209 protein-coding genes, 3 tRNA genes, 1 other RNA gene and 2 riboswitches are annotated in these 226561 nt (G+C 67.0%); of the genes, 86 read left to right on the plus strand and 127 right to left on the minus strand.

Features of this window, described 5'->3' with window-relative positions; genetic code table 11:
- Nucleotides 1-150: 150 nt before the first annotated feature.
- The 4 genes from bfr to HZ321_RS13945 form a co-directional block, all read right to left on the minus strand.
- Entirely contained in the window at nt 151-636 is a 486-nt protein-coding gene (gene bfr / locus HZ321_RS13930; RefSeq protein ID WP_181702997.1) for a bacterioferritin, read from the minus strand.
- Between the two features lie 75 nt (nt 637-711).
- The gene (locus HZ321_RS13935; protein ID WP_181702998.1) at nt 712-978 is read right to left on the minus strand and encodes a (2Fe-2S)-binding protein; all 267 of its coding nucleotides are present in this window, start codon (nt 976-978) and stop codon (nt 712-714) included.
- A 226-nt stretch (nt 979-1204) separates the two neighbouring features.
- Complete coding sequence (locus HZ321_RS13940) at nt 1205-1789, minus strand: biotin transporter BioY (RefSeq protein WP_181702999.1); 585 nt, start codon at nt 1787-1789, stop codon at nt 1205-1207.
- A 137-nt stretch (nt 1790-1926) separates the two neighbouring features.
- Nucleotides 1927-3393 (minus strand): ArnT family glycosyltransferase, encoded by a 1467-nt coding sequence (locus tag HZ321_RS13945; protein ID WP_181703000.1) that lies wholly within the window; start codon nt 3391-3393, stop codon nt 1927-1929.
- Nucleotides 3394-3549: 156 nt separating this feature from the next.
- On the opposite strand from HZ321_RS13945, the gene HZ321_RS13950 reads away from it, so the two are divergent.
- Both HZ321_RS13950 and HZ321_RS13955 read left to right on the plus strand, forming a co-directional pair.
- Nucleotides 3550-3626 (plus strand) — tRNA-Met (locus tag HZ321_RS13950).
- 132 nt (nt 3627-3758) lie between these two features.
- Nucleotides 3759-4097 carry a Dabb family protein gene (locus HZ321_RS13955; protein WP_181703001.1) on the plus strand — a complete coding sequence of 113 codons (339 nt, stop codon included), beginning with the start codon at nt 3759-3761 and terminating at the stop codon, nt 4095-4097.
- Here HZ321_RS13955 and HZ321_RS13960 read toward each other — a convergent pair.
- Nucleotides 4081-4938, minus strand: coding sequence for a ChaN family lipoprotein (locus tag HZ321_RS13960; protein ID WP_181703002.1), 858 nt, complete (start codon nt 4936-4938; stop codon nt 4081-4083). The genes HZ321_RS13955 and HZ321_RS13960 overlap by 17 nt on opposite strands.
- Before the next feature lie 193 nt (nt 4939-5131).
- Here HZ321_RS13960 and HZ321_RS13965 point away from each other — a divergent pair, with 193 nt between their 5' ends.
- Entirely contained in the window at nt 5132-7384 is a 2253-nt protein-coding gene (locus HZ321_RS13965; protein WP_181703003.1) for an EAL domain-containing protein, read from the plus strand.
- 4 nt (nt 7385-7388) lie between these two features.
- Here the strand turns inward: HZ321_RS13965 and HZ321_RS13970 are convergent, their stop codons facing one another.
- The 7 genes from HZ321_RS13970 to HZ321_RS14000 all read right to left on the minus strand — a co-directional run bounded on the left by HZ321_RS13970 (nt 7389) and on the right by HZ321_RS14000 (nt 13985).
- Nucleotides 7389-8021: a bifunctional 4-hydroxy-2-oxoglutarate aldolase/2-dehydro-3-deoxy-phosphogluconate aldolase gene (locus HZ321_RS13970; protein ID WP_181703004.1), complete on the minus strand. Its 633-nt coding sequence runs from the start codon at nt 8019-8021 to the stop codon at nt 7389-7391.
- A 119-nt stretch (nt 8022-8140) separates the two neighbouring features.
- Nucleotides 8141-9514 (minus strand): alpha,alpha-trehalose-phosphate synthase (UDP-forming), encoded by a 1374-nt coding sequence (locus HZ321_RS13975; protein ID WP_181703005.1) that lies wholly within the window; start codon nt 9512-9514, stop codon nt 8141-8143.
- The gene (gene otsB / locus HZ321_RS13980) at nt 9515-10243 is read right to left on the minus strand and encodes a trehalose-phosphatase (RefSeq protein ID WP_181703006.1); all 729 of its coding nucleotides are present in this window, start codon (nt 10241-10243) and stop codon (nt 9515-9517) included.
- A 44-nt stretch (nt 10244-10287) separates the two neighbouring features.
- Nucleotides 10288-11220 carry a 2-hydroxyacid dehydrogenase gene (locus HZ321_RS13985; RefSeq protein WP_181703272.1) on the minus strand — a complete coding sequence of 311 codons (933 nt, stop codon included), beginning with the start codon at nt 11218-11220 and terminating at the stop codon, nt 10288-10290.
- Between the two features lie 88 nt (nt 11221-11308).
- Nucleotides 11309-12355 (minus strand): LacI family DNA-binding transcriptional regulator, encoded by a 1047-nt coding sequence (locus tag HZ321_RS13990; protein WP_181703007.1) that lies wholly within the window; start codon nt 12353-12355, stop codon nt 11309-11311.
- Nucleotides 12356-12425: 70 nt separating this feature from the next.
- A complete protein-coding gene (locus HZ321_RS13995) occupies nt 12426-13301 on the minus strand; it encodes a DMT family transporter (protein WP_181703008.1) in 876 nt (291 codons plus the stop codon).
- 189 nt (nt 13302-13490) lie between these two features.
- Nucleotides 13491-13985: a MarR family winged helix-turn-helix transcriptional regulator gene (locus tag HZ321_RS14000; RefSeq protein ID WP_181703009.1), complete on the minus strand. Its 495-nt coding sequence runs from the start codon at nt 13983-13985 to the stop codon at nt 13491-13493.
- A 180-nt stretch (nt 13986-14165) separates the two neighbouring features.
- Here HZ321_RS14000 and HZ321_RS14005 point away from each other — a divergent pair, with 180 nt between their 5' ends.
- The 3 genes from HZ321_RS14005 (at nt 14166) to HZ321_RS14015 (ending at nt 17442) form a co-directional block, all read left to right on the plus strand.
- A complete protein-coding gene (locus HZ321_RS14005; protein ID WP_181703010.1) occupies nt 14166-15215 on the plus strand; it encodes a CobW family GTP-binding protein in 1050 nt (349 codons plus the stop codon).
- Between the two features lie 78 nt (nt 15216-15293).
- The gene (locus HZ321_RS14010) at nt 15294-16262 is read left to right on the plus strand and encodes a WD40 repeat domain-containing protein (RefSeq protein ID WP_181703011.1); all 969 of its coding nucleotides are present in this window, start codon (nt 15294-15296) and stop codon (nt 16260-16262) included.
- A gap of 40 nt (nt 16263-16302) precedes the next feature.
- Nucleotides 16303-17442, plus strand: coding sequence for a radical SAM protein (locus HZ321_RS14015; RefSeq protein WP_181703012.1), 1140 nt, complete (start codon nt 16303-16305; stop codon nt 17440-17442).
- Here the strand turns inward: HZ321_RS14015 and HZ321_RS14020 are convergent.
- The 3 genes from HZ321_RS14020 to hemH all read right to left on the minus strand — a co-directional run bounded on the left by HZ321_RS14020 (nt 17405) and on the right by hemH (nt 20626).
- On the minus strand, nt 17405-17812 hold the full coding sequence (locus HZ321_RS14020) for a hypothetical protein (protein ID WP_181703013.1): 408 nt from the start codon (nt 17810-17812) through the stop codon (nt 17405-17407). The genes HZ321_RS14015 and HZ321_RS14020 overlap by 38 nt on opposite strands.
- A gap of 156 nt (nt 17813-17968) precedes the next feature.
- Nucleotides 17969-19399, minus strand: coding sequence for a homospermidine synthase (locus tag HZ321_RS14025; protein WP_181703014.1), 1431 nt, complete (start codon nt 19397-19399; stop codon nt 17969-17971).
- Nucleotides 19400-19570: 171 nt separating this feature from the next.
- Complete coding sequence (gene hemH / locus HZ321_RS14030; RefSeq protein WP_244635894.1) at nt 19571-20626, minus strand: ferrochelatase; 1056 nt, start codon at nt 20624-20626, stop codon at nt 19571-19573.
- A 192-nt stretch (nt 20627-20818) separates the two neighbouring features.
- On the opposite strand from hemH, the gene HZ321_RS14035 reads away from it, so the two are divergent.
- The 3 genes from HZ321_RS14035 to HZ321_RS14045 all read left to right on the plus strand — a co-directional run bounded on the left by HZ321_RS14035 (nt 20819) and on the right by HZ321_RS14045 (nt 24749).
- Nucleotides 20819-22339, plus strand: coding sequence for a bifunctional metallophosphatase/5'-nucleotidase (locus tag HZ321_RS14035; protein ID WP_181703015.1), 1521 nt, complete (start codon nt 20819-20821; stop codon nt 22337-22339).
- A 238-nt stretch (nt 22340-22577) separates the two neighbouring features.
- The gene (locus HZ321_RS14040) at nt 22578-23120 is read left to right on the plus strand and encodes a TRAP transporter small permease subunit (protein ID WP_181703274.1); all 543 of its coding nucleotides are present in this window, start codon (nt 22578-22580) and stop codon (nt 23118-23120) included.
- Between the two features lie 21 nt (nt 23121-23141).
- The gene (locus tag HZ321_RS14045; RefSeq protein ID WP_181703016.1) at nt 23142-24749 is read left to right on the plus strand and encodes a TRAP transporter large permease; all 1608 of its coding nucleotides are present in this window, start codon (nt 23142-23144) and stop codon (nt 24747-24749) included.
- A gap of 60 nt (nt 24750-24809) precedes the next feature.
- Here the strand turns inward: HZ321_RS14045 and HZ321_RS14050 are convergent, their stop codons facing one another.
- Together HZ321_RS14050 and HZ321_RS14055 are read right to left on the minus strand one after the other, a co-directional pair.
- Nucleotides 24810-25916: a TRAP transporter substrate-binding protein gene (locus HZ321_RS14050; protein WP_181703017.1), complete on the minus strand. Its 1107-nt coding sequence runs from the start codon at nt 25914-25916 to the stop codon at nt 24810-24812.
- A gap of 311 nt (nt 25917-26227) precedes the next feature.
- Nucleotides 26228-27334, minus strand: a complete 1107-nt coding sequence (locus HZ321_RS14055; RefSeq protein WP_181703018.1) for a TRAP transporter substrate-binding protein — start codon at nt 27332-27334, stop codon at nt 26228-26230.
- A gap of 277 nt (nt 27335-27611) precedes the next feature.
- On the opposite strand from HZ321_RS14055, the gene HZ321_RS14060 reads away from it, so the two are divergent.
- Nucleotides 27612-28382 (plus strand): gamma-glutamyl-gamma-aminobutyrate hydrolase family protein, encoded by a 771-nt coding sequence (locus tag HZ321_RS14060; RefSeq protein ID WP_181703019.1) that lies wholly within the window; start codon nt 27612-27614, stop codon nt 28380-28382.
- Between the two features lie 3 nt (nt 28383-28385).
- Here HZ321_RS14060 and HZ321_RS14065 read toward each other — a convergent pair whose 3' ends face one another.
- From HZ321_RS14065 to HZ321_RS14075, 3 genes are all read right to left on the minus strand, one after another.
- Complete coding sequence (locus HZ321_RS14065) at nt 28386-29462, minus strand: nickel/cobalt transporter (RefSeq protein WP_181703020.1); 1077 nt, start codon at nt 29460-29462, stop codon at nt 28386-28388.
- Nucleotides 29459-30124 (minus strand): DUF1007 family protein, encoded by a 666-nt coding sequence (locus HZ321_RS14070; protein WP_181703021.1) that lies wholly within the window; start codon nt 30122-30124, stop codon nt 29459-29461. The genes HZ321_RS14065 and HZ321_RS14070 overlap by 4 nt, the downstream gene beginning before the upstream one ends.
- A gap of 73 nt (nt 30125-30197) precedes the next feature.
- Nucleotides 30198-31109: a LysR substrate-binding domain-containing protein gene (locus tag HZ321_RS14075; RefSeq protein ID WP_181703022.1), complete on the minus strand. Its 912-nt coding sequence runs from the start codon at nt 31107-31109 to the stop codon at nt 30198-30200.
- 657 nt (nt 31110-31766) lie between these two features.
- On the opposite strand from HZ321_RS14075, the gene HZ321_RS14080 reads away from it, so the two are divergent.
- The 5 genes from HZ321_RS14080 (at nt 31767) to HZ321_RS14100 (ending at nt 36709) form a co-directional block, all read left to right on the plus strand.
- Entirely contained in the window at nt 31767-32897 is a 1131-nt protein-coding gene (locus HZ321_RS14080) for a type III PLP-dependent enzyme (protein ID WP_181703023.1), read from the plus strand.
- A gap of 101 nt (nt 32898-32998) precedes the next feature.
- Nucleotides 32999-33526, plus strand: a complete 528-nt coding sequence (locus HZ321_RS14085) for a GNAT family N-acetyltransferase (protein WP_181703024.1) — start codon at nt 32999-33001, stop codon at nt 33524-33526.
- Nucleotides 33527-33696: 170 nt separating this feature from the next.
- On the plus strand, nt 33697-34683 hold the full coding sequence (locus HZ321_RS14090) for an SPFH domain-containing protein (RefSeq protein ID WP_425305404.1): 987 nt from the start codon (nt 33697-33699) through the stop codon (nt 34681-34683).
- Between the two features lie 12 nt (nt 34684-34695).
- Nucleotides 34696-35148: an NfeD family protein gene (locus HZ321_RS14095; RefSeq protein WP_181703026.1), complete on the plus strand. Its 453-nt coding sequence runs from the start codon at nt 34696-34698 to the stop codon at nt 35146-35148.
- Between the two features lie 100 nt (nt 35149-35248).
- On the plus strand, nt 35249-36709 hold the full coding sequence (locus tag HZ321_RS14100) for an outer membrane beta-barrel protein (RefSeq protein ID WP_181703027.1): 1461 nt from the start codon (nt 35249-35251) through the stop codon (nt 36707-36709).
- Nucleotides 36710-36730: 21 nt separating this feature from the next.
- On the opposite strand, the gene galU is transcribed toward HZ321_RS14100, so the two are convergent.
- The gene (gene galU, locus HZ321_RS14105; RefSeq protein ID WP_181703028.1) at nt 36731-37612 is read right to left on the minus strand and encodes a UTP--glucose-1-phosphate uridylyltransferase GalU; all 882 of its coding nucleotides are present in this window, start codon (nt 37610-37612) and stop codon (nt 36731-36733) included.
- 196 nt (nt 37613-37808) lie between these two features.
- On the opposite strand from galU, the gene HZ321_RS14110 reads away from it, so the two are divergent.
- Entirely contained in the window at nt 37809-39098 is a 1290-nt protein-coding gene (locus HZ321_RS14110) for a lytic murein transglycosylase (RefSeq protein ID WP_181703029.1), read from the plus strand.
- A gap of 24 nt (nt 39099-39122) precedes the next feature.
- Nucleotides 39123-40286 carry an SGNH/GDSL hydrolase family protein gene (locus tag HZ321_RS14115; RefSeq protein ID WP_181703030.1) on the plus strand — a complete coding sequence of 388 codons (1164 nt, stop codon included), beginning with the start codon at nt 39123-39125 and terminating at the stop codon, nt 40284-40286.
- A 5-nt stretch (nt 40287-40291) separates the two neighbouring features.
- Here the strand turns inward: HZ321_RS14115 and HZ321_RS14120 are convergent, their stop codons facing one another.
- On the minus strand, nt 40292-41725 hold the full coding sequence (locus tag HZ321_RS14120) for a glutamate synthase subunit beta (RefSeq protein WP_181703031.1): 1434 nt from the start codon (nt 41723-41725) through the stop codon (nt 40292-40294).
- Between the two features lie 133 nt (nt 41726-41858).
- A complete protein-coding gene (gltB, locus tag HZ321_RS14125) occupies nt 41859-46502 on the minus strand; it encodes a glutamate synthase large subunit (protein ID WP_244635895.1) in 4644 nt (1547 codons plus the stop codon).
- A gap of 704 nt (nt 46503-47206) precedes the next feature.
- On the opposite strand from gltB, the gene HZ321_RS14130 reads away from it, so the two are divergent.
- From HZ321_RS14130 to HZ321_RS14140, 3 genes are all read left to right on the plus strand, one after another.
- On the plus strand, nt 47207-48274 hold the full coding sequence (locus HZ321_RS14130) for a threonine aldolase family protein (RefSeq protein ID WP_181703033.1): 1068 nt from the start codon (nt 47207-47209) through the stop codon (nt 48272-48274).
- A 186-nt stretch (nt 48275-48460) separates the two neighbouring features.
- A complete protein-coding gene (locus tag HZ321_RS14135; RefSeq protein ID WP_181703034.1) occupies nt 48461-49459 on the plus strand; it encodes a cytochrome-c peroxidase in 999 nt (332 codons plus the stop codon).
- A 426-nt stretch (nt 49460-49885) separates the two neighbouring features.
- Nucleotides 49886-51130 carry a methyl-accepting chemotaxis protein gene (locus HZ321_RS14140; protein WP_181703035.1) on the plus strand — a complete coding sequence of 415 codons (1245 nt, stop codon included), beginning with the start codon at nt 49886-49888 and terminating at the stop codon, nt 51128-51130.
- 76 nt (nt 51131-51206) lie between these two features.
- Here the strand turns inward: HZ321_RS14140 and HZ321_RS14145 are convergent, their stop codons facing one another.
- A complete protein-coding gene (locus tag HZ321_RS14145; protein ID WP_181703036.1) occupies nt 51207-51677 on the minus strand; it encodes an Hsp20 family protein in 471 nt (156 codons plus the stop codon).
- Between the two features lie 232 nt (nt 51678-51909).
- On the opposite strand from HZ321_RS14145, the gene HZ321_RS14150 reads away from it, so the two are divergent.
- Complete coding sequence (locus HZ321_RS14150; protein ID WP_181703037.1) at nt 51910-52857, plus strand: alpha/beta fold hydrolase; 948 nt, start codon at nt 51910-51912, stop codon at nt 52855-52857.
- 4 nt (nt 52858-52861) lie between these two features.
- On the opposite strand, the gene hisN is transcribed toward HZ321_RS14150, so the two are convergent.
- Nucleotides 52862-53644, minus strand: coding sequence for a histidinol-phosphatase (hisN, locus tag HZ321_RS14155; RefSeq protein ID WP_181703038.1), 783 nt, complete (start codon nt 53642-53644; stop codon nt 52862-52864).
- A 312-nt stretch (nt 53645-53956) separates the two neighbouring features.
- Nucleotides 53957-54853 (minus strand): N-formylglutamate amidohydrolase, encoded by an 897-nt coding sequence (locus HZ321_RS14160; protein WP_181703039.1) that lies wholly within the window; start codon nt 54851-54853, stop codon nt 53957-53959.
- 360 nt (nt 54854-55213) lie between these two features.
- On the opposite strand from HZ321_RS14160, the gene cpdR reads away from it, so the two are divergent.
- The 3 genes from cpdR (at nt 55214) to HZ321_RS14175 (ending at nt 56300) form a co-directional block, all read left to right on the plus strand.
- The gene (gene cpdR / locus HZ321_RS14165; protein WP_181703040.1) at nt 55214-55576 is read left to right on the plus strand and encodes a cell cycle two-component system response regulator CpdR; all 363 of its coding nucleotides are present in this window, start codon (nt 55214-55216) and stop codon (nt 55574-55576) included.
- Nucleotides 55577-55685: 109 nt separating this feature from the next.
- Nucleotides 55686-55760: transfer RNA gene (locus HZ321_RS14170), tRNA-Val, on the plus strand.
- A 201-nt stretch (nt 55761-55961) separates the two neighbouring features.
- Nucleotides 55962-56300 carry a hypothetical protein gene (locus HZ321_RS14175; protein WP_181703041.1) on the plus strand — a complete coding sequence of 113 codons (339 nt, stop codon included), beginning with the start codon at nt 55962-55964 and terminating at the stop codon, nt 56298-56300.
- A 193-nt stretch (nt 56301-56493) separates the two neighbouring features.
- Here HZ321_RS14175 and HZ321_RS14180 read toward each other — a convergent pair whose 3' ends face one another.
- From HZ321_RS14180 to HZ321_RS14195, 4 genes are all read right to left on the minus strand, one after another.
- Entirely contained in the window at nt 56494-57456 is a 963-nt protein-coding gene (locus HZ321_RS14180) for a TIGR03885 family FMN-dependent LLM class oxidoreductase (protein WP_181703042.1), read from the minus strand.
- A gap of 11 nt (nt 57457-57467) precedes the next feature.
- The gene (locus HZ321_RS14185; RefSeq protein ID WP_181703043.1) at nt 57468-59129 is read right to left on the minus strand and encodes an alpha-amylase family protein; all 1662 of its coding nucleotides are present in this window, start codon (nt 59127-59129) and stop codon (nt 57468-57470) included.
- Nucleotides 59130-59200: 71 nt separating this feature from the next.
- Complete coding sequence (locus HZ321_RS14190; RefSeq protein ID WP_342343852.1) at nt 59201-59518, minus strand: hypothetical protein; 318 nt, start codon at nt 59516-59518, stop codon at nt 59201-59203.
- On the minus strand, nt 59515-60294 hold the full coding sequence (locus HZ321_RS14195; RefSeq protein ID WP_181703044.1) for a hypothetical protein: 780 nt from the start codon (nt 60292-60294) through the stop codon (nt 59515-59517). The genes HZ321_RS14190 and HZ321_RS14195 overlap by 4 nt, the downstream gene beginning before the upstream one ends.
- 428 nt (nt 60295-60722) lie before the next feature.
- On the opposite strand from HZ321_RS14195, the gene HZ321_RS14200 reads away from it, so the two are divergent.
- The 4 genes from HZ321_RS14200 to HZ321_RS14215 all read left to right on the plus strand — a co-directional run bounded on the left by HZ321_RS14200 (nt 60723) and on the right by HZ321_RS14215 (nt 64533).
- Nucleotides 60723-62396, plus strand: a complete 1674-nt coding sequence (locus HZ321_RS14200) for a methyl-accepting chemotaxis protein (RefSeq protein ID WP_181703045.1) — start codon at nt 60723-60725, stop codon at nt 62394-62396.
- 234 nt (nt 62397-62630) lie between these two features.
- Nucleotides 62631-62756 (plus strand): type B 50S ribosomal protein L36, encoded by a 126-nt coding sequence (gene ykgO / locus HZ321_RS14205; RefSeq protein ID WP_075215160.1) that lies wholly within the window; start codon nt 62631-62633, stop codon nt 62754-62756.
- A 102-nt stretch (nt 62757-62858) separates the two neighbouring features.
- Complete coding sequence (locus HZ321_RS14210; protein WP_181703046.1) at nt 62859-63536, plus strand: tetratricopeptide repeat protein; 678 nt, start codon at nt 62859-62861, stop codon at nt 63534-63536.
- Between the two features lie 28 nt (nt 63537-63564).
- Nucleotides 63565-64533, plus strand: coding sequence for an alpha/beta fold hydrolase (locus tag HZ321_RS14215; RefSeq protein ID WP_181703047.1), 969 nt, complete (start codon nt 63565-63567; stop codon nt 64531-64533).
- Between the two features lie 6 nt (nt 64534-64539).
- Here the strand turns inward: HZ321_RS14215 and pyk are convergent, their stop codons facing one another.
- The 3 genes from pyk to HZ321_RS14230 all read right to left on the minus strand — a co-directional run bounded on the left by pyk (nt 64540) and on the right by HZ321_RS14230 (nt 67556).
- Nucleotides 64540-65976, minus strand: coding sequence for a pyruvate kinase (pyk, locus tag HZ321_RS14220; protein WP_181703048.1), 1437 nt, complete (start codon nt 65974-65976; stop codon nt 64540-64542).
- Nucleotides 65977-65981: 5 nt separating this feature from the next.
- On the minus strand, nt 65982-66461 hold the full coding sequence (locus HZ321_RS14225; RefSeq protein WP_425305405.1) for a DUF1036 domain-containing protein: 480 nt from the start codon (nt 66459-66461) through the stop codon (nt 65982-65984).
- Nucleotides 66462-66662: 201 nt separating this feature from the next.
- Nucleotides 66663-67556 (minus strand): DMT family transporter, encoded by an 894-nt coding sequence (locus HZ321_RS14230; RefSeq protein ID WP_181703049.1) that lies wholly within the window; start codon nt 67554-67556, stop codon nt 66663-66665.
- Between the two features lie 153 nt (nt 67557-67709).
- Here HZ321_RS14230 and HZ321_RS14235 point away from each other — a divergent pair, with 153 nt between their 5' ends.
- From HZ321_RS14235 to HZ321_RS14245, 3 genes are all read left to right on the plus strand, one after another.
- Nucleotides 67710-68525 (plus strand): N-formylglutamate amidohydrolase, encoded by an 816-nt coding sequence (locus HZ321_RS14235; RefSeq protein WP_244635877.1) that lies wholly within the window; start codon nt 67710-67712, stop codon nt 68523-68525.
- On the plus strand, nt 68522-68827 hold the full coding sequence (locus HZ321_RS14240) for a DUF1244 domain-containing protein (RefSeq protein ID WP_181703051.1): 306 nt from the start codon (nt 68522-68524) through the stop codon (nt 68825-68827). Before HZ321_RS14235 ends, HZ321_RS14240 begins: the two co-directional genes overlap by 4 nt.
- A 198-nt stretch (nt 68828-69025) precedes the next feature.
- Nucleotides 69026-69280 carry a DUF2312 domain-containing protein gene (locus HZ321_RS14245; protein ID WP_181703052.1) on the plus strand — a complete coding sequence of 85 codons (255 nt, stop codon included), beginning with the start codon at nt 69026-69028 and terminating at the stop codon, nt 69278-69280.
- 31 nt (nt 69281-69311) lie between these two features.
- Here HZ321_RS14245 and HZ321_RS14250 read toward each other — a convergent pair whose 3' ends face one another.
- Nucleotides 69312-70859: a glutamate-1-semialdehyde 2,1-aminomutase gene (locus HZ321_RS14250; RefSeq protein WP_342343853.1), complete on the minus strand. Its 1548-nt coding sequence runs from the start codon at nt 70857-70859 to the stop codon at nt 69312-69314.
- A gap of 128 nt (nt 70860-70987) precedes the next feature.
- The gene (locus HZ321_RS14255; protein WP_181703053.1) at nt 70988-71338 is read right to left on the minus strand and encodes a hypothetical protein; all 351 of its coding nucleotides are present in this window, start codon (nt 71336-71338) and stop codon (nt 70988-70990) included.
- 333 nt (nt 71339-71671) lie between these two features.
- On the opposite strand from HZ321_RS14255, the gene HZ321_RS14260 reads away from it, so the two are divergent.
- A complete protein-coding gene (locus HZ321_RS14260) occupies nt 71672-72703 on the plus strand; it encodes a L,D-transpeptidase family protein (protein ID WP_181703054.1) in 1032 nt (343 codons plus the stop codon).
- A gap of 103 nt (nt 72704-72806) precedes the next feature.
- Nucleotides 72807-72998: a CsbD family protein gene (locus tag HZ321_RS14265; protein ID WP_181703055.1), complete on the plus strand. Its 192-nt coding sequence runs from the start codon at nt 72807-72809 to the stop codon at nt 72996-72998.
- Nucleotides 72999-73165: 167 nt separating this feature from the next.
- Here the strand turns inward: HZ321_RS14265 and HZ321_RS14270 are convergent, their stop codons facing one another.
- From HZ321_RS14270 to HZ321_RS14330, 13 genes are all read right to left on the minus strand, one after another.
- Nucleotides 73166-74206 (minus strand): LLM class flavin-dependent oxidoreductase, encoded by a 1041-nt coding sequence (locus HZ321_RS14270; RefSeq protein ID WP_181703056.1) that lies wholly within the window; start codon nt 74204-74206, stop codon nt 73166-73168.
- Nucleotides 74207-74489: 283 nt separating this feature from the next.
- A complete protein-coding gene (locus HZ321_RS14275; protein WP_181703057.1) occupies nt 74490-75065 on the minus strand; it encodes a HupE/UreJ family protein in 576 nt (191 codons plus the stop codon).
- A gap of 28 nt (nt 75066-75093) precedes the next feature.
- Nucleotides 75094-75621 (minus strand): hypothetical protein, encoded by a 528-nt coding sequence (locus HZ321_RS14280; protein ID WP_181703058.1) that lies wholly within the window; start codon nt 75619-75621, stop codon nt 75094-75096.
- 2 nt (nt 75622-75623) lie between these two features.
- Nucleotides 75624-76829 carry an agmatinase family protein gene (locus HZ321_RS14285; RefSeq protein ID WP_181703059.1) on the minus strand — a complete coding sequence of 402 codons (1206 nt, stop codon included), beginning with the start codon at nt 76827-76829 and terminating at the stop codon, nt 75624-75626.
- On the minus strand, nt 76826-77638 hold the full coding sequence (locus HZ321_RS14290; protein ID WP_181703060.1) for an ABC transporter ATP-binding protein: 813 nt from the start codon (nt 77636-77638) through the stop codon (nt 76826-76828). Before HZ321_RS14290 ends, HZ321_RS14285 begins: the two co-directional genes overlap by 4 nt.
- Entirely contained in the window at nt 77635-78456 is an 822-nt protein-coding gene (locus tag HZ321_RS14295; RefSeq protein WP_181703061.1) for an ABC transporter permease, read from the minus strand. Before HZ321_RS14295 ends, HZ321_RS14290 begins: the two co-directional genes overlap by 4 nt.
- Nucleotides 78453-79133, minus strand: coding sequence for a hypothetical protein (locus HZ321_RS14300; protein ID WP_181703062.1), 681 nt, complete (start codon nt 79131-79133; stop codon nt 78453-78455). The genes HZ321_RS14295 and HZ321_RS14300 overlap by 4 nt, the downstream gene beginning before the upstream one ends.
- Before the next feature lie 44 nt (nt 79134-79177).
- Nucleotides 79178-80239 carry an isopenicillin N synthase family dioxygenase gene (locus HZ321_RS14305; protein WP_181703063.1) on the minus strand — a complete coding sequence of 354 codons (1062 nt, stop codon included), beginning with the start codon at nt 80237-80239 and terminating at the stop codon, nt 79178-79180.
- A gap of 93 nt (nt 80240-80332) precedes the next feature.
- Nucleotides 80333-81397: a putative urea ABC transporter substrate-binding protein gene (locus tag HZ321_RS14310; RefSeq protein ID WP_181703064.1), complete on the minus strand. Its 1065-nt coding sequence runs from the start codon at nt 81395-81397 to the stop codon at nt 80333-80335.
- A gap of 102 nt (nt 81398-81499) precedes the next feature.
- A riboswitch (guanidine-I (ykkC/yxkD leader) is annotated at nt 81500-81601 on the minus strand.
- Nucleotides 81602-81787: 186 nt separating this feature from the next.
- Complete coding sequence (locus HZ321_RS14315; protein ID WP_181703065.1) at nt 81788-83476, minus strand: peptidoglycan L,D-endopeptidase MepK; 1689 nt, start codon at nt 83474-83476, stop codon at nt 81788-81790.
- A 472-nt stretch (nt 83477-83948) separates the two neighbouring features.
- The gene (locus HZ321_RS14320; RefSeq protein ID WP_181703066.1) at nt 83949-85679 is read right to left on the minus strand and encodes a L,D-transpeptidase family protein; all 1731 of its coding nucleotides are present in this window, start codon (nt 85677-85679) and stop codon (nt 83949-83951) included.
- A 95-nt stretch (nt 85680-85774) separates the two neighbouring features.
- A complete protein-coding gene (locus HZ321_RS14325; RefSeq protein WP_181703067.1) occupies nt 85775-87334 on the minus strand; it encodes a sigma-54-dependent transcriptional regulator in 1560 nt (519 codons plus the stop codon).
- 171 nt (nt 87335-87505) lie between these two features.
- Entirely contained in the window at nt 87506-88510 is a 1005-nt protein-coding gene (locus tag HZ321_RS14330; protein ID WP_181703068.1) for an NAD(P)H-quinone oxidoreductase, read from the minus strand.
- A gap of 89 nt (nt 88511-88599) precedes the next feature.
- On the opposite strand from HZ321_RS14330, the gene HZ321_RS14335 reads away from it, so the two are divergent.
- Together HZ321_RS14335 and rcdA are read left to right on the plus strand one after the other, a co-directional pair.
- Nucleotides 88600-88788, plus strand: a complete 189-nt coding sequence (locus tag HZ321_RS14335) for a DUF1192 domain-containing protein (RefSeq protein ID WP_181703069.1) — start codon at nt 88600-88602, stop codon at nt 88786-88788.
- 415 nt (nt 88789-89203) lie between these two features.
- Nucleotides 89204-89740 carry a protease adaptor protein RcdA gene (rcdA, locus tag HZ321_RS14340; protein WP_181703070.1) on the plus strand — a complete coding sequence of 179 codons (537 nt, stop codon included), beginning with the start codon at nt 89204-89206 and terminating at the stop codon, nt 89738-89740.
- Between the two features lie 85 nt (nt 89741-89825).
- Here the strand turns inward: rcdA and rpmE are convergent, their stop codons facing one another.
- Nucleotides 89826-90050, minus strand: coding sequence for a 50S ribosomal protein L31 (gene rpmE / locus HZ321_RS14345; protein WP_181703071.1), 225 nt, complete (start codon nt 90048-90050; stop codon nt 89826-89828).
- A gap of 322 nt (nt 90051-90372) precedes the next feature.
- Between rpmE and HZ321_RS14350 the strand changes: the two genes are divergently transcribed.
- Complete coding sequence (locus HZ321_RS14350; RefSeq protein ID WP_181703278.1) at nt 90373-92148, plus strand: ABC transporter transmembrane domain-containing protein; 1776 nt, start codon at nt 90373-90375, stop codon at nt 92146-92148.
- A gap of 118 nt (nt 92149-92266) precedes the next feature.
- On the opposite strand, the gene ftsH is transcribed toward HZ321_RS14350, so the two are convergent.
- The 13 genes from ftsH to ruvC all read right to left on the minus strand — a co-directional run bounded on the left by ftsH (nt 92267) and on the right by ruvC (nt 105208).
- Nucleotides 92267-94183 (minus strand): ATP-dependent zinc metalloprotease FtsH, encoded by a 1917-nt coding sequence (ftsH, locus tag HZ321_RS14355; protein ID WP_181703072.1) that lies wholly within the window; start codon nt 94181-94183, stop codon nt 92267-92269.
- Nucleotides 94184-94417: 234 nt separating this feature from the next.
- Nucleotides 94418-95647 carry a tRNA lysidine(34) synthetase TilS gene (tilS, locus tag HZ321_RS14360; protein WP_181703073.1) on the minus strand — a complete coding sequence of 410 codons (1230 nt, stop codon included), beginning with the start codon at nt 95645-95647 and terminating at the stop codon, nt 94418-94420.
- Nucleotides 95648-95663: 16 nt separating this feature from the next.
- Nucleotides 95664-96785, minus strand: coding sequence for a tol-pal system protein YbgF (ybgF, locus tag HZ321_RS14365; protein ID WP_181703074.1), 1122 nt, complete (start codon nt 96783-96785; stop codon nt 95664-95666).
- Between the two features lie 218 nt (nt 96786-97003).
- Complete coding sequence (gene pal, locus HZ321_RS14370; protein ID WP_181703075.1) at nt 97004-97519, minus strand: peptidoglycan-associated lipoprotein Pal; 516 nt, start codon at nt 97517-97519, stop codon at nt 97004-97006.
- 181 nt (nt 97520-97700) lie between these two features.
- Nucleotides 97701-99065, minus strand: coding sequence for a Tol-Pal system beta propeller repeat protein TolB (gene tolB / locus HZ321_RS14375; protein ID WP_425305407.1), 1365 nt, complete (start codon nt 99063-99065; stop codon nt 97701-97703).
- Nucleotides 99066-99141: 76 nt separating this feature from the next.
- Complete coding sequence (locus tag HZ321_RS14380) at nt 99142-100245, minus strand: NADH-quinone oxidoreductase subunit E (protein ID WP_181703076.1); 1104 nt, start codon at nt 100243-100245, stop codon at nt 99142-99144.
- A gap of 14 nt (nt 100246-100259) precedes the next feature.
- Nucleotides 100260-100721: a protein TolR gene (tolR, locus tag HZ321_RS14385; protein WP_181703077.1), complete on the minus strand. Its 462-nt coding sequence runs from the start codon at nt 100719-100721 to the stop codon at nt 100260-100262.
- A 3-nt stretch (nt 100722-100724) separates the two neighbouring features.
- The gene (gene tolQ / locus HZ321_RS14390) at nt 100725-101438 is read right to left on the minus strand and encodes a protein TolQ (RefSeq protein WP_181703078.1); all 714 of its coding nucleotides are present in this window, start codon (nt 101436-101438) and stop codon (nt 100725-100727) included.
- 250 nt (nt 101439-101688) lie between these two features.
- A complete protein-coding gene (ybgC, locus tag HZ321_RS14395; RefSeq protein ID WP_342343856.1) occupies nt 101689-102102 on the minus strand; it encodes a tol-pal system-associated acyl-CoA thioesterase in 414 nt (137 codons plus the stop codon).
- Nucleotides 102103-102225: 123 nt separating this feature from the next.
- A complete protein-coding gene (ruvB, locus tag HZ321_RS14400) occupies nt 102226-103269 on the minus strand; it encodes a Holliday junction branch migration DNA helicase RuvB (RefSeq protein ID WP_181703080.1) in 1044 nt (347 codons plus the stop codon).
- 124 nt (nt 103270-103393) lie between these two features.
- Nucleotides 103394-103957 (minus strand): hypothetical protein, encoded by a 564-nt coding sequence (locus HZ321_RS14405; RefSeq protein ID WP_181703081.1) that lies wholly within the window; start codon nt 103955-103957, stop codon nt 103394-103396.
- Between the two features lie 111 nt (nt 103958-104068).
- Nucleotides 104069-104686: a Holliday junction branch migration protein RuvA gene (ruvA, locus tag HZ321_RS14410; RefSeq protein WP_181703082.1), complete on the minus strand. Its 618-nt coding sequence runs from the start codon at nt 104684-104686 to the stop codon at nt 104069-104071.
- A gap of 6 nt (nt 104687-104692) precedes the next feature.
- Nucleotides 104693-105208, minus strand: coding sequence for a crossover junction endodeoxyribonuclease RuvC (gene ruvC, locus HZ321_RS14415; RefSeq protein WP_181703083.1), 516 nt, complete (start codon nt 105206-105208; stop codon nt 104693-104695).
- Nucleotides 105209-105386: 178 nt separating this feature from the next.
- Between ruvC and HZ321_RS14420 the strand changes: the two genes are divergently transcribed.
- From HZ321_RS14420 to HZ321_RS14430, 3 genes are all read left to right on the plus strand, one after another.
- A complete protein-coding gene (locus tag HZ321_RS14420; protein WP_181703084.1) occupies nt 105387-106163 on the plus strand; it encodes a sulfite exporter TauE/SafE family protein in 777 nt (258 codons plus the stop codon).
- A 295-nt stretch (nt 106164-106458) separates the two neighbouring features.
- Nucleotides 106459-108093, plus strand: coding sequence for an ATP-dependent nuclease (locus HZ321_RS14425; RefSeq protein ID WP_181703085.1), 1635 nt, complete (start codon nt 106459-106461; stop codon nt 108091-108093).
- The gene (locus HZ321_RS14430; protein WP_181703086.1) at nt 108090-109238 is read left to right on the plus strand and encodes a UvrD-helicase domain-containing protein; all 1149 of its coding nucleotides are present in this window, start codon (nt 108090-108092) and stop codon (nt 109236-109238) included. The genes HZ321_RS14425 and HZ321_RS14430 overlap by 4 nt, the downstream gene beginning before the upstream one ends.
- Nucleotides 109239-109632: 394 nt before the next feature.
- On the opposite strand, the gene HZ321_RS14435 is transcribed toward HZ321_RS14430, so the two are convergent.
- The 7 genes from HZ321_RS14435 to HZ321_RS14465 form a co-directional block, all read right to left on the minus strand.
- Nucleotides 109633-110337: a VIT1/CCC1 transporter family protein gene (locus HZ321_RS14435; RefSeq protein ID WP_181703087.1), complete on the minus strand. Its 705-nt coding sequence runs from the start codon at nt 110335-110337 to the stop codon at nt 109633-109635.
- Between the two features lie 455 nt (nt 110338-110792).
- The gene (locus HZ321_RS14440; protein WP_181703088.1) at nt 110793-113273 is read right to left on the minus strand and encodes a PAS domain-containing protein; all 2481 of its coding nucleotides are present in this window, start codon (nt 113271-113273) and stop codon (nt 110793-110795) included.
- An 82-nt stretch (nt 113274-113355) separates the two neighbouring features.
- A complete protein-coding gene (locus HZ321_RS14445) occupies nt 113356-114675 on the minus strand; it encodes a TRAP transporter large permease (protein ID WP_181703089.1) in 1320 nt (439 codons plus the stop codon).
- A complete protein-coding gene (locus HZ321_RS14450; protein WP_181703090.1) occupies nt 114672-115253 on the minus strand; it encodes a TRAP transporter small permease subunit in 582 nt (193 codons plus the stop codon). Before HZ321_RS14450 ends, HZ321_RS14445 begins: the two co-directional genes overlap by 4 nt.
- A gap of 103 nt (nt 115254-115356) precedes the next feature.
- Entirely contained in the window at nt 115357-116493 is a 1137-nt protein-coding gene (locus HZ321_RS14455) for a TRAP transporter substrate-binding protein (protein WP_181703091.1), read from the minus strand.
- A 1059-nt stretch (nt 116494-117552) separates the two neighbouring features.
- Nucleotides 117553-118302 (minus strand): YebC/PmpR family DNA-binding transcriptional regulator, encoded by a 750-nt coding sequence (locus HZ321_RS14460; protein WP_181703092.1) that lies wholly within the window; start codon nt 118300-118302, stop codon nt 117553-117555.
- 135 nt (nt 118303-118437) lie between these two features.
- Entirely contained in the window at nt 118438-119595 is a 1158-nt protein-coding gene (locus HZ321_RS14465) for an acyl-CoA dehydrogenase family protein (RefSeq protein WP_181703093.1), read from the minus strand.
- A gap of 144 nt (nt 119596-119739) precedes the next feature.
- Here HZ321_RS14465 and HZ321_RS14470 point away from each other — a divergent pair, with 144 nt between their 5' ends.
- A complete protein-coding gene (locus HZ321_RS14470) occupies nt 119740-120432 on the plus strand; it encodes a winged helix-turn-helix transcriptional regulator (RefSeq protein WP_181703094.1) in 693 nt (230 codons plus the stop codon).
- Nucleotides 120433-120438: 6 nt separating this feature from the next.
- Here HZ321_RS14470 and HZ321_RS14475 read toward each other — a convergent pair whose 3' ends face one another.
- The 3 genes from HZ321_RS14475 to ssrS form a co-directional block, all read right to left on the minus strand.
- Nucleotides 120439-121257 carry a TIGR00282 family metallophosphoesterase gene (locus tag HZ321_RS14475; protein WP_181703095.1) on the minus strand — a complete coding sequence of 273 codons (819 nt, stop codon included), beginning with the start codon at nt 121255-121257 and terminating at the stop codon, nt 120439-120441.
- 16 nt (nt 121258-121273) lie between these two features.
- Complete coding sequence (locus HZ321_RS14480) at nt 121274-121939, minus strand: 5-formyltetrahydrofolate cyclo-ligase (protein ID WP_244635880.1); 666 nt, start codon at nt 121937-121939, stop codon at nt 121274-121276.
- Between the two features lie 48 nt (nt 121940-121987).
- A non-coding RNA gene (gene ssrS / locus HZ321_RS14485) (6S RNA) lies at nt 121988-122144 on the minus strand.
- 282 nt (nt 122145-122426) lie between these two features.
- On the opposite strand from ssrS, the gene HZ321_RS14490 reads away from it, so the two are divergent.
- Nucleotides 122427-122711 (plus strand): hypothetical protein, encoded by a 285-nt coding sequence (locus HZ321_RS14490; RefSeq protein WP_181703096.1) that lies wholly within the window; start codon nt 122427-122429, stop codon nt 122709-122711.
- Nucleotides 122712-122741: 30 nt separating this feature from the next.
- On the opposite strand, the gene HZ321_RS14495 is transcribed toward HZ321_RS14490, so the two are convergent.
- Together HZ321_RS14495 and HZ321_RS14500 are read right to left on the minus strand one after the other, a co-directional pair.
- A complete protein-coding gene (locus HZ321_RS14495) occupies nt 122742-123116 on the minus strand; it encodes a cell division protein ZapA (protein WP_181703097.1) in 375 nt (124 codons plus the stop codon).
- A gap of 8 nt (nt 123117-123124) precedes the next feature.
- Entirely contained in the window at nt 123125-123406 is a 282-nt protein-coding gene (locus HZ321_RS14500) for a DUF4164 domain-containing protein (protein ID WP_181703098.1), read from the minus strand.
- A 353-nt stretch (nt 123407-123759) separates the two neighbouring features.
- Between HZ321_RS14500 and tkt the strand changes: the two genes are divergently transcribed.
- From tkt to HZ321_RS14565, 13 genes are all read left to right on the plus strand, one after another.
- Nucleotides 123760-125745 (plus strand): transketolase, encoded by a 1986-nt coding sequence (gene tkt, locus HZ321_RS14505; RefSeq protein WP_181703099.1) that lies wholly within the window; start codon nt 123760-123762, stop codon nt 125743-125745.
- Nucleotides 125746-125931: 186 nt separating this feature from the next.
- On the plus strand, nt 125932-126939 hold the full coding sequence (gene gap, locus HZ321_RS14510) for a type I glyceraldehyde-3-phosphate dehydrogenase (protein ID WP_181703100.1): 1008 nt from the start codon (nt 125932-125934) through the stop codon (nt 126937-126939).
- 120 nt (nt 126940-127059) lie between these two features.
- On the plus strand, nt 127060-128253 hold the full coding sequence (locus tag HZ321_RS14515) for a phosphoglycerate kinase (protein WP_181703101.1): 1194 nt from the start codon (nt 127060-127062) through the stop codon (nt 128251-128253).
- A gap of 134 nt (nt 128254-128387) precedes the next feature.
- Nucleotides 128388-129068 carry a thiamine phosphate synthase gene (locus HZ321_RS14520; RefSeq protein WP_181703102.1) on the plus strand — a complete coding sequence of 227 codons (681 nt, stop codon included), beginning with the start codon at nt 128388-128390 and terminating at the stop codon, nt 129066-129068.
- Nucleotides 129065-130174 (plus strand): SEL1-like repeat protein, encoded by a 1110-nt coding sequence (locus HZ321_RS14525; protein ID WP_181703103.1) that lies wholly within the window; start codon nt 129065-129067, stop codon nt 130172-130174. Before HZ321_RS14520 ends, HZ321_RS14525 begins: the two co-directional genes overlap by 4 nt.
- Before the next feature lie 417 nt (nt 130175-130591).
- A complete protein-coding gene (locus HZ321_RS14530; protein WP_181703104.1) occupies nt 130592-131392 on the plus strand; it encodes an inositol monophosphatase family protein in 801 nt (266 codons plus the stop codon).
- A gap of 191 nt (nt 131393-131583) precedes the next feature.
- Nucleotides 131584-132588 carry a flagellar motor protein MotA gene (locus HZ321_RS14535; RefSeq protein ID WP_181703105.1) on the plus strand — a complete coding sequence of 335 codons (1005 nt, stop codon included), beginning with the start codon at nt 131584-131586 and terminating at the stop codon, nt 132586-132588.
- A 4-nt stretch (nt 132589-132592) separates the two neighbouring features.
- Nucleotides 132593-133618: a peptidoglycan -binding protein gene (locus HZ321_RS14540; protein WP_181703106.1), complete on the plus strand. Its 1026-nt coding sequence runs from the start codon at nt 132593-132595 to the stop codon at nt 133616-133618.
- A gap of 276 nt (nt 133619-133894) precedes the next feature.
- Nucleotides 133895-135238: a phosphoglucosamine mutase gene (glmM, locus tag HZ321_RS14545; protein WP_181703107.1), complete on the plus strand. Its 1344-nt coding sequence runs from the start codon at nt 133895-133897 to the stop codon at nt 135236-135238.
- A gap of 287 nt (nt 135239-135525) precedes the next feature.
- Complete coding sequence (locus HZ321_RS14550; protein ID WP_181703108.1) at nt 135526-136281, plus strand: outer membrane protein; 756 nt, start codon at nt 135526-135528, stop codon at nt 136279-136281.
- Nucleotides 136282-136471: 190 nt separating this feature from the next.
- Nucleotides 136472-137647, plus strand: a complete 1176-nt coding sequence (locus HZ321_RS14555) for a phosphoserine transaminase (protein WP_181703109.1) — start codon at nt 136472-136474, stop codon at nt 137645-137647.
- A gap of 132 nt (nt 137648-137779) precedes the next feature.
- Nucleotides 137780-139366 (plus strand): phosphoglycerate dehydrogenase, encoded by a 1587-nt coding sequence (gene serA, locus HZ321_RS14560; RefSeq protein ID WP_181703110.1) that lies wholly within the window; start codon nt 137780-137782, stop codon nt 139364-139366.
- 170 nt (nt 139367-139536) lie between these two features.
- Complete coding sequence (locus HZ321_RS14565; protein ID WP_181703111.1) at nt 139537-140118, plus strand: hypothetical protein; 582 nt, start codon at nt 139537-139539, stop codon at nt 140116-140118.
- A 9-nt stretch (nt 140119-140127) separates the two neighbouring features.
- Here HZ321_RS14565 and HZ321_RS14570 read toward each other — a convergent pair whose 3' ends face one another.
- The 6 genes from HZ321_RS14570 to HZ321_RS14595 all read right to left on the minus strand — a co-directional run bounded on the left by HZ321_RS14570 (nt 140128) and on the right by HZ321_RS14595 (nt 145622).
- A complete protein-coding gene (locus tag HZ321_RS14570; RefSeq protein WP_181703112.1) occupies nt 140128-141018 on the minus strand; it encodes a DMT family transporter in 891 nt (296 codons plus the stop codon).
- 69 nt (nt 141019-141087) lie between these two features.
- Complete coding sequence (locus tag HZ321_RS14575; RefSeq protein WP_181703113.1) at nt 141088-142002, minus strand: DMT family transporter; 915 nt, start codon at nt 142000-142002, stop codon at nt 141088-141090.
- A 78-nt stretch (nt 142003-142080) separates the two neighbouring features.
- Nucleotides 142081-142836, minus strand: coding sequence for a phosphatase PAP2 family protein (locus HZ321_RS14580; RefSeq protein ID WP_181703114.1), 756 nt, complete (start codon nt 142834-142836; stop codon nt 142081-142083).
- Nucleotides 142837-142993: 157 nt separating this feature from the next.
- A complete protein-coding gene (locus HZ321_RS14585) occupies nt 142994-143761 on the minus strand; it encodes a phosphatase PAP2 family protein (protein ID WP_181703115.1) in 768 nt (255 codons plus the stop codon).
- Nucleotides 143762-143967: 206 nt separating this feature from the next.
- The gene (locus HZ321_RS14590) at nt 143968-144723 is read right to left on the minus strand and encodes a phosphatase PAP2 family protein (protein WP_181703116.1); all 756 of its coding nucleotides are present in this window, start codon (nt 144721-144723) and stop codon (nt 143968-143970) included.
- 143 nt (nt 144724-144866) lie between these two features.
- A complete protein-coding gene (locus tag HZ321_RS14595; RefSeq protein WP_181703117.1) occupies nt 144867-145622 on the minus strand; it encodes a phosphatase PAP2 family protein in 756 nt (251 codons plus the stop codon).
- Between the two features lie 248 nt (nt 145623-145870).
- Here HZ321_RS14595 and HZ321_RS14600 point away from each other — a divergent pair, with 248 nt between their 5' ends.
- Both HZ321_RS14600 and HZ321_RS14605 read left to right on the plus strand, forming a co-directional pair.
- Entirely contained in the window at nt 145871-147163 is a 1293-nt protein-coding gene (locus HZ321_RS14600; RefSeq protein WP_181703118.1) for an adenylosuccinate synthase, read from the plus strand.
- A gap of 34 nt (nt 147164-147197) precedes the next feature.
- Nucleotides 147198-148955, plus strand: coding sequence for a hypothetical protein (locus tag HZ321_RS14605; RefSeq protein WP_181703119.1), 1758 nt, complete (start codon nt 147198-147200; stop codon nt 148953-148955).
- Between the two features lie 13 nt (nt 148956-148968).
- Here the strand turns inward: HZ321_RS14605 and HZ321_RS14610 are convergent, their stop codons facing one another.
- The gene (locus HZ321_RS14610) at nt 148969-149325 is read right to left on the minus strand and encodes a DUF6476 family protein (protein WP_181703120.1); all 357 of its coding nucleotides are present in this window, start codon (nt 149323-149325) and stop codon (nt 148969-148971) included.
- Nucleotides 149326-149409: 84 nt separating this feature from the next.
- Between HZ321_RS14610 and HZ321_RS14615 the strand changes: the two genes are divergently transcribed.
- From HZ321_RS14615 to HZ321_RS14625, 3 genes are all read left to right on the plus strand, one after another.
- Nucleotides 149410-150441, plus strand: coding sequence for an RluA family pseudouridine synthase (locus HZ321_RS14615; protein ID WP_181703121.1), 1032 nt, complete (start codon nt 149410-149412; stop codon nt 150439-150441).
- Between the two features lie 191 nt (nt 150442-150632).
- Nucleotides 150633-151559: an RNA polymerase sigma factor RpoH gene (gene rpoH / locus HZ321_RS14620; protein ID WP_181703122.1), complete on the plus strand. Its 927-nt coding sequence runs from the start codon at nt 150633-150635 to the stop codon at nt 151557-151559.
- 170 nt (nt 151560-151729) lie between these two features.
- Nucleotides 151730-152296, plus strand: a complete 567-nt coding sequence (locus tag HZ321_RS14625) for a redoxin domain-containing protein (RefSeq protein WP_181703123.1) — start codon at nt 151730-151732, stop codon at nt 152294-152296.
- Nucleotides 152297-152312: 16 nt separating this feature from the next.
- Here the strand turns inward: HZ321_RS14625 and HZ321_RS14630 are convergent, their stop codons facing one another.
- Both HZ321_RS14630 and HZ321_RS14635 read right to left on the minus strand, forming a co-directional pair.
- The gene (locus HZ321_RS14630) at nt 152313-153251 is read right to left on the minus strand and encodes an ABC transporter substrate-binding protein (RefSeq protein ID WP_181703124.1); all 939 of its coding nucleotides are present in this window, start codon (nt 153249-153251) and stop codon (nt 152313-152315) included.
- 26 nt (nt 153252-153277) lie between these two features.
- Nucleotides 153278-154372: an ABC transporter permease gene (locus HZ321_RS14635; RefSeq protein WP_181703125.1), complete on the minus strand. Its 1095-nt coding sequence runs from the start codon at nt 154370-154372 to the stop codon at nt 153278-153280.
- A gap of 76 nt (nt 154373-154448) precedes the next feature.
- Nucleotides 154449-154563: riboswitch (TPP riboswitch) on the minus strand.
- Between the two features lie 198 nt (nt 154564-154761).
- On the opposite strand from HZ321_RS14635, the gene HZ321_RS14640 reads away from it, so the two are divergent.
- Nucleotides 154762-154837 (plus strand) — tRNA-Glu (locus HZ321_RS14640).
- 814 nt (nt 154838-155651) lie between these two features.
- Here HZ321_RS14640 and HZ321_RS14645 read toward each other — a convergent pair.
- The 14 genes from HZ321_RS14645 to HZ321_RS14710 all read right to left on the minus strand — a co-directional run bounded on the left by HZ321_RS14645 (nt 155652) and on the right by HZ321_RS14710 (nt 169549).
- A complete protein-coding gene (locus tag HZ321_RS14645) occupies nt 155652-156500 on the minus strand; it encodes an ABC transporter permease subunit (RefSeq protein ID WP_181703126.1) in 849 nt (282 codons plus the stop codon).
- Entirely contained in the window at nt 156497-157288 is a 792-nt protein-coding gene (locus tag HZ321_RS14650) for a taurine ABC transporter ATP-binding protein (protein WP_181703127.1), read from the minus strand. The genes HZ321_RS14645 and HZ321_RS14650 overlap by 4 nt, the downstream gene beginning before the upstream one ends.
- A gap of 122 nt (nt 157289-157410) precedes the next feature.
- Entirely contained in the window at nt 157411-158421 is a 1011-nt protein-coding gene (gene tauA, locus HZ321_RS14655; protein ID WP_181703128.1) for a taurine ABC transporter substrate-binding protein, read from the minus strand.
- 472 nt (nt 158422-158893) lie between these two features.
- The gene (locus HZ321_RS14660; protein ID WP_181703129.1) at nt 158894-160144 is read right to left on the minus strand and encodes an LVIVD repeat-containing protein; all 1251 of its coding nucleotides are present in this window, start codon (nt 160142-160144) and stop codon (nt 158894-158896) included.
- 3 nt (nt 160145-160147) lie between these two features.
- Nucleotides 160148-160438 (minus strand): hypothetical protein, encoded by a 291-nt coding sequence (locus HZ321_RS14665; protein ID WP_181703130.1) that lies wholly within the window; start codon nt 160436-160438, stop codon nt 160148-160150.
- Nucleotides 160431-161216, minus strand: coding sequence for an ABC transporter ATP-binding protein (locus HZ321_RS14670; RefSeq protein WP_181703131.1), 786 nt, complete (start codon nt 161214-161216; stop codon nt 160431-160433). The genes HZ321_RS14665 and HZ321_RS14670 overlap by 8 nt, the downstream gene beginning before the upstream one ends.
- Nucleotides 161216-162214 (minus strand): ABC transporter permease, encoded by a 999-nt coding sequence (locus HZ321_RS14675; RefSeq protein ID WP_181703132.1) that lies wholly within the window; start codon nt 162212-162214, stop codon nt 161216-161218. The genes HZ321_RS14670 and HZ321_RS14675 overlap by 1 nt, the downstream gene beginning before the upstream one ends.
- Nucleotides 162215-162228: 14 nt before the next feature.
- Nucleotides 162229-163254 (minus strand): ABC transporter substrate-binding protein, encoded by a 1026-nt coding sequence (locus tag HZ321_RS14680; RefSeq protein WP_181703133.1) that lies wholly within the window; start codon nt 163252-163254, stop codon nt 162229-162231.
- A gap of 44 nt (nt 163255-163298) precedes the next feature.
- Nucleotides 163299-164609, minus strand: a complete 1311-nt coding sequence (locus HZ321_RS14685) for an O-acetylhomoserine aminocarboxypropyltransferase/cysteine synthase family protein (protein WP_181703134.1) — start codon at nt 164607-164609, stop codon at nt 163299-163301.
- A 28-nt stretch (nt 164610-164637) separates the two neighbouring features.
- A complete protein-coding gene (locus HZ321_RS14690; protein ID WP_181703135.1) occupies nt 164638-165678 on the minus strand; it encodes an isopenicillin N synthase family dioxygenase in 1041 nt (346 codons plus the stop codon).
- Between the two features lie 242 nt (nt 165679-165920).
- Complete coding sequence (locus HZ321_RS14695; protein ID WP_181703136.1) at nt 165921-166751, minus strand: ATP-binding cassette domain-containing protein; 831 nt, start codon at nt 166749-166751, stop codon at nt 165921-165923.
- A gap of 25 nt (nt 166752-166776) precedes the next feature.
- A complete protein-coding gene (ssuC, locus tag HZ321_RS14700) occupies nt 166777-167541 on the minus strand; it encodes an aliphatic sulfonate ABC transporter permease SsuC (protein ID WP_342343854.1) in 765 nt (254 codons plus the stop codon).
- Nucleotides 167542-167617: 76 nt separating this feature from the next.
- On the minus strand, nt 167618-168574 hold the full coding sequence (locus HZ321_RS14705) for a sulfonate ABC transporter substrate-binding protein (protein ID WP_181703137.1): 957 nt from the start codon (nt 168572-168574) through the stop codon (nt 167618-167620).
- A 186-nt stretch (nt 168575-168760) separates the two neighbouring features.
- The gene (locus HZ321_RS14710) at nt 168761-169549 is read right to left on the minus strand and encodes a sulfurtransferase (RefSeq protein ID WP_244635883.1); all 789 of its coding nucleotides are present in this window, start codon (nt 169547-169549) and stop codon (nt 168761-168763) included.
- Between the two features lie 164 nt (nt 169550-169713).
- Here HZ321_RS14710 and HZ321_RS14715 point away from each other — a divergent pair, with 164 nt between their 5' ends.
- Both HZ321_RS14715 and HZ321_RS14720 read left to right on the plus strand, forming a co-directional pair.
- Complete coding sequence (locus tag HZ321_RS14715) at nt 169714-170304, plus strand: NADPH-dependent FMN reductase (protein WP_181703139.1); 591 nt, start codon at nt 169714-169716, stop codon at nt 170302-170304.
- A 37-nt stretch (nt 170305-170341) separates the two neighbouring features.
- On the plus strand, nt 170342-170479 hold the full coding sequence (locus HZ321_RS14720) for a hypothetical protein (RefSeq protein WP_181703140.1): 138 nt from the start codon (nt 170342-170344) through the stop codon (nt 170477-170479).
- Between the two features lie 4 nt (nt 170480-170483).
- On the opposite strand, the gene HZ321_RS14725 is transcribed toward HZ321_RS14720, so the two are convergent.
- From HZ321_RS14725 to HZ321_RS14745, 5 genes are read right to left on the minus strand one after another with little or no spacing between them, the layout of a single operon-like run.
- Nucleotides 170484-171113 (minus strand): peroxiredoxin family protein, encoded by a 630-nt coding sequence (locus HZ321_RS14725; RefSeq protein WP_181703141.1) that lies wholly within the window; start codon nt 171111-171113, stop codon nt 170484-170486.
- A gap of 31 nt (nt 171114-171144) precedes the next feature.
- Nucleotides 171145-172407 (minus strand): SfnB family sulfur acquisition oxidoreductase, encoded by a 1263-nt coding sequence (locus tag HZ321_RS14730; protein WP_181703142.1) that lies wholly within the window; start codon nt 172405-172407, stop codon nt 171145-171147.
- Between the two features lie 40 nt (nt 172408-172447).
- The gene (locus HZ321_RS14735) at nt 172448-173710 is read right to left on the minus strand and encodes an SfnB family sulfur acquisition oxidoreductase (protein WP_181703143.1); all 1263 of its coding nucleotides are present in this window, start codon (nt 173708-173710) and stop codon (nt 172448-172450) included.
- A gap of 49 nt (nt 173711-173759) precedes the next feature.
- Nucleotides 173760-175166, minus strand: a complete 1407-nt coding sequence (locus tag HZ321_RS14740; RefSeq protein ID WP_181703144.1) for an LLM class flavin-dependent oxidoreductase — start codon at nt 175164-175166, stop codon at nt 173760-173762.
- A 19-nt stretch (nt 175167-175185) separates the two neighbouring features.
- Nucleotides 175186-175701 (minus strand): flavin reductase family protein, encoded by a 516-nt coding sequence (locus tag HZ321_RS14745; RefSeq protein WP_181703145.1) that lies wholly within the window; start codon nt 175699-175701, stop codon nt 175186-175188.
- A gap of 224 nt (nt 175702-175925) precedes the next feature.
- Between HZ321_RS14745 and ssuD the strand changes: the two genes are divergently transcribed.
- The 5 genes from ssuD (at nt 175926) to HZ321_RS14770 (ending at nt 182940) form a co-directional block, all read left to right on the plus strand.
- On the plus strand, nt 175926-177098 hold the full coding sequence (ssuD, locus tag HZ321_RS14750; RefSeq protein WP_181703146.1) for an FMNH2-dependent alkanesulfonate monooxygenase: 1173 nt from the start codon (nt 175926-175928) through the stop codon (nt 177096-177098).
- A complete protein-coding gene (locus HZ321_RS14755) occupies nt 177095-178513 on the plus strand; it encodes an FAD/NAD(P)-binding protein (RefSeq protein ID WP_342343855.1) in 1419 nt (472 codons plus the stop codon). Before ssuD ends, HZ321_RS14755 begins: the two co-directional genes overlap by 4 nt.
- Nucleotides 178514-179083: 570 nt before the next feature.
- Nucleotides 179084-179830, plus strand: a complete 747-nt coding sequence (locus HZ321_RS14760; protein WP_244635884.1) for a Tll0287-like domain-containing protein — start codon at nt 179084-179086, stop codon at nt 179828-179830.
- A gap of 8 nt (nt 179831-179838) precedes the next feature.
- The gene (locus HZ321_RS14765; protein WP_181703147.1) at nt 179839-182568 is read left to right on the plus strand and encodes a response regulator; all 2730 of its coding nucleotides are present in this window, start codon (nt 179839-179841) and stop codon (nt 182566-182568) included.
- A complete protein-coding gene (locus HZ321_RS14770; protein WP_181703148.1) occupies nt 182569-182940 on the plus strand; it encodes a response regulator in 372 nt (123 codons plus the stop codon).
- A 29-nt stretch (nt 182941-182969) separates the two neighbouring features.
- On the opposite strand, the gene HZ321_RS14775 is transcribed toward HZ321_RS14770, so the two are convergent.
- From HZ321_RS14775 to HZ321_RS14795, 5 genes are all read right to left on the minus strand, one after another.
- Complete coding sequence (locus HZ321_RS14775; RefSeq protein WP_181703149.1) at nt 182970-184154, minus strand: PP2C family protein-serine/threonine phosphatase; 1185 nt, start codon at nt 184152-184154, stop codon at nt 182970-182972.
- Nucleotides 184151-184579: an ATP-binding protein gene (locus tag HZ321_RS14780; protein ID WP_181703150.1), complete on the minus strand. Its 429-nt coding sequence runs from the start codon at nt 184577-184579 to the stop codon at nt 184151-184153. Before HZ321_RS14780 ends, HZ321_RS14775 begins: the two co-directional genes overlap by 4 nt.
- A 31-nt stretch (nt 184580-184610) precedes the next feature.
- A complete protein-coding gene (locus HZ321_RS14785; protein WP_181703151.1) occupies nt 184611-184943 on the minus strand; it encodes an STAS domain-containing protein in 333 nt (110 codons plus the stop codon).
- A 28-nt stretch (nt 184944-184971) separates the two neighbouring features.
- On the minus strand, nt 184972-185970 hold the full coding sequence (glsA, locus tag HZ321_RS14790) for a glutaminase A (RefSeq protein WP_181703152.1): 999 nt from the start codon (nt 185968-185970) through the stop codon (nt 184972-184974).
- A gap of 323 nt (nt 185971-186293) precedes the next feature.
- A complete protein-coding gene (locus HZ321_RS14795) occupies nt 186294-186599 on the minus strand; it encodes a hypothetical protein (protein WP_181703153.1) in 306 nt (101 codons plus the stop codon).
- A gap of 275 nt (nt 186600-186874) precedes the next feature.
- Between HZ321_RS14795 and HZ321_RS14800 the strand changes: the two genes are divergently transcribed.
- The 6 genes from HZ321_RS14800 to HZ321_RS14825 are packed head-to-tail and all read left to right on the plus strand — an operon-like array spanning nt 186875 to nt 192581.
- Nucleotides 186875-187909, plus strand: a complete 1035-nt coding sequence (locus HZ321_RS14800) for a substrate-binding domain-containing protein (protein ID WP_181703154.1) — start codon at nt 186875-186877, stop codon at nt 187907-187909.
- A gap of 53 nt (nt 187910-187962) precedes the next feature.
- Complete coding sequence (locus HZ321_RS14805; RefSeq protein WP_181703155.1) at nt 187963-188910, plus strand: ABC transporter substrate-binding protein; 948 nt, start codon at nt 187963-187965, stop codon at nt 188908-188910.
- A gap of 11 nt (nt 188911-188921) precedes the next feature.
- Nucleotides 188922-189731 (plus strand): ATP-binding cassette domain-containing protein, encoded by an 810-nt coding sequence (locus HZ321_RS14810; RefSeq protein ID WP_181703156.1) that lies wholly within the window; start codon nt 188922-188924, stop codon nt 189729-189731.
- The gene (locus HZ321_RS14815; protein WP_181703157.1) at nt 189728-190729 is read left to right on the plus strand and encodes an ABC transporter permease; all 1002 of its coding nucleotides are present in this window, start codon (nt 189728-189730) and stop codon (nt 190727-190729) included. The genes HZ321_RS14810 and HZ321_RS14815 overlap by 4 nt, the downstream gene beginning before the upstream one ends.
- On the plus strand, nt 190726-191787 hold the full coding sequence (locus tag HZ321_RS14820) for a phosphotriesterase family protein (RefSeq protein WP_181703158.1): 1062 nt from the start codon (nt 190726-190728) through the stop codon (nt 191785-191787). Before HZ321_RS14815 ends, HZ321_RS14820 begins: the two co-directional genes overlap by 4 nt.
- Nucleotides 191788-191804: 17 nt before the next feature.
- Complete coding sequence (locus tag HZ321_RS14825) at nt 191805-192581, plus strand: glutamine amidotransferase (RefSeq protein WP_181703159.1); 777 nt, start codon at nt 191805-191807, stop codon at nt 192579-192581.
- Between the two features lie 19 nt (nt 192582-192600).
- Here the strand turns inward: HZ321_RS14825 and HZ321_RS14830 are convergent, their stop codons facing one another.
- Nucleotides 192601-194223 carry an ABC-F family ATP-binding cassette domain-containing protein gene (locus HZ321_RS14830; protein WP_181703160.1) on the minus strand — a complete coding sequence of 541 codons (1623 nt, stop codon included), beginning with the start codon at nt 194221-194223 and terminating at the stop codon, nt 192601-192603.
- Nucleotides 194224-194397: 174 nt separating this feature from the next.
- Between HZ321_RS14830 and HZ321_RS14835 the strand changes: the two genes are divergently transcribed.
- The gene (locus HZ321_RS14835; RefSeq protein ID WP_181703161.1) at nt 194398-194814 is read left to right on the plus strand and encodes a DUF7282 domain-containing protein; all 417 of its coding nucleotides are present in this window, start codon (nt 194398-194400) and stop codon (nt 194812-194814) included.
- Between the two features lie 58 nt (nt 194815-194872).
- On the opposite strand, the gene HZ321_RS14840 is transcribed toward HZ321_RS14835, so the two are convergent.
- The 11 genes from HZ321_RS14840 to HZ321_RS14890 all read right to left on the minus strand — a co-directional run bounded on the left by HZ321_RS14840 (nt 194873) and on the right by HZ321_RS14890 (nt 207343).
- Nucleotides 194873-196573, minus strand: a complete 1701-nt coding sequence (locus tag HZ321_RS14840) for a methyl-accepting chemotaxis protein (RefSeq protein ID WP_181703162.1) — start codon at nt 196571-196573, stop codon at nt 194873-194875.
- 276 nt (nt 196574-196849) lie between these two features.
- Nucleotides 196850-198328, minus strand: coding sequence for a methyl-accepting chemotaxis protein (locus HZ321_RS14845; RefSeq protein ID WP_181703163.1), 1479 nt, complete (start codon nt 198326-198328; stop codon nt 196850-196852).
- A gap of 208 nt (nt 198329-198536) precedes the next feature.
- Nucleotides 198537-199913: a guanine deaminase gene (gene guaD / locus HZ321_RS14850; protein ID WP_181703164.1), complete on the minus strand. Its 1377-nt coding sequence runs from the start codon at nt 199911-199913 to the stop codon at nt 198537-198539.
- A 73-nt stretch (nt 199914-199986) separates the two neighbouring features.
- Nucleotides 199987-201075 carry a BMP family ABC transporter substrate-binding protein gene (locus HZ321_RS14855; RefSeq protein WP_181703165.1) on the minus strand — a complete coding sequence of 363 codons (1089 nt, stop codon included), beginning with the start codon at nt 201073-201075 and terminating at the stop codon, nt 199987-199989.
- Nucleotides 201076-201106: 31 nt separating this feature from the next.
- A complete protein-coding gene (locus tag HZ321_RS14860; RefSeq protein WP_181703166.1) occupies nt 201107-202030 on the minus strand; it encodes an ABC transporter permease in 924 nt (307 codons plus the stop codon).
- Entirely contained in the window at nt 202027-203103 is a 1077-nt protein-coding gene (locus tag HZ321_RS14865) for an ABC transporter permease (protein WP_181703167.1), read from the minus strand. Before HZ321_RS14865 ends, HZ321_RS14860 begins: the two co-directional genes overlap by 4 nt.
- Nucleotides 203096-204637, minus strand: coding sequence for an ATP-binding cassette domain-containing protein (locus tag HZ321_RS14870; protein ID WP_181703168.1), 1542 nt, complete (start codon nt 204635-204637; stop codon nt 203096-203098). The genes HZ321_RS14865 and HZ321_RS14870 overlap by 8 nt, the downstream gene beginning before the upstream one ends.
- Nucleotides 204638-204645: 8 nt before the next feature.
- Nucleotides 204646-205275 (minus strand): glutathione S-transferase family protein, encoded by a 630-nt coding sequence (locus HZ321_RS14875; protein ID WP_181703169.1) that lies wholly within the window; start codon nt 205273-205275, stop codon nt 204646-204648.
- Nucleotides 205276-205291: 16 nt separating this feature from the next.
- Complete coding sequence (locus HZ321_RS14880) at nt 205292-206182, minus strand: aromatic ring-hydroxylating oxygenase subunit alpha (RefSeq protein WP_181703170.1); 891 nt, start codon at nt 206180-206182, stop codon at nt 205292-205294.
- A 16-nt stretch (nt 206183-206198) separates the two neighbouring features.
- Nucleotides 206199-206846: a Rieske 2Fe-2S domain-containing protein gene (locus HZ321_RS14885; protein WP_181703171.1), complete on the minus strand. Its 648-nt coding sequence runs from the start codon at nt 206844-206846 to the stop codon at nt 206199-206201.
- Between the two features lie 200 nt (nt 206847-207046).
- Nucleotides 207047-207343, minus strand: coding sequence for an acylphosphatase (locus HZ321_RS14890; protein ID WP_181703172.1), 297 nt, complete (start codon nt 207341-207343; stop codon nt 207047-207049).
- A 126-nt stretch (nt 207344-207469) separates the two neighbouring features.
- Here HZ321_RS14890 and HZ321_RS14895 point away from each other — a divergent pair, with 126 nt between their 5' ends.
- The 3 genes from HZ321_RS14895 to HZ321_RS14905 all read left to right on the plus strand — a co-directional run bounded on the left by HZ321_RS14895 (nt 207470) and on the right by HZ321_RS14905 (nt 210961).
- Nucleotides 207470-207838: a c-type cytochrome gene (locus tag HZ321_RS14895; protein ID WP_244635886.1), complete on the plus strand. Its 369-nt coding sequence runs from the start codon at nt 207470-207472 to the stop codon at nt 207836-207838.
- Between the two features lie 179 nt (nt 207839-208017).
- Nucleotides 208018-208341, plus strand: coding sequence for a PilZ domain-containing protein (locus tag HZ321_RS14900; protein ID WP_181703173.1), 324 nt, complete (start codon nt 208018-208020; stop codon nt 208339-208341).
- 172 nt (nt 208342-208513) lie between these two features.
- Nucleotides 208514-210961 (plus strand): GcvT family protein, encoded by a 2448-nt coding sequence (locus tag HZ321_RS14905; RefSeq protein WP_181703174.1) that lies wholly within the window; start codon nt 208514-208516, stop codon nt 210959-210961.
- A gap of 9 nt (nt 210962-210970) precedes the next feature.
- On the opposite strand, the gene HZ321_RS14910 is transcribed toward HZ321_RS14905, so the two are convergent.
- Nucleotides 210971-211402, minus strand: coding sequence for a cupin domain-containing protein (locus HZ321_RS14910; protein ID WP_181703175.1), 432 nt, complete (start codon nt 211400-211402; stop codon nt 210971-210973).
- Nucleotides 211403-211685: 283 nt separating this feature from the next.
- On the opposite strand from HZ321_RS14910, the gene HZ321_RS14915 reads away from it, so the two are divergent.
- The 8 genes from HZ321_RS14915 to HZ321_RS14950 all read left to right on the plus strand — a co-directional run bounded on the left by HZ321_RS14915 (nt 211686) and on the right by HZ321_RS14950 (nt 219511).
- Nucleotides 211686-212636, plus strand: a complete 951-nt coding sequence (locus tag HZ321_RS14915) for a sugar-binding transcriptional regulator (RefSeq protein WP_181703176.1) — start codon at nt 211686-211688, stop codon at nt 212634-212636.
- 189 nt (nt 212637-212825) lie between these two features.
- The gene (locus HZ321_RS14920; protein ID WP_181703177.1) at nt 212826-214139 is read left to right on the plus strand and encodes an ABC transporter substrate-binding protein; all 1314 of its coding nucleotides are present in this window, start codon (nt 212826-212828) and stop codon (nt 214137-214139) included.
- A 148-nt stretch (nt 214140-214287) separates the two neighbouring features.
- Nucleotides 214288-215160, plus strand: coding sequence for a carbohydrate ABC transporter permease (locus HZ321_RS14925; protein ID WP_181703178.1), 873 nt, complete (start codon nt 214288-214290; stop codon nt 215158-215160).
- Nucleotides 215161-215162: 2 nt separating this feature from the next.
- A complete protein-coding gene (locus HZ321_RS14930) occupies nt 215163-215993 on the plus strand; it encodes a carbohydrate ABC transporter permease (protein ID WP_181703179.1) in 831 nt (276 codons plus the stop codon).
- 8 nt (nt 215994-216001) lie between these two features.
- Nucleotides 216002-217003, plus strand: a complete 1002-nt coding sequence (locus tag HZ321_RS14935; RefSeq protein ID WP_181703180.1) for an ABC transporter ATP-binding protein — start codon at nt 216002-216004, stop codon at nt 217001-217003.
- The gene (locus HZ321_RS14940; RefSeq protein WP_181703181.1) at nt 217000-217770 is read left to right on the plus strand and encodes an L-iditol 2-dehydrogenase; all 771 of its coding nucleotides are present in this window, start codon (nt 217000-217002) and stop codon (nt 217768-217770) included. Before HZ321_RS14935 ends, HZ321_RS14940 begins: the two co-directional genes overlap by 4 nt.
- 40 nt (nt 217771-217810) lie before the next feature.
- The gene (locus HZ321_RS14945; RefSeq protein ID WP_181703182.1) at nt 217811-218584 is read left to right on the plus strand and encodes an SDR family NAD(P)-dependent oxidoreductase; all 774 of its coding nucleotides are present in this window, start codon (nt 217811-217813) and stop codon (nt 218582-218584) included.
- Between the two features lie 63 nt (nt 218585-218647).
- Nucleotides 218648-219511: an SDR family oxidoreductase gene (locus HZ321_RS14950; protein ID WP_181703183.1), complete on the plus strand. Its 864-nt coding sequence runs from the start codon at nt 218648-218650 to the stop codon at nt 219509-219511.
- A gap of 42 nt (nt 219512-219553) precedes the next feature.
- Here the strand turns inward: HZ321_RS14950 and HZ321_RS14955 are convergent, their stop codons facing one another.
- A complete protein-coding gene (locus tag HZ321_RS14955) occupies nt 219554-219889 on the minus strand; it encodes a hypothetical protein (protein ID WP_181703291.1) in 336 nt (111 codons plus the stop codon).
- A gap of 160 nt (nt 219890-220049) precedes the next feature.
- Between HZ321_RS14955 and HZ321_RS14960 the strand changes: the two genes are divergently transcribed.
- Nucleotides 220050-220448, plus strand: a complete 399-nt coding sequence (locus HZ321_RS14960; protein ID WP_181703184.1) for a flagellar basal body rod protein FlgC — start codon at nt 220050-220052, stop codon at nt 220446-220448.
- Nucleotides 220449-220462: 14 nt separating this feature from the next.
- Here HZ321_RS14960 and HZ321_RS14965 read toward each other — a convergent pair whose 3' ends face one another.
- The 6 genes from HZ321_RS14965 to HZ321_RS14990 all read right to left on the minus strand — a co-directional run bounded on the left by HZ321_RS14965 (nt 220463) and on the right by HZ321_RS14990 (nt 226523).
- On the minus strand, nt 220463-220690 hold the full coding sequence (locus HZ321_RS14965) for a hypothetical protein (RefSeq protein ID WP_181703185.1): 228 nt from the start codon (nt 220688-220690) through the stop codon (nt 220463-220465).
- A 123-nt stretch (nt 220691-220813) separates the two neighbouring features.
- On the minus strand, nt 220814-221119 hold the full coding sequence (locus HZ321_RS14970; RefSeq protein WP_181703186.1) for a hypothetical protein: 306 nt from the start codon (nt 221117-221119) through the stop codon (nt 220814-220816).
- Nucleotides 221120-221336: 217 nt separating this feature from the next.
- Nucleotides 221337-221579, minus strand: coding sequence for a DUF2188 domain-containing protein (locus tag HZ321_RS14975; RefSeq protein ID WP_181703187.1), 243 nt, complete (start codon nt 221577-221579; stop codon nt 221337-221339).
- Nucleotides 221580-221702: 123 nt separating this feature from the next.
- Nucleotides 221703-224174 (minus strand): O-antigen ligase family protein, encoded by a 2472-nt coding sequence (locus tag HZ321_RS14980; RefSeq protein WP_181703188.1) that lies wholly within the window; start codon nt 224172-224174, stop codon nt 221703-221705.
- A gap of 84 nt (nt 224175-224258) precedes the next feature.
- Entirely contained in the window at nt 224259-225221 is a 963-nt protein-coding gene (locus HZ321_RS14985) for an NAD-dependent epimerase/dehydratase family protein (RefSeq protein ID WP_181703189.1), read from the minus strand.
- A gap of 138 nt (nt 225222-225359) precedes the next feature.
- Nucleotides 225360-226523, minus strand: coding sequence for a GumK N-terminal domain-containing glycosyltransferase (locus HZ321_RS14990; protein WP_181703190.1), 1164 nt, complete (start codon nt 226521-226523; stop codon nt 225360-225362).
- Between the last annotated feature and the right edge of the window lie 38 nt (nt 226524-226561).

The raw sequence follows: 226561 nt of genomic DNA on the forward strand, positions 1-226561 counted from the left end.
AACCTCTTCACATACACCGAACACAAACACAAAAACCCCCGTGCAAAACAAAGCACGGGGGTTTTTGCGTTCATACCCGTTAGTTATCCGCCGCGCAGCCGCGCACGAGGCCCGTCCAGGCAGGCGGAAGCGCCGGCGGACGACCGACGTTCAGTCGGTTTCGTCGGCGCTGTCGGCGTTCAGAAGGCCGTAACGCTCCTCGCCAAGCTTTTCCAGAAGCTGCAGCTGCGTCTCCAGGAAGTCGATGTGTCCCTCCTCGTCCTGGAGGAGTTCTTCGAAGAGCTGCATGGAGACGTAATCGCCTTCCGACTGGCAGACTTCGCGCGATCGCGCATAGGATGCGCGGGCATCGTATTCGCCGGCGAGATCGGCCTCCAGGACCTCCTTGAGAGTCTGGCCGATTCGCAGTGGCGCAAGGGTCTGCAGGTTGGGATGACCTTCCAGGAAGATGATGCGGGCCACCAGCTTGTCTGCGTGCTGCATCTCCTCGATCGATTCGGCCCGCTCCTTCTTCGCGAGCTTGGTGTAGCCCCAATCCTCCAGCAGCCGATAGTGCAGCCAATACTGGTTGACGGCACCGAGCTCCAGGAAAAGGGCTTCGTTCAGCCTCGCCAGTACCTGAGGGTTTCCCTTCATGTTGCTGATCCCCTGATTGCGTCGAAGGGGAAAGCTACACAAGTCCACGGACGGACGCCATACGGGATGCAAGCGTCACGCACGACTACGGCGACGCTCCACGGGTTCCGGATTGCCGCGATGGCGGCGGTCGGCGAGTTCGTCGCGGGCGCGGCAAGCATCGACGTAGTCGTTGATGACGGTGATCGCGTTCGGAAAACAGCCGCAGCACCGACCTCGCTTGCCGAGCGTCATGTAGACGAGGCCAGGGGTGATGACCCGCAGAGGATCGGCGGAAAGGAGTTCGTCAACAGCGCTGTGGATGTCGGCGGAGGTGATGACGTTGCAATGGCAGACGATCATGGGGCACCCCGCAGCATGGGGGCGCCAACAGCAAGGCTCGGCGACATGGACCTTCCTCGTCTTTCGGGGTTCAAGGCCCCGACGATGAGATAAGTGGACTATGCTGGTGTAGTATTCTGCCGTCAAGAGATCTGGTGGAGTGAAGCGGGCGGTCGTATCCCCGGCCGCACCAACCAACGAAAAAGGCCGCCCGGGGGCGGCCTTTTCCAAGGACAGGCAGACCGTCTCAGGCCTTTCGGCCGACCGAGACGCGACCCACCAGGGCGCGGACACTGGCGGCCAGGGTGGCCTTCAGCACGTCGCCCAGGATGAAGGGCAGAAGACCGAAAGCGATCGCCTTCTCGACCCCGATGCCGGCGGCGAGCCAGGGCAGGCCGAAGAGGTAGACGACCATGCTGGCCGCCGCAAAAGTGCCCACGGTTCCCGCGAGCGTGCGGAAGGCGCCGCGATCGGCCAGCCAGCCCGCCAGGGTCGCGGCGGCGAAGAAACCGATGAGATAGCCGGCTGACAGCGGCTTCACCATGAGGGTCGCGATCGATCCGGCGTTGGCGAAGACAGGGAGACCCAGGGCTCCTTCCAACAGGTAGACAGCGAGCGTCGCCGCAGCGAGGCGGCCGCCATAGAGCGAGCCGACGAGCAGCACCGCGAAGGTCTGCATGGTCATCGGAACGGGATACATCGGGACCGTAACCTGAGCCGCCGCGGCGATGAAGGCGGACCCAAGAAGGACGGCGAGGGCCTTCACGCCAAGCGACGAGGCTTGCAGCGAACGGGTGAAGGCAAGGGAGGGATTGGTCGACGCAGCGTTCAAGGCAAGTCCTTCCAGGCGGAGTTGCGGCAGGGGCCGGCAGAGAGGGACCGACCGTTCCAGGGCGGAAACAACCACCCTCCCGCCGCGTCGTCAAGCCGACAAACGGCGCGTGCCCCAGGGTCGCAGGGTTTCGGCCCCTACGGGCCCCAGGTCACCGGCTCGGCCCGCAGGTGTCCGCTGCGCAGTACGCCGGGCATGACGGGTACCAAAACCGGCGGGCCAGCCGATTCCATCCCTTCGGGCAACGGTAGGCCCTCGTCGGCCCGCACCAGCAGCCCCGGGCGGGGGAGATCGGAACGGAGCGGAAGGATCATCTCGTAGTGGTCGCGCGGCGGCTTGCCGGGCACCGTCACCACTGCGAAATGGAAGCCCGCATCGCGCAAGTAGTAGAGGAGCGCCGCGGTGTCCGACCGCCGGTCGAGGATCAAGGTCGGGGTTCCACGTTCGCGCGCGGTGGTCGCGACGGCATCCGCCAGTTCACGCCAGCCCACGATCCGTTCAAACACGAGGCGGCCGTTGGGGAGGTGCAGGGTGCGTGCGGCGAGTGGCGCCAGGAGCATGGCGATAGCGACCAGCCCGTGGAGGGCAAGGGAAGCGCGAAACAGGCGATGCCGCCCCGGGGCGAGGAGAACGGCGGTAACGAGCACCGTGGCCGCCGGATAGGCGGTTGCCCCCCAATTGGCGTTTGCCCGCGAGAGTAGTCCCTGGAGGGTGAACAGGGCCAGAATGGGAAGCGATGTCCAGAGCAGAAAGCGGTCGGCGTTGCGACGTCCGGTGCGCCAGACACCCAAGCCAGCGAGCAGGAGCACAACGAGGAGAATCGGACCGAAAACGCCGAACTGCGCACCGGCGAACTCCAGCATTTCGTCGGGATGGAAGAGCGACCCCTGCCAGTTCGCGTTGTCGCGGGTGTGCATCAGCGTGACCCAGCCGTTGCGCGCGTTCCAAATCGCGTTGGGCAGCAGGCCGACCAATCCGGACAGCAGGCCGGTCCACAGCCGAGCGGAGCGCAGACGGGGACGGAACTCGGGGGTCAGCAGGACAAAGACGAGCACAAGGCCGGGCAGCAGCGCCATCGGGTACTTGGCGTTGATGCCGACAGCGACCGCCGCGCCGAGCGCCAGCGCCGCCCTCCAGCCATTTCCTTCCAAGAGCCGGACGGCAGCGAGCAGCCCGATCGCCCAGCACAGGAGCAGCGGCACATCGGTGGAAATCAGTGTCGAGGAGAAGGCGACGGCGGGCATGGTGGCGTAGACCACCGCCGACCAGGCGCCCACCCGCCGGCCATAGAGCGCCGTCCCCAGGGACAGGAGCACGAGCGCGGTGCATCCGTGGAGAACGGGCGAGGCGAGGCGGACCGCCCACTCTTCGTTCCCGAAGAGAGCCGTCGTCGCTGCGATCACGAGCGCGATCAATGGCGGCTTGGAGTAATAGCCCCAGTCCAGCGCCTGGCTCCAGGTCCAGTACTGCGCCTCGTCGAAATAAAGGTCCGTCCGGTTGGCCAACAGGGCACCGGTGCGGAGAAGCGTGACGGCGAACACGAACAGGACGGCCCACCCGAGAGGGAAGGCGTCGGCTGACCGGTCCGGCGTTGAGAGGCGCATGAGGGAGCGTCCAAAGTTTTTTCACAGCGTGCAACGGCGCGTTCTAGCCGGTTTGTTCAAGCCGCAGAAGCAGATGACAAAAAAATGTCGGGCAGGGGGTTTCATCATGCCGAGCCAGCGGCTATATCAGCGCCGTCGACGGTTCGTCCGACATGACGCGGGGTGGAGCAGCCCGGTAGCTCGTCAGGCTCATAACCTGAAGGTCGTCAGTTCAAATCTGGCCCCCGCAACCAAAAAGCCCGGTTGATCCCTTGGATCACCGGGCTTTTCCTTTTCCTGACCGATGTGGTCACGTGCGGGGCTTGCGAGTGGGGGGATGCGACGGTTATGACGGCGCCTTGCCCAGGCCATTGCAGGACAAGGCTTTGATCAGACATATCGTCTTCTTCAGCGTGCCGAGGCCGGAGGATCGGAAGGCCGTGCTTGAGGGGTTGGCGCTCCTCACCCGGATCCCGCATCCGCTCTGTCTAGAGATCGCCGAGAACCTGAGGATCGACCCGTTCGACAACACCGTCGATGTCGTGGTGTACGGTGAGTTCGCCAATCAGGCCGATCTGGAGGCCTACAAGGCGCATCCGCTCTATGCGGAGTCTATCCGGCGCGTGCGCCCCCTTCGCGAACTCCGGGTGGCCGCCGACACGGATGGAGTATCGGGCATCTTCTCACGCAAGAGCGAAGCCGCGGCGGTCACTCCGATGGCCTGATGCTGTCGCATGGATCTTCGCGACTCGTTGGCGGGGCGGAGGTCGAGGGAAGGACGGCGTCAAAGATGCCGCGACCGGCCCCTTTCTCGGCTGTGCCAAAGGCGATGGCGTAGACGCCGAACTCCGGAGCCAGGCGCCCGAGCACGTGAGGAACGCCCCAATCGCGGCGGGCGTGACCACGCCCCGTCACGAGGACGACGGGGCCCGAACGAGCGGCCCGTGCAGCCGCGATCGCCATTGCACCGTCCCTGGCGCGCTGAACCTCGACCAGACGTGGCAGCTTCTCGGCCGGGATGAGGTTGCAATGGGCCTCGGCGAGAGCGACCTGCATGGCCTGATCGAGATGTTGCGGGAGCGGTACGTCGAGCCCGAGTTCGGCGCGGCGTGCCGGCGTCAATCCAGACGCGCCCGATCGAGAGACGAGGCGCTTCTCGTCATCGGACAGATCACCTGCCCGGATCGGCAGACCAGCGGCGAGCGCGACCTCGAACACTGGCCAGTAGAGGTCAATCTCACCCCAGCCGCGCTGCTTCCACTTCAGAGCCGCGTCTAGACCCTGTTGGTCGGCTGTCGCAGTCGAGGCGAGGTAGCCGTCGAGGGAAGGTTGCAGATCGGCCGGGATCATCTCGAAGACCACGGTCGGTCGCTGGCCGGAGGCGAGCATGTAGCTCAGCACGTCGGCCTGGGCGCGATGCTGCGCCGGATCGTCATGGATTTCGCCGAGGATGACGATATCCATGGTCTGGAGCGGAAGATCCTGAAGGCTGGGACCGGCCGCGGTCGCAAAACGGACCGTGCCGAGAAGAATGATGCTCAAGAGGATGAGAAGGCGGCACGGCATAACGAGCTCTCCCGAACGGGAAATGTACTATGTCCAGTCGGGTTCAAGGGGTTCGGAGCATTCAGCCGCGATCGACTGTTCTGGAAGCCCCTTTTGTCGTTGTTAAAAATGCAAGATGCTGAATAAAACGCCGGCCTCTCAACCGTTTCTTCAGTCCGCAGGCCTTTAGCTGTCGGTTGAAGAGAGGGAATGCATGCAGTTCGACGCCGAGCGCGAGGTCAAGCGGCTTCGCGAGCTCCATCGATACCAGATCCTCGACACACGCCGGGAACCCGAGTTCGACGCGATGTGCGAACTGGCGCGCAAGTCCTTGCGTCTGTCGATGGCCGGGATCGCCTTCGTCGACCGGGACCGGGTCTGGTACAAGGCTGCGTCCGGAGTGGCGCTGACCGAGGTGCCTCGCGCCGGTTCGCTCGTCGATGCTGCAGCCTCGGAGGGCGGCCATTTCGAGATCGAGGATGCCGCCTCCGATCCGCGTTTCCGCAACAATCCCTGCGTCCGCAATCCTCCGTTTCTCAGCTTCTTCGCCAGTGTTCCACTGGTGTCTCCAAACGGGTATGTGCTCGGCGTTCTCTGCGTCGGGGATCTGCAGGCCCGAAAGCTCGACGACGGCGGCCGATTCATCCTGGGACAGATCGCGAAGGTCGTCTCGGACCGGATCCGCCTCCATCGCATCAAGATCGAACGGACGCGGGAGAACGCCAGGAAGCGGGCGAGAAACGCCAAGATCGCGGAGCAGAAATCGGAAATCGGCAAGCAGAGACGCCTACTGGAGCAGACGTCCCGGATCGCGCGCATCGGCGGCTGGGAGTACGACGTCCAGGAGCGACGCCTGGTCTGGTCGGCCGAGATCTTCAAGATCCTCGATCTCGATCCGAACGGTCAACAGCCGGCCTTCGAGGACGTCCCGCAGTTCTATCACCCGGACATGCGGGACGAGGTGGTGGCGAACATCAAGGACGCCTTGCGGTTGGGCAGGGCGTTCGAGATGGATTTCCCTATTCTACCGGCAAGCGGTGCCAAACGTTGGGTCCGCTGCCTTTGCGAAGCGGAATGCGACCGCACCGGCGCCGTCAGGCGGCTGATCGGGACGATCCAGGACATCACCGACCAGATCGCCACCAAGGATGAGATCACCTACATCGCCACGCATGATGTATTGACCGGGCTGCCCAACCGGGCCGTGTTCCAGGACCGGCTAGCGGCGGCCCTGAAGGTGGCCGGACAGGATGTCGGTCGGTGCGTCGGCCTGGTGCTGGTGGATGTCGATCACTTTAAGGAGGTGAACGACACCCTCGGACATCCTGCCGGCGACGCCCTCCTGGCCGAAGTCGGCCGGAGACTGACGGAGGCTGCGGGGCCGGACGGGCTGGTCGCGCGCCTTGGCGGTGACGAGTTCGCCATCATGTCACCGGTCAGCGACGATGGAAGGGAGAACGGCATCCTCGCCAACCGGATCATGGCCTTGCTGCAGGAGCCGGTCGCCTACGGCGACGAATCCATTCCCGTGACGGCCAGTCTGGGATCGGCCGTCGGGCGCTCGGGCGAACTCGCCGACCAATTGTTCAAGGATGCGGACATCGCGCTCTATGAAGCGAAGGCCTCGGGGCGTAACCGCACGGTGCCATTCAACCGGTCGATGCGTGACGAGATCGAGCTCCGACAGCTGATCCTGCGTGCGATCCGCCATGCGATCGAAGCCGACGAACTGCTGCTCTACTACCAGCCCCAGTATGGCTTGCGGAGCGAAGACCTGTTCGGGTTCGAGGCACTGCTGCGCTGGAAGCGGCCCGACGGTTTCGTCGCAGGGCCGGCTTTCTTCGGGATCGCCCTGGAGGACCCGCAACTGAGCCTGATCATCGGAGATCTCGTGCTCGATCAGGCCGTCCGGCAGGCTGCCGCCTGGCATCGAGCCGGCTATCCGTTCGGCCATATCGCTGTGAATTTCTCGACCAGCCAGTTCCGGCGCGGCGACCTTGCCGAGATGATCATCGACCTGCTCGCGCGGCACGCGGTTCCGCCAGCGATGCTGAGCGTGGAGGTGACCGAGAACGTGCTGCTGGCCCGCGACAGCGGGAACGTGGTGCGGACGCTCGCCAGACTTTCCGGACATGGCATCCGGATCGCCCTCGACGACTTCGGCACCGGCTACGCCTCGCTGACCCACCTCAAGGAGTTCCCGGTCGACCTCCTGAAGATCGACCGGTCCTTCGTCTCCACGCTGCTGGACCAGCGCGAGAGCGCTGCCATCGTCCGGGGTGTGATCGCGCTCGCGCACGACCTCGGCGTCGCGGTCATCTCCGAGGGAATCGAGACCGTCGAGCAGCGGGACATGCTTCGCGCGCTCGGCTCGGACTATGCGCAGGGGTATCTGTTCGCGCGGCCAATGCCGGCGGAAGATGCGGAGGACCTGCTGCGGGGGATCCGGATGCGGGCGACCGGCTGACCGGTCAGGGACGAATGGCTGCGGCGTCCCGCGCGAGCGCCTCGATGCGCGACCAGTCGCCTGCCTTGACCGCGTCCGCGGGAGCGACCCACGAACCGCCGACACACACCACGTTCGGAAGTTTCAGATAGTCGCGGGCGTTCTCGGCGGTGACGCCGCCGGTCGGGCAGAAGATGACGTCAGCCAGAGGAGAGGCGAGCGCCTTGAGGTAGTTCGGCCCCCCGGCCGGGCCGGCGGGGAAGAACTTCATGACGCGGTAGCCCTTCTCGCGCGCCATCATGGCTTCGGAGACCGTCGCCACGCCGGGGAGCAGCGGAACGCCGAGCTCCAGGGCGGCGTCGAGAACCGCCGGGGTGGCGCCGGGGCTGACGAGGAACTTCGCCCCCGCCGCGACGGCGTCCCGAGCCTGGGCGGGGTCGAGGATGGTGCCGGCGCCGACGACGCCGCCCGGCACGTCGGCCATGGCGCGGATCGCGTCGAGCGCGGCCGGCGTGCGCAATGTCACCTCAAGAGCGGGAAGCCCGCCTGCGACCAGGGCTCGGGCGAGCGGCGCGGCATCCTCGACACGGTCGACGATGAGGACCGGGACAACCGGCGCGCGGCGAAGCACTGCGAGAAGAGCCTGCGAATCGATCATGACTTCAGCCTTGGGCGGGGCTCGCCATGCATCCCGAGCGGGACTGCGGCGACGGATTTCGTGACAGCCCGAAGTACCCTCCGAACGGGGCACTGGCAAGGGCCGCGTACGCCTTTGGTCTATGCGACCGCCTCGAGAGCGGAAATGAAGTTGTTGGCCCAGGTTTTCGCGTCGCCTTCCAGGAGGCGGCGGTAGAGCGCGAAGTGGCGGGCCCGGCGTTCGTCGAGCGGCATGTCGAGCGCCGCCTTGATCGCCGCGGCCACCTCGTCCGCCGCGTAGGGGTTTACGATCAGCGCTTCGCCCATGGTCTCGGCCGCGCCGGCGAAGCGGGACAGGATGAGAACGCCGGGATCGTCGTGCTTCTGGGCGGCGACGTATTCCTTGGCGACGAGGTTCATTCCATCCCGGAGCGGCGTGACGAGCGCGACCCGGCTGGACCGATAGATCCCGGCGAGGCCACGACGCGGAAAGCCGCGGGTTATGAAACGGATCGGCGTCCAGTCGAGGTCGGCGAAGCGGCCGTTGATGTGGCCGGCGAGATGCTCCAGTTCGCGGCGGATGTCGGCATAGGCATCCACCTCCCCGCGCGAAGGCGGGGCGACCTGCAGGAGGCTCACGGTGCCGCGCTCGTCGGGATAGTCGTCGAAGAACCGTTCCAACGCCCTGAACCGGTGTGGGATGCCCTTGGAGTAATCGATGCGGTCTACGCCGACGATCTGGCGGCGGCCGGTCAGATGGCGCTCGAGCCGTGAGCGCTCCCGCTTGGCCTCCGGGGTTTCAGCAAATCCGTGGAAGCCTTCGGTGTCGATGCCGATCGGAAAGGCGTGGATCCGGGAGGTGCGGCCCCACGCTTCGACGCGGCCGTCGCCGTGATCGAAGCCGCCGGCCTCCTCACGCAGGTAGTCGACGAGGTGGCGGCGATCGCGATCGGTCTGGAGACCGATCACGTCATAGGCCATCAGCGCGCGGACCAGGTCGCGGTGACGCGGGAGAGCGCTGATCATGTCAACCGGCGGAAAAGGGATATGCAGGAAGAAGCCGATCGGATTGCCGACGCCCATGGCGCGGAGTTCCGCGGCCAGATGGAAGAAGTGGTAGTCGTGCACCCAGATCCGGTCGTCCGGGCCGATCAGTGGCCGCAGCCGGTCGGCGAAGCGCTGGTTCACTCTTCTGTAGCCGGCCTCGAACACCGGGGAAAACTCGGCGAGATCGAGCCGATAGTGCAACACGGGCCAAAGCGTGCGGTTGGCGTAGCCAGCGTAGAACTCGGCGTTGTCCGTGGGATCGATGTCGATGGTGGCGAGTTCGACAGACCGACTGCCTTCCTTCTTCATCTCGGAGAAGGTACCCGCTTCGGAGATCTCGCCCGACCAGCCGAACCAGGTGCCGCCACGTTCCCTGAGAACATCGACGAGGGCGACCGCCAGTCCGCCCGCCTTGCCGGTGTCCTTCAGCGGACCGACCCGGTTGGAAACAATGATAACGCGTCCCATTCAATGGCCCTTCGACTGACGGTCCAACCAGTCCAGGACATGCCGGACGCTTCCGATGCGCTTCTCGGCAAGGCTCGGGCCTTCGCCGACCTTTACGCCGTAGCCACCGAGAGCCGTCGCCGCACGCATGCCGTCCTCGTCCGTCACATCGTCGCCGATGAAGACCGGGCGGCGGCCGCTGAACGGAGACTGGCGCATCCCGTCCTCCACGGCAGTGGCCTTGGAGTAGCCCGACGGCTTGACCTCGACGACCATCTTGCCGGCGAGGACGGACAGGTCGGCATACGGGGCGGCGAGGTCGTGGACGAGGGCGATGATGTCCTCCCCCCGCTCCGGTGCAGCCCTGTAGTGGATCGCGATTGAGAGGCCCTTGTCCTCTACCCGCACCCGCTCATCGGCGATGCCGCTACCCACGAGGCTCGCTCGTACGCTCTCCAGGCTCTCTGGAGGCTGGACACGGATCACCGGGTCCCCGGTGTTCCAGCGGTTTTCCATGCCGTGAAGTCCGCTTGCTGCAAATCGGGCGGGTGAAAGGTAGCTGTCCAGGGCATGGACGGCGCGGCCGCTGACAACGGCCAGCGCGCCCCCCAGTCGGGCGCTCAGACGATCGATCAGCGCCGGCAGATGGCGCGGCACGACGATGTCGTCGGGTCGCGGCGCGATCTCCACCAGCGTCCCGTCGAAATCGAGAAAAAGGGCGTCGCCGTCAGGCTCAAGGTCCAGAAGCATGTGCAGGAAACGCCATACAACCGGACATGTTCCCGCGCGTGCGATCAGGTGCGCGGCCAGGGCGTCTCGGGGACAGGCGTCAGGGGCCTGCTCTGCCGGAACCACGAAAAGAGGTTGTCCACCTGAAGATCGCCCATTGCCCGGCGCGTGGGAATCGAAGCTGAGGCGACGTGAGGAAGGAGGACGGTTCCCTCCATCTCCAGCAAGCCTGGATGGACGCGGGGTTCGTCCTCGAAAACGTCGAGACCGGCGCCGAGGATCGTGCGCTCCCGAAGCGCGGTGACAAGGGCGGCTTCGTCCACGACGCTGCCGCGGCCGACGTTGACCAGGATGCCGTTCTCGCCCAAGGCTGACAGCACTTTCGCGTCGACCTTGTGGAAAGTGGCGGGCCCGCCGGGGGCGACGACCATCAGCGTGTCGACGGCGGCCGCCAGGCCTTCCAAGGTCTCGAAGTAGGGGTAGGAGACGTCTTCCACAGGCCGGCGGTTGTGGTAGGCGATCGTCATTCCGAAGGCTTCGGCTCGCCTTGCGATCGCCTTGCCGATACGGCCGAAGCCGAAGATGCCGAGGCGACGGCCCTGCAGGGAGGCTGGCGTCAGGCGATAGGCCCCCTCGGCGGACCATCGGCCGGCCCGCAGCCAACGCTCCGCAGCGGACAGTTCGCGCACCGTCATCAACAGGAGGCCCATCGCCGTGTCGGCGACTTCCTCGGTGAGCACATTCGGCGTGTTGGTGACGACGACGCCGCGCCGGGCCGCTGCGACCACGTCGACGGGGTCGTAACCGACGCCGAAATGGGCGATGAGCTCCAGAGCCGGCAGGCTGTCGATGAGGGCAGCGTCGGCCCCCGCGCTGCCGGCTGTCGCGATGGCGCGCACCTTTGGCGCGATCGCCTTCAAGAGTTCCGCCGGATCGTCGGCCTGCCCAAGGTTGTGGACGACGAACGCGGCGGAAAGCCGATCGGCGACATGAGCCATGGGGCGGCCAGTCGTCAGGACGTGGATCTCCAACGGACCCTCCTTGGGAATGCAAGACGGATGTGTGAGGCGGGCGCGGCCGTTCCGCTCACTTCGCGGCCACGATGCTGGAATCCCGCATCTCCAGTTGAGGCGGGATCAGGAGCCGCTGGAAAGGCGGCTCCTCGCCCTCGATGAGAGCCTTGATGGCGCGAGCCGCCTCTTTGCCGATCTCGTCCGACCCGTTCTTCACGGTGGTCAGCGAAGGCGCCCAGGTCTCCGATCCATCGACGTCGTCGTATCCGGTCACGGCAATATCCACACCGGGCTTGAGCCCGACCTTGGTCAGGCCGGACATGACGCCGAAAGCGATCAGATCGTTGAAACAGACCACCGCCGTCGGGCGCGGCTCCAGTGCGAGCAGACGCTCCGTCGCCGCCCAGCCGTCGGCTTGGGTCATCAGTTCCGGGACGTCGGCCACAGGCTCCAGCCCTGCCTCCCTCATCGCCGCCAGGAATCCGCCATGCCGGTCCCGGCCGGCCGAGGTCTGGCGGCGTCCACCCACGATGGCGAGGCGCCGATGGCCCTTGGAGATGAGGTGCCGGGTGATCTCGTACATGCCGCGGAAGTCGTCTCCGCGCACGCTCGGCGCGGTGGCGCCATCCACGTCGCGGCAGATGATCGTGACCGGCGTTCCCGTCCGCACAATCGCGTCGATGTCCGCGGCGGTGGTACCGACGGAAGGGCAGATCACCAGGCCGTCGGCGTTCTGCTGCTGAAGCACCTGGACGAAGTTGCGCTGGCGGCTGATCTCGTCACGGTGATTGCAGATGAGAATGGTAAAGCCGTAGGCCTCCAGTTCCTGCTCGACCGCCCTGAAGACCTCCGCGAAATAGGGGTTCAGAACATCGTGGACCACGACGCCGACGATGTCGGTGCGGGAGGTCCTGAGGCTGGCTGCCTGCCTGTTGTAGATGTAGCCGAGTTCCAGCGCGAGCGCCTGAACCTTCTTGCGCGTCTCCGCGGAGACCGCGGGGTTGTCGCGCAAGGCTAGGGATACCGTCGCCGTCGAGACATCGAGTTGAGCCGCGAGCTGGCTCAACGTAATGCGCCGGCGGCGCGATCTCCGGACGTCGTCCGGACTGGGGGCCACCATGGAAGATCCCTTTACTGGGAATTATCGTGGGCTCAATTGGCAGGGAAGTTACGGGGCCGTCAATGTCTGATCAAGCCGGACCTGCATCTTCCACGGTACCCTTCACCGCTCTTTCTCGGTGGAGGAGATAGAGGCCCGACGCGATGATGATGGATGCACCGACCAGCGTGTGGACCGTCGGGACGTCGCCGAAGACGAAATAGCCGGCTGTCAGCATGGAGATCAGCTGGAAATAGCCGAAAGGCGCGAGGATCGAAGCCGGCGCATAGCGGTGGGCGCTGATGACGAGGAAGTGGCCGAAGCCGCCGGAGATGCCCGTCACCAGCATCAACGAGATCACGAACCAACTGTCCGGCGGCACCCAGATGGCCGGCATGAACGGCAGCAGGACGATCGTCGGCACGCCGGCGAGCACCAGGGTCATGCTGCCGGCGGTCTCGGAGCCGGCCAACATGCGCGTGAGAATGGCGTATCCGGAGTAGCAACTGACGGAGGCGAGCGAGAACAGCATCGCCCAGTGGAAGCTGTCGGCGCCGGGCCGCGTGACAACCAGGACGCCGAGGAAGCCGACGCCAATGGCCGCAAGCCTGCGCGGCCCGACCCGCTCACCCAGGAACACGAAGGACAACGCGGCAATGAGGAGCGGCGACAGGAAGGCGATCGTCACCGTCTCGGCCAACTGCAGGTGGCGGATCGCAACGAAGTTGAAGGCGGTGACGCAAATCAGAAGAAGCGCGCGGAAAACCTGGATGACCGGACGGCGGACGCGCCAGGACGTTGGCGAAGAGATCGGATTGAGGACTATGGCCGCCAGAACGAAGTGGAAGGCATAGCGCGCCCAGACGATCTCGAGGACCGGGATACCCTTTTCGCCAAGCTTCTTGGCTGCCACGTCGAGAACCGAGAAGAGCGTCACCCCGCCCATCATGAGCAGGATGCCGCGCATACGCGCGCCTCGTTCGGCGTCCCTCAACAGGCCGCGCTGTTCTGTCGGGGACGCCGGTCCCGCCATGTCCGCCACGCCTGATCCCATCCTCGGTCCGACTGCCATCCGAAGCCAGAGTATCGGTAAAGAGCGGCATCGATGGGGCTGAGGTCGGCATGGCCGCCATGCAAGCCTTGCATGGCTGCGGGATTAGAGGACCGGCTGGGCGGCGAGTTCGTCCGGGATCTCCTCGTCTTCCGCTTCGTCGGCCTCGCCTGCTGGCAGCAGGTTGCGCTCCACCATGCGCAGGAGCTTGCGAAGGCGCTTGCGGTCCTTTTCGTCGAGACCGGCGAGTGCTTCCTTCTCAACCCGCTTCCAGGCGGTGTCGATGGCAGCGAGGCGTTCCCGGCCGAGGTCGGTGAGGTAGACACGGGCAAGCCGGCCGTCGGAGGCAGAAACCTGCCGAGTCACGAGTCCCTGGGCGCCAAGGCGCGAGATCATCTTCGTCACGGTGGGAGGCTGGACGACCAGGGCTGCGGCCAGCTCCGACATGGACTGGCCATCCTCGGCCTCGAGCGCCTTCAGCACCACCTCCTGGCCGGGGTGCAGTCCGATCCGGCCCAGATGGACCCCCGCGCGCGTGCGATGTGCCCGCGCCGCCTGGGCTAGGCGAAAGGTCACGCTCTTTCGGTGGTTGAAGCTCATCAGGATCCTCCGGCTGCAGCAACTGGACGACCTCTTCTCGCACAGCCGTGTGTCACTTATTTAGGTGGTGAACAGCAACCCTGTCGAGGCGGCAGACCGCACGCCGTGGCGATCGGCTGTGCGCCGTGCTAAACGGACGCGACTTTTCCGATCGCCGCTCGACCCACCTGAGGTGATGACATGACCGCACAGTCCGGCGGGGCCGTCCCCGTCACCGTCCTCACCGGCTATCTCGGCGCCGGCAAGACGACCCTTCTCAATCGCATTCTCACCGAAGACCACGGCAAGCGGTACGCTGTGATCGTGAACGAGTTCGGGGAGATCGGCATCGACAACGACCTGATCGTCGACACCGACGAAGAGGTCTACGAGATGAACAACGGGTGCATCTGCTGCACCGTGCGCGGAGACCTGATCCGGGTCGTGGAGAACTTGGCCAAACGCAAAGGCTCGTTCGACGCGATCATCGTGGAGACCACCGGCCTGGCCGATCCGGCGCCGGTGGCCCAGACCTTCTTCATGGATGAGGAAGTGCGGAAGATGTCGCGGCTCGACGCCGTGGTGACTGTGGTCGATGCCAAGCACCTGATGGCCCGGCTGGCGGACACGCCGGAGGCGGAGGACCAGGTGGCCTTCGCGGATGTGATCGTCCTGAACAAGACCGATCTGGTGACCGCTGACGAACTGGCCGAGGTGGAGGCGACGATCCGGCAGCTCAACCCGTATGCGCGGATCCACAAGACCCAGCGCTCGGCGGTGCCGCTGGACGCGATCCTGGACAAGGGCGCCTTCGACCTGGACCGGATCCTGTCGCTGGATCCCCGTTTCCTGGACGCGGACGACGATCATGTCTGCGGGCCGGACTGCGACCACGATCATCACCACCACGGTCACGATCACCATCATCACCACGACCACCACCACGGTCGACACGATACGGAGGTGACCTCCATCTCGCTGCGGGGCGGCGACCTCGATCCCGCCAAGATCCTGCAATGGATCGGCGAGGTGACGCAGGTGGAAGGGCCGAACATTCTTCGCCTGAAGGGGATCCTGGCGTTCAAGGACGAGCCCAAGCGCTACGTGGTGCAGGGTGTCCACATGATCGTGGAGGGCGACCTGCAGCGCGATTGGCGACCGGACGAGGCTCGCGAGAGCCGTCTGGTGTTTATCGGCCGGCACCTGAACCGGAGCGCGCTGGAGAAGAGCTTCCGGGATTGCCTGGCTTGAACGGGGCTCCCTCGGGCTCGATTCCCCGGCCGCGGGCGTGTAGACAGGCCCGATAATCATGCAGCACGGAGCCCGGGTTTGCCCGCCATCGAACCGATCGCACTGAGTGGCTACATCGTCTGGGCCGGGTTTGTCGGCGCAACGCCGGTGTTCGCCTCCGGAACCGGCGCTGTGACGTTCGGAACCGAGCCAAGGGTCGTTACGCCATCGGGCGCGATCCTGGCTGCGGTGCGCGACCCGGATGGGCGGAGCCTTGTCATCGGAACAGATGATGGGAAGGTGTTCCGCCTGAACGATGCCGGCGAGAGCACTGCGCTTGCCGACAAGGGGCGGAAGTGGATCGACCAGGTCGCGGTAGGCAACGGCGGGCTGGTCGCCTTCGCGTCGGGTCGGACCGCATGGGTCCGAGAAGCCTCCGGCAAGGAGCACGAACTGACGCGCCCTCGCGCTGTGGGTGGACTCGCCTTCTTCCCGAAAGGACTGCGACTGGCCGTCGCCGGCTATGGCGGCGTTGGGCTCTGGTATCCCGGAACCGCGGCGGCCCCCCAGGAGCTGGAGTGGAAGGGCAGTCACATCGCCGTCACCGTCTCGCCGGATGGCGCGAATGTCGTGACGTCGATGCAGGAGAATGCCCTGCACGGCTGGCGGCTGCGGGACGGGCAGCACATGCGGATGTCGGGCTATCCGGCCAAGCCCAAGGTGATGTCCTGGTCCGCCAAGGGCCGCTTCCTGGCAACCTCCGGAGCGCAGGCCTCGATCGCGTGGCCTTTCCATTTCAAGGACGGCCCGATGGGCAAGCGGCCGCTGGAACTGGGCGCGCGCAAGGAGATGGTCACCTCGGTCGCCTGTCATCCGGTGGAGGAGATTGCCGCGATCGGGTATGACGACGGCATGATCCTGCTCGTCCGGTTCTCCGACGGTGAAGAGATCCTCCTGCGCCCCCCGGGCAACGGTGCCATCTCGGCTCTCGGCTGGGACAAGTCCGGCCTGGAACTCGCGTTCGGAACCGAGGAAGGCGCCGGCGGCGTCGTCAACCTCGCCGCCTGAGGGGTTGCTTGCCCCGCTCCCCCGGAACAGTGGTTCTCTCATGTCGGCGCCGTTTCCCCGCCCCACACGGATCTCGCTCGCCGAACAGGCGGCGCTCAATAGCCGGTACGAATCCTTCGCACGAGACGGGCGGCTGCTGCCGATCAAGGTGACGGCCTTCTACCGCGCCAAGATCGACGCGGAGGTGGCCGCGCTCGGGCATACGGAAGGCCCGCTCCATCGCGGGGTTTATCCCTCCCGCGAACGCTTCAGCGTGGCCGCCGGCCACGAAGTGGCCGATTGGGTGGACGACCGGGCGAACATGCCGGTCACCGGATCGCAGACGATCATCCACAAGTACCCGGACCGGGTGCTCTTCATGCCGACGTCGGTCTGCGCGGCCCACTGCCAGTATTGCTTCCGCCAGGACGTGTTGACGGACCAGCACGGGGAGGGGCGGACCGACGTTCAACGCGAGTTGGCGGCGCTGACGCGATATCTGGACGGCAAACGCGGCGTTTCCGAGGTCATCCTGTCCGGTGGGGATCCGATGACCCTGCCGCTGCGCGATCTCTCGCTGATCCTCAGGACCTTGCGTGAGATCCCCCAGATCCGATCGCTTCGCATCCATTCAAGGACTCTCGCTTTCGCACCGAAGGTGTTCGCCGATCCCGCGAAAGTGGCGCTGCTGGCGGAGACCGGCGTCCGGCTGGTTCTCCACTTCATCCATCCCTACGAGATTTGCGGCGAGGTGGAGGCCGTGCTGCGGCTTCTCAGACGGAGCGGTATCCGGCTCTACAATCATTTCCCGCTGCTGCGCGGAATCAACGACCACGTCTCGGTGATCGCCGCGCTGATCGAGAAGCTCGACGAACTCTCGGTGCGCACACTCTCCATCTACGTGCCCGAACCGATCCGCCATTCGGCGCCCTACCGGGTGCCGCTGAAGCGGATCTTTGCGATCCAGGACAGCCTTACCCAATCGACGCCCAGCTGGGTGAACGCGATCCGCTTCACCCTCGACAGTCCGCTCGGCAAGGTCCGGCGTGAGCAGATCAGCAAATGGGACGAGGCACGTGGCCTCGTCACCTTCCGACGCGAGGGCCGCGAGATCGTCTATCCGGACTTTCCCGCAGCCCTCGATGTGCCGGGAGATCCCTCCATCATGCTGTGGAAAGAGGCGACGCCAGCGGCGCCCTGACCCCGGCGGGCCTCCATACGACATAGCCGAACATCAGCGCGGCGATGAAGACGACGATGGAGGAGAGGGCGACGATCGGCTCCAGGGCGGGATTGCCGAGCAGCATGTAGGCGAGAGCCGGGAACATGACGACTACACCCACGGTGTGCAGCGCCCAGATGATCCGCGGCAGCCTGCCCTCGGCCTTGGCAGGGTAGAGGGCGAAATAGGCCCCGTAGATCGACATCACCACGAAGCCGAGCAGGTTCAGGTGAGCATGGGCGGAGTAGATGGTGTGGACCCCCGAGGCGGCCATCCCGATTCCGGCACCCATGCCGATCAGCAGCAAACAGATCGCGGTCTTGAAGTAGAGTTGAGCAGTCGTGTTCATTTTTTCCCCCGTTGCTTCGACAAAGAAGCACCCCCGGGCGCGACCATACGCCCGAGGATGGGGAATTCCAATATTGACCGCGGGTGCGATCCGATCGGTACTTGTTACAGCGGCGCCGTCGAGGACATCCCACGAAGCGGTCGTTATTTCTTCTGGTCAGTGAACCAGGATGTTGCGGAAACTCCAGGGCTCCAGCGTATCGATATCTTCCGGGAAGAAGCCTGGGCGCCCGTGCAGCGGCGTCCAGTCCGTGTAGGCGCCGGACAACTTGCCAAGATAGGGCGTCTGGACCTCCAGGCAGCGGCGGAAGTCCATCTCGTCCGCTTCCACGATGCCCTCGGCAGGGTTCTCCAACGCCCAGACCATCCCGGCCAGGACGGCGGAACTGACCTGGAGCCCGGTGGCGTTCTGGTAGGGGGCGAGGGTTCGCGCTTCCTCGACCGTCAGTTTGGAGCCGTACCAGTAGCCGTTCCGGCCATGTCCATAAAGCAGGACGCCGAGCTCGTCGTAGCCGTCGACAAGTTCCTCCTCGCCAAGAACGTGCCTCACCGGCTGAGCCTCGCCGGCTCGCCCAAACATCTCGTGCAGCGAGAGAACCGCGTCGTTGCAGGGGTGGTAGGCATAGTGGCAGGTGGGCCGGAACTCGGGAGCCGCGGGGTCGCCGACCGTGTAGTAGTCGGCAATCGATATGGCTTCGTTGTGCGTAACCAGGAAGCCGAACTGAGCGCCGAGCGTCGGGCACCAGGTCCGCACGCGGGTGTCGGCCCCCGGCTGAAGAAGGTAGATCGCGGCTTTGCAGCCGGTCTCATGCTCTCGCGCGGTTTCCGGCTTCCAGGTTTCGTGGGTGCCCCAGCCGAGTTCGGCGGGCTGCAGGCCTTCCGAGATGAAGCCCTCCACCGACCAGGTGTTCCAGAACGTGTTCATCGGCTTTGGAAGACGCGCGCGCTGGGTATCGCGCTCGGCGACGTGAATGCCCTTGACGCCCGTCGCCTGCATCAGCGCGGCCCAACCGGCGCGATCGGTCGGTTCAACGGCATCGATCCCGAGGTCGCGTGCGAGGTCGACAAGGGCAGCCTTGACGAACCAGGAGACCATGCCTGGATTGGCGCCGCAGCAGGAGACGGCCGTCGTGCCGCCGGGGTTTTCACGGCGCTCAGCGAGGACGCTTTCGCGCAGACGGTAGTTCGACCGCGTCGCGGGATCAGCGCTTTGGTCGAAATAGAACCCGAGCCACGGCTCCACGACCGTGTCGATGTAGAGAGCGCCGAGTTCGCGGCACAGCTTCATCATGTCCAGGGAGGAGGTGTCGACCGAGAGGTTGACGCAGAAGCCCTGGCCCTCGCCTGCGGTGAGAAGAGGGGTCAGGAGCTCGCGATAATTTTCGCGGGTGACGGCGGCCTGGATGTAACGGATGCCGCGCTCGTCCAGAAGAACTCTGTCGGTATCGACCGGGTCGATGACCACGAAGCGAGATTTGTCGAATTCAAGGTGCCGCTCCAAGAGCGGAAGAGTGCCTCGGCCGATGGATCCGAAACCGACCATGACGATCGGACCTGTAACCGTGCCGTGCACGCGCGATGAATTCATTCAAACCTCTCCTTTCGTTCGGGACTTCTCCGAATTTATACGGGGATCACTCGGGACGTCATCGTCTCTACCGAGCGCCTCGTGATTCACCAGATGCGGGTTTGCGAGTCAAGAGTTGACGCGCCGCGGAATTCCGCAGCGCGTTAGATGTGGAACGTGCGAAGTGGGCAATCAGATCCAGCCGCCGAGTTCACGTCTGACGACGGCCTCGATGACGTCCATCCCCGGTTCGCTGTCGTTCATGCAGGGAATGAAGCTGAACTTCTCGCCGCCGTTGTGGAGGAAGATCTCGCCATTCTCGACGGCCAGTTCCTCGAGGGTTTCCAGGCAGTCCGAGACGAAGCCGGGTGCGACGATCGCCAAGCGCTTGACGCCGGACTTGGCGAGAGCCTCCACCGTCTTGTCGGTGTAGGGCTGCAGCCATTCCTCCGGTCCGAATCGAGACTGGAAGGTGACGCGCAGACGGTCCTTGCTCCAGCCGAGTCGCTCCCTCAGCAGCCGCGCCGTCTTCATGCAATGGCAGTGGTAGGGATCGCCCTTTTCGAAGTAGCTCTTCGGGATGCCATGGAACGAGGTCAGGACGACCTCGGGCTCGAAATCGAGGGTTGCAAGATGCCCCTCGATCGAGCGCGCGAGGGCATCGATGTAGACGGGATCATCATGGTAGGGCGGAACCGTGCGGACCGCGGTCTGCCAGCGCTCCTTCAGAAGGAGCTCGAAGACCTTGTCGTTCACGGTCGCGGTGGTGGACGCGGCGTACTGCGGGTAAAGCGGGAAGACCAGGATCCGGTCGCAGCCCTCGGCCTTCAAAGCCTTCAAGCGTTCAGCGATCGACGGCGTTCCGTAGCGCATCGCCCAATCGACCGTGACATTGGAATGGCCCGAGATCCGGGCAGCCAGCTTCTCGGACTGGCTGCGGGTGAAGGTGCGAAGCGGGCTCTCGTCGCGCTCGGTGTTCCAGATCGTCTCGTAATCCTTGCCCTTCTTCTGGGGACGGGTGTTGAGAACGATGCCGTAGAGGATCGGGTACCACACCGCACGCGGCCACTCGATGACGCGTCGGTCGGTCAGGAACTCCTCAAGATAACGGCGCATGGACTTGCGATCGGTCCCGTCCGGGGTGCCGAGGTTGACCAGCAGGATCCCGACGCGACCGGTTGCGACGGCGGGATGCCCGTCAGGCAACTGCATCGGGGTCGGCACCGGCGGCTTGCCGACGTTGATCATGTCCATAACCACACTCCAGAAAAGAACAGTCGCGCAGCCTCGGCGCGCTCCCCTGGTCTCGCATACGAAGCGAGCCCCTACCAGGATCACCCATCCGGACCCTCCCTTTTGTGGGTGGATCCAGCGGATTCTGCCATAGGCATCATACAAACTTGGGCCATAATAGCCCTAGTTCAACCGGAGGCACACGACATGGTCGCCAATGCCAGGACATGCTCTGCCGTCGCATCGATTCTGCTCGGCGGCGTGCTGTCGATCGCCACCGCCACGGTGGCACTCGCCGATACCGTGAATATCACGCTGCTCCTCGTCAACGACATCTACAAGCTGTCCGGCGACAAGGAACGGGGCGGTTTCGCGCGGCTGGCCAGCGTTGCGCGTGCCGAGCGGGAGAAGGGCGGAAACCTGCTCTATGTTCACGCCGGCGATACGATATCTCCGTCGCTGATGTCCGGCTTCGACCAAGGCGCGCACGTGATCGAGCTTCTCAACGTCGTGCCGCCCGACGTGTTCGTACCCGGCAACCACGAGTACGACTTCGGAGCGGAGGTCTTCAAGAAGCGGTTGTCGGAGTCCAAGTTCGGCTGGTTCGCGGACAACCTCACGCAGGCCGACGGCTCGCCCGTGCCGGGTGTCAAAGGGCATGAGATCCGCGACATCGGCGGGGTCAAGGTCGGGCTCGTTCCTCTGACGGCGGACGACAGTCCGGTAAAATCGACCCCCGGCGACCTGAAGTTCCTGCCGACCGTGGAAACTGCGATCAGCAACGCGAAGGCGTTGAAGGGGGAAGGTGCGGACATCCTGGTGGCAGTTGTCCATGCCAACCGCGCGCAGGACCGGGAGCTCTACGACAGCGGTGCCTTCGACGTGGTGCTCACCGGTGATGACCACGACCTCGCCCTCTTCTACGACGGCAAGAAGCTGATGGTGGAGAGCGCCGAGGAGGCCAACTACGTGACCGCAATCGATCTGGCGGTGGACGTGGAGGAGAAGGACGGCAAGCGCAGCGTCAGCTGGCATCCGACTTTCCGGATCATCGACACGGCAACCGTGAAGCCGGATCCCGCCACGCAGGCCGTCGTCGAGAAATACGAAGCCGAACTGTCCAAGGAACTCGACGTAGCGCTGGGCAAGACCTCCGGCGATCTCGACAGCCGGAAGGCTACCGTCAGGACGGGCGAGGCTGCGATCGGCAACCTGATCGCCGACGCCATGAAGGTGGCTGTCGGAGCCGATCTGGCGATCACGAACGGCGGCGGCATCCGCGGCAACAAGACCTACGCGGCGGGAAGCGAGATCACGCGGCGGGACGTGCTCACCGAACTGCCGTTCGGGAATCGCACGGTGCTCCTGGAACTGACGGGCAGCGATGTCATCGCCGCCCTGGAGAACGGCGTTTCCGACGTGGAGAACTCGGCCGGTCGCTTCCCCCAGGTCTCGGGCATCACGGTGGTCTACGATCCGAAGAAGAAGCCGGGCGAACGGATCGTCTCCGTGACGGCAGGCGGGCAACCGATCGATCCGGCGAAGACGTACAAGGTGGCCACCAACGACTACGTGGCCAAGGGCGGCGACGGCTACACCGCGTTCCGCGCGGGCAAGGTGATCTATGGCGAGCGGGACGCCAAGCTGATGGCCAACGACGTCATGGCCTACCTGCGGTCGGCCGGCCAGGTCGACTCCAAGGTGGAAGGGCGTGTGACGACGCAGTGAAGCCTCAGCTTGCGGGACGTGTCGTACTTCAGCGGCTCGTCCCGCTTCGGCTGCGGTGCCGCTACGGAGTCCGGCTGCTTTGCGCGACGGCGGGAAAGCAGCGGCCAATCCCGTACCGGCTCGCTTGGCCGACGGCCGAAAACCTGTTATCCGGCGAATGTCGCGGTGCCCATCTGTCAGCGCCGACACTCAACCAACAAGAATCCGATCCGATCATCCGGCAGGGGGAACGCAAGACATGGCAGGCTTGTTGGCGCTGAGCCGCGCGATCGATCGGCTCAACATGATCGTGCACAAGTCAGTCATGTGGCTGGTGCTGGTTGCGATTCTCGTCAGCGCTGGCAATGCGGTGATGCGCAAGCTCTTCTCGATGAGCTCCAACGCTTTCCTTGAAGCGCAGTGGTACCTGTTTTCGGCGGTCTTCCTGCTGGCCGCCGCTTATGCGCTGCAGAAAGGAGAGCACGTGAAGATCGATCTGGTCTACGGCAGGCTCAGCCGGCGGACGCAGATCTGGATCGAGATCCTCGGCACGTTGTTCTTCCTGTTTCCGTTCTGCTTCATCACCGTCGTCCTGGTCTGGCCTGTGGTCGCCGACAAGCTTGCGACCGGCGAAACGTCGGCCAACGCCGGCGGGCTGGCGATGTGGCCGGTGTGGATGATGATTCCCGCTGGCTTCATCCTGCTTGCACTACAAGGGCTATCGGAGCTCATCAAACGGTTCGCGTTTCTCGCTGGTGCGGCGCCGGATCCGGCCTCCCATCACGAGAAGCCCGCCCACTGATCCGCCAAGGAGACGATCCGCATGACCGCCTTCTTCGTGGAAAATCTTGCCCCGATCATGTTCCTGTCGCTGGTGGTCGTGCTGCTGCTCGGCTATCCCGTGGCCTTCGCGCTCGCCGCAAACGGCTTCATCTTCGGGCTGATCGGCATCGAACTCGGCCTTCTTTCGCCCAATCTGTTCGGCGCCATTCCGGACCGCATCTTCGGCGTGATGTCGAACGAGACGTTGCTGGCGATCCCGTTCTTCACCTTCATGGGGCTGATCCTGGAGCGTTCCGGGATGGCGGAGGAACTGCTGGATACGATCGGCCAGCTGTTCGGGCCGATCCGCGGCGGCCTCGCCTACGCGGTGATCTTCGTCGGCGCGCTTCTCGCCGCCACGACCGGCGTGGTCGCGGCGTCCGTCATCTCGATGGGCCTGATCTCGCTGCCGATCATGCTGCGCTACGGTTACGACCGGCGTGTCGCTGCCGGGACAATCGCGGCTTCCGGCACGCTGGCGCAGATCATCCCGCCTAGCCTGGTCCTCATCGTCCTTGCAGACCAGCTCGGCCGGTCGGTGGGCGACATGTACGAGGGCGCCCTTTATCCGGGTCTGCTGCTCACCGCCCTCTACGCCGGTTTCATTCTGCTGGTGTCGATCTTCAAGCCGGAGTTCGTGCCGGCCCTGCCTCCGGAAGCCCGCACGCTGCGCGGCGCCAAGCTCCTGATGCGCGTTGTCACGACACTGATCCCGCCCCTGGTCCTGATCTTCCTCGTGCTCGGCACCATCTTCATCGGCCTCGCGACGCCCACCGAAGGCGGTGCGATGGGAGCGGTGGGGGCCCTGATCCTGGCGTTCATCAATCGCCGCCTGACGGGCAAGATGATCCTGCAGGCCCTGGATGCGACGACGAGGCTGTCGGCCTTCGTGGTGTTCATCCTGCTCGGCGCCCGCGTGTTCTCGCTGACTTTCTACGGCGTCGACGGGCATCTCTGGGTGGAGCACCTGCTGGCTGCGATCCCTGGTGGTGAACTCGGCTTCCTGATCGTCGTCAACATCCTGGTGTTTCTGCTCGCCTTCTTCCTGGACTTCTTCGAGCTGGCGTTCATCATCGTGCCGCTGCTGGCCCCGGTGGCCGACAAGCTCGGTATCGACCTGATCTGGTTCGGCGTGCTCCTCGGCGTCAACATGCAGACGAGCTTCATGCACCCGCCGTTCGGGTTCGCGCTGTTCTACCTGCGCTCGGTCGCGCCGGAGAAGCCCTATGTGGACAAGGTGACGGGAAAGCTCACGCCGCCGGTGACTTCGGGGCAGATCTACATGGGCTCGATCCCCTATGTGATCATCCAGATCATCATGGTGGCGATCGTCATCGCCTTCCCGCGGCTCGTGACGCATTACAAGGACGATCAGATCGTCGTCGATCCGTCGAAGGTGCAGATCAACGTGCCGATGCCCGGCGGAGAGGGCGGCAACCCGTTCGGCGATGCCGGCAACCCCTTCGGCGCCCCCGCTGGCGGCGATCCGGGCGCGGTGCCCGGCGCCCTTCCGGCTCCGTCCTTCGGGGCGCCGGCGCCGGCTCCGGATCCCACGGCGCCCGGCGGGCTTCCTGCGCCCACATTCGGCGCTCCCGCTCCGCAGCCCTGACGGAAAGGCCGGCGCCTTGCAGCGCCGCCCTTTCGATTCTGACGGGTTTGCAGATCGGACTTACTTGCCGGCGGCCTGCATCGCGTAGACGTAGGAATCGAAGGTGTATTCCGCGACGCGGAACCACTCGTAGCTTTCCTTGCGGAAGACCTTCCACGGCTCGTAGATCTTCTTCCATGCCGGGTTGGTGGCGGCCGTCTCGTCGTAGAACTTGAAAGCCGCGTCGTAGGCGGCGTCCAGCACGTCGCGCGGGAAGGCATGAAGCTGGACACCCTTACCGACGAGCGAGCGGATCGCAGCGACGTTCTTCACGTCGTAGCGGGCCATCATGACGGTGTTGGCAAGCGCGCAAGCCGTCTCGAGCGCGGCCTTGTAGCTTGCGGGAAGGCTTTCGTACTTGGCCTTGTTGAACATGAAGTGGAGCGTGGGGCCACCTTCCCAGAAGCCGGGGTAATAGTAGTGCTTGGCGACCTGGAAGAAGCCGAGCTTCTCGTCGTCGTAGGGGCCTACCCATTCGGTTGCGTCAATCGTACCCTTCTCCAGGGCGGGGTAGATGTCGCCACCGGGAATCTGCTGCGGTACCACGCCGAGCGACGCCATCACCTTGCCGCCGAGACCGCCGATCCGCATCTTCAGGCCGTTGAGGTCGGCGACGGACTTGATCTCGTTCCGGAACCATCCGCCCATCTGGACGCCGGTATTGCCGCCCGGGAACGCATGGACGTTGTAGCCGGCGTAAAACTCGTTGAGCAGTTCGTTGCCGCCACCCTCGTACAGCCAGGCGTTCTGCTGTCGGGCGTTGAGGCCGAAGGGAACGGCCGTGGCAAAGGCGAAGGTCGGGTCCTTGCCGATGAAGTAGTAGGAAGCAGTGTGTGCGGCTTCAACGGTGTCGCTCTGCACGGCGTCCAGCGCTTGCGGGCCGGGCACGATCTCGCCGGCCGGGAAGACCTGCACCTGGAACTTGCCGTCGGTGGCTTCGGCCAGTTTCTTGGACATGACGTCTGCGGCGCCGAAGATCGTGTCGAGCGATTTCGGGAAGCTGGAGGTGAGCCGCCACTTGATTTCGGGGGCAGACTGGGCAATCGCGGGGGTCGCGAGCGGCGTGGCCGCTGCGACGGCGCCGGTCCCGACGATGCCGGCTTTGGTGATGAACGTACGACGATCCATGAACTTCCTCCCAGTTCGTTGCGAGCGGGTCACCCCTCCCAAGCTGACCGCGCTTCAAGTCGCCGGGCGTGACACTGGACCGAGGGCCACCACGTGCGGCCGTCTACAGGTTCAGCTTCATGATTTCGCCCCGCGCCCGCATAAAATCCCAGTCACCCGCTCCGTGCAACACATAGCTGCCCAAGAGCGTCACTGAATATGCGGAACCATGATGGGATTGGTCTGCCGGTGGGCTTGGCCGGTCGCTTCCAAACGCAAATGGCCGGCGCGAGGTGTTCGCGCCGGCCATTCTATGGGCATCACCGTTGGTGCTATTTCGCGGCTGCTTGCATGGCGTAGACGTAGCTGTCGTTGGTGTACTCGGCGACCCGGAACCACTGGAAACTCTCCTCGCGGAACTGCTTCCACGGGGTATAGATCTTCTTCCACGCTTCATTCGAAGCCGACAGTTCGTCGTAGATCTGGAAGGACGCCGAGTAGGCCGCATCGAGGATCTCGCGCGGGTAGGGACGCAACTGGACTCCCTTGCCCACCAGCGAGCGAATCGCGGCGGTGTTCTTCACGTCGTACTTGGCCATGGTGATCTGGTTGGCGTGCGCGCAGGCCGCCTGCAAGGCCATCTTGTAGGAGTCCGGCAAGGCGTCGTGCTTGGCCTTGTTGAACATGAAGTGCAGCGTCGGGCCTGCTTCCCAGAAGCCGGGGTAGTAGTAGAACTTGGCCACCTGGTAGAAGCCGAGCTTCTCGTCGTCGTAGGGGCCGACCCATTCGGAGGCATCGATCGTGCCCTTCTCCAGGGCCGGATAGATGTCACCGCCGGGGATCTGCTGCGGGACGACGCCGAGCTTGGCCATCACCTGGCCCGCGAGACCGGCGATCCGCATCTTGACGCCCTGAAGATCCGCCAGCGACGTGATCTCGGTGCGGAACCAACCGCCCATCTGGACGCCGGTGTTGCCGCCGGGGTGGGAGGTGACGCCGTAGCCGGCGTAGAACTCGTTGAGCAGGTCCTGCCCGCCGCCTTCCAGAAGCCAGGCGTTCTGCTGGCGCGCGTTAAGGCCGAACGGGATCGCGGTGCCGATAGCGAAGGTGGGGTCCTTGCCGACGAAGTAGTAGGAGCAGGTGTGGCAAGCCTCGACGGTGTCGCTGGACACCGCGTCCAGGGCCTGCGGACCCGGCACGATCTCGCCAGCCGGGAAGGACTGGATCTGGAATTTGCCGTCTGTCATCACCTTCAGCGCGTTGGCCATCTCCTCCGCGGCGCCGAAGATGGTGTCCAGCGACTTGGGAAAGCTCGAGGTCAGGCGCCACTTCACTTCCGGCGCGGATTGCGCGATGGCGGGCGCGGCGAGCGGTACCGCGGCGACGGCCGCGCCGCCGGTGACCAGGCCGGCCTTCTTCAGGAAGTCTCTACGTTCCATCAATTCCTCCCGGGGGATAGGGTACTGGATCGGCTCGCCCCGCTATTGCCGTCGCTCTGCGTTCCGTCGGCAGCAAGGTTGCGCCGACCCCTCCGGTCGACGCGTGGCCGATGGCGGGCACCTTATCGAGTCCGATGTATTCATTCGACACATTATGTGTGACCGGGCCTGCTTCTACGACGAATGACTAATCATCCTCGCGGCGGTCGGCGCGCAGCGCTTGACGGAACAGCGGCCAGTTCCGTATCTCGTGGGAGAAATCGCCACGGGAAGCGCCATGGTCACGCCGGTTGTCCTCGTTTCACCCGATGTCCGCCAATTCCAGGGCTACGACTGGCATGCGGCGCCTCAGTCCTACCTGGACGCCACGCTGACGCGGGCCGGGGCCATTCCAGTCATCCTGCCGGCCTTTGGGGACCGCCTGGACCTCGATGCCGTGCTCGACCGGGTGGACGGCGTCGTGATGACCGGTTCGCGGTCCAATGTGCATCCGGCTCTTTATGGCCGCGTTGCCAGCGAACGCGACGAACCGTTCGATCCCGCGCGGGATGCGACGACCTTGCCGTTGATCCGGCGGGCGATCGAGCGGGGTATCCCGATCCTGTGCATCTGCCGCGGCCTGCAGGAACTCAACGTCGCGTTGGGCGGCACCCTGGTCGGCGAGATCCAGGAAGAAGATGGCCGCATGGATCACCGCGCGCCCGAATCAGAGATCCAGGAGATCCGCTTCGCCATCCGTCATCCGGTTTCCCTGACGCCGGGCGGGTGCCTCGGACGGATCCTCCAGAGCGACAGTGTCGACGTCAACTCGCTCCACCGACAGGCTATCGGCGCTCTCTCGCACAGGCTCCAGGTGGAGGCCGTCGCGGACGACGGGACAATCGAGGCCGTATCGGTGCGGGATGCACCCGGTTTCACACTCGGTGTGCAGTGGCACCCGGAGTACTGGGCGAAATCAGACCTGGCTTCGGGCCGGATCTTCGAGGCGTTCGGTGATGCCGCCCGGGCCTTTGCCGCGCGGCGGATCCTGCCCTCCGCGGCCGAGTGAACCTCAGCCGGTCAGACTGGCGCCCAGCATCAGCAGACCGAAGCCGAGCACGACGACCGCCCCGAGTGCTTCGAAGCCGACGTGGACCCGGCGCGCCATGGTGCTGTTCGCACCGGACAGGCGCTCCGCGACGCCGCGCGCGGAGACGGCCAGCAGCGTGAGGGTGGCAACGGTCAGCCCGGTTCCGAGCGCCATTGCGACGGTGGCGGCCATGCCGGCCCAGTAGAGGCCCTGGCTGAGCGCGAAGACCAGTACGATCAAGGCACCGGTGCAGGGACGCAGGCCAACCGCTGCAATCGTGCTCCATGCCTTGACGAGATCGAGCCGACCGGATGCCTGCTCGAGCGTCGGCGCGTGGCCATGACCACAGCTGCAGTCGGGGCCGTGGTCGTGATGGTGGTGCGATCCGTGATGATTGTGCGATCCGTCATGATGGTGCGCATGGCCGTCGTGTCGATGGTGAGCGACCTGGACGAGCAAGCCTCCATGTCCCTCTCCCGCAGCGACAGTGACGAGAACCGGAGCATAGCGTTCGCCTGTCCAGGCGACCACCGGGACGATGATCTTGCGCCAGACGAGCCATAGACCGAGCCCGGTGATGAGCAGGAAGGACCCCAGCTCGAGCCACTCGGCCGTCCTGGTCATGGCCATCGATGTCGCGCCGAGAAGGAACGCTGCGATCGTCACGAGGACGATTGCGGTCACGGCCTGGGCCAGCGACGACAACAGCGCCAGCACGGCGCCGTTCCGGGCCGTCTCCCGGTTGGCGAGGACGTAGGCCGAGACGATCGCCTTACCATGCCCGGGGCCTGCGGCGTGGAGCACGCCATAGGCGAAGGACAGGCCCATCAGCCATACCCCGGCAGTGCCGTCAGCCTTCATGCGGCCGACCTCGCCGGTCATCGCCTTGTAGAAAGCGCGCTGCTCCACGGCGATCCAATGAAACAGGCCCGGCAGGAAGCCGCCGCCCGAAGGAGCGGGCTCGGGAAGGCCGACACCGAAGGGCGAGGCCGCATGCGCCGTCGCCGCAAGACAGGCAATCGCCAACAGTGTGGCGGCGAGGGCGGCGATGCCTTTCATGGACACCGGATCGTCGCTCCGTTGCTGAGGTCCTGGGTGAAGGCGGCCAGTTCGTCCGGGATGTCGCGCTGGTCGGCGGGGATCTCGGCGAGGGTCGCCGCGATACCCGGGTCCAGTTCCTTCGGCTTGATCACCTCGAAGCTGCAGCCTGAGGGCGGGCCATCCAGAGCGAGCGGTGCCTCCTCCACAAAGGCGAAAGCGACGTAGTAAGTGGGATCATAGACTTCCAGCTTGGCGGGTAGGCTGCGGATCTCCACGGGCTCTACGGTCGGGAGCGTGAAATAGAGCGTCAGGAGGCCGCCGTCGGACTGAAGCCAGTACTCGGTCGGCTTGCCGAAATCGATGTCTCGATCGCCAGCTGCGAGAAAGGTGAAATAGCCGAAGTCCTTGAGCGATTCGACGTTGATGTCGGCGAGGGGTTTCAGTTCCTCGACGGACAGGGATCCGTCGTTGTTGCTGTCGAGCCCCTGCGTGGCGAAGGCGGAATAGGCGTCGTCGAAGCGCCAGACGTTGCGGATCGCTACGACGCGCCCCTCGGGGTCGAAGACGACATCCGCCTTGGCGTCGACGAAGACGTGGGGGTGGGCCTGCGCATCGGACATGGCGGCCAACGCGGCAACCACCGCGGCGACGGCGCTGGCGATGGGCTTGCGAAAGGTCATGACGATCCTGACACGAGTACGAGGCATGAGAGCACCATGCATCGTGTCGAAATCCGGCGCAACGATGACAGCTTCAGCGCCCGTCGCAGTTGTTCATGTCCGCTTTGGCGGTCCAGTCCACCATGAAGTCCACGAAGGATCGTACTTTGGCCGACAGGTGACGGCGGTGGGGGTAGACCACATAGACTCCGGCGCCGACCGACTCGAAGGGCTCCAGCACGAGGTCGACGGTGCCGGCCGCGACGTCGTCGCGCACCATCACGTAGGGCACCGAGCCGAATCCAAGGCCTGAGAGGATGGCCAGCCTGACCGCCATCGGGGAGTTCACCTCGACCCGACCACGCACTTGGACCGTGTGCTTGGCGCCATCGACGTTGAAGCGCCAGCTGAAGCGGCTGCGCAGGTTCGAATCGATGATGCAGGGCAGATCCGACAGGTCGTTCGGGTGCTCGGGGCGGCCATGTTCGGCGATGATGTCGTTTCGCGCTGCGATGACGAAGCGATAGTCGAGGAGCTTGCGGGCGATCAGGCTGGAATCCTGCATCTCCGTGATCCGGACGGCGCAGTCGAAGCCCTCGTCGACGAGGTCGACGAAGCGGTCGTCGAGGCGCAGATCGAGCTTGATCGCGGGGTGGGCCACCGCGAACTCCATCATCGCACGGCCGAGCATCCCGTCGCCGAAGGTACGCGGACAGGCGACGCGCAGAAGGCCGGTCGGCTCTCCATGACGGTCGCGCACCATGTCCTGGAGGTCGTCGACGCGCTGCAGGATCTCGCCGGCGTCGCGGTAGTAGGCCTGACCGAGTTCGGTCAGCGACAGGCGGCGCGTCGTGCGGTTCATCAGACGCGCGCCGAGTTCGTCCTCCAGTTCCTTGACGTACTTGGAAATCAAGGCCTTGGAGCGGCCCATCTTGCGGGCGGCGGCCGAGAAGCCGCCGGCGTCCACAACCTCGACGAAAGTGCGCATTCGGGTCAGCGTATCCACATCGTCCTCCGGTGCGCCGCCACTCCGAATTAGGAGGACGGATCTAGGCAAGGGCGCTGGCGTCGACAATCTCCCGCTTCTCGCACGAATTGATCAACGTTTCTTGCGCAAATCGGATCCGCCTGGCGGGGCTATGACACGGCATGGCCGTTCACGAATTTATTGACCTCGATCGACGAATGGGTCTTGCGAAGCGCGGCCCTGAAGAGTACATGCGGTCCTGCCCAATTTCGCACGTGCCTGTGGTTGCGTGCCGGCTTCGTTAGGGCCGCTGACAGCGGTATCCAACGAGGGCAAGCCGGTGACCGGAGATGAACCGGGTCTAAGCCGCTTCTCAAGCGGCGGACGCGACTTAAAGCAACGACGTAGAGGGCTTTTTTGGTCTCTTCCGGCGTTCCAACCGCCGGGGTCACTAAAGAGGCGACTACTTCCTTGCCGGACGTGCGGATGGGACCTCCCTTCCAATCAATGGCTTAGACCGGCTTGACCGCTGCGGCGACGCAACGATCGGCCGGACCGCAATCCACTCCGCCGGGTCCTCACAAGGGGTCCGGTAGGGACCGACGCACCGCTCCACGAGCCGTCTCCACATCGGCGCGCGGACTGGGACGCCGACTCCCCTGGACGCGCAACGCTACATTGATACGGGGTCCCGCCATGACCGCTCGCATCCTCGACTTTCTCGCCACCCGCCGTCCCGAGGGCCCCTGCCTCGTGGTCGATCTCGACGTCGTGCGCGAAAACTTCCTGACATTCCGCCGGGCGCTGCCGGATACGCGGGTGTTCTACGCCGTCAAGGCGAATCCCGCGCCGGAGATCCTGTGCCTTTTGGCCGAGCTCGGCTCGTCGTTCGACTGCGCCTCGATCCCCGAGATCGAGATGGCGCTGGCCGCCGGTGCGACGCCGGACCGGATCTCGTTCGGCAACACCATCAAGAAGGAGCGGGATATCGCCCGCGCCCGTATCCTCGGCGTTGATCTCTTCGCCGTCGATTGCGAGGCCGAGGTGGAGAAGATCGCCCGCCAGGCTCCCGGCGCGCGCGTGTTCTGCCGTATCCTCTGCGACGGGGCGGGTGCCGAATGGCCTCTCTCGCGCAAGTTCGGCTGCGAGCCGGAGATGGCGATCGACGTGCTGGAGCGGGCTCACCAGCTCGGGCTGGCGGCCTATGGCGTGTCGTTCCACGTCGGGTCGCAGCAGGGCAACACCGAGGCTTGGGACGGTGCGCTGGCGACGTCGGCGCAGCTGTTCCGCACCCTATCGGAGCGCGGAATCCAGCTGAAAATGGTCAACCTCGGCGGCGGTTTTCCGACGAAGTACCTGCGCGACGTTCCGACGACCGAGGCCTATGCGCGCTCGATCGAGGACGCGGTGCGTCGGCACTTCGGCAACGAGATCCCCGAGACGATCATCGAGCCGGGCCGTGGCATGGTGGGCGGCGCGGGGATCATCAAGGCCGAGGTGGTCCTGATCTCCAAGAAGCAGGCGAACGACGACGTCCGCTGGGTGTTCCTGGACATCGGCAAGTTCGGCGGCCTCGCGGAGACGATGGACGAAGCCATCCGCTATCCGATCCGCACCCAGCATGACGGCAGCGAGACCGCTCCCTGCGTGCTCGCCGGTCCGACCTGCGATTCGGCCGACGTGCTCTACGAGAAGAATGCCTATCCGCTGCCGATCTCGCTGGAAATCGGCGACGAGGTGCTGATCGAGGGGACCGGAGCCTACACGACCACCTACTCGGCGGTCGCGTTCAACGGCTTCGAGCCACTGAAGAGCTACGTCATCTGAAGGGTTCCGCCCGCTTCCCGTCATCGCTCCGGCCCTGGTAAAGGGCCGGCCGGTTCCTTCGTGTACCCGCGGCCTGCCTGGCGCGGGGAAGGGTCCTTGCCATGATCACCTATCTCGATGAAGCATCGTTCGACGTGCCGGCGCGCGAAGCGTTGTTGGACCGCGCCTTCGGTCAGTCCCGCTTTCTGAAGTCGTCGGAGAGGATCCGGTCCGGCCGGCTGCCGGCGGAAGGGCTTTCGCTCGTCGCCAAGGACGGCGATCGCCTGGTCGGGACCGTGCGGCTCTGGCACGTCGCGGCCGGCTTCGGCGGCGCTGACGCGCTTCTGCTCGGGCCGCTCGCCGTGGCCGAGGACGCTCGGGGAACTGGGGTCGGCGCCGCGTTGATGCGGATCGCCATCGGACGCGCCCAGGAAGCGGGACATCGCGCCATTCTTCTGGTGGGTGACGAACCATATTATCGCCGTTTCGGCTTCTCGGCCGCGCCTACGGCGGGCCTTGCCATGCCGGGGCCGTTCGAGCGTCATCGATTCCTGGCGCTGGAACTGGAACCCGGCGTCCTCACCGGCGCGACAGGCATCCTGCGGCCGACGGGGCAGGTCGCCGCGGTGGCCGAAGTGCTCGCCGCCTAGGGCCATTCGTGGTCTTCGGGCGCCCCGCCTCAGGGGCGTCCAACCCTTCGCGGCGCACCGCGGCCGCGGTTCACCCGATATTGCGGCTTTTCGCGGCGAGATAGTTCCACCACATTGGGGCGATCGCCCGATCGGCGTTCCGCAAGGGGGGCACTATGTTTCTATCAGGCATGGATATTGCGATCATCGTCCTGGTCGCCTTCATCATTCTGGTTGTGTTCGCCGGCATCAAGCAGGTGCCGCAGGGTTTCAACTGGACCGTGGAGCGCTTCGGCCGGTTCACCCGGACCCTGACCCCAGGCCTCAACCTGATCGTGCCCTTCGTCGATCGGGTGGGCGCGAAGCTGAACATGATGGAACAGGTGCTCGATGTTCCGTCGCAGGAGATCATCACCCGCGACAACGCCACCTGCACGGTGGACGGCGTCGCCTTCTACCAGGTGCTGGACGCCGCGCGGGCCGCCTACGAGGTGAGCGGGCTGCAGAACGCAATCCTCAACATCACCATGACCAACATCCGAACGGTCATGGGCTCGATGGATCTCGACAACCTCCTGTCCAACCGTGACGAGATCAACACCCGGCTGCTGCATGTGGTCGATGCGGCCACCGAGGCTTGGGGCGTCAAGATCACCCGTGTGGAGATCAAGGACATCAATCCTCCGGCCGATCTGGTGGAATCGATGGCGCGGCAGATGAAGGCCGAGCGCGACAAGCGCGCCTCGATCCTGGAGGCGGAGGGGCTCCGGGCGGCCCAGATCCTGAAGGCGGAGGGCGAGAAGCAGGCCCAGGTCCTGCAGGCGGAAGGTCGCCGCGAGGCCGCCTACCGCGACGCGGAAGCGCGCGAGCGTCTTGCCGAGGCCGAAGCCAAGGCGACGATGCTTGTGTCCGAATCGGTCTCGAAAGGCGACGTGCAGGCGCTCAACTACTTCATCGCGGACAAGTACACGCAGGCGCTCACGCAGTTCGCTCATTCGCCCAACCAGAAGATCCTGATGCTGCCGATGGAGGCGACGGCCCTGATCGGTTCGCTCTCCGGTATCGCGGAACTGGCGCGCGCCAGCTTCGGCGACAACGTCATTGGCGCCCCGGATACGGCGCGCCGCCGGGCTGGCGGCTCCGTGCCTGTGGCCGGCGAGCCGCCGCGGTCCACGTGAGGGGAGGGGCGCATGGGGTTCTTTGCCAAGATCATCGACATCCTCGGTCCCTGGAACTGGTGGGTTCTCGGTCTTCTCCTCGCAGCCGTGGAGGTGTTCGCCCCCGGTTCCTTCTTCCTCTGGTTCGCAATCGCCGCCATCCTGGTGGGAGCCATCGCGCTCACCTTCGCCCTGTCGTGGCAGGTCCAGGTCGTGCTGTTTGTCGTCCTATCGATCGCGTCCGTGCTGATCGGGCGGCGGATCTACGGACAGGCCAATCGTGCCGAGCCGGAGCAGCGGCTGAACGAGCGTCTCGTGCGGCAGATCGGGCGGGCGGCTGTGCTGGACACGCCGTTGCAGAACGGGGACGGGCACATCCGCCTGGATGACACGCTGTGGCGGGTGGAGGGGCCCGACCTTGCCGCCGGCACGGCGGTGACGATCACCGCGGTGCGGGACGGCCGCTTCGTGGTGGCACCGCGGTGAGGCGGTCCGCAAGCCTTCATTAACCGAAATTCTTTACGACTTGGAAAGGCCGTCGTGACGGCCCGTGAATTCGTGGCCGTTCCAGCTCGGGGCCTCGTGGATGAGAGCCTTCCGTTACCTTGTCGTCTCGACGCTGGTCGCGTTTGCCGGCGTGTCGACGGACGCCCGCGGCCAGACAGGTTCTTCCCTGCGTCCGACGCTGCCGCCCGAGCCGGCGCCGAGCCCGACCGTTGAAGGGGGCGACGATCCGATCGCGGCTGTCGGATTGCCTGACGAAACCCTCGTCGATCCCGCTGATAGTCCGGATGCGGTGACTACCGGATCCACCTCTCCGGCTGCGAGACCGCTGAGGGCCCGCAACGCTGAAGTCGCTCCACTGCGGCCGGTCGCCCGCTCCCGCGAGAATGTCAGGCCCGCCCAGCCTTTGACGCCGACGGGAGAGACGGCCGACCAGGAGGGCGAGGCGCGCGCTTCCTATGAGCCGTTGGGATTGCGGCGGGGCAGCTTCGTTACCTACCTGACCAGTCGGTCGGCACTCGGCTATTCGACGAACGCGGGCAACACGGCTGCCGGCTCGGGCGCGGCTTACACGGACAACCGGAGCGAAATCGCGGTGCGGTCCGACTTCGCCCGCCATGCCCTCGATTTCACGCTCCGCGGCGGTTTGCGCGACTATCTCGACAGCCCGCAGAAGAGTGTGCCGAACGTGGAAGCCATCGTGAGTGGACGCCTCGACCTGACGGAAGTGGACCGGCTCGGGGGGACACTGCGGTACGACTGGCAGCGCGAAAGCTCGAGCAGCGCCGAGGTCGGCACCGCCAGCGGGTCGGACATCCACACGCTGACCGCGTCGGTGGGTTATGAGCGCCGCGCCGGCCTGATCGGCCTCGATCTCAGGGGCGCGGTCGACCGGACGATCTACTCAGGCGATGACCGCGACAACACGGCCGTGACCGGTTCGCTGCGGCTCTCGCTCGACAACGGAGCGGTGTTCCGGCCGTTCGTCGAGACGTCGGCGTTCGCGCGACTGCGCGACAGCGAAGTGGACGAGACGGGATTCCGCCGTTCGAGCGCCGGCGGCGAAGCGAAGGTCGGCCTGGCGTTCGACCATGGAACGGTGAGCGGGGAGGTGGGCGCCGGCTACGCCTTCGAACGGTTCGACGATGCGGCTCTCGGCGACCTGAAGGGCTTCGTCGCCGACGGGTCGCTGGCGTGGCAGCCCAACCCGCTGACGACCTTCACGCTGAAGGCGGACACCGTCTTCGAGCCCAGCCGCCTCGCCGGAGCCAGTGGCTCGATCGTGCGCAGTCTGGATCTCGCCGCCGAGTATGCGCTGAGGCCGAACATTATCCTGAATGCGGGAGCCGCCCTCACCTACCAGGACTATGTGGGTGTCGCGCGGGAAGTCACCACCTTCAGCGTTCGCGGTGGCGCGGCATGGAAACTCAACCGCGAAGTGGAACTGGGGCTCGTCGCCACCCACAGCATCAAGGATTCCACTGTCAGCGGCGAGGATACGCAGGAAACCACCGTCGAGGCCGCGATCACCGTTCGCCGGTAACGTGGCCTCGACGGTATCGGTTCAGCTCTCGGCCAGCACCGACTGGAGTTCGGCGCGGATGTTGCCGTGGATGTCCTCGCGGTCCAAGGCGTAAGCAAGGTTCGCCTTGAGGAACCCGAGCTTCGTGCCGGTGTCATAGGTGGTGCCGCGGAAGCGCACGCCATAAAAGGGCGAGCCCTTCAGCAGCCGCAGCATGGCGTCGGTCAGCTGGATCTCACCGCCGGCGCCTTTTTCCTGCGTTTCCAGGAGGTCGAAGATCTCCGGCTGGAGAATGTAGCGGCCGGAGATGAAGAGGTTCGAAGGCGCCGCCGCGGGCTTGGGTTTTTCGACCATGCCCGTCACCTCGAAGACGTCTTCCTGAACCGTCGCGCCCAATGCGACGATGCCGTACTGGGCCGTCATGGCGGGTTCGCATTCCTCCAGGCTGAGCACGTTGCCGCCGGTGCGCTCGTAGGCGTCCACCATGCTCTTGAGGCAGGGCGTGTGGTGCTTCATCAGCATGTCGGGCAGAAGAACCGCGAAAGGCTCGGGCCCGATGATATCGCGGGCGCACCAGACCGCATGGCCGAGACCGAGCGGCGCCTGCTGGCGGGTGAAGCTGACGGAACCGGCGACAGGGAGGTCCCGCTTGAGGACTTCCAGCGCCTCGGTCTTGGAGCGGGCCTCGAGCGTCGCCTCCAACTCGTAGGCGACGTCGAAGTGGTCCTCGATCACCGCCTTGCCGCGCCCTGTCACGAACACGATATGCTCGATGCCGGCCGCCCGGGCCTCGTCGACCACGTACTGCAAGGCGGGACGGTCGACCACCGTCATCATCTCCTTCGGTACGGCCTTGGTCGCGGGGAGGAACCGCGTCCCCAGACCGGCCACCGGAAGCACCGCCTTGCGAATCGCCTTCTGCATTCGAAACTCCACGGAAACAGCGGATCCCAGGGATACGGACCCGGTCTATGTCACCACCTCGGGGAAAACTGCGAACGGACTTTAACGCGCAATCGTAACTGGTTGTCTACACTCTTCGACGAATGCGCCCGACATGTCCGCTGTTCATAAACTCTTAACCTTAAGGTCCGTTCATCGATCAATGATGATGCCAAACATGTCTCTGCCAGCACCCTTCCGCCGAACCCTCGGTTCCTTCCTGGCCGCAGCCGGGCTGGCGATGCTGGCCGGCTGCATCTCGCTTTCCGAACCGCTCGGACTGGACACGAATCGTCAGGTGACGACGCCGGCCCGATCGGACGGACCGATACCGGCTTCCTTTGTCCAATTCGTGGAGACGCTGTGGCCGCAGGCCGAAGCGCGGGGCGTTTCGCGCGCGACCTTCGATGCGGCTTTCCGTGGGCTCGGCCCTGACCAGGGCGTGCTGGACGCGGCCAATCGCCAGGCCGAGTTCGTCAAACCGATCTGGCAGTACCTCGACGGCGCCGCCTCGGATAAGCGGATCGCGACCGGGCGGGCCATGCTCGGCGAGCATGCGGCCTTGCTCGACACGCTGGAGAGAACCTACGGCGTTCCGCGCACCGTCATCGTCGCGATCTGGGGGATGGAGAGTTCCTACGGCGCGGTCCTCAACGACCCGACCAAGGTTCGGAACGCTGTGCGCGCGCTGGCGACGCTCGCCTGGAACGGCGGGCGGCGGGCGCAGTATGGACGCACGCAGCTGCTCGCGGTCCTGCGCATCATCGAACGGGGCGACATCGACCCGATCCACATCACCGGGTCCTGGGCCGGGGCGATGGGGCACACCCAGTTCATCCCGACCACCTACGAAGCCTACGCGGTCGATCATGACGGCGATGGGCGGCGCAACATCTGGACCTCGATCCCCGACGCCCTGGCTTCGACGGCCAATTACCTGCGGCGCGCGGGCTGGCGGACGGGCGAGACATGGGGCTACGAAGTCGCGCTGCCCCCAGGTTTCGATCCCGGGCTGGAAGGCAGCCGCCGGTCGCTAGGGCAATGGCGGGCCGCCGGGCTGGTCCGGGCGAACGGGCAGAGTTTTCCGCGCGACGGCGACCAGGCCCAGCTCTGGTTTCCAGCCGGCGCATCCGGTCCGGCGTTCCTGACGCTGAAGAACTTCCAGGTGATCAAGCGCTACAACAACGCCAACGCCTACGCGCTGGGGGTGGGGCACCTTTCCGATCGGCTTGGCGGTGCAGGTCCGATAGTCGAGGCCTGGCCGCGCTCGCCGGAGGAGCTCGACCCGGCCGGCGTGCAGGAGCTCCAGACCCTGCTGGGAGCGAGGGGCTACGATGTCGGCAAGATCGATGGCATAGTCGGTCAAGGCACGACGGCGTCGATCCAGGCCTACCAGTCCGCCGCCGGCCTGCCGGCGGATGGGCAGCCGACCGCCACGCTCCTGAAGCGTCTGAGACAGGGACTCTGACAGGCGCGGCTCCAAGAGGCGTCCATGACCGATCTGAAGGCCAGTCCGCGACGGGCGTCGACACTCGGGATCACCGCGATCGTGATGTTCCTGGCCGTGTTCACAGCGGTTTCGCTCGCGTTGCCACACCAGGCCGCAGCTCAGCTGTTCGAGAACCCGCCCCTTTTGCTGCGCCTGTTCGGGGTGAAGAAACGCGAGACTCCTCCGCAGCAAGGCGGGGCTCGGATCATCCAGGTTCCGAGCGGCGGCAAGGGGCAGGGCTATACCGGTCCGTCGCTCGGGCCGAACGGTCCGGTGATGCCGCGGATCATCAAGGCGCCGGAACCGGCCCTGCAGATCAAGCCGAAGAACGACGATGCCAAGGTCGTGCTCGTGATCGGGGACGCGTGGGGCGGCAGCCTGGCGGCGGGGCTGAATGTCGCGTTTGCCGACACGCCGACCGTCAAGATCGAGGCCGCGGCGGTGGAGGGGAGCGGGCTGGCCGATCGCAGCAAGCTCGACTGGCCGCAGAAGCTGACGGATCGGTTGGCCGCCAAGGACGCCCCGAACGCGGTCGTGGTGATGCTCGGTCCGGCCGATCGGGCGCCGATCCAGGCTGACGGCCAGGAGGCGGAATTCCGAGGGGCGACGTGGGAAACGGTCTACCGCGCCCGGGCGCAGGCGCTGATCGTGGCGGCCCGGTCGCGCAACATACCCTTGTTCTGGGTGGGGCTCGTGCCGACTGCCGACTTCGACCAGACGACGGACCTTGCCTATCTCGACGAGCTGATCCGCCAGGAGAACACGGACAATCTCGGCGTCTACGTCGACGTCTGGAATGCGTTCGCCGACGCCACCGGCAGCTTCGCGGCGAGCGGACCAGACGTCGAGGGGCAGGTCCGCAAGCTACGGCTGTCGGACGGATCCGGGTTCACCAAGTCCGGCAGCCGAAAGCTGGCGTTCTTCGTGGAGCAGGAGATCCGCAAGTGGCTGGAAAGCGGCGCGCCGGGGATCGTGCTGCCGACGAACAGCGGATCAGGCCTCGTCGTCTCGCTTGCCGATCCGGAAGCGGACGTCGACGAGGGACTCGCGGCCAACGGACCGCCGCCTGTGCCCAAGGAGGGAACGGCGCTTCATGCGGTCATCGTCGAAGGAAAGCCAATCCACCCGGTAAACGGCCGGGTGGATGATCTGCGGGTAATTCGCTGACCGCCTCAGAGCGGGAGCTGGCTGGAGCCCATCAGGAAGCTGTCGATCGAACGGGCCGCCTGACGGCCTTCCCGGATCGCCCACACCACAAGCGACTGGCCGCGGCGGACATCGCCCGCTGCGAACACCTTTCCCACCGAGGTCCGATAGCTCTCGGTATCGGCCGCAACGTTGCCGCGGCGATCGCGCGCCAGCGCCTCACCCGGACCGGCAAGGTAGGTGCCTTCGAGCGGACCGGCGAAGCCGATGGCGGTCAGCACCAAGTCGGCGCGGATGACGAACTCGGTGCCCGGGATCGGCTGCCGCTTCTGGTCCACGCGGGCGCACTTCACGCCCGTGACCCGTCCCTTGGCATTGCCGACGATCTCCAGGGTGGCGCAGGAAAACTCGCGATCGGCCCCCTCTGCCTGGCTGGACGACGTCCGGAACTTCGTCGGCCAGTAGGGCCAGGAGGTGAGCTTGTCCTCCTTCATCGGCGGCATCGGACGGATGTCCAACTGGGTCACCGAAAGGGCGCCCTGCCGGAACGAGGTTCCGACGCAGTCTGACGCGGTGTCGCCGCCGCCGATGACCACGACGTGCTTGCCCGAGGCGAGGATAGGCTCTTCCCCGGAGACATCCTCGCCGCCGATGCGGCGGTTCTGCTGGACGAGGAACGGCATGGCGTAGTGACAGCCGGAAAGGTCCTGACCGGGCATTCCGGGATCACGCGGGCGCTCGGCGCCGGCGGCGAGCAGGACCGCATCGTGATCGGCCGCCAACTGGTCGACGGTGGTCGTGACGCCGACGTTGACGCCGTAGTGGAAGGTCACACCCTCCGCGCTCATCTGGTGAACACGGCGGTCGATGTAGTGCTTCTCCATCTTGAAGTCGGGGATGCCGTAGCGCATGAGGCCGCCGGCCTTGGGCTCCCGCTCGTAGACGTGCACGTCGTGGCCGGCGCGCGCGAGTTGCTGCGCCGCCGCCATTCCGGCGGGACCGGAGCCGACAACGGCGACGCGCTTGCCGGTCTTGACGAGCGGGATCTGCGGGGAGATCCAGCCCATGTCCCACGCCTTGTCGGCGATGGCCTGTTCCACCGTCTTGATGGCGACGGGGCTGTCCTCCAGGTTGAGGGTACAGGCCTCCTCGCAAGGAGCCGGGCAGATGCGGCCGGTGAATTCAGGGAAGTTGTTGGTGGAGTGGAGGTTGCGGGCGGCCTCCTCCCAGTCGCCGGCGTAGACGAGGTCGTTCCAGTCCGGAATCTGGTTGTGGACAGGACAGCCGGTCGGGCCATGGCAGTAGGGCACGCCGCAATCCATACAGCGGGCAGCCTGGCGGCCGACCTCCTGCTCGGACATCGGGATCGTGAACTCGCGGAAATGGCGGATACGGTCCGAAGCCGGCTGGTACTTTTGGTCCTGCCGGTCGATTTCGAGAAAGCCTGTGACCTTGCCCATCGTCACGCTCCTGGTTCCGTTCGGAGGGGGCCTCACTCGTTCGTCGAGGAGTCCTGGCCCTTGCCGGTGATGTCCTGCTGGTTGGGTCCGGCCCCACCTCGGTGGCGGGGCCGTGATCGGCTCGCGCCGCGGCTCACTCCGCGGCGACGCCCATGCGCATCTTCTCCATGTCGCGAAGGGCACGGCGGTACTCGACCGGCATGACCTTCACGAACTTCGGACGGAACGCGTCCCAGTGGTCCAGGATCTCGCGCGCCCGGGCGGAGCCGGTGTAGCGCGCGTGGCTCTGGATGAGGGCGAACAGGCGCTCGTCGTCGTGCCGCGTCATGTCCGAGGTGAGGTCGACACGCCCCTTGAACTGGAGGTCGCCGCCGTGATGGTGCAGCTTCTCCAGGAGTTCGTCCTCCTCGGGCACGGGCTCCAGGTCGACCATGGCCATGTTGCAGCGTTTGGCGAAGGTGCGGTCCTCGTCGAGCACGTAGGCGACGCCGCCGGACATGCCCGCCGCGAAGTTGCGACCTGTGGAGCCGAGCACGACGACAACGCCGCCGGTCATGTACTCGCAGCCGTGATCTCCGCAGCCCTCGACCACCGTCACGGCTCCGGAGTTGCGAACGGCGAACCGTTCGCCTGCCACGCCGCGGAAGTAGGCTTCACCCTCGGTTGCCCCGTAGAGCACGGTGTTGCCGACGATGATCGACTGCTCCGGGACGATCTTGGAGACTTCCGAGGGGCGCACCACGATGCGGCCGCCGGACAGGCCCTTGCCGACGTAGTCGTTGGCTTCGCCGACAAGGTCGAGCGTGATGCCGCGGGCCAGGAAAGCCCCGAAGGCCTGACCGGCGGTGCCGGTCAGATTCACCGTGATGGTGTCGTCCGCAAGGCCCTCGTGGCCAAACCGCTTGGCGACCTCGCCGGAGAGCATCGCGCCCGCAGTGCGGTCGACTGACTTGATGGCGGCTTCGATCACCACCGACTGGCGACCGACCAGGGCCGGCTGGGCTTCCGCGATCAGCTTGCGATCGAGGACGTCGGCGATCGGGTGGACTTGACGCTCCGTCCAGCGGATCTCGTCCGGCGCCGCCTCGGGCTTGTAGAACAGGCGCTTGAAGTCCAGACCGGTGGCGCGAGCAAAGCCGGAGGTGGGCTCGTGCGCGAGCATATCGGACTGGCCGGTCATCTCGTCCAAAGTGCGGAAACCCATCGCCGCCATCAGCGAGCGGACTTCCTCGGCGACGAAGAAGAAGTAGTTGATGACGTGCTCCGGCGTGCCCTTGAAGCGCTTGCGCAGTACGGGGTCCTGGGTGGCGACACCCACGGGGCAGGTGTTGAGATGGCACTTGCGCATCATGATGCAGCCGGCGGCGATCAAAGGCGCAGTCGCGAAGCCGAAGTCGTCGGCGCCGAGCAGGGAGCCGACGATCACGTCGCGTCCGGTACGCATGCCGCCGTCAACCTGGAGGCAGACGCGCGAGCGCAAGCCGTTGAGCACGAGCGTCTGGTGGGTTTCGGCCAGGCCGATCTCCCACGGGGACCCCGCGTGCTTGATGGAGGTGAGCGGCGAGGCGCCGGTGCCGCCGTCGTAACCGGCGATCGTGATGTGGTCGGCGCGCGCCTTGGCAACGCCGGCGGCGACGGTGCCGACGCCGACCTCCGAGACGAGCTTGACCGACACATCCGCCTGCGGGTTGACGTTCTTCAGGTCGAAGATCAGCTGGGCAAGGTCCTCGATCGAATAGATGTCGTGGTGCGGCGGCGGCGAAATCAGGCCGACGCCCGGCGTGGAATGCCGGACCTTGGCGATCACCGCGTCGACCTTGTGGCCGGGCAATTGGCCGCCCTCGCCGGGCTTGGCACCTTGCGCGACCTTGATCTGCATCATGTCCGCGTTGACGAGGTACTCGGCGGTGACGCCGAAGCGGCCGGATGCGACCTGCTTGATCGCCGAGCGCTTGCTGTCGCCGTTGGCGAGGCGCTTGAAGCGCTCCGACTCCTCGCCGCCTTCGCCGGTGTTCGACTTGCCGCCGATGCGGTTCATGGCGAGCGCCAGCGTCTCGTGGGCCTCGCGGCTGATCGAGCCGAAGGACATGGCGCCGGTGGAGAAGCGCTTGACGATCTCAGTCGCCGGTTCGACCTCGTCGAGGGACACCGGCGCACGACCGGCCTCCTCGGCCGACTTGATGCGGAACTGGCCACGGATCGAATAGCGGCCGGTTTCCTCGTTCACACGGCGGGCGTAATCGAGGTACTTCTCCGGCAGGTTCTGACGAACGGCGAGCTGCAGCTCGGCAATAGCATCGGGCGTCCAGATGTGGGCTTCGCCGCGCTGGCGATAGGCGTACTCGCCGCCGACCTCCAGGCTGCGCGCCAGGACCGGATCGGTGCCGAAGGCCGCGGAATGGCGGGCGATGGTGTCGTCGGCGATCTCCTGGAGACCGACGCCCTCGATGGTGGTGGCGGTTCCGAAGAAGTACTGGTTCACCAGATCGGACTTGAGCCCCACCGCGTCGAAGATCTGGGCGCCGCAATAGCTCTGGTAGGTCGAGATGCCCATCTTGGACATGACCTTCAGGATGCCCTTATCGATCGACTTGATATAGCGGTAGACGATCTCTTCCTCGTCGACCTCCTCCGGGAACTGGTTCTTCATCGCCAACAGGGTGTCGAAGGCGAGGTAGGGGTTGATCGCCTCGGCGCCGTAGCCGGCCAGAACACAGAAGTGGTGCACTTCGCGTGGTTCACCGGATTCCAGCACCAGACCAACCGAAGTCCGCAGACCCTTACGGATGAGATGGTTGTGAACGCCCGCGGTCGCCAGCAGCGCGGGAATGGCGACACGGGCGCGCGAAACCAGGCGGTCCGACAGGATGATGATGTTGTACCTGGCGCGAACGGCTTCCTCCGCGCGTTCGCACAAGCGATCAAGCGCCATCTTCAAGCCCTCGACCCCGCGATCGGCGGAGAAGGTTATGTCGAGCGTCTTCGCCTGGAACTGGTTCTCGGCGATGTCACCGATCATCCGGATCTTGTCGAGGTCCTGGTTGGTCAGGATGGGCTGACGCACTTCGAGGCGCTTGATGGTGGAGACGCCCTCCAGGTCGAGGATGTTCGGCCGGGGCCCGATGAAGGACACCAGGGACATGACCAGCTCCTCACGGATCGGGTCGATCGGAGGATTGGTGACCTGAGCGAAGTTCTGCTTGAAATAGTTGTAGAGCGGCTTCGACTTCTCGGAAAGTGCGGCGATGGGCGTGTCGGTGCCCATGGAGCCAATGGCCTCCTGGCCGGTCACGGCCATCGGCGCCATCAGGAGCTTGAGGTCCTCCTGGGTGTAGCCGAAGGCCTGCTGGCGATCGAGCAGCGATTCATTGGACAGAACCGACGACACCGCGACCGGGGGCATGTCCTCAAGCACGATCTGTGTGCGGGCCAGCCAGTCCTTGTAGGGATGGGCCTGGGAGAGACGCTGCTTGATCTCGTCGTCGGAGACGATGCGGCCTTCCTCCAGGTCGATGAGAAGCATCTTGCCGGGCTGCAGGCGCCACTTCTGGACGATGCGCTCCTCCGGGATCGGCAGCACGCCGGCCTCCGACGCCATGACCACGAGGCCGTCGTCGGTGACGAAGTAGCGGGCGGGACGCAAGCCGTTGCGGTCGAGGGTCGCGCCGATCTGCCGGCCGTCGGTGAAGGCGACGGCGGCGGGACCGTCCCACGGCTCCATCAGGGCCGCGTGGTACTCGTAGAAGGCGCGCCGGTCCTCGTCCATCAGCGGATTGCCGGCCCAGGCTTCAGGGATCAGCATCATGGCCGCATGGGCGAGCTCGTAGCCGCCCTGGACTAGGAACTCCAGCGCGTTGTCGAAGCAGGCGGTGTCGGACTGGCCCTCGTAGGAGATCGGCCACAGCTTGGAGATGTCGTCGCCGAAGAGCGCGGACTCCACCGACGCCTGACGGGCGGCCATCCAGTTGACGTTGCCGCGCAGCGTGTTGATCTCGCCGTTGTGGGCGACCATCCGGTAGGGGTGGGCGAGCTTCCAGGACGGGAAGGTGTTGGTGGAAAAGCGCTGGTGGACGAGAGCGAGCGCCGAGACGAAGCGCTCGTCGGTCAGGTCGGCGTAGTAGGCGCCGAGCTGATAGGCCAGGAACATGCCCTTGTAGACGATAGTGCGCGCAGACAGCGAAACGACGTAGAAGCCGGAGTCCTCCACGCCGGACTTGGCGTAGACCCGGTTGGAGATCACCTTGCGCAGCAGGAAGAGGCGCCGCTCGAAATCGGCCTCGTCCTTCACCTTCGGACCGCGACCGATGAAAACCTGCCGATGGACAGGTTCCGTCGCGACGATGTCCGGGGCCTTGGACAGGCAGCTGTTGTCGACGGGAACGTCGCGCCAGCCGAGCAGCACCTGTCCTTCCGCCGCCACCACCTCTGCAACGACCTGCTCGCACCAGGCGCGAAAAGCGTCGTCGCGCGGCATGAAGAGGAAGCCGACGGCGTACTCGCCGGTCGGCGGCAGGGTGAAGCCGAGGCGTGCGCCTTCGGCCTGGAAGAAGGCGTGCGGGATCTGCACCAACATGCCGGCGCCATCGCCCATCAAGGGGTCGGCGCCGACCGCGCCGCGGTGGGTCAGGTTCTCGAGAATCTGCAGACCGTTCGCCACGATCTGATGGCTCTTCTCGCCGTTCAGGTTGGCGATGAAGCCGACGCCGCATGCGTCGTGCTCATGGGCGGGGCTGTAGAGGCCGTCGGCCGCAGCCTTGGCCCGCGCGGCTTCCGTCATGCTGGTCGTGCGCTTGGCGGCGGCGGCGGGCGCCGCGCCTTCGATCCGCACGTCCGACGGGCCGGCAAGGTCATGCCTCTTCATCGTCATCCCCATACTCGTTCTGGAACCTTGCACCATGCAGGGTTCCGGCCAATCCAGCCACCGAAGCCGGCAACTTCCGTTGTCCGGGTCTGGTCCGGCGCGGCGATCCGACCCTGCTGGCCGGGATTTCGCTACGACGTCCCGCCGTCGGACCCATGCCATCGGCCAGCCGCGTGATCCGTTCCAAAAGGCGGTGATGGGTGTCGCCTCCGCCAACCGGGTGCAAATCGGTCGACGAAGGGGCGCAAACCCGCCTTGCTATGGCATCTCAACCTTAATCGAGCGAGCCTTCCTGCGCCGCTTGGACCAAGGGCAGAAGCCTGATCGTTGCGTAGAGACACATTCCCACGCAATACCTGAAACCCTCACACGACCTTCGCGCAACTTAGTTTCGCGTCGATGACAGCCCGACAGGACCGGGTCCACCCACGTAAATCTATCGCAACGCCGCATGCCTGATGCGTAATACGCATAACCTTCGGTCCCGTCAATCCCGACAGTGACGCTGACCGATTTTTTCTCATGCGTCTGAGATGTGCATTCTCTCTCGGTGCTGCCGCAGCGAAGGGCGGTCCGCAGGTGACTTCTCGGACGTGATCGCATCGGATAAAGACATCGGCATGAACTTTTCAAGCGACAATTGGGCGGGTGCGTCGGCTCCCGTGGCCGCGGCCCTCAACGCGGTCAACCACGGACTCGCCGCTGCCTATGGAGCGGACGACACGACGCGGACCGTTTCAGACTGGTTCGCGGAAATCTTCGAGCGCCCGGTCACCGTGTTCTTCGTTTCCACCGGGACGGCGGCGAACTCGCTGGCGCTCGCCAGCGTCATGCGACCGGGTGGGGCGGTGATCTGTCATCGCAATGCGCACGTCGCGGTGGACGAGGGTGGCGCGCCGGAGTTTTTCAGCGGCGGTGCGAAGCTGGTGCCGGTTGACAGCGCGCGCGGCAAGTTGACACCGGAGGGTGTCCGTTCGGCGATCGCCCGGTTCCAGCCTCCCGCCGTCCATCACGGACGGCCGGTGGCGGTGAGCCTGACCCAGGCAACCGAATGGGGGACGGTTTACTCACCGGCCGAAGTGGCCGCGATCGCGGGGATCGCGCATCAAGCCGGGCTCAAGGTCCACATGGACGGGGCACGCTTTGCGAATGCGCTCGTCTCGCTCAACGTGACCGCGGCCGAGATGACCTGGAAGGCCGGGGTGGACATGCTCTCCTTCGGGGGCACCAAGAACGGCTGCTGGTGTGCGGAAGCGGTCATCCTGTTCGATCCGCAGAGCGCTGACGACTTCGCCTACGCGCGCAAGCGAGCGGGGCAGCTGTTCTCCAAGAGCCGCTTCGTTGCAGCCCAGTTCCAGGGGTACTTCGACCGGGGTCATTGGCTGGACAACGCCGTCCATGCAAACGCAATGGCCGGCCGCCTTGCCGCGGGCATCTCTGCTGCCCCGGGAGCCCGCGTGCTGTTCCAGCCGGAAGCGAACGAGGTGTTTGCGATCTGGTCTGCGAAGACGTCGCAGGCGCTGAAGGCGGCGGGCGCGCTCTTCTACGAATGGCCGGCGGATGGACTTCCCCCGGCAGACGTGCCCGGAGAAGGCGAAGTCCTCGTCCGTCTCGTCACCAGCTTCGCCACAACGAAGCACGACGTGGCCGAGTTCATCCGGGTTCTGATGACGGGTTCAGCCGTCTGAGGCTTACTCATTTTAAACTGAAATGAGCTTGCCTTGCCATTAATGATACTTAGCCCTCACCGAAGCAACGCTCAGATCGACTTTGATTTTGACTATTTTTACAGCAGACAGGGCTCGGTAGAATTCTAGGTTCATTTACTTGTCTTCGGCAATCATCCCTTCCGAGAGCTAGGGTGGGGAGATCCGATGTCCTTTTTCCGCTATGCAAGCGCGTTTTCCGTGCTTCTTGTTTCAACGGTTTGGCCTGCATGGGCCACATCGTCGCTGGAAGACTTCAAGCGTCCGACCACGATACCGTTCCCCGCGGACAACCCGTATACGCCGGAAAAGGCCGCGCTCGGGAAGGCATTGTTCTTCGAACCCCGCCTGTCAGGGGCGGAGAACATGACCTGCGCGTCGTGTCACAATCCCTCCTTCGGCTGGGAAGTGCCGGTGGAGACCGCAGTCGGCTCCCAGAACACCCGCCTCGGCCGTCAAGCGCCTACCGTGCTTGGCTCGGCTTGGATCCATCCATTCTTCTGGGACGGCCGGGCGGCCACGGCGGAAGCCCAGGCCAAGGGGCCGATCGAATCGCCGGCGGAGATGAACCTTCCGCTCGAAGTCGCAGTACAGCGGTTGTCGGCGATCAAGGGCTATTCGGCCTGGTTCGACCAGGTGTTCCCCGGCACGTCCGTCACGCCAGACACCATCGTAGCGGCGATCGCCACCTTCGAACGGACAGTCGTGCCGAGCTATGCCCCATTCGATGCGTGGGTGGACGGGGATGCCGACGCAATCTCGGATTCGGCTAAACGCGGCTTCGACCTTTTCGTCGGCAAAGCGCGATGCGCAGGCTGTCACACCGGCTGGAACTTCACGGACAACAAGTTCCACGACATCGGGACGACAGATGCCGATCCGGGCCGCGGCACCTTCGAGCCGGCCAATCCCAAGGCCCAGTTCGCTTTCAAAACGCCCAGCCTGCGCGACATCGCCCAGCGCGGGCCTTACATGCACAACGGCAAGGTGCCGACACTGCAGGCGGCGGTCGAACACTACCTGTCGGGCGGCATCGACCGGCCTTCCCGATCGAGCCTGATGGCTCCGGTGGATCTCACGGCCGCCGACATCCAGGACCTCGTCGAGTTCCTGCACTCCCTGACCGGCTCGCGGCAGGTCGTCGCCCTTCCCGTGCTGCCGAACTGAGGCCCGCCATGAGCATCTTCCAACGTATCTTTCTGTGCTTCCTCGTGTGCGTCGGCATCGGCTCCGCGCTCAACGCGGTCTTCGTCTGGCAGATCTGGACGGTCAGCGCCGACACAGCGAACGCGACCACAACGCCGCTCGAACAGGTCGATGCCGCCCACCGGATCGCGGAACGGTTCACGACGATCCATGCCCAGCTCGAGGATGTGACAGAAGGCATACGCTTCACGGACAGCAAGGCGTCGCTCGGCGCCTTCAATGCCGCGGTGAATGACCTTCAGCGGCAGGTCGAGCGTCTGGCGGCGACGCCGCTCTCACCCGAGGCGCTCGCCCGGCTGAACCATGCCCGGTCGACTCTCGACGCCTGGTTGGCGGACAGCCGCGTTTTGATGGGTGAGGCTCCTGCCACCGCCGTGGTCGCGCCGCATGTGCAGACAGACGCAGCGGGAAGCAGCCATCGATGCCGACCTGCAGTTCCTGATCGGCGAGTCGATCGCGGCAGCCGAGCAGACCGGTGCGGAGGTTCGCGACCACGCCGCTTTCGCCTTCTGGCTGGCCGTCGGCGGTTCGGTCGCGGCCGTTGTCGCAGGTCTCTCACTCACGGTTGCGGCAGCCCTGTCGATCACGCGCCCTATGATCGGACTTCAACGTGCGATGAGCGGGATCGCGGACGGGCAGCTCGAGACGGAGGTTCCCGGCGGCACCCGCAAGGACGAGATCGGGTCGATGGCGCGGGCGCTCGACGTTCTCCGGCGCAGCGCCGTGGACCTGCGCAGTCTGCAGTCCAACCAGCAGGCCGAACGTCAGCGTGCGGAGGTCGAACGACAGTCGCTTCTGGCGCGTGTAGCCAACGAGTTCGAGTCCAAGGTTGGAAGTGTCATCTCCGATGTGGAACGGCAGTTGGCGCAGATGTCGGACATGTCGGCCTCCATGGGCCGATCCGCTGGCGTAACCGACTCCAAGGCGGACGGGGCGGGGCAGGTCGCAGCCACCGCCAACGCGAACGTCAGTGCCGTTGCGGCTGCGGCGAACGAGATGGCGGCGTCAGCCCGGGAGATCACCGACCGGACCGCGCATTCGCGCAGCCTTGTGACGGGCACGACCGATATCGTCGCCGGTTCTTCATCGGCAATCAGCCTGCTGGTCGCGACCTCGCAGCGGATCGGCGAGATGGCCGGCCTTATCAGCGACATCGCCGACCAGACCAATCTGCTTGCGCTCAATGCGACCATCGAGGCTGCACGCGCGGGCGAGGCAGGGCGAGGATTCGCGGTGGTCGCCGCCGAGGTGAAGTCGCTGGCCGATCAGACCCGCCGGGCAACGGAAGCGATCGGCTCCAGCATTTCGCAGGTTAGAACCGCCACCGGCGAGGTGGTCGACGTCATGGACAAGATCCGCAGTTCGATCGGTGCGCTGGGCGATTCCGCGAGCGAGGTGGAGCAGGCCATGAAGCTGCAGTTGGATGCCACCGACGAGATCGCTCGGAGCATCGACGAGGCATCCCGTGGAACGCGCAGCCTGGAGTCGACCCTCGGTGAGGTCCGATCGACCTTCCAAGACGTCTGCGAGGGATCAAGGAACATCGCCGATGTCGTCCACAGCCTGGAGGGGTCGGTCGTTCGCCTGAAGTCCGACGCGGCGGCTTTCACGGGGTCCATCCGCGCCGCATGATCGCCATGGTGCGCAAAAGAAGAGGTGCCCGGTTCGGCCGGGCACCTCCCTATCTGTTTTCTGGTTGTCGAAGCCGTTAGTTGACGGTGGTCGACGCCTCGATCTGGCGAAGGCCGTCGGCCTTGCCGATCGGGATCTGGCGGGACTTCTTCTCCTCGGGAATCTCGCGTGCGAGGTCGATATGAAGGAGACCGTTCTCGAGGCTGGCGCCCTTGACTTCCACATGGTCGGCAAGCTGGAACCGGCGCTCGAAAGCCCGCGATGCGATGCCACGATAGAGAACCTCGGCGGTCTTCTCTTCGCTGGCAGGCTTCTTTTCACCCTTGACCGTCAAGGTGTTCTCGCGCGCCTCGATCGAGAGGTCGGCGTCGGAGAAGCCGGCGACGGCGATGGTGATGCGATAGGCGTTCTCACCGGTCCGCTCGATGTTGTAGGGCGGATAGGTCTGGGCGCCTCCGTCGCTCGCACCCAACTGGTCGAGCATGGAGAAAAGCCGGTCGAAGCCGACTGTGGAACGATAGAGCGGTGTGAAATCCACGTGACGCATGGAAAAGTCCTCCTGTGAGCGACGATTCGCGTGTTCAGCGTCTCCACTGCCTGTGAACGCCATGATGGCCGTTCCCGGCGGAGAGCCGGCGGACCCCGATCGGGCGCCCGCATCGCTGATGTGTGGATGGTTTTCCGGGCTTTCAAGGGTGGGGTCAGCGTCGCCGGCATGGCCGATTGCAGTGTCCGCCGGTGCCCGCTACTCATCGGCAAGCCGATCTGGACGGGCCTTGATGGATCTCCTCGACCTGCCTGAAAACCCGATACCGACGGGAACCACGCTCCACCGTCTGGTGGCCGACGACGGCGTTGCGCTTCGTGCGGCGCGTTTCCCCGTGCTTTCGGGTCCCGCCAAGGGGACAGTCTGCCTGTTCCAGGGGCGGGGCGAGCAGATCGAGAAGTACTTCCATGTGGTCGAGAAGCTGAGGGCCCGTGGGTTCGCCGTGGCGACCCTCGACTGGCGTGGGCAGGGCGGATCCCAGCGTCTTCTGCCCCATGCCCGCAAGGGGCACGTTCCCGATTTCCGTCACTATGAGCGGGACCTGACGGCCTTCCGCCGGCAACTCGTGCTGCCGGACTGCCCACCACCCTACTACGGGCTCGCCCATTCGATGGGCGGGACCGTTCTCCTGGAAGCCTCGCCGCGGCTTCCGCCCTGGATGCGGCGGCTGGTGCTTTCGGCGCCCTTCCTCGACTTCGCCCCGCCACTCCGGCGCAAGCCGATCCGCCGACTGTCAGCGCTTCTCTGCATGGTCGGCTTGGGTCGGGCGATGATCCCGGGAGCCACCAAGAAGCTGGCGGTGGTCCGGGATTTCGAGGACAACCCGCTGACATCCGACGCGCGGCTGTTCGCCATGATGATGACGGTGACGGGCAAGCGGCCCGACCTCGGTATCGGGCCGCCGACAAACCGCTGGATCCATGCAGCCGCCAAGGCGATCGACCGGATGGAGGCGGCCCACTTTCCCGGCACCGTTCCGCTGCCGGTCATGATCATCAATCCCGGCCAGGATCAGCTGGTTTCGCCCTATGCCAACGAGACGATGGCGCGCAGGTTGCGCTCCTGCGCCTATGTGTACGTGCCGGGAGCCCGCCATGAGATCATGATGGAGCGACCGATCTACCAGGATCAGTTCTGGGCAGCCTTTGACGCGTTCGTACCCGGCTCGGACGAAAGCTGACGGCTCAGCCGGCAAGCCGGCGCAGAACCTCCTCGTGAAGCGACGGGTCGCCACTCGCGACCACCTGGCCGCCATCGATCGCCGAACCGCCCTGCCAGTTGGTGACGACGCCGCCTGCTCCTTCGATGACCGGGATCAGCGGCATGATGTCGAACGTCTTCAGCCCGGACTCGATGACGATGTCCACGTGGCCGCCCGCGAGCATGCAATAGGCGTAGCAGTCGCAGCTGTAGCGCGTCAGGCGCACACCGGTTTCCACGCGGTCATAGGCGGCCCGCTCGTCGTCCTTGAAAAGCGTCGGACTGGTCGTGAAGAGCGTGGCCTCCGCGATGGAGGGGCACGGCCGCGTGCGCAGGACCGCTTCGCCAGCGGGCCCCGCGTAGGTGCTCGTCCGGCCATCGCCGATGAACCGTTCGCCGATGAAGGGCTGGGACATCATCCCGTAGATCGGACGACCGCCCTTCTTCAACCCTACCAGCGTGCCCCAGACCGGAACGCCGGAGATGAACGCGCGGGTGCCGTCGATCGGATCGATCACCCAGACATACTCCGCCGAGCCGCTGTCGTCGCCGAACTCCTCGCCCAGGATGCCATGGTCCGGGAAGCGGGCGCCGATATGGCGGCGGATCACCTGTTCGGCCGCGCGGTCGGCCGCCGTCACCGGGTCGAAGGCATCCACCTCCTTGTTGTCGATCGTCATCCGAGTCCGGAAGTGCGGGAGAATGACGGCCCCCGAAAGATCAGCTAGCTCCGTGAAAAATGCAGACCAGTCGTCGCGTTCCTGCATAGCGGAAGTGCCTCGTCCTGTGTTGAAGCCTTCGGTTGGGTATGCCCAACGTCGGGTATGGCATTATAAAATCGAGCTTTTTGCCATCGAGCGGGTGGCGTGCGTCGCAGGAGGGCTCGGACCTGCAACGTTTCCGCGACATTCTGTCAGGACCGGCATGCTTGACGACCGTGCAGTGCAGCGGCAAATTGTTGCGGTGCGATACAGCTTGTATCGCCTGCCCTCCTTGGGCGTTTCCTCCCTAAGACTTAGGCCGCCGCACCGCGACGGCCTTTTTTCTTTCCGTCGAGGGAGCCGCACGGCCGTCCGAGCCTACTCGGCCGCATAACGACTTGGTTGTGGCACGAGCGCGGAAACGGGAAGATCCACCAGGGCCTCCACGAACCGTGACAGATCCGTGCGCAGAAGGTCGAAGCCGGCACTCTCGGTGAACGTACGCTCGTCCATGTAGAGGCCGCGATTGACCTCCAACTGGAGGGCGTGAAGGCCTTTGGCGGGGCGGCCGTAGTGCTCGGTGATGAAGCCGCCGGCATAGGGCTTGTTGATCGCCACAGTGTAGCCCAGGTCGACCAGCACGTCCGCGGCATGATCGACGAGCGCGCGGGCAGCGGCCGTCCCGTAGCGGTCACCGATCACGAAGTCCGCGCGGGATCGGGGATCCTGACCGCGTACATTCGATGGCATGGAATGGCAGTCGATCAGGACAGCGGCGCCGAAGCGGACGTGGGTCTGAGCCAGCAGCCGTCGAAGCGTCGCATGGTAGGGCTTGTAGATGGCTTCGATACGATCGAGCGCCTCTTCGATCTGCAGGGGACCGTGATAGATCTCCTCCTGCTCGGCGACCACGCGGGCTATGGTGCCCAAGCCGCCGGCGACGCGAATGGAGCGGACGTTGGCGTAGGCCGGGAGGCGACCTGCGAACATCTTCGGGTCGAGTTCGTAAGGCTCCCGGTTGACGTCCAGATAGGCGCGCGGAAAGTGCGCCCGGAGCAGGGGCGCTCCTCGATTGACCACATGGGCGAAGAGCCGGTCTACGAGCGCATCCTCCGACAGTCTGATCCGCCTGGAATCAAGGCGCGACGCCGCCAGGAAGTGCTGCGGGTAGGCGCTGCCGGAATGCGGGGAATTGAAGACGAATGGAATGGTCTGCTCGACCGGAGAGGATACTTCGAAAGCCGGTTCGGTCACGAAATCCGCAACGACACGCATGCCTGCTCCCGGACCGGGGTCTGCCGCTGCTTTCCCGGCGAGGGGACATAAGTCCCGGTCAATCGAATCGGATCATTCCAGAGCATGAGAAATGGGCTTCCCGTGCCGGAAACGTTCGGTTTCGCCCTGGCTCGGACTCCCCTCACATCGTGATGGTGCCAATTTACCCGGGATCTGTCCACAGGCTGAGGCCCAGAAACCGGCAACAACCGGGATCAAGTGACGGGGATCGCGCGTTTAAGAGTCCCGAAACGAGACGCTTACGCCATATTTACCGCGATAGCCTACTCGTGAGATGAGATAAACAAGACGGGACTGCCTCAAAGGTGGGCCGTCCCAGTGGACCCGTCGGGAAACCAAATGAACCGTATCCTCCTCGCCGAAGACGATAACGACATGCGCCGCTTCCTGGCGAAGGCTCTCAACAACGCCGGATACGACGTGGTGGCGTTCGACAACGGCCGCAGCGCTTACGAGCGGCTGCGCGAGGAGCCCTTCACGCTGCTCCTGACGGACATCGTGATGCCGGAGATGGACGGAATCGAACTGGCCCGGCGCGCCACCGAACTCGATCCCGACCTGAAGATCATGTTCATCACCGGGTTTGCCGCCGTCGCACTCAACCCGGACAGCCAGGCGCCGAAGGATGCCAAGGTCCTGTCCAAGCCGTTCCATCTGAAGGACCTCGTGCGCGAGGTGGAGAAGATGCTGGCCGCGGCCTGAGCCGAACCGGGCGGACGCACAAGGCTTGTTCGGATGGCTTGCATGCCAAACGAAAGGTCGCTATACCCCCTCGCACATCGCCGCGAGGCGATCCCGCAAGGATGGACACGGGCGTGTAGCTCAGCGGGAGAGCACTACGTTGACATCGTAGGGGTCACAGGTTCGATCCCTGTCACGCCCACCATCCACCTTCAGATCCAGAAGAAAATGGCCCGCGACCGACAGGTCCGGGCATGCGTCCGGAGCGGGCCTCCGTTGCACGGGCGACACGCCCGCCACGCGTCGTCTACTTTCCTGTGAACTGATCATGGATTGATGCCGGCAAATCAGATCTGCTGCTTTCGCCGGAGACGTTCTGCGTCCGTCCGGAACTGCGGGGGTGCAGATGAGCCAGGCCAGCCCACATCCACGATTTCTTCTTCGGCGCGCTCAAGTCGAGACGGAGACCTTGCTCCGTAAGGACCGCCAGTATCTGGACGCGATCTCTGCGATCGAAATCGCGTCCGCCCGTTTTGCGTTCGGGGCGACATTGCCTTTGGCCGAAGCCGTGCAGGCAACTTGCAGCGTGCTGCGGCAGTCGCTGGCGACGCATCGGGCCGGTTCGACCGCCGGAGAGGTGATCCGCAAGTTCGTACCCGAACGTCTGGCCGAACTGGAAGAGGTCTGCAGATCCACTCACGTCGAGGTCGCGTCGTCGGGCCTGCGGCTTGTGCGGACCGAGTAAGTCTCCGAGGCTTGGGGCTGGAGAAGGGGAAAATCACCTTCTTTGCCGCCTCTCTAGGCAGTTCTGCCTTTTATTCGTGCTTGAAAAATATTCGGCCGGACGCCATCTAGACAACGTCGGCCTCGGCCGACAGCCCTCCTTGGGCGTTTCCTCCCTAGACTTCAGGCCGCGCATGTCGCGGCCTTTTTTTCTGTCAACGCCGAAGAGCCGGCAGGACGTGTTCCCCGAAGGTATCGATGAAACGGGCCTGATCGCGTCCCACGTGGTGAAGGAAGATCCGCTCGAAACCGAGTTCCGCGAAACCGGCAAGTCGGTCGCGGTGCCAGGCGAGATCAGCAGACACGAGAACGGACTGCCTTATGTCGGCCTCCCGGACGAAGCGGGTGGCGGCATCGAAATCGGCGGGACGTCTCAGATCCCAGTTCACTTCACCGCCGATCGCGTTCGGGCCCCACTGGTCCAGCGCCATGTGCACCGCCTCGGCTTCGGTGGGGGCGTGGCTGAGGGCAACCTGAAGGTAGATGGGCTTGCCCGAACCGCCGTTGGCCCGGAAGGCTTCGATCACGCGGCGCAAGGTGGCGTCCTCCGACGGGATGGTGATCATCCCGTCGGCCCAGGCGCCGACACGGGCGGCGGTCGCCTCCGACACGGCACCCCCGAGGAGACGGGGCGTCTGCTTCGGACGGGAGTAGAGCTTGGCTTCGACGACCGTGACGCGCCCGCGGTGGGTCACAGATTCGCCGGACAGCAAAGCCCGGATCACCGACGCGCACTCCTCCAGCCTGGCGTTCCGTTCCGCCTTGTCCGGCCAGGGCAGGCCGGTGATGGCTTCGTTGAGCGCCTCGCCGCTGCCGAGCGCCAGCCAGAAGCGGCCCTCGAACATCTCGGCCAGCGTCGCCGCCGCCTGCGCAACGATCGCCGGATGGTACCGGTATCCCGGCGCCGCGATGACCCCGAAAGGCATCGTCGTTGCCTGCATGGCAGCGCCGAGCCAGGCGAATGAGAAGCCCGAATGGCCCTGCCTCTCGCTCCAGGGATGGAAGTGATCGGACGACATGGCGCAGTCGAAGCCCGCAGCCTCGGCCTGACGGACCAGCGTCACGAGTTCGCTCGGCGCGAACTGCTCGTGCGAGGCATGGTAGCCGTACTCGGTCATGGGAGGGTCCTTCAGATGTCGCTGCGACGGAGGAGGTAGTCGAGGCCGCCGACGCGGTACCAACGGTAGCCGTAGGGTTCGAGGATCACGCAATGACGCCCGTCCTGCTGCGGGTCGCTGTTGGAACCGCCGAGCAGGTTGATGAGGGGCTGCGGACCATCCGGATCGTCGGTGGTGAAGTGGATCTCGCGTGGCTCTGCGCCCAGGTTGTGCAGGAAGAAGACGGAGTTGTTCCGCCAGTCGTAGCGCAGCGCGAAGACGGAGGGGTCGCCGACATCGACGATGGAGTGATCTCCCCAGCCGATCTCAGGCACCTCCTTGCGCATCCGCATGATGCGCTCCAGCCAATTCAGCATGGAGTCCGCATCCCGACGCTGCTCGGCCGCGTTCAGGTGCTCGAATCCGTAGGGTCCGCCACTGATGACCGGAAGAATCGGTTTGTCGCCCTTGGTGAAGCCGCCCTGCGGCTCGTCGGACCACTGCATCGGCGTGCGGGCGCAGTAGCGTTCGGGAAGGCTCAGATCGTCGCCCATGCCGAGTTCGTCGCCATATCGGATCACGGGTGTGCCGGGCAGGGTGAAGAGAAGGCTGTAGGCGAGTTCCAGGCGACGCCGGTCGCCGGCCAGCATGGGGGCGAGGCGCCGGCGAATGCCGCGGTCGTAGAGCTGCATGTTCGGTTCGGGCCCGAATGCCTTGAACACCGCGGCCTGCTGCTCCTTCGTCAGGCGGCCGAGATCGAGTTCGTCGTGGTTCCGCAGGTGAAGGCCCCACTGCGCGCCCTGCGGCTTCGACCGCGTGGCCTCCACGGCCTTGGCCAGATCCTTGGCGTCACCGGTCGCCATCGCGTAGAAGAGATGCTGGTTGACGTGGAAGTTGAACATCATCTGCAGCCGGTCGCCGTCCCGGCCGAAATACTCCACGCTCTCCTCCGGAGGCACGTTGGCTTCGGCGAGGAAGATGCCGTCGCCCTTGCGCCATTGGACGAACTGGCGGAAGGAGCGAAGCATTGCGAACTGCTGCTTGGGGTGCTTGATGTCGGCGCCCTTCTCCGCGATCACGAAGGGAACAGCGTCCATCCGGAAGCCGGACACGCCCAGCTGGATCCAGAAGCCCATGATCTTGAGGATCTCGGCCTGGACATGCGGGTTGGACGTATCGAGATCGGGCTGGTGCTTGTAGAACCGGTGGAAATAGTAGAGCCCGGCCTTCTCATCACGCGTCCAGGTGGATTCCTGAACCCCGGGGAAGACCATCCCCTCGTGGGCATTGGACGGCTTCTTCTTGGACCAGACATACCAGTCCCGGAACGGCGACTGAGGATCGGATCGCGCCGACTGGAACCAGGGGTGCTCGTCGGACGTGTGATTGACCACGAGGTCGATGATGACGCGGATCCCACGCTGCTCGGCGCCGCGCGTAAACTCGACGAAGTCGCCGAGTGTCCCGTAGCGAGGATCGACATTGTAGTAGTCGGTGACGTCGTATCCGTCGTCCTTGCCGGGCGAGGGCTGGAAGGGCATCAACCAGATGGCGGTGACGCCGAGTCCGTTCAGGTAGTCCAACCGGCGCTGCAGGCCGCGGAAGTCGCCGACACCGTCGCCGTTGGAGTCCATGTAGGTCTCCACGGACAGGCAATAGATGACGGCGTTCTTGTACCAGAGATCCGTGACCATCCGCTGCGGGGCCTTGCTCGTGTTGTCGTTCGACCAACACACGAGCCGGCGATTTGTTCTGCGGCACGCAATCAAAGCCGTTGGATGGACATGGCCCGGATCACGACTTCACTCTGGGAAAAGCGGCTTTCCAGCGCGCGGCGGTAGTCGGCCCACCAGGCGGGGTCGAGATCCGCGGTCATCACTTCGAACACGACAACCCGGTCCCTCACCCGGCCGGCTCCCTCTTCGGTCCAGACGCCCTCGGCCGGCGCCCGTGTGTGCGCGGTCAATCCACCGAAGCGGGCCACGAGTTCCCGTTCCACGCCGTCGAACAGACCGCGGGGGATCGGACTGCCTTCGTTGTCCTCCAAGGGAAGGAGAATCTGGACCAGGGATGCCGTCGTCACTGGATGGCTTGTCCGGTCGGCGACCTGCCGTCGGTGCGAGGCGCCTCGACCACGGCTTCCTCGCTGACGAAGCCGAGGAAGGCGTCGAGGCCTGCTATCTCCTCCGCATCGAGTTGCTTTTTGTCGCTGCCCTGGCTGAGCGCGACTGCCGCCGCCGCGGCGTCGGCAGTGCCGCGGCGCGCGTCTATGTATGCCCCGATCCTCGACAGCCCCTCGTCATCGGCTGGAGTCGTCGACTTGGCCTTGGGTCGATCGACGGACGTACCGGCACCTGGAAGCGCGGTCGTCCGCTGGTCGGAAACATCAATTCCGAGGATCTTGTCGATGGCTCGGATCGTAGCGGCCGTGGCCGGCTTCAATGACGTGCTGACCAGCCAGGCGTTGACTTTCTTGGTGGCATCCAGCCGTGCCAGGGGATCGGACCGGGACACCGCCTCCCGCTTGGCCGGAGCATACGTCGCCAGAACATCGATCTGTCGTCCTGCGGAGGGCGCGATATCGGCCGACTGGCCGTAGTCATCGATCGGCGGCGCCTGGTCGTAATCCGGGGGCGAGGCGAGGCGTTCCTCGGGCCGCCAACCTCCGGAAGACCCGCGGTTCGAAAGCCCGGGCGCCTCCTCGTACCCGTATATGGTAGCGCGCGAACGATCGTCGTCCGGATACGGCTCGCCCGGATAGCCGTAGTCATCACCCTCGTCGGGCCGGACCATGAGCCGCTCGCCGCCGTACTCGTCATCCGGCAGGGGCTCGATGAAGTAGGTGCCGTCCGGCGCCACCAGCAGCCGTCCCCGTGGCGGGGATCCTGCGGGGGGCGGGTCGCCATAGCCGGGTGGAGGATCGCCCCAGCCGGGGGGCGGCTCGGCATAGACTGCGGGGGGCGGGTCAATGAAGACAGGGCCGGGCGGCGGCGGCGGAACCATGGGTTCGTCCCACCAACCCTCCTGAGCGGTTGCCGGCCCCGAGAGAAGAACCGTTACTGCTCCGGCTGCGGCAAGGAGCCGTCGAGAGGTCTGGGAGATGCGCATACCGTCTCCAACGCCAGGCGCGGTCGAACGATCCCTAGCACGCGCGGCGATTGGCACGGTGAACGCTGAAATGGGCAGTCCTATGACGAACAGGGCCTGTAATCCGCCGGGTTAACGCGAATAGATACTCCTTGTTAAATTCGTATGCATAAGGTCAACCCCAATAAGGGGGTCTACCTATGCGCATTCAGAATAAAATCCTGGCACTCGTGTGCATGCTCTCCGTTGTCTCCGTGTGTATCGCGGGCGTGGCCCTCCATACCATGCAGGGCTACAATGATCGGGTCGCGGAACTGGAGGCGGCTGCCAAACGCGCCTACAACGGCGAGCACCTCAATCGCCTGGTGACAGCCGTCGTGATGGAATCGCGCGGCATCTACGCCGCTGCCGATATCGAGAAGGCCAAACCCTTCGCCGAGGGTATCCGCAAGAACCTCGACGCGATCGACGCGCTGCTGGTCCACTGGGAGCCGATCGTCAACCTCGTCGACAAACCGGCCTTCAAGGCCGTCGCGGACAAGGCTGCGGAGTTCCGGTCGTTCCGTGTCGAAACCGCGCGGCTCGGCGAGGCCGTGTCACCGCAAGCGGCCAACGAGCAGGGCAACAACGAGCAGAACCGGGCTGTCCGGAAGCAGTTCCAGGCGGAGATCGATTCGCTGGTGAAGACCGACCTCGTCGAACTGGAACGGGTGACCGCGGATGTCCGCGACTTCTATGCCAACCGACTCATGCTGATGATCGTGCTCGCGACTGGCGGCCTTGTGCTCGGACTGGCGATCGCGCTCTGGTTCAGCACCACCAAGATCTCCCGCCCGCTGGTGAAGGTGACCGACGTTCTGTCGCGTCTTTCCGGCGGCGATCTTTCGGTGACCGTGCCGGCGGTGACGAGCAAGGACGAAATCGGCGCGCTGTGGCGCAGCGTCGGCGGTTTCCGCGATGCATTGCTGGCAACCGAAAGCCTGCGCGAAGAGCAGTCCAAGCTTGAAGAGAAATCGCGCCTGCAACGCCGGGCCGAAATGGAGGCAATGGCGAGCCGCTTCGAGAGCGAGGTCGGCGCAGTGATCGGCACCGTTGCCGGTGCGGCAAAGTCCGTGCTGGACGCCGCCCAGACCGTCTCCGGCTCGGCCGAGGACACGTCCCACCGGTCGGCAGCCGTTGCGAGTGCTTCCGAGCAAACGTCAGCCAACGTTCAGTCGGTGGCTGGGGCATCGGAAGAACTGTCCGCCTCGATCGCGGAGATCGGGCGGCAGATCTCGGAAGCTTCCCGGCTCATCGGGGAAGCCGTCGGCGAGGCGCGCCAGTCCGACCAGGAGGTCAAAGTCCTGGCCGAAGCCGCCGGCAAGGTCGGCGCGATCGTCGCAATGATCCAGGCGATCGCCGAGCAGACCAACCTGCTCGCCCTCAACGCCACGATCGAAGCGGCGCGTGCCGGTGAAGCTGGACGTGGGTTTGCCGTTGTGGCGAGCGAGGTGAAGCAACTGGCGTCGCAGACCGCCAAGGCGACCCAGGACATCGAAGCGCAGATGAGCGGCATCCAGTCATCCACCAACCGGACCGTGATCCGGATCGCGGATATCGCCAAGCGGATCGACGAGCTGGATTCGATCGCCGCGGCCGTTGCAGCCGCGGCCGAGCAGCAGAATGCCGCAACGGGCGAGATCGCCCGCGGCATCCAGGATGCGGCGGCCGGTGCGGCGCATGTGGCGCACAACATCACCAGCGTCCGGACCTCGGCCACGGAGAACGGCAGCGCAGCCCGCGGGCTGGTTTCCGCAGCTTCGTCGCTCAGCGAACAGGCGTCGTCACTCGAGCGGCAGGTGTCCGATTTCCTGAAGACGGTGCGTGCGGCCTGAGGGCACAGCGGGCAGGTCGAACGGGCGAAAAACCGCCTTCTCGACCCGCCCGCGGCGTTGACATCGAAAGGGACCATCCGTATGGTCCCGCCGATCTCGGGCCGGGTGATGAACTCGGCCCGTTCCAATCGACACGATCGGATCCAGTCGAACCGTCGCCGGCGGCACCATCCTCCCTTCCGAGGAGGCGGGAGCAAGCCCTGCGGTTCGAAAGGCTCCGGAAGGACCGAACCCATGAAGATCAAGAACTCGCTGCGGTCGCTTCTGGGCCGTGACCGGAACAACCGCCTGGTGCGCCGCAAGGGCCGCATCTTTATCATCAACAAGAAGAACCCGCGCTACAAGGCGCGCCAGGGCTGATGCCCCGGACGGGGGCCTGACAAAGCCCCCCGGTGTTCACGATCACTCGATGATCTCGACGGCGCGTGCCGGGAAGCCTATCTTCCCGGCATGCGCTTTTTCATGTCCGCGATCATCGTCCTGACCTGCATTGCCGGATCGGCCGCCGCCCAGGCGCCCCCCGCCGAACCGCTGAAGCCGCCGCCGACACGGCCGCAGCTTCCCTCGGAGCCTTCGCTGGACAATCCGGCGCTCGAACAGCGACCGCCCAAGGACGCGAACAGCGACCGTGCGGCGCAATCGGCCCTTCCGCCCAACGCCAAGCAGGAGCTCGACGAGCTCTATGCGAAACTTGCGGTCGCCAAGACACCCGAGGAGGCGCATCCGCTGGAACAGCGCATCCTGCAGCGACTGGCGGTCTCGGGAAGCGCGACCGTGGACCTGCTGATGAGTTGGACCGACAAAGCGCTGGCGGCGAACGACTATCCGGCCGCCCTGGACCTTCTTGACGAAGCCCTGGCGCTGAAGCCCGACTATGTCGAAGGCTACAACCGGCGCGCCACCATCTATTATCTGCTCGACGACTACACACGCTCCATCGGCGATATCGAACGGACTCTTTCGCTGGAGCCGCGCCATTTCGGGGCCTTGGCAGGTCTCGGAGCGGTTCTCACCGAACTCGATCAGCCGGAGCGGGCCCGCTCGATCTACGAACGGACGCTCAAGATCAATCCGCAGCTGACGACCGTGAAGGAAGCGCTCGCGGAGCTCGACAAACGATCGGCCGGTCGGGACCTTTGACCGTGTTTCGGACAGGCGGCTCGCGTCGATGATCCTCGGGTGGCTGACGCTTGGTGTCGCCGGACTCTTCGGTGCACTGGTGGGGGTGACCGCGGTCGGCAACGCCAGGATCGGCGCTCGGCTGGCGGCAGTCGGCGCCTATGCGGAGGTGGACGGCGTTTCCGTCCACTACGTCGATCGCCCCGCGGATGCCGACCCGAGGAACCCTGGGCTCCCCTTGGTGGTGATCCACGGCGCCAGCGGCAACCTTCACGAGCCCCGCGCGGCTCTCGACCGGCATCTCCGGCACCGGCGCGTCATCTATGTCGACCGTCCCGGACACGGGCACTCGAGCCGGCCCGCGCGGCGCTGCGCCGCGCCCTCGGTCCAGGCCGACGTCCTGGTCGGCCTGCTCGACCGACTCGGCGTCGAGCGCGCCATTCTCGTCGGCCATTCCTGGGGAGGGGCGGTTGCCGCCGCGGCCGCGGTTCTTCATCCGGGCCGGGTCGCCGGACTGGTCTTCATCGCGCCCGCCACCCATCCCTGGCCGGGCGGTGTCACCTGGTACTACCGGGTCGCAGCGCACCGATACCTCGGCCCGGCATTCGCCTGGACCCTGGCCTATCCGCTTGGCCGCCTCCTGTTGGAACGCGCTGCCAAGGGCGTCTTCGATCCAGGGCCGGTGCCGGAACGCTATCCGCGCGAGGCTCACATCGAACTGGTGCTCCGGCCGCGATCATTCGTCGCCAATGCCGAGGACGTGGCGGATCTGAAGGAGAACGTGATCGCCCTGTCGCCACGCTATCCGGAGATCACCGCGCCGACCGTCATTGTCACGGGCGATCAGGACAGCGTCGTGTGGCCGTCCATCCATTCGCACGGGCTGCTACGGGACATCCAGGGGGCTGAGATGATCGAATTGCCAGGGGCTGGCCACATGCCCCACCACACGCACCCACAGGTGGTCGTGGAGGCGGTGGAGACGGTCAGCCGCCGCGCCAGCATGGTCCCCGCCTGACGGTGCTCAGATTCCGCTGAGGCCGTCGGCGCCGATGAAGGCGATACGCAGGAGGTTCGTGGCGCCTGGGGTCCCGAACGGAACGCCGGCGGTGACGATGACGCGCTGCCCGGGTCGGCCGAAGCCTTCCTCGTAGGCGATGCGGCAGGACCGATCGACAAGGTCGTCGAGATTGCGGGCGTCGTCGCTCACTACGCAATGAAGGCCCCAGACCACCGCGAGCCGTCGCGCCATGGCGCGGTTGGGCGAGAGAGCGATCACGGGGGTGGTGGGCCGTTCGCGCGATGCGCGGATACCCGTGGCGCCGGACGAAGTGAAGCACACGATCGCGGCCAGCCCAAGGGTCTCGGCGATCTGCCGGGCCGCCGAGGAGATGACATCGGCGCCTGTCTGCTGCGGATCCGGGCGCTGGGCGTTCAGGATCGAGAGATAGTACTCGTTCCGCTCCACTTCCTCCGCCACGCGGCTCATGGTGGCGACCGCCTCGATGGGGTAGGCGCCGGCGGCGCTTTCTGCGGAGAGCATGACGGCGTCGGCGCCCTCGAACACGGCCGTCGCAACGTCGGACACCTCGGCGCGGGTCGGAACGGGGGACTGGATCATCGACTCCAGCATCTGGGTCGCGACCACCACCGGTTTGCCGGCCTTGCGGGCGGCGCGGGTGATGCGCTTCTGGATGCCGGGGACCTGTTCGAGCGGCATCTCCACGCCGAGATCGCCGCGGGCGACCATCAGGCTGTCGGAGAGCTCCATGATCTCCTCCAGTCGGTCCACCGCCTGGGGCTTCTCGATCTTGGACATGATGCCCGCCTTGCCGCGGACAATCTTGCGCACTTCCGCAACGTCTTCGGCGCGTTGGACAAAGGAGAGGGCGATCCAATCGACTTCGGCGTCCAGCGCCGCGAGCAGGTCGGCGTGGTCCTTGTCGGTCATCGCTCCAGTGGTGAGGATGGTGTCCGGAAGGCTGACGCCCTTGCGGTCGGAGATCTTACCGCCGACCTCGACTTCCGTGACCGCGTTGCGTCCATCGCAGGTCAGGACGCGCATCCGCAATTTGCCGTCGTCGATCAGCAACCGATGGCCGGGCTGCAAGGCTTCCAGGATCTCGGGGTGGGGCAGGTGGACGCCGCTGGCGTCCCCGTCGATCTTGTCGGCGTGAAACTCGAAACGTTGACCGATCTCCAGCACCTGCGGGCCGTTCGCGAAGGTGCCGACCCGCAGCTTGGGGCCCTGCAGGTCCGCCAGGATCCCGATCGGCCGGCCGTGCTCCACCTCGACGGCACGGATCTTGGTCACGAGGTCGCGCAGCTTGTCGTGGCTGGTGTGGCTCATGTTGATCCGGAAAACGTCGGCGCCGGCCTTGTGCAGCCGTCCGATCGTCATCTGGTCGGAAGAGGACGGGCCGAGCGTGGCGAGGATCTTCACCTTGCGATTGCGCTTCATCGGCCCTAGTTCCCCTCTTTGGTGGGCTGATACAAGTGGATGGTCCAGCTACGCTGTTCGGCGGTGTCGATCTCGAAGAAGCCGGTGCGCTCATATCCCCGCGCGACGCAATCCTCGATGCCCTGGATGGTGAACATCTTACGTCGGGTGCACATGAAGGCCTTGCCGCTCCACTCGCCACCGCGCCGCGAGTCCACCGCGTAGATGTAATAGTAGCGGGATCCCAAGGCCCCGGTCAGAAGCGGGCCGCATTTGCCGCCCTCGATGTTCCACCAGCCCTCGCTTCTCCAGCCTTCCTTGCCTTTGTAGCCGAGCGCCACCGAAACGGTGGAGTCGGTCTTGTTGCAGAGGCGAAGGTCGGCCAGGGCCGCGGTCGTCGTCAGCCCAAGTCCGACGAGCGTTCCGGTCAGGATGGTGAGCAGGTGTCGCGCCAGCCGGTGCGAGGTCTTCTGCCTTCGCTCCCCAACTTTGCGCTGCATCGTCATCCCTGGCGAGGTCATTCTTGAGCGCCCGACTTATGGCGTGGGGCATCACGCACTGTCAACATGACCAGACGCATGACTGGAGGATAAATCGCGATTAGATCTGCGTAAGATGCATGGATAGCTGGCATCACGCGTTCCCCCTCAGTCCTCGAGCACCGCTGTTGGCCGCGGGCTTTCGACTCGGCTCGTGTCCGCAGCCTCTCACGAGCGCGGCCTTGCGATAAAGATCCCTGCCAAAATCAGAATGCCACCGACGAGTTGCGGCAGGCCGATCTGCTCGCCCAGAACCACCCAGGCGACAAGGGCTGCCGCTATGGCCTCCATGAAGATGACCAGGGACGAAAAGGCTGCAGACAGGTGCCCCAGCGCGTAGGCCAGCAGTCCCTGGCCGCCGGCATGGCTGATGAAGGCGAGCGCCAGCAGGATCGCCAACCCGTTCCACGACGACGGGAGGATCGTCGGCTCCATGACGAGGGCGACGACCAGGAGGACGGCGGACGTGATCGCGGAGGAGATGAAGGTCACCGTGGCGGCGGAGGTCGTACGGCGGGCGACGCGGACGGCGAGGAAGTAGGTTCCGAAGAAGATGCTCGTGGCGACCCCGTAGATGTCTCCCAGCAGATGCTCCGGCGTGAGGGAATAGGAGCTGCCGAGGAGGACCGCGCCGCCGCCGACGCAAAGAAGGAGACCCAGGAACACGGAGCGTTCGACACGCTCGCCGATCAGGAACCAGGAGCCGAGAACCACCCACAGGGGCGCCGTCGTCGCCAGGAATGTGGCATTGGCGACGGTGGTGTTCATGACCGCCAGATGCCAGAAGAACAGATCGGCCGTGAAGATGACGCCGGCGGTCTGAACAGCGCGGCTGCCGAAGGCGCGGGCGATCGTCCCGCCGTCGTCCTGGCTGCGAGCCCAGGCCCAGAGGAGGGGCATGGCGAGCGCGACCCGCCAGAACGCGCTGGCATAGGGGCCGACGTCGGCAAGCCGAACCATAACCGGTGAGACGCCCATGGCGAGGGCCCCGGCGACAAGGGCAAAGAGCGCGGCGACGGCGCGCGGCTGGCCGGGGAGAACGGCGGGTTCGGACGCGGACATTACGGGAGGGAGCAACCGGTTGTTGGCAGGGGTCTGAGGTCGAGCGCGGGGCGCTGATGTGCGCGGATGGTGCGCGCCGGCGATTGCTATGGCAAGCCCCGTCGGGAGCCCGTATTCTTCCGCGCCATGACGTCACCTAGTTTTTCCAACGGTATGACACCGGCCCCCTTCGACCCGATCGAATTTATCGATGGCTCCCTCTCCGGCGGGCTCTTGCTGATTTGCGACCACGCGTCGAACGCCTTGCCCGAAGCCTACGGCAGCCTCGGACTTCCGGCCTCCGAGTTCAGTCGCCACATCGCCTATGACATCGGCGCGGCGTGGATCACCCGGCGGCTCGCCGCGCGGTTCGGGGCGCCCGCGTTGCTGACCCGGTATTCCCGGCTCCTGATCGATCCCAACCGAGGCGAGGACGATCCGACGCTGGTGATGCGGCTCTCGGATGGTGCAGTCGTACCGGGCAACGCGCGGATCGACGACGTCGAGAGACAGGCGCGCATCGACCGCTTCCATCGTCCCTATCACCACGCCATCAACCAGACCTTGGATGCGATGGCGGCTAGGGGAACGGTTCCGGTGATCGTCTCCATCCATTCCTTCACGGATGCCTGGAAGGGGGTGCCGCGCCCCTGGCACGTCGGGGTGCTCTGGGACACGGACGATCGGCTGAACCGGCCGCTGATCGACGCGCTCGGAGCGGCAGGCGACCTCGTCGTCGGCGACAACGAACCCTACGACGGCGCGCTGCTCAACGACACGCTCTATCGCCACGGGACGGCGCGCGGCTTCGCCCATACCCTGATCGAGGTCCGCCAGGATCTGATCGCGGAGGAAGCCGCCGCGTATGCCTGGGCCGACCGTCTGCACGACTGCCTGGCTCCGATCCTCGCCGATCCCCATCTGCATACGATCCGGACCTATGGTTCGCGCGCGCTTCAACGCGCATTGCCCCCTGGAGTGACCGCATGAGCCCCATCGACGACACCACGCGCACCGAACTGGAGGCGGCCGCCTTCCGACGTCTGGTCGAGCATCTGCGCAGCCGCCCGGACGTGCAGAACATCGACCTGATGAACCTGGCGGGTTTCTGCCGCAACTGCCTGGCGAACTGGTTCAAGGACGCGGCCGAGGCCCAGGGCCTTGCGGTCAGCAAGGACGAGAGCCGCGAACTGATCTACGGCATGCCTTATGCGGACTGGCAGGCGCAGAACCAGCGCGAAGCGAGCGCGGAGCAGCGTGCCGCGTTCGAAGTGAACCGGCCAAAGCATTAAAGCCGGGACGCTGCCGAATCGGTTGACGGGACGGCCGCTCCTGGGGCACCCATGGCCCCCGATCCGGCCCGGGTGGAAGCTCGGGCCGCGCCAAGGCGCCGCGCCCAAACGACGTCGCCAATCGCTCATGGGGAATCGGCCGCCACGCCCGCCGTCGGCGTGCGGACCGATGGTTCCCCGCCACCGAACGAGGATGTCATGGTTGCAGATGTGGCCGATACCGGGGTCGCCGCCGAGGAGCTGAAGCAGTTCATCGAGCGGATCGAACGCCTCGAGGAAGAGAAGAAGGCGATCTCGGACGACGTGCGCGACGTCTATGCGGAAGCGAAGGGCCGCGGCTTCGATGTCAAGGCGATCCGCGCGATCGTGCGGCTTCGCTCGAAGGAGCCGCACGAGCGGGAAGAGGAAGAGGCGATCCTGGAGCTCTACAAGAGCGCGCTCGGGATGGCGTGACGGTGGGCGAGGGCTTGTCCGCAGCGGGCGGTCAAGCCTTTGCCAGGTTCCCCATCTTCAGGAACACGGGCTGGACAGGGCGCCCGAACAGGACGCCGTCCGGACCGATATCGAGGGCGATCCTGTAGACCGCCAGAGCGCCGTCGACCGCCTCGATGGTGCGGTCGATGTCTTCCTGCGTGTGCGAGTAGCTGACCACGAAGGACGGCGCCAGGATGCCGCGCCGGATCAGTTCGCTCATGAACAGGGTGCGGAAGACCTGAGAAGGCCGCTTGTCCGCATCGCGGGTCGCGAAGACGAGGTTGGTGTCCCGGCCGATGATCTCGACATGGCCGGTGAGCCGATGCCTTTCGATCAATTGCTCGACGCCTTCCCGGAGGCGGGCGCCGCGCTCGTGCATGGTGTCGATGACGGGCTCTTGCTCGACCACGTCGAGAACGGCGATCGCTGCAGCGAGGGCATGGGTTTCCGCGCCGTGGGTGGTGGACAGCAGGAACACACGCTCGCGGTCGTGGTCCAATCCACCAAGGCGCATGAATTCGCGCTTTCCTGCGAGGGCGGAGACAGCGAAGCCGTTGCCGATCGCCTTGCCGAAGGTGCAGAGATCCGGCTCGAGGCCGTAATGGCGCTGGGCCGAGCCGGACGGCCAGCGGAGACCCGAGATCATCTCATCGAGTACGAACAGCGCGCCATGGCGTCGGCAGAGATCCTGGACAGCCTGCAGGTAGCCGGCCGGCGGATCGATGGATTTGGTCGGCTCCATGACGACCGCGGCGATCGCGTGGGGCTCTGCCGCGAACAGTGCCTCCAGAGCCGGCAAGTCGTTGTAGGGGAAGGTGCAAGTTAGATCGACGATCTCCCGGGGGATGCCGGCCCGCATCGGCGTGGTTCCGATCGCCCAGTCGTCGTAGGAGAAGAAGGGGTGATCGGCGCAGATGGCGACCTTGTCTCGCCCGGTATAGGCGCGCGCCAGACGAACGGCTGCCGAGACGGCGGTCGAGCCGTCCTTGGTGAACTTGATCATCTCGGCGCCGGGCGCCAGCGCCAGCACCCGTTCAGCGCAGGCCACCTCGATGTCGGCCGGACGGGTGAAGTTCGTGCCCAACTGCATCTGGCGATAGGCGGCGTCCACGACAGCCGGATACGCGTGTCCGAGCGACACGGCGCGCAGGCCCATGCCATACTCGATGAACTCGTTCCCATCGACGTCCCAGACGTGGCAGCCCGCACCCCGGGCGATGAAGCCAGGCGCAAGCACGGGATACTGGTCGTCGCCCTTGGCGTAGGTATGAGCGCCCCCGGGGATCAACTTGTGAGCCGTTCTGCGCAGACCCGCAGACCGGACGAAGCGGTTCGCGCCGGCCGACTGGGTGATGGGCGTGTCCGATACCGGGCGCGTTCGGCGCTGCAGGCGCCAGAATTTGAGGGTGGGGTCGCTGAACACCTCCGAGGTGAACCTGTTGGGTTCCCCGTTCGGGCAAGTGTCACCCCACTCGACCATGCGAAAGATGTAGGCGGCCGGAAGAACTTCGATGATCTCGATCTCGAAGACCTCTCCGCTGATCGTTTGACCGATCACGTCACCGACTTGGAATGTTCCTCGATCGTTTTTCATACAGCAACGCCTACGTTATAGCTTCGCCAAACTGCCTCGACCATCATTGATCGCGGCGAGAGGCATGATGACTTCAGTATTTCCGACCCAGCCTAGAGCTGGTGCGGCCGGGCCGCGACGCGCTTCGCGCCCCATTTAATGCGCCGGGCAGTCGGATCGCGGGCTGCTGCCGATGTCGAACTCGCCTCGTCGGCCGCCGCGGTGGTCAAGGCGTGGAGCGCCTCGATGACCCGGCCTTCAAACCCTTCGGCCATGTACCGGTCGATGGTCCACTCCGGACAATTCTCAAGAACAAAATAAAGGATCGCGACTGTCTTGCTCTTCTCCGACGTGACCTCCCCAGCCAGTTCGAAGCAACGGTCGATCAGTATCGCGCCGCTCGGATCAAGACGACCGGCAAGGGCGCTCCCCGCAATCTCCACAGCTCGATCAAGGCTTGCCACGTCGCCCGTTCCTCCCAGCGCTTGCACAACACCACGGCTACACGGCCCGAACGATCATGATGTGTCACTTCGAGGAACTTGTCTTCCCTCACTTGCGGTAATGGTAACTCGAATCCGACGGCCATTGCTTCTGATGCGTGCGCAATGGCACCGGTACCCGTCGTACGCAATTCTAGAGAACTGCCGGCCGGAGTCGAGTCGCTAGCGACAACTGGCCAAACGGCTTCGACGGCGGGGATGGTGCATCTGCCGTGAAATGGGCATAGTTGCGGGCCACATCGGTGCAGCCGGCGTCCGCGCCGGTTCCTTTCGGGATTTTCGGGGCAGATCCTCTTGAACCGTCCGACTTCCGCGAAGACGCTCGCCGTCATCCTCTCCTTCACGCTTGGATTGGCCGGCTGTTCGGCCTTCGACTACGAGCTCGCCCAGTCGGAGCGGAGCATCCAGCCGATCCCGTCGCGGCTCATGGGCACCATGAACGCCAAGAGCATGGACGCGGGCTCGCCCATTCTGGTGCGCCTGTTCAAGCAGGAGAGCGAACTGGAGGTCTGGAAGCAGGACCGCGCCGGTCGCTATGCGCTGCTGAAGACCTACCCGATCTGCCGCTGGTCCGGGAAACTCGGGCCGAAGCGGGCCAAGGGCGACCGGCAAGCGCCGGAGGGTTTCTATTCCGTGGCCTACGGCCAGATGAACCCAGACAGCCGCTACTACCTGTCGTTCAATCTCGGGTACCCCAACCGCCTGGAGGCCGCCCTCGGCTTCAACGGAGAGGCGCTGATGATCCACGGCGCATGCTCCTCGTCTGGATGTTTCGCCGTCACGGACGAGGCTGCGGGGGAGATCTATGCAGTGGCGCGGGAGGCGTTCCGCGGCGGCCAGACGGCCTTCCAGGTCCAGTCCTATCCGTTCCGGATGACGGCGGACAATCTCGCCATTCATCGCGACGATCCGAACATGGCGTTCTGGGCGTCGTTGAAGGACGGCTACGATCACTTCGAACTGACCAGGCAGGAGCCGCGCGTCTCGGCCTGCGGTGGACGCTACGTCTTCAACGTGGCCAACGGCTCGACCCTGGATCCGCTCGCACCCTGTCCGGCGCTTGAGGTGGATCCGTCCATTGCCGCGGCAGTAGCCAGGAAGCAGCAGGAGGATGCTGCAGCGGCAGCGGCGCTCGCCCAGTCGGTCGCGCTTCCGTCCATGTCGTATGTGGACGGCGGCATGCACCCCAGCTTCCGGGCCATCCTCCGGCAATCCGGTCCCGAGAAGCTCGCGTCCATGACGTCCGAGCGCGCTCCGGTCAGCCGCCCGGATGCGGCGCTTGCCGACCCCTACCGCCCGCTCGACGGGGTATCCCGCGGCTCGTAACCGCTCTGTGTCCGCTCAAGGTCCTTCTCGACGGAACGAGTAGGTCGGGCTGATCGTTTCCCCATCACGGCTACTGAGCCGCCAACCGTGAAGGGAGACTGCCATGGGCAGCATGAGCGACAAGATCAAAGGCAAGGCCAATGAGGCTGTCGGCAACCTGAAGCAGGGTGTGGGCCGGGCCACGGACGATCCTGCCCTGGAAGCGGAAGGTCACCTCCAGGAGCGCAAGGGCGAAGGCCAGCAGGTGGTCGGCAAGGCCAAGGACGCTGTGAAGACCGCCGTCGACAAGCTCTGACGTCTCGACGCGGCATGCCGACAGACCCAGACCGACGCTGTCACGCTCGTGTGACGCTGAATATTCGAATGTGAAGGTGCGCGAACGGACTGGCTTCCACCCAAGCCTATCCATTCTCGATCGCGGCCTTGCCCGTCGTCCTGAACCAGGGCGACGGGCTTTTTCGTTCAGTACGAGCGCTCTGCAAGCGCCGCCCTGACGCGCGGCGCAACCACCGTGCCCAGCAGTTCGATCGATCGCAGCATGCGCTCGTGCGGCACGGTCCCGACGCTCATCTGCATCAGGAACCGGTCATGGCCGAAGATCCGATGGTGGAACAGGATCTTCTCGACGATCTGGTCGGGGTCGCCGACCATGAGGTGACCGCGCAGATCGAGCGCGGCGTCGTAGGCGCTCCGCGACAGGCCGGACCATCCGCGTTCGCGACCGATTCGCCCCATGGTCTCGGCGTAGGGTGGAAAGAAGACGTCGGCCGCCTCCCTCGCATCGTCGGCGATGAACCCGTGGGTGTTGACGCCGACCGCCAGCCGGGTCGGATCCACGCCGGCCCTTCGGGCGGCTTCACGGTAGAGGTCCACCAGGGGGCCGAAGCGTTCGGGCTGGCCGCCGATGATGGCGATCATCATCGGCAACGCCAGCGCACCGGCCCGCACGGCCGACTGGGGCGTTCCGCCGACTGCGATCCAAACGGGGAGCTCGCGTTCCGGACGCGGGTAGACACCGAGGCCGGGAATGGCGGGCCGCAGTCCGCCGGGCCAGGTCACCTTCTCCTGACCGCGGATCCGCAGCAGAAGGTCCAGGTTCTCACTGAAGAGGCGGTCGTAATCGGACAGGTCGTAACCGAACAGCGGAAAGGATTCGATGAAGGATCCACGGCCGGCCATGATTTCGGCGCGGCCCTCCGACAGGAGGTCCACCGTCGCGAACTGCTGGAAGACCCGGACGGGGTCGTCCGAACTCAGGACGGTGACGGCGCTGGTGAGCTTGATGCGCTTGGTTCGTGCGGCAGCGGCCGCCAGGACGACTGCGGGCGACGAGACGATGTAGTCCGGCCGGTGATGCTCGCCGATGCCGAAGACGTCCAATCCGACACTGTCGGCGAGCTCGATCTCCTCCATCAGGTTCTTCAGGCGCTTCGAGCCTGACAGTACCGCACCGGTTTGGGGATCCGGCGTCGCTTCCACGAAAGTGCAGATCCCGATTTCCATGCAGCCTCCGACGTCGGACGCAGGCCCGTTCCCCGCGAACTCAGCGACTCTATACGGTCGCCGGGAGACGTCGTCGATTGGTGGAACGGGAATGGGACCGGCACCCGCAACGTGTTCCGGTCAGAGACGCCCTGCACGAAGCGCGAGCAGGCGGTAAAGGACGCGCCGAACACGAGCCCAGGACCGGCGGATCGCCTCGCGCGCTTTCACTGGCCGCTCCTTGGGATCGGAAGGCGGGACGGTGGCTGCACCGTCCCGCGTTGAAGTCGCGCCGAAGCGTGGATCACACCGCGCCGACGAGCGTCGCGACTCCGAGCGCGGCGGTGACCGCTCCGGTGGCGCGCAGGATGACCGCGTTGCGGCGGCCGGCGACGCCCAGCGCGACGCCGCCTGAATGGAGCAGAGCGGTCGCCAGTGCAAAGCTCACGAAGAAGGCAACACCTGACGCGTCGGTGGGCATCTCGGCCCCGTGTGCCGCGCCGTGGAAGGCGCCGAACAAGGCAACCATTGCCAAGGCCGGTACCGCGGGGAGCCTACGGCCGACGGCCAGGATCGCGCCGAGCGCGACGAGCGACACGGCGATGCCTGCTTCGATGCCCGTACCGCCGAACCCGGCAGCGCCCAGGGCGCCACCGGCGACCATGGCCGCGACAAAGGCGGCAGGCAGCGCCAGCACCATGCGGCCGCCGAGCGACAGCGCGATGATCCCGACGGCCACCATCGCGAGAAAGTGGTCGGCGCCGGTGAACGGATGGGCGAAGCCTTCGACGGCTCCGTGGACGTGATCGGCGTTTCCATGGGCGAAGGCGGCCGTTGGGGCCAGCAGCGCCGCGGCGGTGAGAGCGAGCATCCTCTTCATCGTGTGATCTCCTGGAGTGGGTGCGGCGTCAGTGGCCAGCGATTTCGATGCGTGCTGCGTCCGAACGGTCATGCAAGGAGCGGGCCTCCATGAAGCCCAGCCGGATGACCTCCCGGCCGTCGTGATAGAGAAAGGACAGGCGTCGGCGACGGGACGTCATCTTGGCCGGAAGCGGGTCGTAACGGACCCCGTCGCCGCCAACCAGCGGCATCACTGCACCAACGTCCACGACATCCTCGGTCTGGACGCGAAGCAGGTGGAGCCGCTGGCCATCGCCGGTCTCGCCGACGAAGGGAATGCCGGCGAGGCGCAGGAAGCTGACCGGATCCGGTGCGCGACCGAAACCCTCCAGGAAGGCAGTCTCGACGAGGTCGAGGTCGACGGTGCGCGGATCCTCGGCGGAATGGGCGTGTCCGTGCGGCAGATGAGGCGTCTGCCACTGCACGGACTTGGGTCCGGGCGCGTTGTGACCGACGCGTCCGGGTTCTGGGTGGTGGACATGGCTGTGGGCATGGCCGTGGTCGTGCCCGTGGTGGTGATCGTGGCCGCGATGCATGGTCAGAAGCTCACCGGCTTGTCGATGATGGACTTGTGCTTTCCGAGCGTGCCGTGGGCGACCATGGAGCCGAGGGCCTCCACGACCACGCGCACGCCGAGAAGGGCGGTGATGTCGGATGTGTCGTAGGGCGGGGAGACCTCCACGACCTCAAGGCCGCAGATCCCCGGCGCGCTCACCAGACCGAGGAGCTTAAGCGCCTCGCGGGGGAGGAAGCCGCCCGGCTCGGGCCATCCGGTGCCGGGGACGAAACCGCAGTCGACACTGTCGACGTCGAAGGAGATGTAGACCGCGTCGGCGTCCTTCCAGGCGAGTTCGAGCGCGATCTCGGCGGTCTTCTCCAGTCCCACCTTTTCGATGTCGTCGATGGTCATGACGTTGGTGTTGCGCTTGCGCGCTTCCGAGACGCCGTAGCGGGGTACCTGCCAGCCACCGATGCCGAGCTGGACGAGGTTGGTGGCCGAGACGTTCGGGAGGTTGGTCGCCCAGAACCAGGGCGTCGTGTGCATGCGCTCGTCGAGATCCTTTTCCTGGATATCGATGTGGCGATCGAAATGGATGATGCCGATGCGCTTGGAGGTCACGTCGGCGATGCCGCGAACGCAGGGGAAACCGATCGAATGGTCGCCGCCGAGCATCACGGGCAGGGCGCCGGATGAGGCGACATGGCTGACACCGCGGGTGATCTGGTCGAACGACTTCTCCAGGTTTGCGGGGATGGTGAAGACGTCACCGGCATCGCAGAGCGTCATCTGCTCGCGCAGATCCACGCCGAGCTCGTAGTTGTAGGGCGTGTAGAGCGCCGAGATGCGCCGCATGCCCTGGGGTCCGAAACGCGTTCCCGGGCGGTAGGTGGTGCCGCTGTCGAAGGGGATGCCGATCACCGCGGCGTCATAGCGGCCGACGTCCCGCACGTTCTCCACGTATGGAGCCTTCAGGAAGGTGTTGATGCCGGCGAAATGGGGGAGTTCGCCGCGCGCGAACGTCGGGATCGATTTGTCGGTCAGAATGTCGGCACCGGGCAGGCCCATCTCCAGGGCCCACTTCTGTTCGGCCCGCCAGCCGTCCTCCGGCAGGCGGCCTTCCGCCTCGATGGACTTCCAGCCCTGCATCTCCTTCATCGCGAAGTTCGGATGGTGGCGACGCAGGCGCTCTCGCAGCGGTGCGGCGCCGGCCCGACGGCTGGCTCTTGTTGGTTCTTGTCTCATGGGCTTTCTCCCTCGGGTTGATGGGGGTGATTGTCGCGGGCACCAAGGCTCCTGGCGACGCGGGCCAAGTCTCCGGCGACGGGAGGCTTGGCAGGGTTGTTGGGAACGTCATGGGCGATGTGGGCGCCATAGGCCGTGGGGGCCTGCGGATCGCGGCGGATCTTGTCGAAAACGAGGATCCGGTCGGCGAGCTTGAACGCTTCCGAGATGTCGTGGGTGACCATCAGGATAGTCATGCGGGTCTCGTCCCAGATCTCGCGGAGGAGATCGTGCATCTCGCCGCGGATACCAGGATCCAGGGCGCCGAAGGGTTCGTCGAGCAGCAGCACTTTCGGGCGGCCGAGCAGGGTCTGTGCGATCGCGAGCCGCTGCTGCATTCCGCCGGAGAGTTCGGCGGGGTATCGGTTGCGGGCGTGGGCGAGGCCAACACGCTCCAGCAGGGCCTCGGCGTCGACCCGCGCCTCCTTCCGGCGCACGCCGAAGGTTCGTGCGAATGGCCCCGCCGCCTTGAAGTCGGCAACGAGGATCAGGTTTTGGAGGGCTGTGAGGTGCGGGAACACCGAGTAGCGCTGGAAGACGATGCCGCGGTCGGGATCCGGCTCGGGAGCAATTGGTGCGCCGTCGATCGTCAAGGTGCCCTTGGTGGCCTGCTCCTGGCCGAGGATGATCTTCAGGAAGGTGGTCTTGCCGCAGCCGGATGCTCCGACCAGCGCGCAGAAGGAACCGGACTCCACAGTGAGAGACATGCGCTCAAGGACGACGGCGTCGTCGTAGCGCTTTTCGAGATCGCGAACCTCGATACGGCTCATCGGCCCGCCTCCCGCGGATGCGCCCAGGGGAACGCGGAAATCGAGAGGCGCGCCAGGATCCAGTCCATCAGGACGGCCAGCAGGGTGATCCAGACGACGTAGGGAAGGATGACGTCCATCGCCATGTAGCGGCGGACCAGGAAGATCCGGTAGCCGAGGCCTTCGGTGGATGCGATCGCCTCCGCAGCGATCAGGAAAAGCCAGGCCGGACCAAGCTGCAGCCGGACTGCCACGAGCAGGCGGGGCAGTACCTGCGGCAACACCAGGCGGATGATCATGGCCCAGGTCGAGGCGCCCAGCGTCTGCGCCTTGACGATGAGCTCTTCCGGGATGTCGGCGGTCCGGCCGGCGATATCGCGGATCATCACGGGGGCAATGCCGAGAGCGATGAGGGTGATCTTGGACGCTTCCCCGAGGCCGAGCGCGATGAACAGTATCGGCAGGACCGCGAGGGGTGGAATGACGGAGAGGACGGCGACGAAGGGGCCCAGCGTCGCGCGGATACGGGGGATGAACCCGATCGCGATACCCAGAGTGAGCGCGGACAAGGTCGCCGCACCGACGCCGATACCGAGGCGTTCGAGGCTGGCCAGGGTGTCCGACCAGAGCAGAATGTCGCCGGAGCGTTTTTCAGGCTCGGTGGCGAGCGCGAGGAAGGCCCGCCACATCTGGGGGATGGAGGGCAGCAGCTTGTCGTCGGGGTTGGCGGAAAGCCTCTGCGCCGATGCGTAGACGTAGGCGCCCAGCACGAGCAGGATGGGCAGGGCGCCGAGAGCAAGCGAGCTGCCGCGGCCGGGTCTTGCGTTGACGAGCCTCATGCGGCATCTCCCGCAGCCGGGGGAAACGGAGACTGTCGCCGCTCGCCGACCAGCCAAGGAAGGGTTGAGAGCTCCACCACCCAATCCGTCCCGCTCGCGCCCAATGTGCCCATGGCGACTTCGCAGTCGAGAAGATCGGCGAGGGCGCGGGCATCTCCCCGCCCCGCGGCCTCGGCGGCCTTCTCGGCAAGGATCCCCGGTGCAGGGCGAGCGGGCCGACGGTCCATGGCGGTCATTACGGTGTCGCCAACGCGAACTGCGATCGCTCCGGTCGCGGGCGTCTGCAGAGCCTCAAGCGTTGGGAGCGGGCCTTCGATGTCCTGCCACCAATGCTCCACGTAGGCGGCATCGGTGCCCGTTTCGACCAACATGCGGCCGCGGCGGGCGGCGTGTCCGCGATCGATCACGCCGGTAGGGGCGAAGTCGATCTGCCGGGCCCAGGTGCACACGTCGCCCTCGACCGTGAGTACGCCGGCGAAGGCCTCCTGACCGGCGAGGGCGACCGCGTCGGCGACGGTCAGGTCGGCGAAGCCGCGAGCGCCGGCCGCCGGCCGCGGGACGGGAAGGCGGATGTCGCAGTACCAGGCTTCGGTCTGCAGCCAGAACACCGTCGTCGCCACGTCGCCCCGCCCGTCTCCCCATTCGATGGAGAGACGGCGCCACAATCCGCGAAACATCGGGGCGACCGCCGCCGGCCCGGGAGCCGGTGAATTCGCCGCGGTCATGTAGGGGCCGCGGCCCCGTGCTTGGCTTCCTGGCCGAAGGAGGAGAGCGCCATGCTTCCCTCCGGCAGGCTCAGCTCGCCGGTTTCCAGCTTCTTCTTGAGGTAGGCGAAGCTCTGCATGGTTTGCGCCCAGAGATGCTCGCCGGCATAGAGCGGCTGGTAGCGGGTCGGCTCACCCGGCTTACGGAAGACCTCCAGGGGCTCGACGAGCGTGTTGAAGTCACAACCGAAGAAGAGGGGGAAGGAGTAGCGCTCGGCCTTCACCTTGCGGACGCGGTGGGAGGTCGCGACCAGGGCGCCGTTCGTCCAGACCTCCAGCATGTCGCCGATGTTGACGACGAAGGCGTCCTCCACAGGCGGCGCGTCGATCCACTGGCCGTCGCCGTTCATGACCTCCAGACCCGGCGCGGTGGGCAGCAGGATCGTGAAGATCTCGTAGTCGGTGTGGGCCCCGATTCCTGGCCGGTCCTCAGGCTGATCGGGATCGAAGGGGTAGTGCAGCAGGCGGAGTTGGCTGACCGGCACGTTCACATGGCGCTCGAAGGTGTCCTCCGGCACGTCGAGAGCTACGGCGAGCGCCCGGGCAAGGCGTCGGCCCAGCGACATCGCGGCCTCGTAGTAGGCAGTGACGTCTTCCCGGAAGCCGGGCAGGTCGGGCCACTGGTTGGCTCCGCACATCGGAGTTCCTGCGACGACGGCCGGGTGGTCGGACGGCAGGTCGATCGCCAGATCGAAACCTTCCTTGCTGTCCGGCTTCTGGCTGTCGAAGCCTTCTTCGCCCGGCGGGACATATCCGCGGTGGTTATCGGACAGCCCGATGTAGACCTTCATCTTTTCCTCGTGAGGCAGAGAGAAGAAGGTCTTGGCCTGCGTCAGCAGCCGGTTGCGCAGGTCCCGGTCGATGCCGTGGCCGGTGATGTAGAGGAAGCCGCAGTCGCGGGCCGCCTTGCCGAGCGTGACCGCGACATCCTTCCGGTCGGCCTCGTCGGGCGAGGCAAGGCCGGAGATGTCGACGATGGGCAGCGATTGGAACGCGGTGTGGACTGGCGTGTCCGTCATGGGGTCTCGTCCTCGCTCAGAATGCCGGTCGTCCGGCGAGGTTCGCGGCGGGTCTGGCGCCCGCCGCCCCGGGTCGTCCCGGACCGTCTCCGTTCAGAGTTCGCCCTTGGCCGCCATCGCCATGAAGCTGCTGTCGAAGCGGAGCTTCACGTTGTCCTTGGAACCGAGGATCGTGCCGTCCGGAAAGGCGATGCCGACGGCATCCACGCTGGCCGCGTTAGTGCCGAGAATGCCGTGGTCGAACAGGAAGTTGCGGACAAGGTCCATCGTCTGGACGTTGTCCTTGCTCTCCGTGAAGGCGACCGCGTCGGCTGGCTTGTAGAACATGGCGGTGGCGGCGAGTTGGGCCTTGTAGCCGGCGAGATCGGTGCCCGACGCCTTGCCCATCTCCTCCAGCGCGGCCTCACCTTCAGGCGTGCCGGACGTCATCAGCGACATGACCTCGAACCAGGCGCCGACGAGTGCCTTGCCGAAGGCGGGGTTGTCCTTCAGCGTGTCGGTGTTGACCGCCATCAGGTCCATGATCTCGCCGGGGATCTGCGTGGAGTCGAACACGGACTTGGCGCCGGGCTTGGCCAGGATTTCCGACACCATCGGGTTCCAGGTGACGACGGCGGTGACGTCGGCCGTTTCCCAGGCGGCGACCATGTCGGCATCCGACGTGTTGACGATGGTGAGGTCCTTCTCGCTGAGGCCGACAGTGTCCAGGGCCCGCGCGAGCATGTAGTGGGAGACGGAGAGCTCGACGATGTTGACGCTCTGGCCTTTGATGTCGGCCAGCGTCTCCTTGTCCTTCAGGATGATCGCATCGTTGCCGTTGGAGAAATCGCCCATGATCAGGATGGTGGTATCGACGCCGCCGCCGGCGGGGATCGAAAGGGCATCCATGTTGGTCATGCCGCAGCCGTCGAAGCCGCCGGCGGTGTACTGGTTGATGCTCTCAACGTAGTCGTTGATGCGCGTGATCTCGACCGTGATCCCGTACTTGTCGGCCCACTTCTTCATGATGCCGCTGTCGGCCAGATAGCCCCAGGGCATCCAGCCGGCGTAGATCGACCAGCAGACCTTGAAGTCCTTCTTCTCGGCCGCTTGGGCGTGAAACGGGGCGGTGAGGAGCACCGCGGCGGCAAGGAGCGAACCGAACACTCTGGACTTCATGCGCAACCCCTTCGTCTCGGTCCGATGGACCGTGAATTCTCGCGATGGGGGCCAGCCGGCGGCGTGCGGAGGTCAGGTTCGCGCCGGCAAACCCGTGCAGTGACCTCCCGGGATTTTGTCCCGCCGTGTCTCCGGCCTGTCGCGCCGGAGTGCGTCTCTCGGACCAGCGCCATTGATATGGCCGGAACCCTAGACGCACTGCACGGGACTTGTTTTGCAAGGGATGGGCCAAGCGGCGCCAAGCGCCTAAATCGCAAGACAGGCCGGCCCGGAGGCCCCCGTTTGCACCGCTGAAGGCCAGCGCTGCCTATGAAATAGGCGGACCATCGGGGTCCACGAAAAAGGCCGCCCTTGCGGGCGGCCGTTTCTCGGCAGAATGGGTGAACCTTGTCAGCGCAGCGCCAGGTCCTGTCGTCCGGCAAAACGGACCGTGGCGATCCGGATCACGGCGTCGCCCTGGAAGCGGCTGTAGGAGAGGTCGCCCGATGCCGCAGGCTGGAAGCCGGCCTGGAGCACGGCGACCGGTGCGGCGAACATCATACCGTCCCGCCGTTGGTCAGGGTGGATCAGAACGGCGAAGGAACGGCCCGCCATGCCCTGGTAGGGATCGTAGACCGGCAGGTCGACTGGCGGCAGGAAGGTGGTGAGCGTCGCCAGCTGGTCTTCGCGGGCTGGCGGCAAGGCGACGGCCGGGTCGGCCCGGCCGGTCTTGGCGTCCGGCGTGCTGGCCGGGGCGGGAGCCACCCCCAGGATGGAAGCGCCGAGCGAGGCCTGGACGATCTTGGGAACGCTGCGCCGAGCCGGAGCCGTCGGCTGCGCGTCCGGCAGGGCCGGCAGGGCGGCCAGGGAGTCCGGCGCGGCGTAGCTCAACGTCGTCGGCGGCGTCGCATCCGGTGCCGCCGCGGCGACCTCGGCCAGCGCGAGCTGCGCGTTGGCAGGTTCGTCGGCCAACGGCTGGATCGCCGGAAGTGTCGGGCGGACCGCAGGCGCTTCGGCAACCACCGCCGCCGGAGGCGGAGCGATCTCCAGGACCGGCTTCAGCGGCGGGACGACGGGCGCCTCGAGCATGGCCAGCTGCATCTGCGCCAGGGCCTTCAGCTCCTGGGGCTTGCCGCGCGGCAGTGGTGGCGGCGTCGCTTCCGCCACGATGACGGGCTTCGGCACGGCAGGAATGGTCGCTTCCGCCAGCGAGGCGGGGGCGGGGGCTTCGGCCGGAACCGCAGCCCTGGCGAGGACGACCGGTTGCGGCTCGGGAGCCGGCGGCGGCGTCACCTTGCGGGTGCGGACCGGAGCGGGCTCCTCCTCGGCGGCGATAGCGGGACCTTGGGTCGCTGCCGCCTCTTCGACGGACTCGTCCTCGTCGTCGCCGAAGAGCATGGCGAGCAGACCGCCGCCCTTCTTGGCTCCGGACTTCTCGTCGGCCATTGCGACGGCACTGGTCGTCGATCCGTTGCGGCGCAGTTCGGACAGGGCCTGCTGGTAGCCGGCGAGGGGCTTTCCGTCGGCCGGCAGGTGCACGGTCTTGCCGTCGGGGAACAGCTGCGACAGCTGCGTGCGGGTCATGCGCGGCCAGGACCGCACGTTGCCCACGTCGATGTGCACGAAGGGGCTGTTGGAGCGCGGATACCAGCCGACGCCGCCCCGCTGCATCTTCATCCCGATCGCGCGGAGCTTGTTGATCGACACGTCCGGCAGGAAGAAGTCCATCGCCTTGCCGAGCGTGTGCTGGCTGTGCTTGGCCACCGCCTTGGAGCGCGACCGAAGCATGTTGTTGGTCGGCAGCGAGCGATAGGCGGATACGATGTGGATCGGTTGCCGCGATCCGGACTGACGGTAGATTTCCCAAACCGTGTCGAACAGGCGCGGGTCCATGTTCGTCGGCTCGTTGCGTCGCCAATCGCGCAGGAAGTGATTGAGCTGCTTCAGCGCCGACGGAATGAAGCGCCCGTCCTTCTTGTAGGTGATCGTCAACCGCTCACGCGTGTGCGTGTAGTAGAGATCGAGCGTCCGGTTTTCGGCCGCAGCCGGCACGGTGGTCGCCACCATCAGCGTCGCAACCGCGCCGCAGAGGGCCGCCACCAGACGATTGATTCCGAAGGACGGCGTTTGCCGGCCACCGGGGGCGGTCGTACGCGCGCTCGCCGGACCATGTCCGGGTTGCGCAGGAGCGGCTTCCGCCGCAGTCGACCGATCAGTTACAGATGTCCGTTTCAAGCGGTCCTGCCTGCTGTCAGGGTTTCGCGCCAGCCCACCCGAGGATCATGAACGGGAACCATTAAGCAACGGTTTACCGTAACAAATCCTTTCCAATCCCGAAGCGTCCCCTCGACGATCGATCTGCCCGCCGAGCGCGCAGAGAGTAGTCGGTGATCGGAATTTAGCCAAGAGGTAACCTAGATTGTGGCGGTCGCCTCTGCCCGCAGCCCGAATCTCCAAAGACCCGATCAGAACCGGACGTCGAAATGCGCGCGAATTGCGACCAAAGGGGGGCGGGGACCCCCCTCCTCAGGTCGTCCGATAGACGTGCTTGACGAAACGTAAAGAGCGGAAATCAGCCGGAGGGGAGCCCCAGCGCAGCCTTCACGGCCTTGGTGTGCCCGTAGAGATCGTCCCGCAACTGCAGAGTCCCGGCCTCGTCGACCCAGGCGTTGAAGTAGCCGATGTGGACCTTCAGATGGTGGGTCAGGTCCAGGCGGCGCTCGTCACCGCCGAACAGCGCCTTGACGTGCTCGACGTCCCACATCGGTTCGCCACGCAACAGTTCGGCGGCGAAGGAGAGCGGATCGTCGACGCGGACGCAGCCGTGGCTGTAGGCGCGGTAGTCGCGCTGGAACAGCTTGCGGGACGGCGTGTCGTGAAGGTAGACGGCGTGCTGGTTGGGGAACATGAACTTGATGTTGCCGAGGGCGTTCGCCTCGCCGGGCACCTGGCGGATGTGGACGGCCCGCATGGCGTTCTCGTCCCAGATCACCGACGCCGGATCGATCTGCTGGCCCTCCCAGAGCACCTCGTAGCCGTGCCGGGCGAAGAAGTTCACCGGATCGGCCTGGATCTCGGGCAGGAACTCCTTGGTCTTGATGGACTCCGGGACGTTCCAGTAGGGATTGACGACGAGGTGGTCCATCTCGTCGCTGAAGATCGGCGTCTGGTTCGCCGGCTTGCCGACCACCACGCGGGCGGTATGGGTGACCTGGCCGGACCGGACGATGCGGACCATGAACTCGGGCACGTTGACGAAGACGTAGGACGAGCCGAGCTCCCGCGGCATCCAGCGCCACATCTCCATGTTGGCGATGATGTCGCCTTCCTCGTCGCGGTCGACCCCGTTGAGGACGGCAAGCGTGCGCGGCCCGATGATGCCATCGGGGATGATACCGGCCTTGCCCTGGTACTCCCGGACGGCCGCGACCAGTGTTTCGTCGTACACATCCGCGACCAGCGGGTCGGTCGGGGCTGCCACGCCGAGACGCTCGCGCAGGGCAGTGACGCGCTCGTCGTTCATCCCGGGCTTCAACGTCGGGCCTTCGGCGATCGGCGGCGGCGGCGGGGTCTTTTCGCGGGTGCGGACTTCGGCGAGCTTCGCCTTCAGCTTGGCGAAAGCCTCGTGGGGCGGGTTGAACCCGTCCAGAACCGCCGCGGGGTCGCTGGCCGTGGAAACCTGTGTCAGCGCATCGGCGGTGTCCAGCCGGGGCGGCTTGCGGGTGATGTTCTTGCGGTCGATGCTGGCGGGCGCGACGCGCCCTCCGTAGGCTTCGGCGGCGAAGGTCGCCACGGCGAGCGAGATCCGAAGGTCGCGTTCGGCGACTGCGGACGGGTCGGTCAGCTTGGCCGCGACATCGGGGATCGGAAATTCGGCCGGGTTGAGCCCGTCTTCCGCCGCCTTCGCCAGCCGAGCGGCCACGGCCTGTCCGGTCTGGTTCACCACCGAAGCGCTCTCTGTCCAGAGCGGCTTGTTGGCTCGCGATGCGTAGAACGAAGCGACGGCGGCGAAGCGGTTCTTGTCCGGATAGTTGAGACCCTGCGGGCCAGCGGCAAGCAGGGTCGCGACAGCGGTCTCCACGGGATCGACCGGCGCGACGACCGGTGCTGCAGCGACCGAAGGAGTCGTCTCGGCTACGGCCGGCGGCGTCGACAGCGGTGTGCGGGTCACGACCGGGGCCGGGCCTGTCCCCAGTCCGACCGGATCAGCCGTGGTCGCCTGCGCGCCCGCCGAGTGCGCCCCGGCCAGAGCCGTGCCTGCTGCCAGAATCGCGACGAACACCGTCTTCATCGAACCGCCCATTGCCAATGCACTCCGCACGAATACTCATACCTGCTTCGGATGGGTGGGACAGTGCAAGATCGAGCTGGGCGTGTCCGTTCATTCCCTTCGGACAGTCACTCCGCCGCCACACCCGCCTCGCCGTCGTGATCCGCCAGTCCGTATTCCTTAAGCTTACGGTATAGCGTCGAACGGCCAATGCCCAGACGACGTGCGACTTCGGCCATGCGGCCGTTGTAGTGGTCGATCGCGAGGCGGATCATCTCCTCCTCGATTTCGGCAAGCGTCCGAACGTGCCCGTCGTCCGCGAGTGAGCGCATGAAGCCGAAGGGAGCGGGATCGCTGCGCTCCGGCTGGGCGACCGCGACCCCGATATAGCCGTCGTGCGGCAACGGCAGGGAGTGAAGCACTTGCGACGCGGGGGTCTCGATCTCGGGTACGGTCCTGACCTCGTCGGCGCCTTCGACGCGGCGAACCGCGGAGACGTGGCCAACCTGGGCGGCGATCTGCGGGAAGTCGTCGGGGGTCAGGTGCGTGCCGTCGCAGAGGATCACGGCTCGGAAGACAGCATTCTCCAACTGACGGATATTGCCCGGCCAGTTGTAGGCGGAAAGCATGGCGACTGTTTCGGGTGTCGCCCCGACCAGCCGGCGCTTGCCTTCCTCCGCCGCGATCCTGGTGACGAAATGCTCCAGCAAGGTCGGGATATCCTCCTGCCGATCGCGAAGCGGCGGCACGAAGATCGGGAAGACGTTGAGGCGATAGTAGAGGTCTTCGCGGAAGCGCCCCTCCTTGACCATGTCGAGCAGGCGTCGGTTGGTGGCGGAGATCAGCCGGAAGTCCACCTTGATGGAGCGACGGGCGCCAACCGGCTCGATCTCGCCTTCCTGCAACGCACGCAGCAGCTTGACCTGGATGTCGAGCGGCAGTTCACCGACCTCGTCGAGGAACAGCGTGCCGGTATGCGATTCCTGGAACTTGCCGACGTGCTTGTCGACGGCGCCGGTGAAGGCGCCTTTCTCGTGGCCGAACAGCGTGCTCTCGACGAGGTTCTCCGGGATCGCCCCGCAGTTCACCGTGACGAAGGGCTTCGTCCGGCGGTCGCTGGATCCCTGAATGGCGCGCGCCACGAGTTCCTTGCCGACGCCGGACTCGCCCTCGATCAGCACCGGGATGCCGGATGCGGCCGCCCGTTCGCCGAGGCGGATCACGCGCGCCATCTCGGCGCTCTTGGTGACGATATCGCGGAAACCGAGCGCGCCGGAGGTGGTCCGGCGGATGCGCCTGATCTCGCCTTCAAGGGCTGTGACCTTGAGCGCATTCTGGATGGCGATGCTGAGGCGCTCGTGGCTGACCGGCTTGACGATGAAGTCGAAGGCGCCCGCCCGCATGGCGCCGACGACGGTGTCGATGCCGCCACGGGATGTCTGCACGATCACCGGCTTGGTGATCCCGCCTGCCGACATCCGTCCGAGCACGCCCATCCCGTCCAGGTCCGGCATGACGAGGTCCAGGATGACGAGGTCGACGTCGTCGCCCGCCGGTCCGCTCAGGACGGCGAGACCGGCCTCGCCGCCGTCGGCGGTCTGGGCTTCGTAGCCGAAGCGGCGGACCGCCTCCTCCAGCAGTCGACGTTGAATGGGATCGTCGTCGACGATGAGAATCCGTCCGGGCATGTACTCACTCGCTCGGGAGGGGCGGGATCGGTTCGGAGCCCCGCGGTTTTCGGGGATGCGAACGACCTGTTCCAATTCGAGCCAGTGTGCGGGGGTAAGGGTAAAGGGTGCCTTAACCGAAGCTTCTGGACGGGCCTGTGAACCGGGAAAACCTGATCGCCGAAACCGGCTTCACCGCCCGTCCACCGTGAGGATGATCTTGCCGACGTGGTCGGCCTCAAGCCTTTCGTGAGCCTTGGCGGCCTCGCCAAGGGGAAGGACCGTGTCGATCACCGGAGCCACCTTGCCAGAGGCCAGCAGCGGCCAGACGTTCTCCTCTAGCGCCGCGGCGAGTTTCGCCTTGAAGGCGACGTCGCGGGCCCTGAGCGTGGAGCCGGTGTGGGTGAGCCGCTTCAACATCAGGCGCGTGAAGTTGACGGTCTGCTTGGCGCCGCGCAGGAAGGCGATCTGCACGATGCGGCCCTCGACGGCGGCGGCCTCGTAGTTGCGGTCGATGTAGTCGCCGCCGACCATGTCGAGGATCACGTCGACCCCTTCTCCGGCGGTCGCGGCCTTCACCCGCTCCACGAAATCCTCGGTACGGTAGTTGATGCCGACGTCCGCGCCAAGCGACCGGCAGACCTCCACCTTCTCGTCGTTGCCGGCGGTGGCGAACACGGTCGCGCCGAAGGCTTTCGCGAGCTGGATGGCGGTCGTGCCGATGCCGCTGGTGCCGCCGTGGACCAGGAATCGTTCGCCGGGCTGCAGGCCGGCACGATCGAAGACGTTCGACCAGACCGTGAAGAAGGTTTCCGGCAGCGCCGCCGCGCGGACGGCGTCGTAGCCGTCGGGCCAGGGCAGGCAGTTCGCGCCGTCGACTGTGACGTATTCCGCATAGCCGCCGCCGGCGACGAGGGCGGTGACCTTGTCGCCCACCTTCCAGGGGCCGGCGGACGGTCCGATGGCGACGATCCTGCCGGCCACCTCGAGGCCGGGGATATCGGAGGCGCCAAGCGGCGGCGGGTAGCCGCCGGTGCGCTGCAGGGCGTCGGGACGGTTGACGCCGGCGGCTTCCACCGCCACCAGGACCTCGCGCGGACCGTGGACAGGAACGGGGCGGGTGGTGGGCACCAGAACCTCGGGTCCGCCCGGCCGGGTGATCTCGATCGCGGTCATCGTCGCGGGCAGGGCGGTCATCGTGGGTCTCCTTGGTCGCGCCGACGCTTGGCGCGTCCGGCCTGCGGGAGATATCATCACCGTCGGATCGGTTGAAAGAGGAGGGACGCATGGCGATCGATGACGAACGTCCGGTCAAACGGCCAGTTCACGAGATCGGGCAAGATCTTGCGGCACTTTCCATCGAGGAGATTGCCGAGCGGATTCAGCTTCTGAAGGCGGAAATCGACCGCCTTGACGCTGCGCGCGCTGCCAAATCCGCGAGCCGAAATGCCGCAGAAGCATTCTTCAAGCTGTGAGGCCGATCAGAGTCTGTGCTGAGTACTATGTTACCCCAACCGTATTGTTCCGGACGGGGACTGAATTCAGATTGGATGCATTCTCTTAACTTACCGTTAACCATTGCTGTGCAGTATTGGGGCGTCCAGGCTTCTGGATCTTCGAGTGGCTCCTTGTCACTCTTTTTGACGCCTCCCTGTTGACTTGAAGAGCCGTGCTCAGCGCGGCTCTTTTTTTGACTCCGGGATGCCCATCGGACTAAGAATGGGCATCTGGCATAGTCGTTGCTCCCAAACGTTATCTGTCTGACCGGCAGTCCCGGAACGGAACGAAACGCGCTATAGTGCGCGAGCGTCCTTTCGGAATGCAGGCCCTTCGGGGCAGGCGAGGAAGACCGGTCGTCTGTTTGTTTCGAGTTTTCAGAGGCGTTGCGTCATGACCGATACTTCGCAGAACGACCTTTCCACGGAAACGACCATCGCTTTTGCCGACCGGTTCGCCCATTCCGAGACGTTCCGCGATCTGTTCCGCGAGGGAATGGCGCTGGTGGAGGAGACGGCCTCCTACCTCGACGGCGAGGGCCGCAAGCAGAGCCGGCAGCTGACCCGCAATGCGTCGCTGGTCTACACGACGGAATCGATGCGCCTCACCACGCGCCTGATGCAGATGGCGTCGTGGCTGCTGCTGCAGCGCGCCGTCAACGACGGTGAGATCTCATCCGAGCAGGCGAACACGGAGAAGTCCAAGGTTCGCCTCGACACCGCGCCTCCGGCCACCCAGACGGTCGCCTTCCAGGAGTTGCCGGAAGCGCTGCGCTCGCTGATCGAACGCTCGCTGCGGCTGCAGGAGCGCGTGCGCCATATCGACCAGGCGATCTACGGGCCGAAGGCGACCGGCGGCGACGCGGTCAATCCCGTCGCCCGGGATCTTGGCCGTCTCGCCGACGCGCTGGGCGCACGCCTCGGCGCCTGACCCCGACCGTCCTCCGCCGAGCCAACGGAAAAAGCCCCGGATCGCTCCGGGGCTTTTCGCATTCTCGTCGGTGGAGCCGGCCAGCTTACTTGCTGAACAGGCCGCCGAACTTGGAATTGAAGCGCGAGACGCGGCCACCGCGGTCCATGAGCTGCTGGTTGCCGCCGGTCCAGGCCGGATGAGACTTCGGGTCGATGTCGAGGTTCAGCGTGTCGCCTTCCGCGCCGTAGCAGGAGCGGGTGGTGAACTCGGTACCGTCGGTCATCACGACCTTGATGGTGTGATAGTCGGGATGAATGCCCTGCTTCATCGCTTCGTCCTTCGTGGCGGCTGCCGGTGTGGGTGCCAGCGCCTGAATGTCGGTTCTGGAGCTCGTCCCGTGCCGCGATCCTGCAACACGAAAGCCGCCGACGGAAACCGTGGCGGCCGATCAATGCTCACGTTCGGGCGGTTCTATACAGCAACACCGGTCCAGCGGCAAGCGCGACGAACCGGGCTTGCGCGACGACACGCCCGGCAGTCCACGAGCGATCGTCCAGCGAAGCAGCCTGCCCTTGCGCGGGGGTCCGGGTGGTGGTCAATCTCTCCCGCGTTCGAAGCGGGAGGTCGGGTTCGTGGCTGAGGTTGAAGCGATGGGGCGTTCCTCCGAGGAGGCTCGGCCGAAGGTTCGGATCGGACCGCTGCGCGCACTGCTTCCCTTCGCGTTGCGCTACAAGGGGCGACTCGCCGGCGCCATGGTCGCGCTGCTCGCCGCATCCGCCGCAACCCTGGTGGTGCCCGTCGCGGTGAAGGCGGTGATCGACCATGGCTTCTCGACGGCGGATGCGTCGACGATCGATCGCACCTTTCTCGGTCTGGCCGGGGTGGTGCTCTGGCTTTCCGCGTCATCCGCCTTGCGCTACTACTTGGTGATGACGCTGGGCGAGCGGATCGTCACCGATCTCCGGGCGGCGGTCTTCGACCACCTGATGCGCCTTTCGCCCAGCTTCTTCGACACGGCCCAGTCCGGCGAGATGGTGTCCCGACTGACGGCCGACACCACGCTGATCCGCTCGGCTGCCGGCTCCAGCGCCTCGGTGGCCCTGCGCAACCTACTGCTCTTCACCGGCGCTTCGGCGATGATGGTGGTGACCAGTCCGCGCCTGTCGCTCTTCGTGCTCGGCGCCATTCCGCTGATCGTGCTCCCCCTTGTGGCCTTCGGCCGTTCGGTCCGGAAGCGGTCCCGCGACGCGCAGGACACGCTGGCGGAGGCCAGCGCCTATGCCCAGGAGACGATTGGAGCGGTGCGCACGGTCCAGGCGTTCACGCAGGAGAGCCATGCGGCCGGACGCTATCGCGGTGCGGTCGAGCGCGCCTTTCGTGCGGCGCGCAGCCAGCAGCGCTCGCGCGGTGTGCTGACGTTCGCGGCCATGTTCATGATCTTCGCCAGCGTCGTCGCGGTGCTCTGGGTGGGCGCCCAGGACGTGCTGTCCGGCGAAATGACGGCCGGGACGCTCAGCCAGTTCGTGCTCTACGCGGTGTTCGCCGCCGGGGCGCTCGGAGAACTCAGCCAGGTCTGGGGCGAGATCTCGCAGGCAGCCGGCGCCACGGAGCGGCTCACCGAGTTGATGGCGATCGTGCCGCAGGTGCGGCCGCCGGCCCGGCCGCAGCCGCTGCCTCTGCCGCCGCGCGGCACCATCGCCTTCGAGCACGTCTCGTTCGCCTATCCCACCCGGCCGGACCTGCCGTCGCTGGTCGACGTGAGCTTCAAGGTCGCGCCGGGGGAGACGATCGCCATCGTCGGTCCGTCCGGCGCAGGCAAGACCACGCTGTTCCAGCTGATCCTGCGGTATTACGATCCGGATACCGGGCGCGTGCTGCTCGATGACGTCGACCTCCGGCACGCCGATCCGCAAGAAGCCCGCAGGCGGCTTGCGCTTGTGGCGCAGGACCCGGTGATCTTCGCCAACTCGGCCTATGAGAACATCCTTTTCGGTCAGCCGAACGCGTCACGACCCGCGGTGGAGGAAGCGGCGCTCGCCGCCAATGCCGACGGGTTCATCCGGGTGCTGCCGGAGGGCTACGACACGACGCTCGGCGAGCGCGGCGTGACGCTCTCGGGCGGACAGCGGCAGCGGATCGCCATCGCCCGCGCGATTCTCAAGGATGCTCCGATCCTGCTTCTCGACGAGGCGACCTCCGCGCTCGATGCGGAGAGCGAGCGACTGGTGCAGGAGGCGCTCGACCGCGTAGCCACCAACCGCACGACCCTGGTCATCGCGCATCGCCTCGCCACGGTCGTCGGGGCCGACCGGATCCTGGTGATGGACGCCGGGCGGATCGTGGAGGTCGGAACCCACGAGGAGCTCGTCGCGCAGGGCGGGCTCTACAGCCGGCTCGCGAAGCTTCAGTTCCAGGAACCTGCTTGATCCTGGACGCGATCGACTTCGGACGGAACCCTCACCGCCTGTCCACCCCAAAGGAAAAGGCCCGCGGGGACGAACCCGGCGGGCCTTTTTTGTTTTCACCTCGGTCGGGATCGGCCGATCAGCTCGGCTGCGGCTCCAGACCGCCCGGCTCCTCGCCACCCTTCGGCTTCAGCCGGGTGGTGGGAACGGCGGAGGAGCGCGGCGGAGACGGCTCGTCGAAGGCGTCGCGCACCGGAGGCTTGCCGTCGAGCAGGTTCTTGATCTCTTCGCCGGTCAAGGTCTCGTACTCCAGGAGCGCCTTGGCGAGGCGGTCCATGTCTTCCTTGCGCTCGGTGATCACCTTGCGCGCAGCCTGATAGCCTTCCTCGACGAAGCGACGGATCTCCGTATCGATCTTGCGCATGGTGTCGCCGGAGACGTTCTGCTGGCGCGACACGGCATGGCCCAGGAATACCTCTTCCTGGTTTTCGCCGTAGGCGACGGTGCCGAGTTCCTTGGAGAAACCCCAGCGGGTGACCATGGCGCGGGCGATGCGGGTCGCCTGCTCGATGTCGGACTGGGCGCCGGAGGTGACCTTCTCGTCGCCGAAGAAGATCTCTTCGGCCACGCGACCGCCCATCGCCATGGCGAGCCGCGACGTCAGCTGCTCATAGGAGATGGAGACCTGGTCGCGCTCCGGCAGGTACTGGACCATGCCGAGGGCGCGTCCGCGTGGGATGATGGTCGCCTTGTGGATCGGGTCGCAGGCGGGCATGTGCAGGGCGACGATGGCGTGGCCAGCCTCGTGGTAGGCGGTCAGGCGCTTCTCGTCGTCCGTCATCACCATGCGGCGCTCGGCGCCCATCATGATCTTGTCCTTGGCGTCGTCGAACTCCGCCGCGGTGACGAGGCGCTTCGACCGACGGGCGGCGAGCAGGGCGGCCTCGTTGACGAGGTTCATTAGGTCGGCGCCCGAGAAGCCGGGCGTGCCGCGGGCAAGGGTCTTCAGGTCGACGTCCGGCGCCAGCGGCACCTTGCGGACGTGCACCTTCAGGATCTTCTCGCGGCCGATGATGTCCGGGTTCGGCACCATGATCTGACGGTCGAAGCGGCCCGGGCGCATCAGCGCGGGGTCGAGGACGTCGGGCCGGTTGGTGGCCGCGATGATGATGATGCCTTCGTTGGCCTCGAAGCCGTCCATCTCGACAAGCAGCTGGTTCAGCGTCTGCTCGCGCTCGTCGTTGCCACCGCCGAGGCCGGCGCCGCGATGGCGGCCAACCGCGTCGATCTCGTCGATGAAGATGATGCAGGGCGCGTTCTTCTTGGCCTGCTCGAACATGTCGCGGACGCGGCTGGCGCCGACGCCCACGAACATCTCGACGAAATCAGAGCCCGAGATGGTGAAGAAGGGCACGTTCGCCTCGCCGGCGACGGCGCGGGCGATCAGCGTCTTGCCGGTACCCGGAGGGCCGACCAGCAGCACGCCGCGCGGGATGCGGCCGCCGAGGCGCTGGAACTTCTGCGGGTCGCGCAGGAATTCGACGATCTCCTGAAGATCCTCCTTGGCCTCGTCGACGCCAGCCACGTCCTCGAAGGTGACGCGGCCGTGGGCCTCGGTCAAAAGCTTGGCCTTGGACTTGCCGAAGCCCATGGCCTTGCCACCGGCGCCGCCCTGCATCTGGCGCATGAAGAAGATCCACAGCGCGAAGATGATGATCATCGGCAGCCAGTTGATCAGCGTGCCGATGAGCGAGAAGCCCTCGGTCGCCGGCTTGGCCTGGATCTGGACGCCCTTCTGGCGCAGGGTCTCGATGTAGTTGGCACCCTCCGGCACATAGGTCTGGAAGGTCGAGTTGTTCTCGTACTTTCCACTGACCACCCGGTCCATGATGGTCACGTCGCGGACCGTGCCCTGTTCGACCTCCTGAAGGAATTTCGAGAACGAGATCTCGTTGGAGGTCGGGCGCTGACCGGGGCTCTGGAAGAGCTGGAACAGTGCGATCAGCAGGAGCCCGATGATGACCCACAGGGCGAAGTTGCGGAAGTTAGCGTTCATCGTCGACCTTTAGCGCCGCCGAAGCGTCGCGGGAAGAGGCATGTCAATCGCCGCCATACCGGAAAACAGTATCGCAGCGGACTTTAAGATAGGTTGAGGCAAGTGCCTTGCCAACCCGAGAGGCCCGAGTATCCGTCTCAATTCGGGACGTAGTTTACGCGTTGCCAACCAATGGCTGTCGTATGACCGATTTTTGCGCAAAGCGTGCTGTAGAACGGGATTTCCGGACGTTACTCAGGATTCCCAGTTCGGTGCATCCAGCGCCCTGAGATTTACGCCTTCAGCAGGCTCTCCGGTTTCTGGATGGCATGCCACGGGCAAGGTGGAAGCTGCGGCTTTCGGAAGATCGGGCCGCCGCTCGTCACCTGCTGCGCTGCGTACCATGATCCCACTCTTCGGCGAAGTCGTGACCTCGACGGCAAAACGTCCGTCCCACACAAAAGTGCCGCAACGGTCGATCATCATTTCGGGGAAGCCTGTTCGTCCGGCCTCGGCGTAGAGCCAGAGCCTGCGACCCCGCGGGTCCAAGGTGACGCCGGCGATCGTCGCCCGGCGCGGTTGGCCGCCCGACAGGCCGCGCCAGAAGGCCTCGATCGGTGCGAGGCGCGGTGAGTAGGCCTTCGGGCGGACGGTCCGGATCGCGTCGGACAGCAGCCGGAGCGCGATCTCGTCGGGCGCAGCCTCCAGCCGGTCCAGGTCGATAGCGAGCACGCCGCCGTGGTCGGTCAGGGACAGGCGGCGCACCGTCTCCACCATCGTGTCGAGGGCGGCTGCCGCACGGGCGAGGCGCGCTGCCGTCTCGGTCAGACGCTCGACGTCAAGCCCGATGTCGGCGAGGACCGGGATCAGCTTGCGCGTGCGGACCCGCAGAAACCGGTCGGCGTCGTTCAACGGATCCTCGGCAAAGGCCACCCCGGCCGCGCGGCAGGTGGCGACCAGCCTGGCCTTCCGTTCACCGAGCAGCGGGCGGACGAAGCGAACACCGTTAAAGGAACGCTCGCGGGCCATGCCCGCCAGACCCCAGACACCGGAGCCGCGGGCAAGGCGCATCAGAACCGTCTCGGCCTGATCGTCAGCGGTGTGGGCGAGGGCGACCGCGTCCAGTCCCATCTGCCGTGCGGCCTCGGACAGCAGCGCGTAGCGCGCTTCACGGGCGCGCGCCTGCAGGTCCGAAACCGGGGGGGCGCCGTCGTGCGTCCAGCGCAGGATCGTGCAGGGCAGGTCGAGCGAGGCAGCGAGATCGGCGACGGCGGCGCACTCGCCAGCCGATGCCGGGCGCAGGCCGTGGTCGACGGTCAGCACGTGGAGGCGGGGGCGGCCGGAGAGGCTCGCCCAGCGATGGAGCAGGAGAAGAAGCGCGGTGGAGTCCGGGCCGCCGGAGACGGCCACTCCGATCGCGTGCAACGACGCCAGATCGGAGAACAGGAGGGGCAGTTCGTCGTCGTCGAACGGTCGCGCGGCCATCGACGGCGGGTTCATGTCAGCAGCCGGCGCTCGCCCGCTGGGCGGTGACACGATCGAGCAGGGTGGCGGGGGCTCCCGGATACTTCTTGGCGAGCTCGCCGTAGGTGGCGCAGGCGGCGTCCTTCTCGCCGAGGCCTTCCAGAGAGAGGCCCAGCTTCAAGAGACTTTCGGGCGCCTTCTGGCTCTTGGGGTAGTCGCGATAGGTGGTCAGAAAGGCGTCGGCCGCTTCCCGGTACTTGTCGCGCGCGAAATAGGACTCGCCGAGCCAGAAGTGCGCGCTGCCGGCCTGCTCGGAGCGGGGGTGGTCCTTGAGGAAGCGCTTGAAGCTGGTCTCGGCGGCGGCATAGTCGCCGGAGAGGACGAGGCCGTAAGCCTCATCGTAGGCGGCCTTCGGATCGGTCGGCGGAGCGATGGCGGCAACATCCGCGCCGGCGGCCGGCACGGTGGGCTCCGTGCCTTGCTGGTCCATCGGCGTGCCCGCCTGGACGCCGGCGGATCCGGACGACACGCCCGGCAGGCCGCCGTCCAGGATCGGTCCGGCGAGGGCAGGGTCTTCGCCGCGTGCAATCGCGGAGAGATCGAGAGGGCCACCGACCGCGCTGTCGGAGGGCGGTGCGATCGCGGTGCCGTCGCCCGGAATGGTGCCGAGAACCGTCGGGGGCGCGCCGACGTCCGAGTTGCCGCCGGTCTCGGCGGTGGCCACGGTCGTGCCGGGCGGGGCCGCCGGCCCGCCCAGCGTCGGCGGGACGCCGGTCGCCGGGGTAGCGGCGGAGCCCGCGTCGGAGCGGCGCTGGGGCTTGCCGCCCTTCTCCAGTTGCTGGAAGCGGAACTCGTTGTCCTCCTGGGTGCGCCGAAGCGCTTCCTGAAGCTGCTGGACCTGGTAGGTGAGCTGCTCGATCTGGCCGGTCAGCTGGCGCATCTGGTCCTGCATCTGGTCCATGCGCATGGACTGCTCCGCCAGCGCGGCGGGCGATTGCGCCTGGATCACGCCGCCGCCGCCGAGCACGTCGGCCGGGGGAACCGGTCCGCCGCCGAGCAGCTGGGCTCCGGCCAAGCCGGTGGCGCCGAGGGTCATGAGCAAGGCGGCTGCGGCGACCTTCAGTCGCCTCCGGCCGCCGAGCGGTTCTTCAATCTTCATCAGCTTTGTCCGATCCTCTCGAACGCAGGCGCCGGCCGGATCTTCCGGATGACCGGCGCCCTCGCCAGTCCGCCTGCGCATAGCATAACTCAGCGCGAGTTCGGCCAAATTTTGGCCCCGGCACGGGAAAACCGACAGGTCGGTCCGCCGGGCGGAAACGGAAAACCCCGCCGTCTCCGGCGGGGTCCTCGCTTGTAGCCTCGACGGCAAGCCCGGCGTCAGCTGCCGGGGTTGTTGATCACGGTCACCGCGCGGCGGTTCTGCGCCCAGCAGCTGTCCTCGTTGCAGAGCGCTACCGGACGCTCCTTGCCGAAGGAGATGGTCTTGACGCGCTGCGGAGAGACGCCGCGGGAGACCAGGTAGTCGACGGCGGCCTTGGCGCGCCGGGCGCCGAGCGCCAGGTTGTACTCGCGGGTGCCGCGTTCGTCGGCGTGACCTTCGATCGTCACCGTGTAGCGCGGGTAGAGTGCCAGCCACTGGGCCTGGCGGTCCAGCGTGGAGGCGCCGTCCGGGGTCAGCGACGACGAGTCGGTCTCGAAGAAGACGCGGTCCCCGACGTTGACGACGAAGTCCTGCGCACTGCCGGGAACGGCGGCGCCGGCTCCGCCGGCCGCTCCGTTGGCCAGCGAGCTGTCGATCTCGCTCGGGCTCTTTGCGCAAGCGGCGGCAAGGAGTGCGAGACCGAAGACGATGGTCGCGCGGCTGATATGGCTTTTCGTAACGGACATGAACATCCCGGTAACCCTCTACGTACGACCGGCGGTCTATCGGAAACGTGGTAAACGGCCTTGGTTAATCCTGCGTTGAAGAACGTGGTTAACCGAGCGTTACCTGCCGATTTTCGCACCGGGTCAATTGCTGCAGCGATGGAGGCGGCCGGCCGGGGGTCCCCACCCGTCCGACCGCTCGATGACTTCAGTTCAGGAGCGGCGACCATGCCGGGTCCGACCCGAAGGACGGCGTCGGCACGCGCTGTTCGTTGCGGCCGGTGAGATCCACCGACCAGAGCTGCGGGCCGCCGTTCTGGCCGCCGACGTCGCGGAAGAACATCAGCACCCGACCGTTCGGCGCCCAGGTCGGGCCCTCGTTGTGGTAGCCCTCGGTCAGGATGCGCTCGCCGGACCCGTCCGGACGCATGACGCCGATAGCGAAGCGCCCGCCCATCTGCTTGGTGAAGGCGATGAGGTCTCCGCGCGGCGACCAGACGGGCGTCGAATAGCGGCCCTGGCCGAAGGAGATGCGCTGCGCAGGTCCGCCGCCGCCCGACATGACGTAGAGCTGCTGGTTGCCGCCGCGGTCGGACTCGAACACGATCTGCGAGCCGTCCGGCGAATAGGAGGGCGAGGTGTCGATCGAGGCGCCGTCCGTCAGCCGCGTCGTGGTGCGCGAGCGCAGGTCCATGGAGTAGATGTTGGCGTTGCCGTTCTGCTCCAGGCTCATCACCACCCGCTGCCCGTCCGGCGAGAAGCGCGGCGAGAAAGTCATGTTGGGGAAGTTGCCCACCACCTCGCGCTGGCCGGTCTCGATGTTGAGCAGATAGACCCGGGGATCGCCGGCCCCGAAGGACATGTAGGTGATCTCCTGGGTGGACGGCGAGAAGCGCGGTGTCAGCACCAGGTCCTGGCCCTTGGTGAGGTAGCGGACGTTGGCGCCGTCCTGGTCCATGATGGCGAGGCGCTTGATGCGTGCGCCTTTCGGACCGGTTTCGTCGACGAAAACCACACGGGTGTCGAAGTAGCCCTTCTCACCGGTCAGGCGCTCGTAGATCGCGTCGGCGATGATGTGAGCCACGCGGCGCCAATTCTCCGGCGTGGTGAAGAACTGCTGGCCGGTCAGCTGCTGGCCGGCGAAGACGTCCCAAAGCCTGAAATCCGCCTGGAGCCGACCATCGGGAGCCCGGCTGATCGCTCCCGTCACCAGCGCCTGGGCATTGATCACGCGCCAGTTCTGGAAGTTCGGCACGGCGTTGGGGTCGACGAAGCGGTCGACGAAGGAGGCCGGGTCGAGCGTGGCGAACAGGCCGGACCGCTTGAGGTCGGCGGCGACGACGCCGGCGATCTCGCGGCCGAGCTGCCCGGCGTCGCCTTGTCCCGCAAAGTCGGGAATGGCGATCGGCAGCGGCTGCACCGAGCCCTGCGTGATGTCGATGTTGAGCTCGGCTGCCGCGGGCGCGGTCAGGAAGACGGCGGCTGCGAGGGCGACGATGCCCGACCGCACGCTCGCCAAGACCTTCCCGAGGAAGTCGGGCGGCGTCTCGAACTTGGCTATCGCTCCCATCATGGGTGCTTTCTCTCCGATTGAATTCGTCAGGAACGCGTTTGAAACACGGGGATCAGCGCGAAACTGTGGCGTGATCTCAGAACATGTCGGAAGGACTGAAGCGGAAGTTGACCACTTTCCATTCCTCGTATTTCTCGGGCGGCAGGAACGTGTACGGCGAGCATCGCAGCACGGCGCGTGCTGCGCCCTCGGCCGCCACCATGCCCAGGGGGCCGCTCGGCTGTTCAATGATCGACGGCAGATCGGACACCGATCCGTCGGGATTGAACACGATGCGTAGCCTGACGATCAGGCTTTCGGCCCCATCCGCGCCGGCCGGATAGTTCCAGCAGGCCGCGACCGCGGCCTGGAGCGCGGCGATCTCGCTCTGCGACATCTGGGCAACCGGTCCGACCTCACGTTCGGAGCCGAGCGAGGCTTCTTCCGTCGAAGCCTTCGAGCCACCGCCGGAAGGGTCGACCTTGTTGAGAAGCGCGGAGATGTCCTCAGGGTTGAAGGTGTCCTCGGCCTTCTCCGTCGGCTTGGTCGCCTTCGACTGAGTCGGCTTCTTCGTCTCCGTCTTGCGCGGCGTCTCGGTCGGCAGGGCCTGCTGCGGATCGATCGAGGCGGTCTGGACCGGTTCCGGGGGCTTCGGCCGGGCCTTCGGCTTCACCGCCGGCACGGGCGCGGGCTTGGCCTCCTCCGCAGCCTTGTCAGGCTCGGCCGGCAGTTCGGCTACCTCCACCTTGGGTGGCACGGCCGGCGCCGGAGGAGCCGGCTCGGCCTTCGGCGTTTCAGGCGCCGGCTCGGCCTTGGCGGTGTCGGGCGTGGGGGGCTTCGGCTGGGGAGCCTTCGGCGCGGGGGGCGGCGGGGGCGGTGGTGCCGCTTCCTTGGTCGGCGCCGCGGCCGTGTCGGTCGTCTTCTCGGTCAGTGGGGCCTTCTGGTCGTTGGGCGCGTTGCCGACCCGCTGCGACTGCGGCGCCGGTAGCTGGGGCTTGGCCTTGCCCTGGCTCGCGGTGTCGGCCTTCGGCGCGGTCTTCTTGCCCTCGGCGATCTCTGTGACGTCGGAGATGGGCACCAGATCCACCGGCAGCGCATCAACTTCCACGGCCTCGAACGGCTCGGCGCTGGGAAGCGTCACGAGCCCCCAGGTCAGGAGCAGGACATGTCCGATGACGGACGAGGTGAGACCCAAACGCATGAAGGACTTCCGACCTAACCTGCGGGCGCCGCGCCCGGATCCTCGACCGTGATCAGGCCGATCTTCTTGAAACCGGCTGCGGAGATCCGCGCCATCACCCGCATCACCGTGCCGTAGTCGGCATCCCGGTCGCCGCGGACGTAGATGCGGTCCTCGACACCGTTCTTGGCGATCGCCTGCAGCTTCGGCACCACTTCCTCAAACGGAATCTCGTTGTCCTGAAGGAACACCTTGCCGTCCTTGTCGACCGAGATGTTGATCGGATCGGTCTGACCTTCCATCGGCTTCGCGGCGGTTTCAGGGAGATCGATGGGCACTCCGACGGTCAAAAGAGGCGCGGAGACCATGAAGATGATGAGGAGCACGAGCATCACGTCGACGAAGGGCGTGACGTTGATTTCGCTCATGACGGCGTGACCGCGCCGCTTCCTCCGGCCGCCTCTGCGTCCACCGCCTCCGACCGCGCCCATGCCCATCGGTCAGCTCCGATCGTCGATCTGGCGGGACAGGATGGCTGAGAACTCGTCGGCGAAGCTATCCATCCGAGACCCGATGCGGCCCGCATCCGACGTGAACTTGTTGTAGGCGAGCACCGCCGGAATGGCCGCCGCAAGGCCGAGGGCGGTTGCGAACAGCGCCTCCGCGATGCCCGGAGCGACCACCGCGAGGTTGGTGTTCTTGGAGGCCGCGATCGCCTGGAACGAGGTCATGATGCCCCAGACGGTGCCGAAGAGGCCGATGAAGGGGCCGGCGGAGCCGACGGTCGCCAGCACCAGGAGGCGCGCCTCCAGGCGCTCCATCTCGCGGGTGATGGTGACCTCGATCACCTTCTCGATCCGGTCAGTGAGGCCGAGAAAAGACGTGCGGCCTGCCTCGTGGCTGCGCTTCCACTCCCGCATCGCGGCGACGAAGACGGCGGCGAGGCCCTGGTTAGGGCGCGAGACGAGCGAGCGATAGAGTTCCTCCAGCGACTGGCCGGACCAGAAGATCTTCTCGAAACGGTCCATCGACTTGCGCGCCCGGGTGAAGCTGATCGACTTGTCGATGATGATCGCCCAGCACCAGATCGACGCTGCGAGCAGGCCGATCATCACCAGCTTCACGACGATGTGGGCCTGCAGGAACATGCCGATCAGGCTGAGATCAGGGCCGGGTGCTGCAAGTGCCGTCTGTGTGAGGTCGGCCGCGTTCATGGATGTCTCAATGGCCTCTTCAAAAAGCGATCCGTCGAAAAAACCGTCCTGGCCCGATGGTCGGCGCCCGCTGGCCGGTCGAGCGTTCGACCGGTCCCGGGGCTGCCGGACCTCAGGCCCTGACGGGCATTCGGCGGCGTTCCGAAATTTCCGCAGTGCACCGGAGATGCCCGCGAAATTTGTCGAAAGCAGGACCCGCCGGCGCCAGTGCCGCAGGGTCCAGTCATGGTTCGTCAAGGTTAAGGAAGGGTTATTGGAGCCGCCCAAAAGCGGACGCCATGTCGGCGGGGATGCGCCGGGGGCGGCCGTTGCCGCCCACCGCCACCACCGTCACCTTGGCCTCGGCGACAAGCTGGTCGCCCCGCATCAGGCGCTGGTCCAGCACCACCCTGGAGCCGCCGACCTCCAGCACGGAGGTCTCCACCACCAGCGCATCGTCCAGGAACGCCGGCTTCAGGTAGTCGATCTCCATCCGACGGACCGTGAAGAGGATCGCGTCCGGCGAGGACCTGTCCGCGTGGGCGGACTGGTGGATTCCCATGGCCCGCAGCAACTCGGTCCGCCCCCGCTCGAAGAAGCGGACATGCGAGGCATGATAGACGATGCCACCGGCGTCGGTGTCCTCCCAGTAGACGCGGACGGGATGGGTGTGAGGCGAGGGCACGTCGGGCAAGGGGCTGACCTTTTCGGTGGGGCGAGCACGCATAGCGACGCCGACCGGCGAAGGCAATCCCGCCACGGCCGCCGCCCGGATGAGGCGGGTCGACGGACGGGAAGCGAACCTGCTTCAGGCGTCGTCGTCCGCAAAAAGCGTGAACTGCGGCGGCTCCGGTCCGCTCGGAACCGGCAGGCCCATGTGCCGAAAGGCGTGCGGGGTGAGGACGCGGCCGCGGGGGGTGCGTTGGACGAAGCCCTTCTGGATCAGGTAAGGCTCGACGATGTCCTCGATGGCGTCGCGCGGTTCGGCGATGGCGGCGGCGATCGTCTCGATGCCGACCGGGCCGCCGGAAAAGCTGTGCGCGATGGTCGTGAGGTAGCGCAGGTCGAGGGCGTCGAGGCCGATGGAGTCGACGTCGAGCCGGGTCAGCGCCTCGTCGGCGACCCGGCGGTCGATCTTCTCGGCGCCAGCGACGACGGCGAAATCGCGAACGCGGCGGAGCAGCCGGCCGGCGATGCGGGGGGTGCCGCGGGAGCGGCGGGCGATCTCGGTGGCGCCGTCCTCCGTCATGCCGATGCCGAAGATCCGCGCGCCGCGGCGCACGATCAGCTCCAACTCCTCGGTGGTGTAGAACTCCAGGCGGATCGGGATGCCGAAGCGGTCGCGGAGCGGCGTCGTCAGTAGGCCGAGGCGCGTGGTGGCGCCGACCAGCGTGAACTTGGCGAGGTCGATGCGAACGGAACGGGCAGCCGGGCCTTCGCCGATGATCAGGTCGAGCTGGTAGTCCTCCATGGCCGGATAGAGGATCTCCTCGACCGCCGGCGACATCCGGTGGATCTCGTCGATGAAGAGGACGTCGCGCTCCTCCAGGTTGGTGAGGAGGGCGGCGAGATCGCCGGCCTTGGCGATCACGGGACCGGAGGTGGCGCGGAAGTTGACGCCGAGTTCGCGGGAGACGATCTGGGCGAGGGTGGTCTTGCCGAGGCCCGGCGGGCCGACGAACAGGACGTGGTCGAGCGCTTCGCCGCGCGCCTTGGCGGCGTCGATGAAGACCTGGAGGTTGGCGCGCGCCGGGGCCTGGCCGACGAATTCGGCGAGGGCGCTCGGGCGGATCGACTGCTCGACATCGTCGGGCCGCTTGTCGGCGGCGACCAGGCGTTTCGGGGTGTTCATCGGAGCTCGACCTCGGCGACCGCCGACTCGCCGGAGCCGGCAGCGGTGTTCGCCTTTCGTTTTTGCACGGGTTGGCCGGCGAGGAAAGGTGCCGCGGCATCGTCGCCGCCTTTGCCTCGCCGGTTCAGATGGGGCTGGGCGGCGGGAACGTCTGGGAATCCTGGATTTCGGCCGGCGGCTCGGCAGGCGGAGGGGGCGGGGGGCGGCGCTTGGGACGCTTGACCGGCGGGCGTTCGCTGACCCACCAGACGAAGGGCTTGCCGAGGAGAAGGCCGACGACGAAGGCGGCGACCGGCAGGGCGAGGAGAAGCAGGATGGCGGGCAGCCATTTCGCGAGACCTTCGCCCGGCTGGCTGGACAGCCAGGCCGCCAACCCGCCGGCAAAAGGTATTGCAAACCAAAGGCTTGCCTTGACCGAAGCCGTGGCGAAGCGCCACGCGGTGTGCACCCGCTCGGCGATGAACATGACGACCATGGCGAGGAAGAGGTCGGCGGCGAGTGCGGCGGCGGCGGCGATGGCGTAGGGGGAGAGGGCGCCGGCGCCGGTGGGGATGAGCTTCGGCAGGTCGGCGGGCGGTGTTCCGGACGACAGCGGACCGAGGGCAATGACGGCGACGGCGACCACGGCGAACAGCGCGAGGTAGAGGACGAAGCAGATGGGGACCATCAGTCCGCGGAAGAAACCCATAGCGTTCTCCGATACTTAGCCGCAAGGGCGGACCGATCGTGTCGCGGCCTGCCGCCTGTTATCGCGCGGGTGGCGGCGGGGATCAATGCACGGCGAATGCAATCTTGACCGTCAGCGGGCGAGTTCCTTCAACCCGAGGCGGATGAGCTTCTCGGTGGAGATGTCTTCGCCGGCGGCCTTGGCGGCGGTGGTGACGGCGGCGGCCGCCTGCAACTGGGCGTATCCGAGGTTGACGAGGGCGGAGACGGCCTCGGCGATCGGGCCAGAAAGGCGAGCTTCGCCAATGTCTTGGGCGGTGCGCAGGACCGACGGGTCGGCGTCGGCGAAGGCGGGGGCCTTGTCCTTGAGCTCGGTGGCGATGCGCTCGGCGACCCTTTTGCCGACGCCGGGGGCCCTGGAAATCGCGGTCAAGTCCTTGAGTGCAATGGCGGTTGCGAGCGCGCCGGGGTCGAGGACCGAGAGCACGGCGAGGGCGACCTTGGCGCCGACGCCCTGCACGGTCATAAGCAAACGAAACCACTCGCGCTCGATGTCGTTGGCGAAGCCGTAGAGGCGGATCATGTCCTCGCGCACATAGGTCTCGATCGACAGCACGGCGGATTCGCCAGCCTTTGGAAGACGTTGCAAGGTGCGTGCGGAACAGAACGCCTGGTAGCCGACACCGTGGACGTCGAGGATCACCCAGTCGTCACCGAAGCTGTCGACGACGCCTTTCAGCTTTCCGATCATCTTTGCTTATACCCCCATGGCGCGCGCAAGACGGGCGGTCGCCGAGCCGCGATGATGGGCGTGGGTGAGGGCGATCGCAAGGGCGTCGGCAGCGTCGTCGGTGGTGAAGACGGCCTTCGGCATCAGCACCGTAACCATATGGCGGATCTGCACTTTTTCTGCGTGGCCGGCGCCGACGATGGCCTTCTTGACGGCGTTGGGCGCGTATTCGGACACCGGCAGCCCGCGGCGGGCCGGGGCGAGCAGGACGACCCCGCGCGCCTGCCCCAGTTTCAGCGTGGCGCCGGCGTCCTTGTTGACGAAGGTCTGCTCGATCGCCGCTTCATCCGGTTGATATTCATGGAGAATTTCGTCCAGCCCGTCGTGGATGGAAACCAGCCGGCGGGCCAGATCGTCGGCCTGGGTGGAGGTCACGGAGCCGGATGAGACGAAGCGGACGCTGTTGCCGACGACGTCGATGACCCCCCAGCCGGTGCGGCGGAGGCCAGGGTCGATGCCGATGATGCGGGTGACGGTGCTCATGCCTTCGGTCTACCCGTTTGTTCCCGATTCGTCCGCAAAAAGTGTAGTCGCGTTTTTCGGGGCCGGAGGCGGCTACGTAGCCCACGACGGCGGCGGACGGAATTCCGACCCGCGCCCCTTGCGGCCGTCCCTCCCTCCGGCCACAAACCTTGTCCCCGCCACGCCGCACGGCCCCATCATGTCCGATTCGACCGCCCCGGCGGACCTCCTCGCCGCGTTCCTCGCCCTGCCGGCGGAGCCGCGCATGCTGCTCGCCTTCGCGGTGGTGCTGGTCGCCGGCTGCGTGCGCGGCTTCTCCGGCTTCGGGGCGGGGCTGGTCTACGTGCCGGCGGCGGCGGCGCTGTTCGGGCCCAAGGTGGCGGCGGCGACGATCCTGATCTTCGACATCCCGGTGATGATCCCGCTCACCATCCGCCTCTTGCCGAAGGCGGACGTCAGAGAAGTTATCCCCCTCGCCATCGGCGGTGCGATGATGACCCCCGTCGGATACCTGACGCTGGCGCACCTCGATCCGGTCGCGACGCGTTGGGTGGTGTCGGTGCTGGTGATCGCCGGCCTTGCCGCCATCGCGGCCGGCGTGCGGTTCCCGCGGGAGGTGGGCGACCTCACGGCGGGCGGCGTCGGCGCGATGTCCGGCTTCATGAACGGGCTCGCCCAGGTGGGCGGGCCGCCGCTGATCCTGTTCTGGCTTTCCCGCCAGAAGCCCGCGGTGACGATCCGCGCCTCCGCGGTGCTCTACTTCACCATCGGCACGGTGGTGACGCTCGCCACCTACCTCTGGGGCGGGCTGATCACCACCCGGGTGCTCCTGATGGCCGCCTGGATGGCCCCCCTCTACGCCGCCGGCATGATGCTGGGCGGGCTGATGTTCGGGCGGGCGAGCGAGGGGGTTTATCGGAGGGTGGCGTTCGGGATCATCGCGGGGAGTGTGGTGCTGGGGTTGCCGGTTTGGTGAGGGGGACGTCGAGTAGTATGCTGAGCCTCAGTAACGGCCATTAATTTCTCTCTGGACGATCGAATCGGAAAGCAACCAACAGATCTGATCTGGAAACGCTGTTTACACTCTGCCCAATGAACAAGTGCCCGGCGCGAACGGCTCTCCTTCCTCTTCCGACCTGCGTCCGCGCCAATCTGCCTAGGGCCCTCGTGCGATGATAGGTTGAAATGGTGACGTGCATATCGTCCTAGTGGTATTCTACATTGCGAATCGCGGGTGTAGTACTCGACAAACCTAGCTTTGCGGGGCGCGCATGAAGATCGCTAAGGTCAAGATCACCAACTTCAAGTGCTATGGGGAAACGTTTTCCCTCGCGTTTAACGATGAATTGAACGTTATCGTCGGCGGCAACGAGTCAGGGAAGACTACAATCCTCGAGGCAATCCACTTGGCCTTGACAGGGATGCTGCACGGCCGCCTGCTCAAAAACGACCTGACCAGCTATCTGTTCAATATAGCCGCCCAGGAAAAGTACGTCGCTAGCCTAAAAACCGCGGCGCCCCTACCGCCGCCGGCGATCACCATCGAGCTGTTCTTCTCGGGAAATTCGAGCGAACTGGCCGAACTGGAGGGCGACGGGAACTCCGAGAAGATCAAGGCAAGCGGCGTTACCTACCGAGTCGAGTTCGACGAGGAGAACTACAAGGGCGCATACGAAGCGCTCGTGGCGGCCGGCGAAATGGCCTCCATTCCGGTGGAATATTACACTGCTACTATGCGGTCCTTCGCCCGCAAAGGGATCACCTCGCGCAATATCCCGATCAAGTCAGCGCTGATCGATTCCTCCAGCGCCCGCCTGCAGAACGGCTCCGATGTATATGTCTCGCGTATTATACGTGACGCACTGGAAGAGACCGAGCGCGCATCGATCTCGCAGGCGCACCGGAAGCTGAAAGAAGCCTTCGTCGAGGACAAAAACCTTCAATTAATCAACGAGCGGATCACCAAAGCCGCGAAAATCAGCCAAAAATCGGTCTCCATCTCGGTCGATCTTTCGTCCCAGACCGCCTGGGAAAGCAGTCTGATGACCTATATCGACTTTATCCCCTTCCAATACATTGGCAAGGGCGAGCAGTGCGTGATCAAAACCAAGCTCGCCCTAAGCACTAAGAAGAACGCCGAAGCGACCGTCATTTTGCTTGAAGAACCGGAGAACCATCTGTCGCACGCCAGGCTCAATGAACTGATCGCCGACCTAACCGCCCAGCACGGCGAGAAACAGATCATCATCTCGACCCACAGCAGCTTCGTGGCAAACAAGCTCGGCCTCGACCAACTGATCGCGCTGCGCGATGGAAAGGTAGTCCGGATATCCGAGCTCCAGGCCAGCGACTTCTTCAGAAAGCTGGCGGGGTACGACACCTTGCGCTTGGCCTTAGCCAAGAAGGTTATCTTGGTAGAAGGCGACTCTGACGAACTGGTGGTCCAGCGGGCCTACATGGACGCCAACGGCGGGCGCTTGCCGATCCAGGATGGTATCGACGTCATCTCGGTTGGCACGGCGTTCTTGCGGTTTCTCGAACTGGCGCTCGCTCTTAAGGTTCCTGCGACCGTCGTCACAGACAACGACGGCGACACCGCCGCTGTGGAGAAGAAGTACGCCTCGTTCCAGAGCGATTCTTCTATCAAGATTTGTTTTGACCCCGACGTTGATGTGGGGCCACTCAAAGTGAAGGATAAGACCTTCAATTACAACACTCTGGAGCCAAAACTTTTAAAGGCAAACAGCTTGGCGACTCTCAACACAGTACTAGGCACAGCCGCAAAGTCAGAAGACGAGCTTCACCTCTATATGCGCGCCAACAAGACTGATTGTGCACTGACCATTTTCAGTTCGAAAACGGGTATCAACTATCCTGACTACATTACCCGGGCGATAGCGCCATGATCGGTGAGAACAGACTGGTCATTGCGGCCGCCGGCTCCGGTAAGACAACCTACCTCATTGACGAGGCGCTGAAGATCCGCGACCAGCGGGTCCTGATCACCACCTATACGGAGTCAAACGAGGCGGAGATCCGCCAGAAATTTTTCGACGTCGTCGGCCACGTTCCCGCGAACGTGGTGATTATGACTTGGTTTAGCCTCCTTATCACCCATGGGGTGAAGCCATTTCAGGGATCCGTGTTTGACTTCCCCGTCAGGGGCATGTTGCTGGTCCAGGCCCCGTCCGCAATCCGATTCATCAACAGCAAGGGCATCGGGGTCTCCTGGCCCGAAGATGATATCGCCAAACACTTCTTCGACCCGCAAGGCCAAGTCTTCTCCGACAAGCTGTCGAAGTTGGTGATAAGGTGCAACGAGCGAAGCGGCGGCGCTGTCATCGACAGGCTTAGTCGCGTGTTCCCCAACATATTTGTCGACGAGGTCCAAGACCTCGCCGGATATGATCTAGACATTCTGGAGGCGCTGGCGCGAAGCCGGGCTCGGCTGCTCATGGTCGGCGATCCTCGCCAAGTAACCTACCTTACACACAATGAGCGCCGCCACGTAAAATACGCCAATGGTGGCATCGCCGAATTCTTGCGGAAACTTCCCAAGAAACTTAAGATCAATATAGACGACAAGAGCTTGAACAGGTCGCATCGTAACAACGCGGCCATCTGCGCCGTTTCGTCCAGCCTGTTCCCTGCTATGGCCGCCACCCGAGCTTGCGAATGCGCAACTTGTCGTAGACCACCACCCTCGCACTCCGGCGTTTTCATTTTGAAAACTTCGGACTACGCGCACTACTTAGCAGCCGTCAGACCAGTGCAGCTCCGTAATAGCATCTCCAGCAGGGGAGTCGATCCGTCGTTTCCGGCTTGGAATTTCGGAGAGTCCAAGGGACGCGGCTTCGATCACGTGATCATACTTCCAACTGACCCGATGAAGAAATGGCTCGCGAACTCCAGCAGCCAACTGGCAGCACAAAGTCGAGCGAAGTTCTACGTTGCGCTCACGCGCGCCCGTCACAGCGTGGCCGTTGTCATCGATTGGAAGGCGGCTTCGCTACCTGCGGGCTTCTCGCTTTATGATCCAGCCGCCGAGTGACGTAGTTCCTGCCTTTAGCGAAGTTCTGTGGTGAAGTTGGCATTAACAGGCCAGGGCGTGTGATACGGCCCGGCGACGAGTAGCCGCTGACGTAGGCGATGGGGAGGTGGGGGCGTTCGGGGCGGATGGCGTGGGCGACTTCGGCGCTGTTCATGCCGGGCATGGTCACGTTGAGGGATGACGAGGTCGGGCTCGGGGCGCTTGAGGAGGTCGGGGCCGGAAGGGGCGTCGGGCGCGGCGAAGGCGCGGTAGCCGGTGGGGCCTGGGCGACGGCGGGTAGGCGTCGGGCGGCCTTGTGGTGGTCGACCACGAGGACGGTGGCGGGCGGTGTGGCAGCGATGGCCGCTGCGGCGTCGGGGAAGGGCGGCGGCGGGGAGGTCGGTGCGCTCTTGGGTCAGACGACGGTGGTGCCGAACAGGGCGCCGATGCCGGCGGTGGCGGCCATGGCGAGGGCGCCCCAGAAGGTGACGCGGAGGGTCGCTCTCGGGATGGCGGCGCCGCCGGCCTTGGCTCCGACGGCTCCGAGGACGGCCAGGAACACCAGCGAGGCGGTCGAGACGACGACCACGAGGAGATCGGCGGGCGACAGCCAGGCGGCGAGAAGTGGAAGGGCGGCGCCGACCGCGAAGGTGGCGGCCGAGGTGAGGGCCGCCTGGACCGGTCGGGCCGCGGTTTCGCTGAGGATCCCGAGTTCCTCGCGCGCGTGTGCGGCGAGCGCGTCCTTGGACGTCATCTGCCGGGCGACCTCGGCGGCGAGCGTCTGGTCGAGGCCGCGCGCGACATAGATGTTGGTGAGCTCCTCCAGCTCGAAGGCCGGCTGGTCCACGAGTTCGCGGCGTTCGCGGGCGAGATCGGCGGCCTCGGTGTCCGACTGCGAGCTGACCGACACATACTCGCCCGCGGCCATCGACATGGCGCCGGCGACAAGGCCGGCCGTTCCCGCCAGGAGGATCTCGCCGGTGCCGGCGGAGGCGGCGGCAACGCCGACGACGAGGCTCGCGGTGGAGACGATGCCGTCGTTGGCGCCGAGCACCGCCGCGCGCAGCCAGCCGATGCGGGAGACGAGGTGGCTTTCCGGGTGCATGTGGGAGCGGGGCATCAGCGTCTCCTTGCCATCACCGGTCCGGCCGTCGGGGCCGAACGGTCTCTGCCCGCACCGGGGGCTTGCCCTGTCGGGCGGTGGTCCGCCGCGCCGAAACGTCGACCCGCGCCCGTCGCCGACAAGGCGGCGATCGCGGGCGATCCGTCCGGTGCCTTCGACATGCCGTTGCTCAAGCAGAGGGGGCCCGGCGACAGTCGCCGATCGCGTGCGTTGAAGTCACCGCACAATACTCCAGATCGCCCGGCGGCGCCGAAGCATTCGTATACGAGGCATTACGACCTGTAACAAACCGCCAGCCGATGAAGAGACGCGGTGGACTCTTCTACGGGTCTGCACGGCAACTGGCCGTGTACCCGTCCATGACCGGGGTAGGCGCGACGAACGTGGCCGGAGACCAGGCGCGGCGGACCTGGGGCCTGTCGCCTGCCGCGCTTCGGCGGGATCGCCAGGCTTCAGCCGGCTCCCGCCAGCGCGTTCGCCAGGACGGCCTGCAGGTCGTCGATCCGGAACGGCTTGCGGAGCAGCGTCGTGGCGGGCCCCGTGGCGGCCTCGATCGCGGCAGTGTCGGAGTAGCCGCTGGCGAAGACGATGGGGAGGTGGGGGCGTTCGGCGCGGATGCGGCGGGCGACTTCGGCGCCGTTCATGCCGGGCATGGCGAAGTCGAGGATGACGAGGTCGGGCTCGTGGCGCTTGATGAGGTCGAGGCCGGACGGGCCGTCGGGCGCGGCGAGGACGCGGTAGCCGATGGCGTCGAGCGAGGCGACGAGCATGCGGCGGAGGTCCTCGTCGTCGTCGACGACGAGGACGGTGGCGGGCGGGGCGGCGGAGGCGTCGTCGTCGGGCAGGGCGGGGCCGGCGGCGGCGACGGGGAGCTCGGTGCGCGGCAGCAGCAGGCGCACGGTGGCGCCGCGGCCGGGCACGCTCTCGATGCGGGCGGTGCCGCCGGCCTGCCGGGCGATGCCGTAGACCTGGGAAAGGCCGAGGCCGGTGCCGCGGCCGACGCCCTTGGTGGTGAAGAAGGGATCGAAGGCGCGGGAGGCGATCTCGGGCGGCATGCCGGGGCCGGTGTCGGTGACGAAGAGGTCGACGTAGGCGCCGGGCTTCAGCTCGGGGTCGTCCTTGATGTCGGCGAGGCGGGAGCCGATGGTGAGCTGGCCGCCGCCCTCCATGGCGTCGCGGGCGTTGATGGCGAGGTTGAGGACGGCCATCTCCAGCTGGATCGGGTCTGAGAGGACGGGCGCGTCGCCGCCGTCGAGGTCGAAGACGAGGCGGACCATAGGGCCGAGGGTGCGGCCGAGCAGGTCGCGCATGCCCTCGACGAGGTGGTTGACCACCAGCGGCTTCAATTCCATGCGCTGGGCGCGGGAGAAGGCGAGCAGCTGGCCGGTGAGCCGGGCGCCGCGCTCGGCCGCCTCCAAGCTGTGGCCGGCGAGGAGGCGCACGCGCTCGGGGTCGTCCGCCTTGCGGCGGATCAGGTCGAGCCCGCTGACGACGGCGCCGAGCAGGTTGTTGAAGTCGTGCGCGATGCCGCCGGTGAGCTGGCCGATGGCCTCCATCTTCTGGACCTGGACGAGGGCGGCCTCCGCCTCGCGCAGGCGGGCCTGCTCGGAGAGGCGCTCGGTGACGTCGTGGACGAGCTGGTAGGCGCCGACGATGACGCCGCGCTCGTTGCGCAAGGGGCGGAAGCGCATCTCGTAGTCGCGCGGGGGATCGCCGAAGCGGGAGGTGTCGGTGAACTCCTCGCCGGCAAGCGCGCGCGACCAGAGGGCGCGGACGGCGGCCTGGTCCTCGAGGCGCTCGGAGAGGACGTCGAGCATGCCGTCGCCGGCCTGGGGGAGGGGGACTTCGAAGATGCGGGAAAAGGCCTCGGCGGCGGCGCGGTTGATGGCGAGCCAGCGGTAGTTGAGGTCGATCACCTGGACGAGCATGTCGGTGCCGTCGACGATGTCGGCGAGGAGCTTGCGCTCGGCGAGGGCCTCAGCGACGCGGCGCTCCAGGGTTTCGTTGAGCTCGCGGAGCGCCGCCTCGGCGCGCTTGGCCTCGGTGATGTCCTGGACCAGGGAGTAGATCCCCTCGACGCGGCCGTCGGGGCGCAGGCGGGGGACGTATTCGACGCGGATGTGGCGCGGGGGGCTGTCCTCGTAGGGCATGTGCTGGTCGAAGGTGACCCGCTCGCCGGCGAGCGCGCGGTCGAACCAGGACTCGACGGCCGAGAAGGCAGCCTCGCCGACGATCTCGCGGACGGGACGGCCCTGGATCTCGGCGCGCGGGCGGGCGAACCAGTCCTCGTAGACGCGGTTGACGAACTGGTAGACGAGGTCGCGGTCCATGTAGGCGACGAGCACGGGCATGGCGTCGGCCAGCATGCGCAGCTCGTTCTCACGCTCGCGCAGGATCGCCTCGACGAGGACGCGGGTGCGCACCTCTTCGGCCTGGCGGCGGGAGGCGACGACGGTGGCGGTGGTCTCCTGGCAGGCGCAGAACATGCCGGCGACAGCGCCGTTCTCGTCGCGCATCGGGGAGTAGGAGAAGGTGAACCAGGTCTCCTCCGGCGCGCCGTGGCGGTTCATGACGAGGGGGAGGTTGTCGCGGTAGGTGGCCTCGCCCGACAGGGCGGCTTCGACGAGGTCGGCGAGGTCGGGCCAGATCTCGGCCCAGACCTGGCGCATCGGCGCGGCGAGGGAGGCGGGGTGCTTGGCGCCGAGGATCTCGGCATAGGCGTCGTTGTAGAGCATCCGCAGCTCCGGCCCCCAGGCCAGGAACATCGGGAACTTGGAGCCGAGCATCAGCCCGACCACCGAGCGCAGCGACTGCGGCCAGCGCTCCGGCGAGCCGAAGGGCGAGGCGGCGGGGTCTAGGGCGCGGATGAGGGCGCCGGCCCTGCCGCCGCCGGCCAGAAAGGCGAGGTGGGGGACGGTCGTGTCCGTGAGCAAGGGTGGTCCTCTTGAGCGCCCCCCGGCGATCCGTTCGTTCGTCATAGCACGAACGGCGGACGCCGGCCCGTCGTTCCCGCCATCAGTTGTAGAGCAGCCCCGGCAGCCACGATCCGATGGCCGGGAAGATGTAGTAGAGCGCCATCGCCACCAGGACGAGGAGCAGGAAGGGCGTGACGCCGGCGAAGATGTCGGTGAGTTCCACGCCCTTCGGCGCGACGCCCTTCAGGTAGAAGGCGGCCATCGCCATCGGCGGGGACAGGAACGACGTCTGGATGTTGAGCGCGATGAGGACGCCGAAGAAGAGCGGATCGATGTCGTAGAGGGCGAGCAGCGGCAGGAAGATCGGCACGAAGATGATGATGATCTCCGTCCATTCCAGCGGCCAGCCGAGTACGAAGATGATGGCCTGGGTGAGCAGCAGGAACTGCAGCGGCGTCAGGTTCATGGAGGCGAACCAGGCCTCGATCACCTGCTGGCCGCCGAGGAGGGCGAACACCGAGGCGAAGATCCAGGAGCCGACGAACAGCCAGCAGACCATGGCGCTGGAGCGGGCGGTGAGGAAGACCGCCTCCTTGAAGCCGGTCCAGGTGAGGGAGCGGTAGGCGGCTGCGAGGAGCAGCGAGCCGAGTGCGCCGATGCCCGCCGCCTCGTGCGGCGTGGCGAGCCCGAACAGGATGGAGCCGAGCACCGCCAGAATCAGCGCGGCGAGCGGCACGAAGGAGGTGAACACCTCCCGCACCACCTGGGAGAGGGGGACGTCGTACTGCTCCTTGGGGAGCTTGGGCGCCAGACTCGGGTTCAGCGTGGCGCGGATCATGACGTAGAGGATGTAGAGGCCGGCGAGCATCAGGCCGGGCAGCAGGGCGGCGGCGTAGAGGCGCACGACCGACACGCCGGCCATGGCGCCGTAGAGGATCAGCATGATCGACGGCGGGATCAGGATGCCGAGGCAGCCGCCGGCGCAGACGACGCCGGAGGCGAGCTTCTTGTCGTAGCCGGCGTTGAGCATGGCGGGCAGCGCGAGCAGGCCCATCAGCGTGACGACTGCGCCGACGATGCCGGTGGCGGTGGCGAACAGCGCGCAGGTGATCAGGCTGGCGACGGCGAGCGAGCCGGGAATGCCCTTGGCGGCGAGCTGCAGGGCGTGGAACAGGCGGCCGAGGATGTTCGCCCGCTCGATCAGGTAGCCCATAAAGAGGAAGAGCGGGATGGAGATCAGCACGTCGTTGGACATCACGCCGTAGGCGCGCTGGACGAGCAGCGGGAAGATGGTGTCGCCGATCGCGTACCAGCCGAAGGTGACGGACAGCGCGACGATGGTGAAGGCGATGGGAAAGCCGAGGAGGATGGTGAAGAGAAACACGACCAGCATCAGGATGCCGACTTCCGGATTGGTCATAGCTTCACTTCCTTGCCATGCTGAACGTCGGCGATGATCTGGGTCTCAAGCTCCTCCACGTCGTGCGGCCGCCGCGGCCAGACGCCGGTCTTGAGCGCGATCCCGGCGCGGATCGTCTCGGCGATTCCCTGCAGGAGGAGGAAGAAGCCGGCGACGGGAATGACTGTCTTGAAATGGTAGAGCGGTGGTCCGTTCGGGCTCGACGAGGAGTGCTCGTTGATCATCCAGGCGAACTTGGCGAAGCCGTAGCCGGAGTAGACCAGGGCGATGACGCCGGGGAAGAAGAAGAGGATGTAGAGGACGAGGTCGAGCGCTCCCTGGGCCCTGACGGGCAGGAGACGGTAGACCAGGTCGGCGCGGACGTGGCTGTTGCGTGACAGGGCGTAGGCGCCGGCCATCATGAACAGCGTGCCGTACATGATGTAGCTGATGTCATAGGCCCAGGTGGTGGGCCGGCCGAGGACGTAGCGGACGAAGACCTCGTAGCTGACCACGAACGTCAGGATGACGACGCACCAGCCGAAGGCCTTGCCGACCAGCGTGCTGACGGCGTCGACGAAGAACAGGAAGCGCTGCATGGACCATTCCTGGCTGGCGGAGCTCCGGTGCGCCCGATCGGGCCGCCGGAATCGGCAGGGCCGGCGCGCGCCCTTGGAAGCGCGCGCCGGACACCGGGGTTCGTCAGGCCGGGAAGAAGTGCTTGTAGGCCTTCTCGCGGGAGACCTCCCACTCCAGCTCGAAGCCGACCACGCGCTTGGTCCATTCCTTCTGGCTGTCGATGACCTTCTTGAAGAAGGGATCGGCCGAAAGGCTCTCCACCACGGTGTCCCAGGCGGTGAGCTGGGCGTCGAGGACCGAATCCGGGGTGCGGATCACGGCGACGCCGGCGTCCTTGATCTTCTGGAGATCGACGGGGTAGCGGGACATCGCCTTCCAGGCCATGTCGGCGGAGGCCGCGTCGGCGGCGTATTTCAGCACCTGCTGGAGCTCGGGCCCGAGGGCGTCGAACTTGGCCTTGTTGTAGATGACCTCGAAGCACTCGCTGCCCTGGTGGTAGCTCTGCACCATGTAGGTCTTGGAGACGTCGGGGAAGCCGAGCAGCAGGTCGGACGACGGGTTGTTGAACTCGGCGCCGTCGAGCAGGCCGCGATCCATGGCCGGGACGATGTCGGCCGCGCCCATGATGGTCACCGCGACGTTCATCTGCTGGTACATGTCGGCGGCGAGGCCGTTGGTGCGGTACTTCAGGTTGGCCAGGTCCTCCGGAGAGGTGATCTCCTTCTTGAACCAGCCGAGCGGCTGGGTCGGCATCGGCGCCATCAGGAAGCCGACGAGGTCGAGGCCGAGCACCTGCTGGACCAGTTCGTCATAGAGCGCCTGCCCACCGCCGTAGCGCACCCAGCCAAGCATCTGGTTGGCGTTCCAGCCGAAGGAGGGCGGGGTGGCGAAGAGCGAGAAGGCCTTGTTCTTGCCGTACCAATAGCCCGCGACGCCGTGGCCGCCGTCGAGCGCGCCGGCGAGGATGGCGTCCTGGAGCTGGAGAGCGCCGACGACGGCGCCCGCGGGCAGCAGTTCGATCTTGAGCTTGCCGCCGGAGAGGGCGTTGACGGCCTTCACGTAGTCGTTGGCATATTCATGGAATATGTCCTGAGACGGCCAGGTACTCTGGATGCGCATGGTGATTTCCTGCGCCCTGGCGACGTTCGGCATCGCAACGGCGGTGGCGGCCACACCCGCACCCGCGGCTCCGACCAGGAAGTTGCGCCGCGACGTCTTCGCATCTGCAGCATCGACCGTCTTGTCGTCACGCTCTGCCATCGAATTTCCTCCCGCCGTGCTTTGCACGATCTGGTGTTATGCATAGAAAAGCTTGCATGTGTTGGGAGGCTTGGCAAGCATGCGGCACGCATTTTGAGGGGCGATGACGCCGCACTGAACTATTGTCTAAGGGGGATGGGGAAGGCAGTCGGGGGTCGGCAGTCGGCAGAGGTGGCCGCTCTTCAGTATGCCCTCCCGGCCTGAACCTTGCCGTCATGGTCCGCGTAGGCGGACCACCCACGAGTGTGTGCGGGGTGTGAACGCTAGGTGCGACGGGAGTGCGCCGTGCTGGAAAAATGCGTGGGTGGTCCGCCTTCGCGGACCACGACGGTGCGAGTGGGGGAGGGATGCGGGAGCTGAGGAGGGCGGGGAGTCGGTTGGAGGCGGCTGCGCTTCGGTCTGCTGGTCCAACCTCAACCTTTCCCGTCATGGTCCGCGCAGGCGGACCACTCATGAGTTTGTGCGGGGTGTGAACGCTGGGTGCGACGGGAGTGTGTCTTGCCGGGAAAAATGCGTGGGTGGTCCGCCTGCGCGGACCATGACGGTGGGAAGGGGGGCGGTTCGCCTCCGCGGAGCGTCCCGGCGAGAGCGGGGTGGTTCGCCTTCGCCGGCCGTGATGGCAGAAGAGGAGTGATCCGTCGCCGCAGACCATGACGACGAGAGCGGGTGCGGCGGTAGCAGGCCGCGCTTCGCTCTACCCGCTCAACCTCAACCTTGCCCGTCATGGTCCGCGCAGGCGGACCACCCACGAGTTTGTGCGGGGTGTGAACGCTGGGTGCGACGGGAGTGCGCCGTGCTGGAAAAATGCGTGGGTGGTCCGCCTTCGCGGACCATGACGGCGGGAAGGGGGATGGAAAGAGGAGTTTGGGAGGGTGGGGAGTCGGTTGGAGGCGGCCGCGCTTCGGGTTGCCCGCTCGACCTCAACCATGACGGCGGGAGGGGGTGAAGACGGACGGAGCGGTGGTCTGTCCGCGGGCACCTTGACGGCGGAAAGGGGCGGGTTGGCCGGTTGGAAAGAGCGGCTAGGGGCCGCTCTTTCAGGAACGTCTCGGCGCCGGATCAGGCGGCGTTGAGCTTGGCGAGGATTTCGTCGCTGAGTTCGGAGTTGGAGTAGACGTTCTGGACGTCGTCGTCGTCCTCCAGCGTGTCGAGGAGCTTGAGGAGGGACTGGGCCTTCTCCTCGTCGAGCGCGGTGGTGGTCTTGGGGCGCCAGACGATCTTGACGCTTTCGGCGCCGCCGAGGGTGGCCTCGAGGGCCTTGGCGACCTCGTTGAGGCTTTCGAAGGCGCAGATCACCACGTGGTTGTCGGCGGTGGTCTCCACGTCGTCGGCGCCGGCCTCGATGGCGGCTTCGACCATGGCATCGCCGGTGCCGGCGGAGAGCGGGTAGACGATCTCGCCGACGCGGTCGAACATGAATGACACCGAGCCGGTCTCGCCGAGGGCGCCGCCGGCCTTGGTGAAGTAGGAGCGGACGGCGGAGGCGGTGCGGTTGCGGTTGTCTGTGAGGGCTTCCACGATGACGGCAACGCCGCCCGGGCCGTAGCCCTCGTAGCGGACCTCGTCGTAGTTGTCGGTGTCGCTGCCGGCCGCCTTCTTGATGGCGCGCTCGATGTTGTCCTTCGGCAGGTTGTCGGCGCGGGCGTTCTGGATGGCGAGACGCAGGCGCGCGTTCATGTTGGGATCGGCGCCGCCGAGCTTAGCGGCGACGGTGATCTCGCGCGCAAGCTTGGAGAAGATCTTCGACCGCTTGGCGTCCTGCGCGCCCTTGCGGTGCATGATGTTCTTGAACTGACTGTGTCCGGCCATGTCTCGCCTCGTGGCGGGACGGCGAAGGGTCCGTCCCGGTCGATCGTTTGGATGGCGGTCTTATAGGCTCGGGACAGGCGGAAATAAAGGGCGGGGCGCATGGCGCGGGCGATGCGCCCCGCGGTTCGCCGCCGATCAGAAGATCTCGGCGGTCGAGAGGCCGAGGGCGGTGGCGCCGGCGAAGCGGGCCTGCGGGCCGGGCTGGAGCGGGTGGAAGCGCGCGCCCTGGATGTCGCGGAAGCGGCGCTCCAGCGCGTTGCCGCGGTAGAAGCTGGCGCCGCCGGCCAGCTGCATGGCGAGTTCCACTGCGCGGATGGCGTTGTCGGCGACGAGGGTCCGGCCGATCATCACCTCGTTGACGGTGTCGGCGGAAGGCTCATTGCGGGCGACCGTGTCGAGCATCCAGCGATGCGCCATCTGGGCGGCGCGGAGGGCGGTGTCCATGCGGCCGGCGAGATCGATGGCGTCGGGCGTCGCGGGCTTCCGGCGGGCCATGGCGACGGCGATGTCGCGGGCGCTTTCGGCGACGCCGAGGTAGGCGGCGTAGACGAGCGGGAAGGCGATCGTCGCGATGATATGGAAGACGGGGTGCCACTTGCCGGCGTCGCGGGAGAAGGAGACGCCCGCGTCGGGGACGAAGAGGTTCTCGATCACCACGTCGTTGGAGCCGGTGCCGCGCATGCCGAGGGTGTGCCAGGTGTCGAGGATGCGCACGGCGGGCGACTTCATCGGGGCGGCGAAATGGATGACCTTGGCCGAGCCGTCTTCGGCGCGCAGCACCGCGCCGGTCATCAGGAGGTCGCCGCGCTCGGCGCCGGAGGTGAAGAGCTTGCGGGCGGTGATGGCGTAGCCGTTCTCCACCTTGGTGGCCTCGCCGGAGCCGGCGATCCAGTCGGAGCCGCCGCTGGAGAGGAGCACCAGCCGTTCCGCGGCGATGCGGCGGAGCAGCGGCTCGACGGCGGCGACCTTCTGGTGCCGCCAGCGCCAGGCGGGGATGGCCACCTGGTGGGTGTGCATGGCGAAGGCGAGGGCGGTGGAGCCGCAGCTGTGGGCGATGACGCGGAGCATGTCGGCGAGTTCGGCGACGTCGGCGCCGCGGCCGCCGAGCTCGACGGGCACGCCCGCCTCCATCAGGCCGGCCTCCTTGAGGAGGTCGTAGTTGGCGGCGACGAAGGCGTCGGTCTCGTCGGCCTCGGCGGCCCGGTCTGCGAAGGCGGGGGCGAGGCGGCGGGCGGTGTCGGCGACGGTGTCATCGGCGAAGGTGGCCGGTCCGGTGGTGTAAAGGCTGGTCATGGTATCCTCCCGTATGCACAGCGAAGGTGTGGACCATGGGGCCTGCGGGGGGCGGGCGATAGTTCACGAACTGTACCGGTGCGGCGGATGGGCGGCGCCGGCGATCCGCAGTATGCTGCGTGAGTTATGCATGGAGGCTTCGTCATGACCGAACGCGGTGGATACGGCCAGTTCTGCCCGGTGGCGATGGCCTCGGAGGTGCTCTGCTCGCGCTGGACGACGCTGATCGTGCGGGAGATGCTGTGCGGGACGCGGCACTTCAACGACCTGCGCCGCGGCGTGCCGCGGATGTCGCCGGCCCTGCTTTCCAAGCGGCTGAAGGAACTGGAGCGGATGGGGATCGTGGTGGCGATCCCGAACAAGCGGGGGGTGACGGAGTATCACCTGTCGCCGGCGGGGGAGGACCTGCGGCCGGTGATCATGGGGCTGGGATTCTGGGGGCAGAAATGGGTGGAATCGCAGCTATCGCTGCGCAACCTCGACCCGTCGCTGCTGATGTGGGACATGCGGCGGCACCTGAAGCCGGAGCCGCTGCCGCCGCGCCGCTGCACGATACAGTTTCTGTACCCCGAACTGCCGGCGAGCCAGCAGGCCTGGTGGCTGGTGATCGAGAACGGGACGGTGGACCTCTGCGGCTTCGACCCGGGATACGAGGTGGATCTCCTGGTGACGACGTCGCTGAAGAGCATGACGTCGATCTGGATGGGGCTTTCCACGGTGCGCCAGGAGATGGCGGCGGGGGTGCTGACGCTGGACGGTGACCGGGCGATCGCGACGTCGATGCAGGCGTGGCTGGGACTGAGTCCGTTCGCGGGCGGCACCCGGTCGGCGGCCTGAGGGAGGCTACCAGAAGCCGGGGAGCGCTTCGCTGAGGCGGCCACCGAGGCGGACGGGAGCGACGGCTTCGGCGAGGCCGGTGCGGTCGGACACCTCCACGGCGAGGCCGGAGAGGGTGGGCTCGCCCATCGACGGGGTGAAGCGGCCGGTCGGGATCTTGCGCAGGAAGCGGGAGATGGGCTCGTCCTTCTCCATGCCGAGCACGCTGTCGTAGTCGCCGGTCATGCCGGCGTCGGACATATAGGCGGTGCCGTGGGGGAGGATCTGGTGATCGGCGGTGGGCACGTGGGTGTGGGTGCCGACGACGAGGCTGGCCCGGCCGTCCAGCCAGTGGGCCATCGACTGCTTCTCGGAGGTGGCCTCTGCGTGGACGTCGACGACGACGGCGTCGGCCTGCTCGCCGAGCGGGCAGGCGGAGAGCTCGCGGTCGATGGCGGCGAAGGGGTCGTCAAGGGCGTCCATGAAGACGCGCCCCATGACGTTGGCGACGAGGACGCGGGCGCCGTTGCGGGCCATGAAGAGGTTGGCGCCGCGGCCGGGCGTGCCGGCGGGGAAGTTGGCGGGGCGGAGCAGGCGGTCCTGGCGCTCGATGAAGACGAGGGCCTCGCGCTGGTCCCAGATATGGTTGCCGGTGGTGACGACGTCGGCGCCGGCGTCGAGGAAGTCCTGGCAGATCTCCTCGGTGATGCCGAAGCCGCCGGCGGCGTTCTCGCCGTTGACGACGACGAAGTCGAGCCGGTAGTCGGCCACCAGCGCCGGCAGCTTCTCGGCGATGGCAGTGCGGCCGGAGCGGCCGACGACGTCTCCCACGAACAACAGGCGCATGGTCTGCCGGCTTCCCTCAACTTGCGGCGGGGATGATCAGGTCCCGCTCGGTGACGATCGCGTGGAGGGGGACGTCGTGCGGCTCCATCGGGACCGCGTCGGCCTCCTGGACCGAGAAGGCCACGCCGATCAGGCGCGGATCGTAGCCCGCGGCCCGGAAGCCGGCGATGGTGATATCGTAGTAGGCCTTGCCGTAGCCGATGCGGCCGCCGCGACGATCGAAGACGGAGAGCGGGACGAGCATCACCTCGGGCACCACCTCCGGGCATTCCGGGCCCGGGCCGTAGGTGCCGAAGCCGAGCGGGACGAGCGGGCTGGCCGGATCGAAGGCTCGGAACACGAGGTCGGGCTTGCGGATGATCGGCAGGCCGACCGCATGGCCGCGCGCGACGAGGCGCTCGGCGGCGGGGCGCAGGTCCACCTCCGAGCGGATCGGCAGGAAGGCGCTGACCGGCGCGCCGGCGGGAATGTCGAGGGCGAGGATGCGGTCGGCGATGTCGGCGGACCAGCGGGCGCGGTCATCCGGGTCGAGCGCGTCGCGGCGGGCGAGGCTGGCGTTGCGCAGCGCGGACTTCTGAGCGGCGAGATCGGTGGGCAGGGCCGGCGGCTCCGGTCGGGCGATGGCATCGGGCGCGAGCGCCGACAGCGGTCCACCCGACGGAAGAGATTGAATCTGGAGCAATTTCTTGTCGACCTGACGATTTCGTCAGGTCGGAAAGCGCTCTAGCGTGGCGCCCCGCGGCGACCGTCGGAATTTCGATCCCGGGAACCTACAGTGTAGGTGGGAGCCGTTTGTCCGAGCCCACGGGCCCGGTCAGGCACAGCCCCCGTTCGGAATCGTAAGGCCCCGGGGATATTAGAGTTCCTAACGAGAAGCGCAGCGACGCCACGGGGCGAATATAGGGGTGTATGGGTCCGGGGGGAAGGGGCGGGATGGGGGATGCGGCGTCGGGGAGCGCGATGGTTCGCCCGGTGCCGGTTCTGGGCCGGGGATTTGGGCGGCAAACAGATTAGAACAGCTATATATTTGGGAAACGATTGTCTCTTGTGTCCTCTTCTTTGGATTTTTATGGCTCTACGCCAATTAAAACATGAAAGTAAGTATTTATCCCTATAATCTGATCTTCCTGCGGGGTCGTAGACGCCTTGAAAAAGAGGGAGGTCAAGCCATGGCGGTCGGTTCGCAGGCATTCAGCTTCGAGGTGCGGATCGAGGACGGTCGATCCGCCCGGTTCTCGTCGCTGACAGAAGCGCGTGCGATGATCCGGTTCGTCACCGAACGGGGACAGGGTGCGGTTCTGCTCGTGGTGGGACAGGATGAACGGCGCGGACGCGCGGTCGTCTACCCGCTGTCGCACCATCAAGCGGAGCCGCGCCTGAAGCAGGGCGAGGTCGACGCGGGCGCTCGCCGCACGCCACACTCGCCGTCATCGTCGTCGCCGAGCGCCGGGTAAGCAACGCGGCTCCCGAGGACACGCCGTCGGCTATTCGGCCGCCTCGTCCTGGCCGGCGAGAGCGTGGGCGAGCTGGTCCAGCCGGCTGGCGGCGGTGATGATGCGCGCGGCGATCTGATCCTCGACCTCGTTCTGGCGGGCGACGAGGCTGCCGCGATCGGCCTTGAGGGTTTCCACTTCCCCTTCCAGGGCGCGCAGGCGACGCTCCGTTTCGGAGAGCTGGTCGAGCACAGTGATGGCGCTCATCACGGTCAAGCGCTGGTCGCCGATCTCGCCGAACACGCCGCGAAGCTGGTCGATGGTGCCGTCGAGCCGGGTGGCGAGGCCCACAAGGTGGTCCTCCTGGCCGTCGTCGCACGCCATGCGGTAGGTCTTGCCGGCAATCGTTACAGTGACTTGCGCCATACTCTTGATCACCCGCCGTGGGCATCCAGGACGGCGCGGATCGACTCCATCGCCGCAACCAGCCGCCTCGACACTTCCTTGTTGGCATCCTCCAGGCGTCCGGCGCGCAGCATGGCCCCGTCGAGATCGAGTGCGAGACGGGACCTGTCCTCGCCGAGGCGCGTGACCTCGTCGCGGAGGTCCGCGATGGTGCCATCGGCACCACGGCGACGTTGAACGGCCGCCGACAGGCGGTCGATCGACGTGTCCAGTCTTGCTAGCGCCGCATCCAGCGACACCGTCTCGGGCATCCATGCCTCCGTCCGGCCGGCGAAGCGGCCCGTCCCGTTTTTTGACCACACTTCGCCTTGCGTTGCCAACCCGGAACATGAAGGTCACCCGCCAATCCCTGTGAATTCGTTGGGGATCCCGGGGCGTGCATGCGTCAGCGCAAGTGCGGTGAGGGGTTCCAATCGCAAGAATTTTCAATTGGTCCAAAGACGTATATCGCGATTGACAGGCGGTCGCGGACTGCTATTCATCCACGCGCCCACAGCAGCCTTTCACCGTTCCGGACCAGCGACGTCAGAGCGCGGCTCGGTTCCAATGCTTCTTCCGGGTGGCCCGGTTCCGCGGACCTCCCCCCGAATGCCAAGGGTCCGTCATGGTCTCTCCTGCCCTGTTCTCCGAAATGGCCAACACCATCCGCGCGCTCTCCATGGACGCGGTTGAAAAGGCCAAGTCCGGCCATCCCGGCATGCCGATGGGCACCGCCGACATCGCCACGGTGCTGTTCGGGGACGTGATCAAGTTCGATGCGGCGGCGCCGCGCTGGGCCGACCGCGACCGCTTCATCCTGTCGGCCGGCCACGGTTCGATGCTGCTCTATTCGCTGCTGCACCTGATCGGCGTGGAGGAGATGACGCTCGACGAGCTGAAGAACTTCCGGCAGCTGGGCTCGAAGACGGCCGGGCATCCGGAGTTCGGCTATGCCGCAGGCATCGAGACGACCACCGGGCCGCTAGGACAGGGGCTGGCCATGTCGGTCGGCTTCGCGCTTGCCGAGCGCCTGCTCAACGCGCGCTTCGGCGACGACCTTGTCGATCACCGCACCTGGGTGATCGCCGGCGACGGCTGCCTGCAGGAAGGCGTGAGCCACGAGGCGATCTCGCTGGCCGGCCACCTCGGCCTGTCCAAGCTGACGGTGATCTGGGACGACAACAACATCTCGATCGACGGACCGGTGACGCTGTCGGAGACCGGCGACATCACCAAGCGGTTCGAGGCGGCCGGCTGGGTGACCCGGCGGATCGACGGGCACAACCAGGCGGAGATCGCCGAGGCGCTCGCCTGGGCGAAGACGACGACCAAGCCTGCGCTGATCGCGGCCAAGACCACCATCGGCAAGGGCGCGCCGAACAAGGCGGGTTCGCACTCCGTGCACGGTTCGCCGCTGGGGGCGGACGAGATCTCGGCAACGCGCGCGGCGCTGCAGTGGAACCACGGGCCGTTCGAGATCCCGCAGGAAGCCTTGAAGGCGTGGCGCGAGGCCGGTGCACGGTCCCGTGCGGCACGCGAGGCGTGGGAAGCCCGCGTCGCCAAGCTGGACGCTGCGACCCGCGCGGACTTCGAGCGGCGGCTTTCGGGCGTGCTGCCGGAGGGCTTCGCGGTTGCCGCGCAGGCCTACAAGGAGAAGCTCGCCGCCGACAAGCCGAAGGTGGCGACCCGCAAAGCTTCGGAAATGGCGCTGGAGGTGATCAACGGCGCGATCCCGGAGATGATCGGCGGCTCGGCCGACCTGACCGGTTCCAACCTGACGAAGACCAAGTCTCAGGTCTCGGTGAAGCCGGGCGACTTCTCGGGCAGCTACGTCCACTACGGCATCCGCGAGTTCGGGATGAGTGCGGCCATGAACGGGCTCGCGCTGCACGGCGGCATCATCCCCTACGGCGGCACGTTCCTGGTGTTCACCGACTACGCCCGCCCGGCGATCCGCCTATCGGCGCTGATGCACCAGCGTGTGATCTACGTGATGACGCACGACTCCATCGGCCTCGGCGAAGACGGGCCGACGCACCAGCCGGTGGAGCACCTGGCGGCGCTGCGGGCGATCCCGAACCTCCTGGTGCTCCGCCCGGCGGACGCGATGGAGACGATGGAAGCCTGGCAGGTGGCGCTGGAGAGCGACACGCGGCCCTCGATCCTGGCGCTGTCGCGGCAGAACCTGCCGGCGCTGCGGCTGGAGGCGAGCGCGGAGAACCTGACCGCCAAGGGCGCCTACGAGATCGCCGGCACGGACGGAGAGGCGGCGGTGTCGATCTTCGCGACCGGGTCCGAAGTGGCGATCGCGGTGGACGCGAAGGCTCTGCTGGAGGCGGGGGGCGTGAAGACGCGGGTGGTGTCGGTGCCCTCGTTCGAACTGTTCGCCGCCCAGCCGGAGGCCTACCGCAAGGCGGTGATCGGCTCGGCCAAGGTGAAGGTCGGCGTGGAAGCGGCGATCCGCATGGGCTGGGACAGCCTGATCGGCTCGGACGGCGTGTTCATCGGCATGCACGGCTTCGGGCTGTCCGGCCCGGCGGAGAAGCTCTACGCCCATTTCGGCATCACGCCGGAGGCGATCGCCAAGGCCGCGCAGGAGCGGCTGGCTTAAGCCTCTTTGCACTTTCTGCAGGGTTCAACCAAAGATCGGGGTTGATCTTGATCGCGCAAGCGGAGAAACGAAGGCCCCGATCAAGTTTCCATCAAGGGACGACCGAGGAAAGGCCGCGCGGCTCTCGAAGCCTCCAGAAATCCCCCATCGCGGCCTGCGGTGACCCCTTCGGCGAGGAGAAGTAGCATGGCTGTCAAGGTTGCCATCAACGGGTTCGGCCGCATCGGCCGCAACGTGCTGCGTGCCATCATCGAATCCGGCCGCACCGACATCGAGGTCGTGGCGATCAACGACCTCGGGCCGGTGGAGACCAACGCCCACCTGATGCGCTACGACAGCGTGCACGGCAAGTTCCCGGGCACGGTGACGGTGTCGGGCGACACCATCGACGTGGGCCGCGGCCCGATCAAGGTGACGGCCGTGAAGAACCCGGCCGAGCTGCCGCACCGCGACCTCGGCGTGGAGATCGCGCTGGAGTGCACCGGCATCTTCACCTCGCGCGACAAGGCCGCGGCGCACCTGACCGCGGGCGCCAAGCGCGTGATCGTGTCGGCGCCGGCGGACGGCGCGGACCTGACGGTGGTGTTCGGCGTCAACCACGACAAGCTGACCAAGGACCACGTGGTCATCTCCAACGCCTCGTGCACGACGAACTGCCTGGCGCCGGTCGCCAAGGTCCTCAACGACGCCATCGGCATCGAGAAGGGCTTCATGACGACCATCCACAGCTACACCGGCGACCAGCCGACGCTGGACACGATGCACAAGGACCTCTACCGCGCCCGCGCCGCGGCGATGTCGATGATCCCGACCTCGACGGGCGCCGCCAAGGCCGTCGGCCTGGTGCTGCCGGAGCTGAAGGGCAAGCTGGACGGCGTGGCGATCCGCGTGCCGACGCCGAACGTGTCGGTGGTGGACCTGGTGTTTACGGCCAAGCGCGCGACCAGCGTGGAGGAGATCAACAACGCGATCATCGCGGCCGCCAACGGCCCGCTGAAGGGCGTGCTCGGCTACACCGACCAGCCGAACGTGTCGATCGACTTCAACCACGACCCGCATTCGTCGACCTTCCACCTGGACCAGACCAAGGTGATGGACGGCACGATGGTGCGCATCCTCTCCTGGTACGACAACGAATGGGGCTTCTCCAACCGCATGGCCGACACGGCCGTGGCGCTGGGCAAGACGCTCTGACACCCACGAAGGCCCTGCCGGGAGGCGGGGCCTTTTCCTTTCCGGGCGCCGCCCTCCCCTGATCGGGGAGGCGAGGCGCGCCTGTGCATCCGCTACCCCCAGTTTCGACGGAGCTCATTCATGGCCTCGTTCAAGACCCTCGACGACGGCGATTTCGCCGGCAAGCGCGTGCTGGTGCGCGTGGACCTCAACGTGCCGATGGAGAACGGCGTCGTGACCGACACGACCCGCATCGACCGGATTGTGCCGACGATCCGCGACCTCTCGGACAAGGGCGCGAAGGTGATCCTGCTCGCCCACTTCGGGCGACCGAAGGGGGAGCGGAAGGCGGAGGACAGCCTGAAGCCGGTGGTGGAGCCGCTGGCGCGGGCGATCGGCCGGCCGGTGGCGTTTGCCGACGACTGCATCGGCCCGGTGGCGGAAGCGGCGGTCGGGGTGCTGGCGAACGGGGAGATCCTGCTCCTGGAGAACACCCGCTACCACAAGGGCGAGGAGAAGAACGACCCGGCGCTGGTGACCGCGCTCGCCAAGCTGGGGGACACCTTTGTCAACGACGCGTTCTCGGCGGCGCACCGGGCGCACGCCTCGACGGAAGGGCTGGCGCATGCGCTGCCGGCCTATGCCGGGCGGACCATGGAGGCGGAGCTGACCGCGCTCGGCAAGGCGCTGGGATCGCCGACGCGGCCGGTGCTCGCGGTGGTGGGCGGCGCCAAGGTCTCGACCAAGATCGACCTCCTGGAGAACCTGGTCTCCAAGGTGGACATCCTGGTCATCGGCGGCGGCATGGCGAACACGTTCCTGGCCGCGCAAGGGATCGACGTGGGCAAGTCGCTGTGCGAGCACGACCTCGCCGAAACGGCCAAGCGGATCCTCGCCAAGGCCAAGGAGGTCGGCTGCGAGATCGTGCTGCCGGTGGACGGCGTGGTGGCGCGCGAGTTCAAGGCCAACGCGGCGAACGAGACGGTGCCGGTGAGCGCGATTCCGGCGGACGCGATGATACTCGACGTCGGGCCGCAGTCGATCGCGACGGTGGCCTCGCGGATCGATACGGCGAAGACGCTGCTCTGGAACGGGCCGCTGGGGGCGTTCGAGATCGCGCCCTTCGACACGGCGACGGTGGCGGCGGCCAAGCACGCCGCGGCGCGCACCAAGGCGGGCGCGCTGGTCTCGGTGGCCGGCGGCGGCGACACGGTGGCGGCGCTGAACCACGCCGGGGTGGCGGACGACTTCACCTATGTGTCGACGGCGGGCGGGGCGTTCCTGGAATGGCTGGAGGGCAAGGAGCTTCCTGGCGTCAAGGCCTTGTCGAGCTGAGCTCGGTCGGCCCTGCCGGGCTGAGCCCGCTTCGGCGGTGACGGTTCCGTCCAAGGCATGCTATGGGCTGGGGCCCCGCGGGCGAACGCGGGGCCTTTCGTCGTTTTGCCGCAATCGCGTCGCATCGGATCGCCATGGCCAAGAAGACCCAGAAAGCTGCGCCGCCTCCGCCGCGCGCGCGCCTCTACCTCGTGACGCCCAGGCAGATCGATCTGCAGACGTTTCCGGCGCTGCTGGAAGCCGCGCTCGCCGGCGGCGACGTGGCGTCGCTGCTGATCGCGCCGGAGGTCAGCGCGGACGCGCACCTGCAACGGATCGCCGAGGCGCTGGTGCCGATCGCGCAGGCGCGCGACGTGGCGGCGCTGGTGATCGACGACACGCGGGCGATGGGTCGCTCCAAGGCCGACGGGCTGCACGTGGAGGCGGGCATCACGGCGCTCGCCGAGGCGGTGGAGAAGCTGGAGGGCCGCGCGATCGTGGGAGCCGGCAACCTGAAGACCCGGCACGAGGCGATGGAAGCGGCCGAGGCAGGGACGGACTATGTGATGTTCGGGCTGCTTTCGCGCGAGGACGACGACGAGACCCACCGCAAGACGCTGGATTTTGCCTGGTGGTGGGCGGAGATGTTCGAGATCCCCTGCGTGGCGCTGGCCGGTCGCTCGCTGGAGTCCGTGGAGGAGACGGCGGAGACGGGGGCCGAGTTCGTGGCCGTCCGCTCCTTTGTGTGGGACCACCCGGACGGCCCGGGAGCCGCGGTGGCTGAGATCAACCGCGTGCTCGACGCGGTGCACGCGCGGCGCGGGGAAGCGGCGTGAGCCGGGCCGCGCGCCTCGTGCTGACGGCGATCCTGTCGGCGACGGTCGGCGCGCTGCCGTCCCTGGCGCAGGAAGCGGCCGGCGAACCGCCGGTGCTGGAGGGGCCCATCCCGGAGGCGAGCGACGGGATCACCGACCTGCTCAACGGCCTTGCGGCGCAGGACGCCCAAGGTGCGCCGAGCCTGCCGACGCTTATCACTCCGGTGCCGGTGCTGCCCGACCAGGAGGGCGTGAGCGTCTCGGACCGAGCGGAAGAAGGCGTGGAGCCGTTCCTGCCGCCGCCGACCGACGACAATCCGCTGAAGGAACTGCCCGACGCGGACAAGGTGGACTACGCCTACGGGGCGTTCCAGAGGGGCATGTACCTGACCGCCTTCGCGGTGGCGCTGGAGCTCGCCAAGAAGGGCGATGCGGCGGCGCAGACGCTGGTCGGCTACATCTACGCCAACGGCCTCGGGCTGCCGCAGAACCCGAAGGAGGCGGCGGTCTGGTACGAGATGGCGGTGACCGGCGGCGACGCCGGGGCGATGGTGGAACTCGCCAATCTCTACGCGCTGGGGCTGGGCGTGACACGCGACACGGAGAAGGCGCGCACGCTCCTGGAGAGCGCGACGGCCAAGGGCCGGCCGGATGCAGCCTATGCGCTCGGGCTGATCACCATGGACACGGCGAAGACCGAGGAGGAGCTCTCCAAAGCCGCCAGCACGTTTCAGACGGCGGCGGACGCCGGCAACATCGACGCTGCCTATGCGCTCGCCAGCATGTACGCCGACGGGCGCGGCGCGCCGAAGGATCCGACGGCGGCTGCCAAGCTGATGGGTCAGGCGGCGCGCGGCGGGCACGTGGGCGCACAGATCGAATACGCGATCATGCTGTTCAACGGCAGCGGCATCGGCAAGGACGAGAAGGCGGCCTTCGGCTGGTTCAAACTCGCCGCCAACTCCGGCAATCCGGTGGCGGCGAACCGGCTTGCGAGGCTCTATGCGGCGGGCGCCGGCACCGACGTGGACCTCAAGGAAGCGGCGAAGTGGCACCTGAAGGCGCGGGAGGCGGGGATCTCGGACCTGTGGCTGGACGGGGTGCTGAAGGATGTGGAGGGGGAGTAGGCCGTAGGTGGTTGGGCTTTAGCGGCGGAGTTTCGTGGGGCACTCCCCTTCCGGGCGTCATGGTCCGCGCAGATGGACCACCTACGAGCTTTGTTTTTCACTTTCCTTTTCAATGGGTTACTCGTCCCGCGGAAAAATGCGTGGGTGGTCCGCCTGCGCGGACCATGACGGTGGAGGGGGGAGGGCGATGGCCGACGGCCGACCTTCTACTGCCGAAGCTCGACGGCCGATTGCCTAGTGCCGAAGCCCGACAGCCGAAGCTCGACCGCCTCCTGCCTGTTCCCCACTGCCTACTGCCGAATGGCTACGGCTTGCCCTTCTGCCGAGCCCTCCTGCCGCTTCCTCTTGCGTGGCGGCGTGGATTGTGGTGCATGCGGCGCTATTCTTGTTGCCGCCGATCTTCGCAAGGACATGTCCATGGCCCGTTCGCCGCTTCTCAACGTGATGGTCGCCGCCGCCCGCAAGGCCGGGCGAGGGCTGACGCGCGACTATGGCGAGGTGGAGAACCTGCAGGTTTCCATGAAGGGCCCGGGCGACTTCGTGTCTGCGGCGGACAAACGCGCCGAGCAGGTGATCCATGACGAGCTGAAGAAGGCACGGCCGAGCTACGGCTTCCTCATGGAGGAACGCGGCGTGGTGGAGGGCGACGATCCCCAGCACATCTGGGTGGTGGACCCGCTGGACGGGACGACCAACTTCCTGCACGGCATTCCGCAATTCGCGATCTCGATCGGGCTCGAGAAGGCCGGGCAGCCGATCGCCGGAGTGATCTACAACCCGGTGACCGACGAGCTGTTCACCGCGGAACGCGGCGGCGGGGCCTTCCTCAACGACCGGCGGCTGCGCGTCGCGGGGCGGCGGGAGATGGCCGACAGCGTGATCGGAACGGGCGTGCCGCATCTCGGGCGCGGCGACCACCGGGCCTATCTGGCCGAGCTGCAGCAGGTGATGGCCAACTGCTCGGGCGTGCGCCGCGTGGGCTCGGCGGCCCTGGACCTTGCCTGGACGGCGGCAGGCCGGTTCGACGGCTTCTGGGAGAACGGCCTTTCGCCGTGGGACATCTCGGCCGGCATCCTGATGGTGCGCGAGGCCGGCGGCTACGTGACGGACGTCAACGGCAAGGACAAGATCGCCGAGACGAAGACGGTCGTGGCCGGCAACGAGCACATCCACCGGCAGCTGATCGACACGCTGCAGAAAGCCCGCACACCGCGCTGACCGGCGCGAGCGCCCCGACGGGAACACAATCCTCAGCCACCGCTTCGGCACCCGGGCCCGGATCGGCGAGGACGGGACTCGCCGGGAGGGGCGCGGTCCTTTAAGGGTTTGATAACCCTGCCGCAGCCGTTGCCTAAACCGATTCGGCCGCGTTTACTCAGGGCCGCAACGGAATGCGGACACGGGACGTCATGGCGAGCGACATCGAGCCGAACAAGCTTTCCAGCCCCCAGGTCTATCTCTGGCGCATGCTGGTGTTCCTGGTGATCGTGGCCTTCCTGCTGGTGCTGCTCTACCGGCAGCTCCAGACCGCGTTCCTGGCCAATCCCGGGCTCAACGGGCTGATCTTCGCAGTTGGATTCATCGGCATCATCCTGGCGTTCCGGCAGGTGATCCGGCTGTTCCCGGAAGTGCGGTGGGTGAATTCCTATCGCTATGGCGAGCCGGGCCTGGAGGTGCGCAAGCCGCCGGTGCTGCTGGCGCCGATGGCGACGATGCTGGGCGACCGGCTGGGGCAGTCGACGCTGTCGGCCTCGGCGATGCGCTCGCTGCTCGATTCCATCGCCAACCGGCTGGACGAGGCGCGGGAGATTTCCCGCTACCTGACCGGCCTGCTGGTGTTCCTGGGCCTGCTCGGCACGTTCTACGGCCTGATCTCCACGGTGACCTCGGTGGGCAACACCATCCAGGCGCTGGACGTGGGTTCGGGCAGCGCCGGCGTGATCTTCGAAGACCTGAAGAGCGGTCTGCAGGCGCCGCTCAGCGGCATGGGAACGGCGTTCTCGTCGTCGCTGTTCGGGCTCGCCGGATCGCTGATCCTCGGCTTTCTGGACCTGCAGGCCGGGCAGGCGCAGAACCGCTTCTACCTGGACCTGGAGGACTGGCTCTCCACCCAGACCGAACTCGACGAGGGCGACGGTCTCGGGGGCGGGCGCTTCGGCGGCGGCGCCGACCAGTTGAGGGCCTCGATCGACCGGCTGTCGCGGATGATGCAGGACGGCGGAGGGCAGGGGCCGGCGCGCGGATCGCTGCATGCGATGGCCAATCTTGCCGAAGGGGTGCAGGGCCTGGTGCAGCACATGCGGGCCGAGCAGCAGCTGGTGCGCAGCTGGGCCGAGGCGCAGGCCGAGCAGCAGAAGGAGATTCACAAGCTCCTGGAGATCCTGACCGGCGCGGTGGAACGGAACAAGGATTGAGGTCATGATCGGCCGGCGCCGCTTCACAGCCCAGCAGGACTACTGGCCGGCCTTCGTCGACATGCTGACGACGCTGGTGCTGTCGATCATCTTCCTGCTTTCCGTGTTCATGCTGGCGCAGTTCTTTCTCAGCCAGCAGATCACCGACCGCGACACGGTGCTGAACCGCCTCAACGCACAGATCGCCGAGCTGACAGAACTGCTGGCCCTCGAGCGGGCCGGCAACCGGGACCTGCAGGACAGCATCTCGCTGCTGCAGTCCAACCTGACGCAGGCCGAGGCGGCGCGCGCGGAACTGCAGGGGCTGCTTGCCAACAACGAGGGCGCGGCCTCCAGCGCGGACAACGAAATCTCGGTGCTGCAGGGGCAGATCGCGGACGAGAAGCGCGCGAGCCAGCGGGCGCTGGCGCAGGTGGAGCTGCTGAACCAGCAGATCTCGGCCCTGCGCCGGCAGATCGCGGCGCTGGAAGACGCGCTCAACGCTTCGGAGAACCGGGACCGGGAGAGCCAGACGAAGATTGCCGACCTCGGCAAGCGGCTGAACGTGGCGCTGGCGCAGCGGGTGCAGGAACTGGCGCGCTACCGCTCCGACTTCTTCGGACGCCTGCGCGAGATCCTGTCGCAGCGCTCCGACATCCGCGTGGTGGGCGACCGCTTCGTGTTCCAGTCGGAGGTGCTGTTCAACTCCGGGCAGGCCGACGTGAACCCGGAAGGCCAGACCGAGCTGGACAAGCTGGCTGCCGCGCTGATCGAACTGTCAGGCCAGATCCCGCCGGAGATCGCCTGGGTGCTGCGGGTGGACGGGCACACCGACGCGCGCCCGCTGTCCGGCACCGGCCGGTTCCGCGACAACTGGGAACTCTCCTCGGCGCGCGCCATCTCGGTGGTCAAATACCTGATCGGCAAGGGCGTGGCGCCGGAGCATCTGGTGGCCGCCGGGTTCGGCGAGTTCCAGCCGCTGGAGCCCGGCGACGACGACACGGTGAACGCCCGCAACCGCCGGATCGAGTTGAAGCTGACGGAGCGTTGAGGCGGCGGGGGCTGTCCCATCCCCCGGCGATGCGGTCGACGGGGAAAAATGCGTGGGTGGTCCGCCTGCGCGGACCATGACGGATAAAAGGGGGACGGCTTTGCGCAAGCGACGGACCACTGCCCATCTCTGCTGCCGGTTGCTTACTCCGACGGCTTAACGCCGATTGCCGCTTTCGTATTTCCCGTCTGTTACAGTCGCACATAAATTTTGAACCATTCGCGGTCAGGATTCGCGGTAATCACGTTTCACGATCAACGAGCGGCAAGACCCAACATGGCGCGCACCTATTTCGGCACCGATGGCATCCGTGGCACGGCGAACCGCTGGCCGATCACTCCGGAGATCGCGCTCAAGGTGGGAATGGCGGCGGGGCTGGTGTTCCGGCGGGGCGGGCATCGGCACCGGGTGGTGATCGGCAAGGATACGCGCCTGTCCGGCTACATGATCGAGCCGGCGCTGACGGCAGGGTTCACGTCGGTGGGCGTGGACGTGTTCCTGTCCGGGCCTGTGCCGACGCCGGCGATCGCGATGCTGACGCGTTCGCTGCGGGCGGACCTCGGGGTGATGATCTCGGCCTCGCACAATCCGTTCGCCGATAACGGCATCAAGCTGTTCGGGCCGGACGGCTACAAGCTCTCCGACGAGGTGGAAGGCGAGATCGAGGCGATGCTGGAGACCGATCTGACGGGCCAGCTGGCGGCGCCGATGGAACTCGGCCGGGCCAAGCGGCTCGACGGCGTGCGCGACCGCTACGTGGAGTTCGCCAAGCGGACGCTGCCGCGGCACCTGTCGCTGGAAGGGCTGCGCGTGGTGATCGACTGCGCCAACGGGGCCGCCTACAAGGTGGCGCCGGAGGTGCTGTGGGAGCTCGGCGCGGAGGTGGTGGCGCTCGGCGTGGAGCCGAACGGCCTCAACATCAACCGCGATTGCGGGTCGACCAGCCTCGGCGCGGTGGTGGCGAAGGTGCACGAGGTGCGCGCCGACATCGGCATCGCGCTCGACGGCGACGCGGACCGGGTGATCATCATCGACGAGAAGGGCAAGATCGTCGACGGCGACCAATTGATGGCCGTGGTGGCGCAGTCGTGGGCGGAGGACGGCCGGCTCTCCAAGCCGGGCATCGTGGCGACGATCATGTCGAACCTCGGACTGGAGCGCTACCTGAAGGGGCAAGGGCTGGATCTCGTGCGCACGAAGGTGGGCGACCGCTACGTGGTGGAGGAGATGCGCGCCTCCGGCTACAACGTGGGCGGCGAGCAGAGCGGGCACATCGTGCTTTCGGAATTCACGACGACCGGCGACGGACTGGTGGCGGCGCTGCAGGTGCTGGCGGTGGTGAAGAAATACGGCCGGCCGGTGAGCGAGGTCTGCCATCGCTTCGACCCGGTGCCGCAGATCCTCCGCAACGTGAAGTTCGCCGGCGGCAAGCCGCTGGAAGTGGACGCGGTGCGCGCCGCGATCAGCGCGGCGACCGACCGGCTGGGCGCGACCGGCCGGGTGATCGTGCGGCCGTCCGGCACCGAGCCGCTGATCCGCGTGATGGGCGAGGGCGACAACGCCAGCCTGGTGTCGGAAGTGGTGGACGACATCATCACGGCGATCTCGCGGGCGGCCTGAGGGCTCTCGGCCGAATACGTCCTTGGAGCGGCCGGCCGACACCGGCCGCTTTCGCTTTCCGGCATCAGTAGATCCCAGTGCAAAGGCCGGTGTGCGAGGTGCACGTACAGGTCTCGGCCGAGGTGACCTGACAAATCGAACGTTTTCTGGGGGATCCGGTGCGTTTACCTTTCGTCAACCTTAACGATCAGGGTTAACAATCACGGTTAATCTCCGCTTAACCTCACGGCTGTACGGTCGGACCAAGACGGCGAATCCGCCGGAAGTGTTCGAGAAGGGCCGATGCCATGAAGCGTCTGATCACGACGGCGGTGCTGGTCGCCGCCACCCTCCTGCAGGGCGCCGCGCCGACGCTGGCGGCGGACATGCCGGAACCGATCATCGAGATGCCGGAGCCGATGCCTTTGCCGGCCGCCGGCGCGTGGTATCTGCGCGGGGACATCGGCTACAAGATCTACCAGAACCCGAGCGCCCGGCTGGACGATCCGACCGCCGGTTCGGTGACGCCGAACATCTTCTCCAACGAGGATCTGGACGACACCTATTCGGTGGGCGCGGGCGTCGGCTACAAGTTCAACGAGTGGTTCCGCACGGACGTGTCGATCGACTACGAAGGCCCGGCCAACTTCTACGGCCGCTCCCCGTGCGCCGGCGGCGGTTGCGCCCCGACCTTCACGGAAGAGGAGTTCGAGATCTCGGTGTGGTCGGCGCTGGCCAGCATCTATACCGACCTCGGCACCTACAACGGCTTCACTCCGTATCTCGGCGCCGGCATCGGCGCGAGCATGATCCGCACCTCGTCGGCCACCTCCGACGGCGTCGCCACCTACAGCGGCGACACGAACTGGAACTTCGCCTGGGCGCTGATGGCCGGCACGTCCTACGCCTTCAACGACAACTGGTCGATGGATGTGGGCTACCGCTACCTGAACCTCGGCGATGCCAAGTCCGGGCTGGTGGGCACCACGCCGGACACCTTCGTGTCGGTGGAGGACATCCAGGCTCACGAGATCCGGGTGGGCATGCGCTACACCTTCAACTGAGTCCGATCCGGGTTTCCGGGGTTTTGACGGCGGGTCCCTAGGGGGCCCGCCGTTCGCGTTTCCGAAGGACGGCTCCGGAGAACACCGTAGACGGGCGGGACGCGCTTGACGGGCGCGGCCGCTTCCACTAGCAACGGCGGCGGGACACCCTTCCCCAACGAAGGGCGCCCATCTGAGAGGATGGACTGACATGACCGCTGCTGCCTTGCCGGCTCTCAAGCCGGCCGTTCCCCATTTTTCCTCCGGCCCCTGCGCCAAGCGCCCAGGATGGACCGTCGAGGCCTTGAAGGGAGCGGCAGTCGGCCGGTCCCATCGCGCCAAGATCGGCAAGACCAAACTCCTCGACGCCATCGAACTGACCCGCCAGGTGCTGGAAGTGCCTGCGGACTATCGCATCGGCATCGTGCCGGCCTCCGACACCGGCGCCGTGGAGATGGCGATGTGGTCGCTGCTCGGCGAGCGGCCGGTGGACCTGCTCGCCTGGGAAAGCTTCGGCGCGGGCTGGGTGACCGACGCGGTCAAGCAGCTGAAGCTCGCCGACGCGCGGGTGCTGCAGGCCGGCTACGGCGAGCTGCCCGACCTTTCCGCCGTCAACTTCGACCATGACGTGGTGTTCACCTGGAACGGCACCACCTCCGGCGTGCGGGTGCCGAACGGCGACTTCATTCCGGCCGACCGCAAGGGCCTGACGATCTGCGACGCGACGTCGGCCGCCTTCGCGCAGGCGCTGCCGTTCGACAAGCTCGACGTGGTGACCTTCTCCTGGCAGAAGGTGCTGGGCGGGGAAGCCGCCCACGGCATGCTGATCCTCTCCCCGCGGGCGGTGGAGCGGCTGGAAACCTACAAGCCAGCCTGGCCGCTGCCGAAGATCTTCCGCCTGACCTCGGGCGGCAAGCTGATCGAGGGCATCTTCAAGGGCGAGACGATCAACACGCCGTCGATGATCGCGGTTGAGGACTACCTCGACGCGCTCGCCTGGGCGAAATCGGTGGGCGGGCTGAAGGGGCTGATCGCCCGGGCCGACGCCAACACCAAGGCGGTGGCCGATTTCGTGGCCGCGAACGACTTCCTCGACTTCCTGGCGGCGGATCCGGCGATCCGGTCGAACACGTCAGTCTGCCTTAAGTTCACCGATCCGGCGGTTGCCGGGCTCGACGATGCGGGGCAGCAGGCCTTCGTGAAGGCGCTCACCGGGTTCCTGGAAAAGGAGAAGGTGGCCTACGACATCGCGAGCTACCGCGACGCGCCTCCGGGGCTCCGGATCTGGTGCGGGGCGACGGTGGAAACCAGCGACGTCGCCGCGCTGCTGCCGTGGATCAAGGCGGCCTTCGAGAAGACGAAGGCCGAGCTCGCGCAAGCGGCCTGAGGCCGATCGGCGACCCTCATTCCTCATCGTTGCGACCGGGGCCGCGAGCATCGGAGCCTTCTCTTCGAGGAGGGCTCCGGCAGCCGGTTCCGGTGCGAATTCACTGACCCAACTCCAGTCAGGACAGCTCCCATGGCTCCTCGCGTTCTCATCTCGGACAAGCTTTCGCCAACCGCCGTGCAAATCTTCAGGGATCGCGGGGTGGAGGTGGACTACCAGCCGGATCTCGGCAAGGACAAGGACAAGCTCCTTGAGGTCATCGGCAACTACGACGGCCTGGCGATCCGTTCGGCCACCAAGGTGACGGAGAAGGTGATCGCCGCGGCGCCACGCCTGAAGGTGATCGGCCGGGCCGGCATCGGCGTCGACAACGTCGACGTGCCGGCGGCGACCGCCAAGGGCGTGATCGTGATGAACACGCCGTTCGGCAACTCGATCACCACGGCCGAGCATGCGATCGCGATGATGTTCGCGCTCGCCCGGCAGATCCCGGAGGCGAACGCCTCGACGCATGCCGGCAAGTGGGAGAAGAACCGCTTCATGGGCGTTGAACTGACGTCGAAAACGCTCGGCGTGATCGGCTGCGGCAACATCGGCTCGATCGTAGCGGAGCGGGCGATCGGACTTCGCATGCACGTCGTCGCCTATGATCCTTTCCTGTCTCAGGAAAGGGCGCTCGATCTCGGCGTCGAAAAGGTCGAGCTCGACGAGCTGTTCCGGCGCGCCGACTTCATCACGCTGCACACGCCGCTGACGGAGAAGACGCGCAACATCATCGACATCTCGGCGCTTCTGAAGATGAAGAAGGGCGTGCGGATCATCAACTGCGCGCGCGGCGGCCTGATCGTCGAAGCCGACCTCAAGGCGGCGCTCGATTCCGGGCATGTGGCGGGCGTGGCGCTCGACGTGTTCGAGGTGGAGCCGGCGACGGAGCATCCGCTGTTCAACCATCCGAACGTGGTGGCGACGCCGCACCTCGGCGCCTCGACAACGGAAGCGCAGGAGAACGTGGCGCTGCAGGTGGCCGAGCAGATGGCGGACTACCTGGTGAAGGGCGCCGTGCAGAACGCCCTCAACATGCCGTCCATCACGGCGGAGGAAGCGCCACGGCTGGTGCCGTTCGTCAAGCTCGCCGAACTGCTGGGCTCGTTCGCCGGGCAGCTGACGGAGACCGGCATCAAGGGCATCCGGATCGAATACGAAGGCGAAGTCGCCGACATGAACACCCGCGCCCTGACGGCGGCGGCGCTGACCGGCGTCCTGCGGCCGCTGCTGCAGACCGTCAACATGGTGTCGGCGCCGGTGATGGCGAAGGAGCGGGGCATCCAGGTTTCCGAGGTGCGCCGCGACGACGCGGAGAACTACGAGAGCCTGATCCGACTGGTGGTCGTCACCGACCGGCAGGAGCGCGGCGTGGCGGGCACGGTGTTCGCCGACGGGCGGCCGCGGATCGTGGAGATCAAGGGCATCAAGATGGAAGCCGAGTTCGGCAAGTCCATGATCTACGTGACGAACGAGGACAAGCCGGGGTTCATCGGCCGCTTCGCCGGGCTGCTCGGCGATGCCGGCGTCAACATCGCCACCTTCGCGCTCGGCCGCCACGCCCAAGGCGCCGACGCGATTTGCCTGGTGGAGGTTGACGGCGACGTGCCGGCGGCGGTGCTTTCGGCGATCGCGGACATCCCGGCGGTGCGGCAGGCAAAGGCGCTGACGTTCTGAGGCGGTGAAGCAGGCAGTAGGCAGTCGGGGGCGCGGTTCGAAAGGACCGCGCCCCCCTGTTTTAGCGGAGTGCCATGTCTGGCGGGCGTCGTGCGCGAGTCGAGGTGGCGGGAGTTGATCAGGCCTTAGCGTTCGGGCGGTAGGATCGTGCATTCCGGTCGCGAGGCCCCATGTCGATCGAGCCACAGCAACGCAATGCACTAGCCTTGCCCTTCCTGATCGGAGTGGCGGGTGCCTGGGGGTTTGCCGAGGCTGTGCTGTTCTTCGTGGTGGTCGATGTCGCGATCGGTTGGATCGCAATGTCCAGAGGCGCGGCAGCGGGGATCTCGGCGGCCCTGGCCGCAGCGGCAGGCGCTGCAATCGGCGGCGTGTCGGTTGCGATGGTTGCGACCGTGGTGCCTCATCTGGTCGAGGCGGCGATCCTGGCCGTGCCGGCGATCTCGCCGCAGACATTCATCGATGCGGAACGCGCGATCGCGGGACAGGGCTGGACGTTAGCGGCGCTGCTCGGTTCCGTGAGCGGCGAACCGTTCAAGGTCTTCGCGTTCCTTTCGCCTGCCGCGGACCTGTCGCCGGTGGCCTTGCTCCTTCTAACTCCGGTCGTGCGGCTGCCGCGCTTCGTGGCGGTCGCTTTGGCTTTTGCAGCACTCGGACGGCTGTGCCGAGGGCGGGCGCCAAAGCTTGTCGCGGCCCTGTTCATTGGTGCCTGGACGGCGTTCTACGCGCTGTTCTGGACCTTCACGCCCTGGTAGCCGGCATCGTCATCCGGCCGGCACCAACCTGCGCCAGAGGCGGCCGTCGATGGCGGCAAGGCCGAGCATGATGATGGCCATGCCGGCCCACTGGCGGGGCTCCAGATGCTCGCCGAGGACGAGGACGCCGAGGAAGATGGCGCTGACCGGGACGAGGAAGGTGACCAGCATGACGTTGGAGCCGGCGAGCGTGAGGATGCGGAAGAAGACGACGTAGGCAAGCGCGGTGGCGAAGAAGGCGAGGAAGAGGACGGCGGCGATCACGTCGGCCGGCGGGACCGGAACAGTCCAGGGCTGCTCCAGGACAAGCGCGAGGGGCAGCACGATCAGCGTCGACATGGTGAGCTGGCCGGCCGCGGTCTGCATGGGCGGGCGGCCGCGGAAGCGGCGGGCCCAGAGCGTGGAGAAGGCATAGGAGACGGTGGCGGCGAGACAGGCGAGTTCGGCCAGGATGTGGCCGCCGAGTTCGTCAAGGGCGGACGGGCCGAGCAGGACGGCGACGCCGACGAAGCCCAGCACGACGCCGACGCTCTTGTTGACGGTGAGGCGGTCGTCGGTGGTGAAGGCATGGGCAACGAGGGCGGTGGCGATCGGGGTGAAGGCGTTGAGAATGGACGCGAGGCCGGCGCCGATGGTGGCGGTGCCGTAGAAGATGAGGGCGAAGGGGATGACGTTGTTGAGCAGGCCCATGCCGGCGTAGTCGACCAGCGAGCGGCGGTCGGTGGGCATTCGGCTGCCGGAGAGGGCGAGCACGGCGTGGAGGGCCAGCGCGGCGAGCAGCACGCGCGCGAAGACGAGCGTCAGCGGCGGCAGGACGGGCGCGGCGATGCGGGCGGAGAGATACGAGCCGCCCCACAGGAGCGAGAGGGCGATCAGCAGGATCCAGGCGAGGCGGGACATGAGGCTCTCAGCTTTGGTGGCGGGTGGTCCTATCGGCGGGGGCAGGCGGGTGTCCACCCGATTTCACGCTCAATGCTTGCGGGCGCGTTCGGCGATGAGGATGCCGCCGAACACGAGAGCGAGGGCGACGGCATGGAAGGGGTGGAACGGCTCGCCGAGGACCAGGACAGCGAGCACGGCGGCGAAGACCGGGATCAGGTTGACGAACACGCCCGCCCGGCCTGGGCCGATCAGTTCGACGCCACGCACGAAGAAGATCTGGCTGAGAACGGAGGGAAAGACGGCGCAGTAGGCGACCGTTGCCCAGCCGACGGGGGTCGGCCAGCGGAACTCCCCGATGGCGACCTCGGCCGCGACCAGCGGCAACGACGATAGGAAGGCGGCGATGGCCAGGCCGGCGAAGAAGGAGAGGCCGGAGACGGCGGGGCGATCCGGCAGCCACACCGTATAGAGCGCGTAGGCCAGGCAGGCGCCGAGCATCAGGAGATCACCGAAATTGAAGGAAAGGCCGGCGACAGCGGCAAGGTCGCCTTTGGTGGCGACGACGCCGACGCCGGCCAGGGTGATCAGCATACCGAGAATCTGCACGGCTTTCGGCCGGGTGGCGCGCAGCAGGAAGGCGATGAGGAAGACGAGGGCCGGGATGCCGCCCTGGATGATGCCGATGTTGACCGCCGAGGTGAAATGGGCGGCGATGTAGTAGAAGGCGTTGAAGGCGGTGAACCCGAGGGTGCCCATGACGGCGACGTAGACGAGACGTGTCTTCAGGACCGGCCAGTCGCGTGCGAGGGACCGCCGGGCGATCACCGCCAGGATCACGAGCACGCCGAACCAGCGCAGGGTGGTCAAGGCCATCGGCGAGACGTCGCCCACCGCGATCCGGCTGGCGATGACGTTGCCGGCCCAGAACAGGCTGGCGCCGGAGAGCAGGAGATAGGCGTTGTCGAAGGCGCGTCGGGGTGGGCGGGTGGCGGGCTGGGCCATCGGGATCCTCGGCTGGAGGCTCCCTATAGACCCGCCGCTGTCCGGTTTCCATTGCCGGAAGTGACCGGGCGTCCGGTTTCAGGGCAACGTGCCGGTCTTGAACTCTGCCTCGGGCTCCGGGCTCGGCTCGGACATCTGGTAGCTGACGACGTGGGCGAGCTTCGCGCCGGTGACGCGCAAGTCCAGGAAGTAGGTGGATACCTGGAACGCGAGGATCATGAAGCAGGCGTAGAAGAGGACGGGCCAACGGGCCTCTACGACGTTCACCCCGCGCAGGATCCAGTCGGCGAAACGGGAGCGCACGACCAACCAGACGGAAAGGATGCCGATCGTCGCCCCGCCGAGGATGTCGGAGGCGAAATGCAGGCCGAAGTAGATGCGCGGAATGCAGACGACGACAAGCGCCCAGACCAGGGCGGCGATGCCGACGCGGCGGTTGAGCAGGAAGACGCCGGCCGCCAGCGCGACCGACAGCGCTGCGGTGTCGCTGGGGAACGAGCTCCAACTGGCGAGGAGATCATGGTCGGCTCCATGCGGCAGGACGAAGTCGATCGAGGAGTCGGACCGAGGGCGTGCGCGCATCGGGCCAAGGTTCTGCCAGACGCGGCTGATGCCCATGGCCAGGAAGGCGCCGATGAGCGTGGAGAGAATGTTGCGGCGGTCCGCCGGTCGGTCGGGACCAACGAGCCAGTAGGCCGACAGCACCGCCACGAAGGGGAGTGCCTTGAACGTGTCGGCGTTGACCAGGAGGCCTATGAGGTGGTCGGCCGTCCAGCTCCGGGTGGCGAACTGGTTGAGCGCCCCCAAGATCCAAAGATCCAACTCCTGGATCATCGGGCGAACTCCCCCAGCATCATCATCGTCGGCAACACTTGCCACTCGGGTTCGCCTTTAGCACAGCAAACCTTTCGTCGGCGAGATCCCTGACCGGGAAAAAGGACTCGGCCGCTGCTCCGTCCGCATCGCCGAAGGCGTCCCGGCTGGAGTGCGGTCAGCCCGGATCTTCCGTGTCGGGTGACGGGACGGCCGGAACCGCGATGGTTTCGACCTCGGCGGAGCGGTGATGCTCGAAGGCGTTGGCAATTCGTTTGCCGGCGGTGCGAATGTCGAAAAAGTATGTGGACAGTTGGAAGGCGACGAACAGAGCGACCGCGTAGAAGAGGCCCGGCCAACGTGCTTCGGCGAGACCGACCGGTCGGGCGAGCCAATCGGGCAGCGAGGAGCGGTCGGCCGAGTAGACGGCGAGGATGCCGATCAAGGTGCCAGCGGCGATATCGGAGGGGTAGTGCAGGCCGAAATAGATGCGCGGCAGGCAGCTGAGGACGAAGCCCCAGATGAGCATGACCACGCCGAGGCGGCGGTTCAGCAGGAAGATGCCGAAGGCGAGGGCCATCGTCAGGCCCGCGGTGTCGCTGGGGAAGGAGCTCCAATCGAGGCGCTCGGCCCGCGTCGCGCCGCTGGGCATGACGAAGTCGAGCAACGGATCCTGCTGCGGGCGGGGCCGGGCGGGGCCGAGGTTCTGCCAGGCGCGGGTAATCACCATGGCGACGAAAGCGCCGATCAGGGTGGACAGGACGGTCCGGCGGTGTTCGGTCTGGTTGCCGCGAGCGAACCAATAGCCGGTGAGGACCACCACGAACGGCAGAGCCTTGACGGTGTCGGCGTTGATGAGGAAGGAGATTGCGCGATCGAAGGCCCAGCTCTTCTGCGCATATGAATTGATGAAGGCGACCAGCGCCTTGTCGATGTCCCAAAGCATGGCGGCCTCCCCCACAGAGGTCCGGGTAAACGTTCGGTAGGGCCGAGAACTTCGTACTTATCGACTAAAAATAACAATTTCTGGGCGATAAACAGCCGATTCTTTAGCAAAGACAAGCAGGTTCGCGCAAGTCGCCTTGCCCGAAATGACGGGGATAAGTTAACGGATGGCAGGTGGAGCTCCGTGCGATTTCGTGCCGCGGGGCGCTACAACTCCGGGGAGCCGGTGGGATCACCGGCCCGCTGGACAGGCTCAGCGGCGGTCGGCCCGTCAGTGGCATTGAGCAGGCGGGTGCCGGCCACGCGGATATCCAGAAAATAGGTGGAGATCTGGAAGGCTGCGATCATGAACCCGGCGTAGAACACAGCCGGCCAGCGGGCTTCGATGAAGGCCGCAGGCTTGCCGATCCAATCAGGGAGCGGACTGGCCGAGACCAGGAGGACGGAGACTCCGCCCACAAGACCGCCGACGACGATATCCGTGGGATAGTGGAGCCCGAAATATATCCGTGGCAGGCAGACGCCGATCAGCGCCCAGGCCAGCATCAGCGCGCCGAGCGGGCGGCTCATCAGGAGGATGCCGACGGCAAGCGCCATGGTGAGGCCCGCGGTGTCGCTCGGAAAGGAACTCCAGGAGGCGAGCAGTTCGTGCTGATCGCCGGCGGGAACCTGGAAGTTCAGGGCGGGCTCCTCACGCGGGCGCAGGCGCATCGGGCCCTCGTTCTGCCAAATGCGGGTGACGACCATGGCGATGAGGGCGCCGACGATGGTGGAAAGAACGGTGCGCCGCCGTCCGACACGATCCGCCACGGTAAACCAGAAGCCGGTGAGTATGACGATGAAAGGAAGCGCCTTCAGGGAATTGGCATCGAGCAGGAAGGCGACGGACTTGTCGAAGAGCCAGTTCTGCCGGGCGTAGACGTTCATCGTCGTGACGACCCAGGCATCAAAATCAGTCAACATTCAAAAAATCTCCCGGCCCCCCGGGTGGTCTGCATGATTAAAAAATGAATAGACAGCTTACAAATTATTATGAAAAGCGGATGCTATCCAACCCCCACTTTTGGATTTGGCGGCGATCACGCCGACCATGGCTGGTCGGTCGCCTACTCGCGCTCACCGGAAATGGCGGCAGCGTCGGGCGGGGTGGGTGCCGACGAGACGGTTGTCGGCGCGGGGTTCAGGAGGTGGGTGCCCAGCCGCCGCGCGTCGTCGAACATGGTGGTAACCTGGAAGACGAAGGCCAGCGCGGCCGGGTAGAAGATCGAGGGATACCGAGTCATGACCCGGTCCGAGGCGATCGCCAGACGTCTCGGCAAGCCCGTGACATAGACGAGGACGACCGCGCCAGCGCCGATGGCGGCGCCAACGAGGATGTCGGAGGGGAAGTGGAAGCCCAGGTAAACGCGCGGTAGCGAGCCGACGACCCCCGCCCAGACCAGCGCCAGAAGCCCGAAGCGGCGGTGTGCGAGAAACACGCCCGTCGCCAGTGCGAACAGCAGGCTGGCGGTGTCGCTCGGGAAGGAGCTCCAGCCGGCAAGGGTGGGCTCGGAGAGGCCGGTCGGGTGGTTGAAGTCGACAGCCGGGTGCTCGAAGGGGCGAGGCCGGTGCGGCCCGAAGTTCTGGATGAGCCGGGTGACCAGGACGGCAAGGATGCCGCCGCCGAAGCCTGCGATCACCGCCGCCCGGCGGTTCTGTCGCTCGGCCATAACGAACCAGAATCCGGTGAGGAGCAAGACGAGTGGCAGGGCCTTCAGAGAATGGCTCGCCGCGACGGCGGCGATCACCCGATTGAGATAGGCGCTTTCGTCGGCCAGGCTGTTCAACAGCAACAGGCTTGCCACTTCCCAGCCGGCGGTCATCCCGTAAACTCCTAAACCAACCCTAATTTTTCACGCTATTGTTCGACGCCTGAAGTTGCAATGCCCGAATTGACGATGGTCCCGGGCAGGCTTAATCGCCGTCGACCTTTGCCCGCGCTTGGCGGGACGGGGGCGAGGGGCTATAGTCGGTCAAGCCCCGGTGCGAGGATGCATCGGGGCTTTCCGCGTGTGGGCGATGCTCCCCCCGGGAACCCCGAGTCGCGCTTACTTCGAGGACTTCTGGTTCGATGGCGAATGTGGTTGTGGTCGGCTCGCAGTGGGGCGACGAAGGCAAGGGCAAGATCGTCGACTGGCTCTCGGAGCGGGCCGACGTGGTCGTTCGGTTCCAGGGCGGGCACAACGCCGGCCACACGCTGGTGATCGACGGGATCTCCTACAAGCTGTCGCTGCTGCCGTCCGGCGTCGTGCGGCCAAACAAGCTTTCGGTGATCGGCAACGGCGTGGTGCTCGACCCGCACGCTTTCGTGCGCGAGGTGAAGAAGCTGGCCGAACAGGGCGTGACCGTGACGCCGGAGAACCTGCGGATCGCGGAGAACGCGAGCCTGATCCTGTCGCTGCACCGGGAGCTCGACGAACTGCGCGAGAATTCCAACACCGGCACCAAGATCGGCACGACCAAGCGGGGCATCGGTCCGGCCTACGAGGACAAGGTGGGGCGGCGGGCCATCCGGGTGATGGATCTGGCCGACAAGGACGTGCTGACGGCGCGGATCGAGCGGCTGCTCGCGCATCACAATCCGCTGCGCCGCGGGCTCGGCCAGCCGGAGATCGCGGTGGAGACGATCCACGCTGAACTGACCGAGGTCGCGGACTTCGTGCTGCCCTTCGTTGACACCGTCTGGCGCCTGCTGGACGAGCGGCGGCGGGCCGGCGCGCGCATCCTGTTCGAGGGCGCGCAAGGAGCGCTGCTCGACAACGACCACGGCACCTATCCGTTCGTGACATCGTCGAACACCACGGCAGGCCAAGCGGCGACCGGCTCGGGGCTCGGGCCCGGCGCGCTCGACTATGTGCTCGGCATCACGAAGGCCTACACCACGCGGGTGGGCGAGGGGCCGTTCCCGACCGAACTCCACGACGAAGTGGGCGAATTCCTGGGGACACGGGGCCACGAGTTCGGCACGGTGACCGGGCGCAAGCGGCGCTGCGGCTGGTTCGACGCGGTGCTGGTGCGCCAGACGGTGCGCGTGTCGGGCATCAACGGGATCGCGCTGACCAAGCTCGACGTGCTGGACGGGCTGGACGAGATCAAGGTGTGCGTCGGATACAGGCTGGACGGACGGGAACTCGACTACCTGCCGGCGAGTCAGGAGGCGCAGGCCAAGGTGGAGCCGATCTACCAGACCCTGGAAGGCTGGCAGGACACCACGCGCGGCGCGCGGTCCTGGGCGGATCTGCCGGCGCAGGCGGTGAAGTACGTGCGGTATGTGGAGGAACTGATCGGCGCGCCGGTGGCGCTGTTGTCGACGAGCCCCGATCGCCTGGATACCATTCTGGTGCAGGATCCTTTCCAGGACTGACCGTGATTCGCGGTTGACGGAGAGACAAGAGGCGATGGCCGACTACTACCCAGTACTCAAGCGCGCGATCAGCTCGCTGCCGACCAGTTCGGGCGAGGCACGGCGCGCGGTGTACGAGAAGGCGAGGGCGGCCCTCGTCAACCAGCTGAAATCCTACGATCCGCCGCTGTCGCCGGCGGAGATCACCGATCAGCGGCTGCAGCTGGAAGAGAGCATCCGGCGCGTGGAGGTGGAGTACGCCGACGCCGCCTTCGGGCTGTCGGACGACACTGCTGCACGTCAGCCGCAGGTGGCGCCGGCTCCCGTTCAGCCGCAGATCAGCGCGCCTCCGCCTCCGCCTCCCCAGCCGCCGCAACGGCCCTACGAAGAGCCGGTGCGCGCCGAAGCACGCCGGCCTGAGCCGCCGCGACCCGAACCGGCGCCGCCCCCGGCCGTGGAGCCGAAGCCGGCGCCGACTCTGGGACGGGCGACGCCGACCGCCGTCAAACCGGCGCCGATGGAGCCGCGGGTGCCGACGGCGGTGCGCAGCCCGGCCCCGGCCGCGCTGGATCCAGCGGTCGACGCGGGGATGTCGGCGCTGAAATCGACGCGCGAGCAGGCCGAGGAGCTGGGCGGCGCGAGCGCGCAGGCGGTGCAGTCGGCGCGCGAGGCGATCGAGGACGACAGCGACGCACCGGCTCGCGTGGAGCCGGGCTTCATGGAAGGCCCGCGCCCGGAACGCCGGCCACGGGCGGACCGGCCCGTCGCCGCGCGTCCGCCGCCGCGGCCCGCGCGGCTGGACAAGACGAAGAAGCGCAGCGGACGCGGCCCGTTGTTCTGGCTGATGTCGCTGCTCCTGCTGGCGGTGCTCGGGGGCGGGGCGCTCGCCTATCTGCGGCCGGACCTCCTGCGATCGGCGGGACTGCCGGTGCCGTTCGCCGATACCGCCGTCGACGAGACGCCGCCGCCGGAAACGGTGGACGCGCCGGCCGAGACCACCGCCGCGGAAACCACCCCGCCCGCGGACGGGTTGGAGCCGAAGATCCTGGACCGGCTGCCGGAGGACGGCGCCGAGGCGGAGACCCCCGTGGCGCCGGATGCCCGCAGCGTGCAGACGCAGCGCGTGGTGCCGCCGACGGCGGGAGAGACGCCCCCGGCGACGCCGGACCCTGCACCGGCGGCGCCAAGCGAAACGCCCCCGCCGGCCGTCGCACAGCCGCCGGTTGCGGCGACCGCACCCGCAACGCCGCAGGCCGGAGACGGTCAGGTGCTGGTGGCGCAGCGCGCCATCCTCTACGAGGAGCCGATCCCCGGATCGGAGGGCGCGCGGCTGGAAGGCCGGGTGATCTGGTCTTTCGTGAACGAGCCGGTGCTGCCGGGAGAGCCGCCGTCGCCGCAGGTGCGGGCGACGGTGGAAGTGCCCGACCGCAACATCACGCTGTCGCTGTCGATCCGCAAGAACAGCGACGCAGCGCTGCCGGCAAGCCACATCCTGGAGCTCTCCTTCGCGCTGCCGCCGGACTTCTCCGGCCGGTTCATCGACACCACGCCGGGGCTGATCCTGAAGCAGACCGAGGACGCGCGCGGCGATCCGCTGATCGGCGCCGTGGCAAAGGTTTCGGACAACCTGTTCTGGCTGGCCCTGTCCGGCACGCCGCAGGACACGCCGCGCAACATCGCGCTGCTCAGGGACCGCCAGTGGATGGACGTGCCGATCCGCTACGGCAACCGCCGGCGCGCGATCCTGACCTTCGAGAAGGGCGCGCCGGGCGAGCAGGTGTTCGCGGAGGCGTTCCGCGCCTGGGGGCAGTGAGCAGGCGGCGCCGTCAGCGTGTGAGCAGCGTCGCGGTGCCCAGCCGGCGACCCGACGGCAGATGGAAGACGTGGATCTGCCGGCCTTCCGCCGCGTCCACCGTGACCGCGAGGCGGTCACCGTCGAGATCGGTGGCGACAACCGTGGCGCCGGCGGGGATCTCCAGGCTGGAGGTCCATGCCTCGCCGTCCGGGACGGCGCCGCGCGGGTTGTTGACGCGCCAGATCACGGCGAAAAGGACCGCGACGAAGCCGACGCCGAGGGTGATGCCGGACACCAGCATCAAGCGGCGCAGCTTGGCCTGAACCCGCGCCATGGCGGGATCCAGCGGCGCCTCGTCGTCCAGATCGTCCTTGCCCGGCGCCGTCATCGGCTTTTCCTTCCACGCGAAATCGGATAGTCCCGCCGTTTATCCCATCCGGGCGTCGATTGTCGACGCCGCAGCAGAGGCGCCATGGCCGACATCGACGATATCGACGCGGAAGCGGAGGCGGGCGAGACCGTGGCCGTGACCTTCGGCCCGGACCACAAGGGCCTGCGCCTGGACAAGGCGCTGGCCCTGCTGCTGCCGGAGATCAGCCGGTCGCGGCTCAAGGCGCTGATCGACGGCGGTGCGCTCGCCATCGACGGCAGCGTGGTGGCGGACGCTTCACGCAAGGCCGTGCCGGGGGCGGAGGCGGTGCTGACGGTGCCGCCGGCCGAACCGGCGGAGCCGGAGGGCGAGGATATCCCGCTCGACGTCGTCTACGAGGACGAGCATCTCATCGTCATCGACAAACCGGCGGGACTGGTGGTGCATCCGGCGGCCGGCAACTGGACCGGCACGCTGGTCAACGCGCTGATCCACCACTGCGGCGACAGCCTCTCGGGGATCGGCGGGGTGCGCCGGCCGGGGATCGTGCACCGGCTGGACAAGGACACGACGGGGCTGATGGTGGTGGCCAAGACGGACGCGGCGCACAAGAGCCTCGCCAAACAGTTCGCCGACCACGGGCGCACCAACGATCTGGAACGCGGCTACGTGGCGCTGGTGTGGGGCAGCCCGGAGCCGTTCCGCGGGACGATCGACGCGCCGCTCGGCCGGTCCAACATCGACCGCACCAAGATCGCGGTGCTGCGGCACGGCGGGCGAGAGGCCATCACCCACTACGAGGTGACCGAGCGCTTCCCGCCGAACTCCGGGCGGGAGGCGGTGGCATCGCTGGTGGAGTGCCGGCTGGAGACCGGGCGGACGCATCAGATCCGCGTGCACATGGCGGCCGCCGGACACCCGCTGATCGGCGACCAGGACTACGGACGCGGGTTCCTGACCAAGGCGAACAAGCTGCCGGAGGAGCTCGGGGCGGCGGTGCGAGCCTTTCCACGGCAGGCTCTTCACGCATTCCTGATCGCCTTCGAGCATCCGGAAAGCGGGGAGATCCTGCGGTTCGAGAGCGACCTGCCGGACGACATGTCCCGCCTCGCCGATGCGTTCAGGTCTTTGTGAAACCTCTCGACTCCTCTCGTGTTTTACCCAGGGGAGCTTATATGTAGAAGCCGGTGCGCCGTTTTTCGGGCACCGCCGGCCTGCTGCGCGAGGGGTCGTCGACCCGGAGCAAGAGCCTGCCGAACCTGCCGAGGAGGCGGGACGGCGCGGGCTTCATCGGGGGCCGCAACAAAAGGAGAGGGGTGCACACCATGGCCCGGACGTCCCTGCCCGTGCTTGCCGCTGGCGAAGGCGGTCTCAGCCGTTATCTCGATGAGATCCGCCGGTTTCCCATGCTGGAGCCGCAGGAAGAATACATGCTCGCCAAGCGGTTCCTCGACTACGACGACCGCGACGCAGCGCATAGACTGGTGACCTCGCATCTGAGGCTGGTCGCCAAGATCGCCATGGGCTACCGCGGCTACGGGCTGCCGATCGGCGAGGTGATCTCGGAGGGCAACGTCGGCCTTATGCAGGCCGTCAAGCGCTACGACCCGGAGCGCGGCTTCCGGCTGGCCACCTATGCGATGTGGTGGATCAAGGCGGCGATCCAGGAATACATCCTCCGGTCCTGGTCGCTGGTGAAGATGGGCACGACCGCCAACCAGAAGCGGCTGTTCTTCAACCTGCGCAAGGTGAAGGGGCAGATCCAGGCGCTGGACGAAGGCGACCTGAAGCCCGACCAGGTGACCCACATCGCCGAAAAGCTCGGCGTGACGGAAGAGGACGTGGTTTCGATGAACCGGCGGCTGTCGGGCGACACCTCGCTCAACGCGCCGCTCAGGGCCGACACCGAAGGCGGCGAGTGGCAGGACTGGCTGGTCGACGACCGCGACGACCAGGAGACCGTGCTCGCCGAATCGGAGGAACTGGATCAGCGCCGCGATATGCTGAAGCGCGCGATGGCCGTGCTGAACGAACGCGAGCGGCGGATCTTCGAGGCCCGCCGCCTGGCGGAGGAGCCGATGACGCTGGAGGATCTCTCCACCGAGTTCGGCGTCAGCCGGGAGCGCGTGCGCCAGATCGAGGTCCGCGCCTTCGAGAAGGTGCAGGACGCGGTGAAGAAGTTCGCGCTGGAGGCGGCCAGCCGCACGCTGGACCTCGACAAGCCCGGCGACGACCGACGCATCAGCGCGTGATCCACATCAACGACGGATGACCAAGGCACGGCGAGACTCCTCGCCGTGCCTTTTGTATGATCGTCCGAACACCGGTCTCTCTCCGAAACGTGAAGGTACCTTCCCTTAAACCGTGATCGAATAGGATCCAGCTTAATGGACGTCACATCGCGGTCAGGAGTTTGAAAGAGATGTCCGAGTTCGCGCGCCTCATGCCCAGCGCGCCGGTCCCCTCGTTGAGAGTGGGAACGGTCGGAGGGCCGTGCTGGCGCCTGTGCGACCAGAAGCCGAAGAACTTCACGCTGGTGGTGTTCTACCGCGGGTACCACTGCGGCCAGTGCCGCGAGCAGCTGCGGGAGCTCGAGGGCAAGGTCGAGGCGTTCCGGGCGCTCGGGGTGCGGGCGATCGCGGTCTCCACGGACACGCGGGAGCGGGCCGAACGCGCCGCTGCGGAGTGGGGCATCGACAATCTGACGCTCTGCTGGGGCCTTACCCTGGACCAGGCCAAGGCCTGGGGGCTCTACATCTCGGAGGGACGCGGGCTCGGCCCCTCCGGCGTGGAGGAGCCGACGTTCTTCGTGGAACCGGCGATGTTCCTGGTGCGCCCGGACAACACGCTGTTCGCCGGCATCGTGCAAACCATGCCCTTCGCCCGGCCGCGGCTGGACGACGTGCTTGCCGCGGTGCGGCGGATCACGGAGACCGGCATGGCCCCCCGCGGCGACTTCGAGGGCCCTGTCCGGCTCGCCGCCGAATAGACGGCCGGACGAACCCTCAGCGGACGACGACGGCGTAGCTGCCGAGCTCCGGAACCTCCCTGATCAGTCCGGCCTCCTTCATGAAGGCGGCAAAGCGCTCGTAGCGCCCTGCGTCGAGTGCGGCCGGCCGCTTGGCGAGCCGCGGGAGCGTGTCGCGCCAGGCGGTCCGGTTTAGCTCGTCGTCCAGCTCCGGATGCGCCTTGACGAAGAGCGCCCAGGCCTCGTCCGGATGATTGGTGAGGAAGATGGTCGCCTCCTCCACCGCGGCGACGAGCCGGGGCAGGCGGGGATCGTCCTTCAGGTCGGCACTGGTGACCATGACCAGCTCGTCATAAGGCGGAACGCCATGCTCCTCGGGGAAGAAGGCGAGGCCTTCGCGCCCCTCCAGGCGGAGCTGCGTAAGCTCGAAGTTGCGGTAGCCGCCGATCACCGCGTCCACCTGTCCGGAGATGAGGGCGGAGGACAGCGCGAAATTGACGTTGACGAGCTCGACGTCGGCGAGCGCGAGGTTCACCGACTTCAGGAGCTGGCCGAGCATGGCGTCCTCGAAACCGGAAACGGAATAGCCGACCTTGCGGCCCTTGAGGTCGACAAGCGACTTCACCGGCCCATCCTTCAGCACCGTGAGCGTGTTGAGCGGGGTTTCCACCAGCGTGGCGAAGCGGACGAGCGGCAGGGCGGCGGCCACGTCGAGGTGCAGGCTCGGCTGGTAGTGCACGGCGACCTCGGCCTGGCCGGCGGCGACGAGGCGAGGCGGCTGCGAGGGATCGGCGGGCGGGACGAGCGTGACCTCCAGGTCGTGGCGGGCGAAGAAGCCGCCCTCGCGAGCGACCACCAGGGCGGCGTGGTCGGGGTTGACGAACCAATCGAGCAGCACCGTCAGCGTGTCGGCAGCGCGGGCGGGGGTGGCGGCGGCCAGGGCGGCGGCGAGGGCGAGGGGGAGCCAGGGCTTCATGGAGGGATCCGGGTTCGGGGGACGGTTCAGCGGGGCGAGGCGGGCTCGGCCCAGGGGATGAGCGCCGCGGTGAGGCGTTCGACGAGCAGGCGTAGGGCGAGGGTGACCGCTGCCAGGATGGCGAGGGCGGCGAACAGCAGGTCGGTCTGCATCCGCGCGTTGGCCTGGACCATCAGGAGGCCGAGGCCGTGGGAGGCGCCGACCCATTCGCCGATGACGGCGCCGATCGGGGCGAACACCGCCGCGACGCGGATGCCGGTGACGAGCGCGGGCAGGGCGGCCGGAAAACGGATCAGCGCCAGCGTGCGCCAGCGCCCGGCGCCGGAAAGGCGGGCGAGGTCGAGGAGGCCGTCGTCGGTGCGGTCCAGGCCGTCGGCGAGGGCGGAAGCGACCGGGAAGTAGATGATCAGGGTGGCCATCACCACCTTGGACGCCAGCCCGAAGCCGAGCCAGATGACGAGCAGGGGGGCGAGCGCGAACACCGGCAGCGCCTGGCTGACGACGAGGAAGGGCGTCAGCAGGCGCCGCGCCAGCGGCGAGAGCGCCACCAGCGTGCCGGTGGCGATGCCGAGGGCGATGCCGGCGGCCAGGCCGAGGAGGATCTCCAGCAGCGTGACGGCGGCCTCCGACGCGAGCCGGCTGGGCTGCTCTAGAAAAACGCGCGCCACGTCGAGCGGCGCGGGGAGCAGGAAGGCCCGGACACCGGTGACGGTGACCAGCGCCTGCCAGGCAGCGGCGACGAGGGCGACGGAGGCGAGCAGGCGGACGGCAAACGCCAGTGTGGTCTCCGACCGGAGAGGCGCAAGGAAGCGCAAAAAGCCCTTGCGCGGCTGGAGAGCTGTGACTGCCGCCTCTGCCGCGGCGGCTTCCGGGCGAGCCGGCGCGGGGCCATCCGGGGCAGGCGGGGTGGAGTCCGGCGCGTTGAGCCCGGCGGCCGCGCCTCTGGCCGCGGTTGCATTCGCGGCGGGTGGGGCGGAGCCTGTCGAAGGCGGTGCGGCGGTGGCGCCTTTGACCGCGGGGCTGTCCGGGTCGAGCGCAACCGAAACGGCCGCCGTCGGCGCGGCGGTCGCGCGAAGCCGGGCGGTGCCCGTCGGCTCCCCATGACCTCTCTCATGCGCCATCGCTTCGCCTCCGGACCGGTTCGCGGCGGGGGTCGGACGGGATGGGCGTACCACCCCGACGGGGCGCGGGCCCTGAGGTCGGATGCGGTTCCGTCCCTTCGCCGGCATGACCCGGATCAGGTTCGAAGGGTTCGGCCCGGGCTACGGACCATCTCAGCTCGCCTCCACGGCGAACACCCCTCGGAACAGCCTTGTTATGGCGATGATCGATGGAGCGCGCAAGGGAGCACCGCGGGGGCCGGGTCCGGCGACAGCGCCGGACCCGGCGGGCGCGTCCGTTGCTGCGCGACCGTCGCCCGCCAGGTCGCCGACCGCCCAACTTGCCTCTTGCGCGGTCCGCGCGCGAAGGCTATATCCCGCCAACACCGCGCGGCCCTCGGCCGACAGACGCTCCCTTCGTCTAGCGGTCTAGGACGTCGCCCTCTCACGGCGAAAACAGGGGTTCGAGTCCCCTAGGGAGCGCCACCACTTCCTTAAGCCCTTCTGAACGAAAAAGCCGTAGGCTTTCAGCATCTTGGCAATCGCTCGCTGGTACACGCACGTGGTACGCGGGGGGGCGGTGGTGGCGAGGCTGAGCTTCATGCATAGGCGCAAGGGCAGCGGCATATACGAGTACCGCAAGCGGCTTCCGATCAGCCTTGCGGGAAGGCCGGCTCCGCAACATGTGCGGTCTACGGTGCCTGAACTCATCAACCCCTCCACCGGCCGCTTCAAGCGCGAGTTCACGAAGTCACTCGACACGGCTGATTTGAAGGTGGCCCGGCTGCGAAACGCTCGGGAAGCCTCTCGCGTGGAAGGCCGCATCGAAATCGCCGAACGCATGCTCCGGGCCGGTCCCCCGGTGCCGACCGAAGCCGACCGTGCGGAGATGGCGGAGACGGTGGTGGAGATGACAAACGCCAGGCTCCCCTGGACCTCTCGGGCCCGACCGGGAGGCCGGGGCGTCCCGTGGAGAGCCGCGAACCGGTGACCGATATGGCGGATGCCGCCGCCGAGCCCTATGGCGAACCCACGCAGTTCATCGCGAACGAAGACCCACGGTCGAATCCCCCCCCTTCTCCGCCGTCACCTCCCCTTACATCCTGCAGGATAACAGTTTTCGATCCCATCCAGTCTGCCGGCTCCATTTCAGACCCCGTTTCAAGAACAGGGTCTCGCAGCCCCAGTTCCGTGAGGCGGCACAGCGGGATAGGCCCATGCCGACGGCCTAGGCTTCTATCGCACGGACGGGCTGTCCAAAAGAAAGGGTCGGCGGCCCCCGCCGGGTGCCCCGTGCGCCCTAGAGGCGCGACGACCACGGGACGAAGCGGCGTTCCAGGAAGCGGATGACGCTTTCCAGGAAGAACGCCACCGACGCGATCACCAGGATTCCGACGATGACGACATCGGTGACCAGGAACTGCGCGGCCGACTGGATCATGAAGCCGAGCCCGCGGGTGGCCGCGACGAGCTCGGCGGCGACCAGCGTCGACCAACCCGTTCCGAGGGCGATCCGCGTGCCGGTGAGCACGGCCGGAAGCGCGCTCGGCAGCACCACGAAGCGCAGCACCTGAGACCCGGTTGCCCCGAGCGACCGCGCCGCGCGGATCCGGTCTTCCGACACGGCCCGCACGCCCGCGGCCGTCGAGATCACGGTCGGCGGCACCATCGCGAGCGCGATCACCAGCACCTTGGAGCCTTCCCCGATCCCGAACCAGATGATCACCAGCGGCAGGTAGGCGAGCGGCGGCAGCGGCCGCAGGAACTCCACGATCGGGTCCAGGATGCCACGACCGATCCGGCTCGTTGCGATGGCGAACCCCACCGGCACGCCGACTACGAGCGAAGCGGCGAGCGCGCCGAACACCCGCCCGAGGCTGGCGGTGAAATGCTGGAGCAGCGTCGCGTCGGCAAAGCCGTCCGTCACCAGACCCGCGGCGGCACGCGCCACGGCGATGGGCGAGGGCAGGAAGAGGGGCGAGACCCACGCCTGCCACGCGGCGAGACTCCATGCCGCGAGAAGAAGCCCGAGCGTCACAAGCGAGGCGATCAGCCCCACGCGCCTTCCGCGCGGCCGCGGAGGCGGCGGCGGGGCCGACGTGGCGGCCTTGTCGCCCGGCGCGAGAAAGCTTTCGGTCGCGGCGCTCATGCGGCAGCCTTCGTCTCGAGAGGATCGATCAGGTCGCGCAGCCGCTCGCGCGCGGCAACGAAAGCCGGGTCCGCCTTGATCTCACGGGCGGGCCGGCCGGACAGGAACTGGCGGCCGAAACCGGCCTCGATTACCGCCTCCACCCGGCCGGGGCCGGGCGCGAGCACCACCACCCGCGTCGCCAGGAACAGCGCCTCCTCGATCCCGTGTGTGATCAGGAGCACGCCGGCCCCGGTATCGCGCCAGACGGTCAGCAGAAGCTCCTGCATCCGCTCGCGCGTCATTGCGTCCAGCGCCCCGAGCGGTTCGTCCATCAGCAGGAACCGCGGTTCGGCCGCGATCGCCCGGGCGATGCCAACCCGTTGCCGCATGCCGCCGGAAAGCTCCCACACCGCCTTGTCCCCGGCGCCGGCGAGACCGACGCGCTCCAGCAGGGCATCCGCGCGGCGGGCGCGCTCGGCCGGACCCGTGCCTTTCAGGCGCAGGGCGAACGCCACGTTCTCCCGCGCGCTCAGCCACGGGAACAGCGCATCGTCCTGGAACACCACCGCCCGGTCCGCGCCCGGCCCGGCCACCGGCTTTCCGTCCACCGAAACGCTTCCCGCCGTCGGCTGGAGGAAGCCGGCGGCGAGGTTGAGCAGGCTCGTCTTGCCGGACCCGGACCGGCCGATCACGGCCACGAAGTCCCGCGTTCTCACCGCAAGGTCGACGCGGTCGAGGACGAGGCCATCGTCCGCGCCTACCGGGGCGTAGGAAAGGCTCACAGTGTCGAGGCGAAGCGTGCTCAAGGCCTGGGGCCTCCGGTCGGTGAAAAAAGGAAGGAGACGTTCCACCCTTGCCTCCGCTGCCGTTCGGCGGCGTGGGTGGAACGTCCCGCTCGGGGTCCGGGCCTTCCGGCCGAGGACCCGGACTACTTGGCCGCCAGCGCCTCGGTGACCCAGCGGGTCGAGACGTAGGGACCGTAGTCGGCCAGCACCGCCGGGATCTTGCCCTGCTCCTTGAGGAAGGCGGCCGTGGCGGCAACGGCCTTCACGGTGCCTCCGCCGAGGAGGTCGGCACCCGCCTGTTCCTCCAGCGTCGGGAAGGTGTAGCCGGTCAGCAGCGCCGGGACCTCGTCCTGCTTGGCGCCGGTCAGGCGGGCGATCTTCTCGGCTTCGGGCGACTTGGCGTCCCACTTCGCCGGATCGGCGCGATAGGCCGCGTAAGCCTCGCCGGTCACCTTGACGAAGGTCTTCACCACGTCCGGGTTGGCCTCGGCGAACTCCTTGCGGACGATCCAGGCGTCGAACGTCGGCCCGCCCCAGGCGGCGACGTCGCTCGACGTGGCGATCACCTTGCCCGACTTCTTGATCTCGGCGAGCACAGGATCCCAGACGTAGGCACCGTCGATGTCGCCGCGCTCCCAGGCCGCGGCGATTTCCGGCGGCCGCAGGTTGAGGATCTCCAGCGACTTCGGATCGATGTTCCAGTGCTTGAGCGCTGTCAGCAGGCTGTAGTGCGCCGTCGACACGAAGGGCGTCGCGATCTTCTTGCCGACGAGATCCTCCGGCTTCTCCACGCCCTTGGCGGCCAGCGCCTCGGAGGGGCCGATCAGGCCGACGACGTAGATCGTCTCGATCGGCAGCTCGCGGCTTGCCGCCGCGGCAAGCGGCGAAGACCCGACGTAGCCGATGTCGACCGAGCCGGACGCGATCGCCGCGATGACGTCGGCGCCGCTGTCGAACTTCTGCCAGTTGATGCTGGCGCCGGTCGCCTTCTCGTAGACGCCGTCGGCCTGCGGCACACGGGACGGCTCGACGATCTGCTGCCAGGCGATGTTAACCGTCACGCCTTCGGCGCGGGCGGAAGCGATGCCGCTGGCAAGCGTGAGGCCGACCGCGGCGGCGGCGGCAAAGAGAGTCCGTCTGTTGAAGCTGGGCATGGGAGTGTCCTTGGCATGCGGGAAGAGAGGGGCCGTGCGCCGGGCCATCAGGCGCCGTCGTCGGCCGAGATCGGAAGTGCTGGAAATCGGTCGCCGGTCCCGCGCATCGGCCGGTCCGAACCCGAAGGCCGACCCGGAGGGCGAGGGCGGCGAGGGGCTCGGTCAGCCGCTCGTCAGCGTCGACAGCTCGAGAGGGTCATCGGGGTTCGCCTTCCATCCGAGACCACGAAGCTCGTTCGTGGCGCTTTAGCTCTTGGGGCGCGGGGCAAGCTGCAACCTTCAAATCCCGCGGCCGGCGGCAAACCGCCGACGATGGAATCATGGAGTAGTCTGCAAAGTTAGTGGAGTAATTGACTGGCGATTTTCGGAGATCCGACGGAACATTTTTCCGCCGGACAGCCCCGGCTGCGCCCCGCCATGCTCCGCACGGCAACGGTGCTCCCCGGCGTCGGTCGGCGGTACTGCCCGTCGGTCAGCCGCCGTACTCGATGATCTCCAGGCCGGCATTGTAGTCGGTCGCATAGATCAGGCCGGCGGCGTCGACAAACACGTCCGCCGACTGGATCACCGCCGGGCGCGGCCGCCGGTCGATCATCCGGTGTGGGGCGGCGGGGACCAGCGCGCCGGTCTCCTTCGGCCGGTAGGGGTCGGAGATGTCGAAGGCGCGGATGCCCGCGTTCTGCCACGTCGCGAAGATCAGGCTGGACGACACGAAGCTTCCCGGCCGGTTTTCGTGCAGGTTGTGCGGCCCGAAATGCCCGCCCTTGCGCGGATAGTCGGCCTCGTCCGGCGTCGGCAGCGTCGCGATCGACACCGGGTTTGACGGCGCCCGGACGTCGAAGATCCAGGTGTGCTTGCGCCCGTCGGCTTCCTCGTCCAGCACCGCCTCGTCCGCCACCACCAGAAGATCGCGGTCCGGCAGCGGCAGCGCGGAATGGGTTCCGCCCCCGTAGGGCGGCGACCAGTTGCGGTGCACGATCAGCCGCGGCGCCGTCCGGTCGGCGACGTCGAGGAGAGTCAGTCCGCCATCACGCCAGCAGGCGTAGGCTGTGTCGCCGTGAACCACCGCGTGGTGGAGCGCGAAGCGGCGATCCGCCGGCCAGTCCGGCGTCTCCCCAGCGGCGGCGTTCATGCCCGGTATCCACCAGCGGCCCGCCTCCACCGGACGGGTGGGATCCGCGAGGTCGATGATCACGAGGATGTAGTCCGTAAAGCCGTCGATCAGCGCCGATACGTAGGCCCAGCGACCGCCGACGTACCAGATCCGGTGGACGCCGACGCCATCCACGGGAAAGAAGCCGATCGGTCGTGGCTCGGTCGGGCGGCTGATGTCGTAGATCGCGACGCCGGCCGACCACGGCCTCTGCGCCCCCTGGCTGCGGCTGGTGCCGACCGTCTCGCCGACCGAGCGGGTATAGTAGACCCGCTCGTCCGCGAAGGCCGCGTCGGCGAAGAGGTCGCGGGCGTGGATCACCAGGAGCAGGTCGTCGTGCGTCTGCAGGTGGATCGTCCAGGTGTTCGCCGGGGCCGGCACGAACACCGCCGCACCCGGATTGCGCGGGTCGCGGACGTCGACGATCGAGAAGCCGCAGCTCCAGGGATGGGCCACGTAGGCATGGCCGCGGTGCACCATCAGCTGCAGCCCGTCGCCACGGCCGCCGATGTCGGAATGGCCGATCAGCCGCATGTTGCGGGCGAAGTCGGGCCTCGGCAGCTCGCCCATCGCTCAGCGCCGCCGGACGATCGGCAGGAGCGATCCCGCCGAAAGCAGCGCCACGCCGGTCCAGAGCAGCCCGGCCGAATAGCGCTTGATGCCGAGGAAGTGCCCGTCGGTGCAGAGCGCCTGCGCCAGCGAGCAGAGGTCGTCGGTGTTGAGCGCGCAGGGCGCAGCCTGAAGCACGGTCATGTAGTCGTTGGCGACCACCTGGCCGAACACCAGGGCCCACCAGCCGATCGCGGCCGCTACGGCGAGCCCGCCGGCCGCGGTCAGCCATGCCGAAAGGCGGGTCTCAGACATCGCCGTGGATCCCGAGCTGGGCGAGCACGTCCTGGCGCAGCCGGACGAGGTCCGCGTCGTCGCGGCGGCGCGGGTGCGGCTTGTCCACCGTGATCTCCGCCACGATCCGCGCTGGCCGGTCGGACAACACGATGACCCGGTCGGCCAGCAGCAGCGCCTCCTCCACGTCGTGCGTGACGAGGAGGGCGGTGAACCCGGCCCGTTTCCAGAGCGCCAGCAGCTCGTTCTGCATGGTGAGGCGGGTCAGGCTGTCCAGCTTGCCGAACGGCTCGTCCAGAAGCAGCAGCGCGGGGTCGTTGACCAGTGCCCGGGCGATCGCCACCCGCTGCGCCATGCCGCCGGACAGCTGGTGCGGGTAGGCGTTGGCGAACTTCTCCAGCTTCACCAGCGCCAGCGCCTGGTCGACGCGGTGCTTCTCGCGCGGAAGCAGCCCGCGCGCTTCCAGGCCGGTCGCTACGTTCTTCCAGACCGTGCGCCAGGGAAACAGCGTCGGATCCTGGAACACCAGGATGCGCGACGGGTCCGGCTTGCCGATGGGCGTCCCGTTCTCGGTGACGCGTCCGGTGCGCGGCGATTCCAACCCAGCCGCCAGGCGGAGCAGCGTGGACTTGCCGCAGCCCGACGGTCCGAGCAGCGCGACGAACTCGCCCGGCGCGACGGTGAGGTCGATGCCCTGCAGAACTTCCAGCGTCCGTCCGTCGATCTCGTAGGCGTGGCTGACGGCCTCGGCCTTCAGCTCGATCGCGGCCGGCGGCGTGGTCTTGGCGAGCGCCGACATCACAGGATCCCCTTCTGCCAGGCGAGCAGCCGGTCGCGTCCGACGAACAGCAGCTTGACGAGCCCGGCGCAGATGAGCGCCATGATGATCAGCGTGGCGTAGACGTTGGCATAGCCCGAATAGGCCGTCTGGAACTGGATGTACCAGCCCAGCCCATACTTGGCGCCCAGCATCTCCGCCACCACCAGCACCGCGAACGAGTAGTAGAGGCCCATGAAGAGCCCGACGAAGACATGCGGCAGCGAGGCCGGCACCGCCACCTTCAGCACCAGGAAACGGCTGTCGGCGCCGAGCGTCCGCGCGACGTCGTAGTAGGAGCGGTTCACCGCCGCGACGCCGGAGGCGGTGAGGATCGCCACCGGGATGCCCGCCGACAGCGCCACGATGAAGATCGAGGCGTGGAAGGTGGTCGGGAAGAAGTAGAAGGTGACCGGGATCCAAGCCGTCGCCGGCACCGGCCCGATCAGCTTCAGGATCGGCATGCCCCAGTAGCTGAACCCCTTCGACCAGCCGAGCGCCACGCCCACCACGAATCCGACCGCGATGCCGGAGAAGAAGCCGAGGCCCCAGAGCCGCAGCGAATAGCCAATGCAGATGAGGAGCCGCTCCCACTCCGCCACGTAGACCGCGAGCAGCCCGTGCGGCGGCGAGAAGAACGGCTTGGGCAGCCAGCCGAACTTGGCGGTCGTCAGCTCCCACAGGAAGAACCACACGCCGACCGCGATGAACCACGGCCCGTAGTGCACGATCGTCCGCCCCGCAGCGCCGAGCCGCGGCACGGCGAGCGCCAGCACCACGAGTGCCGCCGCGCCGGCGCCGGTCAGGATCGCGAACAGCCCGGCGCTGCCCCAGGGTACGACGTCGGGCAACGCGACCGTCACCACCGCGGTGGCGGCCCAACTCGCCGCGGCGATCAGGCCCGGCAGCCACAGCTGGCCGGACCAGCCGGCGTTCGCGGCAAAGCCGCCGGCCTCGATGGATTGGGTCGCGTTGCTCATTCGGGAAGCGGTCCTCAGGCCAGGAAGTCGACGACGATGCGCTCGGCGAATTCCTTCGGATCGGTGCCGGGGTCGAGCACCTTCACCAGCTTCAGGTCCTCCGACGTGCGCTGGATCTGGTCGATCAGCGGCCGGCCGATCGGGTGGTTGTGCGCCACCAGGTTGCCGATCACGTGGTTGAGGTCGTCCAGCGAGAGCCCCGCGGGCTTCAGCGCGTCCAGGTACCAGGCCGCTACCTCATCCGGGTGCGCCTCGGTGTAGTCGTGAACTTCGATGTTGGCCTCGGCCAGCCGGCGGATCGCGTCCTTGTTCTCGTTGAGGAACGGCCCGTTGACGCCGAGAACGCAGCAGGTGTGCCCGTCGTAGACGCCGGTCTGCGTGTCGGCGATCAGCTTGAAGCCGTGCTGCTTCTCGATCGAGTAGGCCCAGGGATCGAGATGGGCGGCGAGATCCGCCTCGCCGCGGGCGACCGTCTCGCCGACGAGTTCGAACGGCACCGCCTTCCAGGTCACGTCGGCCTCCGGGTCGATGCCCGCCTTGGCCAGTGTCACCTGGAACGCCACCTGTGGTGGCGCGCCGATACCGTAGGTCGCGATCGTCTTGCCCTTGACGCCCTGGATGTCCGTCACCCCCGACGCCTCGGAGGCCAGCAGCCGCTGGCAACCGCCGTGCGAGCCGACGAAGAGCTTGACGTCGAAGCCCTGTTCCAGCGGCTTCAGCCAGTCGCCGATCAGGCCCGCGCCGACGTCCGACTTGCCGGTGGCGAGCGCCTGGATCAGCGTCTGGCCGCTGGCGCCCTGGTAGAACAGCTCGATGTCCAGGTTGTGCTTCTGGTAGAAGCCCTTGGCGACGCCGAAGCCGAGCGGGGCGTGGCAGGCCGCCACCTCCGTCCAGGCCAGCCGCACCTTCGGCGCATTGCCGGCGATGGCATAGCTGGTCGGTCGCGTGATCAGGCCGACGCTCGCGGCGGCAAGGCCCGCCACCCCGGCGGTCTTCAGAACGCTGCGGCGGGACAGGCCGCCGGTCGGTGTCTCGGTCATGGAATGCTCCCCTTGATGCGATGGTGGTGGTTGGCGTGTGCGGTTCAGGCCTGGTCGAGCGCCTGGGCGAGGTCGGCGACGATGTCGTCGGGATGCTCGATGCCGATCGACAGGCGCACGTAGCCGGGGGTCACACCCGTCGCCACCTGTTCCTCGGCGGACAGCTGCGAATGCGTCGTCGAGGCCGGGTGGATGGCCAGCGACCGCGCGTCGCCGATGTTCGCCACGTGGTAGAACAGCTTCAGCGCGTCGATGAAGCGGCGGCCCGCCTCCCGCCCGCCGACGATCTCGAAGCCGAGCAGTGCGCCGTATCCGCCCTTGAACAGCGCGTCCGCCCGGCGCTTCAGCTCGCCGGTCTGCAGGCTCGGGTGGATGACCGAGGTGACCTTCGGATGCGTCTTGAGGAAGTTGGCGACTTCGATGGCGTTGGCGTTGTGCTGGCGGATCCTGAGCGGCAGCGTTTCCAATCCCTGGATCAGCTGGAACGCGTTGAACGGCGAGATCGCCGCGCCGATGTCGCGCAACAGGCGGACGCGGGCGCGCAGCACGTAGGCGATCGGCCCGAGCGGCTTGGCCGCCTCCGTCCAGATCGCGCCGTGGTAGGTCGGATCCGGCTCGTTCAAGAGCGGGAAGCGCGCCTTGTGCTCGTCCCACGGGAAGTTGCCGCCGTCGACGATCACCCCGCCGATCGAGGTGCCGTGGCCGCCGATGTACTTGGTGGTGGAATGCACCACCACCGCAGCGCCGTGGTCGAACGGCCGCGCGGTGATCGGCGCCGCGGTGTTGTCGACGATCAGCGGCACGCCGAGTTCGCGGCCGATCCGGGCGACCTCGGCCACGGGGAACACGTTCAGCTTCGGGTTCGGCAGGGTCTCGGCATAGTAGGCCTTGGTGCGGGCGTCGGTGGCGCGGCGGAAGTTCTCCGGATCGGAGGGGTCGACGAAGCGCGCCTCGATGCCGAACTGCTTCAGCGTGGCGGAGAACAGCGTCCAGGTGCCGCCGTAGAGGTCGGTGGAGGAGACGAAGTTGTCGCCGGCCTCGGCCACGTTCAGGATCGCAAAGGCCGACGCCGCCTGGCCCGATGCCAACGCGAGTGCCGCCGCACCGCCCTCCAGCGCCGCGATCCGCTGCTCCAGCGCGTCGACGGTCGGATTGGTCACGCGGGTGTAGATGTTGCCCGGTTCCTCCAGGGCGAACAGCCGCGAGGCGTGGTCGGTATCCTGGAACTGGAACGACGTCGTCTGGTAGATCGGCACCGCGACGGCGCCCGTCGTCGGGTCGGCGCGATAGCTCCCTCCGTGCAGCGCAAGGGTTTCCGGGCGGGGGGCGAGCGGCGTGGTCGGATCGTAGGCCATCGGTTCGGCTTTCTCTGGAAGACGAGGATCAGTAGGCGTTGGCGACGAGCTTGGCGGTGCGCTGCTCGGGATCGAGGAGGTCGGCGTGGTGGGCCTGCGCCACGTCGGGGTGCGACCGCAGCCGGCTCTTCAGGAAGTTTCGTCCCACTTCGCGGAACAGCGGGTTCTGCGGGTCTGCGGTCAGCCCGCGCACCTCGGCGGCCAGCTCCGGCGGAAGGTCCAGCACCGGCACGGACGCAGCCAGCGACGCGCCCAGGAAGAAGGCGATCGACAGCCGGTCGGTCGAGCCGGGTGGTGTCACCACCCGGTGCACGTTGGCGCGCAGGTAGCCGTTGGAGGCGAGCTCCAGGATCTCGCCGATGTTGACGACGAAGGTTCCCCGCACCGGCGGCGCGTCGATCCATCCGTCCTCGCCTTCAACCTGAAGCCCGGGCACCGTGTCCTGCAGCAGGATGGTGACGAAGCCGGAGTCCTTGTGCGCGCCGACGCCCTGGTCGCTCTCCGTGTGGTCGCGGCCGGGATAGTGGATGATCTTCAGAAGCTGGTTCGGCCCGCCCTCGTAGATCGGCTCGAACACGTCCTCCGGCTGGCCGAGCGCTGCGGCGAAGGCCTTCAGCACGCGGATGCCGACGTCGGTGACGTCGGCGAGCCACTTCTCCACCGCCGGCTTCAGGTCGGGCAGGGCGGAGGGATACTGGTTCGGACCGGTCAGCCGCTTCCAGGCCGGATCGCCCGGCTTCACATTGAGCGGCGCCCTGTCCGTGCCGAAGTCGACCTGCTCGCGCCAGTCCTGCTTGCCGCGGGTAAACTCCGCTCCGGCACGGTTGTAGCCGCGGAAATGCGGCGACTTGACCATCTGGATCTCGAGCTTGTCGGCCTCTGGCAGTGCGAAGAACCGCTTGGAGAGCGCGATGATGCCGTCGATTTCCTCCTGCGGGATGCCGTGGCCGGCGAGGTAGAAGAAGCCGACGCTCCGGGCCACTCGGCGCAGCTCCAGGAGTGCGTCGTCGCGCTCCGGGTGGCCCGCTTCGAAGCGGCGGAGATCGAGGATGGGAAGGCTGCCCGGCATGGTGAACCCCGTCGCGGTATGTGGCCGACATGATGGGCGCAGTGTGGAGCGGGGCACCTCCCAACACGAGATAATCTATCTTTTTTATCGGCTATTCCGGACAAAAAACGCTCTACGGCAACAGCCGGGGCGGGATTGGCTTGGCGTCGGGGCAAGCCGAAGCCGAAATGAAAAATGCCCCGCCGGGAGGGGCGGGGCAGGAGGGGACGAACGAGTCCCAGGGGAGACCGAAGGGCACGCCGTCAGCGGCCCGCGAAGAGCCGATCCAGCACCTGACCTTCGATGGCGCCGAACTCGGCGGAACCGCGCACCCGCGGGCGGGCGAGCGGCACCGCCACGTCGAGCGCAACGCGCCCACCGTCGATGAGGACGATGCGGTCGGCGAGCGCGACCGCTTCGGAAACGTCGTGGGTGACCAGCACCGCCGTGAACCCCTGGTGCTTCCAGACCCGTTCCAGGAAGCCCTGCATCTCGATCCGGGTCAGCGCGTCGAGCGCTCCGAGCGGCTCGTCCAGCGCCAGGAGCTTCGGGTGGCTGACAAGGGCCCGGGCGAGCGCCACGCGCTGGCGCTGGCCGCCCGAGAGCACGGAAGGCCACTCGCCCCCGCGGTCGGCGAGGCCCACCTCCTTCAAGGCTTCCTGCGCCAGCGGACGGCGGCGGTCGGCGGGAACCGTCCGACTGGCGCCGAGCGCCACGTTGTCGAGCACACGCTGCCATGGCAGCAGGCGCGGCTCCTGGAAGATGAACCGCGCTACGTCCCCGCCCGCGCGCGGTGCCGGTTGGCCGCCGATCCGGATTTCGCCGCCTTCGGGCTTCTCCAGGCCGAGCAGCAGCCGCAGCAGGGTCGACTTCCCGCAGCCCGACCGGCCCACGATGGCAACGAACTCGCCGGCACGGAAGCTGAGGTCGATGCCGGAGAGCACCGTCTTGTCGCCGTAGCGCTTGGTCAGACCGGTGATCGACACGGCGGTACCGCCGGTGGCGACCGAGGGTTCTGCGACGGTGCGGGCCGCCGCACCGGTTCGGTCGCGCTGGAGCGGGGCTAGGCTGGTCGCGGTCAGGGCTTCAAGCATGGCGTCACCTGTAGCGGGAGGGGGGTCAACGGTAGGCCGGGTTCCAGGACAGGGTGGCACGCTCCAGGAAGCGCGCGATGGAGTCGGCGAGCTTGCCGAGCAGGGCGTAGATCAGGATCGCCAGCACCACGATCTGCAGCTGCATGAACTCGCGGGCCTGCATGGCGAGGTAGCCGAGCCCGCTCGACGCGGAGATCGTCTCCGCCACGATCAGGGTCAGCCACATGATGCCGAGCGAATAGCGCACGCCCACCAGCACCGAAGGCAGGGCGCCTGGCAGCACCACGCGCCAGAACATCTCCGCCCGCGTGAAGCCGTAGACGTCGGCCATCTCGAGCAGTTGGCGGTCCACCGAGCGGATCCCGTGCAGCGTGTTGATGTAGACGGGGAAGAACACGCCGAGCGCCACCAGGAACAGCTTAGCCTCCTCGCCGATCCCGAACCACACGATCACCAGCGGGATCAGCGCCAGGTGCGGCACGTTGCGCACCATCTGCAGGGTCGTGTCGGTGTAGGTCTCCGAGGTGCGCGACAGGCCATTGGCAAGGCCGAGCCCGAACCCGATCAGGCCGCCGATGGCAAAGCCCGCGAGCGCCCGCCACAGGCTCACCCAGATGTGGTGGACGAGCTCGCCGTTGCCGGCGAGTTCGAAGAAGGCGAGCGCCACGTCCGAGGGTGCCGGCAGGACGTTGCGGGCGACCAGTCCGGTTGCGACCGCCACCTGCCAGAACGCGATCAGGCCGACGGGCAGCAGGTAGGGAATGATCGTCTGGGAAAAGCGGGTGGGCACGGTCGGCCTCCTCCGTTCGTTCAACAGGAAACGGGCGAACCCTCTCAGGATCTACCCGTTTTCAGCTGCGGGGATATCAGGACTGCGGAGCCGTCCAGACGATGTCCTTCACCACGATCGGCTTGGGAATAAGGCCGAGCTTGGCGAAGCGGTCGGCGACCGCCTGCTGGGAGGCGACGATGTCGTCGGTCACCGTTGTCACCGTGAACTCCGAGCGCTTGGCCGCGATCTGCTGGATGTCGAACGGCACCTTGGTCACCTTGGCCAGTGCCTGTGCCACCTGGTCGTGGTTGGCGGTGGCCCATTCGCCGGCCTTGGTAACGGCACCCAGCGCGGCCTTGACCACGTCGGGATGATCCGCGGCGAAGGTCTTGTTAGCCAGGAAGAAGCCGTTGGTGGTGCCGAGGATCTCCTTGCCGTCGGCGATCAGGCGGGCGCCCTGGTTCTTCTCTATGTTGGCGTAGAACGGGTCCCAGATGCTCCAGGCGTCGATCGAGCCGGAGGAGAAAGCAGCGCCGGCATCGGCCGGCGACAGGTAGGCCGGCGTGATGTCGCCGTAGGTGAGGCCGACCTTCTCCAGCGCCGCGATGATCACGTTGTGCGCGCTCGATCCCTTGGTGAAGGCGACCGTCTTGCCCTTCAGGTCGGCTATGGTCTGGATCGGGCTGTCCTTCGGCACCACGATGGCCGACGAGACGCCCTTCGACGGGATCGCGCCGACGTAGACCAGGTTGCCGCCGGCAGACTGCGAGAAGATCGGAGGCGAGTCGCCGGTGTAGCCGAAGTCGATCGACCCGGCGTTGAGCGCCTCCAGGAGCGGCGGACCGGCCTGGAACTCGACCCAGTTCACCGTAATGCCCTTTTCCTCCAGCGCCTTCTCGATCAGCTGCTGCTGGCGGGCGACCACCAGCACGCCGATCTTCTGGTAGCCGACGTTGAACACCGAGGGATCGTCGGCCGCATAGCCGGGTACGTGGGAGGCGGCGAAGGCGAGCGCGGCAAGCGCCGTCTTCAGGATCGTCTTGAGCGTCATCGGATATCCTCTCGGCTTGTTTGTGAGACCGCCCGGACAGGCCGGGGCGGTGGTGCCGAGAACGATCCTTCCATTCTCTACAAAATCGATCGAGAAAACGGATTTCCTATTTGCGCCGGCTCAGGGAAATACCGGATGGCTTTTCAGGCATCCGGGAAAACGCGAGGGCGGGGATGGCGGGTGCCCTCAGTCCAGCGTCACCGGACAGGCTCGGTCGGCGGCCCGGTCGGAGAAGCTGAGGTAGTAGGCAGCGACATCGCGGTAGCCGGCTTCCACGAGCGCCAGCGCGGCGAGCGCAGCCCTGCCGCCGGCGTCACAGTGGGTCACGACGGTGCGGTCCTTCGCGATCCCTGCTCCTGCGAACCGCTCGGACAGTTGCGCCTGATCCTTCAGGCGGCCGTCCGTTCCGAGGAGATCCAGGTGCGGCACCAGGTGCGCGCCCGGAAGATGACCGCCGCGGCTGTTGTTGCGAAGGTCCTCTCCAGAGAACTCCCGCTCGGTGCGGGCGTCGAGAATTGTCACCGAACCGAGCCGGGCACCGAGTTCCGCCCGGTCGACGACCTGCACCCGTCCTGCCCCCGGGCGGGCGATCACCTGCGACGCGGACACCGGCCCGACCTCGCCGAGACAAACGCCCGCCAGCGCCGGCAGTCCTCCGTCGAGTACCCGGGCCTCCACCCCGAAGACCTGGAACAGGAACCAGATCCGCGCCGCCTCCGTCATCCGCCCGTCGTCGTAGACCACGGGCACAGCGACCGCCGGGTCGACACCTAGTTCCCGGACCGCTCTGGTCCAATGGTCGGCGTCGGCAAACCCGATCGTCGTGTCGCGAGCCGCCCGATCGAAATCCTCCACCGGCACGCGGACGGCACCGGATGGATGCTCAATCTGGAATTCGCGATCAGGCCTTGCGTCGAGCAGGGTGATCCGGCCGAGGGTCATCAGATCGTTTGCACGGATCAGGGGACTGGTCATGCGCATCGCTTTCCACGGCTACGTAGTCGCTATGGGCCCCGAAAAACGCGACTACACCTCACACGGAACCCAATCGGTTTCGGGGAGCTTAATACACCACTATCTCTACCAGCATGGTCGTGTTATGCTGGAAGCAAGGTTCACGGCGACGAGGGAGGTTAGCGATGACCGTTCTGTCCATCGTGGGAATTGCAGGCTCGATCTGCGGCGACGCCCGTCTGTTCCATGCCGTGGAGCGGCTGGCCCGGGCGTCTGGCGAGGAGGCCGACGCGGCGGTCGAGATCGTCGACTACTGCAGCGTCAACGGTGGCGTCCGCAGCGCCCGCTTCCGCACGGAACTCGATGATTCCACTCACCAATTCCTCTCCGCCATCGAGTCTGCCGATGCGCTTGTCATCGGCATTCCCTTCGAGCGCGGGTCCATTCCCGGCGTGTTCAAGCACCTCTTCGATCTCGCCGATCCCGACGCGCTTGCCGGCAAGCCGGTGCTGACGGTTGCCCGCAGCCCCGCCGACGCGCAGCTCTCCGCCTTCCATCGCCACGTCTCCCTCTTCCTGGAATCGATCGGCGCCAAGACGGTCGAACCGACGCTTCTGTTCGACAAGGACGAAGTCGGTCGAGATGGCACCGCCGACATCAGGCTGGCCGACAAAATCAGCAGCCCAGCCAGACACTTGCGTCAGGTTCTCCTGGAGCGGGGCACGCCCCTCTGGCACCGCCGGCCGGCTGGCAACGTGGTCGCGCTCCGCCGTTGACGCGGCAGAACGGCACCGCCTACGAGCGCCTGCGCGATTGCCCCGATTCCGCCGGCTGCCATGTCGGCTGATCCCCCGCGCCCGCATCGCGGTGGCGGAGATCCTCGAAACCATGACCCTCGCCGGGATGGCGACGGCGGAGGATCCGGAGGCCTTAGTGGCCGTCGAAGCCTGATCTCTCAGGCCGCCAGCGCCACCCGCACCGCGTCGGTCACATCCGTGCGCGGCCCGATCCGGCCTGTGTGCGCAAACACCTGATAGTGCCGGTCCGCTCCGATCAGCAAGGTCGCGGCCACCGGCAATTGCCCGCTCGCCTCGCCGTTCCAGACCTGGATCCGAACCCCGGACGAGCGCAACGCCGACCTCACCTCGGCCTCGATGCGGAAAGCCAGCCCCACCGACAGAGCGAAACGAGATCCGTGGTCGTGCACGGCGAGGAAACCCAGTCCGTTTCGTTCGATCGTCCCGTGCAGGCGCTTCACCGCCTCCGGCGACACGGCCACCACCCCGTAGCCGCGCTCGGCCAGCCGCTCCCGGTAGCCCTCCAGCTCCTGGAGGGCGCGGGTACACGGCTCCGACCAGCCGCCGACATAGAAGGTCAGCAGCACGCCGCGCTGCGCGAATGTCCTGGTGAGGTCCACCGGCCGGTCGTGGCCGTCCTCCAGCACCGGCAGGGTGACGGCCGCCGCCGAATGAATCTGGTCATGAATCAGTCGCTCGGCGACGGCCGCCGACTGCGCGAGGATCGACGGGAACCGCCGCTCCTGGGCGCTGGGTGACGGCAGCAGGGCGGTAGAAGCGGCGGACATCGGCGTCTCTCCTTGGTGGGTTGACGGAAGGTCAGAGGGCACCGTGCCGCGGGGGCAGCACGCCGTTGAGCACGTAGTTCCCGATGTTGACGTACTTGTAGCGAACCGGGTCATGCAGGGTGTGGGTGCGGGCGTTGCGCCAGTGCCGGTCGAACCCGAACTGCTCCAGCGTCGACCGCGCGCCGGTCAGCTCGAACAGCTTGCTCGCGACGTGAACTGCCACCTCCGTTACCAGCGCTTTGGCCTCCGCCACCGCGATCGAGGCCTCCGCCACGCTTTCGGTGGTCGGCGCGGCGACGGCCAGATCGGTGAACCGGCCAGCTCGCTCCACCAGGGCCTCGGCGCTATGCACCCGGACGACCAGATCCCCCACGGCGGCGATCACATGCGGATCCTCCGAGCCGTGCGCATAGGTCGTCTCGAACCACGGTCGCGCGTTCTTCTTGGTGAAGGCGATCGCGTCCTTCAGCGCCGCCCGGGCGATCCCGAGATCCACCGCCGCATGAACGATCTGCGCGATCGGCCCCATCGGCGTCGGCACGTCGAACACCGTCTGGTGCGGCACCACCTGGAAGGCGGAAACCTCGATGTCGTCGAACGTCGACGTGCCGCTGCCAGTTGTCCGCTGCCCGAAGCCGGTCCAGTCGTCGATCAGGGTGACGCCCGGCGTCGATCGCTCCAGGAACACGAGATGCGACCGGCCGTCCGCGTCGGCCGCGACCACCACCAGCACATGGGCGAACAGCGAGCCGGTGGAATAGAATTTCTGCCCGTCGAGCACGAAGCCGTCGCCCTTCGGGACGATCCGCGTCTTGAAGTCCACCGGCGTCTTGCCGCCGATTTCCGTGAAGCAGTTCCCGAGCCTGTCACCGTCGAGGATGCGCTCGAACGACACCCGCTTCTGCGCCTCCGACGCCCCGAGCCGGATCGCCTCCACCATGTAGTGGTGGTTCTGCGGGATCTGCCCGATCGAGGCGTCCGCCTCCGAGATGATCGCCGTCACCTCCGCCAGCGTGCCTGCCGAAACGCCCGGACCGCCGTAGGCCTTCGGAACGAGCAGGCCCCATAGCCCGCTTTGCGAATAGCGATCGATCTCGGCGAGCGGCAGCTGCCGCGTCCGGTCGCGTTCCACAGCCCCGGCGGCCAGCACCGGGGCCAGCTCGCGGGCGATCGCGATCGCCTCCGCGTCTGAGCCGATCCGGTGCGCACGCGTCCGGCGCGACGGGATGTGCGGGGCCGGGCGCGAGCCCGCCGGCGCGGCGGCGAAATGCAGGGTGCGATCGTGATCGGTCATGGGTCTCGGCGTCGGGTTATGCGGGGGATGGCCGGCCGGCTCAGTTCCAGGGATGGCGCACCGGTTTCACGCCGTTCAGGTGGAAGTTGCCGATGTGGAAGTACTTCCAGCGCACCGGGTCGTGCAGCGTGTGCGTCCGTGCGTTCCGCCAGTGCCGGTCAAGTCCGTGGGCGGCAAGCGTCGAGCGTGTGCCGGCCAGTTCGAACAGCTTGTTGGTGGCCAGGATGGCGGCATCGGTGGTCAGTACCTTCGCTTCCGCCGTCACCAGCGCGGCCGCGGCGACCGTGTCTTCGTTGGGATCGGCGAGCGCCACGTCGATCAGCCGGCCCGCCTTCTCCAGGATCGCCTCGGCGGCATGGATGCGGATGACGATGTCTCCGATCGCTGCGATCGTGAACGGGTCCTTGGAGGCCCACTCCTCGCCGCTGTCGATCCACGGCCGCGACTTGGTGCGCACGAAGGCGATCGTGTCGTCCAGCGCGCCTTTGGCGATGCCCGCGTCGATCGCCGCCTGGATGATCTGCGAGATCGGCCCGGCCGCCGTCGGCCGGTCGAAGGCCTTCCAGGTCGGCACCACCCGGCTGGCGGGAACCCGCACGTTGACGAGCTTCACGGTTCCGGAGGCCGTCGTCCGCTGGCCGAAGCTGGACCAGTCGTTGATCACCGTCAGCCCGGCTGTGTCGCGGTCGACGAAGATCAGGTGCCCGTTGCCGGCTTCGTCGACGGCCACCACCTGGACGATGTGCGCCAGCAGCGCGCCGGTGGTGTAGAACTTCTCTCCGTTGATCACGACGTCGTCGCCGTCCGGCCGGAAGGTGGTCTCGAAGTTGGCCACCGTCTTGGAGTTCTTCTCCGAGAAGGCGTTGCCGAAGCGGATGCCGCGCAGCACCTCGCCGAACAGGAAGCGCTTCTGCTCCTCGGTGGCGTCCGCGTCGATGTGGGGATTGGTCGCCAGGTGGTTCTGCGTGATCTGCGCGATCGACGGGTCGGCCGCCGCGATGATCTTGATGACCTCCGCCAGCGTCGCATAGGAGACCTCCGCGCCGCCGTAGGCCTTGGGAATGTTGATGCCCCACAGACCGCTCTGGCTGTAGGCGTCGATTTCCTCGAGCGGCAGCACGCCGTCGCGGTCCCGCTCCGCGGCGCCGACGGCGAACGCGGCGGCGAGCTTCTTTGCGATCAGGATCGCCTCCTCGTCGGAGGTGATCACATGGGCTGGCGTCGCCGGTCTCGGCCGCGGCGGGAAGGTCTGGTCGGGTACGTTGACCCGGGGTCTGTTCCTGATGTCGAGAACGGCGGACATGGGTTATCTCCTGGAGGTCGACGGGTGGAAGGGAGCGCTGTCCGAGGTTCTATTCGGCCGCTGCCGCGGCCGCCTCCTGGCGCTTGACGGCTTCGATGTCGCGATAGCGGGCGCCCGGGTGCGGCGCCGCGAGCCGCGGTCCGTCGCCGAACAGCTTGTGCCGGAGGGTTCCGCGCGTGTAAGCCTTCGGGTAGGCGCCGCGCCGCTGCAGCTCCGGCACCAGCAGTTCGACCACGTCCTCGAAGGTCTCCGGCGTGACGGCATAGGCGAGGTTGAAGCCGTCGACGTCGGTCTCCTCCTGCCAGGACTGCAGGATGTCGGCGACCGTCGTTGGCGAGCCCACCGACACCGGGCCGACGCCGCCGATGCCGCCCCATTGGGCCAGCTCGTCGATCGTCCAGGTCTTCTCCGGATCGCCCTCCGCCAGCGCCTCGACGAGCGAGATCACCGCGTTGGTCTCAACCTTGCGCACCAGGTCCGTCGGTGCGTACTGGCCGAAGTCGATGCCGGTCCAGCCGGACCAGAACACCAGCGAGCCGTCGCGGGTGAAATACTGCTGGTATTCGCGGAACTTCGCCTCGGCGATGCCGTCGGTTTCGCCGAGGATCACGGTGTGGAGGTTGTAGATCTTGATCTTGTACGGGTCGCGCCCGGCCGCGGCGGCACGCGCCCGGATGTCCTTCACATAGGCCTTCAGGATCGTCTTGGTGGGCGCGGCGACGAACACGCACTCGGCGTGCTGGGCGGCGAAGCGCCGGCCGGCGTTCGACGCTCCCGCCTGGTAGAGCACCGGCGTGCGCTGCGGCGAGGGCTCCGACAGGTGGTATCCCGGCACCTCGAAGTAGCGGCCCTTGTGGCCGATCTCGTGCACCTTCTCCGGGTGGGTGAAGATTCGCTTCTCCCGGTCGCGCACGACGGCGCCGTCCTCCCAGCTGCCTTCGAGCAGCTTGTAGAGCACCTCCAGATACTCATCCGCCACGTCGTAGCGGTCGTCGTGGCGCTTCAGGCCGCCCTGGCCGATGTTCTTGGCGCCGCTCTCCAGGTAGCTGGTGACGATGTTCCAGCCGACCCGCCCCTCGGTCAGGTGGTCGGCCGTGGAGAGTCGGCGGGCGAAGGTGTAGGGGTGCTCGAAGGAGATCGACGCGGTGATCCCGAACCCCAGGTGCTCCGTTACGTAGGCCATGGCGGGCACGACCTGCAGCGGGTCGTTGACCGGGATCTGCGCGGCGTGCAGCAGCGCGTTGCGGTTGTCGCTCTTGTAGACGTCGTAGTAGCCGATCACGTCGGCGATGAAGATGCCGTCGAAGATCCCCTGTTCCAGGATCTGCGCCAGATCCGTCCAGTACTCCAGGTCCTTGTAGCGCCACGACGTGTCGCGCGGGTGCGCCCACAGCCCCGGCGACTGGTGCCCGACGCAGTTCATGTCGAAGGCGTTGAAGCGGATCTGGCGCGTCATCGGCTGGCTCCCTTTCCGGTCAGTCCGAGAACCGGCCGTAGCGGCCGTTGGCATAGACGAGGGACGAACCGCCCCCGACGGTGACGGCCCGCACGCGGCCGAGGATGATCGCGTGGCTGTGCCGCTCGATCGCCTCCTCCACCTCGCAATCGATCGCCGACAGCGCCCCGATCAGCACGGGTGCGCCGGTTACCAGCGTCACCCAGTCCGCGCCCTCGTAGCGGGCCGGGCCTTTCAGCCCGCCGCGTCCGGCGAAGCGGTCGGCGATCGGCTGCTGGTCTTCGGACAGGATGTTGACCGCGAAGTGCCCGAACCGCCGGATCACCGGCCATGTCGACGAGGCGAGGTTGATGTTCACCACCATGGTCGGCGGCTCAACCGACAGCGACGTCGCCGACGTCACCGTCGCTCCGGTGCGATCGTCGCCGATCCCCGCCGTGATGACCGACACGCCGCCGGCGAGTGTGCGCATGGCCTGTCGCAGGGTGGCCGCGTCCGCCGGGAGGTGCTGGTCGGGGGAGAGGGCGATCGTCATGGTCTGAACTTCCTGCCGCGAGAGCCGTAGAGCGGGCCGCCGCGGGGAAGGGCGGCTGGCCTGTTGGGTCTGCTACGGAGGATGCGGCTTCAGAACCAGAATTGTCGACTAAGTTTATAGCTTTTATAGATCGATCCGTAGAACGCGTTTTCACCAGCGGCCGGACAGGCGAACGACCTCGCCCGGCGCTGCCGATTTTGCCCGGCAAGCCAAAGGAGCGACCGATGTCGAACACTGCCCCCGACCGCATCAACGTGCTGTGGTTTCTTCCGACCCACGGCGACAGCCGTTACCTCGGCACCTCGATCGGCGGCCGCAGCGTGGACCTGAACTACCTCAAGCAGGTGGCCCAGGCGGCCGATCAGCTCGGCTACTTCGGCGTGCTCATTCCCACCGGCAAGAGCTGCGAGGACAGCTGGATCGTCGCCTCCGCGCTGGTGCCCCTCACCGAGAAGCTGCGCTACCTCGTGGCCGTCCGCCCCGGCCTGATACCGCCGACGCTCGCCGCGCGGATGACGGCCACCCTCGACCGGCTGTCCAACGGCCGCCTGCTGATCAACGTCGTCACCGGTGGCGATCCCGTGGAGAACAAGGGCGACGGCATCCACCTTTCGCACGCCGAGCGCTACGAGATCACCGAGGAGTTCCTCGACATCTACAAGCGCATTCTCGCCGGCGAGACGGTCTCGGCGAAGACGAACCAGTACGACATCGAGGACGCCCAGCTGATGTTCCCGCCGGTGCAGCAGCCGCACCCGCCGATCTACTTCGGCGGCTCTTCGGAGGCGGGCATCAAGGTTGCGGCGAAGACCATCGACAAGTACCTGACCTGGGGCGAGCCTCCGGCCGACGTCGCCGAAAAAGTCGCCGCGGTGCGCAAGGCGGCCGCCACCGAGGGCCGCGAGGTCTCGTTCGGCATCCGTCTGCATGTTATCGTGCGCGAGACGGCAGCCGAGGCCTGGAAGGCGGCCGACGACCTCATCAAGTATGTCGACGACACCACCATCGCAGCCGCCCAGAAGGTCTTCGCCCGCATGGACTCCGTCGGCCAGAGCCGGATGAGCCGCCTGCACGGCGGCCAGCGCGACAAGCTGGAGATCAGCCCCAACCTGTGGGCCGGCGTCGGCCTTGTCCGCGGCGGTGCGGGTACCGCTCTCGTCGGTGATCCCGACCAGGTGAAGGCCCGCATCGAGGAGTACCGCGAGATCGGCATCGACACCTTCGTCCTGTCCGGCTATCCGCACCTGGAGGAGGCTTGGCGCTTCGGCGAGCTCGTGCTGCCGAACCTGCCGACCGCCCATCCGGTGCCCCGCCGGAGCGCGAGCATCAACACCGGGCCCTTCGGCGAGACCATCGCCAACGACATCCGTCCGGGTTTGAAAGCCTCCGCATCGTGACAACCGTCGCCATCATCGGCGGCGGTTTCACCGGGGCGGCGGTAGCCATCCATCTCGCCGCGGCCGTCCCGACCCGGACCACGCGCATCGTCGTGTTCGAACCGCGCCGTCGGCTGGGCGCCGGCCTGGCCTACGACACCGAGGACCCGACGCACCGGATCAACGTTCCAGCCGCCCGGATGAGCGTTGTTCCCGGCGACGACGAGCATTTCGTCCGCTGGCTTGCGTCAGTCGGCGAGCCCGCGGACGATCCGCAAGCCTTTCGGCCGGACGGGACGGTCTTTCCCAAGCGGGGACTGTTCGGCCGCTACGTCGCCGCGCAGATCGCGCCGCTGGTCTCGCGCGGCATCGTCGAATACGTCCGGGAAGCCGTGGCCGACGTCGGCCGGTCGGACGGCCGGTGGGTCCTCACGACGGCCTCGGGCGCGAAGCTGGCAGCGGACGTCGTCGTCAACGCCACGACCCATCCGCCACCATCGCCGCCCGCGGCGCTCCGGCCGCTGGGCGGACACCCGCGCTTCATCGCCGACCCGAACGGCGCCGGTGCTCTCGAAGGGATCGGCGCCGCGGACCGTGTCCTGCTGGTCGGCACGGGTCTGACCGGCGCCGACGTGATCGCGTCGCTGACGGCGCGCGGCCACTACGGCAAGATCCTGGCCGTCTCGCGACACGGTCTGGTGTCGCGGGGGCACGCACCGGTCCCGCAGGAGCCGTTCGGCGACTTCCTGGCCCGGCCTGCGTCCACCGCCCTTTCCCTGCTGCGGACGACGCGCCGAACCGTCCGCGAAGCGGCCGAACGGGGGATCACCTGGCATGCGGTGTTCGACGCGCTCCGCGGCCAGGGTCAGGACATCTGGACCGCCTTGCCGGTGCCCGAGCGCCGGAGGCTCGTGCGCCATCTGCGCTCCTACTGGGACGTCCACCGCTTCCGGATCGCACCGCAGGTCGAGGACGCGTTGGAGCAGCGCCTGGCGGACGGTTCGCTGGAGGTCCGGGCGGCAAGCCTGAAGGCTGCGGGCATCGGCGAGGACGGCACGCTCTCCGTCGACCTTCGGCGCCGCGGCGGACGCGAGATCACACAGGAAACGGCCGACGTGGTCGTGGTGGCGACCGGTCCCGCCCATGGCTCGATCCTGGAGGCCCAGCCGCATCTCGCATCGCTGGCAGCCGCCGGTCTGGTCGTGCTCGACGAAATCGGCCTCGGCCTTTCCTGCGATCGCTCCGGCCGCGCCCTCGACCGCTCCGGACAGCCCGTGCCGACCTTCCTGATCGCGGGACCGCTCGCCCGTGGCACCTTCGGCGAACTGATGGGCTTGCCGCAAGTCAGCACCTACGCCGCCTTCATCGCCGCCGAACTCGCATCCATGGCGAGAGTACCTTCCATGGTGACGGGAACCTCGACGAAACGACGCTAATGGGCGTTCGGGCACCCTTTCCAAATTTGGATCAGCTCGCGACCTGATGTCGAGCCAAAGAGCATAGCGTCTTTCACGGACAGGATTCAGCTTCGGTGTCCGAGTTTTGCCGGCTTGCCTTGCGCTCGGCGGGGGGGTGGAGACGGGTTTGCGCCGTCGGGCGGGCGATCAAGCCGCCGGGCGGGGCGCGGTTTGCGGGTTCTCTTTTCCAAAGTGGCGACATCTCAGAGGTGCCGGCGGACGGACGACGTCGCGGCGGTGGGGCAGGCGCGCGTCGAGATGTCGTGGAAGCCGCCGGACGGGGAGCAGTAGTTCCTGAGGATCGGCGGGGTGCGATCCAGACAGGCTGGCGGGGTGAGCGACTGCGGATGGCGGCTTGCGGGGCGGGGCGCTGCGGGCAGGCATGGTCGGATAATTGCATATGAGATGGTCCGCTGCGGCCGTGACCTGTCGGGCTGCCTGCTCGACGGGGTGGAGCGATCGATCGCAGGGCGGGGGGATGCGATGGGCAAACGGACGGAGGCTGGCACGAACCCGCGCCGGTGCGGCGACGGGCGCTAGCGCAGGGGGTTGTTCGGATCGATCCTGCTGGTGGCGTTGATGGGCGCCGGGCCGGCGCCCGGAACTTCTCTGCCGACCGGCGACGGATCCGCCGAGGCGGTCGCAGCCCGGCTGTCCGCGATGCTGCAGGCGGCGCGATCGGTCATTTCCAAGCACCAGACCGACATCAACGATCCGGCGAAGGGGGACAAGCACCTCGACGCGGCCACGGTGGTGGGAGAGGCGATCGCCGCCTACAAGGCGAAGACCGGCGAGGATCCGACGGCCTACGACCCCGCCACGCGGCAGGGCAGGCTGATCGGGGCGCAACTCGAGGCGATCGCCGAGGTGATGGACGAGGCGCAAAGCTCGATCAACCAGGAAGGCGTCGGTTTCAAGGGCTTCATCCCGGCCACCTTCGCGCGGCTCGTGAACGAAACCTTCGCCCGGCGCGTGGTCGGCGAGGCGACGGTGAAGGTGACGGCGCCTCTGGACCTGGTTCGGAACCGCAAGGCCCGGCCCGACGAGTGGGAAACCGCCGTCATCGCCGAGCGCTTCCTGGCCGAGGACTGGCCGCGCGGAACGCCGTTCTCCGAGACGGTCACGGAGGGCGGCGCCGCGACCTTCCGGATGGCGGTGCCGGAGTATTACGCCGCGTCGTGCCTGTCCTGCCACGGCGGGCCGAAGGGGTCCACCGACATCACCGGCTACCCGCGCGAAGGGGCGGCGGAAGCCGATCTCGGCGGCGTGATCAGCGTCATCATCAACGAACCCTGAGCGGCGCCATGGCCCTGCAGTTCGATCGTTTCCTGCGGCAGACCTCGATCGCCGCCCGGCTGATCGTCCTCTCGGTCGTGCTGCTCTTGGCGATGTCCGGAACCAGCCTCTACCTGCTCCTGACCCTGGAGCGGGCGTCGGCGACCACGGCGGAGGCGCAGCGCGCCGCGGCCCTGCTCGACACCGTCAACCAGGTCCATGTCGCGTTCAACGACCTGCGCTACTGGCGCGCGGACCTCGCGGTCAGTCTGCTGACGCTGGCGGAAACCAAGGGCAACGACGCACGGGCGCGGTTCGACGCCGGTATCGCCGCGCTGAAGGCGGAGCGGCCGGAGGAAGCCGACGCCATCCGGGACGGGGTGGTGCGGTTCGACGAGACGGCGATGCAGGCCGTGGAAGCCTATACGGACGAGCAGCGGGTGGTGGGCAACGCCCTCTTCGCGGAGGCCCGGACGCACGGACTGAGCGCCAACCAGGCGCTCACCGAACTGGAAGCCGACCTGCAGAACCAGGCCTCCCTGGCGCGGACCGAAGTGCTGACGGAGTTCGTCGGCGGGGCGCAGGTGTCTCTCACCGTCACGGCCGTCACGGTGGTGGTGGGCGGGCTTCTGACGCTGCTGATCCTGTCGTCCATCCTCGGCCCCTTGAACCGGGTGGTCGCCGCGATCGGCGAGATCACCTCCGGCGCGCCCGACGTGACGCTGCCCGAGCCGTCCCGCGACGAGTTCGGACGGATGCGCGACGCGCTCAAGCTTCTGGCCGACAGCATGCACGAACGCGCTGCGCTGGCCCGCGAGGCGGAGCGCCAGAGGCACACGCTGCTCGATGCGATCGAGAGCATCAACCAGGGCTTTGCGCTGTTCGACGCCGACGACCGGCTGCAGCTGACCAACTCGAACTACCGGGCGCTGCAGGCGCCGATCGCCGACAGTCTGGAGCCGGGCGTCCCGTTTGCCGAAATCCTGCGCAAGGCTGCCTCTTTCCGAGGCAAGACGGCGGCGGAGACCGAGGCGTGGATCGCCGAGCGGCTGGCCCGGCGAGGCAAGCCGGGCAGCCATGTGGAGGCTTTCGGCGAAGGGCGCTGGGTGCAGATCCAGGAACGCCGGACGCGCGAAGGCAGCCTGGTCGCGGTGTTCACCGACGTGACCGACATGCTGCAGCGGCAGAGCGACCTGGAAGCGGCCCGTGAGGCCGCGGTGCAGGCGACGCAGGTCAAGTCGGAGTTCCTGGCCAACATGAGCCACGAACTGCGGACGCCGCTGAACGCCATCATCGGCTACAGCCAGCTGCTGCAGCAGGACGCGGAGGATGCCGGCCAGACGGACGCGATCGCCGACCTGAAGAAGATCGAGGGCGCGGGCCAGCACCTGCTGAAGATCATCAACGACATCCTGGACCTGTCCAAGATCGAGGCCGGCCGGATGGAGGTGTACCTGGAACCGGTCGACGTCGGCGGCCTGATCCGGGACGTGGAGATGCTGGTGCGGCCGCTGGCTGCGAAGAACCGCAACGCGTTCGTCATCGACATGCCGGAGCGGATGGGGACCATCGAGACCGATCACACCAAGCTGAAGCAGATCGTGCTGAACCTGGTGAGCAATGCGACCAAGTTCACGCAGGACGGGACGGTGACGCTGAAGGCGGCGTGGAACGGAACCGGTGCGGGGCGAACGCTGACGCTTTCGATCAGCGACACCGGCATCGGCATGACCGAGGAGCAGATCAGCCGGTTGTTCCAAGCGTTCTCGCAGGCCGACAGCTCGACGACACGGCGCTTCGGCGGCACCGGCCTGGGGTTGGCGATCAGCCGCAGCTTCGCCCGCACGCTCGGCGGCGACCTCACCGTGAGCAGCCGGCCCGGCGAAGGGTCGTGCTTCGTGCTGATGCTGCAGGACGGCGTAGCTGCGTCCGCAGCAACCGAGACCATGTCGCCGGGGCCGCAGGGCCCGGCGATCACGGCAGCTCACGCGGGCCTGGTGATGGTCGTGGATGACGATCCGCACACCCGGCACATCATCGGATCCCACCTGGTGCGGGAAGGGTATTCGCCGCTCTACGCGGGATCGGGGCAGGAGGCGCTGGACCTCGCGCGGCAGCAGAAGCCCGACGCCATCACGCTCGACATCATGATGCCGCACGTGGACGGTTGGGCCGTGCTGATGGCGCTGAAGGCGGATCCCGAACTCGCAGACATCCCGGTGGTGATCATCTCCATCACCGACGAGCGCAGCCTCGCCTTCACGCTCGGCGCGGCGGCGATGTTGACGAAGCCGTTCGACCGGCTGGAACTGATCGAGGTGTTGGACCGAGAACTGGCCGAGAGCCGGACGGTCGACGGGCGCAGCGTGCTGATCGTGGAGGATGATGCCGCAACCCGGGCCATGATGACCCGGATCGCCGAACGGCTCGGCATGTCCGTGTCGGCGGTCGTCAACGGGCGGAATGGGCTGGAGTGGCTGGGGGCGAACCCGCGGCCGGATGCCATTCTCCTGGACCTGGCGATGCCGGAGATGGACGGCTTCGAGTTCCTGGAGCGCCTGCGCGACCATCCGACCTGGCAGTCCATCCCGGTGATCGTGGTGACGGCGCGCGACCTGACGGCCGGCGATCGCGACCGGTTGGACGGCAACGCGCAGGGTGTGATCGCCAAGGGGGGGACGGCCAACCTGGAGATCGCCCGCGCGATCCAGTCGCTTGCGGGGCGGCCGGCGGTTTCACCCGAACCGGAGGGATCGTAGATGGCTGTGATCCTCCTCGTCGAGGACAACGAACTGAACCGGGACATGCTGTCCCGCCGGCTGATCCGGGCCGGTCACACCGTGCCGACCGCCGTGGACGGGGCGGAAGCGGTGGAGCGGGCGCTTTCGCTCGCCCCCGACATCGTGCTGATGGACCTCAGCCTGCCGGTGATCGACGGCTGGGAGGCGACCCGCCGGATCCGCCAGCAGGAGGCCGGCCGCCGGGTGCCGATCATCGCGCTGACGGCGCATGCAATGGTGGGCGAACGGGAACGGGCGATGGCCGCCGGCTGCGACGACTTCGACACCAAGCCGGTGGACTTCGCCAGGCTCCTTGGCAAGATCGCCGCGCTTCTGGACCCGGGCGCCTGACGCCGCTCCGCTCCGGCCCGATCTCCTGGTCATCCCCGGATCGTCTGCTCCGGCCGGCAGCGCAGCACGAGCAGGGTGACGTCGTCGAACCTGGCGCGGCCGGCGGAGTGGTCCAGCACGCGTTCGACCAACCGCTCGGCAAGCGCGCGGGCGGGCTGACCGACCATCGCGGCGCATTCGGCCGCGAGACGGTCCGCGCCGAACATCTCGCCATGGTCGCCCTCCATCTCGAGGACGCCGTCGGTGACCAGCACCAGGCTGTCGGCGGCGGCAAGGTGGATCACCCGGTTGCTGAAAGCCAGGTGCTCCACGGCGCCGATCGGCGGGTCGGCGGGCGCATCGGCGGTATCCGCCGCGCCGGCGCCGGCACGGATCGGCGGGAGATGACCCGCGTTGACATAGTCGAAGCGGCCGGTCGCGACGTCCAGGAAGCCGACGAGGAGCGTGATGAAGAGGCAGTCCTCGTTGTTCTTGCAGAGCTCTTCGTTGAGGAGGGCGGCGATCTCCGAAGGCCGAGGCACGCGGCCGGCGAGGGCATGGAACTGCAGCGTGCCCGCCCTCAGCAGGCTGCGGGTGCGCGCCATGAAGAGCGCCGCGGGCATGCCCTTGCCCGAAACATCGCCGATCGCCACGCACAGCACGTCGGGGGTGACGGGGAAGAAGTCGTAGAGGTCACCACCGACCTCCTGGGCCGGCATCATCACGGCGTGGATGTCGACCGGGCCTTCCGCGGGCGGGAAGTGCGTGTTGACCATCGCCAGCTGCTGGTGGCGCGCCTTGGCCAGTTCGGCCTCCAGCCGAAAGAGCTGGCGGCGGACTTCCGCCCGCAGCGCCTTCTTCTCCAGGACGGAGCCGATCCGGGCCCGCAGGATGGAGGGATTGAAGGGTTTGGGCAGATAGTCCTCGGCACCGAGGTCGAGGCACTTGACGACGGTTTCCAGTTCGCTCGCGGCGGAGATCATGATCACCGCCGTCTCGTCCAGGCGGTCCTCGATACGGACCGCCTCCAGCACCTCGACGCCGTTCATTCTCGGCATCATGACGTCGAGGAGGACGAGATCGACCGGATGCGCGCGGATGTGGTCGAGCGCCGCCTGCCCGTCCTCCGCCTCGGCGAGGTTGCGGAAACCCAGCCGCTGGAGCCGACGCACCAGGATGGCGCGGTTGTCCTCGACGTCGTCGACGATGAGGATGTGCGCGTGCGCGACGTTCATGACGCCGGCTCCAGGCTGAGAACGAGCCGGACGTGGTTGCGGCCCGCGTCGACGGCGTAGCGCGCTTCGGTCATGAGGGTGCGGACGAGGTGGACGCCGAGGCCGCCGAGCGGGCGATCGTCGACACCGAGGTCGAGATCCGGAGGGGGATTGGAGAAGGGGTCGAACAGTGCGGCGTCGTCGCTGATCTCGATGGCCAAGCGGTCGCCGTGGTGCTCGATGCGCAGCCGGATCTCGCCCGGCGCCCCGGGTGCGTAGCCATGGTCGATGACGTTGTTGACGAGTTCGTCGAGGCAAAGCTGGACCTTGAAGGCGACGTCGGGGGACAGCCCGCTGACGCCCGCGAAGTGATCGAGAGTGGCCATCAGCGCGCCGAGGTCGGCGAGGTCGGCTGCCAGCACCACATCCAGGCGGGTGATCTGCATGACGGCTGCCTCCGCCTCCGAACCAGGCCGTTCAAGTGGCGGCCACGGCGGTTTCCACGGTGGGGTGGATCTCGAAGATGCGGGTGAAGCCGCTGATCTCCACGACGGAGCGGATGCGGTCGTTCATGCCGGCGAGCGCCACGCGGCCCTCCAGCCGCCTGACCTTCTTGGCGACCGAGAGCAGGACGGAGAGGCCGATGCTGCTGATGTAGTCGAGAGCGGAGAGATCGATGACGATGGCGGTGTCGCCCCGCTCCAGGGTGGTGGACAGGCGCTGATCGAAGATCGGGGCGTTGGTGCTGTCGAGGCGGCCGACCGGCGCGATCACCAGGATGTCACGGTGCCGGCTCTCGGTGATTTCCATGCTGCGTCTCCATGCACTGTCATTGCGATCACGACCGGCCGGCGCCGGCGAAAAAGGAGTCCACGAAGGCCGATCCCGGATTGGTCAGGTCGAAGGCGTGGAGGCCGAGTTCGGCAGACAACAGGCGGAAACTCTCGACGCCGCGGACCGAGTTTCCCTTGCGATCGAGCCGCGGCGAGAAGGTGCCGATGCCGAGCTGGCGGTTGACGACGCCCATGATGCCGCCGCCGACGCCGCTTTTTGCCGGAACTCCGACGTCGTAGGCCCAATTTCCGGAGTAATCATACATGCCGCAGGTGAACATGACAGCCTGCGTGTCGCGCACGGCGGCAATGTCGAAAACCTCTCGGCCGGTCACCGGTTGATCACCCATGTTGGCGATGGTGGCGGCCATGGTCGCCAGATCCCGGGCGGTGACCGAAATCGAGCACTGGCGGAAGTAAAGGTCGAGCGCCGGCTCCATCGGCTCGGCGAGCGCGCCGACGCTGACGAGGAGGTGGCCGATCGCCCGGTTCCGGTGGCCGGTCGCGGCCTCGGACCGATAGACGGCCTCGTCGAGGACCAGCCGGCGACCGGCCGCAGCAGACAGGCGGGCGAGCACCTCGTCGAAGGCCGCGTCACCATGGACGTCGCGCAGAATGCCGGCCACGGTGATCGCACCGGCGTTGACCATGGGATTGTAGGGCCGACGGGTGACCGGATCGAACTCGATGGCGTTAAACGGGTCGCCGCTCGGCTCCACGCCGACGCGCTCGAGCACCTTCGCCCGCCCGATCGCCTCGAGGGCCATGCAGTAGGTGAACGCCTTGGACGTGGACTGGATCGTGAAGGGTGCCTGCGTATCGCCGATCCCATGCACCGCGCCGCCGACGGTGGTAACCGCGATCCCGAATGGCGTCGGATCCATCTTGGACAGCTCGGGGATGTAGTCTGCGACCTCGCCGCCCGTGTTTTGGGCAACGAGCCCATGGATGTCGGCGAGAATCCGATCGACGCCGAATTCGCCGTCCCCGTCAGCGTCCGCCATGCCCACTCCGCTCCCCATCGCCGCGACGCTCCACCGGGCGCCGGGCTCAAGCGATGCATGTCGCGTGCCTATTGGAAGCAGGGGTGGTGGGGGGCGGGCCGGCACGGTCCCGGGGACGCGGGCGGCGAGCTGGACGACCCAGGCTGACGTCGGATCCCATGCGTCCGGAGGTACAGGGTGAGCGGGGTTCCGGCGGGGAAGGGGATCGTTTCACATGCGAGGTGGATCAATCGCCGGAGAAATCGATCCTCGACCGACTGGGCCCTGAAGGCCTTGTCGATGGACGGGAGGGGCGCGGCCGGCCGCCTGCGGCGGCGGGACCCTCACCTCAGGATGGATTCCAGTGATCCGTACTCGCTGCGCTTCAGGACTTCGGCGCGGTCTTCCGGGCAAGCCGCTTCGGCTGCCGCGTCAGCCTTGGGCGGCAACGCGCCGAGGTCCGCGGGGTCCTCGTAGAGGCTGGCGAGGCCGAAGACGAGATGCATCTGAATCTGGTCCGCCCCGGGCATGGTCCGCGCCTCCTTCAGCAGCGGACATAACTTGTCCGAGAGTTCGTCGGCAGATGCGGGGCCGATCGACAGAAGCAGTGTCGCAGACACCGCGGCGAGACGAGCAGCCAAGTCTTGCATTCCCGAACTCCGATCTGTGAGCGCCGGAGTCTAGATCGGATCGGATGGAGCCGCGTCATCCATTTTGCGGAGCATGCCGCCGCGATCCGGTTTCGCCTTGGGGGGATCGTCGGGACCGCGGCCGGGCATCGCCGGCGCTGGCTGCGGCCATTGCGGGCCGCGCAAACCAATGGGGTGTGGCCGCGGATCGATTCAACTTTCCTTAAGGATTGACAGGGCGTGGGATCGGCGGGACTAGTATAGCGGTTTACTAAAGCGCTTTACGGGAGCCGACCGTGCGGAAGGCGACGCTGACCGAAGTGGCGGAGGCGGCGGGGGTTTCCCCGACGACCGTGTCGCGCTGGCTAAACGGCGGGATCCAGCTGCCGCCGGCGACGGCCGAGCGGATCCGGCTGGCGATCGGGCGGCTCGACTACCGGCCGAACGCGCTGGCGCGGCGGCTTTCCCGCGGACGGGCCGAGGCGATCGGGATCCTGGTGCCCGATATCGCGAACCCCTTCTTCGCGCTGATCGCCGGAGAGGCGGAGCGGGTGGCGGTGGAGGCCGGGTTCGACCTGGTGATCTGGTCGTCGCGGAACCTTATCGAGCGGGAACTGGCGTGCTTCGACCGGCTGGCCTCCGGCTTCGTCGACGGGCTGATCGTGATCACCAACCACGAGGACGATGGGCGGCTCGCCGAGCGGATCGCGCGGCACAAGGGGCGCGTGGTGCTGGTGGACGAGGACGTGGCGAACGGCCCGGCGCCGCGGTTCTTCGTGGAGAACGAAGCCGGGGGACGCGAAGCGACGCGCTATCTGATCGAGGCGGGCCATCGGCGCATCTTCCATGTCGGCGGCCCGCGCGGGGTGATGAGCGCCAAGGAGCGCGCCGAGGGATGGCGCGGGGCCCTGGCCGAGGCCGGGATCGTCCCGGCGGACGACTGGCACGTGTTCACGGAATACGAGGTGGAGCCGGCGACGGCAGCGGCGGCCGTGCTGTTCGAGCGGGCGGATCCGCCGACGGCCGTCTTCGCGGGCAGCGACGCCATCGCTCTCGGTGTGCTGACACAGGCGCGGGCGCGCGGCATCGCCATTCCCGACGCGCTGTCGCTGGTCGGGTTCGACGGGCTGCCGATCGTCAGCCTGCTCGGGCCACCGCTGACCAGCGTGGAGCAGCCGATCGCGGACCTGGGGCGGCTCGGCGCGGGCCGGTTGCTGGCGATGATCGGCGGTGCGGAAGCTTCATCCGAGACGCAGCGGCTGCCGGTGAGGCTGGTCGCCCGCGCGTCGGTAGCGCCGCCTAGCGAGATTCGGCCGCCACGCGCGGCCTGACGACATCGGCGACGGGAAAGGTCCCGCGTGCGATCCAGAGGGAGTAGGGAACCATGAGCATCTTCGACAGAAGGCAAGTACTGGGAACTCTCGCCGCAACCATGCTGGCCCTTTCGGCGGGCACCGCACTCGCCCAGGACAAGCCGACGATCGGCCTCGTGCAGATCAACCAGCAGGCCCTGTTCTTCACGCAGATGAACGAAGGCGCCCAGAAGGCGGCCGACGCCGCGGGCGTGAACCTCGTGATCTTCAACGCCAACAACGACCCGACCGCGCAGAACAACGCGATCGAGACCTATATCCAGCAGAAGGTCAGTGGCCTGGTCGTGGTGGCCATCGACACCAACGGCATCATGCCGGCGGTGAATGCCGCAGCCGCCGCCGGGATCCCCGTGGTGGCCGTCGACGCGGTGCTGCCGGAAGGCCCGCAGAAGGCGCAGGTGGGCGTCGACAACGAGGGCGCCGGCAAGGCGATGGGCGAGTTCTTCCTGAAGTACATGGCCGACAGCATGGGCGGATCGGCCAAGCTCGGCGTGGTCGGCGCGCTCAACTCGACGATCCAGAACATCCGCCAGAAGGGCTTCGAGGACGTCGTCAAGGCGAACTCCAGCGTGACCTTCGCCGGCGTGGTGGACGGGCGCAACGTGCAGGATTCGGCACTTGCGGCGGCCGAAAGCCTGATCACCGCGAACCCGGACCTGACCGCCATCTACGCCACCGGCGAGCCGGCGCTGCTCGGGGCCGTGGCGGCCGTCGAAAGCCAGGGCAAGCAGGACCAGGTGAAGGTGTTCGGCTGGGATCTGACGGCGCAGGCGATCGCGGGCATCGACGCGGGCTACGTGGCGGGCGTGGTGCAGCAGGATCCGGCCGGCATGGGCGCGGCTGCGGTCGACGCGCTGGTCAAGCTCGGCAAGGGCGAGGCGGTGGACGCCAACATCCCGGTGCCGATCACCATCGTGACCAAGGACAACGTCGAGCCCTACCGCTCGGTCTTCAAGTGAGCGAAACGGCGATGTCTGCCGAACGACAGGGAGCGGCTTCGGCCGCTCCCGATCCCCGCATCTCCATGCGCGGCATCGTCAAGCGCTTCGGGAGCGTCGAAGCGTTGCGAGGGGTCGATCTCGACCTCCACGCCGGTGAATGCCTCGGGCTCGTCGGCGACAATGCGGCCGGCAAGTCTACCCTGACGAAGATCCTGTCGGGCGCCTACGTTCCCGACGGTGGCGAGATCCGCGTCAACGGACGGCGGGTCGACTTCCGCAACCCGGCGGATGCGCGGGTGCACCGCATCGAGATGGTCTACCAGGACCTCTCCTTGTGCGACACGATCGACGTTGCCGGCAACCTGTTTCTAGGGCGCGAGCCGATGCGCGGCGCCTTTCTGGACCGCCGCGCGATGCGGGACGGCGCGCGGGCGATGCTGGACCGGTTGGAGATCAAAATCCCCCGGCTCGACGCCCTGGTGGCGCAGCTCTCCGGTGGGCAGCGGCAGGCGATCGCGATCTGCCGCGCCGCCGCGTTCGACCCGGAGGTGCTGATCATGGACGAGCCGACGTCGGCGCTGGCTGTCGCCGAGGTGGAGGCGGTGCTGGCGCTGATCAACCGGGTGAAGGCGTCGGGCGTCTCCGTCGTGCTGATCACCCATCGGCTGCAGGACCTGTTCCGCGTGTGCGACCGGATCGCGGTGATGTACGAGGGCGTGAAGGTGGCCGAGCGGCGCACCGCGGAGACTGACCTGCAGGACCTCGTATCGCTGATCGTGGGTGAGAAGCACGTGAGCAAGGCGGCGGGAGCCGCCGCCGGCCCGGGAGGCGCCGCATGACCGCCTATACCTCGCGGCCGGCCGGATCGAGGCTCGCCGACATGCTCGCCACCCACGCGCAACTGCTTTCCATCGCCGGCTTCTTTCTGATCATGGTGGTGATCTTCTCGGTGATGAGCCCGGTGTTCCTGACGACCGGAAATCTCCTCAACGTGCTGCGGCAGGCGGCGCCGATCCTGATCGTGGCGGTGGCGATGACCTTCGTGATCACCACGGGCGGGATCGACCTGTCGGTCGGGTCGACGGTGGCGCTGATCAACGCGCTCGCGGCGATCCTCATCCAGTTCGGCATACCGTGGCAGGCCGTGGTGCCGGCGCTGCTCCTGATCGGGTCGGCCGTCGGGGCGGCGCAGGGCTGGTTCATCGCCTACCAGGGCATCCAGCCGTTTATCGTGACGCTGGCGGGCCTTTCCGCGCTGCGGGGCATCGCGCTCCTGATGACCGAGGGGTTCTCGGTGCCCATCCCCGGCGGGATCGGCTTCGTGCAGATCGGCAGGGGGTGGTTCGCAGGCGTTCCGGCGCCGGCGTGGATCGCCGTCGTCGCTGCGGTGGCCGGGTTCCTGGCACTGACGGGCATGCGGTTCGGGCGCTACGTGACGGCGATCGGCGCGAACCAGGAGGCGGCCCGGCGGGCGGGCATCCCGACGCGGCGGATCCTGCTTTCGGTCTACGTCCTGACGGGGCTCGCGTCGGCGGTGGCCGGCATCGTGATTGCGGCGCGGCTGGGCTCGGGCAGCTCCAATGCCGCGGTCGGGCTGGAGCTCGACGTGATCGCGGCGGTGGTGCTCGGGGGGACGTCGCTGATGGGTGGCCGGGGTTCGATCCTCGGCACCATCCTCGGCGCGCTCACCATCGCGGTGATCGGCAACGGCCTGATCCTGGCGCACGTCTCGCCGTTCTTCACGCAGATCGTTGCTGGGGCCATCATTCTCCTGGCGGTGTGGCTGAACGCGCGGGTGTTCTCGCGGCTGGCCGCCGGAACGCGGAGGCGTACATGAGCGAACTCAGTCCCGCCCACGTAGGCTCGGGCCTGGTGATGACCGTAAACGGTCCGATCCCGGCCGCCGAGCTCGGCCTGACGCTGATGCACGAGCATCTCGTCAACGACTGCCGCTGCTGGTGGAACCCGCCCAAGGAGCCCGACCGGGCGCATCTGGGGACCGAGCCGGTGCATCCGGGGATCCTCGGCGAGCTGCGGATGGACCCATTCGTCAACCTCGATAACTGCGCGCTGGACGACCCCCGCGTGGCGGCCGCCGAACTGCTGCCGTTCAAGGCGGCGGGGGGCCGGAGCGTTGTGGATCCGACCTGCCGGGGCATCGGCCGCAGCCCGACGGCGCTCAGGGAGATCGCCCGGCTGACCGGCCTGCAGCTGGTGATGGGATCGGGCTATTACCTGCAGTCCTCGCACCCGCCGGAGGTGCGGGACCTCAGCGCCGATGCCATCGCCGACGAGATCGTTCGGGAAGCGCTGGGGGGCGTCGACGGGACCGACGCGCGGATCGGGCTGATCGGCGAGATCGGGGTGTCCGGCGACTTCACGGCGGAGGAGGAGAAGAGCCTTCGAGGGGCGGCGCGCGCGCAGGCGCGGACGAGGTTGCCGCTGATGGTGCACCTGCCGGCGTGGTACCGGCACGGCGGACGGGTGCTCGATATCGTGGCGGAGGAGGGGGCGGATCTCGCCCATACGATCCTCTGCCACATGGGGCCTTCCTGGCGGGACTTCGACTACCAGGCAGGGCTCGCTGCCCGGGGTGCCTTCATCGAGTACGACATGATCGGGATGGACTACTGGTACGCCGACCAGGGCGTGCAGTGTCCGTCGGATGAGGAGAACGCGACGGCCATCAAGGGGCTGATCGATGCCGGGTTCCTCGGCAACATCCTCCTGTCGCAGGACGTGTTCCTGAAGATGATGCTGACGCGGCACGGCGGCTTCGGCTACGCCTACGTTCCGACCCATTTCGCGGCACGGCTGAAGAGGCACGGCGTCACCGAGGCCGAGATCCAGACCATGCTCGTCGACAACCCACGTCGCGTGTTCAGCGCGCACTGATGCTTCCGGAGGAAACAATGGCCAAGACCAAGGTCCTGCTCGTGGGCGAAAGCTGGGTCAGCGCCGCCAACCACTACAAGGGGTTCGACGCCTTCTCCAGCGTCACCTTCCACCTCGGCGCCGAGCCGCTGGTGGCAGCGTTGAAGGACAGCCCGTTCGAGCTGACCTACATGAAGGTGCATGAGGCGGCGACCGAGTTCCCGATGACGATGGAGGGGCTTCTCGCCTACGACGCGGTGCTCCTCTCCGACATCGGCTCCAACACGCTGCTGCTGCATCCGGACGTCTGGCTGCACGGGCGGACCGTGCCCAACCGGCTGAAGCTCCTGCGCGACTACGTGGCCGGCGGGCGCGGGCTGATGATGATCGGCGGTTACTTCTCGTTCCAGGGGATCGACGGCAAGGCGCGCTGGCGGCGAACGCCCGTGGAGGACGTCCTGCCGGTGACCTGCCTTCCCTATGACGACCGGATCGAGGCGCCGGAGGGGATCATCGCGGACATCACCATGCCGGAGCACCCGATCGTGGCCGGCCTGCCGGGTCCGTGGCCGGCGCTGCTCGGCGTCAACGAGGTGGAGCTGAAGAGCGGGCCGGACGTCGAGGTGATCGCGCGGCTGCCGGACGACCAGGGTGGCCATCCGCTGCTGGTCGCGGGCCGGCACGGCAAGGGCCGGACGCTCGCCTGGACGTCGGACATCGGTCCGCACTGGCTGCCGCAGCCGTTCGTCGACTGGCCCGGCTATCGGCAGCTGTGGACGCAGGCGCTGACCTGGCTGACCGAGCCGGCCCGCTAACGGGCCGGCCGCGGCAGGGTCAGGTGCGAAGGCCCGGGGCTTCCTGGCCGGTGCGGGCGACGTATTCGACGTAGCCGCCGCCGTACTGGTGGATGCCGTCGGGGGTGAGTTCCAGGACGCGGTTGGAGAGCGCGGCGAGGAAGTGGCGATCGTGCGAGACGAAGAGCATGGTGCCTTCGTAGTCGGCGAGCGCGGCGATCAGCATCTCCTTGGTGGCGATGTCGAGGTGGTTGGTGGGCTCGTCGAGGACGAGAAAGTTCGGCGGGTCGTAGAGCATCTTGGCCATGACCAGCCGCGCCTTCTCGCCGCCGGAGAGCACGCGGCACTTCTTCTCCACGTCGTCGCCTGAAAAGCCGAAGCAGCCGGCGAGCGCCCGCAGCGAGCCCTGGCCGGCCTGCGGGAAGGCATCCTCAAGCGACTGGAAGACGGTGCGGTCGCCGTCCAGGACCTCCATGGCGTGCTGGGCGAAGTAGCCCATCTTGACGCTGCCGCCGAGGGCGACGGAGCCGTCGTCCGGCTTGGCGGAGCCGGCAACCAGCTTCAGGAGCGTGGACTTGCCGGCGCCGTTGACGCCCATCACGCACCATCGCTCCTTGCGGCGGACGGTGAAGTCGAAACCGTCGTAGATGGTGCGGCTGCCGTAGCGCTTATGGACTTTCTTCAGAACCGCGACGTCCTCGCCGGAGCGGGGTGCGGGCGGGAAGTCGAAGGCGACGGTCTGGCGACGGCGGGGCGGCTCGACGCGGTCGATCTTCTCCAGCTTCTTGACTCGGCTCTGCACCTGGGCGGCGTGGGAGGCGCGGGCCTTGAAGCGCTCGATGAACTTGATCTCCTTGGCGAGCATGGCCTGCTGGCGCTCGAACTGGGCCTGCTGCTGCTTCTCGTTCTGGGCGCGCTGCTCTTCGTAGAACTCGTAGTCGCCGGAGTAGGTGGTGAGCGAGCCGCCGTCGATCTCGACGATCTTGCCGACGATGCGGTTCATGAAGGCACGGTCGTGCGAGGTCATCATCAGCGCGCCCTCGTAGCCCTTCAGGAAGGACTCCAGCCAGATGAGGCTCTCCAGGTCGAGGTGGTTGCTGGGCTCGTCGAGGAGCATCACGTCCGGGCGCATCAGGAGGATGCGGGCGAGGGCGACGCGCATCTTCCAGCCGCCGGAGAGGGCGCCGACGTCGCCGTCCATCATCTCCTGGCTGAAGCTCAAGCCGGCGAGCACCTCGCGGGCGCGGCCCTCCAGGGCGTAGCCGCCGAGCTCCTCGAAGCGGGCCTGGACCTCGCCGTAGCGCTCGATGATGGCGTCCATCTCGTCGGCCCGGTCGGGGTCGGCCATGGCGGCCTCGAGTTCGGCCAGTTCTGCGGCGACCTCGCTCACCGGGCCCGCGCCGTCCATGACTTCCGCGACGGCGCTCTTGCCGGACATGTCGCCGACATCCTGGCTGAAGTAGCCGATGCTGACGCCGCGATCGACCGCGACCTGGCCTTCGTCGGGCTGCTCCTCGCCGGTGATCATGCGGAAAAGGGTGGTCTTGCCGGCGCCGTTCGGACCGACCAGGCCGACCTTCTCGCCCTTCTGAAGCGTCGCGGACGCTTCGATGAAGAGGATCTGGTGGCTGTTCTGCTTGCTGATGCTTTCGAGTCTGATCATGGGTCCGGGAGCGGCCTTCAAGCGTTCGGGGCGCCCTTATGCCACGAGACGCGGTGCGCCGCGCGTTTTTCGTTCACTCATGCGTGACTTCGAATAGCGAAACCCGATCGTCCGCCGCCGCGTAGCTCCGGTCGTGCTGCTCGGCAGCGCGAAACAGCTTTGGAGGAATACGCAATGACTCGACTGACAGCCGCCGCCGTGGTGCTTGCAGCCGCAACGGGCTTCGCCGGTCCGGCGCTTGCCGACCATGTGAACGTGAGCGTGGACAAGGTGACGGCCGCGGATGGCACGGTCACCTTCGGGTCGGTGAAGATCGACAAGGACGGCTTCATCGTGGTGCATGCGGTCAAGGACGGTGCGCCGGTGCTGCCGGGCAATGTGGGACATGCGCCGGTGAAGGCAGGAACGACGGAGAACGTGGCGGTGCCGATCGAGGGCCTGGAAGCCGGCGGGACCTACATGGTCATGCTCCACTACGACACCGACGGCGACGGCAAGTACGGCTTCGGCGAGGGCATGACGGACGTGGACACGCCGGCGGTGACGCCGAAGAACGAGCCCTGGATGAAGGAATTCAAGGCGGGCATGTAATCGCCCGGCCTGCAGATTGAAGACGAAGGCGGGCCCCCTGCGGCCCGCCTTTGTCGTATCAGGCCGCCCTCACGCGCTCGAACAGCGTTTCCATCTCGCGTCGAAGGTCGCCGCTGGAGCCGGCCACGTTCTCTGCGGCCTGAAGAACCCGGGCGGCCGCCTCGCCGGCGCTGTCGGCGGACCTGCGGACGTCCTCGATGCTGACCCCGACATGGGCTGAGCCCGTGGCCGCCTGGCTGACGTTGCGGGCGATCTCGCGCGCAGCCGACTGCTGCTGCTCCACAGCCGAGGCGATTTCGCTTGTGATGCCGTAGACCTCGTCGACCACGCGGGTGATCTCGTCGATGGCGGCGACGACCTGTCCGGTCGCCTCCTGGATGCCGTGCACCTGGCCGGTGATGGTGGCGGTGGCGCGGGTCGTCTGGTCGGCCAGTCCCTTGACCTCGGCGGCGACCACCGCGAAGCCGCGGCCGGCCTCACCGGCGCGCGCTGCCTCGATGGTGGCGTTGAGCGCCAGCAGATTGGTCTGGGCGGCGATGTCTCGGATAAGTTCGATGACATGGCCGATCCGCTGCGCATCGTCGGAAAGGGTGCGGACGACCTCGTTGGTCTGTCGGGCGTTGTCGACCGCCTGGCGGGTGATGCCGGCGGAAGAGGATGCACGCGAGCCGATCTCGTTGGCCGAGGCGGCGAGCTGCTCGGTGGCGCCGGCGACGGCCTGGACATTGCCCGTCGTCTGCGCGGCGGCGGCGGAGACCTCGCCGGAGCGGGCGGCGGTGCGGGCGGCATCGGCACTCATCGCTTCGGCCGTGCCGTTCATGACGCCGGCCGCGGTTTCCAGCTGGTGGACCAGCTCGCTGCCGCGGGCCTGGAACGCGGACATGATCTCCTGGACGCGCTCGGCCTTGCGGGCTTTTTCGGCGCGCTCGGCGTCCTGCTCGGCGGCGAGGCGCTCGGCTTCCAGCAAACCGTCGCGGAAGACGACGAGGGCGGTGGCCATGGTGCCGATCTCATCGTGCCGGTCCGTGGCGGGGATCACCGTGTCGCGCCGACCCGAGGAGAGTTCGCGCATGGCGGACGTGATGGCGGCGATGGGACCGGTCACGCTGCGGGCGATCATCAGGGCGAGGACGACCAGAAGGCCGAGCATGACAGCGACGCGAGTGGCAGCGTTGAGGGCATTCTCCATGGCCGCGGCGGTGACGTCGTCGATGTAAATGCCGGTACCGATGATCCAAGGCCAGCCGGTCGCCTGGGCGACATAGGAGACCTTGGGTACGGGAAGCTCGCTGCCGGCGCGCGGCCAGAGGTAGTCGACGAAGCCACTGCCGGCGCCGGCCACGACGTCGATCATCTCGCGGAAGAGGAACTTGCCGTTCGGGTCCTGGCTGTCGAACTGGGAGGTGCCGTTCAGCTCCGGCTTGACCCCGTGCGCGACTATCGTGCCCTTGTCGTCGATGACGAAGAAATATTCGCCATTGCCGAACCGGAGGCTGGCGATCGCGGCAAGGGCGGCCTTCTCCGCGTCATCCTTGCCCATCGCACCCGAGGACGCCAGGTCAGCGTAGTGCGCGGCCAGCGTTGACGCGGTCTGGACCTGGTCACGGATCTGGTCCTTGCGCAGTTCGAGTTGTTCGCCGTTGTTGTGGAGCTGGTCGGCGACCGTGCTGGCCACGAGGCTCAAGGCCGCAATCCCGATGAGAAGGCCGAGGCGGCGACCGATCCTCATACGGGACAGAAGATCCGAGATACGCGCCATTGTTTGTCCTCGCCGACTGTTGTCGCCGCCGCCAGGCTTGGGCGTGGCGGCCAGGTTTCCTTCCAGAGACCCCGGCGGACAGTCTGCCCGACGAGATCGTTCACAATAGGAACAATGCCAGTTGAGCAGGGGTTAACACCTGTCAGTTTTTGATTTTTGATCTGACATATCCGGTATAGCCCGTAGCTTGTTGCCAGGAGCGCGCCCGGCCCAAAACGGCGAAAGGCGCGAGGATCGCTCCCCGCGCCTTCCGTTTCCCCAGCCACCTTTGTTCGTTCAGGCGATCGACTTGGAGGAGTCGCGCACCTTGCGGGTGGCGTTGTCGATCTGACGGGTGGCGTTGGCGATCGCGTTCATGTTGCGCGAGATGGTGTCGACGCCGTCGGCGGCGACGCGCATGTTGCTGGACATCTCGGAGGTGACCGCCGACTGCTCCTCCACCGCGCTGGCGATGGCCGAGGAGATCTCGCTGATCCGCACGATGGTCGACGAGATCGAACTGATGGCTGTGACCGCGCTGCCGGTCGATTCCTGGACCGCGTTGATCTGGGCGCCGATCTCCTCGGTGGCCTTGGCGGTCTGGGTCGCAAGGCTCTTGACCTCGGAAGCAACGACGGCGAAGCCGCGTCCCGCCTCGCCGGCGCGTGCTGCTTCGATGGTCGCGTTGAGGGCCAGGAGGTTGGTCTGCGCGGCGATGTTCTGGATCAGCTGGACCACGTCGCCGATGCGCTGGGCCGCGACCGTGAGGCCGGAAACGATCTCGTTGGTCTTGTCGGCCTGCTCGACGGCCTGGCTGGAGATGTCGCGGGCGTGAGCCACCTGGCGACTGATCTCGGCGACGGAGGCGACGAGTTCCTCGGCGCCCGAGGCGACCGCCTGGACATTGCCGGAGGTCTGCGTCGATGCCGCGGCCGCCTGGGTGGCCTCGCCGGTGACGGAGGAGACGGTCTCGGTGATGCTGCTGAGGTCGGCGTCGATCGCTTTCTGGACCTCGGCCCGGCGCTGCTGCTCGCGCACCTGGCCGGTGATGTCGGAGGCGAACTTGACCACCTTGAAGGGACGGCCGTTCATGTCGAAGATCGGGTTATAGCTGGCCTGGATCCAGACTTCGCGGCCGCCCTTGCCGATCCGCTTGTACTGGTTGGCCTGGAACTCGCCGCGGGCCAACGCCGCCCAGAACTGGCGGTAGGCCTCCGTCTGGCGCTCCAACACGTCCACGAACATGGAATGGTGCTGGCCCTTGATCTCTTCGAGGCGATAGCCGAGAGCGTCGAGGAAATTCTGGTTGGCGGTAATCACCGTTCCGGTCAGTTCGAACTCGATGACGGCCTGCGCCTTGTTGAGGGCGGCGAGCTGGCCCTGCCAGTCGGCGGCCTGCAGCTTGGTGGCCGTGACGTCGGTGGCGAACTTGACGACTTTGTAGGGCTTGCCGGACCGGTCGAGCACCGGGTTGTAGGAAGCCTGGATCCAGATCGCCTTGCCGCCCTTGCCGATCCGCTTGTATTCCGCCTGCTGGAATTTGCCGGACTGGAGGTCGACCCAGAACTGCCGGTATTCGGCACTGTTGGCGTAGGCCGGTTCGACGAACATCTGGTGATGCCGGCCCTTCACCTCGTCGAGCGAGTAGCCGAGTGCATTCAGGAAGTTCGGGTTGGCGAACAGGATCTTGCCGTCCATGTCGAACTCGATGATCGCCTGCGACCGATCCAGGGCGGCCAACTTGGCCCTGTCGTCACTTCCGCCTAGGAAACTCATTTCTTACCCCCGTGTAAGGACGCGTCATTGAGCTCCCACACCAATAAATCAAATCCTAAGTGCCGCATTCGGAGGCATTATTTGCATGATAAATTGCGGTTACTACTGAGATGCAAGTTGCTTGGGCTCATACTGTCAGTGCCTTACGCATAATCTTCCGAAATGAAGACGACATGCTATTCTCTATTCATCAACCGCATTTTTTTGATCAGTTTCGGGCCGATATGGTCGTGCGCGATCTTCCGTCGACATAGACACCGGCGATGTTCGGGCGGGAAGCCGTGTAGAGCGACCGCGCGAGAACCTCTTCCGTGGAAAGGTCCTCGAACAGGCGGACGGTTCCGGCCGGCGCATGCGGATCGACGACCAGCGCGTCGAAGCGCCGGCCCGGCATGAACAGGCCGACGGGGAGATCGAGCGCGTCGGCGCCGCCGGCGGTGGCGAGGTGGAAGGCGGTTCGCCAATCGATGCGCGACCCGGGCCGGCCGCGCCGTTCGGCGGGCAGGTCGGGATCGACACCGTCCTCCAGCATGCGCGAGGCGGCAACGGCCATGCGCATGGCATCGAGGATGGAAGCGATCGGGCCGCCGGATATGTCCGTTCCGAGGCCAACGCGTAGTCCCTTCTCCAGGGCGGAGCGGAGCGGGAAGATGGCGTTGGCGAAATAGGCGTTGGAGACCGGGCAGTGGGCGATGCCCGCGCCGCGCCGACGGACGAGGTCCATGTCGGCGGGCGTGAGGAAACCGGCATGGGCAAGAACGGTGCGGCGGCCGACGAGGCCGAAGCCGTCGAGCGCCTCGGCATCGGTGCGACCCATCCGCTTCAAGACGAAAGCGTGCTCCCAATCGCTTTCCGAGCAGTGGGTCTGCACGTGGCAGCCGCAGGCGCGGGCCAGCGCGCCGAGCCCTTCCAGGGTGGGATCGGTGCAACTCGGGATGAAACGTGGGGTGACGACGGGAAGAACGCGACGTTGGGCGTTATCGGGATGGGCAAATATGTGGTCGATCACCGTCTGCGTACCGGCCAGGGCGGCTTCCGGAGACGCATCGCGCAGGTCGGGGGGGCAGGCGGCCGGATCGTCCATGGCGACCTTGCCGATGAGGGCGCGCAGGCCCTTCTCCACGGCGATGTCGGCGAGGAGGCGGGTGGCGTCGGTGTGCACCGTGGCGAACATCAGCGCCGTGGTGGTGCCGTTGGCCAGGAGGTCGTCGACGAGCGCGGTGTAGGCTCGGCGCGCGAAGGCGAGGTCGGCGTAGCGCGCTTCCAGCGGGAAGGTGTAGCGGTGGAGCCAGACTTCCAGCGGCGCGTCGAGCGCAGCGCCGAGCTGCGGATACTGCGGCGCGTGGATGTGGAGGTCGACGAAGCCGGGGATCGCAAAGGCGCCAGCTGGAATCCGCTCGAGCCGGCCGGCGGCGCGGGCGTCGGACAGGGTGGCTGCGTGGCGCGGGTCGTCGCGCGGGATGACGGCGGCAATCGCGCCGGCCGCGTCGATCTCGACCAACGCGTCGTCCAGGATCTCCACCGCGCCGCGTACCGGGGCATGGGCGAAGGTGCCGGCAAGGACGCGGCCGCGGAGATCGTGCATCGACGTGTTTCCAGGCTGGGACGCGCCGGCCGGCCGCCCGCTTGCCGCGGGAGGACCGGCCGGCGCGACGGCGTCATTGCGGAATGCGGGTCTCGACGCCCTTGACCAGCCAGTTGATGCCGAGGAGGTCGCCGTCGGCGATCACCGCGCCCGCGGCCAGCTTCTCCGCGCCGTCCTGGTCGAGCACCGGGCCGGTGAGCGGGTGGAAGGTGCCGGCTTTCATGGCGGCGACCGCCTCGTCGATGAGGGCCTTGGCGGGCGCGGGAACATCGGCGGTCAGCGAGCCGACACCGACGGCGCCGTCCTTCATGCCGCCCCAGTAGGCGGTGCCCTCGAACTTGCCGTCGAGCACCTTGCCGACCTCGGCGACGAAGTGCGGACCCCAGTCGATAGTCATGCCCATCAGGTACTTCTTGGGGGCATACTTCGCCATGTCCGACGAGGTGTTGAGAACGTAGACGCCGAGCTCCTCGGCCAGGGTCACCACTTCAGGCGTGTCCTGGTAGAGCGAGAACAGGACGTCGGCGTTCTGGGCAACCAGGGAACGGGCGGATTCCTGGCTCTTGTTCGGGTCGAACCAGGAGTTCAGCCACACGACCTTCACCGTGACATCAGGGGCGACCTTCTGGGCGCCGAGGGTGAAGGCGTTGATGATGCCGACGACCTCCGGGATGGGATAGGCGGCTACGACGCCGAGCACCTTGGACTTGGTGAGCGAGCCGGCGGCGATCCCGCCGATGTAGGCGCTCTCGTAGTTGCGGGTCTGGAAGTTGCCGAAGTTGGGCGCGAGCTTGTAGCCCGAGGCGTGGATGAAGGCCACCTCGGGGTGCTGCTTGGCGAGCTTCAGGCCGTCGTTCATGTAACCGAAGGAGCCGATCATCAGCATCTTGGCGCCGTCGGCGATCATCTGGTTCATGATGCGCGCGGCGTCGGGGCCCTCGGGGATGTTTTCGGCGGTGACGGCCTCGACCTTGTCGCCGTAGGCCTCGACGATCTTCTTGCGACCCTCGTCGAGCTCGTGCGCCCAGCCGACGTCACCAACCGGCGAGGGATAGACGAAGCCGATCTTCAGTTTCTCCTCTGCGGCGCCGGCGGCAATGCCGGCTCCGGTGGCGATGGCGAGCGCGAGGGCGCCCGACAGCAGGTTCCTGATCAATGACATGTGCTTGCCCCTCTGTTGTGGTTCGTTGTCGTCATGCCTGCCCGCGGAACGGTTTTCCGAGGGAGAGTGGTCGCGTGAGGCGAAGCCGGGTCTGGTCGCGCGAGATGGCGGCCAGAACCAGGATCGTCACGATGTAGGGGGACGCCGACAGGAGCTGGGACGGGATGGCGAGCCCGAGGCCCTGGACGGACAGCTCCATCAGCGAAATAGCGCCGAACACATAAGCGCCGAGCGCGATGCGGAAGGGGAGCCAGGAGCCGAAGACCACGAGTGCGACGGCGATCCAGCCGCGTCCGGCGACGAGGCCCTCGGCCCACAAGGCGGTGTAGGCGATGGAGAGATGGGCGCCGCCGAGGCCGGCCATGAAGCCGCCGAAGAGGACGCAGCCGAGGCGGATGCCGAGGACGGGCGTGCCGATTGCCCGGGCCGCCTCGGGGTTCTCGCCGACGGCACGGATGCTGAGGCCGAGCTTGGTGCGGGTGAAGACGAGGGCGACGACCGGCACCAGGAGGATGCCGAGGTAGACCATTGCATCGTGGGAGAAGAGGATGGGCCCGACGACGGGGAGGTCGGAGAGGCCGGGAATGTCGAGCGACGGCGGCTTGGCGATAGCCGCGCCTTCGAAACGGTTGCCGGCGAAGGCGGAGACGCCGAGGCCGAGGACGCCGATGGCAAGGCCGGCCGCGACCTGGTTGGCATGGAAGACAAGGACCAGCGCGGCGAACACCAGCGAGAGCAGGGCGGCCGCCGTGCCGCCGGCCAGGAAGCCGAGGGTGTGCGATCCGGAAAGCGTGGCGACGGCGAAGGCGAAGGCGGCGCCGGTGGCCATCATACCCTCGACGGAGAGGTTGAGCACGCCGGAGCGCTCGGCGACGGACTCGCCGAGGGCCGCGAAAAGCATCGGCGTCGCTGCCGCGAGCATGCCGGAGAGGATGAAGACGAGGGTAGCTGTCATGGCGCCGAGCCTTCCGCGACAGCCGCTTTGCGCCAGCGGATGCGGTGGGTGAAGAGGAGCGAGGCGGCGAGGTAGAAGACGAGCAGGAAGCCCTGGAGGATGGTGGCGGAGGCGTTCGGGACGCCGGCGGACACCACCGCGTAGTCGCCGCCGACGTAGATCACGGCCATGACCAGGGCGGCGAAGACGATGCCGATCGGATTGAGGCCGCCGAGGAAGGCGACGATGATCGCGGCGAAACCGTAGCCGGGCGACAGGGTGCGCTGGAGCATGCCGAGCGGTCCGGCGACCTCGCCGACGCCGGCAAGTCCGGCGCAGGCGCCGCCGGCGAGGAGCCCGATCCAGATCGCGCGGGTCTGGCTGAAGCCGGCATAGCGGGCGGCGGCGGGGGCCAGGCCGCCGACCATGAGGCGGAAGCCGGCGGTCGTGCGCGCCATAAAGACCCAGGCGACGAGGGTGGCAGCAAGACCCATCAGGAGTGAGGTGTTGGCGCGCGTTCCGGGGATCAGCGGGGCGAAGAGGGCGGCGTCGCCGAACATCACGGACTGCGGGAAGTTGAAGCCCATCGGGTCCTTCAACGGGCCCGTCACCAGGAAATAGAGGAGCTGGAGGGCGACGGAGGACAGCATGAAGGTGGTGAGGATCTCGCTGGCGCCGAAGCGGACGCGCAGCAGAGCGGCGATGCCGGCCCAGGCCGCCCCGCCAGCCGCGCCAGCCAGGATCATCGCAGGCAGGAGGAAGGGCGAGGTGGAGGTCTCGAAGGCAATGGCGAGAACCGAGGCGCAGATGGCGCCGACGATGAGCTGGCCCTCCGCGCCGATGTTCCAGATGTCGGCGCGGTAGCCGATGGCGAGGCCCTGCGCGACGAGGAGCAGCGGACCGGTTTTCAGCAGAACCTCGCCGATCGCGCCGACGCTGGCGAAGGGCTGCACGAAGAAGGCGTAGGCGACCTTCTCCGGCGGGCTGCCGATGGCGGTGAAGAGCAGGAAGCCGCAGAGCAGCGTCAGAGCCACCGCGATGGCGGGAACGGCGACGAGCGTGGCGCGGGAGGGGGCGGTGCGGGCCTCAAGCATGAGCGAGGCTCCGGTCGGGCGCGACTGCGGCAAGGGCGGCGAAGTCGCCGGCCATGGCAAGGCCGATCCGATCGCGGTCGACGGTGGCCGGGACCGATGGCGACAGGCGGCCGCGGAAGATGACGTGAAGGCGGTCGGCGGTCTCCAGGATCTCGTCGAGTTCGTCGGAGATGACGAGGATCGCCGCGCCCTTGCCGGCCATGTCGACGAGGCGCTGGCGGATGGCGGCGGCGGCGCCGACGTCGACGCCCCAGGTGGGCTGCGAGACGATCAGCACCTTCGGGGCGAGCGCCATCTCGCGGCCGACGATGAACTTCTGAAGGTTGCCGCCGGACAGGCTGCGGGCGGGCGCATCCGGACCGGAGCAGCGGACGTCGTTGCCGGCGATGAGGCTCTCGGCGAAGGCCTTGACTGCGGCGAAGCGGATGAAGCCACGGGTGGAGAGGCCCAGGCCGGCGGCGGTCAGGTAGGCGTTGTCGGCCAGCGACAGCTGCGGAACTGCGCCGCGACCCAGCCGCTCCTCCGGGACGAAGGCGAGCCCCATACGGCGCCGGTCGCGCGGTCCGAGGTCGCCGACGGAGGATTCCTCCAGGCGGACGCGCGGCGCCTCCTGCGACGGCAGCCGCGTTTCGCCGGAGAGGACGCGGACGAGTTCGGCCTGGCCGTTGCCCGACACGCCGGCGATGCCGACGATCTCGCCGGGGTGCACCTTCAGGGCGATGTGGTCGAGCGCCATGGCGAAGGGGTCGGCGGCTGGCAGGACCAGGTCGTCGACGGTGAGCGCGGGCTTCGGCGACAGCTCGCGCGGCGGGCGGACGGGATGCGGCAGCGCCGAGCCGATCATCAAACGGGCGAGGTCGTCGGCCGTCGTCGCGGTGGGGTCGACGGTCGCGACCACCTTGCCGCCGCGCATGATCGTCGCGGTGTGGCAGAGCGCGCGGATCTCCTCCAGCTTGTGGGAGATGAAGATGATGGCGCGGCCCTCGCCGGCGATCCGGCGGAGGGTTTCGAAAAGGGCGGGAACGGCACTCGGGGACAGGACGGCCGTCGGTTCGTCCATAATGATCAGGTCGGGGTCCTGGAGCAGGCAGCGGATGATCTCGACGCGCTGCCGCTCGCCGACCGAGAGGGCGTGGACGGGAGCGTCGGGATCGACGGGCAGACCGAGCCGCGCGCCGGCCTCGCGGATGCGCGGAGCGAGGTCGCGAGGGGAGTCCGGCAGGGCCATGGAGATGTTCTCGGCGACCGTCATCGTCTCGAACAGTGAGAAGTGTTGGAACACCATGCCGATGCCGAGGGTCCGGGCCTCCGCCGGGTTGCGCATCGACACAGGCGCGCCCTTCCAGAGGACCTCGCCGGCGTCGGGGCGGGTGACGCCGTAGATGACCTTCATCAACGTCGACTTGCCGGCGCCGTTCTCGCCCAGCACCGCGTGGATCTCGCCGCGGCGCACCGTGAGAGCCACGTCGTCGTTGGCGGCGAGCGAGCCGTAGCGCTTTGTGATCCCTTCGAGGCGGAGGAGGACGTCGTTCACCGGCGGCCTCACAGAAATTCCGGGACGCCGGGCATGGCGACGAAACCGGGCAGGGCGCGGATACGTCGCGTCCAGGAGCGGAGCTTGGGATACTCCTCCAGGGCGCAGCCGAACTCGATGGAAAGGACAACGGCCGGGAAGCAGGCGATGTCGGCGACGGTCGGCGTGTCGCCGACGAGGAAGGGAAGACCGTCGAAGGACTGTCGGACGAGGTGATCGTCGAGGATCCGGTAGGCGCGGCGGGTGCCGCCGAGCGGATCGGCGACGGTGGGCGGAAGGCCGAGCATCTCCTCCAGGCGCGCCTCGTCGGCGGCCTTCAGGTCGTGGGCCGCGAAGGCGAGCCAGTCGAGGGTGGCGGCGTAGCCGGCGGCATCGCGGGGGAGCCATCGACCCGAGGGGTCATGACGTGCGGCGAGGTGGGCGAGGATCGCTTCGGGCGAGCGGATGACGATGTCGCCGTCGACGAGGACCGGAACGGTGCCGCGCGGGTTCACGGCGCGGAAAGCGGCGCCGTCGGTCTCTCGGCCGGGGAAGACGTCCACGGGGACCTTGACGCAGTCGAGGCCGAGAATGGAGACGAGCAGCCTGGCCTTGTAGGCGTCGGCGGAGAGTTCGTAGTCGTGGAGGACGAGCGCCATTGTTGTTGTCGTGTTCTCAGGCTGCCGAAGGGATCGGTTCGTTCTTCTCGAAGACGCCGTAGCGCAGGCCCTTCTCCTTCAGCCAGCGGCGGAAGGCGATCGAGGACATGTCGGCGCGGGTGGGGGTCTCGGCGCGCGGGGAGAGCGGCAGAAGGCGCGGGCGCTGGTTCTCCAGGATGATCCGGTCCTGCAGGAAGATCATCTGCTGGAAGTGGATGATGCCGGTGTGCGTGCTGACGGGATCGACCACGTTCACCACCGCGTAGGCCAGCGAAAGATCTTCCTCGACCGGCTGGATGAAGAGGGCGATCACGTCCATTCGGGCCTGGTCGCTGGGGCAGGTCTTGTAGAGGAGCACGTTGAAGGGCGTGGCGACCCGGTAGGTGTAGTCGGTCATCTGGCCACCCTCGGCGTGGGCGGCGGCCTGCGGCTGCCAGAAGGTGCAGTTGGTGGCCCAGACCTCGTCGACGTCGCGCCGGATCTCGCAATCGTACTTCGGAACCTCGGGCTGCTCCTCGGCGCCCAGGATGTCGGTGTGGACAAAGGGGAAATGCGCCATGTCGAGGAAGTTCTCGACCAGCCGGAGACCCGAAGCGCGGACACGGACGGCGCCGCAGGTGGCGACGCGGCGGTCGGTCTCGGCGAACTCGTCGATGGGGAAGAGATCGCGCGCGGGCGTGCCGAGGGTGGACCAGACGTGCCCGTAGGCGATGCGGACGGGGAGCGGGTCGCCGGACGGCCCGCCGGCGTCGGCCTCGCGGACGATGTAGCCGCCGTCGACGGGTCGAACCTCCAGATCCTGGCCGAGCAGGCGGGTCCGGTAGGTGCCCGCGGCGGCCGTGATGTCCTCGGGACGGCCGACGACGTACCAGGTGTCGAGGGCGGCGCGGTCGGTGGTCTTGGCCATCTGGTCGGTCTCCGGGTCAGGCGGCTGCGAGGGGTGCCACACCCTCGGCGATGCGGCGGAAGTTCTCGCTCCAGGCGGCCGCCGCGAGGCGCGCCGGTCGGTCGGCTTCGCCCGACATGGCGATGTGGAGCGTGGTGCGGGACCGGTCCATCGGATGAAGGGCGACAAGCAGCGCCGGGCCGCCGGGCAGGTCGATGTGGTTCAGGCGGTCGGGTCCCGTAGCGACGGGGAGTTGCGCGACGATCGTCTCCATCGGACGCTGGATGGTAAGGCTGCGGACCGGGGTCGCCGGGGGCAGTTTCGGCGCGGCGATGTCGCCAGACCCCAAGCGCACGAAGACAAACCCCCCGGTCTCGGCGCAGGCGTAGGCGTTGGCGCAAATGGTGCGCGGAGGAGTCAGGTCCGGGTGGGCGGGGATGGCGGTACAGGCGGCGTCGGTGTCGAAGTGCCAGCCGTGGTAGAGGCAGGCGAGCTCTTCGCCGCGCACGAAGCCGAAGGAGAGGCGCATGCCGCGATGCGGGCAGCGATCCTCCCAGGCCTGGAGCACGCCGGACGCGCTACGCCAGAGCACGATCTCTTCCCCATCGAGAAGAACAGGAACAGCCGTCGAGGGCTCGACGTCGACCGCCAAGGCAACAGCGGTCCACTGATCGGTCACCTGCATCAGATCCACGTCCTCCCGCTGCCCAGGAAATAGGCATACGCCTAACGCCTGATCTTTATGCCTACCGTGTTTTTCGCTCGGACCGAAGGGGCTCAGGCGCGCTTGCCCACCGATATCCGTGGCGCCCGAACCCTGAAACCCGGACGGTCAGCCAGGTTCCGGAGAGGGTTAGCAAGACTGACGCCAATCGACCGGTCCGATCAGGAGGTGTCGCGAAGGCTGAAGCCGGGGCCGATCCCGTTTGGCTCGACCGGGGTGACGGAGACATCCTCGACGAGGCAGTTCACCGGGCCGAGCAGGCAGGCCACCTCGAGCATGTCGATCAGCGCGTCGGGTCCGCTCAGCACTACGCGCACCGAACCGGACGGGGCCGGTGCCGCCCAGCCGTCGAGGCTGAAGCGGCGTGCGCGGTCCTCCACGAAAGCGAGGAAGTCGGCGCCGAGATCGCGCCCGGTGAAGACCAGTTCGGCGGTGGACCAGCGACCATTGGCGATCAAGCGAGGCTACCTCGGCAAAAAATGAGCGGCTGAGGGGAACGGTAGGGCGGGTTCGGGCGCTTGTCGATCGTGGGCGGGAGCCGAGGCGTGCAAGGACGTGCGCCGCAGAGACTGGGATGAGCGACCATGATGACGAGGATTCTTCTCGCCGCGGCGCTGACGATGGTCGCCGCACCGGTGCGGGCCGCAGACGGTCAGCTGCTCTACAACAACCTGTGCCGCACCTGCCACGCCGTTCAGCCAGGCGACCACCGGCTCGGGCCGAGCCTTGCCGGGGTGCATGGCCGCAAGGCGGGGTCGGCCGAGGGCTTTCCCTATTCGGCGAGCATGAAGGGCGCCGACATCACCTGGACCGACGAGACCTTGGACGCGTTCCTCACCGACCCGGACGCGGTCGTCAGCGGAAACGGGATGAAGCCGTTCGGCGGTATCGCCTCCGAAGAGGAACGCAGGAGCATCGTGGAATACCTGAAGACACTTCCCGCAGAAGGATGAGAAGTCCCCGAGGAACGGCCTGGGATTGCAGCTCCTCCAGAAGTAGTTGTCAGTCTGATGTGCGCATTTAACAATTCAATGTTTTAACGTCATCTTTTCGATTGTTGATCATGCTGGATCGCAAGGGGGTGTTGGCGGGACGGCGAACGCGCCGCCCGGTCAGCTGGTTGGGATCCGCCATGAGCGAGTCATACGAGGGGCCGGAAAGCCGATCCGCGAAGCGCATCCCCTGCCAGTTGCGAGCCATCGCCTATGCCAAGGGCAAGCCGCTGACCTGCACCATCACCGATATCAGCGTGCTGGGCTGCCGGCTGCGCCTGCCGTCTTCGGAAAGCGCGGCCTACCTGCAGCAGTCGATCCTGGTCGACGTGGTGGACTGTGAGCTCCTCGTCTACGGCGATGTCGTCTGGCGGCGCAACCGCGATGTCGGGGTACGCTTCGACCTCAAGCGCAAGGTGCACTCCAGCAAGGCCGCGATTCGAAGCAAACGTGGCGCGGTGTGATCTCCTGGCCATCCATGCTACCTCAACGGCACAAGATGCCACAGAACGCTGTGGATTCTCGTTGACGGCCCGGGCGAATTGGCCCGACACTTCGGAGGTGGCCGAAGCATCGGCCGTGGGCTTGCCGCGTCGGATCGGGCCGGGCGGCATGCGATCATTCAGGTGAACCCAGATGGGTCATTTCCCGGGCCAGGCCGAGATCGTCATCATCGGTGGCGGCATCGTCGGAGCGTCCACCGCCTACCACCTGGGGAAGCTGGGGCGGCGCGACGTGCTGCTCTTGGAGCGGCACAAGCTGACATCGGGATCGACCTGGCATGCCGCCGGGCTGGTGGGACAGCTCCGGTCCAGCGCCAGCATCACCCAGCTGCTCGGCGACTCCGTCCGCCTCTACCAGAAGCTTGAAGCGGAGACCGGGCTGGCCACCGGCTGGAAGATGAACGGCGGCCTCAGACTCGCCTGCACGCCGGAGCGCTGGACCGAGGTCAAGCGGCAGGCGACCACCGCGCACTCGTTCGGGCTTGAGATGCACCTTCTCTCCCCGCGCGAGGCGCTCGCGCTGTGGCCGCTGATGGACGTGTCCGACGTGATCGGTGCGGCCTTCCTGCCGACGGACGGACAGGCCAATCCCAGTGACATCGCACAGTCCTTGGCCAAGGGCGCCCGGATGCACGGCGTCCGGATCCTGGAGGACACGGAGGTCACCGGTATCGAAGTGCGCGCCGGGCGGGTGGCGGCGGTGCTCACCGACCAGGGGCGGATCGCCTGCGAGACGGTGGTCAACTGCGCCGGACAGTGGGCCCGCGAAGTCGGCGCTTTGGCCGGGGTGAACGTTCCGCTCGTCTCGGTGGAGCACCAGTACATGGTGACCGAGGCGATCGAGGGCGTGACGCCGAACCTGCCGACGCTGCGCGACCCGGACCGGCTGACCTACTACAAGGAGGAGGTGGGCGGGCTGGTGATGGGCGGCTACGAGCCCGATCCGAAGCCATGGGCGGTTCAAGGCTTTCCGAAGCCCTTCGCCTTCGAGCTGCTCCCCTCGGACTTCGACCATTTCGAGCCGATCATGGAGCTTGCGCTCGGCCGCGTACCGGCGCTGCAGACGGCCGGCGTGAAGCAGCTGATCAACGGGCCGGAGAGTTTCACGCCGGACGGCAACTTCATCCTCGGCGAAGCGCCGGAGGTGCGGGGCTTCTTCGTGGGCGCCGGGTTCAACGCCTTCGGGATCGCATCGGGCGGCGGCGCGGGCAAGGTGCTGGCCGAATGGGTGGCGGCCGGAGAGCCGCCCTACGATCTCTGGCCGGTGGACATCCGCCGGTTCGGTGCAGGGCATTCGATTGTCAGTTGGGTCCGCAGCCGGTCGCTGGAAGCCTATGCCCGCCATTACGCGGTGGCGTGGCCGAACGAGGAGTTCTCCGCAGGCCGGCCGCTCCGGCGATCGCCGCTCTACGATCGGCTGAAGGCGAGCGGCGCGGTGTTCGGGGAAAAGATGGGCTGGGAGCGCGCCAACTGGTTCGCGGCGCCCGGCGAAGCGGCGGCCGACGTGCCGAGCTTCGGGCGGCCGAACTGGTTCGGCGCGGTGGCGCGGGAACACGCGGCCGCACGCGAGCGGGTGGCCGTGTTCGACCAGTCCTCCTTCGCCAAGTTCAGGGTGAGCGGGCGCGACGCGGAGGTGGCGCTGTCGCAACTTTGCGCCGGCGACGTGGCCGGACCGATCGGGCAGCTGACCTACACGCCGATGCTGAACGACCGCGGCGGCATCGTCTGTGACCTGACGGTGGGGCGGCTCGGGGCGGAGGACTATCTGCTGGTCGCGGGCACGGCCTGCGCGACGCATCACCTGGATTGGATCCGGCGGGCACTGCCGGCGGGGCTCGATGTCCGAGCAGAGGACGTGACGTCGGCCTATGCGGTGTTGAGCCTGATGGGCCCGGATGCGCGCCAGGTGCTGGAGCAGGTGACGCCGGACGACGTTTCCAACGAGGGGTTCCCGTACCGAACGCTGCGGCGGATCGCCGTGGCGGGTGCGCCGGTGCTGGCGCTGCGGGTGTCCTACGTCGGCGAGCTCGGCTGGGAGCTGCACATTCCCGTGGAGTTCGCGCTGACCGTCTACGAGGCGTTGACCGACGCCGGCCGGGCGTTCGGGATCGCCAACGCGGGGTACCGGGCGATCGAGAGCCTGCGGCTGGAGAAGGGCATGCGCGCCTGGGGGGCGGACATCGGTCCCGACCACACGCCGCTGGAGGCAGGGCTGGGGTTCACGGTGAAGCTCAAGTCGGGCGTGCCGTTCCGGGGACGCGGGGCCATCGAGGCGCAGAAGACGGCGGGCGTCGGCAAGGCGATGGCGCTGTTCACGCTGGACGATCCGGACGTGATGCTGTTCGGGCGGGAAACGATCTACCGGAACGGCGAGCGGGTAGGCTGGCTGTCGAGCGGTGGCTTCGGGCACACGGTTGGCAAGCCGATAGGCCTCGGATACGTGCGCCGCGCGGACGGCGTGGCGGACCGGGCGTATCTCTCAGAGGGCCACTATGAGCTGGAGGTCGCAACGGCGCGGGTGCCGGCGCGGCTGCATCTCAAACCGCTGTGGGACCCCGGTTCCGAGCGGCCGAGGGCGTGACCGGGGCCGTCAGCCGATCCGGCCTGCGAGAAGCGCCTCCAACTGTGGCAGCAGCACGACGCTCTCCTGCTCGTTCGGGTCGGTGCGGGCGATGAGGGCGGTGCAGGTCTCCGTGTCGCTCGGATTGTAGGGAAGATGCGGGACGTTGGCCGGGATGTAGAGGAAATCGCCGGCGCGGACCTCCATGTGGTTCTCCAGGCTATCGCCCCAGTACATGCAGGAGGTGCCGGAGAGGGCGTAGATCGCCGTCTCGTGGCCCTCGTGCTTGTGCGCCTTGGCGCGGGCCTTGGGCGGGATGGTGACGATCTGCAGATGGATGGCGCGGGCGCCGACGCTCTCGGCGGAGATGCCGGGATTGTAGGTGAGCGCCTGCTTGCCGACGAAGGCATCGCCGGCGCGGACGAGGCGGCAGACGGGAGTGGCGGTGGTGTCGCTGGGCATCGATCGGATCCGGTGCGGGTGACGCGCCGTCCAGCAGCGCACCGCCGGGGCGGGGAAGTCAAGGGGATGGCAAAGGCTTTTCCGAGCGGGCTTGAGCCTTTGCTCAGGAGTACGTAATTTGTTCTTCCAGGTCGCTCGGGTCCGATCGTCATCCGGGCTGGCGCGACGGGCTGCGACGGCAAGCGGCAGGCTGGTCCTCCGGATGCCGATGGCGCTTCGGGCCGGGTGCGGTGTAACAGGTCGGTGGACGTGGCGGGACAGCCGGCGGGGACGGGTCGAGAGGATGGCACAGGACAGCGAAAAAGCCCGACTGGACGACGCGGCCCGCGCAGGCTGGCTCTATTTCGTGGCCGGCAACACCCAGGATGAGATCGCGCGCAAGCTGAACGTCTCGCGGCCGACGGCGCAGCGGCTGGTGTCGCTGGCCATTTCCGAGCGGCTGATCACCTTCCGTCTGGAACACCCGATCGCCCGCTGCATGGAGATGGCCGCGCGGCTGGCGGAGCGGTTCGGGCTCGTCCACTGCGAGGTGGCGCCGTCCGACCCGGCGACCGAGACCGTGACGATCGGGATCGCGGAACTCACCGCGGCCTTCATCGAGGGGCGTCTCAAGTCGGACAAGCCGGTGATCCTGGCGATCGGCACTGGTCGCTCGCTTCGGGCCGCGGTGGACCAGATCCAGCCGATGAAATGCCCGCACCACGAGCTGGTCTCGATGGTCGGAAACATCACCCCCGACGGATCGGCCAGTTTCTTCGACGTTCTGTCCAAGCTCGCCGACCTAACGCAGGCGCGGCACTATCCGATCCCGCTGCCGCTGATGACCTCCTCGGCGGAAGAGAAGAGCCTCCTGCTCGGACTCGGCCCGGTGCGCCGCGTGCACCAGCTGGCGGAGAAGGCCGACGTGACGCTGGTCGGCATCGGCCACGTCGGGGTGGATGCGCCGCTGTTCCTCGACGGGTTCATCAGCCGTGAGGAGGTGATCGAGTCGATGCGGCTCGGCGCCGTCGGCGAGATCTGCTCCTGGTGCTTCGATGCGGAGGGGCGGATTCTGGAAAAGGGCTTCAACGCCCGGATCACCAGCGTGCGCCACCAGGTTCCGCCGCCGGGACTGAAGGTCGGCGTCGCCGCCGGACGGGTGAAGGTGCCGGCGATCCGCGCCGCGATGGCCGGGCGGATCATCAACGGTTTGATCACCAACGAAGAAACGGCGGAGTTGCTGCTCGGCAGTTGAGCATCGCTCCAAGCGACCCCGCTCCATCTCCGCGGCGCACCCTCCGAACACATCCTCCCCGACCTGATCCATGCACCGTTCGTGTTGCTTCGCAGCATCGAATACGGCTTGACACGTATGCGCACATTTGTGAGCTTCTGATCACTGTAAGAGCAGTTGCTCATTGCAGGTCTCTGGGAGGAGAGTCCAATGAACAAACACTTCGCCGCCCTGATGGGCGCGGCATCCATGCTCGTGGCCGCGCAGGCCATGGCGGAAACCAAGCTCACCATCGCGACCGTCAACAACGGCGACATGATCCGGATGCAGGGGCTGACGGAGGACTTCACCGCCAAGAACCCCGACATCACGGTGGAGTGGGTGACGCTGGAGGAGAACGTGCTCCGGCAGAAGGTGACCACCGACATCGCCACCAAGGGCGGGCAGTTCGACGTGCTGACGATCGGCACCTACGAGGTTCCGATCTGGGCCAAGAAGGGCTGGCTCATGCCGCTCGACAATCTTGGCGATGACTACGACGTGGACGACCTGCTGCCGGCGATCCGGGCCGGGCTGTCGCAGGACGGCAAGCTCTACGCCGCGCCGTTCTACGGCGAGTCGTCGATGGTGATGTACCGCAAGGACCTGTTCGAAAAGGCCGGCATCACCATGCCGGACGCGCCGACTTGGGAGTTCGTGGCGGATGCCGCCCGCAAGATCACCGACAAGGACGGCGAAGTCTACGGCATCTGCCTGCGTGGCAAGGCCGGCTGGGGCGAGAACATGGCGTTCCTGACCGCCACCGCCAACTCGTTCGGCGCGCGCTGGTTCGACGAGAACTGGGTGCCGCAGTTCGACCAGCCGGAATGGAAGAACACGCTCGACTTCTACGTCAACCTGATGAAGGACGCCGGTCCTCCGGGCGCCTCCTCCAACGGCTTTAACGAGAACCTCGCGCTGTTCAACTCGGGCAAGTGCGGCATGTGGATCGACGCCACCGTGGCGGCCTCCTTCGTGACCAACCCGAAGGAGAGCATGGTGGCCGACAAGGTCGGCTTCGCGCTCGCCCCGGACAACGGCCTCGGCAAGCGCGGCAACTGGCTCTGGGCCTGGTCGCTGGCGGTGCCGGCGGGCAGCCAGAAGGTGGAAGCGGCGGAGAAGTTCATCGCCTGGGCCACCGGCAAGGGCTACACCGAACTGGTCGCCTCCAAGGAAGGCTGGGCGAACGTGCCCCCGGGCACCCGGACCTCGCTCTACGAGAACCCGGAATACCAGAAGGCCGCGCCCTTCGCGAAGATGACCATCGACAGCATCAACTCGGCCGATCCGACCAAGCCGACGGTCAAGCCGGTGCCCTACACGGGCGTGCAGTTCGTGGCGATCCCCGAGTTCCAGGGGCTCGGGACAACGGTGGGCCAGCAGTTCTCCTCGGCGCTCGCCGGGCAGACCACGGTCGACGAGGCGCTCGCCTCGGCGCAGGCGATCGCCACGCGCGAGATGACCAAGGCCGGCTACATCAAGTGACCTGCCGATCCTGATCGGACCGGCTCCCAAGGGGTCCGATCATTCTCGCCACCCGGCCTCCCCGCCGGGTGGCGGCTCTCCCTTCGGCCTTGCCCGGCGGCGAGGCCGCCACACGCCCATTCCTTGCACGCCTGCAGCGGGAAGACCCATGTCCACGCGCGAAACCCGGGCGGTCGGCCGCCTGCTCGTCGCTCCGTCGGTGATCCTCCTGTTCCTGTGGATGATCGTGCCGCTGGCGCTGACGATCTACTTCTCGCTCCTGCGCTACGACCTGCTCAACCCGGGCATGGAAACCTTCGCCGGGCTGGACAACTACTACTGGTTCCTGACCGACCCGGCCTTCTCCACGGCGCTCGCCAACACGCTGATGCTGGTCGGCGCGGTACTGGTGATCACTGTTGTCGGCGGCACGCTGTTCGCGCTGCTGCTGGACCAGCCGGTGTTCGGCCAGAAGGTGCTGCGGCTGATGGTGATCGCGCCGTTCTTCGTGATGCCGACGGTGAGCGCGCTGGTCTGGAAGAACCTCCTGATGCACCCGGTGAGCGGGTTGTTCGCCTGGATCGCGAACTCGTTGGGCCTGACGCCGGTGGACTGGTTCGCCGAGGTGCCGCTGCTGTCGGTGATCCTGATCGTCGCCTGGCAGTGGTTGCCGTTCGCCACGCTGATCTTGCTCACCGCGCTGCAGTCGCTCGACGAGGAGCAGAAGGAGGCGGCGGAGATGGACGGCGCTGGAGCGATCCCCTTCTTCTTCTACATCGTGCTGCCGCATCTCGCCCGGCCGATCACGGTGGTGATCCTGATCGAGACGATCTTCCTCCTCACCGTGTTCGCCGAGATCTTCGTGACGACCGGCGGCGGGCCGGGCCTGCAGACGACCAACATCGCCTTCCTCGTCTATGCGCAGGCGCTGCTGCAGTACGACGTGGGCGGAGCCTCGGCCGGCGGCATCGTCGCGGTGGTGCTCGCCAACATCGTCGCCTTCTTCCTCGTCCGGATCATCGGCAAGAACCTGGAGGCCTGACGATGGCGCGCAAGCAGACCCTCACCAAGCGGATCTCGGTCACGGCGCTGGCGTGGCTGTTCAGCGGGGCGATCTTCTTTCCGATCTACTGGATGGTGATCACCAGCTTCAAGACGGAGCTCGCCGCCTTCTCGACGCCGCCGACATTCCTGTTCTTCGACTGGACAATCGAGAACTACGAGACGGTGCAGACGCGCAGCAACTACCTGCACCACGCCATGAACTCGGTGATCCTGGCCGGCGGGTCGACGCTTCTGGCGCTCCTGATCGCGATCCCAGCAGCCTGGGCGATGGCCTTCGCGCCGACCGACCGGACGCGCGGCACGCTGCTCTGGATGCTCTCCACCAAGATGATGCCACCGGTCGGCGTGCTGGTGCCGATCTACCTGATCTACCGCGACTTCGGGCTGCTCGACAGCCGCATCGGCCTCGTCATCCTGCTCTGCCTCGGCAACCTGCCGATCGTGATCTGGATGCTGTTCACCTACTTCAAGGAGATCCCCAAGGACATCCTGGAAGCGGCCCGCATGGACGGGGCGACGGTGACCAAGGAGATCATCTACGTCCTGGCGCCGATGTCGCTGCCGGGGATCGCCTCCACGCTGCTTCTCAACGTGATCCTCGCCTGGAACGAGGCGTTCTGGACGCTCAACCTCACCACTTCGGACGCGGCGCCGCTGACAACCTTCATCGCGTCCTACTCCAGCCCGGAAGGGCTGTTCTGGGCCAAGCTGTCGGCCGCCTCCACCCTCGCCATCGCCCCCATCCTGATCATCGGCTGGTTGAGCCAGCGGCAACTCGTCCGCGGTCTCACCTTCGGCGCCGTGAAGTGAGAACTCCCATGGGCAACATCAGACTAGAAGCGGTCCACAAGGCGTTCGGCGGGGTGAACGTGATCCCCGGCATCGACCTCGACATCGAGGACGGGTCCTTCGTGGTGTTCGTCGGCCCGTCGGGCTGCGGGAAGTCCACGCTGCTGCGGCTGATCGCCGGGCTGGAGGACGTGACCTCCGGGCGGATCTTCATCGACGGGGCGAACGTGGTCGACCTGCCGGCGGCCAGGCGCGGGCTCTCCATGGTGTTCCAGTCCTACGCGCTCTATCCGCACATGAGCGTGCGCAACAACATCGGTTTCGGCCTGAAGATGGCCGGCCAGCCGAAGGACGAGATCAAGCGGAAGGTGGAAGCCGCCGCCGCGAGCCTCAACCTGACGCAGTATCTCGACCGCAAGCCCGGGCAGCTCTCCGGCGGGCAGCGCCAGCGCGTGGCGATCGGCCGGGCGATCGTTCGGGAGCCAAAGGCGTTCCTGTTCGACGAGCCGCTCTCCAACCTCGACGCGGCGCTGCGCGTCAACATGCGGCTGGAGATCGCGAGCCTGCAGAAGAAGCTCGGCACCACGGCCATCTACGTCACGCACGACCAGGTGGAGGCCATGACCATGGCCGACAAGATCGTGGTGCTGAACGCCGGCAACGTGGAGCAGGTGGGTTCGCCGATCGAGCTCTACGAGCGGCCGGCCAACCTCTTCGTCGCGGGGTTCATCGGGTCGCCGAAGATGAACCTGATCACCGGGGCGCCCGCCTCCAGCCTCGGCGCGGAGACGATCGGCGTGCGGCCGGAGCACCTCGTCGCAGCACGCGACGGCGAGGGGTGGAAGGGCAGGATCGCGGTCGCCGAGCATCTGGGCAGCGACACGTTCCTTTACGTGGAGGTGCCGGGCGTCGGCACGCTGACGTCGCGGACCGTCGGCGAACTCGGCTTCAAGGCCGGCGAGTCGGTGGTCCTGATCCCCGACGCCAAACGCATCCACCGCTTCGACAAGACCGGGAAGGCGATCCGATGAAACTCAAGGACAAGGTGGCCGTGGTCACCGGCGGCGCGCGCGGCATCGGCCGGGCGATCGTGGAGCGCTACGTCGCCGAAGGCGCGATCGTGGCGATCGCCGACGTGCTGACGGCGGATGCCGAGGCGCTGGCGGCCATGCTGGGCGACCGGGCCTTCGCGGTGCACCTGGATGTCACCTCGACGGCCAGCATCGAGGCGATGGTGGCGGCCGTGACGGATCGGGCCGGCGGCATCGACATCCTCGTCAACAACGCCGCGATCTTCGATATGGGGCCGCTGCTGGATGTGACGGAGAAGAGCTGGGACAGCCAATTCGCGGTCAACACCAAGGGCCTTTTCTTCACCCTGCAGGCGGTCGCCCGGCAGATGGTCGCCCAGGGCCGCGGCGGCAAGATCGTCAACTTCGCTTCTCAGGCGGGGCGGCGGGGCGAGGCGCTGGTTGCGGTCTACTGCGCATCGAAGGCGGCGGTGATCTCGATCACCCAGTCGGCGGGTCTGGCGCTCATCCAGCACGGCATCAACGTCAACGGCATCGCGCCGGGCGTTGTGGACACGCCGATGTGGGACCACGTCGACAGCCTGTTCGCGCGCTACGAAAACCGGCCGCTCGGCGAGAAGAAGCGGCTGGTGGGAGAGGCCGTCCCCTTCGGGCGCATGGGCCTGCCGGAGGACCACGCGGGCGCGGCGGTTTTCCTGGCCTCCAGCGACGCCGACTACGTGGTGGCGCAGACCCTCAACGTCGACGGCGGCAACTGGATGAGCTGACCGCCGCAAGAGAACTGACAGGCAGCTTCGGGAGGCAGACATGTATCTGGAAAAGTTCAGGGTACCGGGCCGCGTGGCGCTGGTGACGGGTGGCGGACGGGCGATCGGTCTCGGCTGCGTGGAAGCGCTGTCGGAGGCGGGCGCCAAGGTGGTGATCGCCGACTTCGACGCGGCGACGGCCGAAGCCGGCCGCGACGCGATGAAGGCCAAGGGCTACGACGTCGAGATCGCGATCATGGACGTGACCAAGCCCGACCAGGTGACGGCGGTGGCCGACGACGTGTTCGCCCGGCATGGCCGTATCGACATCGTGGTCAACAACGCCGGCATCGCCCGCTCGGAGACCCCCGCGGAAACGGTGACGGACGAGCACTGGCTCAACGTCATCGACGTGAACCTCAACGGGGTGTTCTGGTGCTGCCGGGCGTTCGGCAGGCACATGCTGAAGCAGAACTCCGGCTCGATCGTGAACATCGGATCGATGTCCGGCTTCATCGTGAACAAGCCGCAGGAGCAGAGTTACTACAACGCCTCCAAGGCCGGCGTGCACCACCTCACCAAGTCGCTCGCCGCCGAATGGGGCGCGCGGGGCGTGCGCGTCAACGCCGTCGCGCCGACCTATATCGCCACGCCGCTCAACGAGTTCGTCAAGTCCAAGCCGGAGATGTACAAGGCCTGGCTCGACGGAACGCCGATGGCGCGCCTCGGCGAAATCGAGGAGATCGCCTCCGTCGTTTTGTTCCTCGCTTCCGACGCGGCAAGCCTGATGACGGGCTCCATCGTGCTGGTCGACGGCGGCTACACCTGCTGGTGATGCAGGGAACCTCACGGGCTTTCCGGACTTTTGGGGCATCCCCCAAGAGACGGAGCGCCCGTGATGACCGACGAGAAGCGACCCCAGCCGCCGCAGCCGGAACAGAGCCAGCAGCCACCGGGTACGACCGATGCGATGACGCCGCGGCCGGACCACGGCGAAGAGACGTACAAGGGTTCCGGCAAGCTCGCAGGCAAGGCGGTGCTCATCACGGGCGGCGACAGCGGTATCGGGCGCGCGGTGGCGATCGCCTTCGCGCGCGAGGGTGCCGACCTCGTGATCTCTTACCTCAACGAACACGATGACGCCCAGGAGACCGCCCGCTGGGTGGAGAAGGCCGGGCGCCGCGCGGTGACCGTCGCCGGCGATGTCTCGGAGGAGGCGAACTGCCGGGAGCTGGTGGAGCGCACGCGTGCGGAATTCGGCAAGATCGACATCCTCGTCAACAACGCCGCCTTCCAGCGCACGCACGAGAAGCTGGAGGAGATCAGCGCGGAGGAGTGGGACCTCACCTTCCGCACCAACATCCACAGCATGTTCTACCTCTCCAAGGCCGCGGTGCCGCACATGGCGCCGGGCAGCGCGATCGTGAACACAACCTCGATCAACTCGAAGGACCCGTCGCCGAATCTCCTGGCCTACGCGACGACGAAGGGTGCGATCGCCAACTTCACCGTCGGCCTTTCCGGGCTGCTGGCCGACCGCGGCATCCGCGTCAACGCGGTGGCGCCGGGCCCGATATGGACGCCGCTCATTCCCTCGACGATGCCGACGGAGAAGGTGAAGAGCTTCGGGGAGAACACGCCGCTCGGCCGCGCTGGCCAGCCGGCGGAACTTGCCGCGGCCTTCGTGCTGCTCGCCTCCGACGACGGCAGCTACATCACCGGGGCAGTGCTGCCGGTGACCGGCGGACGACCGATGCTCTGAGGTCTGCGGCGCCGGTGGGGACCACACCACCGGCGCATCGTCTCAGGCGAAGAGGAGCAGGGCCGCGAACAGGCCGACGATGCAGATCACCGCGCAGATCATCAGCGTCGGGCCGGCGTTCGGGTTGGCCAGCCCGTAACCTTCACCGGCGATGGTTCGACCCGACTCGTCGGAGGTGGCGGGTGCCGTGATGCCGGACCGGCGGACCTCGTGGGACGCGGCCTCGCGCACCGCCGCGGAAGAGGGCGGGGCGCCGGCGGCCTCGTCGTCGGTGCCGAGCGGGGAGGCGGCCGGATCGGGGGAGCCGACCTTTGCCCCAGTTCGGCCGCGGTCGATCTCATGGCGCAGGCGCGACGTCGTTTCCACGGGTTTGGCCATGTCGGCTCTCCTTGTTCGGCGAGAGGTCAACGGCGCAGCCGTGCGCTTGTTCCGACAGACGGTGCAAGCGCGGGGCATTGCATCAAATCGTCGGAACCGCGGGAACCGGTGACTAACGGGTCCGAGCGCATGATCGCTGCCGAGAACGGGGCAACGTGTCATGTCGATCACCGCGGTCAGGACGTCACTTTCCGGGATGATGGCCGCGGGCAAGCGGCTGGAGGCCGCCGCGTCGAACATCGCCAACCTGCGCACCACCGGCCCGACGCCCGACGACGCGGGAGAAACGTCGGCCTATCGACCGGTGGCGGTGGCGCAGGCGGATACTTTCGGAGGCGGGGTTTCCGCGACGCTGGTGGCGCGGAACCCGGCATTCGAGCTGCAGTATTCTCCCGACGATCCCGCCGCCGACGAGGCCGGGATGGTCGCCGCGCCGGCCGTGGATCTCGCCAGCGAAATGGTCGACGTGCTGCAGGCGCGGATCGGCTATGCGGCTTCCGCTAAGGTGATGAAGGTCGCCAACGAGATGACGCGCACCGCGATCGACACGCTCGCCTGACGCAGGGCCGAGGCCTACTCTCCCTCCACCTTCACGGTCGGAACCTCGACGGTCCTCTTCTCCGTGGTCACTTCCACGTCGCGCACGCCGACGTCGATGTCGGGGAGCTTGCCGGTGTCCTCCACGCTGACGTTGACGTCCGGCAGCCGTCCGGCGTCGTTGACACGGATGTCGAGGACGAACCAGGCGCCCACGGCGACCAGGGCGAGAAGAACAAGGGTGAAGAGGGTGCCTGCGCGCATCGTGTTTTCTCCATCAGAAAGGATCTGTCGGAGAACGTCGGGCAGGGGTGTCCGTTCCGATGGAACCGCGAAGCCTGGTAAACGCAAACGGGTGCGGTGCAGTGAGGCCGCAGGAGGACCGGCTCAGTGCTCCTGATCTTCCTTGTCGAGACCGCAGCTCCATTCCGGCATGTACTCGCCATAGCCGTCGGGAGCGAGGATTTCGGAGAGATCGCCGTGCCGATGCTTCAGGCGGGCGACTTTCTTGGCGGTTTGCAGCGCTTCGTCCCGGTCGCCGCAGGGAATCTCGCACATATCGTCCGCGCGAACGATCCAGCGGTCGGGCAACTCGTCGACGTAGTAGCGATGAACCGGCATCCGCGCCTCGACCTCAGGGGTAAGGGAAGATGCGATCAGAATAGCTGACAGGGAAGTTTGTGCGATGCACAAGAATGTCGCACCCGTATGACGACGTCAGCGGTGTTGCAGCTGGGCATCATCCGTGCCACGGCCCGCCGCACGGAGCCTCCGGAGGACGCTCCGCCGGCAAGCCGTGTCGGGACCTTCAACGGACCGTCGCGCGGACTGACAGACAATGCACAAGGCCTAGCCGGAGAAGATTAAGGAAGTCTGTGACGGACCCCGCCCATACTTGCTGGGGTCTGGATCAGTCGGCCACGACATCCGCATCCGGACGGTCGGTGCCTTTGACCATCTCCGTGACCCACCGCCCCGCCGCGTCCTGGTAGAAGACCTGGACGTCGTCGCCGGGTTGATGCTGCTCGGCCGCTACCCGCCGGGCGGCATCGTAGGCGTCCTCTCGGCTGTCGAACGTCTCGGAGAAGCTGTCGCCGAGCTTATAGGCCCAGCCGCCCATGTGCTCGACGATACGGTAGTGCAGATCGCCCATCAGCGCCTTCCTTGGTCGTTGTCGTTCGGAGGTCTGAGACTAGTCCGTCGGGCGCTTGGTGCCTATGCGGAGTTTCTCCGAGTTTCCGACAACGAGGCTGGCCGGCGCCGGGTTCCCAGCCGATCAGAGGCGCGGCCGCGGGAGCTCGATCCCGTGCCTTGCCATCCAGCGCGCGCGGTCGTAGCTCGCCTCGCGGCCGACCTCGGCGATATAGGGGAGGGCGTCGGGCGGCAGCTTGTCGACGATCTTGCGGGTGTCCTTCAGGTCGATCCGCAGCATGGCGACCCGCAGATCGTGCATGAAGGAGGCGCGCGCGGCTTCGTAGTGGACGCGGCGGGCGGTGCTCCAGAACTCCAGGCGCGCGTAGATGGCTGCGGGTTCGTAGGGGGCGTTGCGCACGGACAGCGCCATCAGGCGCGCCATGCGCTCGGGGTTGTCGGCGATCACGTTCTCCACCATCGCAAGACGAGCCCAGGCGTCGCCGTTGGTGGGGTTGCAGGCGAGGCTGTGGCGGAGCACGGCGCGGGTGTCGTCGAGCGCCTTGGCCCAGCGGTCGTAGTCCTTGGCTTCGTCCTGGAGCTGCAGGTGGGCGAGCTGGACGATCATGGCGGGGCGGGCGACCGTCGGCCGGCACGAGGTGGTGCCAGCTTGCACGGCCCCGGCGGCGAACTCGGCGATCACCTCCGGCGGCACGAGGCTGTCGCGCCAGAGCGCGTCGGAGAGCTTGCGCAGGCTGGCGGTGCGGCCGTCCTCCAGGAAGCGGGTGCCGGCGTGCCAGGCCAGAAGCAGGCAAAGTGCGACGCCGATGGCCCGAGCGAGTGCGGTGAAGCGGGGAGGCGGCTTCGTCGGCGTTGGCACAGGCGCGGCGTCGGGCGCGGGGTCCGCGGTCTTGGGTGCTGGATCCGCAGGGGCCGGCGCCGGCTCCGGCTCCGGCCGCTTCGTGTCGGCGGCCGCGGTCGAAATCAGCGCGTCCAGGTCGGCATCGGTGATCGCGGTCCCGGAAGGGGCGGTTGGGGGATCCTGCGGGGAACGCTCGGCGGCGAGGCGGGCGGCTTCGGCCGCGGCGATCGCCCGGCGCGACACGTCGCGAACCGGCTTGGGCGTGCCGGGTGAGCGGGCGACCGCCTTGCGCTCGTGCTCGGCGCGAAACCCCGTCTCGCCGAGGGCGGCGCCTGCGGTCGCGCCGAGTACGGCCGCGACGAAGACCGCCAGGCCGTGGATCTGGAGCGAGAAGTCGACGAGGCTGTGAAGGGCGACCAGGACCGTCACCGACAGGCCCGTGGCGCCAGCCCAACGGTACCGTCGGCGAACGATCAGGCCGCGCACATAGGCCGCGCCCAGGCCGAGCACCACGGCCAGCGCGATCACCGGGAACATCCATCCGAGGCCGAGGCCGCCCTCCAGGAAGACGTTGTGGGCGCGGTTCCAGATGCCCGTGATGGGGCAGAGGATGGGGCGGATCGAGGGGAAGTAGACGTCGAAGGTGGCAAAACCGGTACCGAACGGGAGGTTGTCCTCCACCGCGTCGGCGAGCACCGGGAAGACGCAGAAGCGCGGGTCGCTGGTGCCCTGGACCTGCATGCGCATGACGGCCCGGCCACCGAAGACCAGGAACACGAGGGCCAGGACGAACCACGAGATGGCCGAGCCGAACAGCCAGTGCCGACGCCTCTGCGGCAGCACGGTCTTCAGCGGCGGCGGCTTGCCGGATCCGATCTGGAGCAGCGGCAGAAGCACGGCGCAGGCGCCCACGGTGGCCGCGATGCCGCCGCGCGACAACGTGAGCAGCAGCGCCATCACGCTGACGACGAACGGGATGCACTGGTAGGCGAACCGCTTTTCCGCTGCGCGCAATCGGTTGTGCGGCTCGAAGAAGCGGATTGCGAGGGATCGCCAGTCGATGTCGCGCGCGGCTACGGCGAGCAGGCCGATCTGCAGGACGACGGCCACGCCCAGCAGCGTGGCGGTGGTGTTTCGGTTCACGAACACCGAGGTGATGCTGTCGAGGTAGACGTATTTCGGGGAGGTCAGCACCAGCTTGGGCGTGAGGAAGCGCTGGACGAGGCCGAGCACGGCGAGCGCGGTGCCGAGCGTGGCGAGCGTGCGGAGGATGCGTTCCGCGGCTTCGTCCGTGCGGGCGAGGAGGAGCGCCATCAGGAAGACGGCAAAGGGCGCGGCGAGCGGGCCGATGCCGTCGAGGCTCTGCGCCGGGGCGATCGAGACGGCCGGCGCGAGCGGTCCAAGATAGGGTGCGGCGTCCTGGAAGATCGCCGGCGCAAAGGCGCCGGACAACGCGGGTGCAGCCTGCCAGCCGATGTAGGCGGTGGCCAGCACGGCGACGAGGGCGGCGATGCGCCCCGTCCAGACGGCATGCGGATTCTCGCCGAGGCTGACGACCACGACGGCGGTGGCCACAGCGATCAGCGTGGTGGAAAGGCCGAGCGCGACCGGTGTGACCGAGCCGAACGGGACGAGCGCCACGAGGACGACCGCGTAGAGCAGGTGGCGCAGGCGGGACGGCGGTTGGAGGGCTTCGGGCATCACTGAGGTACGGTGCGGGTCCATGGCCTCACCGGAAAAGATGCGAGGCGGCATGGTGCATCTTCTAGTGTGGTTTCCCCCGCGAGGGAATCCGTCTCATCTCAAGACCAGCGGACCGCCCCGCCTGTGTCTCGGTGGTCAGTCGAAGCGGCCGTCGCTGTCGGCGGCCCAACGGTCGAGGGCGCTCGGCAAGCGGCCAGCCGTGGCCTTGCCTTCATGGGTCAGCCAGCCCGGGACCACGTCGGTGGACCGGATCAGCTTGGTGACCCGGTCGGGATGGATGCCGAGACCCATGACGGAGAAGGGTCGCAGGGCGGACGCCGCGCCGGTGACGGCTTGGCGGGGCACCATGACGGTGCGCGCTTTGGTGAAATGGCGCGCGCGGAACGCCTCGACGATCTGCTCAAGGGTATAGCGGTCGGGGTAGCAGCCGTTGAAGAGCACGAAGCGGCGCTTCTGGTCGTGCGCGTATTGGATCGCCTCGACGAGGTCCTCCACGTAGAAGCATGCCTTGATGGTGTCCTTGCGGCCTGGATAAACGAACACGCCGCGCTTCATCAGCTTGGCGAGGCGCGTGAAGTTGCCGCCTTCGCCCAGTCCGAAGATGACCGCCGGACGGCAGATCACCAGCCGGCGCTGCGGCGCGCGGTCGAGCCAGGCGCGGTGGATCCGCTCGGCGAGGAACTTCGACCAGCCGTAGGCCGAAACCGGCGCGGGAGGCGTTTCCTCGGTCTTGGTGTCCTCGCCCGGTCCATAGACCGAGATGGAACTGGTGAAGACGATATCATCGACGCCGTGACGCTCGGCCAGAGCGGTGACTTCCGCGGCGCCGAGTACGTTGGTCTCGTAGTACTCCGGATCGGGATGCCCCGGCGTCGTGTGGACGGCGGCGAAATTGTAGATGGTCTCGATCGGCTGTTCGAACGCGAGGGCCGAGAGATCGCGGACGTCGGCCTTGATGTAGGTGACGCCGTCGACCGGCCGCTTCGGGTCGCGGCGGTCGATGCTGATAAGATCGCGGCCGCCCTCCCGCTTCAGGCGGCGAAGCAGGTGGGTACCGATGAAGCCGGCTCCGCCGACCACAAGGATTGCTTTGTTCAAGACCCGGCACTCCCGGTGAGGCCTCTGGAATTGACGGACCGGTTTTCACTGGAAATGATCGGTCCGGCTTCCTTATCGCAGATGCTCGTTAAGGAATCCGGCAGTTTTCCCGCCGGACGGCTGGCCCTCGGGCCCCGTTCACGCCGGCTCGGGGCGGCGACGCGGCGCGTCCCCTTCGGCGGATGGCAGAGCCGTATCGGAAAACGAATCCGGATCCAAGATGCGATCGGCGACCTCTCGCCAGGAAAGGACCGGCGGCGGCGGGATCGGACCGGCGCCGAGGGCGGCACGGATCGCGGCTCCGATCGAGGCGGCGTCGCCGGGAGTGTAGCCGAATCGCGACCCGGCATGCCGGCCGACCACGAAGTCGGGGCAGACGGCCGGCAGGCCGAAACAACCGAACTGCATCAGCTTCATGGAGGTGTCGGCGAGATAGTAGGGAGCGTTCGCCCGGGCATAGGGAGCGATGCCGAAGCGGGCATGCCGGATGTAGGCGAGGGTGTCGGCGTAGCGCATCTCCGGGTACCAGCGGACCCGGTCTATCCGCGGGGGGCGAGCGACGCCGGCGCCGATGACGTGGAAGGTCACCTCGGGCGCGACCTCCGACGCCAGGCGGAAGAAGTTCGTGTCGAACAGCATCGATCCGACCGAGACGGCGTCGATGCCGCCTTCATAAGGGTTCGGACCGACGACCGCGTCGGGATCGAGGTCGAGACCATGCGGGACGAAGACCGAGCGGGGCATTCCCGCCGGCATCGACCGGGCGAGCAGCGGGGACGGCAGCACGGCGTAGTCGAAGAGCGGCGCGACGCGCTCCAGCTCGCCGATGACGAAGGGATCGATGGCGATGGTCGCAAGGTCGTCGGAAACGAGGTAGACGAGCCGGGCCTTCGGATTGGCCCGGCGCAGCGTCTCCACAAAGAGCACCCCGACGCCGGATTCCACGATGATGGTGTCGGCGCGCTCCGCCATATCCGTCAGCGCCGCCGGGGCGGCGGCCTGATAGCGACGGAACCAGACGTCCATCAGGCCGCGCAGCACTGGGCTGCGCAGGCTGCCTGGGTGGACGGCGGTCTGCCAGAGAAAGCAGTCGACCCCATCGTGCCGGACCACGGTGTTGGCGACGAGGCCCTGGCAGAGGCGCGGGTCGCGGCCGCGGATCCGCGACATCAGGCTGAAACCGGCGGAGAACATGGCGACGTCGCCGCTCGCCTTCAGCGCGTCGGCAATGAAATGGACGTTGACCTTGCGCCGGGTGCGGTGGTCATGGGCGGTCACCAACAGGAATCGTCTGCCGTTCATCCGGTCCGAACTCGTTTCGCGGCCCCCACAGCCGAACC

The organism is Chthonobacter albigriseus, assembly GCF_013839445.1.
In the GTDB taxonomy this organism is placed as follows: domain Bacteria; phylum Pseudomonadota; class Alphaproteobacteria; order Rhizobiales; family Pleomorphomonadaceae; genus Chthonobacter; species Chthonobacter albigriseus.

Coding starts and splice junctions, on each gene's coding strand:
- HZ321_RS14795 (WP_181703153.1), bottom strand. CDS start 186,599: ATGCAAGACTTGGCTGCTCGTCTCGCCGCGGTGTCTGCGACACTGCTT.
- bfr (WP_181702997.1), bottom strand. CDS start 636: ATGAAGGGAAACCCTCAGGTACTGGCGAGGCTGAACGAAGCCCTTTTC.
- HZ321_RS13995 (WP_181703008.1), bottom strand. CDS start 13,301: ATGCGCGGCATCCTGCTCATGATGGGCGGGGTGACGCTCTTCTCGGTT.
- HZ321_RS14965 (WP_181703185.1), bottom strand. CDS start 220,690: ATGCGCGCAGGCACCCTCTTCACCCTTGTTCTTCTCGCCCTGGTCGCC.
- HZ321_RS14900 (WP_181703173.1), top strand. CDS start 208,018: ATGAGCGAGTCATACGAGGGGCCGGAAAGCCGATCCGCGAAGCGCATC.
- HZ321_RS14145 (WP_181703036.1), bottom strand. CDS start 51,677: ATGCGTCACGTGGATTTCACACCGCTCTATCGTTCCACAGTCGGCTTC.
- HZ321_RS14835 (WP_181703161.1), top strand. CDS start 194,398: ATGACTCGACTGACAGCCGCCGCCGTGGTGCTTGCAGCCGCAACGGGC.
- HZ321_RS14855 (WP_181703165.1), bottom strand. CDS start 201,075: ATGTCATTGATCAGGAACCTGCTGTCGGGCGCCCTCGCGCTCGCCATC.
- hemH (WP_244635894.1), bottom strand. CDS start 20,626: ATGATCAACGTCGGCAAGCCGCCGGTGCCGACCCCGATGCAGTTGCCT.
- HZ321_RS14090 (WP_425305404.1), top strand. CDS start 33,697: ATGGATATTGCGATCATCGTCCTGGTCGCCTTCATCATTCTGGTTGTG.
- HZ321_RS14580 (WP_181703114.1), bottom strand. CDS start 142,836: ATGATCCAGGAGTTGGATCTTTGGATCTTGGGGGCGCTCAACCAGTTC.
- HZ321_RS14110 (WP_181703029.1), top strand. CDS start 37,809: ATGTCTCTGCCAGCACCCTTCCGCCGAACCCTCGGTTCCTTCCTGGCC.
- HZ321_RS14295 (WP_181703061.1), bottom strand. CDS start 78,456: ATGAGGCTCGTCAACGCAAGACCCGGCCGCGGCAGCTCGCTTGCTCTC.
- HZ321_RS14245 (WP_181703052.1), top strand. CDS start 69,026: ATGGTTGCAGATGTGGCCGATACCGGGGTCGCCGCCGAGGAGCTGAAG.
- otsB (WP_181703006.1), bottom strand. CDS start 10,243: ATGCTTCTGGACCTTGAGCCTGACGGCGACGCCCTTTTTCTCGATTTC.
- HZ321_RS14745 (WP_181703145.1), bottom strand. CDS start 175,701: ATGACGATCGCCCTCTCCCCCGACCAGCACCTCCCGGCGGACGCGGCC.
- HZ321_RS14705 (WP_181703137.1), bottom strand. CDS start 168,574: ATGACGCTCAAGACGATCCTGAAGACGGCGCTTGCCGCGCTCGCCTTC.
- ftsH (WP_181703072.1), bottom strand. CDS start 94,183: ATGAACGCTAACTTCCGCAACTTCGCCCTGTGGGTCATCATCGGGCTC.
- HZ321_RS14605 (WP_181703119.1), top strand. CDS start 147,198: ATGGCCGACTACTACCCAGTACTCAAGCGCGCGATCAGCTCGCTGCCG.
- HZ321_RS14235 (WP_244635877.1), top strand. CDS start 67,710: ATGACACCGGCCCCCTTCGACCCGATCGAATTTATCGATGGCTCCCTC.
- HZ321_RS14635 (WP_181703125.1), bottom strand. CDS start 154,372: ATGGCGCATGAGAGAGGTCATGGGGAGCCGACGGGCACCGCCCGGCTT.
- rpmE (WP_181703071.1), bottom strand. CDS start 90,050: ATGAAGCAGGGCATTCATCCCGACTATCACACCATCAAGGTCGTGATG.
- HZ321_RS14180 (WP_181703042.1), bottom strand. CDS start 57,456: ATGACCGAGTACGGCTACCATGCCTCGCACGAGCAGTTCGCGCCGAGC.
- HZ321_RS14660 (WP_181703129.1), bottom strand. CDS start 160,144: ATGGGCGAGCTGCCGAGGCCCGACTTCGCCCGCAACATGCGGCTGATC.
- HZ321_RS14350 (WP_181703278.1), top strand. CDS start 90,373: ATGGGGCGTTCCTCCGAGGAGGCTCGGCCGAAGGTTCGGATCGGACCG.
- gap (WP_181703100.1), top strand. CDS start 125,932: ATGGCTGTCAAGGTTGCCATCAACGGGTTCGGCCGCATCGGCCGCAAC.
- HZ321_RS14305 (WP_181703063.1), bottom strand. CDS start 80,239: ATGACGGACACGCCAGTCCACACCGCGTTCCAATCGCTGCCCATCGTC.
- serA (WP_181703110.1), top strand. CDS start 137,780: ATGGCTCCTCGCGTTCTCATCTCGGACAAGCTTTCGCCAACCGCCGTG.
- HZ321_RS14330 (WP_181703068.1), bottom strand. CDS start 88,510: ATGACCGCCCTGCCCGCGACGATGACCGCGATCGAGATCACCCGGCCG.
- HZ321_RS14590 (WP_181703116.1), bottom strand. CDS start 144,723: ATGTTGACTGATTTTGATGCCTGGGTCGTCACGACGATGAACGTCTAC.
- HZ321_RS14430 (WP_181703086.1), top strand. CDS start 108,090: ATGATCGGTGAGAACAGACTGGTCATTGCGGCCGCCGGCTCCGGTAAG.
- HZ321_RS14490 (WP_181703096.1), top strand. CDS start 122,427: ATGGCGGTCGGTTCGCAGGCATTCAGCTTCGAGGTGCGGATCGAGGAC.
- HZ321_RS14310 (WP_181703064.1), bottom strand. CDS start 81,397: ATGAAGTCCAGAGTGTTCGGTTCGCTCCTTGCCGCCGCGGTGCTCCTC.
- HZ321_RS14715 (WP_181703139.1), top strand. CDS start 169,714: ATGACCGTTCTGTCCATCGTGGGAATTGCAGGCTCGATCTGCGGCGAC.
- HZ321_RS14770 (WP_181703148.1), top strand. CDS start 182,569: ATGGCTGTGATCCTCCTCGTCGAGGACAACGAACTGAACCGGGACATG.
- HZ321_RS14875 (WP_181703169.1), bottom strand. CDS start 205,275: ATGGCGCTCGTCCTCCACGACTACGAACTCTCCGCCGACGCCTACAAG.
- HZ321_RS14290 (WP_181703060.1), bottom strand. CDS start 77,638: ATGAGCCGTATCGAGGTTCGCGATCTCGAAAAGCGCTACGACGACGCC.
- cpdR (WP_181703040.1), top strand. CDS start 55,214: ATGAACCGTATCCTCCTCGCCGAAGACGATAACGACATGCGCCGCTTC.
- HZ321_RS14500 (WP_181703098.1), bottom strand. CDS start 123,406: ATGCCCGAGACGGTGTCGCTGGATGCGGCGCTAGCAAGACTGGACACG.
- HZ321_RS14785 (WP_181703151.1), bottom strand. CDS start 184,943: ATGGAAATCACCGAGAGCCGGCACCGTGACATCCTGGTGATCGCGCCG.
- rpoH (WP_181703122.1), top strand. CDS start 150,633: ATGGCCCGGACGTCCCTGCCCGTGCTTGCCGCTGGCGAAGGCGGTCTC.
- HZ321_RS14730 (WP_181703142.1), bottom strand. CDS start 172,407: ATGACCGATCACGATCGCACCCTGCATTTCGCCGCCGCGCCGGCGGGC.
- glsA (WP_181703152.1), bottom strand. CDS start 185,970: ATGGCGGACGCTGACGGGGACGGCGAATTCGGCGTCGATCGGATTCTC.
- HZ321_RS14950 (WP_181703183.1), top strand. CDS start 218,648: ATGACCGACGAGAAGCGACCCCAGCCGCCGCAGCCGGAACAGAGCCAG.
- HZ321_RS14575 (WP_181703113.1), bottom strand. CDS start 142,002: ATGGCCCAGCCCGCCACCCGCCCACCCCGACGCGCCTTCGACAACGCC.
- ykgO (WP_075215160.1), top strand. CDS start 62,631: ATGAAGATCAAGAACTCGCTGCGGTCGCTTCTGGGCCGTGACCGGAAC.
- HZ321_RS14015 (WP_181703012.1), top strand. CDS start 16,303: ATGTCGGCGCCGTTTCCCCGCCCCACACGGATCTCGCTCGCCGAACAG.
- HZ321_RS14005 (WP_181703010.1), top strand. CDS start 14,166: ATGACCGCACAGTCCGGCGGGGCCGTCCCCGTCACCGTCCTCACCGGC.
- HZ321_RS14910 (WP_181703175.1), bottom strand. CDS start 211,402: ATGCCCAGCGACACCACCGCCACTCCCGTCTGCCGCCTCGTCCGCGCC.
- hisN (WP_181703038.1), bottom strand. CDS start 53,644: ATGCAGGAACGCGACGACTGGTCTGCATTTTTCACGGAGCTAGCTGAT.
- HZ321_RS14115 (WP_181703030.1), top strand. CDS start 39,123: ATGACCGATCTGAAGGCCAGTCCGCGACGGGCGTCGACACTCGGGATC.
- HZ321_RS14300 (WP_181703062.1), bottom strand. CDS start 79,133: ATGTTTCGCGGATTGTGGCGCCGTCTCTCCATCGAATGGGGAGACGGG.
- HZ321_RS14880 (WP_181703170.1), bottom strand. CDS start 206,182: ATGGCCAAGACCACCGACCGCGCCGCCCTCGACACCTGGTACGTCGTC.
- HZ321_RS14940 (WP_181703181.1), top strand. CDS start 217,000: ATGAAACTCAAGGACAAGGTGGCCGTGGTCACCGGCGGCGCGCGCGGC.
- HZ321_RS14065 (WP_181703020.1), bottom strand. CDS start 29,462: ATGAAAGGCATCGCCGCCCTCGCCGCCACACTGTTGGCGATTGCCTGT.
- HZ321_RS14120 (WP_181703031.1), bottom strand. CDS start 41,725: ATGGGCAAGGTCACAGGCTTTCTCGAAATCGACCGGCAGGACCAAAAG.
- HZ321_RS14175 (WP_181703041.1), top strand. CDS start 55,962: ATGAGCCAGGCCAGCCCACATCCACGATTTCTTCTTCGGCGCGCTCAA.
- HZ321_RS14025 (WP_181703014.1), bottom strand. CDS start 19,399: ATGAATTCATCGCGCGTGCACGGCACGGTTACAGGTCCGATCGTCATG.
- rcdA (WP_181703070.1), top strand. CDS start 89,204: ATGACCGATACTTCGCAGAACGACCTTTCCACGGAAACGACCATCGCT.
- HZ321_RS14035 (WP_181703015.1), top strand. CDS start 20,819: ATGGTCGCCAATGCCAGGACATGCTCTGCCGTCGCATCGATTCTGCTC.
- HZ321_RS14380 (WP_181703076.1), bottom strand. CDS start 100,245: ATGCGTTTGGGTCTCACCTCGTCCGTCATCGGACATGTCCTGCTCCTG.
- HZ321_RS14420 (WP_181703084.1), top strand. CDS start 105,387: ATGTCCGATTCGACCGCCCCGGCGGACCTCCTCGCCGCGTTCCTCGCC.
- ybgF (WP_181703074.1), bottom strand. CDS start 96,785: ATGAAGATTGAAGAACCGCTCGGCGGCCGGAGGCGACTGAAGGTCGCC.
- HZ321_RS14215 (WP_181703047.1), top strand. CDS start 63,565: ATGATCCTCGGGTGGCTGACGCTTGGTGTCGCCGGACTCTTCGGTGCA.
- HZ321_RS14820 (WP_181703158.1), top strand. CDS start 190,726: ATGAGCGAACTCAGTCCCGCCCACGTAGGCTCGGGCCTGGTGATGACC.
- HZ321_RS14840 (WP_181703162.1), bottom strand. CDS start 196,573: ATGGCGCGTATCTCGGATCTTCTGTCCCGTATGAGGATCGGTCGCCGC.
- HZ321_RS14475 (WP_181703095.1), bottom strand. CDS start 121,257: ATGCGCCTGTTGTTCGTGGGAGACGTCGTCGGCCGCTCCGGCCGCACT.
- HZ321_RS14630 (WP_181703124.1), bottom strand. CDS start 153,251: ATGAAGCCCTGGCTCCCCCTCGCCCTCGCCGCCGCCCTGGCCGCCGCC.
- HZ321_RS14140 (WP_181703035.1), top strand. CDS start 49,886: ATGTGCAGACAGACGCAGCGGGAAGCAGCCATCGATGCCGACCTGCAG.
- HZ321_RS14550 (WP_181703108.1), top strand. CDS start 135,526: ATGAAGCGTCTGATCACGACGGCGGTGCTGGTCGCCGCCACCCTCCTG.
- HZ321_RS14070 (WP_181703021.1), bottom strand. CDS start 30,124: ATGACCTTTCGCAAGCCCATCGCCAGCGCCGTCGCCGCGGTGGTTGCC.
- HZ321_RS13965 (WP_181703003.1), top strand. CDS start 5,132: ATGCAGTTCGACGCCGAGCGCGAGGTCAAGCGGCTTCGCGAGCTCCAT.
- HZ321_RS14435 (WP_181703087.1), bottom strand. CDS start 110,337: ATGCCCCGCTCCCACATGCACCCGGAAAGCCACCTCGTCTCCCGCATC.
- HZ321_RS14675 (WP_181703132.1), bottom strand. CDS start 162,214: ATGAGCAACGCGACCCAATCCATCGAGGCCGGCGGCTTTGCCGCGAAC.
- HZ321_RS14925 (WP_181703178.1), top strand. CDS start 214,288: ATGTCCACGCGCGAAACCCGGGCGGTCGGCCGCCTGCTCGTCGCTCCG.
- HZ321_RS14455 (WP_181703091.1), bottom strand. CDS start 116,493: ATGGCAGAGCGTGACGACAAGACGGTCGATGCTGCAGATGCGAAGACG.
- HZ321_RS14570 (WP_181703112.1), bottom strand. CDS start 141,018: ATGTCCCGCCTCGCCTGGATCCTGCTGATCGCCCTCTCGCTCCTGTGG.
- ruvB (WP_181703080.1), bottom strand. CDS start 103,269: ATGAACACCCCGAAACGCCTGGTCGCCGCCGACAAGCGGCCCGACGAT.
- HZ321_RS14810 (WP_181703156.1), top strand. CDS start 188,922: ATGTCTGCCGAACGACAGGGAGCGGCTTCGGCCGCTCCCGATCCCCGC.
- HZ321_RS14645 (WP_181703126.1), bottom strand. CDS start 156,500: ATGAGCGCCGCGACCGAAAGCTTTCTCGCGCCGGGCGACAAGGCCGCC.
- HZ321_RS14185 (WP_181703043.1), bottom strand. CDS start 59,129: ATGGTCACGGATCTCTGGTACAAGAACGCCGTCATCTATTGCCTGTCC.
- HZ321_RS13970 (WP_181703004.1), bottom strand. CDS start 8,021: ATGATCGATTCGCAGGCTCTTCTCGCAGTGCTTCGCCGCGCGCCGGTT.
- HZ321_RS14135 (WP_181703034.1), top strand. CDS start 48,461: ATGTCCTTTTTCCGCTATGCAAGCGCGTTTTCCGTGCTTCTTGTTTCA.
- HZ321_RS14270 (WP_181703056.1), bottom strand. CDS start 74,206: ATGGAAATCGGGATCTGCACTTTCGTGGAAGCGACGCCGGATCCCCAA.
- HZ321_RS14990 (WP_181703190.1), bottom strand. CDS start 226,523: ATGAACGGCAGACGATTCCTGTTGGTGACCGCCCATGACCACCGCACC.
- HZ321_RS14055 (WP_181703018.1), bottom strand. CDS start 27,334: ATGGAACGTAGAGACTTCCTGAAGAAGGCCGGCCTGGTCACCGGCGGC.
- tolQ (WP_181703078.1), bottom strand. CDS start 101,438: ATGAACGCGGCCGACCTCACACAGACGGCACTTGCAGCACCCGGCCCT.
- HZ321_RS13960 (WP_181703002.1), bottom strand. CDS start 4,938: ATGCCGTGCCGCCTTCTCATCCTCTTGAGCATCATTCTTCTCGGCACG.
- pal (WP_181703075.1), bottom strand. CDS start 97,519: ATGTTCATGTCCGTTACGAAAAGCCATATCAGCCGCGCGACCATCGTC.
- HZ321_RS14860 (WP_181703166.1), bottom strand. CDS start 202,030: ATGACAGCTACCCTCGTCTTCATCCTCTCCGGCATGCTCGCGGCAGCG.
- HZ321_RS14615 (WP_181703121.1), top strand. CDS start 149,410: ATGGCCGACATCGACGATATCGACGCGGAAGCGGAGGCGGGCGAGACC.
- HZ321_RS14320 (WP_181703066.1), bottom strand. CDS start 85,679: ATGGGCGGTTCGATGAAGACGGTGTTCGTCGCGATTCTGGCAGCAGGC.
- glmM (WP_181703107.1), top strand. CDS start 133,895: ATGGCGCGCACCTATTTCGGCACCGATGGCATCCGTGGCACGGCGAAC.
- HZ321_RS14540 (WP_181703106.1), top strand. CDS start 132,593: ATGATCGGCCGGCGCCGCTTCACAGCCCAGCAGGACTACTGGCCGGCC.
- HZ321_RS14160 (WP_181703039.1), bottom strand. CDS start 54,853: ATGCGTGTCGTTGCGGATTTCGTGACCGAACCGGCTTTCGAAGTATCC.
- HZ321_RS14920 (WP_181703177.1), top strand. CDS start 212,826: ATGAACAAACACTTCGCCGCCCTGATGGGCGCGGCATCCATGCTCGTG.
- HZ321_RS14585 (WP_181703115.1), bottom strand. CDS start 143,761: ATGCTTTGGGACATCGACAAGGCGCTGGTCGCCTTCATCAATTCATAT.
- HZ321_RS14445 (WP_181703089.1), bottom strand. CDS start 114,675: ATGACCAATCCGGAAGTCGGCATCCTGATGCTGGTCGTGTTTCTCTTC.
- HZ321_RS14815 (WP_181703157.1), top strand. CDS start 189,728: ATGACCGCCTATACCTCGCGGCCGGCCGGATCGAGGCTCGCCGACATG.
- HZ321_RS14945 (WP_181703182.1), top strand. CDS start 217,811: ATGTATCTGGAAAAGTTCAGGGTACCGGGCCGCGTGGCGCTGGTGACG.
- gltB (WP_244635895.1), bottom strand. CDS start 46,502: ATGACGGAAGCCGCGCGGGCCAAGGCTGCGGCCGACGGCCTCTACAGC.
- HZ321_RS14225 (WP_425305405.1), bottom strand. CDS start 66,461: ATGACGATGCAGCGCAAAGTTGGGGAGCGAAGGCAGAAGACCTCGCAC.
- HZ321_RS14725 (WP_181703141.1), bottom strand. CDS start 171,113: ATGTCCGCCGCTTCTACCGCCCTGCTGCCGTCACCCAGCGCCCAGGAG.
- HZ321_RS14450 (WP_181703090.1), bottom strand. CDS start 115,253: ATGCAGCGCTTCCTGTTCTTCGTCGACGCCGTCAGCACGCTGGTCGGC.
- HZ321_RS14845 (WP_181703163.1), bottom strand. CDS start 198,328: ATGAGTTTCCTAGGCGGAAGTGACGACAGGGCCAAGTTGGCCGCCCTG.
- HZ321_RS14130 (WP_181703033.1), top strand. CDS start 47,207: ATGAACTTTTCAAGCGACAATTGGGCGGGTGCGTCGGCTCCCGTGGCC.
- HZ321_RS14050 (WP_181703017.1), bottom strand. CDS start 25,916: ATGGATCGTCGTACGTTCATCACCAAAGCCGGCATCGTCGGGACCGGC.
- HZ321_RS14740 (WP_181703144.1), bottom strand. CDS start 175,166: ATGACGCGCCAGATCCGCTTCAACGCCTTCGACATGAACTGCGTCGGG.
- HZ321_RS14695 (WP_181703136.1), bottom strand. CDS start 166,751: ATGCTTGAAGCCCTGACCGCGACCAGCCTAGCCCCGCTCCAGCGCGAC.
- HZ321_RS14735 (WP_181703143.1), bottom strand. CDS start 173,710: ATGTCCGCCGTTCTCGACATCAGGAACAGACCCCGGGTCAACGTACCC.
- HZ321_RS14765 (WP_181703147.1), top strand. CDS start 179,839: ATGGCCCTGCAGTTCGATCGTTTCCTGCGGCAGACCTCGATCGCCGCC.
- HZ321_RS14670 (WP_181703131.1), bottom strand. CDS start 161,216: ATGTCGGCGCTCGCCAAGACCACGCCGCCGGCCGCGATCGAGCTGAAG.
- HZ321_RS14935 (WP_181703180.1), top strand. CDS start 216,002: ATGGGCAACATCAGACTAGAAGCGGTCCACAAGGCGTTCGGCGGGGTG.
- HZ321_RS14885 (WP_181703171.1), bottom strand. CDS start 206,846: ATGCAGGTGACCGATCAGTGGACCGCTGTTGCCTTGGCGGTCGACGTC.
- HZ321_RS14470 (WP_181703094.1), top strand. CDS start 119,740: ATGACCGAACGCGGTGGATACGGCCAGTTCTGCCCGGTGGCGATGGCC.
- tolR (WP_181703077.1), bottom strand. CDS start 100,721: ATGGGCATGGGCGCGGTCGGAGGCGGTGGACGCAGAGGCGGCCGGAGG.
- HZ321_RS14405 (WP_181703081.1), bottom strand. CDS start 103,957: ATGGGTTTCTTCCGCGGACTGATGGTCCCCATCTGCTTCGTCCTCTAC.
- HZ321_RS14530 (WP_181703104.1), top strand. CDS start 130,592: ATGGCCCGTTCGCCGCTTCTCAACGTGATGGTCGCCGCCGCCCGCAAG.
- HZ321_RS14325 (WP_181703067.1), bottom strand. CDS start 87,334: ATGCCCGGACGGATTCTCATCGTCGACGACGATCCCATTCAACGTCGA.
- HZ321_RS14285 (WP_181703059.1), bottom strand. CDS start 76,829: ATGAGACAAGAACCAACAAGAGCCAGCCGTCGGGCCGGCGCCGCACCG.
- HZ321_RS14825 (WP_181703159.1), top strand. CDS start 191,805: ATGGCCAAGACCAAGGTCCTGCTCGTGGGCGAAAGCTGGGTCAGCGCC.
- HZ321_RS14930 (WP_181703179.1), top strand. CDS start 215,163: ATGGCGCGCAAGCAGACCCTCACCAAGCGGATCTCGGTCACGGCGCTG.
- HZ321_RS14060 (WP_181703019.1), top strand. CDS start 27,612: ATGGTCACGCCGGTTGTCCTCGTTTCACCCGATGTCCGCCAATTCCAG.
- tolB (WP_425305407.1), bottom strand. CDS start 99,065: ATGATGGGAGCGATAGCCAAGTTCGAGACGCCGCCCGACTTCCTCGGG.
- HZ321_RS14975 (WP_181703187.1), bottom strand. CDS start 221,579: ATGGGCGATCTGCACTACCGTATCGTCGAGCACATGGGCGGCTGGGCC.
- ssuD (WP_181703146.1), top strand. CDS start 175,926: ATGTCGAACACTGCCCCCGACCGCATCAACGTGCTGTGGTTTCTTCCG.
- HZ321_RS14515 (WP_181703101.1), top strand. CDS start 127,060: ATGGCCTCGTTCAAGACCCTCGACGACGGCGATTTCGCCGGCAAGCGC.
- pyk (WP_181703048.1), bottom strand. CDS start 65,976: ATGAAGCGCAATCGCAAGGTGAAGATCCTCGCCACGCTCGGCCCGTCC.
- HZ321_RS14275 (WP_181703057.1), bottom strand. CDS start 75,065: ATGAAGAGGATGCTCGCTCTCACCGCCGCGGCGCTGCTGGCCCCAACG.
- tkt (WP_181703099.1), top strand. CDS start 123,760: ATGGTCTCTCCTGCCCTGTTCTCCGAAATGGCCAACACCATCCGCGCG.
- HZ321_RS14960 (WP_181703184.1), top strand. CDS start 220,050: ATGTCGATCACCGCGGTCAGGACGTCACTTTCCGGGATGATGGCCGCG.
- HZ321_RS14040 (WP_181703274.1), top strand. CDS start 22,578: ATGGCAGGCTTGTTGGCGCTGAGCCGCGCGATCGATCGGCTCAACATG.
- HZ321_RS14495 (WP_181703097.1), bottom strand. CDS start 123,116: ATGGCGCAAGTCACTGTAACGATTGCCGGCAAGACCTACCGCATGGCG.
- HZ321_RS14265 (WP_181703055.1), top strand. CDS start 72,807: ATGGGCAGCATGAGCGACAAGATCAAAGGCAAGGCCAATGAGGCTGTC.
- HZ321_RS14665 (WP_181703130.1), bottom strand. CDS start 160,438: ATGTCTGAGACCCGCCTTTCGGCATGGCTGACCGCGGCCGGCGGGCTC.
- HZ321_RS14595 (WP_181703117.1), bottom strand. CDS start 145,622: ATGACCGCCGGCTGGGAAGTGGCAAGCCTGTTGCTGTTGAACAGCCTG.
- HZ321_RS14680 (WP_181703133.1), bottom strand. CDS start 163,254: ATGACCGAGACACCGACCGGCGGCCTGTCCCGCCGCAGCGTTCTGAAG.
- HZ321_RS14230 (WP_181703049.1), bottom strand. CDS start 67,556: ATGTCCGCGTCCGAACCCGCCGTTCTCCCCGGCCAGCCGCGCGCCGTC.
- HZ321_RS14280 (WP_181703058.1), bottom strand. CDS start 75,621: ATGCATCGCGGCCACGATCACCACCACGGGCACGACCACGGCCATGCC.
- HZ321_RS13945 (WP_181703000.1), bottom strand. CDS start 3,393: ATGCGCCTCTCAACGCCGGACCGGTCAGCCGACGCCTTCCCTCTCGGG.
- HZ321_RS14150 (WP_181703037.1), top strand. CDS start 51,910: ATGGATCTCCTCGACCTGCCTGAAAACCCGATACCGACGGGAACCACG.
- ruvC (WP_181703083.1), bottom strand. CDS start 105,208: ATGAGCACCGTCACCCGCATCATCGGCATCGACCCTGGCCTCCGCCGC.
- HZ321_RS14095 (WP_181703026.1), top strand. CDS start 34,696: ATGGGGTTCTTTGCCAAGATCATCGACATCCTCGGTCCCTGGAACTGG.
- galU (WP_181703028.1), bottom strand. CDS start 37,612: ATGCAGAAGGCGATTCGCAAGGCGGTGCTTCCGGTGGCCGGTCTGGGG.
- HZ321_RS13985 (WP_181703272.1), bottom strand. CDS start 11,220: ATGGCTCATGTCGCCGATCGGCTTTCCGCCGCGTTCGTCGTCCACAAC.
- HZ321_RS14555 (WP_181703109.1), top strand. CDS start 136,472: ATGACCGCTGCTGCCTTGCCGGCTCTCAAGCCGGCCGTTCCCCATTTT.
- HZ321_RS14200 (WP_181703045.1), top strand. CDS start 60,723: ATGCGCATTCAGAATAAAATCCTGGCACTCGTGTGCATGCTCTCCGTT.
- HZ321_RS14905 (WP_181703174.1), top strand. CDS start 208,514: ATGGGTCATTTCCCGGGCCAGGCCGAGATCGTCATCATCGGTGGCGGC.
- HZ321_RS14240 (WP_181703051.1), top strand. CDS start 68,522: ATGAGCCCCATCGACGACACCACGCGCACCGAACTGGAGGCGGCCGCC.
- ruvA (WP_181703082.1), bottom strand. CDS start 104,686: ATGATCGGAAAGCTGAAAGGCGTCGTCGACAGCTTCGGTGACGACTGG.
- HZ321_RS14520 (WP_181703102.1), top strand. CDS start 128,388: ATGGCCAAGAAGACCCAGAAAGCTGCGCCGCCTCCGCCGCGCGCGCGC.
- HZ321_RS13990 (WP_181703007.1), bottom strand. CDS start 12,355: ATGGTGGCCCCCAGTCCGGACGACGTCCGGAGATCGCGCCGCCGGCGC.
- HZ321_RS14465 (WP_181703093.1), bottom strand. CDS start 119,595: ATGACCAGCCTTTACACCACCGGACCGGCCACCTTCGCCGATGACACC.
- HZ321_RS14080 (WP_181703023.1), top strand. CDS start 31,767: ATGACCGCTCGCATCCTCGACTTTCTCGCCACCCGCCGTCCCGAGGGC.
- HZ321_RS14535 (WP_181703105.1), top strand. CDS start 131,584: ATGGCGAGCGACATCGAGCCGAACAAGCTTTCCAGCCCCCAGGTCTAT.
- HZ321_RS14335 (WP_181703069.1), top strand. CDS start 88,600: ATGGCGATCGATGACGAACGTCCGGTCAAACGGCCAGTTCACGAGATC.
- HZ321_RS14980 (WP_181703188.1), bottom strand. CDS start 224,174: ATGCCGCCTCGCATCTTTTCCGGTGAGGCCATGGACCCGCACCGTACC.
- HZ321_RS14085 (WP_181703024.1), top strand. CDS start 32,999: ATGATCACCTATCTCGATGAAGCATCGTTCGACGTGCCGGCGCGCGAA.
- HZ321_RS14000 (WP_181703009.1), bottom strand. CDS start 13,985: ATGAGCTTCAACCACCGAAAGAGCGTGACCTTTCGCCTAGCCCAGGCG.
- tilS (WP_181703073.1), bottom strand. CDS start 95,647: ATGGCCGCGCGACCGTTCGACGACGACGAACTGCCCCTCCTGTTCTCC.
- HZ321_RS14100 (WP_181703027.1), top strand. CDS start 35,249: ATGAGAGCCTTCCGTTACCTTGTCGTCTCGACGCTGGTCGCGTTTGCC.
- HZ321_RS14425 (WP_181703085.1), top strand. CDS start 106,459: ATGAAGATCGCTAAGGTCAAGATCACCAACTTCAAGTGCTATGGGGAA.
- HZ321_RS14780 (WP_181703150.1), bottom strand. CDS start 184,579: ATGCAGATCACCCGCCTGGATGTGGTGCTGGCAGCCGACCTCGCCGAC.
- HZ321_RS14685 (WP_181703134.1), bottom strand. CDS start 164,609: ATGGCCTACGATCCGACCACGCCGCTCGCCCCCCGCCCGGAAACCCTT.
- HZ321_RS14915 (WP_181703176.1), top strand. CDS start 211,686: ATGGCACAGGACAGCGAAAAAGCCCGACTGGACGACGCGGCCCGCGCA.
- HZ321_RS14710 (WP_244635883.1), bottom strand. CDS start 169,549: ATGACCAGTCCCCTGATCCGTGCAAACGATCTGATGACCCTCGGCCGG.
- HZ321_RS14045 (WP_181703016.1), top strand. CDS start 23,142: ATGACCGCCTTCTTCGTGGAAAATCTTGCCCCGATCATGTTCCTGTCG.
- HZ321_RS14955 (WP_181703291.1), bottom strand. CDS start 219,889: ATGGCCAAACCCGTGGAAACGACGTCGCGCCTGCGCCATGAGATCGAC.
- HZ321_RS14460 (WP_181703092.1), bottom strand. CDS start 118,302: ATGGCCGGACACAGTCAGTTCAAGAACATCATGCACCGCAAGGGCGCG.
- HZ321_RS14625 (WP_181703123.1), top strand. CDS start 151,730: ATGTCCGAGTTCGCGCGCCTCATGCCCAGCGCGCCGGTCCCCTCGTTG.
- HZ321_RS13935 (WP_181702998.1), bottom strand. CDS start 978: ATGATCGTCTGCCATTGCAACGTCATCACCTCCGCCGACATCCACAGC.
- HZ321_RS14210 (WP_181703046.1), top strand. CDS start 62,859: ATGTCCGCGATCATCGTCCTGACCTGCATTGCCGGATCGGCCGCCGCC.
- HZ321_RS14565 (WP_181703111.1), top strand. CDS start 139,537: ATGTCGATCGAGCCACAGCAACGCAATGCACTAGCCTTGCCCTTCCTG.
- HZ321_RS14690 (WP_181703135.1), bottom strand. CDS start 165,678: ATGCCGGGCAGCCTTCCCATCCTCGATCTCCGCCGCTTCGAAGCGGGC.
- HZ321_RS14775 (WP_181703149.1), bottom strand. CDS start 184,154: ATGAACGTCGCGCACGCGCACATCCTCATCGTCGACGACGTCGAGGAC.
- tauA (WP_181703128.1), bottom strand. CDS start 158,421: ATGCCCAGCTTCAACAGACGGACTCTCTTTGCCGCCGCCGCCGCGGTC.
- HZ321_RS13975 (WP_181703005.1), bottom strand. CDS start 9,514: ATGGGACGCGTTATCATTGTTTCCAACCGGGTCGGTCCGCTGAAGGAC.
- HZ321_RS14610 (WP_181703120.1), bottom strand. CDS start 149,325: ATGACGGCGCCGGGCAAGGACGATCTGGACGACGAGGCGCCGCTGGAT.
- HZ321_RS14895 (WP_244635886.1), top strand. CDS start 207,470: ATGATGACGAGGATTCTTCTCGCCGCGGCGCTGACGATGGTCGCCGCA.
- HZ321_RS14830 (WP_181703160.1), bottom strand. CDS start 194,223: ATGATCAGACTCGAAAGCATCAGCAAGCAGAACAGCCACCAGATCCTC.
- HZ321_RS14020 (WP_181703013.1), bottom strand. CDS start 17,812: ATGAACACGACTGCTCAACTCTACTTCAAGACCGCGATCTGTTTGCTG.
- HZ321_RS14600 (WP_181703118.1), top strand. CDS start 145,871: ATGGCGAATGTGGTTGTGGTCGGCTCGCAGTGGGGCGACGAAGGCAAG.
- guaD (WP_181703164.1), bottom strand. CDS start 199,913: ATGCACGATCTCCGCGGCCGCGTCCTTGCCGGCACCTTCGCCCATGCC.
- HZ321_RS14805 (WP_181703155.1), top strand. CDS start 187,963: ATGAGCATCTTCGACAGAAGGCAAGTACTGGGAACTCTCGCCGCAACC.
- HZ321_RS14865 (WP_181703167.1), bottom strand. CDS start 203,103: ATGCTTGAGGCCCGCACCGCCCCCTCCCGCGCCACGCTCGTCGCCGTT.